The sequence below is a fragment of the Sporomusa sp. 246TCP1 genome (genome assembly GCF_057319775.1).
In genome coordinates this window covers 3207501-3438186 of the sequence record NZ_CM170492.1, presented here as the reverse complement: position 1 = coordinate 3438186, position 230686 = coordinate 3207501, and the positions used below count along the sequence as shown (strand labels likewise).

Genomic DNA, 230686 nt, shown 5'->3' with positions numbered 1-230686 from the left:
CGTGGAAAACATTCTTTTGCCTGATTATATGGACAGGGTTTCTAATATGCTGCATGATAAGATTCATCCGCTGGCAGTGCCAGATATCTACAGCTACGCAATTGAGGAAAAGAACATTATTGTTGTTGAGGTATATCAGAGTTCGTTAAAACCTCATTTTTTAAAGAATTTAGGGAAGGTCGATGGTACTTATATTCGAGTTGGCGCGACCAATAAAAAGGCGGATTTAGAATATATTCAAGAGCTTGAACGGCAAAGGATGAATCTATCATTTGATGAAGATATTTACATAGATAGGGCGGATAAGCAGGCAATTATTGAGGAGCTTCAGAATTTGCTTTCAGTACGTCTAAAACGTATAGTATCGCTGGAGCAACTGTTAAATTTAAAATTGCTAAAAAATCAGCAGGGGCAAGTTTATCTTACTAATGCTGCACCTATTCTACTTGGCAAACCTGAACATGTAGCCATAAAATGCGCCCGGTTTAAAGGAGACGATAATGCGGTTTTTATTGATCGTAAAGAGCTTAGTGGAGATATATTTACACAGTTAGAGGATGCGATGAAGTTTCTTTTATCCCATATTCATCTGAATGGCAAGCTTGGGCCGGATCATCTAAGGCGGATTGATACTTATGAAATACCGCCTGATGCACTGCGTGAGGCCTTGGTAAATGCGGTTGTTCATCGTGATTATTTGATGTCTGGTTCTGATATTAAAATCGCAGTATATGATTCTAAAATCGAAATTACATCTCCAGGCAGTTTTCCTAAAGGTATTACTTTAGATGAGATTTTAAGTGGACGGTCGGAAATTCGTAATAAAGTAATTGCTCGTGTATTTAAAGAAGGTGAATTAATTGAACAATGGGGGCGAGGTATTCAGCAAATCAATAGATTATGCTTGGAAAGTGGCCTAAGACAGCCGGATATAATGGAATCAGGTATGTTTGTTCAAGTACGCTTTTATCGCAAAGAGTATTCAACGATTACTAATAAAAATAGAATAGTAACCGGACGAAAAGACCGGACGATAAAATCGGATGATAAAACCGGACGAAAAGACCGGACGATAAAACCGGACGAAAAAATTAGTTCTAGTTTACATCAGGAGAAAGTATTAGAATATTTAAAGCAGCATGATAGCATTACTACAGTTGCAGCTATGCAGTTGTTGAGTTTGGGTAAATCTCGGACAGCAGAAATTCTTGCTATGATGTCGTCTAACGGTTTAATTATAAAAAAAGGGGTTGGCCGAGCAACCTGTTATAGTCGGGCTATGATTTAGAATTAGATTTAATTTGAAAAAATAAAGCTATTTCATTCATAGTCTAAGAGCTGGACAGAAGGCGAAAAAAAGGTTATACTGAGCTGAAACTTATAGAATTATTAGAACCCTTTGGCATGATTTTTGGTGGTGTTTTACCTGACCCGCTAAACCGATCAGCTAAAAATTTTTGATAACAAAAGTTTTGCGCCTGGCTGGTGTTGGTTCGCCTCCACCAAAATTTGGAAATTAGTAAAAGCCGCGAATTTCGCGGGTTTTTTGCTGTTTATTGGGAGTGTAGGCGGTGGAGGCGATCCAAAAATATGATTTTATTCAAAAAAGCGACAATGATGTTTGAGCACAAGGAGATTGTCGGATTAAGGGATAGGGGACGGTACTGTTGTATCTTATTCTGAGCATGTCAGCAAATCCGCCCTCGTGACACCCCATGTAAACGAACAGACAAGGGAACAGGATGTTGTCTTGCGCGAAAAAGTTTGACAGAAGTGGTGTGCCAGTTCTGTGCTATGTATAGTGTAGAATTACCACAAAATATTTTAGAAGAATGGAAACGGATTATAAGATTTAGGCAATAGTTTATTTGACTGCAAGCTTCGATTGTCGTGATAAAGCGGCTTAAGAGGCTTGTTTTTTTGTTAGTATGCAGTCGATAATCGCTTTGTTAATATTTTTTTTGCTTTATATGAGGAAAAAGTGATTTTAGAGGTTTATAGAGGAAAATGTAAGTAATTGACGAAAATATAATAAAGCTATTGAGTTACTGCGACTTGAATTAAGATCGTGTAGAGAAAAGCAATCTAAGTTTTATGGTAAGGTAAATATTACTGTGCATTCTATTAAATTAAATAGAAATATTGAGAGGAGAATTTATGAAGTACCATCGCCTACTTTATAAAATTCAAAAGAGTCTAATTAAAACAGGCAGTATATTGATTGTGCTATTGCTACTACTAATTCAAACTGCCTGGGCCTCAAGTTACGACTTGCGCACTGGTAATTTTGTCAGTCCTATCCGTGATCAAGGGTATTATGGCACTTGCTGGAGTTTTGGTACTGTAGCTTCATATGAATCTAACTGGCGTATGCAGCTTTACCAAGCAGGACTTTCGCCGGAGTTAGCACCGGATTTTTCTGAACGTTATCTTGCTTGGCTGGTTTACGCAGCACCAACGGATTTAACAGGTGAATCATTTCCTCATTTTACCGTAGATCCGGTTTCCGAAGCTGAGGCTTACAGCCCAGAGGCGATTATTTTCAATCAAGGCGGAAATACTTATAAAAGCACAGCGCTAATGGCTCGCGGCATTGGTGTTGTTTTAGAAGCTGATGTCCCTTATTCTGGTGATGGGAACATGCAGGGCGTAAAGCAGCTGCTATCGCCGAAGGGTCTTTTGCATGACGTTTACGGACTAAGCAAAGGGCGTGCTGATATTGAAAGCTTGAAAATTATACTTCAGCAAAATGGTGCTGTTAGTGCATCAATCTTTGTCAGTGGCGATTCATTTAAAGGTAAGGAGATTTATAATGCGTCAAAAATGTCGACAAATCACGCTATAGCTTTAGTTGGTTGGGATGATGACTATGTATTTGAAAATTTTACAGATGCCAGTGGTCAGCCGTTGAAAGGAGCCTGGATACTGCGTAACAGTTGGGGAACAGACTATGGAGATAACGGATACTATTATGTATCTTACCAGGATACCTCACTCAACAGGACTTTCAATTTTATAGCCGAAACCGATTATAACCGTTATACACGTTTTGATCAGCATACACCATTAGGACTGATAGATTTCTGGACGACAGAAGCCATGCTGGGAGCTAGTAAAAAAGCTGATTTTGCCAGTCATTACGTGGCGACAGCTCCTCAATTTTTAAAAGCAGTAGGTTTCTATGTCAGTGAAGACAGCACAAAATATACAATTGAGGTCCGTGCTGGTGCTTCAGGTCCTGAAAGCGGCAAATTAGTTTATACGGAAAACGGAACTTTTGGAGTTGAAAGTGCTAAATGGAATGGCTACCGTACAGTTGATTTAAAACAATTTGTTTTACTGCCGCAAGGAAGTCAATATGTTGTGACGGTGAAACTGGGAAATGAAAATGGCAACACTGGTATTCCTGTATCTTATGCCATTGAAGGTTACAGTGATATGGCAAAGACTGTTTCGGGAAACTCCTTCTTTCAAGAAAATGGTATTTGGTACGATCTTGCTTCTAACGATTACAGCGTAGCCATGGTCGCATTGTCAAAAGACAGCAATTTAGCTAATGGTGGTGATTTTACCGTGTCTTGGCTGGATGATGGCGGCGCAAGGGGAAGTATCATCAATTTAGGCAGTGCAAATGAGCTTTATGCTAGCGACCCGTTGAATCCGGATCGTAAAACCTTGTCAAATATGACAGTCGACTTAATGGCCGGCATCACAGATTCTATATATGGCGGTACAATTACAGGTAAAGGACAGGTTGTAAAGATTGGAACTGGACGGTTGACGCTAATCGGTAATAATGACTATCAAGGCGGAAGCGTGGTATCCGGAGGAGTGCTGCAGATCGATGGGCGGGTGTCCAGTGATGTATATTGCCGGTCAGGTGGAACGGTTTCCGGTTCCGGTACAATTGGCAGCAGTTTATATAATCAAGGCAACGTTCAAGCGGGTAGTTACGGTAATGACGAAATATTTAAGCCGGAACTCAAAGTAGATGGTAATTTTGAAAGTACAGGGAAAATAGCTGTTGAAGTAGACAAAAATAATAACAATGGCAAAATTTTAGTAACAGGTTCGGCAAACATAAACGATACATCTTTTCTCCCCGTTGCAGGGAGTATATATCGGCCTGGTTTTTCTTATGGAATTTTAACTGCCAGCGGCATTACAGGCAACTTTACAACATCACCCTTTACAGCAATGCTGAGTGCAGAGGGAACTCATGACGGTACAAATGCTCAAATACGTTTAACCATACATAATAATATGGACAATCTTAGTACAAACCAAATACAGACATATCAGCAGATGAAGTCTATGTATAACAATCTTGCAGGACAGGCTTCCCAACGCCAAATGGACAGCTTATACAATTTTAGCACCACAAACGCCAGACAGGCATTGACAGAAATATATGGCGGAACGCAGGTTAATCAGGCAAATATTACGCAGCGGAACCTGGGAGTAAGAAATGCTGTTACGGCTAGACTTACTCAGGCAAAGTATATTGATAAAGAAGTCGCCTTTAAACTGCCAAGCTTTGCAGGAGGCAGTATCGAAGCAAAAGCTGTCATTCCGCTGGAATTAGAAGCTGAACATAGCTGGTGGATGAAGTTTAATAAGAATTGGGGAGATATTGACGCTCATAATAATTTACCCGGTATTGCCAATCAAAGCTTTGGTTTTGTGTTGGGCAGGGATAAAAAAGCGGATAACAATTGGAGAACTGGTGTATTCTTTGCATATGGCAATAACAATGTAACTTCGAGTATTTCCAAATCGACCAGCCGAGACTATAGACTGGGATTGTACGGCGGCTACAATAAAAAGGCAGTAGATATTTATACATATTTAGATTATGGCAAGCAAACCAACGATGCAACACGTTATCTCAATCAATTTAGTATGCAAGCCGACAGCAACTATGATAGCAATACATTAAGTTTTGGTGTTGAAGCACGATATAATTTACAATATGCAAAAGAAAAAGTATGGCAGGTTAGCCAATACACCGGTATAAATGTTACAAGATATAATCAGGACAGCTATAGTGAGCATGGTGCGGGTATCTTCAGCCAACAGGCAGAAAAAATGCACAATACATACGGTACGGGTGAAATAGGATTGGAACTAGCCAGAAAAATACCTAAGGGACGTTATGCAGTTAGTCTTGGCTACAAAAAAGTATTCAGCGGTAGTAACCCGGAAATGACTATTACCTACAGCGGAAATCTTGGCGAAAAACTAAAGGTTAGCGGAAGTGAACAAGATACCGAATATCTTGTGCTGGGTATTAATGCTCAAGGAGAGTTGTCAAAGAACTGGACAATCAACGGGCAAGTAGAAACCGAGTACGGCAAGCACAGCAAAAACCTATATGCATCTGTAATGCTACGTCGTTGTTGGTAATACGGAAAATGTGTCATTGAATGTCATGATTGACTCTAAGATTATGGATGGGGTTTATGAAAGACAATGAGGACGGCAGACTATGCGAAAACAGAAATCACTAACTTTAATTCTCCACTTTAGCATCAAAAATTGCCTAGTTCGAGGCTTCAAGAAGATAAAATTAGATCGAAAACGCCATTCATTCCCCACTTTTAGGTGAATATTAAAAAGAATGCATGGTTTTCGCACAACCTGACGTCCCTATACGTCCCTTTTACACAGTTAGAAGAAGCGATGAAGTTTCTCTTATCCCATATTCATCTGAATGGCGAGCTTGGGCCGGATCATCTAAGGCGGATTGATACTTATGAAATACCGCCTGATGCACTGCGTGAGGCTTTGGTAAATGCAGTTGTTCATCGTGATTATTTGATGTCTGGTTCTGATATTAAAATCGCGCAAATTTTCAGGCGGAATGCTGTGCCGAAGATAGTCCTAGTGTTTGTTACCAAATCTATATTTCGATTAATGCATATTTGGAATCCATACAATCTTGTAATTGGATATGGAAGGAAAGTTCCAGAGGATGTGAAACGGAAAGTCGTATCATTGGTGGTGGCAAATAGTAGAACTTTTGTAAAAATTATATTGCTTGACAGGAGTTTTGCTGTTAATGTGGAAAATTGTAAATTTTGTTATAATACCGCAGAACTGAATCGTCGGAACAATCCTTGAGAGTCTAAGTCAAATGGAATTACCATTTGACTTAGGTGTTAGCTTTTCTACAATTAATCGCTGGGAAAATGAAAAGGTTTCTCCTAATAAAATGGCTAAAAAGTTTTAATGTTTTCTATCGCTAACACTCTACGTTTAATAGGCAGGGGCAGTTCCTGCGACAGAAACTATTTTCCGCGGGCTGGCAGGAATTTTTACCGAGTTATGGAGAATACTTAAATTTTAAGAGAATATTATTCATAATTATGGAATATTGATGCGAGAGGAAGAATAATTAATGGCTGTAGTAAAACCATTTTGCGGTCTGCGTCCTGTTCCCGAATTGGCAGAAAAGGTGGCTTCGCTGCCGTATGATGTGATGGATTCCCAGGAGGCGCGGGCGATAACGGAGAAAAATCCATATAGCTTTTTGCATGTGACCAAATCGGAGGTTGATCTTGAACCGGATATTGATGTGCATTCTCCCAAGGTATATGCCAAAGCCCGGGAGACTTTGCGTAAGTTTATTAATGAGAAGATCCTGGTGCAGGATGAAACCCCGTGCTTTTATATTTACAAGCAGAAGATGGGTGATCATGTACAGGTGGGCTTGGTGGCTGCTGCTTCCGTTATTGAATATCAGGCCAACCGGATTAAAAAGCACGAGTTGACAAGACCGGATAAAGAACAGGATCGCATTCAGCACATCGTGACTAGCGAAGCGCAGACGGGAGCCGTCTTTTTGACCTATAAAGCGGATGAGAGTATCAATGCGTTGATGCAGGCGAACATGGAAAAGCCGCCGGTATACGATTTTGTGGCCGAGGATGGCATTGCCCACACACTGTATGTGGTTGATGAGGCCGCACAGATCAGTGCTATTGAGAAAGCATTTTTGAATATCAATGATTTATACATTGCTGATGGTCATCACCGGTCAGCTGCCGCCGGACGGGTGTATGACCTGTGCCTGCAGGGCAATCATGATCATTCAGGGTTTGAGGAGTATAATTCATTTCTTGCCGTGATATTCCCGCACAACATGATGTATATTATGGACTATAACCGGGTGGTAAAGGATCTGAAAGGTAAGTCTCCGGAGCAGTTCCTGCAGTTAGTGGCCGAAAAGTTTTCAATAACTGAGCAGGTGGGAGCGTATAAACCTTCCCGGATACATACGTTTGGCATGTACTTGGCTGGCAAGTGGTACAGTCTGGAGGCTAGCGACGGAACCTATCCGGAGGAGGATCCGGTTAGTAAGCTGGATGTTAATATCCTGCAGCAAAATGTGCTGAGTCCACTATTAGGGATTGCTGACCCGCGTACCGATAAGCGAATTCATTTTGTTGGCGGAATACGGGGGATGGCAGAACTGGAACGGCTGGTAAACAGTGGTGAGTATGCCGTGGCTTTTTCCCTGTTCGCAACCTCCATTGAAGAATTGATGGCAATTGCCGATGCCGGTCAGATCATGCCGCCGAAATCAACCTGGTTTGAGCCTAAACTTCGGGATGCTATAGTGGTGCATATGGTGCCTTGTGCTAAATATCTGCCGCAGTGCCATGAGAATAATTAATGAAACACGGCAAACTCTGTTTGGCGGGAACATTAGGGTTGCAGACAGTTTTTTTGGCCAGCGGCTTGGACTTTTGCCGGTGGAATGAGACTTGTCCAATTTTATGGCTGCATGGGCAACTTGTACCAATGAAGGTTTGAGGTAAACACCAGCACGTGTAATTCGAACAGATTTCTTCTTGACAGCATTCATTGTTGCCCGGCGGATTTGCAAGGTCGTGGATTGCCTCCACCATGCAAATCCGGAAATTTTAGGGGGGACAAATTGGGACGTCGTTCCTTTTTTGGTGACAATAAGGTTTTTTGAAACAAAAGGGAGATAAAACACAGGGATAGGGACAATGTTTTCGGAAACATACTCCCTGTCCCTGTGTTTTTACCTGTGTTTTCATGTTGAGTACCTAAAAAATAAGTGCTAAAATATGAATAAATTCAAAACTTGACGAAACCAATCATGTACTTTTTCACCATGGTTTTTCGTATATCAGAAGGGATGGATATGATAAGAAATGCAAAAAAAAACAATAACGAATATGATTCAAAACTATGTGCAGGAATATCAGAGAAAGCCAGCCATTACATCCCAATGGGGCGAGCCATTAGTTGGATTTGCTGATGCAAATCATCCAGATATTTTAGAACTAAAGGATATTATTTCGCAGCAACATGTTATGCCGCATGAGGTCATAGAAAAACCGACAATTATTATTGCCTATTTTGTCCCCTTTACCAAGGAACTTGCCGACACCAACAAAGCACCTGGGGACGTGTCATCTCCCGAGTGGGCTCGTACCTATGAAGAAACTAATGGAATGTTTAGTGAATTGAATAATTATTTAATAGAAGAATTAAAGAAAATGGGCTATGAAGCAGGAGTTTCTAAAGAGGCAACAACGTTTGACCGGGAAAAATTAATAAGTAATTGGTCGCAGCGTCATATTGCAAGAATTGCAGGACTTGGCACCTTTGGTATTAATAATATGCTGATTACTAAAAAAGGCTGCTGTGGTCGATATAGCACAGTTGTTACAAATTTGGATGTAGAACCAGATAAACGGCTTAACGATGACTATTGCCTATATAAGAGTAAAGGGATATGTGGAGTTTGTGTACAACATTGTCCTTCCGAGGCGCTAACTTTGTCTGGTTATGATAGGAAGAAATGTTTCCAAGTTTGCTTAAAAAATGCTGAGCTTTATAAAGATTTTGGAAGTTCTTATTCAGATGAAACTGGAAAGAACGCGAATAGTGCTGGCAGCGAAGTCTGTGGTAAGTGTGTTGTCAATGTACCTTGTTCTTTTATGTAAATGTGTTGTAATCTAAATGGATGGTTTACTTTGTGATTAATAGTGGCTGCTACTTTTAGTATCAGACGTGGAAAAAGATGTATTTGTATGATATCGCTTCATCTTGTGGCGGAATAGTAGCGGTTTCCAGCGATGCTGCAAAATATCAATTACAGTATGAAAAATGTCCCTTACTTGGTCAGATTTTTTTCTTTTAGATAGAGGTTCGAGTACATATACAGGTTGTCGGCAACCCCGTCCCCATGACACTCGTGACACTCAAAAGGAAATTTTGTACCCGATTCCATAAGTAGTACCAGGCATAGGATATCCTTTTGCCTCCTCATATTTTTTATCAAAAATATTATCTACATAAAAACTAATTTCCTGATTGTTGTTGATAGGGTGAATAATACTTAAGTTGGTGACAAAGTAGCTAGGAAGCGTAGCTTTATTTAGCGCGAGCATATTAGGACCAACGAAGTTGCCGCTAAGTACATTTTGTTTTCCCACATACCTGCCGCCGAGAGTAATCTCACTTCCCGCTTTGGCCTTATACCGTAACCCAATGTTTGCTTTGTGTTCAGGCATGTAGTAAATACTGTCTGTTTGACTTTCCCATGGAGAGTACTTATAATTGCCTGATTTCTCACTCTTCTGATAAGTATAATTAGCGAAGAAGACTAAATTAGACATAAGCTTTTGTTCAGTTTCTAGCTCAACTCCCCAGACCTTAGCCTTATTCAGGTTGTAGGGAGGATTGGCATAGGATTTTGCAATTGCCGAGTTATCATAAACAATGTAATCATTAATGTCGTTGTAAAACAGGTTGGCTTTATAATTGGCGCGATCACCGTGCTTAGTCTTAATTCCAATTTCATAGCTATAGCCTTTCTCTGGCTTCAAAACTTTATTTGGCTCACCATTTGGGATATTGCCGACAACAGTGCCGGAATTATAGTAGTTCCACCAAAACTCCCGAGAAGTGGGCACTCGGTAAAATCTATCTATAGAAAAGTATGTAGAGGTATTATCATTTACTTTGTAACTAAGATTCAGTTTTGGGCTTAAGGAGTTACCAGTCAAATTTGGCTTCTTGGCAAAAGCGCCAATCGTATCAATATCCCGGTTTAACTCGTACCGATCATAACGCAGGCCTAGGTTTAGTAAAAATTTTGGATTGAATGACCAGTTATCCTCGATGTATACACCTGTCGTTTTTAGTTTCTGTGAAGGATCGGGATGAGTCTCGGTAGGAGTCGAGTAATATTCCTGCCATCCGTATTGCAGAGTTTTCTCCTGGTAACCATAAGATATTTTATGCCTGGTATTCAGCCTTTGTTCAACTTCGCCGGCCCAACTGTAAGACTGGTCGGGTTTTAACAGTCTATGAACTGCTGGCGAACCTTGGGGGTCCCATTCTTCTCTCTTTTCATTATTCTTATAATAGCTTATCTTCCACTTGCCTGTCTTAAAGGGTTGCGTATATGCCAGATCATAATACGTATTGATTTTTTTCCAATAAGACCCATCACTCCAGGCTTTGGCGGCTGTTCCGCCAGGTCCGGGCATCATAATATCTCCGTCGGCGATAGGATAATCAGGATCAATAGAAATAGTCTGGGCCATTCCTACGGTTTTCCCATCATTTTTGACGATAAAACCACGTTCGGTTTCCACCTTAGAAACCCCTACCGTCAATTCTCCTTTTGTATCAAAAGTATACCCCAGCCTTAAACTATAATCTTTACTGTCTAGATAATTATTGCGTAAATAACCGTCGGCTTCTTTCGTTCCTGCTGTTATAAAATAATTAAAACTCCCGTCACTATCGCTATGATCAAAGCGGTAGCTTTTATAACCATAACTGCCAAAATCAGTCTGAACGTGGGTACTACTTTTTTCCGTACCTTTCCGTGTAATAATATTGATTACTCCGCCTAATGTATTTCCATATTTTGCTGATTTGGGTCCTTTAATAACCTCAACTTTTTCTACAACTTCCAAAGGAATAGTACCCCAGTCCATGTAGGAGCCACCTAAAATTCCGGTGGAATTGACAGGTCTTCCATTTAATAACACACTGAATCGCTGGCTTTCGAATCCCCGTAACCTGACTGTATCCTGGGTGTCTCCTGCGAGTGTGCGCTGGGTTACATCGACTCCGGTTACATCCTTTAATAAATCTGCGATGTTGGTAGCTTTGCCGGGTTTTACAATCTTTGTATCAACATCAGAAATATTCAAAGGATCATCCGAAGAGATAACTGAAGACTCAACGATAATTTGTTCCATGGTAAAATTCGGGATGTCCTCTGCAAAAACAGGGGCGGTCATCACGGTTAGTGACAACAATCCTCCCGCAAGCATGAAATGAAAGTTCTTATGCATTCTTTTCCTCTCATATTTATAACATTTGTTTAATTTTTAAGCATCTTAAAGCAATCCAATAGTTTAACTTCTTACTAAAATCCAAACCTATGCAGTTTTACGGTATCGATCGTTTGATTCATGCAACATAAAAAAGCCATGAAGATTTAGGCTCCCCCTAAATTAGGAACCTACGCCTTCATGGCTTTCAATACTAGCTTTCAAGCTAGCAATTTTGATTAGCATGCTCTCATGTTAAAAAACTCAATAAATTTAGAAATTAGTTGTAAATAACCGGTAAAGCTCATTTGAAAAAGCTATTCTTAGCTTTTTCATACCTCATGGCACAATATACTGTTCTTCTCTATTATGCCTGTGTAGGCATCTATCCTTACTTTATGTAATTTATTATTATTTTAACAGTAGCACCCAGAAGTGTCAACCAGGGTTACAATTAAATAAAAAAATAAAGGTAACCATGTTATAGTTGCGTCGTGACTATTATGTCGTTAAAATTAAAGTATGAATAAACAAGATGAAGTGATGAGTCAGTTTATGCGGTTAATTGAAACCATTGCCAACAGCAAGATGAAAAAACTGGATTTTGGGGAGGGTATTGTTCTCTATCGCGGTGAAATTCATCTGATCAAGGCACTGGGAGATCATCCGGGAATGTTTATTTCGGAAATCGCCCGGTATTTTGATGTCACTCGTGCTGTGATTTCCAAGAGTATTGTTAAGCTGGAATTACAGGGCTTTGTGAAAAAAACTGTTGATCCCGGCGATCAAAAACGTATTCAAGTGTTTTTGACCGATCTGGGGGAGAGGGCGTTTCGCCAACATAAAATTTTTCATGACCAAAAAGATAACTATATGTTTGCGTATTTGGAAACGCTTGATGAAGAGGTCCTGAAAAGTATTTCGGGGTTCTTACTTCGTGCTCAAAAAATGATCGATCAGCATTTTTAATTGCTGATTGATGACTCCCGGTGGTATCACCCGCCATGATAGCAGCTTTTAGAAAATTATCAGCGCGTTTTGAACGAAACTAGTGGCTCCCGCGCATTGAGGTATGAAGCTTGGTGAGTAGCACCCGACATAAAAGGATGCCGCTGACGCCTGTTGCCAGTTGGGTTACGCTTAAAATGGACTGTAACATGGCAGCTTGTGTTTCATTGAAGCCTAAAAAAGCAAAAGTTAGAGTACTGACGGCATACAGGGTCAGCATTCGCAATAATGCTGGAACGCCGCTCATCAGACTTATGTGCAAATGCGAGCACGCCACATAGCTCAACAGATATATTATATTGGCGATGAGCGCCGGAAGCACGAAGAGCGGAGAAAAGAATGCTTGCTGAAAAAAAGCAACAAGCGGCATGAGCAGTGCCAGGCCCAGCGCCGCTGAAAGACCGATAAGTTCGGTAGTACATATTAAACAGGCATTTAATGCGGTACCAATTAAAAACAATAGTATCAGACTGGGCAACGGCAGGATAAATCGAAGCGATTGAATAACGATCATTAATGCCAGCAAAATTGCCATTCTGGTCATGCGCCGTTGCCTGGAGACGGGATGAACTGTTGAATTGCTCATAATTTAATTCGATATCCTATTTGTAAAATCGTACCCGGAAGCGATAATTCCTCGTCACGGTGATTGAATAGATTGGCAGCGCCGACAATCAGACTCTGGTCCTTGCTAAGTTGTTTTTCAAAATTCAGATTCCAGATTGTATAAGTACGTTCGCTGGTAGTAGTAGCATTGGGTTGGAAATAATAGCCCTGGTAGGCATCGACCCAGAGGTTTGCTTGCCAAGCGCCCGGTGCCTGGTATGACAATTGTGATGATATTTTATGACGAGCACGGTTGTACAGCCGTTCATGAGTTGCTTCATTAGTTGCATCCAGATATGTATAATTAAGCGACCAGTTTAGTCGTTCGCTTAATGGTTGCCGGATACTGGTTTCTACTCCCTGAATGTTGGCACGGCCAATGTTTTGATACTGGATTTCATTTGATGCCCTCCACACCTCATCAATCATATCTTTAACCTTGCTGTAGAAGAAAGTGATTTTTCCGGCAGTGTGACCCCAGTCACGTTCAACAGAAACATCGTAAAATGTTGATTTTTCCGGTTGTAATGAGCTATTTCCCAGAAGACTGACCAAGCTGCCGTTACGAATAATGTTCAAATTCATATACAACTGATTGGGCGAAGGAACGCGAAAGCCGGTACCGGCATTGAACTTAAACCGCAAATCAGGCTGCGGTGAATAGGTAAGACCGATTTTGGGACTCAGATTACTTTCGAAGCGGTTGCTGTCGTCGAATCGCAGGGACGAAATCATCAAGCATTGGGGCGACAAATTCCATTCATCTTGCACATATAGCGCCGAGTAATCGGTTTTTACCTCTGAGCCGGTGTATGTTTTCCCGTGGAAACTTTTGCTGAAATTACCATCCCCACTTTGAATTCCGGTTCCCCGGAACAGTTCCGGACGATATTCTCCGCCTACGGTAAGTTTATGCAAATTGCCGATTCTCCGGCTTAATCGTGCTTCCAGGCCGGAAATCGTGCTGTACCCATATATTGAATTGGTATATTGACCACTCAAACGATTAATTGTGTTATTGTATTTTTCCCAGATGGAGTGATAGGCAGTCACTGATAATTCCCTACCCGGGAGACTTTTTTGATAGTCTAATGAATACCTTTGGCGACGATTATCATCATGGATATCCGTATTAACAATAATGCCGCCAAGTCCTGACATAGTGCCATACTCGTTCGTATCTTCCTGCAAATAAGACGTGCTCAGTGTCCATGTTTCCTGAGATGTTGGCTGATATTCCAGCCGAGTGTCCACATGGGAGCGTGTGCCAAAAGGGAAAAAAGTAGTTCCGTTGGTTTTGAAAAAGGCATCATTTTTCGTGTTGTCTGCGGTAAGAGTAAAACTCATCTTGTTTTGCCGGCCAGAGTCGTAACTCAAGGAATAGCAGTGCTCATTGTCTCCATGTTTCGTCAGGGTGCTGTTTTTAAATTGCAGCACGGTCTTAGGCTCCTGCGATTTTTTGGTAATTAGATTGATAATACCACCCATTGCATCCGCGCCATAAAGAGCACTGGCGTTTCCCCGTACGATTTCGATTCTCGCGATATTGTCCAGGGAAAGACGGTCCAATTCATAGTCCGCATCAGGTTCTGCCGGAATACGTTGTCCGTCAATCAGAATCGTTGAGTAACGGGAATCAAAGCCGCGGATGGACAGAGCGCGGCGACCGCCACTGCGATTGATAGCCACGCCCGGCAAAGAATCAATGATTTCTCTTAAGGTATGGGCGTTTCGCGACTGAATTTCTGCGGCGGTAATGATGTCAACTGCATTCGGGACAGCTTTTGTGTCTAGTGGTGTTTTAGTCGCGGTTACAATGACTTCAGGTAAGGGGAAGGATTCCAACTCGGTGCATGCCGCCTGACTGGAAGGCATTAAGGCGATCATTGGTGCAAGGAATATTATCAGCTTTTTTCTCATTGCGTTTTCTCCTTTTTCTTTTTTTGTACATGTTATCAAACCTTGGTCAGTCGCGCCGATACCATTCGCCCTGTAGTCCTGATATTACACCGTTTTGCTCGTTTATGCTCAATGGTTGAAAACCTGCAGCAGTTAAAGCCGCTTTGATGCGGCTTTTGGGCATTAAAATACGCAGACCGGCAAGGTGACTAGACAGCCAACCGACAATGGACTCCTTAGGAGCTGTGTAATCATCACTTACGTCGTGGCTGACAAGGTATAAGTACGCACCGGAAAGCGCTGCCGCGGAAATTTTTGTAACCAATTCATCCAGAGCGTCGCCGCCAAAATCAAGAACGCCGGAAACAATCAGCAGATGATAGCCGCAACCGATGTCGTCGCAGGTAAAATCTCCTTGGATGATAGAGAAGCGATCTTCTAAGTGTTCTTCTGCTATGTGCCCGGCCGGAATATCGGCTACGGACGGATGTTCAAAGATAACTCCGGTTGCCTGGGGATGTTCTTTGCCGAACTCTAGCGCCATCCGCCCCGATCCGCCACCCAAATCAAGAAGGTGAAGGGGTGTTGATTTGGGAAAAATATTCTGTGCGGATTTAAGAAATGACTGGACCCTTCCGGTAAGAATTTCTGTTGCCGATAGGCGGGCTAATTCCCGGAAATTATAAAAGGCATGTCCTTGATCCTGTTGACAGGGTGCAGCAGCACCGTGACGCACCAATTCCTCGACTTGTTCCAAGCTGGTTTTTTTTTCCCAAAAGAGAAAATATTCGCCTAGGTATAAAGAACTGTTTTTATCAAGATATAATTGCGCTTCCGGCGAGTTTCTGAAAAGATTGTGTTCCTTTTTTAACAGGCCGATTGAGCTTAATGCCGTCAAAAAAAAGTCCATGTTTTGTGGGTCACACTGGGTGTGTTGTGCAATTTCACTGGCAGATGATGGCTTTTGGAGATAGGAACATACCCCCAGGCGAATTGCCGCAAACAGTAACTGCGCTTCTTTGTGTTGCTGAATCAAACGGTAAAAGATCGTGGGGCTGTACTCGGGAAAATCCATTGTTTATGCCTCCTTTAAAATAATTAGCCTGATGTTTTTTGTATGCCAGGTATCCAAAAAGAGCAAAAAAAAGTTGCCGGCCCGTTAAGCTGACCGACAACTTGGCATGCGTGGATAAAGAAAAGCCGACTTGGGTTGCAAGCCGGGAATATAACAAAAACACATGTCAATCCCCTTCCTATCGCTCGTAGGTCAAAACGGTGATTATCAGATAGGCAGTTCTCCTGGCTTTGGCTCTTTGCTTACTCAAACCTTCCCAGAACATTCATTCCAGTGGTATATTTTTGAGTTCGCTCCCCATTACAGTGGCGTGACCGCGCCGGTATTGCACCGGTCTTCTCTATTATGCCTGTGTAGGCACCTATCCTTGCTTTATGCAATTTATTATTATTTTAACAGTAGCACACAGGATTGTCAACCAGGGTTACAATTAAACAAATAATTGGCATATCCATCCAGGTGGACAGATCTTATTAGTTACAGGTGGGCATGGTTTTTTTTTCTTTAAGTGATAGCTGAATTCTTGGCGGATCTTCGCCGATAATTCAGGCGTGAACGTCTCGGAAATTTGCCCGGTGTGGTATAATATGAAGAGCAACACACTCTGGGCCATAAGGAGACTTAGCCATGACCTCAAGGCAGATTCATCTTGTTTTTGACACCAAGATTGGCGGCACCAAACCGGTGACCGTTGTCGATAACGGCCATAAATGCCCCTTCTGTTGTCGCGACAAACTTGAGGGCATCATCGCCGAAGACGGGCCGATACTCCTAATTGTCAACAAATATCCGGTGCTCCGGGACACCTTCCAGACCGTCCTCATCGAAACCGATGACTGCGCATCCGAACTGTCGCTCTATCCAAAGGACCATCTCCACCGGGTCATCCGCTTTGGCATTGAGAAATGGCTGGACATGATCGCCGGCGGCGAATTTGCCACGGTCCTGTTCTTCAAAAACCACGGCCCCAGCTCGGGCGGCTCCATTCGCCACCCCCATATGCAGATCATCGGTCTCCGCCACCTCGACTACACCGCCAACATCCCCCCGGCCAGCCTCGAAGGCATCGTCATCAGCCGCGACGGCGGCGTTGAACTCACCATCGCCGACAAGCCGCTGGTCGGTTTCATTGAACTCAACATTAAGCTTGCCGACCTCGGGTACCTCGACCGCCTGGCCGACTACCTGCAGATCTGTGCCCACTACTTCCTCCACCACTTCAACCGCCAATGCAACAGCTACAACATCTTTTTTTATCATATAGGCGGCCAGATAACCGCCAAAGTCATGCCCCGGTTCGTTACCTCGCCCATCTACGTCGGCTACGCCATACCCCAGCTGTCCACCCGCATTCCTGACGTTGCCGCTGACCTCAAGCGAATATACGGATTATAATTTCGGATGAATGATATTTGTAGTTTCGTAATTATGTGGGAATAATTTCAACTGAGAATAATATCTTAAGGTGATTATTAATAATCAGGCATTTTATTCAGTAGCTATATTGGTTTATTTGCCATAGGATAAAGAGACCATTTTTTATCTCAAAAAAGGTGAATTTGCAAGGTTGCGGATCGCCTCTACCAATCGAATCTGGAAAGGAATTAAACCCGCGAACTTTGCGGGTTTTTTTGCTGTGTTTTTTGAAAGGTTTCGGATAGTTTCACCATATTAATATTACATAAAATAGAAAATATGGAATTTAGACAAAGGATTTGTCTAATTTAGGGAGAATAATATAATGAGTCAAAGAACCGTCACCTGACTCTACATATACGTGAGACAGTTACTAGAATGTCATAAATATGTGCAAAGTGAACAGAAAAATCCTATCGTTGCAGATAATTATTGTCAATAGGGAACAGAGGTTTTCGACTGAATAAATTGAAATTTTATAATATTAATAGTTGTTTAAATAGCTATTAATCTAAATTACAGCGATTTTCTGCAGAAAGCGCAATAATTGGTACGACATTACATCAAAAGGAGCAAATGATGACTACAATTAAGATTCCTTATGGTAAAAAAATTTTGGAAGCTTATGTAGCAGAAGAGCAACTTGAAGCGGTTTTGGAATCGCGCGCTCATCACTATAGACCGGAAGCTACAGAAGCCGACCTTGTAAAGCAGGCGCTTGAAAATCCTATCGGCTCGAAACGTCTGCGTGATTTAGCTAAGGGATGTCGTAAAGTTGTTATTATTGCGAGTGACCATACCCGGCCAGTTCCAACGAAAATTATGGCACCGCAAATGCTTGCGGAAATTAGAAACGGCAATCCGGATGCAGATATCACATTTCTGGTTGCTACCGGATTTCATCGCGCTAGCACGCAGGAAGAACTTTTGCACAAATTCGGCGAAGAAATAATGAGAAACGAGAAGATCGTAATTCACAATTGCTGGGATCAGGATGCTTTGGTCGATGTGGGTAAACTGCCTTCCGGCGGTGCGTTGGTGATTAACAAACTGGCAATGGAGGCAGACTTATTGGTTTCGGAAGGGTTTATTGAACCACATTTGTTTGCAGGTTTTTCCGGTGGACGAAAAAGTGTCTTGCCAGGTATCGTCAGCGGTGTAACCGTTATGTCTAACCACTGTGCCAAATTTATTGCTCATGAAAAAGCACGAGTGGGAATACTTGATGGCAACCCGATTCATACTGATATGCTGTATGCCGCTCAGCAGGCCAAATTGGCATTTATCCTAAATGTGGTCATCGATGCTGACAAGCGGATCATTAAAGCTTTTGCCGGTGACAGGGAGCAAGCCCACATAGCCGGTTGTAAATTTGTCAGCGGGCTGGCCAAAGCAGAAGCAAAACCGGCCAATATTGTTATTACTTCGAATGGTGGGTATCCACTGGATCAAAATATTTATCAACTTGTGAAAGGCTTGTCTTCTGCGGAGGCTACTTGTAAACCAGACGGTGTTATTATTATTTGCGCCGCTTGTAACGACGGGCATGGCGGAGATACCTTTTTTAAATGGTTTCAGGATGCGCCGGGAGGGGCCAGGGAGATCATGGATAAAATCATGAAAATTCCGCCAGAGTCAACCATTCCTGATCAGTGGGCAGCTCAAATTATCGCGCGTGTCCTGTTAAAGCATACCGTTATTTTAGTAACTGATCAGTGTGATCATCAGATAGCCAAAACTATAGGTATGAAGACTGCTTATACCTTAGAGGAAGCTTTGAAGACTGCTGGATTGATTGCCGGTCCGCAGTCCAAAGTTACGGTCATTCCTGACGGTGTAGCAGTCATATTGTAAAAAAAAATTACATTTAACAGATCAAAAAATTTAGGGGGCGAGATCTTGGCCATTGACGCAATCATGTTGAATTCGGCAGATAATGTTGCAACAGCAGTTCAAATACTAAAGGCAGGGCAAAAGGCAGATGTCCGTTTGGGACATGACATTCGACAGATCCTTATCGGTGAGGACATTCCTTACGGTCATAAATTTGCCGTTCATTCTATCCCTAAGGGACAAGATATAATGAAATACGGAGAAGTTATTGGACGGGCTACGCAGGAAATTCGTGAAGGGCATCATGCCCATACTCAAAATATTGAAAGTTTGCGAGGCCGTGGTGATTTGCAGGGGGAGGCTTAATTATGAATTTCATGGGTTATCGTCGCGCTAACGGTTCGGTAGGGACACGAAATTATGTCGGCATTTTATCAGCAGTAGTATGCGTTAACGAGGTAGTAGAGGCTATTGCCAGTAAGGTACAGGGGGCGGTTCGTTTTACGCACCATCAGGGTTGCTGCCAGACCCCCCTGGATATCGGGCGTGTCAATCATACTCTAATCGGGCTGGGGAGTAATCCTAATCTGCAATCCGTAATCATTGTCAGCCTAGGGTGTGAAAGTACCGACCTATCAGCAGTTATTGAAGGCATCAAGGCCAGCGGCAAACGCGTGGAGCATCTAATTGTCCAGGAAATCGGCGGCGCGGCGCGGACCACGGCGGAGGGAGTGCTCCTGGCTCAAGATATGGTACGGGAGGCGTCGTTACAGCAACGGGAAGTTTTTCCGATCAGCGAGCTGGTTTTAGGTATGAAGTGTGGCAGTTCGGATACTACATCCGGGTTGGTGCCCAATCCGGCCATTGGGGTGGCATCAGATCTATTGGTAGAGGCCGGTGGAACATCCGTATTAGGTGAAGTTACCGAATTCATTGGCGCTGAACATATTTTGGCCAGACATGCCGCTAACGAGCAAGTGGCGCAAAGTATTTTGAATCTAGTTTCCCGCATGGAGAAACGGGCTATGGCAGTAGGCGAAGACATTCGGGGTGGGCAGCCTACTGGTGGCAATATTAAAGGAGGCCTTACCACTATTGAAGAAAAGTCTCTGGGTGCTATTGCCAAGGCCGGGTCGGCGCCTATTCAGGCAGTATATGAGTATGGTGTACGACCGCAGGTCAGAGGGCTGGTTGTTATGGACTCGCCGGGACGGGAGCCAGAAATTCTTACTGGTTTGGCAGCTGCTGGCTGCAATGTAATTGCGTTTGCTACCGGACGGGGGGCACCGCAGGGATTCCCCTTTGTGCCTGTACTGAAAATTACCGGCAGCCGTACTGCGGCTGAGAAAATGAGCGACCATATTGACATGAATCTAAGCGCGGTGATCGACGGGGGAGACACCATTCCCGATGCCGGACGGCGTGTTCTGGAGGAATTGGTATGTGTCGCATCCGGTGGCATGACCAAAGCAGAAATATCCGGTTATACCAATTCAATGGATATCTTTATGTGGGGGCCGGTTATTTGATCTGAGTGGGAGGTGATGACAAAGAAGGGATAATAACAAAGTTTTATATACTCCAGGATATGCTCTTTATATGCAGTATTGGACTTAGGGGTACTATTGCTGAGGCTGGTTTGCAAATATCAGACCGGCAATTGTATCCGTAAGAATTCACCATATAATGAAACTGGAGGAATGATCATGGGTAGTATTATCGCGCTAGTCGTTGGAATCGTCGTGCTACTTTGGCTGATTATCAAGACCAAGATTCAGGCTTTTCCGGCACTAATTTTTACTTCAATTCTAGTTGGGCTGATGGCCGGGCTGTCGACCGCCGACACAATGAAGGCTGTATCAGGTGGCTTTGGCGGAACTTTAGGCAGTATTGGTATTGTAATTGGTTTTGGCTGCATTATGGGGAAATTCCTTGAAAAAAGTGGTGCAGCCAAAAAAATGGCGCTCACTATCCTAAGGATGGTTGGAGTAAAAAATGCGGATGTGGCGCTTGGCCTGTCAGGGTTACTTGTCGGTATACCTGTATTCTGTGACTCGGGTTTTGTTATTCTTTCTGAGCTTGCCAAGGAGTTTTCACGCATAACCAAAAGATCTATGGTGGGATTAGGCGGAATGCTCGGCATGGGATTATATATTACTCACTTTTTGGTGCCGCCGACCCCCGGACCTTTGGCTGTAGCTGGTTTCTTCAAAGTAGATCTTGGCATTATGATTTTGTGTGGCATTTTATTGTCAATTCCACTATTTCTAATCTCTATTGCGTACTTCCGGTATGTTGAAAAACAATTCCCGGTATTAATTCCGGAAAAAAGTTTGGAAGACCTCAGTATTAGTGGTGAGCAAAAACAGACTCTTGAAAATATAATTGCCAAACATAAATCCATGGAGGAACTGACTGGGAAAGATTTTAAGGAGATAGCATCAAGTGAACAACTTCCTGGAATGATGCTATCATTTGCTCCCATTGTGATACCTGTTCTGTTAATATTGGCCAATACCATTTCCAGCGCCTTAAAGATTGGTGGCACTGCCGGCAGTATTATTGGAATATTGGGTAACCCCATTGTTGCAGTATTTATTGCGGTTTTATTGTCCGTATACGGTTTGTGCGCCACTCTCACAAGAGATGAAGCCCAGAAGATAATGGAAAAATCGCTCGCTGACGCAGGACTTATTATTCTTGTAACAGGTGCGGGCGGTGCACTGGGAAATGTAATTCGAGTGACAAATATTGGTGATATTATCGCCAAAGGGATTGTTGATTTGAGCATTCCTGTTATATTGGTACCGTTGCTGCTGGGTGCTCTTTTGCGGATTCCGCAAGGTTCCGGCACTGTTGCCATGATTACTGGGGGGTCTATTCTGGCTCCGATGTTGTCCACGCTTGGTTTGGAACCAGTTATTGCGGCGTTATGCCTATGCAGCACATCTATGTTTATTTCCTATCCAAATGACAGTTATTTTTGGGTTGTTACCCGGTTTAGCGGCATGGATGTTAAGACAAGCCTCAAATCATGGTCGGTCGGTAGTGCGATTATACCGGTATGTGCTTCTATTATTCTCATAGTTGTTAATGCCTTTCTGTGAATAGGAAGTACTAAATAATAAAAATAACATAAAGCATCATCTCGTTTTAGAGATGATGCTTTATGTTATAAACCAATATAAACAAACTTAGTATTGAGGGAGATGGTATTATGGAATGGAGACACCGAATATCGAAAGAGGTCGCCGAGAATATTGTACGGATTATACACGAGGCTACAGGCCATAACGTTAATGTAATGGGCGAAGGAGGCGAAATCATTGCGACAATGCAACCGCACCGGCTGGGTACAATTCATGAGGGCGGGCGGAGAGTAGTTTCCGGGGAAGAAGAATATGTATCCCTTACTTCAGAGCAAGCAGCCACGATGGAAGGCGTTTTGGCAGGATATATGGGTGCGATTGATATGGATGGAGAGAGAATTGGTTGTATGGGTATTACCGGCGAGCCTGATCAGGTTAAACCATTGCAAAAAATGGCGTCCTATATTGTTGTTGAGCAGCTTAGAAAAGAAAAAGTACAAAAGGCAAAACAACTAATGCTGAATAAAGTGGCTGATAAAATTCAGGGTGCCTCTTCAAATATTCAGGAGGTTGCAGCCGGGGCGGAAGAAATCGCCACTACCAGTCGCAATATGGAAGCTACTGCAAAACAAATCGAAGACTATATTAACGATATAAATCGAGTACTGGATTTGGTCGGCTCTATTGTGAAACAGACCAATTTGCTGGGGTTGAATGCTGCTATTGAAGCTGCCCGGGCGGGGGAGTACGGACGTGGCTTCAGTATTGTAGCCGAGGAGGTACGCAAACTTTCGGCTAATTCGGCCAGTTCGCTGCAAAACATCAATAAGGTATTGCATGATACAAAATCTTCAATTAATGGTATTGTGAACGGCATCGAAAAAAATGCAGTTACTACAGAGCAGCAAGCCGTCGCGCTGCAAACTGTCGGGGAAAAGATTATGGAAATCGAGAGCGAAGTAACAGAGCTGGTGCAGCAAGATAGCTAAGCACAAAATTAATTGAGAAAATTTAACAAAAGTGTTATAAGAAGAAAATGCATTGGATGTCATATAAGGTTGGCGTTTATCGAAACATTGTATTTGTAGGGGGAGTTGACAGTCTAAGTTGATTATCTCAAAAGAGTTTGCACAAAAAATCGTTGATCACCTTATGAGTATTGTTCAGTATAATGTCAATATTATGGACTGTAGTGGCGTAATTATTGCTTCCGGGCAATACAACCGGATTAATACATTTCATCAAGGCGGCAAGTTGGCTGTGGACGGCAAAACCGTTGTGGAGATTCATGCTGATGATGTGCATAATTTTTACGGTGCTTTGCCGGGAGTCATGTGGCCGATTAACCTAAAAGAAAAGATTGTCGGTGTAGTCGGTGTGACAGGCGAGCCGACTGAAGTGCGTAATACAGCTAATTTGGTCAAGACTGTGACTGAGTTATTTCTGGAACGTGAGATGTTTCTTGCCGACTACCGGTTAGAAAATTGGATGAAGGAACAACTGGTACACTTGCTGGTTGCAAAAGGTATGGGTACAACAACAGACGATTTATCTACCATGGCGGATATGGTTCAATATCGGCTTGATTTGCCGCGAGTTGTGATATTGCTTAAATTGGAACCGAAGATTAACGACTTTGCTACCTATAGTCTTCAAAATCTATTTTCGGACCGGATGCGTGAAAGTGTCTTGAATGTCATTCACGAAGCCGCTTTTTTTCATATTGATGATCTAAGTCTTTTTTATAAAAAGAATTTGTGTATTTTAAAATCTGTACAGGACGCCGGCAGTGCAAGAAAAGTAAAAAGTTTAACATCTAGCATAGTCAAACGCTTGCAGTTAATCTACCCCGGATTAAACGTGCAAGTGGGGATCGGGAGCCGGGCTGTGAAGCCGACACAGATTTGTCAATCTTACTGTGAAGCGGTGTTTGCTCTGCATCATCCTAGTCCAAATATAATTCGTTCAATTGATGAGTACAATATATTGGCAAGCTATTTGTTTGAGCAGCAGTGTGCAAACTATGATTGTCTCGCACTTAAAGAACTTAAATCCAGGTTTGATACCATCGGGGCAAGGTATGACATGCAGCAAACTCTTCAGTGTCTTCTCGCAAATAACTTAAATATCTCAGTTACAGCCAGTAAACTATATATTCATAGGAACACACTAAAGTTCCGACTTGATAAACTAAAAGAAATTGTGGGCCTGGAGCCGTGTCACTATTTCAAACACGCAGTTTTATGTGAAATTATATTGTGTATGAGTAAGCACAACGGTTAATTACTTATTTCACCCGATACTTAGATAGTAACGAATCGTTAAGAGTTTTGGGAATCTTGAATGAGATAAAAATTGTACTCGGTCGTTATATCCAGGGCCAGATGGTTGTATCTTTCATATCCGGAATTGCAGTATGTGCGTATTTCTGGATTATGGGTCTACCTTATATGTTGGTTTTCGTGGCAATATCAGGAGTTGCTGAGCTTGCACCGGTTGTTGGTCTTACCGTTGCTGCGATTCTGGCTTCTCTTTTAGCATACTCTGATTCACCAGCGCTTGCTGCTGAATCATTAATTTTTCATATTATTCTTCTCAAAGTTAATCATAATCTGCTTTATCCTGTACTTGTGGTATGGTAACGAACGTCTATTTGTGTCCCACTGTTCAATAAGTGGTGAGGCTTACGGTTGCGGACCGACAATAACTGTTTCATTAAGTCTTGGCAAAACGAAGTAGCAGCCGTGAAATAGTGGCTGCTACTTTTAGTATGAGAGGAGGAAAATTACAGTATGAAGAATGCCTCTGATTGGTCAGTTTTTTTTCTTTTAGTAAGAGAGATTCAAGTATGTGGGTTGAATTTAAAGAATTAGGCTGTAAAATAAAAATAATATCTTATTGACACGGGGTAAATAACAATATGGAGATTTAATTTTAAAATAAAAGGAGCTGGGAGTATTGGAAAAGAAAAATTTGGAGTTAAGCATACAGTTGCGCCATGATTTGCACCAGCATCCAGAACTTTCGAATCAGGAATTTTGGACAAAACAGTATTTAATCTCTTTCCTCAGAACAAATACTAAACTGGAAATTGTAGACAACGGTCATTGGTTTTACGCAATTTATTATGTAGGCAAGGAAAAAGAGAATATTGCGTTTCGTGCGGATTTTGACGCCATTCCGGTGCCGGAAACCATCGACGTTCCATATGCTTCACAGTTTCCCGGGGTAGCTCATAAATGTGGTCATGATGGTCATGCTGCTTCGCTTGCTGGGCTAGCATTGGAAATTGATCAGAAGGGTGCTGACAAAAATATTTTTTTCCTTTTTCAGCATGCTGAGGAAACGGGAGAAGGTGCTATCCAATGTGCCATTTTTATTAAGAAACATAATATCAAAGAAATTTTTGCGTACCATAATCGTAGTGGTATGGTGTTAAATTCTATCAATATAATCGACGGCACCAGCTTTTGCGCATCCAAGGGGATGATTATTCACATGGAAGGATCACCGGCTCACGCCAGCGAACCTGAGAAAGGAGCAAATCCTGCTTTTGCTATTGCTAAGATCATTGATGCTATACCGGGCTTAATCTCGTCGGAGAATAATAAGGGGATGGTTCTGTGTACCGTTATTCAGGTAGATATAGGTGAAAGAGCCTTCGGCGTAGCTGCAAGTAAGGGGGATCTACTTTTAACAATCCGTGCGTTATATGAAATAGAATTGGATAAACTTCAGGAAAACCTTGAAAACCTTGCTCTGACTCAAGCTGAAAAATACAATCTAAAGGTAAGTTTCTCTTATAATGACGTTTTCCCAGAAACTGCAAACCATAAAGTATGTTCTGACAAAATTAGGCAAGTTTGCAAAAACAAGGGTTTTCGACTCATTGAAATGAAGGAAGCTTTTCGTGCATCCGAGGATTTTGGCCACTATCTCAAGCAGACCAAAGGCGCGATTTGCTTTATCGGTACAGGCGAGAATTATCCTCCCTTACATAGCTGTGAATACGATTTTCCGGATGAAATCATTGAAACCGCGGTTGAACTGTTCAAGGGACTTGCAGAACTGTAAAAAAGGTACAGGCTGTTGCCGTACCTTATCTACGTTGTCCAGGGCATGAAGTTTCAGGAAATTTATGATATTGCCATTGTGCAGTAGTAAAAATTTAGGACCCTTCGCCGTGGCGCTCGCCAGTGTGATTTTGATTTTTTACTTTCTTAGATCCTGAAAGTGGTTCAGGTATATTGTTGTCACTATTCTTTGTACGCCTAGGTGCATTTGGCGGATCTACAGGGTAAGTTTCGGGCTTAGTCATGTTTTCGCCTCCTTATCGTTTCCTTATTACATATCGTACGGCGCCTTACTTGGTTTTATCCGTGGAAGATTTGAGGTTAATTGGTACTTTTTTAAATATATGAAATTATAAAGGATTTCATATATTTACGTGGAAGTAGTTGCTTTGTCCTATTTCAATATATTATTCCCCAATATGTATACTAACAGATGAGGAGCGTGTTTATATTATGACAAATGAGAAAGTGAAAAAAGTATCACCATCCATTGATGAGTGGCTCAAAGAGGCCAAAGCTGATCCAGCGGCCTTACAGGAAGGTATGTTTTTAGTTCATAATGGTGTTGTTCGCCAGACACCTAAAGCCCAGGTTCGCCAAGGGCTTGATGATGGCTCGCTGGTAAAGGGAATGGAGTTTGCGTATGATGCCGCGAAAGTTGATGCAGCGATTGCCGAAACATATAAAATGGAGGGTATCTTCTATATTAAGGTTTGGCTGAATGAGGGCCAGCTTACCCTAGGCGATGATATAATGTATGTACTGATTGGCGGCGACATCAGGCCGCATGTCATTGACGCCTTACAATTCCTGGTTGGCAAGATCAAAAACGAATGCGTTACGGAAATCGAACAAAAGCAGTAAACTCAATTAATGGCTAATACTCTTTAATAACCACCCCAAATATATTGGCAAGAGCTATTGCTTGTTCGGGAGCGATTATACAACCGCGAAGGTTATCAGGGGTTAGGCCTAGCTGGTAAAATTCACATGTGCTAAGATCGATTCCAGCAAGCTTAGTGCCAGAAAATTGAACTTTATCAAGATTACAATGCGTAAAGCTTACGTCAGTAAGTGTGGCAGAATAAAGGTCGGCCTCAACAAAAGATGAGTTGTGAAAGGTAACTTTCTTACAATTGGTGTAACGCAGCAAGGAATAAGCGGCATTACAGTCCTCAAAGACAGCATTTTTTAAAGATGCTTCGGTCATGTCGATACCAATCAACTTGCAATTGGTTAACCGGACACGATCCATATAACATTGACTGAAGTCCACATTGGAGAGATCACAGTTTTCAAAGCTGGTATCAGTAATTTTAGCAAAAGGCCAACAAATGCAGTTAAATACAATGTTTTTGAATAAAACCTGGCTAACAACAATGTTTGTGGCATTTTGAGCTTCAAATGTACAGTCTTGTATGAGACTGAGTTTTATACAGTCTTCGTCGTGAAAATTATTTATATGTACCAATGGTAGTTCCTGGGGGAGATTTGGCGCTTTTAATTTGGTTTTGGTAAATGTTTTGACCATGTATATTCCTCCTGGTACTTTAAACAGATACATTGCTGATCAACAGATAAACCGACTTGATAATAGGTCGGTTTTTTTATTTAGTTTTTTAGTTATTCAATAACACCTTATGAGTTTATAGTACTATTGGATGATTTACTTTTCATAAACTCTAACACCTTGCATCTATCATGAATAGTATATAGTAATTGAAGCTCAATTTATATGTAAAGGAGTTAAGAGTTATGACGAATTCTAACGGTGTTGATTTTGATTTATGTGTTGGTACCGTAACTGTGGTAACAGCAAATGACCTTATACTAATAGGGCGGATTTTACGGGATGATAATTCATCACCTAGAGACTCGAAAGATGGTAACTGCATCAGACACGAAGATAATTTGGTACAGTCTGTCGAAATCGGGGATGCAGTTGAAGTTGAATTTGTCCCGGAATTTATCACTCTAAAATTAACAGAGCCCCTTTTTGCTGTACCAGATAGCGGCGAGTCTCCAGTAGAGCAACCATATTACGAAGATGGTGACATTATTCAAATAAATGTAGCTGAGATAGTAACAGTCAGTCCCTCTCGGCCTATTGTTTAAGCGGATGGTTAATCTTGTGTTTTTTACGCTATAAAACCGGTCATCACGAGGATGAAATGTCAGGTATGGGTCAAAATTATATAAAGGAGTTAAATAGCTATGAGTAAAAAAGAAGATTTCATTGATTTGTGTGTTGGCACTGTAACTATAATAACGACAAATAGACTTGTGTTAACAGGAGCCATACGGGATTTGGATGGAGAGCGCCCAACTGAGAACGATAACGATGACAACATCGGTAACAGAAAGAACAAAAATTCACTGGTCGAGCTTACAATTGTAGGTCAAGTAGAAGTGGAAAATGAAGCAGAATTTATTACCTTAGAATTGACAGAGCCTGTTAGAAAAATACCCGGAGACGCTAGTGCTCCTGGGCCAATTCAAACATATTACATTGTCGGTGACAACATTCGAATTGACGTAGCTGAGATTGTTACTGTTGGTCCCTCGCATACTATTACTACAGCGTAGCTTCGCTTGTAAGATGCATGAGTAAAATATCAATATCACTGTCTCCGTGATACCCCAAGAGTATACTTTCGGATAGTATCGCAAAATGCTAATTCATTTTATTATTATAATGAATTAGTTTTTTTGTGGGTTTTCCACATAATTGCTGCTTATCCTCTAAAGTCGTTTTGTCAAGGTTAACAATGTCTAACCACTGGGTTGGGGATACGCTGGTAATTTAACGAAAATGGGATTAGGAGATTACGGAGTGACTAGGAGGAATTTTATAGAGATGTTGTTACAAGTAACAAGAAAGCTGATGATTATTCTAGTATTGATGGCGATAGTCTGCAGTGCCGCAGCACCACCTGCGGCCGCCTTTAGGCTTACCGTAGCCAATCATTATGACCAGTCCAAGACTTTTTCGGTTCTGTATTATGATGAAAACGTTGACAAATGGCTTTGCGTCGGCTGGTATAGCGTGCCGGCCAATGGCTGGAAAGAATATTCTTTCCCCAATTCTAAAGATTTGCCTTACGCGTTTGCATTCAGCACGGCATGGCATGGCGGTGACAGAAGTGATAATATCCAGATGATTGTGACGCCAAGTAAATTTCGCTATTATCAGGACGAACCCTTTCCTGAAGGTGCCGATGCCAAGCTGGTGACCTTTGGAAAATTTGATATTCATGATGGTTCCGCACAGCTTGTATTTGGTGGTGACAGCAAAACGGAGCCGGTGAAAGCGGCACCGGCAGGTCTAGGCGACAAAATTGTGGATATTGCGATGCAAATGAAAGGCAAGCCATATGTGTGGGGAGGCTCGACGCCAGAAACTGGCTTTGACTGTTCCGGACTTACTTACTATGTCCTTGGACAGCTTGGAATAAATATTGAGCGTACTGCTGACCTCCAGTATCATCGCCAGGAATCCATCAGTTTTAGGGATTTACTGCCAGGAGATTTGGTGTTCTTTGCCTGGCATGGTGCAGAACCGGAGCATGTGGGGATTTATATCGGCAATGGGAAATATATTGATGCGCAGAATACATCCGGTGCCGGGCCGGGCGCCACAGGGGTGGTAACGGTGAGTTCCTTTGATAACTGGAATAAAAAATACATTGTGGGTGGGCGACGCTTTCGCTAAAAGGAGGTGATATATGTAGATCGAATGAAATAATCCCTTGCAACAGGGCCTGTTTACAGGACGCGGATTCAGCACGTTAAAGATTAATGGAGGTGTATAGAGTGGGTTATTTGAAAAAAAGATTGATTGTAGGTGTGCTTTTACTGTTGGTGATGATGGTGTTGCCAAGTGTGGGGTTGGCCGGTAGCCAGGATTTTACTTTGGTGAATAATTCACCTTATAGTATCGTTGGTTTTTGGGTAGCACCGGCTGACAGTGATAATTGGGAAGAAAATTTAATGGATGGCTCGGCTTTGGCGGCAGACGACAGCATTGATATCAGCTTTGATAATTCCGGCAATATCCAGTGGTGGAACTTCAGAGTCAAAGACAGTAGCGGGCATGTGTGGACGTGGGAAAAGAAGGATTATGATTTAACCCAAATCTCACAAATTACTTATTATTATAATAATTCGGGCAAAGGCGCGATTAATTATAAGTAACGCAAAATGATGTAAGGGGCCCTGAAAAATTTTAGAGACTAAGAAGCCGCTATTTATCTGCATTTTGCAGTTAGATAGCGGCTCTTTATCTTATCCATGGAATTAAAATGTTTCTGAATACACGCTAAAGGTGGCGGACCAGGAGTGGGGGACTACTTCTTAAGGTGATAAGGAATTGTGGCTACCACTACATCTTTCTTTAATATAAGTAAAGTTCGTAATATCCACCCTGTTTGATTATGAAGGAATCTGTGCCACCATTTCTTAGTTTCAAATTCAGGAATCAAGACAGTAATGAAATCTTCAGCAGCTTTATTACTTTGTAACTTTTCAACAAAATGGATGATCGGATCAATAACAAGACGATAGGGGGAATATACAGTTATCAATCGCACTCCGGGATCCCATATTTTCCACTTTTCCTCTACCTTGCGTCCCATTTCCCGGTCAGTAGTAACATGTAAAGCAATAACATCTGTGCTAATGGAATAAGCGTATCTCATTGTCTGAACTACAACACTAGTAGGACTCGATACCGGTACTACTATTATATTTTTTCCTGTTGGCCCTTGTTTTAAAGATTTCCAATCAGCAATTGATAAATGTAGTTGTTCCGCCATATCGGTATAGTGTCGTTTTATGGCTTTGAAGATGTAGATCATCGCGGGAATAAAGAGCAGCACAATCCAGGCACCATGAAAAAATTTCGTAAATGCAATAATCAATACAACAAGTCCGGTAATAACAGCGCCAAAGGCATTGATAATTGCCCGTATTCTCCATTTGGGTCCTTTTTCCCGGCGCCAATGGACAACCAGTGCGGTTTGTGCAATGGTAAAAGAGAGAAATACGCCAATGGCATACAATGAGATCAAGTGCTCAACGTTGCCATTAAATCCCGTGATTAAAGCCCCGGCAAATACACTCAAAAGAATAATACCATTAGAAAAACTTAGACGTTCCCCCCTTGCTCCCAAATAGCGCGGCATATAACCATCTTTCGCCAGTATCGATAGCAACAAAGGCAATCCGTTATAGGAGGTATTAGCTGCTAAATATAGTACCAACATGGTTGCTAGTTGGAGGAAATAGTACATCCAGCCACGCCCTAACGTTTCTTCTGCTAACAGAGAAAGCATGGTTACATTTTCCTGGGGCATGATATGGTTATGGAGAATTAAAAAGGTAGTTCCGGCTAGCATAATAGCTAACATTCCTGCCATAAAAAAGGTTGTTTTGATGGCATTAGCGGCCTGTGGTTTTTGGAACATGGGAACGCCATTGGAGATAGCTTCAACACCTGTCATTGAACTACAGCCATTAGCAAAAGCGCGTAGCAATAGCGCTAACACCATCCAGTCAAAGGGCTGCCGCACAGAAGATTCGGCAGGAATGGCAGGAGTTGCACCGGTAAAAGCTTGATAAGCCCCTACGCCAATTAGGACAAATATGCTGAGTACAAACAGATAGGTGGGCAATACGAAAACATTGGAGGATTCCCTTACACCCCGTAGGTTAACAATCATTAAGATACCAAACAAGACGCATAAATTGATAGTGACTTCTGAACTGATCAGAGAGGGAAAGGCAGATAGTAAAGCTTCAGTTCCAGAGGAAATACTAACCGCTACTGTCAAAGTATAATCGGCAAATAAGGATGCGGCAGCAACTAAGGCGGGAAATTCTCCAATATTTTTCATGGCTATGGCGTACGAGCCGCCACCTCCGGGATTAGCCTGAGATACCTGGACGTAAGAAATAGTAACAATAGCTAGTAATACTAAAATAGCGGCAGCAACATAGCCAATGTAGCCATAAAGCAGTAACCCCGGTACAGCCAAAGTGACAGCAATTTGCTCAGGTCCGTAACCAACCGACGAGAGCGGGTCTGAGGAAAAGATGGATAGCGCTTTCCACTTGGGCAAATGCTCAGCGGAGAGCTCACGGTTATGCAATGGACGACCGATAAATAACTTTCTTAGCTGATGGTACATAGATACGCCTCTCAATCATTGATGTTATTTCCTTTATAGACAGCTATATTGTAACTTCTTTAGTAGCAAAGATGTCGTCAAGAAATAGCCCAATGATGTAAAGAAAGTATAAAGAACCGTGAAACAAGCTGATTAATGATCCATTAACCGGTAACCAACTCCCGATTCGGTAATGATATGGCGCGGCTGCGTCGGGTTGTCTTCAATTTTCCGGCGTAATTGTCCGATATATACCCGGATATAGTGAGTATCTTCATTGTAGGCTGTACCCCAAACAGCTTTTAATAACTGCTTGTGGGTTAGTACCCGTCCCCGGTGCTGGGCTAATATTTTGATTAGTTCATATTCGGTTGGTGTCAGTTTTACTTCTCTTCCGGCTACCGTTACCCGTCTTTGTACCAGATCAACAACAAGATCGCCGCAGGTTATAACAGGTTCATGTTCTGAGGATGCCGCCCGCCTTAGAGATACCCGCATCCTGGCCATGAGCTCTCCGACACTAAATGGCTTAGTTACATAATCATCGGCGCCAACATCAAGAGCATCTATTTTCTCTTGTTCTTGATCGCGTGCCGTTAACACAATAATGGGTGTTTGTGACCATTCCCGTATCGATTTAACGACATCTTTACCATCTATATCAGGCAGTCCTAAATCAATAATGAGTATGTCCGGTTTAAAAGTAGCCGCCCGACTGATACCATCAACCCCTGTTGTTGATTCATCAATATCATACCCATGTGCGCCAAGAGCAACCTTTAATAGTTTTCTAATCTGTGGTTCATCATCAATAATCAGAACCCGCATTCCTTTTTGCATAATTACTTCACTATCCTTTCTGGGATTACGACTTCTTCTACCACCGGAACTTGAAATCGAATCGTGGTTCCCCCGCCAGGTCTTCTTTCCGCCCAAATCAAGCCCCCATGTGCTTCTATGATGCCTTTGCATATTGATAAACCCAACCCGGTGCCACTGACATGTTTGGGCTGCTGTATCCGATAAAATTTATCAAATACTTTGCTAAGGTCTTCTTCTGGTATGCTTACGCCGTTATCGGAAACCGAGATTACAACGGTTCCTGCTTTGGGTTCAGCACTTATCAGGATTTCGCTGTCATGTGGGGAATATTTCATGGCATTGTCGATTATGTTAATCAAGACTTGTTCTAATAAGACGCAGTCAGCTTTCAACATCGGAAGAGCAGGATCAATAGTAACAGTTAGTGAATACCGTTTGGTTATTTCTCTAAGCCTATTAAGCGAAGCTCCGATTATGTCTTCGATATCACACCAATCAATTTTAAGCTGCATCATTCCGCTCTCAAGACGGGCTGTATCCAAAAGGTTTGCTACAATTCGCTCCATTCTTGCGGCTCCGTCTTGAATCGTTTCCAGTAGTTCACCTCTGGCGTCCTTAGAATACATATCTTCCGCTTCAACAAGGGTGGAAACAGATCCAATAATGGAAGATAGTGGCGTTCTTAATTCATGCGAAATAGAGTTAAATAGTGCCGTGCGTAATCGGTCTGATTCTAAAAGTAAGGATGCTCCTCTGGCCTGTTCCGCCAGTTTTACGCGTTCTACGGCAATGGCTGCCAGTCCGGTCCAAGCATCAATTAGGCGTTTCTCCTCTGGGAGTACATTTTTTTCTTTTACATGTACTCCTAATACGCCTACAATATTGTCGGTAGTTTTGAGTGGAATATATAAATACATGGCGTCCGAAAGTGTATCAGTCGATCGGCCGGCTGCCTGACCATGTTTGAAACTCCAGGCGGCAGCAGTCATCTCGATTGTGTTTTGCAGAGTGTTCTTATTCCTATTTATTCCTGAATAACTTTCAGCCCGTATAGATAGATGTCCTGAATTGTCCGGCAGCATCACAACAAAAGATCTACCCACCGTTTCAGCAGCTTGTTTCGCTAATTCCTGGGAAATCAATTCTAGATCAATAATACCAGCAATCTCTCTGCTAAACTGATAAAGAGCACGGGTACTTCGTTCACGTTGACGGGCGGAAGCTGCCTCGCTGCGTAATAACTCTGTTCGACCGCCAATTACAAAGGCCATAATCAAAAAGATTATAAAACTCCAAAGATAGTGAATATCGGCAACTGTGAAAGTCCAAGTTGGCGGAACAAACAAAAAATCGAATGCAGCTAGTCCGCATAGTGCAGTAAAATAAGAAGGCCATCTTCCCCACCAGAAAGCACTCATAATTACCGGGAGCTGGTATAGCAAGGCAATGTTGATGAGTCCCATCTTTTCCTCAAAAAACAGAGAAAACAGTGTGGCTAACATAGTCATGGCTAGTCCGCCAATATATTGACGCCAATTAACCCCTTTCTCTTTTGGTGTTGTTCGGATGCAGGTGTCTGGATCTTGTTCAGCGGCACCTCGGATTACATAAATATTTATCCCGCCACTATTTCGAATTAGCTTATCAACTAATGAACCGTGCCAAAGTTCCCATAGACGGCTGTGTTGAGGCTTACCGATAACGATAGCTGAAACATTTTGCACACAGGCAACTTCAATAATTTCCTGAACAAGGTTTTTTCCGACGATTGTCAATGGCTTGGCTCCAAGATCTTCAGCAAGACGCATGTTTCTGGTTACCCTGTCTCGCTCCCTGTCGCCTACAGGAAAACGGCGGGCAGGTGTCTCAATATGGACGGCCACTAGTTCAGCTTGTATACCTGCGGCTAACCGGTGTGCAGCCCTTATTAACTGCGCCGAAAAGGGACTGGAACTAACACAGACCATTACGCGACCTGCTGCCGGCCATGGTCCATCTATTTTGTGCTCGTGCATATACTCGCTCATATCTTTGTCTACGCGGCTGGCCGTAAAGCGTAAAGACATTTCACGCAAGGCATTAATGTTACCGGTACGGAAAAATTTACGTATGGATTGTTCGGTTTGAGGCGGAATATAGACCTTGCCTTCTTTTAAACGCTTAAGCAATTCTTCGGGAGGAATGTCAATAAGCTGGACACTAGCTGCTTTTTCGAGAATACGGTCAGGAACTGTCTCATTAACGATAACTCCGGTTATCTGGGCAACAATATCATTTAAACTTTCGATATGCTGAATGTTAAGTGTTGTATAAACATTAATACCAGCGGTAAGAAGTTCTTCTACATCCTGAAAACGACGGACATGGCGGGAACCAGAAATGTTGGCATGGGCTAATTCATCTACCAAGACTAGCTTTGGTTTTCGTTTGAGAATGACATCAATATTCAGCTCAGGAGAAATCTTGCCTTGAATATTACTAAAGCGTGCCGGTATTTGTGGCAGTCCTTCCAGCAGCCGCTCTGTATCAGGCATACCATGTGTTTCAACCCAGGCAACAGCTACATCATAACCTTCATTAAGCCGTTGATGAGCGGCCTCAAGCATTGTATACGTTTTACCAACTCCAGGAGCGGCTCCTAAAAAAACCGTCAAACTACCCCGGTTTTCTACTATTTGTTTCATGGATTTTATAGTAGTCCTTTCTTAATTAATTATCTTTAAGTATACTCCTATTTCAAAAGAAAGAGTTGGTGAATTTTACTCTAATAAGCTTGACTAAACATGTGAACAGTGGGACAATACAATACATATTTACTGTTTTAGAATAGGAGTTGTCCGGCATGTCTATTTTTTTTCACATATTGAGTCATAATATTATACCGATATTTTTATTGATCAGTCTAGGATTTTTACTCAGTAAAAAATTTGATTTACATATATTTAGCTTAAGTAAATTAATGTTTTACTTATTTGTACCAGCATTTATTTTTGTTAATTTATATACAACAGACCTTAAACTGAGTATGTTAAAAGTCCTTTTTTGTGGAGTACTGATGCTTATAACCAACGATATGATTGCCCGAATCATTGCTAAAATTCGCAACTACGATATAGGGCTTACCAATGCTTTTAAGAATTCCATCATGTTTAATAATTCCGGTAACATTGGCGTTTCGCTGATAACCCTTGTATTCGGTAGTGCTCCTTTTGTAATTGATGGAAAAACGCCATATCTCAATGAGGCGATCACTGCCCAGATTATTATTCTTGTTATCCAGAATATATCTGTAAATACATTGGGCTTTTTTAATGCCGGTAGGGCTAACAGCAGTAAAAAAGAATCTGTCAAGACAATTTTGAAGATGCCTTCTATATACGCCATACCACTGGCGCTTTTTCTCAAAAGTATACAGCTTGATATTACGACAACTCCCTTTTGGCCAACCTTAGAATATCTGAAAAGTGGACTTGTTCCAATGGCTTTGATAACCTTAGGGGTCCAACTTTCCAAAACAAACTTCGATCTTAAAAATGTAGAGGTTCATCTTTCTGTTTTTATTAAGCTTATCATTGGCCCATTGCTGGCGCTTAGCTATATCCACTTGCTGGGTTTAACTGGCGTTGTAGCCCAAGCAGTATTTATTGCCCACGCGGTTCCTACTGCTGTCAATACTGCACTGATAGCGGTTGAATGCGATAGCTGCTCAGATTTTGCCTCACAGGCTGTCATGCTTTCAACACTTTTTAGTGCCATTACCCTGACATTAGCCATTTATGCAGCGCAATTTTTAATTCCTGCTTAAAACTCCAGCTTAAGGAGGAAATAAAACCTTTCCCCGATAATGCGTCTAAAATACCAATGGAGCCGTGCTGAAACTTACGTTTCAACACGGCTCCGTTTTTTTACTATGGGCTTAGCGTTATAGTTTAGTCTGCATCTGCTTGCGTTATCTGTCCTAAAAAAGACGTATTCAGAAGTAGATGTAGGATTTTTGTTGCATTTGGTAGAATTAGATAAATTTAAGTTGATAATACGCGAATATGCGAAATGAAAGTTGTTACTTGTTGTTGCCTGCATGCTGTCTTTTGTTCTTGGTGTTATTTGATTATGTACAAAATTTATGAATTTGATGAAGAGTCCTCAGAAATTTTCTTGAAATAATTTGATATCTATTAGGTGGGGAATTGTATGCGAAAAATATTTACTCGGTCTGGTCACAAGTTATTGCCACTACTAAGCTTTGCTATTACTGGTATTGCGATAGTCTTATTATATTATTTGAAAGTCCCTAATCCCAATGTGATTTTACTGACGGTCACTGTATATTTTACTTTTATGGGCGGATTTTTTTCTGGTGCTGTAAGTGCAATTCTTGTTATCAGTTATTCACTTTATTTTTTTTCTAACCCATCTCAGCCACTGACATATACCTCCGAAAATTTTCAGCGCATTGGGGTCATAGTAGTATTTGTTCCAATAATGGTATGGCTTGTAGGTAGTCTCAAATTAGGTCTGGATACTAAGACAAGCGAGCTAGAATTGGCAAATAAGGCACTAAGAGTCTTATCGACAATGGATGGTTTAACACAAGTGCCTAATAGGCGTTATTTTGATGAAGTATTTTCTAAAGAATGGTTAAGCGCTATAGGAACAAAAAGCCTGTTATCATTAATTATGATTGATATTGATTATTTTAAAGCCTTTAATGATGAATACGGTCATCTTGCTGGCGATGACTGCTTGAAGGCGGTTGCAAAAGTAATAGCAAAAGAAATTAACCGTCCGGAAGATTTTGTTGCGCGTTACGGAGGAGAAGAGTTCACGGTTGTCTTACCCAATACCAATGCGAAAACAGCAATTTGTGTTGGGGAAAAGATAAGAAAGGCGATAGTAGATTTAAGAATCAACCATGGCAAGTCTCTTCCTGCACAGTATGTAACTGTGAGCGTCGGCGTCACTACTGTAGTTGTTGAACAAGACAAGGACTATTCCAAAATGATCAGGAAGGCGGACGAAGCGTTATACTTGGCCAAGCAGCAAGGCCGGAACCGAGTCAAGTATTTGGGAGAGTAAACATTATCAAGGTTAAGTTATCAGTCTTTTAGATTTAAAGTATAGTAGGCAACAATGGAGGGGTAATTAGTGGATAGAGTCGGTCAATATCTACGGAATTGGATCATTCCCGACAGGTCCATAATTTTATTTTGTGCTGTATTATTAATTTTCGTCTGGAGTGGCGCTTTATGGCAGATTGACCATGATCATAAAGCCACCATCGATATGATACGTCAAGATGGTGACAGACTTGCGCGGGCTTTTGAAGAGCATGTGCGCAGAGTGTTGAAAACGAACGAGTTCTATTTAAACAGCATGAAGGCTGAATATGAGCAGACCTACATTCTTTCTCCTGCATTAGAACGCGTGTTTCGACAACTGCGTCTTGATCCGATGGCCTCAGCCGGTGTTGTCAACTCTACTGGTGATTTTGTGGTAAGTACTTTAGAAAATGCTATAGGCGTGAATATTGCTACCGTTCCTCATTTTGTTTACCATATCGCCGCTGACACGGGCGAGAGTTATCTTGGAAGACCTTTTGTCGGGCGGACATCGCAAAAAGTAAGTATACATATGACTCGCCGACTCAATCATCCGGATGGTAGTTTCGCCGGCGTGGCGATTATCGCCATGGATCCCTATTATTTTACGACATTTTATCGTGAAATGGATTTCACAGAGAATTATTCCATCCGCTTGATTGGATTCGATGGCATAGTTCGCGCAAGCAATGATGTCTCCGAACTGGATGCCGACATGAGCGGATCCAGCCTTTTACGTCAAACAAAAATCGTCTCAGATGGTTTCTATTCTACTTACGACTATATATCTGGCAGACCATTAGAGGTCAGTTACCACACGATGCCTGACTATCCAGTAGTTATTCAGGTAGGTGTATCGGAGGAAGCTTTGGCACCCTTTGTCCAGCGGCGCACCATTTACCTTGCCGTTGCCGGCGGCGTTAGCCTATTTATCCTTTTTTCCCTCTGTTATATTATTGCCAAAGCGCGAAAGCAGCGTCAGGATGAAACCTGGCTGCGCACTTTTGTTGCCAATACGCCAATTGTTTTTTATGCTATGGATCCAAGGGGAGTTTTCATTTTATCTGAAGGTTTGGGATTAAAAAAGCTCGGCTTGGAGGCCGGTGAAGCGGTCGGCCACTCGGCCTTTGAAAGGTACCGTGATTACCCGGATATTCTTGATGCAGTCCGGCGCGCCACAGGGGGGGAAGCCGTTTTTTTCGAGCATAAGGTGGGGAAGGTTTATCTGAATAATCGCTTGCTTCCCATATTTGATGATACTGGCCGGGTTATAGCAGTTGTAGGGGCAACAGTTGACATTACCGAAAGAGTATTGGCCGAACAGCGTCTTCGGGAAAACTTTGAGGAACTTACCGCCACCCATGAGGAACTTGTCGCCACCGAGGAAGAACTCCGCTTTCAATATGGTGAATTGCATCGCAGTCAAAAGACGGCGCTAGAGATCTTCAATGCCGCTGGCGACGGTTTAGTTGTCAATGATGGGGAAACAGGCGAAATCTTGGCGGCTAACCGCCGGGTACTGGAATTGTTCGGGTATTCAGAAAAAGAATTCAAACAGCAGGGGATTAGTTTAATTTCAACTGACGCCAATAAAGAAGCGGCTTTAAAAGTTATTCGAGCTACGGTCGCGGAGGGCCCCCAACCGCTGTATGAACGGGACACTCATGACAGTAAGGGTAGACGCTTGATTCTCGAAATCAGTTGCACACCGGTTGAAATGGACGGCAAAACCCGCTGCCTGGCATCAATGCGCGATATTACGGCTCGCAAGCAGATGGAGGAAGGCTTAGAATATCTCCGCCAGCGCGATCTGATGACTGGTGTATATAATCGCGCTTATTTTGAAATCGACATGATGCGGGTGTCGGTCAGCACACACTGCTGTGTCGGCATCTTCGTCGGCGATGTGGATGGCTTAAAGTTGATCAATGATACATTAGGTCATCGCCAGGGGGACGATCTTCTAAAACGGGTTGCCGGCCTTTTAGCTGCTGGGGTCAAAGCGCCGAACTATGTTGCCCGGATTGGCGGCGACGAGTTTGCGATTGTGCTGTTCGACTCGGCCAGACAGCAGATGGAGGAATTGGAGCAGTATTACCGGATGCAGGTGGAGGCCTACAATGGTGATAATCCCCACCTCCCGCTCAGTTTGTCGTTAGGATGGGCCCTGGGCGAAGAAAATGTAAATGTGGAAAACGTCTTTAAAACCGCTGATAACAACATGTATCGTCAAAAGATGCATCAGAGTCAAAGTGTCCACGGTTCGATTGTCCGGACGCTAATGAAGGCGCTTGAGGCTCGCGATCACATCACCGAAGGGCATGCCGACCGTTTGAGCAGGCTAATGCTACTGATGGGACAAAGCTTGGAGATGCCGCAAGAAGCCATTTCTGATTTACGGCTATTTGCCAAATTTCACGACATTGGCAAGGTAGGTATTCCGGACAGCATACTAAAGAAGCCGGGGAAACTAACCGAAGATGAAATGAACATTATGCGGCAGCACTGCGAGATTGGATTTAGAATTGCAAAATCATCTCCAGACTTGGAGCCGATTGCTGACTGGGTATTGAAGCATCAGGAGTATTGGAATGGTAAAGGCTATCCACTCGGCATCAGCGGGGAAGAAATCCCGCTGCAGTGTCGTATTCTCAGCATAGTGGATGCCTATGATGCGATGACAAGCGACAGGCCCTACCGCATGGCCATGTCCAGCGAAGATGCGCTTGCCGAAATTTATCGCTGTTCCGGAACTCAGTTTGATCCGGTTCTGGTAGAGAAATTTATTACTATGCTTCGTAAGGAGATAATATAATTTTCTACGCGTTTCAAAGTTGCCGTGGGTATTGCTAAAACAGCCCAGGCAGCTTGTTTCTTTTCCGTGGCTTGACAATGGGGGCATTACAGGACAACAGGCGAAGATATAATAAATTTATGACAAAATTAATCATTTTATGTCAAAAAATAGCAGGACTTGATTGTCCAAAACTAGAAGATAGCTGTAGATTAAAATAAAGTGTGAGTAAAATTATGCATGTGTATCAATTCAAGCTGCTGTATAGCGTATTTATGGGGAGGGGGATAAATTTGAGTATACAAATACTGAGCGATTTAATCGAAAATAATCAATCTTTTTTAGTAAAAAGAGTTTTGGACTACGCTAAATTGCATAATTACACAAAATATACCTCAACCTTAGAGGAAGCTTGGGTAGCATCAATCACAGGTTTATCTAAAGCTCTTCTTAACGCTATTGCTATAAATGCTCAAGTTCCAGAAATTGAAGTTGACCATGATTTTGCTCACAATCCAATGGCTTATTTTGGTATAGAAGAAGCCCAAAAACACCGGCAAAGAGGAGTTACCCAGGAAATGTTTCTGGGATTGATGAAATATTATCGTCAGTCATATCTTGATTTGATAATGCAATCAATTCAAGATCAGGAGCAGCGACACTTTTATATGCTATGGGTAACTCGTTTTTTTGATCATAATGAGATTTCTTTTTGTTCAGAATGGGCTGCTCAAACAAAAGAGACAATAATAGCAGAACTTCAATTAACCAATCGAAATCTAACAAACGAAAAAAACAAATACGTAACAATATTTGAAAGCATACCGAATCCAGCTATGCTTTTAGATGATGAAAATCGTTGTATTAATATGAATTATGCGGCACACCAACTTTTTCAGCAAAACCACCAATCGCCAGGCTATATATATTATTCAACCTTATCAATACAACCACAACTGAATGATCTTTTGCCTTGGTTAAACGCTGAATTTATGGATTTTTACCAAGGAGATGCATTGGAATTTTCATTAGAAAAGGATTTTGAGTTACCAAATCAAGAACAGAGAAACTATATTATAAAATTTCACCGTATGCTGGATGTAAGTGACAAATTCGAAGGAACGATAATTTTATTTAACGATATTACAGAACGTAAGAAAATCGAAGAGCAACTTTTGCACATAAGTTTTCATGATATATTAACTGGTTTGTATAATCGTAATTATATGGAGCAAGAATTAATTCGAGTGTCAACAGGTCAATATAATCCGGTCGGCTTCATCTCTATTGATGTTGACGGGCTTAAGCTGGTTAATGATAACTATGGTCATGATGCAGGAGATACTTTACTAATTACTGTAGCCCAAATTATTAAAAAATGTTTTGGCGACAATGATATAGTTGCCCGCATCGGTGGTGATGAATTTGCAGTATTAATTCCGTTGAGTGATGCGATCGTTGTTCAGAAAGGATGTCGGGAAATATATGAAAGGGTAGCTGAGCATAACTTGGTTAACTTAACAATTCCGGTCAGTATTTCAATTGGATGGTCAGTTGGAAATCCTAGCGATAGTGGCAATTTAAATGAAATTATTAAAGCTGCAGATAGAATGATGTATGTTGAAAAGCAAGGTAACCGTTTGAAATATATTACTCTTTTTAGAGAACGGTCAAAAGAATATGGTCAAAATTTATTTAAGCCGGTACTATAAATTTATTAGGCATCTCTAGCTGTTAACTGGACACGGTTACTTAATTTCACATAAACTCTGTAATTTTTCGGTGACTTCGATAGCAATTCGAGCTTGGTTCCAGGTAAACTATGTGAGGAGGAGAATGATTATATATTTTATCAGCATTTTAGAAAGGTGATGTCATGACTGTGAAAAAATTTATGTTAATTCTTACGACCGTATTTTTATTTAACTTCGGATGGGCAAATGCTTTAGCGAACGCGCCGGTGGCTGAGCCGCAACGGTTTGTAGATGTGGGTAAGGATGCATTGGGTCAATTTGACACAGAAACACTCAGATATGAGAAAGACTGTTATCGAGATGAATTGTTACTTAGTGTCTGGATTAAAACTACTGAATTAGATAGGAGCGATTACTATCTAAATCACTATTTATTTCGCCTTAAAGACCGGGAATTAATGCTTTTGGATCAAATTCATCTTAATTCAGCGGGGACAATAATACGTCAAATATCCAATACTTATGATATGAGTTTATGGACCCAGATTGTACCTGAAACTGAAACTGAAAAATGGTATACCTCTATTTTAAAATACGCTCATGACAACGACAAAAAATTGAAAACAGAATATAAAAACAGAGAGAGAACCAGAAATGGGTAAAAATAAGAAGAGCAGGCCAGTAGTTAACTGGTCTGCTCTTCTTCCCATTCAGTAATCAGCCAAATTACCATATCATTGAAGTGCAAAAACATCCGTGATTTCTTATACTTTAGTTACAAGTCTTTGAATAAACGGATATTCATAAAGTTCGCCGTCGACAGCTCTTACCGCGGCTATTATGGAGGTTATGATCAGCAGCAGCCAAAGGATGCCCATGACCGGAAGCAACAGCAGCCCAATCAGCAGGAAACATAACATGCCGATAATTATTGAAGCAGCCAAAATCGCTAAATGAGCTACTAAGGCCTGCTTAGCATGTTCATACACGAAGGAGTCATCTTTTTTGATTAAAAATATAACCAACGGGGCAATGATAAAGCCTAGTCCTCCTAATAGATAAGCCAAGTGCGCCAAGATGGCCAACAGTTTTTGTTCTCCAGTAATATTCATGCCAGATATCTCCTTTTTACAGACTTGGATTAAGTTGATTTTAGTTCAACCCTAAATGGATTAATTATATAATATAACAGTTAGTTGCTTTCCGTACAGTATATTTTTTGGCAGCTCTTTTTGCATATGTTGACCTTTCAGTTAAGATTGTTTTGTAGTAAATACTACAGGGAATAGTTCTTAGACGTGACTGGCGCACAAGATCCCATTTTTGGAAAGCGGTAGTAGTCCAGGATTCTCATTTATTGTAGTATCCTAAAAAAGAATATTTAGAAAATTATGTCTTGCAATAATTGAAAAGATATTTTATAATTAAATTCATAAACCATACAATTTAATAAATTAAAGGTAGATTTGGGTTATAATAGATTCCTTAGTGGATTTGACCCCAATGTACTCGGGATCAAGAGGATATGTAAGATCCCTATATAGGCGTAAGGATAATTCCTTACGTTTATATAGGGATCTTATTTTTTTAGGAGGGAAGACAGAAGTGGAGAGAACCCAGGTGGTAGTGATTGGCGGGGGATGTACTGGTACCGGTATTTTGCGTGACTTGGCTTTACGCGGTATTCCTGCCGTTCTGTTTGAAAAACAGGATTTGGCCTATGGTACTACTGGTAGATGCCATGGATTGCTGCATAGTGGAGCGCGGTACTCGGTCAAAGATATAGAGGCGGCAAAAGAGTGTATTCTGGAAAATACCATCCTTAAAAAGATAGCCGCTACTTGTATTGAAGATACCGGCGGCATGTTTGTTCACTTGCAGGAAGATGATGCCGAATATGTTAAGCAATTTGTCAACGGTTGTAAAAAAGCCGGAATCGAAACTGAAGAATTGTCACCTCAGCAAGTGTTAGAGCGGGAACCTAACGTTACCACCAAAATAACCCGGGCCTACACCGTTCCTGACGCCTATATTGATGTTTTCCAACTTACCACAGCGAATGCTCAAGCTGCCGTACGTTCGGGTGCAACCGTTAAAACGTATACCCAGGTGACTAACGTTGAGGTTAAAAACCGCAAAGTACAAGGAGTACATTTCATAGATAACCTGACAGGTGAAGAAGACTACGTGGCTTGTGATGTTGTAGTTAATGCCGCAGGTCCGTGGGGAGCTCTAGTGGCGGCACAGTTGGGAATAGAGGTGAATCTTGTTTGTAATCGGGGTAGTCTGGTTATTTTTAATCAACGGATTACTCACGGTGTAGTAAACAGGCTTAAAGTGCCAGGAGACTGTGATCTTATCGTACCAGGCGGACCGGTTTCTATATTGGGAACCACGTCTATAAATGTTTTGCATCCAGAGAATTTGACTATTAATCCAGGCGAAATTGATCACATGCTGGGATTGGCGGCAGTGACTTTCCCGGGACTAAGTCAGGCAAGAATCATTAGAGCCTTTTCCGGTGTGCGTCCTTTGTATAGTCCTAAAGCAGCTGCTGTGGGCGGTGGTAGGGAAATTAGCCGTAACTACGTGTTGTTGGATCATGAGCGCGAAGATAAAATAGCGGGATTTGTCTCTATTCTTGGTGGAAAATTAACCACTTACCGGCTGATGGCTGAGGTAACTACCGATTTGGTTTGCCGTAAGCTGGGCGTGGATAAGGAATGTACTACCGCTAAGCTGCCTTTGAGAGCGGCGGCGAAAAACAGCAGCTTACTAGTAGGACAAAAGCTTCTTTCTTTACCAGCACTGGAAAAAGTCAAACATCGTCTGGGAAGTGACTTGTCCTTGTTACTGGAACGAATAAAAAAAGACCCGGTTCAAGCAGAAATTTTATGTGAATGTGAGTTTGTAACCAGAGCAGAGCTGGAATTGGCTTTAGAAGGTGTTATTACAATACCTGCCCGCACGATCAGCGATCTGGCTCGCCGTACGCGGCTTGGATTGGGAACGTGCCAGGGGAATTTTTGTGGTTATAAAGCTATGCTAACAGCGTATGAAAAGGGAATTTGGCAGGGAGAACAGGCCAAAGCAGAATTGAAGAAGTTTCTCAAGGATCGCTGGAAGGGACAGGAAGTGGTGGCGCAAGGCAAACAAACTCAACAATTGTTTCTAAGCCACCACTTATATGACGAAGCACTGAGTTGTGCCCATTTAGGGGAAGACACGGCAAGATAGCCTTGCGCTTTTAACTATAAAAATACTTTTGGGAGGTGATGAGGGAATTAGTTCGATAAAAAAGAGTTGTATATTGACGAACTTAATTTAAAGAAGGAGTTGTTGACAAAATGAAAGATTTATACAATCCCAGTTTGTTTCCTCTAAATGAAGGTATTGACAGCAATGATTATGTAGTAGCAACCTATTTAGTAGGGGGATCTGCCCAGGCTGATTTAGTAGCTAAATCGGCTGCTTTGGCCATTGAACAGTCTTCCGGATCATGGTTTGCTGTTCCAGGAGAAACGGAAGCTATTAGGGCAAGAAGCGCTGCAAAAATAATTGGTATCTACAGTGTTCCCAACTATGAATTGATTGCCCAGATGCCTAAAGATCAGACGAGGTATTTTATTTTACGGTGCGCGTATCCATGGGTCAATTTCTATGATAATATTCCTTTAATGCTGTCTACAGTTATTGGCAATATATCGTCTATGCCAAATCTGAAATTAGTCGACTTGGAATTTCCAGAAAGCTTCCTAAAGCAATTTAAAGGTCCGAAATTTGGTATTTCCGGCTTGCGGAAATTATTGAATATTCCACAGCGACCTATTGTAAATAACATGATTAAACCTTGCACCGGCATTACTCCTCAGGAAGGAGCCGAACTTTTCTACAATGCAGCTGTTGGTGGCACCGATTGGATTAAGGATGACGAACTGATTGCCGGTAGTCCTGCTTTTTCGCCATTGGAAGAACGGGTCAAGGCGTATATGGCGGCTGCGAAACGTGCAGATAAGGAAAAAGGCGAAATGACTTTGTTTACCGTAAATGTTACCGATGAGGTAGTTCGTCTCCGTGACAATGCTTACCGGGCAATTGAGGCCGGTGCAAATGCTATCATGGTAAATGTGTTTGGCGTAGGCTACTCAGGACTGCGTATGCTGGCAGAAGATAAGAACATTAATGTTCCTATTTGTGTCCACACATGCTATGGAGGAGCTCAGACCGTATCTCCTTATCAGGGAATGAGCACCGAGGTAGCCCAAAAACTTATCCGGATTTGCGGTGGCGATATGTCACTCAATGTTGCTCCATCTGCTAAGTTTAACGCTCTTAAGGAAAAATTCGTTCGTACATGGCATGTCGGCTACTCCAAAATGTATCATATCAAACAAACCTTTACCCATGTCGGTGGTGGTGTAACACCTGGAATGGTACCCTATTTGATGGATAACCTCGGCAATGACATTATTATTGGGGTTGGCGCTGGTATTCACGGACATCCTATGGGGCCGAAAGCCGGATCAATTGCATTCCGTCAAGCCATTGATGCTGTGATGAAAGGCATTGATATTACTGAAGCGGCCAAGAAGCAGCCTGAATTGGCTGCAGCTATCAAGACCTGGGGTATCTATGGTGTAGACGACTACAATAAGCTTTATGATATTGAAGCATAAAGCCACTAAGCTTTGTATTTAGGGAAAATGGGGAAAAAAGATTTTAAATAGCATGTATCCACTAGCTGATTGCCATGTATGCTTTGCTTTATAAGTGGTAGCATACATGGCGCTAGTCGGATTAGCGTAACGAAGCATCAACTGGACTTTCAGGCGTCGCTTGATGCATGTTAGCTTATTGCCTACGAATTTCTCGATAATTGAACGGGGGGAATGAGTATGGAAAAACAGTATGTTATGGCACTTGATGAAGGTACTACCGGCGTGAGGGCGATCATTTTTGACAAAAGTGGGTGTATTATTGGTGATTGTTCCCGGGAATTTACTCAAATCTTTCCTACCCCGGGTTGGGTCGAACATAATGCGGTGGAAATACTCGAGGCTCAGATCGAAGTAGCTCGTAAGGCCATTAATAAAGCAAAAATATCTCCTGAAGAAATACGCGCAATTGGTGTAACAAATCAAAGAGAAACATCGGTTATCTGGGATAAAACCACAGGAAAACCCATTTATAACGCTATTTGCTGGCAGTCACGCCAAACAGCAGAGATTGTCGAAAAGTGGGTTGAAGACGGATTAACGGAAGAGATCAGAGAAAAAACCGGTCTAGTCATTGACGCTTATTTCTCGGCGTCCAAAATTCCCTGGATTTTGGACAGAATACCTGGGGCACGACAGCGAGCCGAGCAGGGAGAGCTTTTGTTTGGAACCATTGACACTTGGCTGATCTGGAATCTTACAGGCGGTAAAAGCCATAAGACTGATTATTCCAATGCCTCCCGAACCATGCTCTACAATATTATGAGGATGGAGTGGGATGAGGAACTTTGCCGGAAGATGGACATACCGATGGCTCTTCTTCCCGAAGTTATTGATTCAAACGGTGATTATGGGGTAGCTGGCGCATCGTTTTTTGGAGCTGAGATACCGATTAGAGGGGATGCTGGCGACCAACAAGCCGCTCTTTTTGGTCAGGCTTGTTTCAAACCCGGTATGGCTAAGAATACTTTTGGTACAGCTGGTGTGTATGTCATGAATACCGGCAATACGCCGATATTTAAAGATGGTTTGACCACTACTATTGCCTGGGGAATTGACGGAAAAGTCAGTTATGCTTTGGAGGGAGTTATCTTTATTTCCGGTGCGACCATTCAATGGTTGCGTGATGAGGCTAAAATTATTTATACGGCGGCAGATACGGAATGGTATGGCTTTATGGTACCTGATACCGGCGGTGTTTATTTGGTTCCGGCTTTTGTTGGCTTATGTGCTCCCTATTGGGATATGTATGCACGCGGAATGATAATCGGCATTACCAGGGGTACTACCAGAAACCATTTGATTCGTGCAGGTCTTGAGGCATTAGCCTATCAGACGAAAGATATTATTAATGCTGTAATAAAAGACGGTACCATCGAAGTGTCTGAATTGAGAGTAGATGGGGGAGCTGTTAAGAATAGCTTGCTCTGTCAGTTCCAGGCTGATATTTTGGGAATTCCGGTTATCAGACCCAAAATTACTGAAATGACGGCATTGGGAGCAGCCTATTTAGCTGGTTTGGGCAGTGGACTGTGGCAAAGCACCGATGAAATTGCCTCTCAATGGGGCATTGATCAAACCTTTAAGCCTGAAATGTCGGCTGAATACCGTGACAATCTCTATCATGGATGGCAGGAAGCCGTACAACTTTGTATGGGCTGGGCCAAAAAAGTTAAAGTTTGATTGGCTGGGGGGTATTTGTTTATGACAAATTTGTTTGGCGAATTTTTCGGCACCTTAGTTTTACTTAGTTTTGGTTGCGGCGCATGTGCCAATTTGACATTGGCACGTTCAAAGGCAGTTGGCGGCGGTGGTGGCGGTGCCTGGATCGCGGTCACGGCGGGGTGGTCTTTTGGTGTGCTGTTGGGTGTATTTAGTGCCATTGCTACCGGTGCACCTCAAGCGGACTTGAATCCGGCCGTTACCTTGGCCAAAATGATGGTAGGTGTCTATGCTCCTGGACATGCGGTGATGACTATGTTGGCCCAAGTGGCCGGAGGGTTTGCCGGTGGTTGCATAACTTGGTTGATGTTTCTTCCACATTGGGAAGTTACCGAAGACAAAGCCAGCAAACTGAGTATATTTTGCACTGCCCCGGCTATCCGCAATACAACGGCTAATCTGATTTGTGAAGTGCTGGCCACTACCTTTTTGATACTCCTGATCTTTGTAATTTTTTCTCAAGAAGTCAGCGGTGGCGGTGCCAAATTTGTTGCTGGTTTTGGGCCATATATGGTTGCTATTCTGATTTGGGGTTTGGGGCTTAGTTTTGGTGGTCCTACCGGGTATGCTCTCAACCCGGCTCGTGACCTTGGACCGCGTATTGCTCATGCAATTTTACCTATCGCTGGCAAAGGTGGTTCCGACTGGGGGTATTCTTGGATTCCTGTTGTAGGTCCGTTTATCGGTGGTGCGCTATCATTTGTAATTGGCAAGGGAATGGGGATTTTATAGTGGGTGTTTACCGATGGTGGATGGATTGAAACCTTGTTGGGCTAGGTGATAAATAATGGATAATACCCGAAAGCACGTTTTAGTTATTGGCGGCGGCTTGGCCGGAATCACTGCCGCGTCAGCAGCGGCAAAAAACGGCGCCCAGGTAACAATGGTAACCAGCGGGCCGGGCACCTTTGCTCTGGGCGGAGGAACGGTAAGTATTCAGGGGATGAGCAGTGAACAGCCTTATCTGGAAGAAGCTATAGATTTCTTTAGTGCCATGACAGCGGCAGCCGGCTGCGAATATAAAGGGGCTTTTTACGAGCGTACGTTAATTCCGAATATAATGGGGGGCTTTCAAGAGGTAGTGCTAGCCCCCTCCTCTGTCTGGGCTGGCAGGCCGGTCAACGGCAGCAAAGTAATAATAACGGGGATTCATGGTTTAAGCGGCTTTAGTGCGCATTTAACAGCTGAATTGCTTTCTGCATCTGTCAAAAAGTTAGGTATGCAAGTAAAATACAGCGCAGCTACTATCGAAATACCCTGGATGCAAAATCATTCCTTTACTAGCCTGGATGTAGCAAACTATCTGGAAGACAAACAGAATCAGAAGCAACTGGCAGAGCTTGTTCAACCATTGGTCGGGGATAATGATTTGCTGTTATTACCAGCCATTTTCGGATCAAAAATGAAGGAAAAGGAATTCGCTGAGTTCATAAAACAGGTAGGATGTTCTGTGGGTGAGCTTGTTACAGTACCGCCATCAATGGTAGGGTTGAGGGTTTTCCAATGTTTACAGAGATATTTAACACAAGCTGGTGTAGATAGTAACCCAGGTTATCCAGTGCAAGCCCTGCAGTTGGAGGACGGACTTTGTACAGCGGTAATCCTGGATACTCCTGGCAGGAAACGTGTAATTAAAGCCCAGAGCATTATTGTGGCTACAGGTAGAATCAATAAAAATAGTATTGCTATTACTAGAGCAGGTAAAGATAACGAAACATTGCTGCAGGAGGATGCCAGGGTTAACGAACAGCTGCAATTAGTAAATAAAAACAACCTTCCTGTTGCAGCGAATGTATATGGTGCCGGCAATATTCTAGAGACTTATGAGTGTAAAAATGGTAATGCATTGGCGATAGTGACAGGTTACCGGGCAGGACTGCTGGCAGCGGGGGTGACAAGGTAGTATGGAGAAAGAAAAGCTAACTATTGATTATTGTTTAAAATGTTCCTACTGCAATACCGTATGTCCCGTGCTAAAGGTATGTCCTGATTATCCGGGACCTAAAAAGTTGGGCTCTGATATTGAACGTTTCCGGCGTGAAGGCCTGGATTGCAGCTTAGATTGGGTGGATTATTGTCTGGGGTGTGGACAATGCGACTTGATATGCCCTAATCAGGTTAATGTGTCTGAGTACATTGCCGAAGCCAAGGCGCAGCAAAAAAAGACAGGCGTGAAAAAAATTCGCGACTACTTCCTTGCCCGTCCCGCATTACTGGGTAAAATGAGTACAATTGTGACTTCGGTAAGTAATTGTGCTCTCAAAGCGGCCGGTCCATTTATGCCGCTGGGAGGTATTACTGCTAAACGGAATTTGCCGGCCTATACGGCAAAACCACTGCTTGGTACAGACCGAAGCAGCCGGCAGAAAGGGGAAAAGGAGCAAATACTTCTATTTCCTGGTTGTTTCATTAAGTATAATGATTCTGATGTAGGAGCAGCTGCGGTAAAAGTTTTGGAAAAGGCTGGTTACGCTGTGGAAATTGCGCAAACAGGCTGTTGTGGTCTTCCTGCCGCTAGCGACAAAGCGGCGGCATTAGCCGATGCCCGCAACAACATTTTGGCGATGAAGGATGCTGTTATGAAGGGCTGGAAGATTGTTACTGCTTGTACGAGCTGTGGTTATACACTTAAATCCCGGTATGCTGGCCTTTTTAGCGAGGATGAGCAGCTGGCTAAATTGGCGCAGCTGGTAGCAGCCAGTACGTACGATTTGGGTGAACTTTTAGTAGCTTTGCAAGACAGACTGGAACAAAGACAAACCACTGTTTTTCGAAAGTTAGCTTATCATGCGCCTTGTCATCTTAAAGCCCAAGGTATTGGAAAACCATGGGTAAAATTATTAAAAAGCAATCCCTGTCTGGAGATTATTGATGTGGATAATGGGTGCTGCGGAATGTCGGGTACTTACGGCTTTAAAAAAGAAAAGTATGATATTTCGATGAAAATAGGTCAGGCTTTGTTTGATGGCATCAATGAATATAAACCGGATATGGTTATTACTGAGTGTGCAACCTGCCGTTTGCAGATTCAGCATGGCACTAAGTATAAGGCTTTACATCCAGTAGAGGTATTTGCTCAAATTTTTTGCAACTAAGCTGAAACATAGCCAAATCAGGCGGAGAGTTTACTCCGCCTGATTTGGCGCTATGTGTGGATATAATAATTTTTTTCTTAATTATTAAAAGGATTATTAGTTATTATCCGGAATTAAGACATAGTAAGTGATTGAAAATTGCGAAAGGAAGAGATGATATGCTTCCTCAAGATAAAATTATGGCTGCACTACAAGTGTGCCCGATTGTTGCTTCACTGCAAAAACCGGAGATGCTTCCTACTGTAATCAATAGTAATGTTCAAATAGTAATGATTTCATCAGGCGATATTTTCAATATTGTTGAAATAAGTCAGCAATTGCGTAAACATAAGAAAATAGTATTGGTTCATGTTGATATGATTGGCGGCATGGCAAGAGATAAGGTTGCCATCAAGTATCTAAAAGAGAAAGCCGACGTAGATGGCATTGTTACTCCTAACGGTCAACTAGTAGCGACAGGTCATAAAGAAGGTCTTGTGACAGCTCAACGTATTTTTGCTCATGATACGCCATCGGTAATCAGTGGAATCAATGCTTTGCGTCAGTCTAAACCAGATTTTATAGAAATTATGCCAGGGGTAGCGGTGTTGAAGGTATATGAACAAATCAGAAAGCATTTTCAGCAACCAATAATTGCTGCCGGTTTAATCAAAAGCACTCAGGATATTAAACAAATACTCAAGGCAGGTGCTGTAGGTGCTGATACAAGTACTACAAGTTTATGGAACTTTTCGGTTGCAAATTTGACAGCAAAACCCCTTTTGACAATATAGAAGCCAAGCAATTACGTGGTTTGTTTGGGAAAAGGCTATCCGACAATTAAGCTTTTTCTTCAACGTAAGCTTGGTGATAGGTAAGAAGTAACGCAACTATATGAGAGCCTTCGGGCTCTCATTCTTTCAAAATATTGGTCGCTGGGCTGCGATGGTATGAAAGCAACTGATGTAGAAATCCTTAACTATTATTTACAAAACTGAGATAAAAGAGAGGCAGACATTACGAGGAAGCAATATAATAGCAATGGTGTGTCGATGGACCTGTCCCCGTGACACTCATGTCCCCGTGACACTCGCGACCGTTATGTTTGAAAGTGTCTTTTTTTGTCATATAATGATTTTGACAGCTTCCTTCCTTGCTGGAGATAGTTTTTTATCGCAGTATACTTCGTAATAGTAAATAATTACCATACTATTCTAATACAGAGAGCAATTATTCGATTAGATAAATTATTTTATCTAATCGAATAATTGACATTTACTGGCATTTGTGATAAGTTTATGTTACATACATTATTATTTTGTAGAAAAACAAAAAAAGCACTGTTTGAGGGCTAAAATGTGCTTTTATGGCAATTATTGAGGTGCTGAGGATTAGAAAATATGTGTTATGTAAAGTAATGCTAGACAAAATGGGACTAATATCCTAGAAACAGAGATTTTAGTCCTAATTAGTACGTTGACTATTAGTTTATCTTGGTGTAAAATTACAACTGAAATTCCGTTAATATACATAATCATACAAAATTTTCTAGGCAAACTTATCGAAAGATGAGGACGCAAAGCTATGGGTCTAAGGACAGATTGGTCTAGGACTGCCAGGTTGCCGATTCGTAAAGAATTGTACATGTTGGCATCAGTCTGTTTATAGATTGGTGCCATTTATTTTCCAAAAATGATTACAAGGAGGACTGCATGAATATAGTAATGGAAAATCTATATATCATTTTAATAGGATTGGTTGCATTTTGTCTGATATTGTCATATTTTTATTCAAAGGCTTATCCCCCAAAAAGTATATTCCAAAATGCAACAGACTATGTCGAAATACGAACTTGGAGGAAGAGACAGAGACCAGCTAACTTTGATCTTAAATAATTATCGATGCTGACTGTTAATAGTCATGTATTACCAGGGGGTCTGCGCATGAATTTAATTTTTACAAAAGATTTAGTTCCTGGCATGTGCACAGGTAGGGATGTGATAGCTGGGGATGGGTTTATAAAATTATTGACCCAGGGAGCTGTTCTCAATCAATCGCAAATAGACAGCCTTCGAAATTGGGGGGTGCCAGCTATTAATATTGATGATTCCACTGAGAAAATGCAGGAGAAAGTAATTGCTGTTCATATGACTAAGACTGAGTTTGCAAAGGGTTATACTGAAACAATTGATAAAATTGTTCATGCATTTAGACATATTAAAAAATTTAGAGAGGTTCCAATTGCCGAAATGCAGGAACTCGTCGATCAAAAAATTATCCTTTTGGCAGAAACAATTGGAGTTTTGGAGCATTTGCATGATATACGATGTTATAGTGAGAATACCTTTAATCACTCCTTACATGTTGCTATAATTACCGGAATTTTGGGTAAGTGGTGCAACTACAAAGGTACTGAGTTGAAAAAACTAATTTTAACCGGCCTGCTCCATGATATTGGCAAACTGATTGTTCCTTTGTCCATACTAAATAAACCAGGACGTTTATCTGATGAAGAATTTGCCGCCGTTAAGAAGCATCCTCAGGATGGCTATCAAGTGCTTAAAGATGCTCGAATTCCTGAGAATATTAAACTCGGAATTTGGCAGCACCATGAACGGATGGATGGTAGCGGATATCCCCTTGGTCTTATCGGCGATGAAATTTGTGCTGAGGCCAAAATTATTTCTATTGCTGATGTCTATGATGCGATAACATCCGATCGGGTATACCGTCGTAAAATGACGCCGTTTGAGGCGCTTGATATATTGGCAGATGACTTGTTTGAAAAGCTTGAACCTGTTTTCTGCTTGACCTTCATGGATAATATGCGGGATTATCTTATAGGGAGCAGTGTGATTTTAAGCAATGGACAAAAAGCAGATATTATTGCCTTTTATGCCAGAGACAGAGGTTTTACCAAGCCAGTTGTCTGTACACAAAATGGCAAACTTTTGGATCTGCAACAAGAAGAATTATGCATTACAGGGGTTGGGTGATAAATAGTATTAATGGCTTGAATGGGAGTGTTAAAGGTGCTGTACTATTTAACAATTGGGATCTTGGTGTTATTTGCCGGTGCAACAATAGCTGGTTATATGGTTATCTATCGACAAGAACGCAAAAAAAACTTGAGGAAATATTACAGGGAATAGTTCTTAGCCATTGAATGTATCAATTCCCAGTGTTCTTGTGTAACAGGCATAACTGAGAGACGTGACTGACGCACAAGATCCCATTTCTGGAAAGTAGCAGTAGCTTTAATTTCTTTTAAAGTTACAGGCCGGTCTAAGGAGTATCGAGGCTCAACATCTACGACAATAAAACGTTTATCGGTTTCATCAGGATCGGGGTAGGGGGGAGAGACTATTTCCGCTACACCGACGATTGCCTTTTCCTTGCCGGTGTGATAAATAAAGATCTGGTCACCTAGTCTCATGTTTTTTATATGTTTTAGTGCGGTAAAATTTTTTACACCATTCCAGCGATCACGCCCCAAGTGTTGCAGATCAGCATAGCTAAAACTTTCCGGTTCGGTTTTGGCAAGCCAGTGGGCCATTTTTCATCACTCTCCTACTAATTTGTAATTAGATATATATTACATGGAAAATTCACTTAAAAGCGGAGGCTATTTTTCTGCCTGTTATTTTAAGGTTTTTTTCTTAAGCTAAAATAAAAGCTGGCTCCTTCATTGACTTTTCCTGTTATCCATGCCGTGCCATGGTGTCGTTTAAGTATTTTTTGGCATATTGCTAACCCAACGCCAGAACCTTCAAATTCATTATTGGAGTGAAGTCTTTGGAATATGTTAAACAATCTGGCTGAATATTTCATATCAAAACCTGCGCCGTTATCTTGAAGTGCAATAATAAATTCAGTATCAGTTTGTGTAGCTGTGACTTTGATAGACGCTTTTGCTTTATGGCGCGTATATTTTAAGGCGTTGGAAAGAATATTTTGTACAAGAAGCTTGAACATTAGAGCATCGCCCTGAATGGTGGGGAGAGGCGCAAGTGTAAATTCTATATCTCGCACCGGTTCCAGTGCAACTAGTTCAGTATATGTTTTGGAAAATAACTGATTTAAGTCAATAGTAGTCAGATTCATTTTCCTTTCACACATACGTGATAAATCAAGCAGGTGATCGATGATTTGGATGACTTCCTGGGATTTTTCCTGGATGTTGCTGATTAGTTCCTGCCCATCGGAATCAATTTTATCTGCGTAATCGGCAGCAAGATATTCGGTAAGTTTATTTAAAGATAGCAAAGGTGATTTTAGATCATGAGCAACCGAGTAGCAGAAACTATCTAGTTCATTATTAGCATTTTGCAGGGACTCCGTCTGCTTTTTTAGTTCGATATGGGTGTTGACTCTGGCAAGCAATTCAGAAGTATTGAAGGGCTTGGTCACATAGTCCTGTGCACCCAGCTGAAAACCTTTGCTGATACTTGCTTCATCATTAAGCGAGGTCAAAAAGATTATCGGAATCGAACGGAAGGCAGGGTTGCTTTTGATCATCTGACAAATCTCAAACCCATTTATTTCCGGCATATAAATATCAAGGAGAATCAAGTCGGCCATATGTTGTTCCAGTAATTTTAAAGCTGTATTACTTTTGGTAGCAACGCGAACGTGAAAATTATTATTGCGAAGAACGGCCACAGCAGTTTCTATATGCTCAGGTGTATCATCAACAATTAGTATTGTTGGTTGATTAACAGGCTTATTATAATTCACCATAGATCATCTCCGTAAAGTCGAATGTCGATATCTAATTTTAAAGTAGTGGTAACCTGAATACAAGTAGTTCCCGTATATATAAAACAAAAAAAGTATTTGTCAATTGTAGTTATTTGCATTACAATAAAAGAAAAAAGTATCTTATGGCATAGTGGCCGTTTGAGCAATCAAACTTGCCGGCTATGCCTTTTTGCTATTTTCTGTGCCAGGGGGTGTATTTATGCCGGCCAAATTTATTGTAAAACAGTCAACAATTAGTGTTTTAATGCTTGTGCTTTTTCTTATCATTGCGCTGCTGCTTGGGGGGAGTGTTATGTATATGAACATTAGTATTCAAGACGAGCAGACGGCAGAGAAGCGGCGAACGGAATTTAAGCAGTTAGGTATTAATCTAGCAACTGCTTCCGACTATTTGACAGATGAAGCCCGAAAGTACGCTGTTACAACAGATGCTATCCATATGTATAAATACTGGGAAGAAATAAATCTGACAAAAACCAGGGATTATGTTATAGCGCGGTTAGGGGAACTGAATGCACCTAGCGCCGAAATGGAATTACTGGCAGAAGCTAAAAATAATTCAGATGCGCTGGTAGAAACAGAGAAGGAGTCCATGCGGCTGGTACTTGAAGCGCAGGGGGTACTTGAAAGTGAGATGCCCCCGGAGGTTGCCGCCTTTCAGCTAAATGAGAAGACAAAAAGGTTAAGTCCGGAAGAAAAACTAGCCAGAGCGCGGAGTATCATGTTTGACAGTAAATATGACTTAGACAAGCGCAGTATAATGAGTCCTATCGCGCAATTTCAAAATATCATGAATGCCCGGTTAGAAGCGGACTTATCAGCTGCCCGTGACAGAACAAATAAGGCTGCACTAGTACAGGCTATACTTGCAGTAATTATTATTGGGGCTGTTGCTACGCTGATGAGACTATTTTTTACCCAGGTCAATCGTCCAATTCAAAACTATAATGAAGTATTAAAAGCATTTTCTCTTGATAACGAACATTTTAGGCTTGTGCCTGAAGGCTCACAGGAATTACGGCTCCTTGCGGACACCTTTAATAAATTGTTTACGTCTATGAAATCTGCCAAAGAAGAAGCAGAGCAGGCCAACAGGGCTAAAAGCGAATTCCTTGCTCATATGAGTCATGAAATACGTACGCCAATGAATACTGTTATTGGCTATAATTACTTGCTTGGCAGCACAATGCTTACGACGAAGCAGCAGGAATATATCGACAGGATGAGTAAGGCGGCCAAGGGACTTTTGACTATTATCACTGAAATTCTTGATTTTTCGAAGATTGAGGCGCAGCGAATGACAGTAGAAGCAGTAGAATTTGATTTATATGATACCATTCACGAGCTGTGCAGTATGGTAGAGGTGGAGGCGAGGCAAAAGGGCCTGCTTTTTAATCGTGATATTCAGCCAGATGTACCAATGTATGTTAAAGGTGACATAGTCAAGCTTAAGCAAGTTATTTTGAATCTACTTTCTAATAGTGTTAAATTTACTCATCATGGCAGTATTGCTGTTTTTGTAGAAGTTATGGAAAATAAGGGCAGTCAAATTAACCTTGGTGTCAAAGTAACAGATACAGGAATTGGAATTAGTCAAGAGCAGCAGCAGCGACTATTTAATGCGTTTACACAAGGTGATGCCTCAACGTCAAGAAAATATGGCGGTACCGGGTTAGGGTTGGCTATTTCCCGGAAAATAATAGAGCTTATGTCAGGGAGCATTAGTATTCAAAGTGTTGTCGACAAAGGATCTTGCTTCAGTTTTACTGTACCGCTTGAAACTGTTGATAAAATTGCCTATCATCAGACAGATGATGATATAAATAAGAAATTTATGATAAACAAGCATATTTTGTTAGTTGAGGATAATCTGATTAACCTGCAGATGACTAAGGAAATCCTGGAAACCTTTGGTTTGACAGTTGATACTGCCCCAAGCGGGCGAATGGCGTTAGAACAGGTAAGGAATACTAATTATGATGCCATTTTGTTAGATATACGGATGCCGGAAATGGATGGCTATGAAACGGCCAGACAGATAATAGCTGCAAAAGGCGGGGAATGTCCGCCGCTGGTGGCTTTGTCGGCTGATGCTGTACAAGGGGTAGAGGAAAAAGCCAAACAAGCAGGGTTTAGCGGCTATCTGACCAAACCATTGGAAGCAGCGAAATTAGTCGGCGTTCTTAAAAAGTATCTTTGTTTGCCGCAAGAGTTAGGGTCAGCAGAAGAAACAGCTGCTGATGTGATTAATAACAATACGTGTTTAGATGTTAAAAGTGCCGTTACACGTTTAGGTGGCAAGAAGTCAGTATATAAAGAGCTGCTACGGCGTTTTATAACCCACGGTGAGGATGCAAGAAACATAGCAGAACGATTATCTAAAGGTGAGTTTGATTGTGCAAAAATGTTGCTGCATACGCTTAAAGGCACCGCAGCTAACATTGGAGCCAACAGGTTAGCTCAGGTTTGCCGCCAATTAGAGCAGACAATAGAGCAAAAGGACGGCCATGCGGTCCTGGCAGGTACAGCAAATTTAGCAATTGCCTTAGATGAAACCTGCTTGTGTGCGATGGAATATGAGGCTGGGATTGCTGTTGAAGCAGTGAACGCACCGCTTGTTGATCAAATAACTGATAGTCGCGATGTGCTGGAAAAGATCGTGGAATTACTTGAAGCTGGTGATGCCGAGGCAGCTATTTTACTTGAACAGTCGCAGGATATTCTGCAAAAAGGTATTTGCAGTGCTGCCTATTGGCAACTTCATAGTACGATAAAAGCTTATGATTTTGATGAAGCATCAAAGCAAATTAAAGCAATACTAGCCAAAAAAGAAAACAAGTCATGAACTGGAGGAGAAAATTATGTATAAGGTGCTGCTGATTGATGATGATAAGACTGCCCGTTATATTCTTAAGCGCTTCAACTGGAAAGCATACGGGTTCACAATTGCCGGTGAGGCCAGTGACGGGAAAGAAGCGTTACAAATGCTTACGAATGACAGCTTTGATCTGGTTATTACCGATATTAAGATGCCGGGAATGGATGGCATCGAATTTTCGAACGAACTAAAGTGGGCCAATGTGGATATTTGCCTGATTTTTCTTAGTACTCACAGTGACTTTAAGTATGCTAAACAAGCCATAAGGCTTGGGGTGTTTGATTATATAACAAAACCTGTTGAAGATGCAGTACTTTGCGAAGTATTGGATCGAGTCAGACAGCATTTAGCAAGCAAAGAAAGTAGCAGGCTAAAAATACAGGCAGAGCATCGGTTGATAGAAGAAAGCCTGTCCGTACATTATCCTGTAAATAAAGAAAAAGAAATAATGAAATATATATTAACAGGTAATGCTGCAGCAATGGCAGTAGCTGAAGAGACTGTTAACGAATTAGCCGAAATGTTGGGGCAGGATACCTTGAAATTAGAGCAATTGCTGGCAATTATACTTGCTAATTTTAATCAGGTAATAGCCAAACATTTTCCGTGGCTGCCTAACTTTGAACATACAGTATATCAAGACAAGATAGAACGTAGTAACTCGCTGGCGGTTGTAAAAGATAGTTTTCTTAGCTGCGTTGCTTCAAGGATAAAAGTTATTAGAAAATATGAACTACATCACACGGACAGTGTTATCAGCAGAACCTGCCAATATGTTATGGAACATATTGAAGAAAGCAACACCCTTGAGGTGATTGCCAATGAAGTATTGCTGCATAAAGATTATTTAAGCAAAATATTTAAGCAAAAAACAGGGTTAAATTTAAATGATTATGTTACAAAAGCCAAAATGGAGCATGCTAAACAGCTTCTAAGCATGGGCAGGTATAAAAACTATGAAATAAGCGAGCGGCTTGGTTATAGTAGTCCGGATTATTTTTGTCGGCTTTTTAAAAAATACACACGTCAGACGCCGTTGGAGTATAAGAGAAGACTTGGCTTGTGAAAGCCTTTCTGATGACATAAAGGACTTGGTACAAGACAAGTCTTATCTTATAAGATAAAAAAGTGTTTTTTGAACCGCAGAGACGCAGAGTACGCAGAGGGAATGTCTCGATATACATCTCCCCTCTGCGCTCTCTGTGTCCTCTGCGGTTAAACATATCCTCAAGGGGCTCAACGTAAGACAAAAAGTTTTCTTAGCGGTTTTTTAATGCAAAATAACGGGATTTTGCTGTTTTAAATAACTGCTAAACACTATAAAATAGAGACATCAATAAAAAAAGTAATCCACCAGCACAGGCGCTGTGAGAAGACAGTATCCGGTTAACGGATATTCCTTTCTTACAGTGCCTTTTTGTTTGGACCTAGCGCTATGGCATCTATTAGCACCTGAAATGGCCAATTCGGTGTTGGAGTAACTAAAAAATGCTTGAAAGGTGGAATTCTCATGACCAAGGGTGTTATGCAAAAATTTAAGAAGCGCCTTGCTGCAGCTATATCGGTGACTTTAGTGGCAAGTGTAATGCTTACAGGCTGTTCATCAAACCAGCCGGCCAAACAAGCTGCGTCCGCAGCAGGTGACACAATTAAAGTAGGTATATTGCATTCGCTTAGCGGCACAATGGCAATCAGCGAAGTATCTGTTAAGGATGCGGAATTAATGGCTATCGAAGAAATTAATGCTTCCGGCGGTCTATTAGGTAAGAAGATTGAACCCGTAATTGAAGATGGTGCATCTAACTGGACTACCTTCGCGGAAAAAGCTAAAAAGTTGTTACAAAAGGATAAGGTTGCTACCGTTTTTGGTTGCTGGACCTCGGCAAGTCGGAAGGCTGTTCTGCCGGTATTCGAAGAAAACAAAGGACTGCTCTGGTATCCGGTCCAATACGAAGGTATGGAGGCATCGCCTAATATCTTTTACACTGGGGCTGCTCCTAATCAGCAAATCGTTCCGGCTGTAGAATGGCTGCTGCAAAACAAAGGTAAAAAGATGTTCTTATTAGGTTCTGACTATGTATTCCCTCGTACTGCCAACAAAATTATCAAAGAACAGCTCAAAGCCATGGGCGGTGAATTAATTGCCGAAGAATATACACCTCTCGGCCACACTGATTACAGTACCATTATTAATAAGATTAAGGCGTCCAAGCCAGATGTTGTTTTTAATACGCTAAATGGGGACAGTAATGTGGCGTTCTTTAAACAACTTAAAGATGCGGGTATTACGGCTAAAGACCTTACAACCTGTTCTGTAAGTGTAGCAGAAGAGGAAGTTCGCGGGATTGGTGCCGACAATCTGAAGGGCCATCTAGTGTCGTGGAACTACTATCAAACTACTGATACTCCAGAAAACAAAGAGTTTGTTAAGAAGTATAAGGCAAAATACGGTGCCGACAGGGTAACAGACGATCCGATTGAAGCAGCTTATATTGCCGTTCATTTATGGGCCCAAGCTGTTACTAAAGCAGGTACAACTGACATCGAGAAAGTAAAAGAGGCAGCAAAAGGTATTGAGTTCCAAGCACCTGAAGGACTTGTTAAAATCGAAGGTGAGAATCAACATATCTGGAAGCCTGTTAGAATTGGCGAAGTTACTGAAGATGGTTTAATTAAAGAAATTTGGAGTACTGGCAAGACGGTACGACCTGACCCCTATCTTAAGACATATGATTGGGCCAAAGGAATAAGCAACTAGTACTAAGAAGGTTTATGCAGTCAGGCGGTGCAGCAGGTGATTGGTCTGCATCGCCTGACATAATAAAACAAGGTGGTGGGCAGATGGATACGTATATCTTGCAGCTTTTTAACGGCATTAGTGTCAGTTCAATATATATGCTGGCCGCCCTGGGGCTGGCCATTACCTTCGGCTTAATGAAGGTCATTAATATGGCCCATGGTGAATTCATTATGATTGGTGCTTATGTAACCTATGTTATTCAGAATATTTTTTTGAGCTATGTTGATAAAAGTCTTTTTGGTTTATACTTCGTTGCCGCAATTCCAGTAGCTTTTGTTATTGCCGGTGCGATGGGTTTCGTACTCGAAACTTTGGTGATAAAGCATCTTTACGGCAGACCTTTAGATAGTATGTTAGCCACATGGGGTATAAGTTTGATTCTTCAGCAATTGGCTAGAAGTATTTTTGGAGCGCCAAACGTTGATGTAAAAAGCCCGGCTTGGTTAGACGGAGCTTTATTACTTACTCAAGGCGTGCAGTTACCGTATAAACGGCTATTTATCATCGCCTTAGTTATTGCCTGTATCATCGGGATGTTTGTGCTGCTTTACAAAAGCAAATATGGTATCTGGATAAGAGCTGTTATGCAAAACAGAGAAATGGCGGCTAGCCTTGGTATTAATACCAGACTTGTTGATGCTTACACGTTTGCTGTAGGCTCAGGTATTGCCGGTATTGCCGGCTGTGCGTTAACCTTGCTCGGTTCCATTGGCTCTACCCTTGGTACGTACTATATTGTGGACACTTTTATGGTTGTTGTGCTTGGTGGTGTGGGAACACTGCTTGGTACAGTCGCAGGGGGGCTGGTAATCGGTACTGCGAACACCACCTTTGAGTTTTTCACCAATACTTCAGTAGGCAAAGTGTTAGTCTTTACACTTGTTATTATGTTTTTGCAATGGCGGCCTAAAGGGCTATTTACCATTAACAGCCGCTCATTAGATTAAGCAGCATACAAAGGAAGGAGGGCTACCCTTGAACCTTTTACATAGGATTAAATCCAAAGAAAAACTGGTTTTTTTGATTATTGTTGCCGGGCTGGTTTTGGCGCCCTTGTTTTTATCAGAATTCAGAACAAATCTGCTGGGAAAGTTTGTGGCCTATGCGATTTTGGCCATTGGACTGGATTTGATCTGGGGTTATACCGGGATTATGAGTCTTGGTCACGGGGTATATTTTGGCCTTGGGGCCTATGCTATGGCCATGTATTTAAAGTTGGAAGCGGCAAAAGGCAAATTACCGGACTTTATGTCCTGGAGCGGCCTTGAGGTTTTGCCGTGGTTTTGGGCACCGTTTGCCAATGGGGCGGCAGCCATGGTCTTAGCAATACTCATTCCAACGTTGATAGCCTTTGTAATCGGCTATTTAACCTTTAAAAATCGGATACAAGGCGTGTATTTTTCGATATTATCACAAGCCTTAGCTATTATATTTGTCGTCCTTTTTGTTGGTCAGCAAGCCTATACCGGCGGTACAAACGGCTTAACAAACTATAAGAGTATAATGGGTTTTTCGTTAGCGGATGATACAACTAAGCTGGTTCTTTATTATGTGACAGTAGGTCTGCTGGTTTTGACCTACACTATCTGCCGGGTATTGGTGGAACGCCGGATCGGCAAAATACTTATCGCGATTCGCGACGGTGAAAACAGGGTCCGATTTTCCGGATATAACCCGGCCACCTATAAAATCTTCGTGTATTGCCTTTCAGCCGCTTTTGCGGGTTTGGCTGGCGCTATCTTTGTCCCGCAGGTGGGCATCATTTCTCCAGCCGAGATGGGCATCGTTCCGTCCATTGAAATGATCATTTGGGTAGCCATCGGCGGGCGGGGAACTTTAGTCGGGGCTGTTATCGGAGCCATCCTTGTTAACGCTCTCAAGAGCGGTGTAAGTGAAAGCTTCCCTGATGTGTGGTCGTATTTTATTGGCTTTGCCTTTGTCGGTGTAGTTTTGTTTATGCCTGAAGGCCTTGTGGGACTTGTCAGGAAGTTTGCCCAGCGCGTAGGTGTTCCCAAAAGTAAAGGTGTAAAGCCGAGTGAGGCAGCATGATGGTGAAAGGTGGCAGGATAAATGGAACCAATTTTGCAGATTGATAATCTGACTGTTAGTTTTGATGGCTTTAAGGCCGTAAATAGTGTGAATACCGAGATTGCTAAAGGTGAAATACGGTTTTTTATTGGCCCTAACGGCGCTGGTAAAACAACATTGCTTGATGCAATTTGTGGGCGGGTAAAGCCTGCAGATGGTCAGGTTTTGTTTAAAGGGAATCTGGATGTAACAAGATATGCCGAGCATGAGATTGTTACTATCGGTATTGGCCGCAAGTTTCAAGTGCCGTCAGTATTTACTAGTCTTACTGTCGATGAAAACATGGAGCTTACGGTGGTAAAAGATCGCTCGTTGTATTCCTCCCTGTTTGGTAGTATGAGCAAAGCGCAGCAAGAGTGTAATGATGATATATTAAACACTATTGGTCTATATGAAAAACGCCACAGCGAAGCAGCTGCCTTATCGCATGGGGAAAAACAGTGGTTGGAAATCGGTATGCTGCTAGCGCAGCAGCCTAAGTTAATGCTGCTTGATGAACCTGTTGCCGGCATGGGCAGAAGAGAAACTGAGAAGACCGGGGAATTACTGAAAAAGATTTGTAATGATTGCACCGTTGTAGTTGTTGAGCATGATATGCAGTTCGTCAGAGATTTTGCAACTAAAGTCACGGTGTTGCATGAAGGCGCAGTACTTGATGAAGGCAGTGTTTACGATATACAAAACAATCCCAAAGTCATCGACGTCTATCTGGGGCGAGGTGGAGAGCAGGATGCTTAGCGTAAAAAATTTAGATGCATTTTATGGCGAAAGTAATATTTTAAACAAAGTAAATATTGAGGTAGCGGCAGGGACCGTTGTTTGCCTGCTAGGCCGGAACGGGGTTGGTAAGTCAACTTTTCTCAAAAGTATAATGGGGCTTGTAAATACGCCCGGGGGTAGTATTATTTTTAACGGCCAGGAACTTATTAATAGCGCAACTTACTGGCGAGCCAGGCAGGGTATTAGCTATGTACCGCAGGGGCGGGATATTTTCCCGCAATTAACTGTATATGAAAATTTGCTGCTAGGCCTTGAAATGGGTGGCAGCAAAGGTGAAATCAGTGATAAAATATTTACTTTATTTCCTATTTTAAAAACTATGCTTACTAGAAAAGGTGGTGACTTAAGCGGCGGCCAACAGCAGCAGTTAGCTATTGCCAGGGCCCTTGCAACCAATCCTAAACTGCTTATTTTAGATGAACCTACAGAAGGGATTCAACCGTCAGTAATTAAAGATATTGGCAGAGTTATTAAGCAGCTAAGGCAGGAAGGAAATATAACTATTCTTATAGTGGAGCAGTATCTCGAATTTATCATGGATGTCGCTGACTACTATTATGTCATGGAAAAAGGGCAGATTGTGGCAGAAGGTTTGACCAAAGACAGTAATCAAGAAGAAATTCAAAAAAGAATGGCTGTTTAGGTGAAGTGTTGATAGGGGGTTAGAGAATGCATCTGAGTCCAATGGAAAAAGATAAACTTTTAATTTATGTTGCCGGGCAGGTAGCCCGTGAACGCCTGAACCGGGGGCTGCAGCTCAACTATCCTGAGGCTGTAGCCTTGATAACAGCAGAATTGCTGGAACGCATTCGCGATGGTTATAGTGTGGCTCAACTTATGGACATGGGGACTAAAATTTTAGGACGTGATCAGGTTATGGAAGGCGTGCCGGAAATGATCGATGAAATTCAGCTAGAAGGAACTTTTCCTGATGGCACAAAGCTGGTTACCGTGCATCATCCCATTCGTTTAGCAGGGAGGCCTTAACTATGATACCAGGCGAACTAAAGTTGGCAAATGAGATCATTCGTGCTAACTGTAATCTTGTAATAGATAGAATAACTGTTGCCAATACTGGTGACCGGCCAATTCAGGTAGGGTCTCACTTTCACTTTTTTGAGGTCAACCGTTACTTAGTATTTGATCGAACTAAGTCTTGGGGGATGCGGCTTAATATTCCCTCAGGGACAGCTGTTCGTTTCGAACCTGGCGAGAGCCGCGCTGTAGAACTTGTAGTGTTTTCCGGCAGCGGCCCCTGGTTTGGCGCCAATAACTTAACTGCAGGTTCGACCGACAGGCAGCAATGCATTGACAGGGCCAGAGAAAAAGGATTTGTGAAATAGCTTTTAGGAAGAGGCCAAGGGGGGATTATAGTGAGTTTAATAATGACACGGCGACAGCATGCCGATATGTACGGGCCGACTACCGGTGATAAAATAAGACTAGCCGATACTGAGCTATGGGCTGAAATTGAGAAAGACCTGACAAAACCCGGTGATGAAGCCAAATTTGGCGGCGGAAAGGTCATACGTGATGGTATGGGACAAGACCCGGAGGCGCTCGCAGAAGCCATGGATCTTGTGATTACCAACGCGGTGATTATTGATCATTGGGGTATAATCAAGGCCGATATTGGAATTAAAGACGGTCGAATTTACGGAGTAGGTCAAGCTGGCAATCCCAAAACTATGGCTGGGGTCAATCTTTCTATCGGGGCCGGCACAGAGGTGATTGCTGGCGAGAACCACATCGTTACAGCTGGCGGCATAGATTCACACATTCACTTCATTTGCCCCCAGCAAATTGAAACAGCCATTGCTTCAGGAGTCACTACCATGTTGGGCGGTGGCACTGGACCGGCAGCAGGTACCAATGCTACTACGTGCACACCAGGCGAGTGGAATATGTATCGCATGTTGCAGGCTGCAGAAGCGTTTCCGGTAAATCTTGGCTTTTTTGGTAAGGGAAACAATTCGTGTCCTGAACCTTTAGTCGCCCAGGTTAAAGCGGGAGCAATCGGTCTCAAATTACACGAAGACTGGGGTTCTACTCCGGCAGCCATTGACTGTTGTCTAAGGGTGGCTGATGAATATGATGTCCAGGTTGCCATTCATACCGACACGCTAAATGAAGCCGGATTTGTCGAAGATACGATAGCCGCTATTGGCGGTCGTACAATCCATACCTTTCACACCGAAGGAGCCGGCGGCGGGCATGCACCAGACATTATTACGGTAGCTTCACTGCCGAATGTTCTGCCATCTTCAACGAATCCTACCAGACCGTTTACAGTAAATACCTTGGAAGAACACTTAGATATGCTGATGGTTTGTCACCATCTTGATAAAAACGTACCGGAAGATGTTGCTTTCGCTGATTCGCGCATTCGCCCGGAAACAATCGCTGCCGAGGATATCCTTCACGATTTGGGGGTTATCTCCATGATGTCATCAGACTCCCAGGCCATGGGCCGGGTCGGAGAGGTCATTATCAGAACCTGGCAGACAGCCCATAAGATGAAGTTGCAGCGGGGAGTATTAGCAGGGGACAATGCAGATAGTGACAACAACCGTATTAAACGGTATATCAGCAAATATACTATTAATCCGGCGATAACTCACGGTATTAGTCATATAGTCGGCTCGGTAGAACAAGGAAAACTAGCTGACCTGGTATTGTGGCAGCCCAAGTTTTTTGGTGTTAAGCCGGCTCTGGTTATTAAAGGGGGCTTGATCATGAATGCTGCTATGGGTGATGCTAACGCCTCTATTCCGACACCACAGCCTGTAATCCAGCGGCCGATGTTTGCTGCTTTTGGTAAGGCTATTGCCAGTTGTGCAGTTACTTTTGTTTCGCAAGCTGCTGATACTGCTATGCTAACAGAACAGCTCAAGCTGGAGAAAACGCTAGTGCCTGTTGTTAATTGCCGCAATATTAGCAAGCAAGATATGAAGCATAACTTTGCAACACCTGTAATTTCAGTAGATCCGGAAACGTATCAGGTTACAGCTGATGGCGAGGCACTTGTCTGTGAACCACTGTCTGTACTGCCTATGGCTCAGCGGTATTTTCTATTTTAATAGAAGAAGCTAAAGTAAGGGAGTTAGTCGAAATGATGATTCGTCAAGTTGTAGGTAAACTAGCTGACTTAAATCATGTTCATCACGGTGACAGTACGGACTTGACCATTGAAAGGGTAGTACTATCCTGGGATGAGCTTCATAAAAGAATCTTGCGCAAAACTACTGACGTGGGCCGGGATATTGGCATTCAGTTGGAGAACGGACATTTACACCCCGGCGATATATTGCACCGCGAGGGTAATCATATCATTATTGTGGAAGTCAAAGAAGAAGCTGTTTTAGTTGTGTCTGTCAGTACTATGCGTACTATGGGGTTAGCAGCCCACGCAATCGGTAACCTGCATGCTCCTATAGAAATTACTACACAAACAGTTATTACACCCTATAATTCCGTTTTAGAGGATCAGTTGCAAAAGCTGGGTTTAACAATACAAGTAGAAAATCGCCCTTTTGCCCCATGAACAAGCCTTCATTACAAGCAGGGCTGAGGCTCATGCAGCTCGCTGATTCCGCTTTTCCTTCAGGAAGTTTTACGCAGTCTTTTGGGATGGAAACCTTTATTCAGCGTGGTGATATTAAAAACGGACAACAGTTGACTACATATATGCAGACTTACCTCTACTATACTTGGCGAGCCACAGACTTACTGGCTGTTAAGCTTGCCTGGCAGGCAGCCGGGATGTCGGATAGGAACAAGCTGGCTGCTTTGGATAAACGGCTTCATGCGATGAAACTACCTTATGAAAGCCGGGATGGCAGTGTTAAAATGGGTAAGCGCCTACGGCAAATGTTAGGTGAAATTGATCCAGCGTATCAGCTTGATAGTAAGCTGCCTTGGTGCCATCATGCGATAGTATTTGGCCACTATGGTGCAATGGGTATGGAGCTTGCTCCGCTATTGGCGGCCTATGCTCATGCTGCTGTTGTTTCTTTAGTTGCCAATGGAGTACGGGCCATTCCACTGGGGCAGACTAGTGGCCAGCAAGTCATTGCTCAGCTTCAGCCACTTGTAGAGCAGTGTATTGACTGGGTTTTAGCGGCAACAGAACAGGATTGGGGCGGTAGTGCCCCTGCTTTTGACTGGGCTGGGATGGCTCATGAATGCTTATATTCACGAATATTTATGTCATAGGAGGCCTGGGTATGAAACCCATTCGAATTGGAGTAGGTGGTCCGGTTGGTGCAGGGAAAACAGCGCTGGTAGAAAAACTAACCCGCTATTTAGCGGCTGATTTTAGCTTAGCTGTTATAACCAACGATATTTTTACTAAAGAGGATGCGCAGTTTCTTTGTCATAACGGTATTTTGCCGCCTGACCGTATTATTGGTGTTGAGACAGGCGGCTGTCCCCATACAGCCATACGGGAAGATGCTTCGATGAATCTGGAAGCAATGGAAGTTTTACTAGAACGTCATCCTGACTTGGAGATTATTTTCGTGGAAAGCGGCGGCGATAACTTAGCTGCAACCTTTAGCCCCGAACTTGTCGATGTGGCCATTTATATTATTGATGTTGCGCAGGGTGAAAAGATTCCCCGCAAAGGTGGTCCAGGCATTACTCGCTCAGACCTGTTGGTTATTAATAAAATTGACCTGGCCCCGTATGTTGGTGCCAGCCTGGAAGTTATGGCCAGCGATTCTAAACGCATGCGCGGCGAGAGACCATTTTTGTTTACGAACTTAAAAACCGAAGAGGGCCTGCAGCAAGTGTTATCCTGGATTCGTCACAATGTCATTATGGAGGATATTGCCTGATGCTAGCCAAATTAAAGCGGGGAATTGTTCAAGCTGAGGTAGCGGCGATAAATGGTCGTAGTGTGCTTAGTTCCGTACGGCAGCGTATGCCGCTCCGGGTATCGAGTCCGCTTTATCCTGTTAGTGAACAGACAGTAAATTTTTTTATCATGAATCCTGCTGCTGGTCTTCTACAGGGAGATCAGCATTCTATTTATGTACGTGTGAAAGAAAATGCGCAAGCTGTCATAATGGGGCAGGGCGCTACGAAGGTTTTCCGTTCCCCCACGCGCAACTGTTCCAAGCAGTTTACAACAATATGTGTAGAGGCTGGTGCGCGGCTGGAGTATATGCCGGAAGTTATAATTCCCTTTGCGGAAAGCTGTTTGTTAAGTAGAACCAATATCTTGGTTTCAAGCCAGGCATCGGTTCTGTTTTGGGAAATTAATGCTCCCGGCCGCTTGGCGCGGCAGGAGCGTTTCGCCTATAGCAAACTGGATCAGCAGACCAATATCTATATTGATAAGGAGCTTATCTTCAGTGACCGGTTTGTGCTTGAGCCATCAAGCGTTCCGACTGAGCTGCAGTCGTGGAACAACCCGCTTGGCCTGGTACATGGCTATACGCATACTGGTACTTTTTGGGTTATTAACCCTAACGCCGAACAAGAGCTAGGCTATGTGGTGCAGCGAAATATTGAAGATGAGGAAGGCTGTCTAGAAAAAATAGCTAACAAGTACGGTGTGCTATTAGCAGGTACTAAGCTCACTAAAGAGGCTTATTGTTTTCGGTCATTAGGACGTAATGCAGACAATATTCAAGAAGCCTTCAAAGAATTATGGCAGATTTTCCGCCAGCGTTTATTTAATCAAACCGCCTGGCCATGGCGAAAATAGTAACATGGAAAATCCGTACTTGCTTTTGACAGCAGGTACGGATTTTTGGCTTAATTTACAGATGAGTTCTTTTGGCTTCGGAAAAGGCCTTCATTTTTCGATACAGTACGGTTCGGCAAATGCCTAGTCGATCGGCTGCTTTGCCCATTTGAAAATTGCATACCTTTAGAACACTATCAATATATTGTTCTTCAAATTGACGTATGGCCTGTTTTAGTGGACCGTAGTTTTCTTGTGAGTTTGTATAGTCGTAGTCGGGCTGTGAAATCTGTTTTGCCATTCCAGACATTGCCGCTAAGAATTGATTGGAATTGTCCTGGATGTTGGCAATTACGTATTTTTCCACCTCATTGCGTAGTTCTCTCACGTTTCCCGGCCAGTCATAGTGTTGAAAAGCGCTTAACGTGTTACTATCCAGGTTGGTGCTCAGATTGTATTTACTATTAAAATCTTTCAGAAATTTCAGGGCTAGCATGGTAACATCTTCCGGTCTCTCACGTAAAGGCGGCAGTAACAGGCTGAGCACATTTAGGCGATAAAAAAGGTCTTTGCGAAAAGTGCCTTCTTCGGTCATCTGTTTTAAGTTTTTATTTGTTGCGGCAATAAGCCGGAAATCAATTGTGCGATTTACACAACTGCCAACGCGGCGAATCTCGCCTGCTTCTAAAACACGCAGCAGCTTAGCCTGCAAGGCAAGGGGTAATTCAGCAATTTCGTCCAGGAACAAGGTTCCGCCATCGGCTGCTTCAATCAAGCCGGTTTTTCCCTGAGCATGAGCACCGGTAAAGGCCCCTTTGTCATAACCAAAGAGCTCTGCTTCGGCTAATGATTCTGATAAAGCAGCACAGTTTATGGCAATAAATGCTCCCGCAGAACGTTTGCTTTGCCGGTGGATATACTGAGCCAGTACTTCTTTGCCAGTGCCTGATTCTCCGTACAGGACAATTGGACTATCGGTCTGGGATATTGTCGATGCTATGCGCAGTATGGTCTTCATGGCGCTACTTTCAGCGACAATGTTCTCAGGGGCCAGGACCAAACCACGAAAAGTACCGGTCTGGATATTTTTCAGGCCGGGGTTATTCACCGGGGTTACCCTGCGGGATGGGTTTGGCACACAGGTAGTTAACAGATAGAGGAGCTCACCCTTGTTGTCAAAAACAGGCGTACTTATTGCTAATAATTCCGCTTCGAATTTAGTTGTAACCAAGCCCCGTTCGATACGCCGGTTTTGGGCAGCCTGCAGTGTATAAGAAGTATTGATATTGCCATTACGGATAAGTTCGCGCATATTTAAATGCAGTAATTGCTCCATAGGTACGCCGATAGATAAAGCAGCTTTGGTATTGGAAAGTATCAGATAGCCTTTTTTGTCGGTAACGAAGATTATCTTTTCTTTGGTTGGGTTAGCAGATTTGCCAACCTCTTGCGGCATGAAACAAATTGAGTTTTGAGGCATAAGACACCTCCCTCCCAATATGAGATCGTCAAAACGCATATTGTTTTATACCAATTAACTGTAAGGTACGACGTTGTATATACAAATTCCTTCCTCTACTGCGAAAAAAATTATATTGTTCAGAATATAAGAAAATGTTGCAAAATAGTCACCTTTCGCAAAATGATGTTGCAATACAGTCAATATATTGTGTTAATTCACTCTACAAATACTGTAGAAAGCAGTAGCGATGGGGGTTTTCAATTATTGGCATGGAAATTGCTTTATAGTAATGCGGAAATAAAAATAGGAGGGGTATACATGGCGAATGAGCAAAAATTTTATGGTTGGAAGCTGGTTGGGGTGTTATGGACCTTGTACTTGCTCAATATGGGTTTTCCACTATACGGCGGTGCTGTTATCAATTCCTTCATGTTAAAGGAAATACCCATGGATCGCACTACTTACGGCTTAGGTTTCTCGTTGATGAATTTATTTGTTGGTACGTCGGCCATTTTTGTCGGGATGACAATTACTAAGTGGGGAGTCCGCAAGACCTTTGTAATTGGCTCAGGTTTGCTGGCTGTCGGTACATTATGGCTGGCACAGGTTGCCACGCAGCCCTGGCATTATTTAGTAGGTTTTGGTTTTATAGTTGGTTGTGGTCTGGGTTTTGGCACAATTGTGGCATTATCGACAACCGTTACCCGCTGGTTTGTTAAATTCCGGGGAAGAGCCATGGCTTTGGCTATGACCGCTTCAGGCTTTGCTGGTTTTATTGGTGCACCGGCTATGAACCAACTGATTGCGGCCAATGGGGGTAACTGGCGGTTAGCTTGGTTGGTAGTAACTGGAATTGTTGTTATTAGTGCTCTGATTGCCTGGTTTTTTGTAAAAGAACGTCCCCAGGATATCGGGCAAATCCCTGATGGACAAGAAGTGGCGGTAACGGTAGCAGCAACGCCTGTAACCAACGCCTTAGTAACGAAATATGTCTGGGAACCGGCTGATGTCTATAAATCGGTTACCTATTGGTTGACAGTGCTGGCTGCGGCTGCTAGTCAATGGCCGTTTTTCTTCTTTACCGCCCACTGGATTATGCATTTGAAAGGCAAAGGGATTTCGTCGGCAGATGCGGCGTTTGCCATGGGTCTGTTTACCATGGGTGGAATCTTTGGACGGTTGATCAGCGGCTGGCTCATGGATAGAATGGCGGCTCGTTATGTCTTCATGTTAGGCATTAGTTGTTACTTTATCGGCTCGTATCTTGCTGTTCAGGCTGCTCCTGGCATGCTGGTGGCAGCCTATGTAGCAGCTGTGTTTTATGGTGCAGGTTTTGGCTGGTCTTTTGTGGCTCAAAACACCATGCTGGGCAACTTTTTTGGGCCGACAGCCTTTCCCAAAATTAATGGCATGCTGCAGGCAATTTCTGCTGTCGTTGTTTCCGGTGCCGGTGTAGTTGGCGGGAAATTGTTTGATTCTTTTCAGAGTTATACGCCGGCGTTTCAGCTTAATGCGGCTATCGGCCTGGTCGGGATAATTTGTCTGATTTTTGCAACCATGCCTAAGCCGCCGGCTGTCAAGTGTTCTGAAAATAGTTAAACGTGCGAATTAGTATCCAAATTTATATAAAATAAATTGGAGTGTATAAATGGGCAAGTATTCTTTGACGCCGTTGAAAAACATGGACGCTATAACTAAAAAGTAGGGAGAGAGATTTTCATGAAGAAAACAAAAACACTAAAAAAATGGTTGGCAATTGTACCATTGGCGCTTATGTCCATAACCATGGCTGGCATGCCGGTATTTGACAATCCTGTTTATGCTGCTGTTACGCCGTCTTTCCGCGATGTTCCTGTCGGCCATTGGGCTTATGGTGCTGTGGGCAAATTAGCTAAGGCTGGTATTGTTGATGGTTATAGCGACCAAACCTTTAAAGGCGACAGAACAATGAGTCGTTACGAGTTTGCTTTTATTGTTGCGAAGGCAATGGATAAATTTGAGACTGCTGATGAAGCTAACAAGGAATTAATAGACAAACTGTCGGCCGAATTTGCTGGAGAACTGAACCGCCTGGGTGCGCGGATAGCTAAAGTTGAAAGTAAAACAAATACCTGGATTAGTGGCGAAACGCGTGTGCGTGTTATGGGGAATGAGGCCAAGGCTTCAGGAAATAAACTGCATGGTTCAGATAAATTTGACTTCCGGCAACGCATTAAATTCCAGGGGACCATTAACGAAGATATTTCCTGGATGGCACGACTATCAGCAAGTAGCAAATTCGGCAATTACAATAATAATCCTGACGGAACAAATGCTTCTTTTGATATGTTAGCAGTAACGGCTAAAAATGTGTTTGGAATCGATAAAGTCCGTATTGGACGTTTTCCGTATGACGACTTTACCCACGGACTTTTCGGCAAAGCAGTTGGAGTTGATGGCGTTCGGGTTGATGAAAACATCGGCAAAGTATTGTTTACTGGTTCGGTAAATAACATCAAATCAAATTCTAATCTAGGCAATGGTATAGGCGATAGTGGTGACGCCAACACCCTCACTACGGCCCAACTATCCGGTAAGGCAAGTGAAAATATTGGCTGGAGAGCCGGTTATTACTGGTCCGATGTTCCAGGTACCAGCACTGCAAGTGGCACAGGCTCAATGAATACCAATATTGGTTCCTTTAATAAATCAGAAGGCTGGGCCGCTGGTGTTGACGTCAAGCTAGGTAAGTACATGCTGATTGGCGACTATGTAGCCACTGATCTTAAAGAAGCAAGCAATTTGCCTACATCTCCTAAAGGCTGGGCTGTCGAACTCACTAGCGCCGCTAAGGCTCCCCCCATCTTTTATTCGGCTAAAAACCTTGTAGATTATAAGAAAAAAGGGGACTTTGGCTGGTCAATTGCGTATCGCAGCATTGACGCCGGTGCAATTCCATCCGGTGCCGGTGGCTTTGATGCTCAGGCAATGAGCTACGCTACAGATCCGTATTCAACAATGGTGAAAGGCACTGATAATATTAAAGGGCTTTTTGTTGCTTTTCAAAGCACGATAAGCAAGAATGTTATTTGGACAATTGAGGGACAAGACCTCAAAATTAAAAATAAAAATCTAACCGGATTGACCTCTGATGACCTTGGAATCACCTACATGACAAAGTTTGAATTCTTCTATTAAAATTTATGAAAATATAATTTGGATAGTGAGGGGTAGATTATTATGAAAACAGCACAACAATTACTTGCGGAACGTACTGAAAGATTGAAAAAAACGATTGCCTTTGAAGAAACCGATCGTACACCGGTTATACTTTCGGGAGATGCCGTTTTTGCCAGGCATGTAGGCATGAAGCTATCAGAATTTGTCTCAAACATGAAAGCCTCGCATCAAGCAATTTTATCATCATTTAAAGATTTAGGCGATGTGGATGGAACAGGTAGCACTTATGCGACAGCCACAATTTTTCCGTTAATTTTTTATTCAAAAGTTAAATTACCTGGGCGTGAACTTCCTGATGATACTCCTTGGCAGCTTGATGAGCAGGAATTGATGACAGTGGAAGATTATGATACCATTCTGAATAAAGGCTGGAAAGCTTTTAGCGAGGATTATTTGAAAAATCGGGTTGGCTTTGATCTTGATTCGATCCGTGCCCAATTGGCAGATGTCCCGCAATTTATCAAAAATTTTGAGGAGGCCGGCTATCTGGTATATTCCCCCAAAGCCTCCTCCACAGTTAATGAATTTTTGGGCGGCGGGCGATCATTTCCCAAATTCATGAAAGATATGTTTAAAATGCCTGATAAGGTTGAGGCTGTTTTAGATGTTATTCTTGAAGAAAATTTAGCAGAGTTACGTCAGCAAATACGAGTCATTAAACCTTTAGTTGTCTTTATGTCACCGGCCCGGGGAGCTAGTGAATTCTTTTCTCCGAAAATCTGGCAACGTTTTGTCTGGAAGTATCTAAAGGCAGCTGCTGAGGCAATTATTGAGGAAGGTGCGGTTGCAGACCTTCACATTGACGGTAACTGGGAACGTGATTTGGAATTTTTCAAAACCTTACCTAAACAAAAATGCATCTTTGAGTGCGATGGCGCTACCAACATCTATAAAGTGAGGGAGGCTCTCGGCGACCACATGTGTATTAAAGGAGATGTACCAGCTGCTATGTTAGCACTTGGTACTCCTGACGATGTATATAATTATTCCACCAAATTGATTAAGGATATGGGAAAAGGATTTATTCTTGCTTCCGGTTGTACGATACCGCCAAATGCAAAATTTGAAAATGTTAAGGCTATGGTTGCTGCTGCTACCGGTAAATAATACATAGAAAAAACAGCGCAAAACGTAACAGGAATACTTCACTTCTTAGGGACCCCGACTTGTTCGGGGTCGTCTTTTGTCTACTGCATGTACCCAACTTTACAATATGAAGGCTGTTAAATGAAATATTCAATGGAGGGTTGCTTGGTGAAAAGTATAAGCGCAAAACTTGCGGTAATAGTAATCACTTTATTTGTGGTTGCGCTTGGTGTGCTGGCTGGACTTAACTATTGGCAATCACAGAAAATGCTAACACAGGATGTTGAAAATGAAATTGCCCTCGTGGCACAAACTAACGGCGAAGCAGTCGGCATGTGGCTTGAGGGACATAAGGCAGAATTGGAGGCAATTTCAAGGTCGCCGGTTATGGCTAGTGGCAACCGTGAAGCTATGGTGTCTTATATTATCTCAGAACTAAACAATAACAAGCTTTACGAAAACATTTTTTGGGCTGATGTTCAAGGAAACTACCTTGATACTCACGGTGTAGCCGGAAACTCGGCGAACCGCCCCTATTTTATAAGTGCAATGGCGGGGAACACGTTCATCTCTGATCCGATACTTTCCCCGGTTAGTGGTAAGCTTGCCGTGCTTATTGCTACCCCAATTAAGGCGGAGGGGCGCATTGTCGGGATGTTAGCAGGATCGATCAGTATTGAAGAAGTAGAAAAACGTATTCTTGGTATAAAAGTGGGCCAAACCGGGTATGCATATGTTTTACAGAAAGATGGCACGATAATCATTCATCCTAATAAAGAATTAGTAGTGAACAAAAGCAATGCTCTTACCAACGATTCTAATGCAACTCCGGCTCTGAAAGCAGCTGCTGAAAAGATGCTGAAAGGGGAAAAAGGGATCACTGCTTACCAATATATGGGTGAAGAAAAATACTTAGCGTATGCACCGATTACCGGAACTTCCTGGTCCATTGGAGCAAATGTGCCGGTTAGTGAAGCCAAGGCACAGCTGAGAACCTTTGCGTGGATTTCACTAATTACCATTGTTATGGTACTTATTGTAGCTAGTTTCGTTATGTTGTTGACAGCAGCTCGTATCGCGAAACCACTGCAAACACTAGAAGAAGTGGCTAGTCGCGTTGCCAGAGGCGATCTAAGCATAACTCACATTGATGTAACCTCACAGGATGAAGTGGGTCGTTTGGCACGGGGCTTTGAAACAATGGTCGGTAATTTGCGCAATCTTGTGAGTAAGATCAGCACATCGTCAGAGCAGGTAGCGGCATCTGCTGAGGAAATGACCGCCAGTGCTGACCAGTCAGCTCAAGCCGCGAATCAGGTGGCAGGTTCTATTTCCGATGTATCTAAAGGTATGGATGAGCAGTTGACTGTAGCCAATGATACTTCGGTCGTGGTACGACAAATGTCGGCCAGTATCCGGCAGATTGCAGCGAATGTTAGTGAAGTAGCGGCGCAATCGGCACAGGCTGCGACTAAGGCCAATGCAGGCAATAAATCTGTTGATAAAGCGGTAAGTCAAATGGCTAGTATTGAACAGACTGTTCTTAATTCTGCTGGTGTTGTAGCTAATTTGGGCGAACGCTCTAAGGAAATAGGCCAGATAGTAGATACTATCTCTGGTATTGCCGGACAGACCAATCTGCTGGCACTCAATGCTGCCATTGAAGCAGCACGGGCGGGTGAACAGGGACGAGGTTTTGCCGTCGTGGCCGAGGAAGTCCGGAAATTGGCGGAGCAGTCTCAGGAAGCGGCCAAGAAAATTGCCATATTGATTAGTGAAATTCAAGCTGATACCAACAAAGCTGTAATTGCTATGGACTCCGGAACGCGGGAAGTGAAGCTGGGAGCCGAAGTAGTCAACGCTTCTGGACAAGCTTTTCAGGAGATTACTACGCTGGTAACCCAGGTGTCAGGTCAGGTAAGTGAGATATCCTCAGCTATTGAGCAGATGGCTAGTGGCAGTGAGCAAATTGTCGGGGCGGTACAACGGATTGATGGTTTGAGTAAAAAGGCAGCAGGAGAAGCTCAATCCGTGTCGGCGGCAACTGAGGAACAATCGGCATCCATGGAAGAAATCGCAGCTTCAAGTCAGGTTTTGGCCAAATTGGCCATGGAACTAAGGGAAGCTGTCAATAAGTTCGAGGCGTAAGGGTACTTTACTAAACAAATTCTAAAGAAACTCTAAAAATTGCATGGTATATTCTTCTTAGGTAAATAATTACACAGGTAAATAACTTTACCGAAAAGCTTTATCAAAGCTGAGACTGTTTGGTAGAACTATTATAATGTGATGGAGGTTTTTCAAATGAAAAAAAGTTTACTTATTTTAGGATCGTTCCTTGTTTTGAGTACAGGCACAAGTTTTGCTGCTCCACTCAATAACCTGGCTAACGAACAAACGGCGGTTGGCGCAACTGGTGACACGGTTTATATTGAACATAAATTTGGTGACCGCTTTACGCTTGGTTATCAAGCCAGTGACCGTGATTACTATGGTGATATGAAAGATGTTTACGGGCAATACCAATTTTCCCAGAATATCAGGGGTATAGTCGGCAATCGGGATTTTGATTATCATGATTCAGAGATGTATCTGGGGTTAGGTCTGCAGGGAGCATTAGCGCCGAAACTTGACGGATCTGCTGCGTTTATTGCCGGCGATGAATTTAAGGAAGTACAGGTAGGTGCTGGTATTCAATTAGCTGCCAATGTTGATCTCAACGTAACATATACCAATTTTATGCCTGATGAAGGCCGCGATAAAGATCAAGTTGAAGTTGGTGCAACCTTTAAATTCTAAACACGGTACAGCGCATAATTCCCATGTGTGTCTCCTGTTTCGTGGAAAATAGGCGATATTTGTATAGAAACCTGGTTCTTTGCTGTATAATGTGCAATACATTATACCTGCAAAGAACCAGGTTTATGTTTGTTCAACTGCAAATTTAAGTCTGTTTGACTCAAGTTGGACACCATGCTATAACCCGACTTTTACAGTTAGAAAGATAAAAGAAGTTCATAATTGTTGAATTTACTGGCTTTATTCAAGTTGATTCATATGTAAAATTTGTTATGCTACAGTAATATTTTTCAGGAATTTATTAAATAGCTCCTGCCTCGGATAAATATTGTAAAAACTTGTGCCGAACGTGTCCTGGATTATCTTGTAGTCCATTGCGATTTCATCTCTATCGGAATATGCCAAAGTGTCTACTATTTCCCCTTTTTGTTTAGCGCTTTTTGAAACGCGATCGCACCGCCGACATCGTCAAGGTGAATGATACCGCCTTTCAAAACCTGGCATGTCGCAGCCCCCAGAGTTCTTGCGATTCGTTCGGCTGACAACGCTTTTTCTCCCATGCGGTGCTGAATGATTCGGATGATGAGAAGGGCGACGAAACAGATCAAGAAATGTGCACGGATATGTTCAATTTTTCTAACGAACACGGGTCTGGCATAAAGATCTGTTTTCATAATCCTAAACGACTGTTCTATCTGCCAAAGACCGCCGTATACCTGCCGCATTTTGCGCTCATCGTAGTCAAGTTCGCTGCTGATAATGCAAAAATAGCCATCATACATCGCGTCATGCTCCGCCTTTTCTAAATTCACACTGCGGAGCTTTTTCGTGTTTCCCAGTATCTCCCCAGTTTCCTTGTCAACGATAGCTTCTTTTGTATATTCGTCGACACCTTTTTTGATACTATAGGCATTGTTTTTGACCGAACGCGCAGCTTTTTCCAGTTTTTCTTCCCGTTTACGCTTTGCCATGTCGGCTTCAGTCTTCTTCCAATATAAAAGTACTTTTCTTACTCGGATTTCTTTTTTCCGTCCTTGTCCTTACCCTCGTATTCTTCTTCGAACAGCTTGTATCTGTAGGTACCCTGTTCGTTTGATGTCCATCCACTTTGATCAAACAGTTTTTCATTGTAGCGTTGTCCTTTTTTCCCTTTTATTATCTGCGAAAAGACAAAACCGTCACCGTTGTTCACAATTGCGTTGATATTCTTCGAAGAGTTGAGGCCTTTATCGGCAACTACAATCAGTCGTCCTAACCCGTACGAATCCTTGACATCCTTCATTGTCGGCTGAAGCGTAAGGGAATCACTTGTATTTCCTGGGAACATCGACATATTGACTGGTAATCCGTTGGAATCCATAAACAACCCCATTGCGACAATAGGGTCAGTGCGGTGTTCTTTCGATACGCCTCTTTTTCGCAGATCCTCTTCGCCATTTGGGAAATCGATCTCGAAGAAATAATTAGTCACATCATAGAATGCATAGGAAAGGTCTCGACCGATCGATTCTTTAACACGTTCGTTTAAATGCCGTTGCAACTCCACCTCAAAATCTGCGAAGTGGTCAAGCGACCTGTAGACATCTGGCAATGTAAAATCGGTGCACATCCCGTAGAAGCCGTCCTTCAATTGGCATGAGGCGCGTTTTGAATCTGGATGAAGAACTCTTGCCAACACTAAGAATTTAAAAATGTCGCAGGGTGAATACTCCACCCGAAACTTGCGTGATTTCTCAAAGTTCTCGATGAATGAATTGATTTCGAGCAGATTATAAACGGCTTCCAGGAACTTGTATCCGTAGTTCTGTCGCCGATTTTCTTCACCATACATCATCGCATTAGCTGCAACTTCGATTCGTAAGGGAACAGTATCTTTAAAGTTATCATCGAATTTCACTACCATAGCCATGAAAGCTTCGGGATCTGGCTGATCTTCGAGATAACCAAAACTTTTAATCGTACGCTGCTTTGTGGGTAGCCCTGGTCCAGGGCGATACCCTTCGACAACACGGATGTGAGTCTTAATAACGCCGCCACGCTTTACACGATCTTTTTTAATCATTGAATATCACCTCATTTACATTATAGCATATCTGTAGCATAACATAAATAAAAACGCATAAAAAAATGCGGAAGTCCGCATTTTACAAGTAGATTATTTCACTCTGTCTGCTCTCTATGTTCTGCTAACTGTAAAAGTCGGGTCTTTGCTGTATAATGTGCAATACATTATACCTGCAAAGAACCAGGTTTATGTTTGTTCAACTGCAAATTTAAGTCTGTTTGACTCAAGTTGGACACCATGCTATAATCCTGTCTTTGACAGTTGAAGACGATAAAAAGCTTGATAATCCCTGATTTGCAAGGGGTATCAAGCTTTTTTGCTTTTTTAGAAAAGTGAGTAATGTTTTTGTTTTTTTGTCATGTTTAAAATTTTTTTCATCTGTGTTTTTGGTATGATCTGATAATCTGTTCGAAACCCATAAGTTTCATGTAACACATCTGTAAAATCAGTTCTTGTGTAGGTTGGGATATAACCTTCGCCCTGAATCTTATAGAAATTCATTTCTTTCAGGCCGTCGATTATTTCTTGACACGTAAACCGATTTCCTAGTTTTTTTTCCAATAAACGATAAATAACAAGTGACATAAAGCAGGAAGTAAAGTGCGCTTTAATTCTATCTTCACGGCTTAGATACACCGGTCTTGCTTTAAATTCGCTTTTCATGATCCGAAAACATTCTTCAATTTCCCAGCGGCGCTGGTTGATTTTGATGATGTCTTGGGCGCTATCTTCGAGGTTCGTGCATACCGCATAGAAGCCGTCATAAATTTCTTCGTTAGAGATAGTCTCTGTGTCCAGCGTATATATAGAAGTATCGGCTATTTCACCATCAGGTGTGCAACTGGTTTTCTTGATAAAGCGTTTATAATCATTCTGATTGTTTTTTGAGATTTTAGTCGGATTCGTATCAATCGTTTTTTGAGCACGTTCGATTTGTGAATTGCGAATTTTACGCTGATAGTTTCTATATTTGATGGAATAGGTGACAATGAGCTTTTGTTCCAGGCCGTTTTCTTTAATCCAACGTTCTTTGTAGAAGCAGTGGTCTTTGTATGCGTTCTCGTCAATAGAGGAAATATCATAAGTTTTATCATGACCTGGAAGATGCCAGCCTTCAGAATCAAGCGACCATTCCTTTAAATGCTTCTTTAGCTTTTTAATAGATTGAGTAGTAATAAAGGCACGCTCGCCCTTGTCGTTGAATTTCCTGTTGCTTTCAGAAGCCAGGCCGGCATCAGTACAAACAACGAATTTGGAAAGCTTGAAATCAGACAGTATTTTTCTTCCAAGGGTTTAAGGGTAATCTGCTCATTGGTGTTACCACTGTTGAGGTTAAAAGCTAGGGGAATACCATCGCCATCCATGAACAATCCCATCTGAATAATGGGATTTGGCCTATGTTCTTTAGAAGCGCCATATTGTTTAAGGCCATCTTCCTGTTCGATTTCAAAAAAGTAGTTGGTGCAGTCATAATAGAGAATGCCGGTATTTCTCTTTGAGAGTTTAAGACTGTTGTTGTAAAGAGAAGATTGGATAAAATCCATTTCTTTTGAAATGACCTCAAGAGATCGGTAGACATGCTGTAAATCAAAGTTGGGTTGCTCAATAAATTTTGAGGAATGTTGGTAAGTTGCGAGTTTGGAAGAAGGAAAAAGGATTCGTCCGTAAAGGAGCCGCGATAGTACGGCATCCAGATCGAAAGTAAATTTATACTTCTTTGAAATTTCAGCACATAGCTTATGCAGATTGAGTTCATGATAAAGCTGTTGGAGAAAGAGATATCCGCCGTTAAAGCAGCGTTGTTGATCTTTGGAGATAATCTTAGATGGAGAATATTTAACTGTGACTTCGCGTAATTGAGTTTTTTCTTTTTTGTTAAGTTCTTCGATGTATGATTTAGCCCATTCAAAAGGGTCTTGTCCATTTAGCTTATGCTGTAATTCAGCAATCGTTCCTAACTTTTCAACAACTTTTGTGGAACGCTTACCGTTTTCGTAGACAGATTGTATGACATAAAGCGAAGTTGAATTCTTTGATTTAGAAATACTAAGTCTCATTTAAAAACACCTCCGATCCCTTATATTATAACATGTTACGCTATATTACGCAATATTAAACAAGGCAGATTTGACGTTTTTCCAACAAAAAAAGCCCTGTTTTCAAGGCTTTCAGAGATTTCATTATATGAGTAAGTGTCAAAGACCCGGGCGATACCCTTCGACAACACGGATGTGAGTCTTAATAACGCCGCCACGCTTTACACGATCTTTTTTAATCATTGAATATCACCTCATTTACATTATAGCATATCTGTAGCATAACATAAATAAAAACGCATAAAAAAATGCGGAAGTCCGCATTTTACAAGTAGATTATTTCACTCTGTCTGCTCTCTATGTTCTGCTAACTGTAAAAGTCGGGTCTTTGCTGTATAATGTGCAATACATTATACCTGCAAAGAACCAGGTTTATGTTTGTTCAACTGCAAATTTAAGTCTGTTTGACTCAAGTTGGACACCATGCTATAATTTTACATGGTAAACTGATAAATTAGTAAAAGTGTGCTTATAAATTAAAAAAATCCGTAGATAGAGGCAAAGACGCCGTGAAAGTTCGAATAGTAGCAATGCGAATACACGGTTTTTTTATTTTTACTGTTATAATTTGAATATATTTGCTCTTTGGTGGGAGGAGTACTAAGTGGTACTATTCATTGTTAAACGTATTATCAGTTCCATTCCAATATTATTAGGTGTAACATTACTTATCTTTATACTTTTACATATTGTTCCCGGGGACCCGGTGACCTTGATGATGAATGACCATGTTGATCCTGATACTATAGCGCGGGTGCGGGCTCAAATGCATTTGGATGAGCCAATATATGTACAGTATTTTAATTTTGTCTGGGATGCACTGCATGGCGATTTTGGTGTTTCCTATAAGCTGAACAGGCCTGTTGCGACATTACTGTTAGATGCTTTTCCTAATACCTTAGTATTGGCAACAGCGGCGATGATTTTTTCCTGGGTGGTCGGGGTTCCGGCAGGAATATTGTCTGTTGTTAAAAAATATTCTGTTATTGATTATTTTTTTATGGGTAGTGCGTTACTCGGTGTATCGATGCCTGTCTTTTGGTCAGGCCTTTTATTACAGTACATTTTTGCCTTTACACTGGGCTGGCTGCCTGTTTCGGGCTTTGATAATCCGCTTTGCCTTATTATGCCTGCGGTGGTTTTGGGGTGGGGGGCTGCGGGGACGATTGCCCGCCTAACTCGTTCCAGCTTGTTGGAGGTTATGGGCAACGACTATATTCGAACAGCCAGAGCCAAAGGTTTGTCAGCTCTTGCTGTTCTTTTTAACCATGCGCTCAAAAATTCATTTTTACCGGTAGTAACGGTTATGGCGATCCAAGTAGCTTCCATGCTTTCCGGGTCAGTTATAACCGAGACTATTTTTAGTATTCCGGGAATAGGGCGTATTGCGGTTAATGCTATTCAGACTAGAGATTTGCCGCTATTGCAGGGCTCCATCCTTTTTACTACCATGTTGGTTATTTTAGGTAATCTGGCAGCTGATATGATGTATTTTTTCTTAGATCCACGTATTAAAAATAAATGAGGGTGAGCACATGGAATCGCAACTACAGGCAATAGAGCAACCACAATATGTTGAGGAATCGTTTTTAACAGAATTATTTCAATCATTAAAGCAAAATAAAAGCGCTTTGGCTGGCGGTATAGTATTATTGCTGTTTATTAGTGCCGCTGTGTTGGCTCCCTATATAGCGCCATACGATCCTTACCATGTGGATATGAGTCAGCAATTTCAGAAGCCGTCTGCCCAATATTTATTGGGTACAGATATGTTTGGACGTGATATTTTAAGCAGAATTATCTACGGCTCCAGAATATCGCTGGTTATTGGTCTGGTGCCTACCTTAATCTCCATGATGATCGGAACTCTTTTGGGACTGATAGCCGGTTATTATGGCAAAAAGACTGATTATATTATTATGCGAGCAGCAGATGTTGTTATGGCATTTCCTTCGTTGCTGTTGGCGATGGTGGTAATGTATACATTAGGTGCAAGTCTGCTGAACATCTTCATTGCCATAAGCCTGGTCAACTGGGCGGGAACAGCCAGGGTCGTCAGATCGCAAACCCTGGTATTGAAAGAAAAAGAATTTGTCGAAGCAGCTAAAATAATGGGCGTAAAGAATTGGGTGATACTATTACGTCATCTGCTGCCGAATTGTATTCCTTCCTTGCTGGTGCTGTTTACCTTAGGTATCCCTGATGCTATTATGCAAGAAGCAACCTTGAGCTTTCTGGGGGTGGGTGCACAGCCGCCTATGGCCAGTTGGGGTCTCATGGCTTCATCAGGAAAGGAATTTTTGTTTATGGCTCCCTGGATAGCCATTGTACCAGGAGTCGCGATATTACTGGTGGCATTGGCTTTTAACTTCCTGGGAGACGGGCTAAGGGACGCTCTGGATCCATATCTAAAACAGTAAGCGTTTGGGGGCAATGTTCATGGCAGAAGATAGTGCAGTGATTGATGAGCGCAGGATAAGTGGTACAACGATAGCTGAAAAGGATACGATGCTCACAGTAACAGGCCTTAAAACTTATTTTTTTACCAATAAAGGTGTAATTCCTGCGGTTGATGATGTAAGCTTTACGGTAAAAAAAGGACGAATAGTTGGTATTGTCGGCGAATCTGGTTGTGGCAAGAGCATGACGGCGTTGTCTCTCATGGGCTTGGTGCCTGCTCCGGCAGGAAAAATTGTAACCGGCAGTATTATTCTTGATGGGAAAAATTTAGTGAATTTGACCGAAAAAGAAATGTGCCAGGTCAGAGGCAATGAGATGGCCATGATTTTTCAAGAGCCAATGACCTCGTTAAACCCTGTTTATCCAGTGGGTAAACAAGTCATGGAAGCAGCAATTCTCCATCAACACCTAGGTAAGACCGAGGCGAAAGAAAAGGCGCTTGAAATGTTCAAGTTAGTAGGCATTCCAGAGCCCCAAAAGCGACTGGACACGTATCCCCATCAACTTTCTGGCGGCTTGCGTCAACGGGTGATGATTGCGATGGCGCTTATCTGCAGGCCAAAATTGTTAATAGCGGATGAACCAACTACTGCTCTTGATGTTACTGTGCAGGCGCAAATTTTGCAATTGATGAAAAAATTGCAGGCCGAACTTGATTCCGCTATTGTGTTGATTACCCATGATATGGGTGTCGTAGCTGAGGTTTGTGATGATGTTGCGATTATGTATGCAGGGAAAATTGTAGAACAGGCCAATGTTTTCGAACTGTTTGACAATTGTTTGCATCCTTATACAGCCGGTTTGCTAAAAGCTCTGCCTACCCTCCGGAAAAACGGGGAGCGGCTTTACAACATACCAGGTATGCTGCCGAATTTGCTGCAGTTGCCCAAGGGGTGCAGGTTTTTTCCCCGCTGCGAACAGGCATCGGCTATCTGCGCGGAGCAAGAACCAGACTTGGTTGAAGTTAGTCAGGGACATTTTGTTCGCTGCGTAAAGTATCGTGGTTAGGGAGTGCTTACTGTGGGCGATATACTTATTCAAAGCAAAAATTTAAAAAAATACTTTTTTGATACCGGCGGTTGGTTAAATAAACAGAAAAATATTGTTAAGGCTGTAGATAATGTTAATTTAGAGATAGTTCAGCATGAAACCCTGGCCTTGGTAGGTGAATCAGGCTGCGGTAAAAGTACGTTAGCGCGATTGTTGATTAATCTATTGCAGCCTACGGACGGAGAAGTTCTTTATAAAGGCGAAAATATCTTTAATTTACGAGCTGAGGCAGCTAATCAGTTCAAAAAACAGGTGCAATTTATTTTTCAGGACCCGTATGCCTGTCTCAACCCGCGAATGAAGGTTGTCGATATTATTGGCGAGCCGTTAACAACACATCAGCTGGCCACAGGTAAAAACAAGGAAATTAGGGTCGAACATTTAATGAATCTGGTGGGACTACGACAAGAATTTATGAATCGGTATCCCCACCAATTTAGCGGCGGACAGCGTCAGCGCATTGGTATTGCCAGAGCCTTGGCGCTCAATCCGGAATTGTTGATTTGTGACGAGCCGGTATCAGCGCTTGATGTTTCGATTCAATCACAAATTCTCAATTTGCTCAAAGATTTGCAGGCCCAGTTTGGGTTGACTTACTTTTTTATCTCGCATAATTTGAGTGTGGTACGTTATATGGCTGACCGTGTGTGTGTGATGTTTTTGGGGAAAGTGGTGGAACTCGGAAATTGTACAGAGATATTTGAGCAACCGCTGCATCCGTATACATCATTTTTGATGAATGCGGCACCAGTGCCAAACCCTAAGTTGCGCAACCGGAAAAGACTACTGTTGGAAGGGGAGGTGCCCAGTCCAATGAATCCGCCGCCTGGTTGTAGATTTCACACCCGCTGTCCCTATGTACAAGAAATTTGCCGGGTAGAGGAACCAAAGTTAGCGGACTATGGCGGGAGAAAATGTGCTTGTCATTTTTCTTTAACCTAAACGAAGATGAGTTTAGGTTAGTGCCTGCAAAAATCTTTAACGCGTTGTATATATTTGGAAATTTTAGGGAGGGGTTTTAGTGAGTTACTGTAAAAAAATGATTGTGGTCGCCATTGTTTTATGTTTTTCGTTTGTATTTATGACAGGTTGTTCACTCATGAATAAATCCACTAGCAAAAACACACTAAGAGTGGCGGCCATAAATGATCCGGGGACTGCCGATACTCAGCTGACAACGGAAGAATATAATTTGCCGCTAAATATCTTTGAACGACTGGTGGAAATAAAAACGAGTGCACCAGGGGTATCAGAAATGGTCCCTGGGCTGGCAGAAAAATGGGATATTTCTGCTGACGGCAAAGTATATACCTTTCACCTGCGTCAAGGGGTTAAGTTTCATAATGGTGAAGAACTTACCGCTGATGATGTAGTATATACTGTTGACCGGATGCTCAATCCCAAAACAAAAGCCTTAAATACCGATTTTTTTGATATGATTGCCGGTGCAAAAGAACGGGTGGAGGGTAAAGCCGATACTACCGCCGGCATAAAAGCTGTCGATAAATATACTGTTGAAATTACCTTAGCCCAGCCGTTTGCTCCATTTTTAGCCAATCTCGCCACACCGGCAGCGTCTATTTATAACCGCAAAGCTACCGAAGCCGCAGGAACACAGTTTGGGTTTGATCCCGAAAAAACGGTGGGTACAGGGCCGTTTAAACTCAAAGAATGGAAGGTTAACGACCATATTACGATGGTTGCCTTTGATCAGTATTGGGGCGGGAAAGCAGCTTTGGACGGCATTATCATAAAAATTGTGCCAGACGCAGATACGCAAAAAATGTTGTTTGAGACAGGCGAACTAGATGTATTTAACTGTGATTTGGCCAGAACGCAGATTCCTTATTTTGAAGGCAGTGATAAATGGAAAAATCACATCGTCAAAGGTCCCAGAGTTGGGCTCTATTATTATAGTATGAATCAAAATATCAAACCTTTTGATGATGTACGCGTCAGAAAGGCGTTTCAAATGGCGATTAATCGCCAGGAATTGCTTGATAAACTATATTTTGGCAAAGGGAAATTAGTGAATACCATTATGCCGCCAGGATTATTGGGTTATAATCCGAATGCTCCTCAGATTCCGTATGATCCGCAAAAAGCCAAACAATTGTTGGCCGAAGCGGGATATCCTAATGGCTTTAGTATGGAGATTGCCCATGTGGCAGACAGGCCGGAAGCACTCCGCGTCAACGAAGCTGTCCAGGCGATGCTTAAAGAAGTTGGCATCACTGTAGAAATTAAGCAAATGGATAGAGCTTCCTTATTATCTACCAGGAAACAAGGTCAGTTGCCAATGTATATGGATATATGGTCGGCTGATTTTAATGATCCGGATAATTTCATTTATACATTTTTTGCACCCCGTAATGCGATAGCACGCTCCTATAACTATAAAAATGAAACAGTAGCCGGGCAGTTGGAACAAGCACGGAAAATGACCAATCCGGAAGAACGCTATAAACTATATCAAGAAATGGAAACTCAGATTGTCATTAATGATGCTGCTTGGTTACCACTCTTTTCGCCAGAACATCTATTTGTAGTCCAGCCAAGAGTGAAGAACTTTAAAGTGGCTTGGAATGGTTGGAGTGATATGCCGTACTACGGTATCAGTCTGGAAGAATCAAAATAAAGAAAAATTAGCGCTCGTTCATTGTGACGAGCGCTTTCGCATATTGAAGGCAAATAGATGGAGGACGATAGTATGAATGCATTAGGGCAGAATTTAAGTATTTCACTGAACGAGGGCGGCCCGGTCACAGGGGTGGCAGTATGTTATCAATCCAATCAGGAATTGGCAGAGGCCATAGCGCAGCTGCTGCCCTATCAGACACAGGTTATAAATACTAGGGCAACATCGCTTGCAGAGCTAGAATGGTGTGATCGTGTGAGTCATGTTATTGAGGTATATGAACCAGATAAGCCAGGGTATGAAAAATGTAAATCGGAACGGATTGGTATGCTTCAGCGGGGCTGTCGGATATTGAGTTTGTTTGACTGGCAAAAAAGTTATTTGGCAGATGCTTTTTGGGGCAAAACCAACTATCGGGAACTGGCATTGCAGCTAGCACAAATAAAAAAAGCGCTGGAAAGGGTGGATACAATCCATATTACCTCCGCGCTGGGTACTGATATTTCCTTTGCTGTCACCGGCAGGCAATGGATTGCTGCTGATGGTATCTGCAGCAGCAATCATTTGGCACAAATGCCGGATGGTGAAATCTATACCTGCCCGATTGAAGAATCGTTCAATGGAGTCTTGGTGATTGATGGTACAATTACTCGCTCGTGGCTGCCGGCTAAGCCACAAAGACTCGTGTTTAAGCAGGGGCGGCTTATTGAGTGTTCGCCAGAGTTTCGAAAATATATTGCACCTTTTGAGCCGGAGATCAATTTGATTGGTGAGTTTGCACTGGGGTTTAATCCCGCGTATCGGCAAATCATGCACAACATTTCAGTTGATGAAAAGGCAGCCGGTACAGTGCATTTCGCTCTTGGCGACAGCTATAATCTTGGGAGAAATCAATGTAACTGTCATGTAGATATGATTATTCGTCACCCCAGGGTTAGTACATTTCCCGCTATCGAACTGCCCTACTTTTAGTGGATGTGCTTACAGTATCTATGTCATGGTCACTATGTTACGGGAGCGGGATCATTCTGAAACAATTGTTCATCCAATGAGCGGCAGCTTGTTCTAATGCATCCTCTAAAGAAGAAACCGGGCCTATGTATTCTGCGGATTCTGGCAACTTAACGCCAGCAACATTGCGAAGATACAAAGTGCCATTGTCAACAAAATAATTGTAGTCAGCGAATCTGCCGTTTATTCCCCGCGGAATGAATGACAGATTCCAGCTGTCCGGATGCTCTGTTGCCTGTATAATGGTTAAACCGGCATTGGCTTTGTCGGTAACTATTTCATAGGTTATGTCATCAAGTTTTACAACACTGTAGCTTGGCATAGCGAAACAGGTACTGGCCAAAAATATCATCAAAACTAATACGACCCCGGCAATTGTTTTTTTCATTTGAACTCTCCTCCTTTATTTATAAGGCAAAAAAAATTGGTGGTCATTTTTTTGCCTCAACCTAGTTCAGTATATGTATATGCAAGTAAATACGGTTCATGCTGCTAATATAGCTGATGGAAAAGTATATACTTTCGGATAGTATCGAAAAGGATAATTATGTTATACGATTATTAACATAAATGGTATTAAAAAATAAAAGGCAGGTGGAGTGGAAATGAAAAGGTATGTTCAGTTATTGTTCTTATGCTTAGCTGTATTTTTAGGATCAAGTTGTTTTTTGTCGGATAAGGTAGAAGCCGCAGAAAAAATTGTTTGGACGACAACAAATCTGTATTATGAATTAAATAGCGAGGGTACTCCCGAAGATGTTCTTGTTATAGAAGGTTATTTTACAAATAATACCAACAAATATATTAATTATTTTTATGAGTTGAACCTTAAAGCTATCATTAGAGCTGATATAGGTGCAGGTTATACAGGACAAGTAAATGGTACATTCCGGAATTTTGAAAAGATGATTGAACCTTATAGCAATTCTTCTAATCACAAATTTAGAGTGAAGAATGCACAAATCATTTGGCCTGTTGAGGAATATGAAGTGACTCAAGGTCTGACAAAATGGAAACAAAGCAATGCCGCAGGTTGAGCAAGATAAATGGTTCCTTATTCATATCGCAAAGCGTCGATAGGAGCTAGCAGCGCCGCCTTGCGGGCCGGATAGATACCAAAGAACAAACCGATAAGCAGCGAAATTCCGAACGCGGCCAAGATAGGTTCCGGGGAAATCACGGTTTGAACAGCGCCGGTACTTGCTAGGCCGTAAGCGGCAAGCACCCCGGCTAAAATGCCGATCAACCCACCAGTCACACTGACAACCAGTGCTTCAACCAAAAATTGCAGCATAATATTGGCATAAGTAGCCCCCAGCGCTTTCCTGATGCCTATTTCTCTGGTTCGCTCAGTAACCGAAACCAGCATGATATTCATAATCCCGATGCCGCCAACCAGCAGCGAAATAGCCGCGACATTGCCTAAATAAAGAGTCATGGACCTGGTACTTTCCTTTATTTTCTCTACCAATGCGGCGTAATTTCGTACAGTAAAATCGTCGGCTTCACCGTCCGCTAGCTTATGCCTGGCCCGCAGCAGCTGGGTAATATATTCTTCCGTCTGCTCCAGTACCTGAAGATTTTCCATCTGAGCCAAAATAAGATTTACATATGTTTTGCCGCCAAGCCTGTCCTGCGCCGTAGCCAGCGGTACAAAAACCGCGTCGTCAAGATCGCCTCCTCCCGCCGTCTGGCCTTTGCTCGCCAGCACGCCGCTCACTATAAACTGCGTCGAACCGATGCGGATATTCTGTCCGACCGGGCTTTCAGTGCCAAACAAATTGTTCGCCACCGTTTGCCCGATTACCGCCACCTTGGCCCGGGCCGCATCATCCTCATCAGAAAAAAAGCAACCGCTGGCCAAATTGAGATCTTGGATTTCCACAGCATCTACAGTCGTTCCCTCGACAATGGTGTTCCAATTCCGGTTCTCATAAACAAGCTGATATGATCCGGTTAACTCCGGTGCAACCCGCGCCACACCGGGGACTTCGTCGGCGATGGCTTGGGCGTCCCGGGCGGTCAAGGTAATAACCGTGCCCGCCGCCGAACGCACACTGCCCGGCGCTGCCGCCGCTCCCGGCCTAATGATGATATTAGTGCCGCCTAAGTAGGCGAGATTTTGCTCCACCCTTTTTTGCGTCCCCATGCCAATCGACACCAGAGCAATAACCGCGCCGACCCCGATGATCATCCCCAGCATGGTAAGCGCGGCCCGCAGCTTATTTGCCATTAACCCGTTAAATGCTATTATGACGCTTTCCCAAAACATTACCGCACCCCGCTTTACTTTTTCTTGTCACTATTGCCGGCTTTCGCCATAAACAATAAAACCTCATCCCCCTCATTAAGGCCGCTGATAACTTCCACCTTTGCATCATCGCTAAGCCCCAACTCCACCGGCGTTTTTTGCATCTTCCCGTCAACCAGCTTCTGCACACACTTTTGCCCCTTGTCGTCCTTTACCGCGGTCAGCGGTACAACCAGGCAGCCATTGCTTTCACCAAAATGTATCGTTATCCTGGCCGTCATCGTCGGCCGCAACAGGCCATCAGGATTGTCGACATCCACATATACCGGATAATACACTACATTGGAGGAAGTTGTCGCGTTCGATGAAATGCTGCTTACTTTTCCGCTAAAAGTCTTCTTTTTTTGGGCGTCCACCGTAAACTGCGCCGGTTGCCCGACCGCCACCGCCCCGATATCCGACTCATCCACCAGTACTTTGACCTGCATAACCGACTCATCGGCAATCGTCAGCACCGTCTGGGCCTCGGAAACGCCCTGCACAATTGTTTGCCCGGCGGGGGTCGGCGTGCCAATTACCTTGCCGTCAGCCGGCGAATAAATTACATAATAATCTAATTGTGCGCTATAGTTTTCATAATTAGCTTTTGCCACAAGGTAATCGGCCCGGTCTGACTCCATTTGCTGCCGTGACTCCCCGCCGGCCGCTGCTAGTAGCTTGCTACGCTCATAGATCGCCGCGGTTTTCTCCAGTGTTGCCCGGTATAAGGCGACCTGCGCCCGAACCGCAGAATCATCAAGAATAAACAAGACCTGCCCTTTTTTGACAATGTCATTTTCCTTGACGCATACTTCTTTGATTAATCCCGTAACCCGCGAAGCCACCTTGATGGAATTCACTGGCTGAACCGTTCCGGTGGCTGAGAATCCAGCCTTGATATCACCGCGCTTTACTATGGCGGTAACCGGCGGTGCGACGACCGGCCGGCTGCTTCGCTTATAATAAGCAGTGCCGCCGGCAACAAGAATCGCCAAAATAACTACACCGAAAACCCAGCCTTTGTATTTCTTACATTTATCCCATATTATCTGCATTAACTCACCCTCACCGTTATTACAAATTATCTAAGGTATAGACACAGCTATTGAACCGGTAAGCCCATGGCTTGATCCAAATTAGCCTTGGCGGTGTCATAGTCATATAGAGCCTGAGTGTAATTTTTCCTGGCTTTGTCAAGTGCTAATACTGCATCGCGAACGTCAAGGCCTGTACCGGCACCGACATCATAGCGAAGTTTTTCAATAGTCAGGTTTTCTTCAGCCTGATTTACCGAAACTGTACTGGTCTCAATTCTTTTTTTTGCTTCTTGCATGCTTAAATAGTATTGACGCACGTCAAGCAAAATGGAGTCACGGTTTTGCCCGGCCTGATCCCGCGTTTTGGCGAGACTGAACTCAGCCTGCCGCACTTTGGATTTTGTTAATCCGGCGTCCCATAAGTCTAATGAAGTGACCAGACCAACCGAGCAATTGCTTTTTTTAAATCCGGGGAAATTATTATCCTTCCAACCTTGACTCAGGGTTAAATTTACTGTTGGCAGATAGCCGCTGCGGGCAATTTGGACACTGGCCTCTGCGCTGGCTATTTTGGATTCATACTGGACAATTTCCGGCCGGTGAGTTTCCGCATAGGTAAGACATTCCTCAAGTATCAGGCCGGTCTTTTCATATTTGAAGTCGTCTTTTAAAATCAATTCGCTGTCATGGGGAAGTCCAAGGGCGTTGTTGAGGGTAGCCACTGCGTTGCTATAATTGTTCTGCACTTTGATGAGGCTGTCCTGAGCATCGGCCAAATTCACCTGGCTGGATAATACTTCAGTTTTTGCCACCATGCCCAGGTCATATTTGGTTTTAACCAAATTCAAGTGATCGGTATAATTGTCTACTGTTGCCTGACATATCCGGGCTTCATTGCGATAATCAAGTACGTTGAAATAGTAGGTGACAATTTTTAGCTGTAGTTGCTGTCTGGCGGCAGCAAGTTCAAGCTCGGCAACTTTAAGGTTCAAATCGGCCTGATGAATTAAGCCTTCCAGATTACCGCCGGAGTAAATGGGATAACTGATGGACAGTTGATTGCTAAAGTAATTGGAAAAAGAACCGGAATCGAATAAAGTCCCGGAGCGATTATCAACATGACTATAGCTAAGAGTAATATTTTTGTTCGCTTTTGTTTGCTTTATAGCCCAAACGTATTTGTCCCGATCAGCTTGCGCAATTTTTATATCGTAGTTATTTTTTAAAGCCAGCGAAACACTGTCTGCTAATGAAAGTTCAAGCGCCGGTGCCGCCAATACCAATTGTGTAAATAACGTTACCAGTACAAAGGGAATTATAACAACAAAACATTGCCGATATATTTTCATTAAAACCTCCCGATACACTTGCTAGCTATTAAATGCTGTTTTATTTACTGTTTCATGATATAAATTTTTGTCTATTTCAGCAATGAAAGGGGAAAGGGTGCCAATGTAAAACAGACTTAATTGATGCAGTGCCCGTGTGCATATTATGTATAAAATTTGACGTTCTTCATTACAGGCATAGTTGCTTGCATCAACGTTTATTGCCAATACTGCATCAAATTCCAGTCCTTTGGCCAGATAGGACGGAATTACCACAATCCCCCGGTTAAATTCGTCATCTTCATTGCTGATAAGGTCAAGACTGATATGTTTTTTCATGACCGAAAATATATTTTTTGCTTCCTGTGCTGTTTTACAGATAATGCCAATAGAGTGCCAGCCTTCATTGCGGATGTTGTCAATAGCCTTAAGCAGGGCAGTGGGCAAATCCCGTGTATATTTAACCTTTGTTACCAAAGGCAAGGGACCTGATCGATTTATAGTGTCTATTTTCACGTTAGGCAGCAGGCCTTGGCAAAAAGACTGAATTTGTTTTGTCGCACGATAACTACGGGTGAGCCGAAATGAAAACGAATTTTTGTTACCGATAATAGTACTTATTTCTTTAAAATCAGCGGTGTTTAGAAATGGATGAACCGCTTGGGCCGGATCACCTACTATTGTCCATGTAGAATGTTGAAAAATCGCCGCGAGAATTTTATATTCCAGCAGCGTGTAATCCTGAGCTTCATCAATTACTACATGCTTAATATTCCGTCCTTGGGGGAAGCCTTGCAAAACACCACAAAAATATAGAAATGGAGGAATATCTTCGTAGGGTAAAATGCCGGTATCCAGAAAGGAAAGCGTTTGTTTTTGAATTGCTTGCCATTCATCAGGGAATACCGTTTTAGCAGACGAATGAACAAGCAACCGGTTATCTGCATATAGTTTTCGATATTCATACCAGGGATTTAATTCAGTTAGTTGCTCGATCTTTTTTATTAATGGACGGAATACTTTCCAAGCTGCGAGTCTTGCACGGGCCTTAATTCGCCTTTCACTAATTTCTTCATACCCTGCGACGACTTCAGCCTCTTTTTCCTTACGAACCGCCTGGATAAACGGCTGCAGCCGGCTTTGAATTATTTCTCTGATTTTTTTCAGCCGAACAGCCGCCGGCATTATGGAAAATGATTGCAAGTAATATTTTTCCCACTCTTTTTTGTCAAAGAGTAGCTGATTTCGAAACTTTATGGGTGGATAGTTAGCTACAAAGCTTGTTTGAATCCAGTGCAAATAATCAAGTAAAATCTGTTCAAAAGCTTTAGCTGACTTAAAGCGGATGTTAAAAGTTCGGAGCGAGCATTTATTTTGACAAATGTCTGACAGCACAGTTTCCAGATGGGAAGCCCGGGTTTCGAGCTCCAGGGGAAACTGGGCGATTGATCTGGCATAATAGTCTTGAAAAGTCATTTGCAGTACGTTTTCTTCGCCCATTTCCGGGAGGACATTGGCTATATAGTCGCTGAACAATCGATTTGGTGACAGGATTAGAATGTTTTTTCCGGAAACTGTTTCCCTGTCATGATAGAGAAGAAAGGCGATTCTATGTAAGGCAACCGAAGTTTTACCACTTCCGGCCGCTCCCTCGACTAAAATTATTTGGTGATTTTCATCGCGAATGATTTTATTTTGTTCACGCTGGATACTAGTTATAATTGGATGCATTTTATCATCAGCGCTTTGGGCCAATATTTCTTGCAAGACATAATCATCTATTTTTAAATCAGTATTAAACATATACTGCATTTGACCATTAACTATTTTATATTGGCGTTTTAGGCTGATAGTTCCGTCGATCACACCAACAGGACTGTTATAGCAGGCGGAGCCGAGGCCAAAGTCGTAAAACATTCCGGATATTGGCGCACGCCAGTCGTATACTAACAAATCAGCAGTTTTATCGTTCATTAAAGTGGCAATACCAATGTAAATTTGTTCGGCTTGCGACTCGATTCCATTGGTTTTTTCAGAAAAATCAATTCGTCCGAAATAAGGAGAGTGTAGCATTGCCCGTAATTTTAGGGGAGTACTGTGGACGATAGATGAAATTGCCCGCTGGCGGGTTAGTCCTTCGATAAATTGCGCTTCATCCGGCAAGGAATCCCAGCCACCATCATAGCCACTACAACGACCACCACAGTCTTCCCAATAATTTAATAAGGTGTGCTTCAACTTGGTCTGCGTGGCAGCACAAGCTTGTTCACTTACTGCCAGTTGAGCGCTAATTTGTGCGAGCGTTTCAGCTAGTCTTATATTTTCCCGTTGCTGTTCCTGAGCGTGATTAATGATTACCATCTCCTCCAAAGATATCAACAGATATCAACTTTCCCTGCTGATTAACCACATAAAGAGCATAAAAAAACCAATGCTATAATTTTCAAGCATCCTCTTATAAAATACATCTATGCTCTTTTTAGCTCCAGCTGATTCGAATACATTTTGGCGTAAATGCCCTGCTGCCGCAGTAGCTCAGAATGGGTCCCGCTCTCGGCAATTCGACCGCTGTCCACCACAATAATACGATTGGCATTGCGGACTGTCGACAGACGGTGGGCAACAACAATAACGGTTTTACCCTCGAACAACTTTTCAAGCTGTTTTTGCAGCAGTGATTCTGTTACTGCGTCCAGGGCTGATGTCGGTTCATCAAGCAGAATAACCTGCGGGTCGCGTAATATTGTCCGCGCAATTGCCATACGCTGCTTTTCCCCGCCGGAAAGTTTTATTCCCCGGTCACCCACAAGCGTGTCGTAGCCTTGGGGAAGACTTGTGATAAAATCATAAATCTGGGCTATTTTAGCCGCCGCGTCGATTTGCTCTTGCGTCGCCGCCGGGGCGGCATAGCGTAGGTTGTCCCGAATCGAGCCGCTCCACAAAAAAATATCCTGCGATACTACACTGATCTGGTGCCGCAAGTCTTTGAGCCGATACTCGCGGATGTTTTTCCCGTCAATCAATATTTCGCCTGCCGTTGGATCGTAAAACCGCATGATAAGATCCAGTAAGGTACTTTTGCCGCCGCCGGTCGGACCGACGAGCCCTAGCATTTCACCGCATTTTACATCGAAGGAGATATTTTTTACTTCGCCTCGGCTCCTGGAATAACTGAAGGAAACATTTTGAAACCGGATGCCTTCGGTGATTTTTTTTAGCGGAATGGCATGGGGAGTGTCGGAAATTTTCTCGGGAAGTTCGAAAACCTCGGCAATTAGTTCGAGTGTTGGTTTAAGTCCGTTATAACGGACGTAGGCAGTGCGGATAGATTGAATACTTGAATAAAGCTGCGGAATATAAGCATTAAACATAATCAAGGAACCAAGCGAAAGTTGATCATTAAACACTTGCCAGGCCCCGAACGTAAAGACCAGTCCAACACCAAGCGATTGTTCAAATTTTCCTAGCAGGTTTATAAACCAAATTGTGCCGAAATCTCTTTGGTTTACAGCCTTTTGATAGTCCTTTATCCATTGGCTCATATAGTTGCGTTCTCTTTGTTCCTGCCCATAGGCTTGTACTGTTTTCATCCCGCTTATTACCTCGGTGCAGTAAATATCCCCTTTAGTTAGTTGTTGCTTTACCTGCTCACTGCCGTGGCGAATTTTTGGCCGCATAGACGTTGTTACACTGGAAAAAACTAGCAATATAATTAATAAAATAATCGTTAGTTTCCAGTTGGCTGCTAACATAACCCCCAAAACACCGATAAGCATAAGTACTTTAGATACAGGCATCAAAAAGATTCCTTGTATTAAGGTTTCGCCGACTTCTCCGCAGGAACGGGTAAGCCGACCGACAAGATCGCCCAGGTTGAATTCGCCGATTGTATCAGGCGAAAGCCTGGTAATTTTGTCGAACATTTGCCGGCGGAGATAACCAGAAAATTCAACGATGATAGCATTGTCCACTTTACTGCTGCCGGAAGACAGCAGCGAGGCTAATATCGGCAGTAGTACTATGGCAATTATTGTCCAGACAAGGGTGGTTATGTGTTTTTGCGGTATTGCCTCATCAATTATAATTTTCAATACCCAGGCAAATCCTAAATTGACTGCAGTCACCATAGACATGACAGCCATACTGCCCAAAATAAGCGGTAATCTGTGCCATAAAAAACCGGGAATGTTTAAATATTCATTTTTTAGTTTGTTAAAAACCATATAATCTCTCCCTTATTTTTTATTATTATCTGACAACAGTTCATCCCAAAAATTATTTGTCCAGTATTATTTGTCTGGCGGCGGCAAGTACAAGCTCGGCAAATTAGAGGTTCAAACCGGCCTGACCAAGCTAACCTGTTTCCCTTATCCCCAACTGATTCGAATACATTTTGGAATAAATACCATGCCGTTTTATTAGCTCTGCATGGGTCCCACTCTCGGCAATCCGGCCATTAGCCACTACGATAATCCGGTTGGCCCGGCGGACTGTTGCCAAGCGGTGGGCAACAACAATAACGGTTTTGCCCTCGAACAACTTTTCAAGTTGCTTTTGCAGCAGTGATTCTGTCAGCGCGTCCAGGGCTGATGTTGGTTCATCAAGCAGAATAACCTGCGGATTGCGTAATATTGTCCGGGCAATGGACAACCGTTGCCTCTCGCCGCCGGAAAGTTTTATTCCCCGGTCACCCACAATGGTATCGTAGCCCTCAGGCAGACTTTCAATAAAATCATAAATTTGGGCTATTTTACACGCTGCTTTTATTTGTTCTTCGGTAACTGCCGGGTCAACATAGGTTAGATTATCGCGGATTGAACAGCTCCACAAAAAAGCATCCTGGGATACTACACCGATTGCTTTTCATAAATCATTAAGCCGATATTCGCCGATATTTTTACCATCTATCAATATTTCGCCTTCAGCCGGGTCGTAAAACCGCATGAGCAAATCCAGTAAAGTGCTTTTTCCGCCGCCGGTCGGACCGACAATTCCCAGCATTTTCCTTTTATTACTTCAAAAGAAATATTTTGCACTTCTTCGTCTATTTGAATAACAGAAAGAAACGTTTCGAGGATTCCGTTGTCAATTTTTTCCAATGGAATGACTTGGGGAACATCGGTTATTTTTTCGGGCAGTTCAAGAACCTTTGCAATTCGTTCGATTGTGGCTTAATCGCATTATAACGCCGGTAGGCATTTCAAAAAATTTGCATATTCGTATAAAGTTGCGAAGTATAAACATTAAACATAACCAAAGAACCAATAGAGAGTTGATCATTGAACACTTGCCAGGCAACGAAAGTTAACACCAAGCCAACGCAAAGCGATTGTTCAAATCTGCTTGATAGATTTAAACACCAAATGGCACCAATATGGTGTCTGCTTTTCCGATGATCTTTTATCCATTGGTTCAGGTAGTCCCGTTCTCTTTGTTCTTGTCCATACACTTGTACCGTTTTCATCCAGCTTATTACTTGGTAAAGTAAATATCCGCTTTGGTTAATAGTTGAATTAGCTGCTTCGATTCTTGCTGGAGTTTTGCCTGCAGAGTCTTTGAAGCAATAATCAAAACCAATATCACAATTAATAAAATTACCGTTAATTTCCAATTTGAAGCTAGCATAACACCCAAGGTACCGATAAGCATAACTCCACCAGACACCATATTCACCAAAGTACTTTGCATCTTCGAAAGACCGGGTAAATCGGTCCACAAGGTCGCCCAAATTAAACTCGTTGATTGTTATGGGAGAAATCCTAGTGATTTTTTCGAACATTTGCAGACGGAGAAAATCAGTAAATTTATAACCGATATCTTCGGTCATTCTATCGCCGACTGAAGTCAGGAGCGCGGCTAATACCGGCAGCAGCACTAAAGGCGATAATTGCCCAGAAAAGAGTAGCTATCTGTTTTTGTGGGATTGCCTCATCAATAACAATTTTTAATATCCAGGCAAAACCTAAATTAACCATGATTCCTATAAACATAACAACCGCACTGCCTAAAAGCAACGGTAATTTGTGCAATATAAAGCCGGAAATACCAAAATATTCATTTTTTGTTTACTAAAAGATATATAATTGCTCCACTATTTATATTTCGACTAAATCGTTTTTGATCAATTCATCTTTAAAGTGGCGAAGAGATATATTTACTAGTTCTGAAGAAGATCTATTAATTTTTCGGGAAATATTTATAATTATTTCTTCTTCATTATTAACTGATAACAATTCATCCCAAAATATTTGCCCAGTTTTATTGATGTTAAAGCATGTTCCATTTCGAGTATCTAACAGCATCATATCACCATATAACCGGGAAACTTTTATTTCTTTTCGCAATTTAAACATGCATAGCCCTCGCTTCCGAATTTGCTGAATTTAAATTAAAATGATTAGATATACTTTTTAACCATAATTCGGTCATGCAACAACATATAAGGCCGGTAGCCGCCTTTGCGATTAAATGTTTATTAGTGAACATTTCTGAAAGTTTTTGACAATCGATAATTCCAAAAGCTGATAAAAATGAATTATCCAATAATAAGGAAGCAATTTGTTTTGAGTTTTTTATTACATACTCTTCATCCATTGCGTTTTGCAATTGTCGATGGTTTCGGGAAATAATTTCTTTGGGTAACAAGCCTATGAAGGCATATCGTAAAACTGGTTTTTCTATCCATTGACCGCCGACAGGCATTAGACGGTAACACAACGGCAACGCCAAAGAAAATTCCATCATTTCCCGACTTGCAAAAATATGAAACATATTCATCCTATGAGACTCAAAAAGATGCGATTCCAAAACCGCATGTGTTTCATTATCAAAGCATCGGTAAAAAAAATTGGTGGGATCTGTCGGTGGTTTTACTGATTTATAATAATATTGAATTGATTTCTTTGCAGAATCAGTTAAATAATTTTCATACCATAACATCCGGGGAAATATGTTTTGACAACACTTCGGTTGATCTGCACAGAAAACAGTACCCATTTTTTCACGGGTAAAAATAATAGCTTCCCGCATGGATAATGTTTTTAATAACGCTCGGAAGCTGATTTGCTTAAATTCCGATTTTCTCATACTAAAAAAGGCGTCGCTCAGACTTCCGTCAGATAAAATATTGATATTATTAGAAAGGCATAGATCTCTTGTTATTTCAAACAACCTATAAAAACTATGATTGTACGGCAATTGAAATTCCCAGTCTGTTTTCAAATATAAACTGGATTCAATTAAGAAAGTTGCATCAATTTCATGCAAAGGAACATTTAGATGATTGGTTACAATGCGTGCGTAATAAGATTCATCAGCGGATTTAATATTAGGAAAAGACCAATGATATGCAGATACATTTACGCCTGCTTCCTTGAGCATATAAAGAGCAACTGATGAATCTATCCCGCCGCTTAATAAAACGCCGATATTTTTGCCTAATGAACCAATTCGTCTTTTTAAAGTATCATGTAATATTTGACGGGTTTGATCGGCATAATCAGATATAGCGGATTTTTTCACTATATTGGTTACAGTTAGCTTGTCAATTCTGATATGATTTATTTTCCCGGCTTTAAAAATTAAAAGATGCCCTGCCGGTAAGCGGTAAATATCCATAAAATGAGATTTATCCGGTAATACCGATTCTCCCAAACACGTTAATAATAAGGAAGCTCTATCCACCTGTTGCAAAGCCGACTTTGAGTCATCTAATAATTTTAGTGGATTGGTAGACCAAATTAATTTATGACCTATCATCCTATAATACAAGGAGGTTTTACATAATAAACTTTTATATAAATACTGTGTTCCCATACTCCGCATTCCCATTACATAGGCTCCATCTATATCTTTTAGACAAGAGTAACCTACGTTTTGAAACAATTGTTTCAACTCAATTGCTGCTTTTTTTTTGTCTTTATTAATTAGTAAATGAACAAGAGATTTTGTTTGGTTTGTATAACTAGACCAAATCATTCCCTTTACTTGTAAATCAAGAGTCGGAGTAGTGGAAATAACATCATATTCATTGTAAATATCTTCATAATAATTCATTTTTTCACCTCTCGGGAATCCGGTATACTTCCGTAAATTTGGTTTTTGCCGGTAGTACGTCATTAATTGGTAAACAACATAATTCAACCCAAGCATGGAATTCGAAGCGCAGCGAAGCGTTCATTGTCGCTTTTCGGGCAATTATAACTTGTGATTGAAGCCCTAAGTATCTTAAAGACGCGCAAATCGCGATAGATCGTTCTAGGCATAAGGCTTCTTTATGAATTAGATTAATGAAAACTTGAGTCCAAGAGACAATAGTTCTTGCAAACAAATGCTCTTGAATTTCATTAGAAAAATTATATTTCCTGTAAGGTTGTATTTTTTTTAAAAAATTAATGGCCTCGGTAGCGCCTTTCTTTTTGTAAAGGCGCAATAAGTAGAGAGTAGTGAAAAGAATTCTGGTTTTTAGAATAAAATTGATAGCCGGTACATCAATAATTGTGGATTGACCGGTAATTAATAATTGTGCATATTTCATGTCAACCACCTCATTTCAAAAATACAGGGTATTAAAGCCACAACTGATTAAAATAGCGCACTTTTTACCAACCCCATTTGCCCGAAGAGAACCTACGGGACGAATTGATTATGGCACATGCTGCCGGAGATTACTGGTAGCATGTGCCGTGCGATGCAGACTCTAGTAAAATAGTTTGACGAAAACTCTCTTTATAAAGGCTGAGCGTCACCGTAGGGACAGTTGTGGGGATTTGGACATGGATATTGCTGACAATCTTTATTGCATTGTGAAGAAGTGTAGTAACCACTCCCGTCTACATTATCACTGTCCCCGTCTCCACCAACTAACTCTTCCATCTTACCGACTTTAGTAATTTCAGGTTCTTCAAACAACAGCTTTGTCACATTATTCCCTCCCTTCATAGATTTTTTGGTAACACTGCTTATCGCAGAATTATCCTAATTTTATAAGTAGTAAGAAAAATTGTAACTTGTGAACTGTAGTGGTTTCTACAACTAGTTATTATGCGGTCTAAAATCTTCTAAAAACTTGTATATATTAAGCTACTAATAATTTGATACAACTATTGATTTGCAACAATAACAGATTTAACCCAACATAACAAAATCAATTATGCTATTGAACATGTTTATATTTGTTTGTGTTTACAACAAATAATACATTAAAAGGTAATTTGTTACAAGTAGGTATTTTTATATAACCTACTAATACAAAAGTACCTAGGAATATAAGTTCAAGTATAAGTTTTCTATCACGCACGTAACGATACGATTTCTATTAAGCGATTTATTGATCCACTTGCGGCTCTTATTTTTATATGAGATTTTATGTTAAGATATGAGAGTCGCGGAGGCTTTATAATACAAGGGGTGTCAAGTACAAAACCCGGCACAGGTGACCCCGTGCCCCGTACCCCGCACCCCGTACCCCGTACCCCCGGCTTTTGCCGGAAAAAGCGTTCCGCAGGAGAAAAGCCGGGCGGTATTCCGTTAAAAAATCCGTACTGTTTGAGCGTAAGTGAGTTTACGGATTTTAGGAATATCGCCCGGCTTTTCAGCTTTTAGACGCTTAGGGCCTAGACCTTTTGTTTTTTGGGATAATGCCAAAAGTAAAACGTCTCGCCATTATGCATGCACATCTTTATGCCAAGTAGGTATTTTTATATTAGTATGTTACATAAAAATACCTACTTGTAATAAAATTACAAAATAATATAAAATAAGCTAAGAAAAACAAAAATAATTGAAGTCAAAGTAAAAATAAGTCATATGATATTTGTTTAAATACAGTAAATTTAGCAACATAACTGTTTATTGTCAAATCCGTTTTTCGGGTGACAATTATAAAAAAGTTGTAGGGAGGTGAAAACAATGAGCCAGTCTGATCAAACAGTATTAAAAATTGAGGGCATGTCGTGCGGCATGTGTAAAGGTAAAGTGGAAAGAGCACTTCAAGGAATGCCTGGAGTTACAAGTGCGAGTGTTGATTTGGGGAAAAAAGAAGCAATTATAACCGGCTCTGCAAGTCATGCAGAGTATGTTAAAACAGTGGAAGATCTAGGGTTTAAGGTAGTTGGTTAACGAATACCTTTCTCAACAACAGCAGAGCATACAATATTGAATTATTCCAAATGCCACAAATCCAGCAGCTAGCAAATGTTGAAGTTCTTTTGATGTTGAATGGAATAGTAGACTCCGAGCCAATATTACCTCACTCTACAAGAATGGTAGTTGGCCTATGGGCATAATTGGAAACGGTTATGCCTCCCGTTTGGAAAGGAGCGCAATTTAGCGGACAAGTGCAAGCTTTATGTCTGTTTGTTCCCCTATGCACTAATTCGAAAAGATTGCCAAGCCGTTTCCGATGGTGACTGGCAATCTTTTTCGTTTTTGTCTAGTGGTAGACAAAAGGGTTATAGTGAGAACAATGCCGGTGTAGAGCGCTAAAAAAATTTGAAGAAGGAGGAGCGAGAAAAGATGAAAAAGAAAAAGCGAATGCGGGGTGGCGTTTTGACTTTGGCTGTTGTTTTGTCCTGCTGCATGTCGGGCATAGCAGTGGCGGAAGAGGCTGTCAAAACTGTGCCAGCGGAAGAAACTCAGACTGCCGCTGCCGGACAACAATCAGATCAGGCCCAAGAACAAGAGCAAGCGACTGACCAACAGGCTGCGCGCAAAGCCGATAATCAAACCACCGTAGCAAATAGTGCGCCGCAGACTGCGAATGTTCCGATAGCTGAGGTGGAGGTCAAGGCGAAAAAGGACAAGAAAAAACTGACTATAGGCCAGCAGCCCGATGCTGAAGGAGTCAATGAGTACCCTGTAACCAAAAGCTCCTCTGGCAGTAAGTCGGATGTAGAGAATAAGGATTTACCGCAGTCAATTACCGTTGTGGGACAAAAGATTCTAGAAGAGCAGCGGCCGACCACACTTGATGAGGTGTTGACTAATATCTCCGGAGTATTTGCAACCCGAAAGCAACCACAATATTGGGGTGGCAATTTGTATACCATCCGAGGCTTTGGGGGAAGTGCGTTTGACTCCGCCCTCTATGTAAATGGGTTATGGGACACTAGTTCTACCGTTGCTGGATGGACTGGGAACATTGACCGAATTGAGGTGCTCAAGGGACCTGCTGCGGTACTTTACGGAAATGGTTCGCCGGGCGGACTGATTAACATGATTACCAAAAAGCCGCTGCCTTTTTATAAATTTACCATCGGTACCGATTTTCGTTCATGGGGCGGTAAGTCACAGGACATCGATATGTCTCTGCCGCTGACGGAAGATAAAAAATGGCTGTCTCGAACTATTATTCAAAACGCTGACTATCGTTCTTTCCAGCGGGATGTAAAATTTAAGCGCTTTGACGGCAGTTTTGTTGTGCAGGGCCAGCCACGTGACGATACCACTTATACCTTCGAATTGGGTTATCATTATCACGACGGGCTAAACTACGGCGATGCCGGCAGTCTGCCGGCTACGGGAACCATCAGGGATCCGATCGGCTTGATACCTTATAATATGAACTATAACTGCCCGACTAACAAAACCAAATACATTGGACGTAGTGTTTCGGGTCAGATCGAGCACAAGTTCAATGATATCTGGACTCTTCGCTCGGCTTTGAGCTATAGCAAACGGTCGACTTTATCCAATTATCAGAGCAGTGGTACTGTAAATATTAATAATCTTACTATTGAGCAATATTGGGTATGTAAAGAGTGGTCAGATAATACCAAAGCATGGGATACTACTCTTAATGGGAAGTTTAAAGCTTTGGGGCTTAAGCACGACCTGACTTTAGGCTATACCTGGGCTAAATATACCGATATAGTACCTTATTGCTATTGGGATTATAATATGCCGGACATGTCCCTACTTAACCCTGTTTGGAGTACTCCGGTAAGAGATGAAAAATATAGTTGGCATAAGACCAGTCCCAGTATTGAGTATCGCAATGGCGGTTATCTATCGGATATATTGGAGATTTCACCCAAGCTTAAGCTGGCAGCCGGGATAAGTTATACCAGGCAAAAATGGAGTTACAATAGTAACCCCAACAACACCGGCTACAGCCGTAGATTGGGAGTAACCTATGATGCAGCGCCGGGGGTTACCTGGTTCACCGGATATTCAACTACCTATAACCCAGTAAGTCCCAAAGATAATGGCGTCAAAACTTTCTACTTTAAGCCGGAAACCGGGAATCAGATTGAGGGTGGTCTAAAGGTAGACCTGAGTAATCGCGCCAGTATTACGTTTTCAGCTTACCACATCAAACGCCAGAATATGGTTTATTGTATACCCGACACAGAGCCAGAAGAATATGTCCAGATCGGTGAATATGGCAGCAAAGGCTATGATTTGGATGCTTCTTACGTTATCCGTCCCGGCTGGAATGTTTTGCTGGCTTTCTCTCATTGTGATGCTCGTGTATACAAGGATGATTATTACTTATCTGGAAATGTATTTCCAATGGTTCCGCTTAATTCTTATAAATTATGGACTACCTATGAGTTTTTGGATGGGCCGCATAAAGGCTTGGGCTTTGGCGGCGGCCTGACATATGTTGGCCGGCGTATGCTGCATTTAAACAATAGTAAGTACGGATCGATTGACGGTTATACCGTATTAGACGCGGTAATTTATTATAAGACCAAAGATTGGCGCTATTCCTTAAATATCAATAACATTACCAACAAGAAGTATTGGTCTTATGGCGGCGCAAACAATGTTTGGGCGGGAACACCACGCAATTTTGTTCTACGCATTGAAAAGAGTTTTTTCTAACATTTTGCTGTGGTATAAAAGGGCTAATATGCACGTTGTGAATATTAGCCTTTTCCACAAAACAATATTAGCCTTGAGAGGATGAAAAAAATGGACTTTTACCCGAAATTGGCCGCTATGGCTGTGGATTACAACATCAAACTTAGTGATAAACAATTGGAGGAATTGACTTGTTTCTATGACCTGCTGTACGCCAGAATTCATAACTGGAGTGCGGATATTATGGTTGGTACGATGATTGATTGTCTTAGCTGTTATGAGCCCGATATTTTTCCGGTCGGTTGCCGGGTTATTGATATTGCTTCCGGACCTGGATTTCCCGGTATACCGCTGAAAATATTACGGCCAGATATTAAGCTATGTATGCTGGATGCCTCAGAAGGCCGGCTGTCCTTTCGTCAGGAAGTTGTCGAACGGCTGAATTTAGCCGACGTCACGAACCTTCATTGCCGGGTCGAAGATGCCGCAATTTTGCCTGAACACCATGGACAATACCAGTTGTCCATGTCGCGCGGCCTTTCCTATTCCCTCCAACGGTTGGTTGAATTGGGCCTGCAATTTGTTGAACATGGTGGTCATTACATTGAATTTGAGGTTGAACGCCGCCATGAAATGGAAGGGGTCGCTGAGAAAGTTGCCGCCGTAGGGGGAGAGTTGGTCAAAGTCAAGGAGCAGGACCTCGAAGGCCGGATATTTGTTTATGTAAAAAAAGTAAGGGAAATGCCGCTTACAAGTGTAACTGCTTAGCAAGCGAGTTGAATTGGGCTTTTAATTGAACCAAACAGCGGGCTGTATGAAAACTTAGAAATTAGTTTTCATACAGCCCGCTCCAGACGGCGATAGTGCTTTGCGGAATCTCTTGGCAGCCAATAGACAACCGGGGGTACTACACCCTACATTGCTGCTTCATATATACTAATAATATCTTGTAATGTACCTTTTCTTGGATTGGTTAAAGCAGATATATCCTTCAAGGCGTTTTGGGAAAATGTTTCAAGTTCACTTTTCTCTATGCCCATCATTTTTAATCCACTTGGAATTTTAATATCAGAGCAAAGTTTTTTTATTGCAATACCAATTTTTTCCACAGCTTCAGGTTTACTGTCAGCTTTTTCACCCATAGCTTCCGCAAGGTTCGCTAGTCTTATTTCAGGTACGGATTCGGCATTGAATTGTAATACATAAGGAAGTAAGATACCATTGTAATTTCCGTGTCCCTGATTATGTGATCCGCCTAATTGGTGTGCCATGGCATGGATATACCCCAAACCCGCGTTATTAAAAGCCATGCCTGCCATCACATTAGCATACATCATTTGCTCTCTGGCCTCCAGGTCATTTCCATTGACGTAGGCGCGTCTGAGATAATTAAAGACCAATTCTATAGCCCCAAGTGCCAAAGTATCGGTCATTGGCGAGGCTTCGGTAGATATGTATGATTCTACTGAATGGGAAACAACATCTATGCCTGAGCTGGCGGTTATATCTTGTGGCATAGTCGCCATAAACATCGGATCATTAACAGATATGAAAGGTAATATGTTAGGCGCGGCAATTGACATTTTAACTTTTCTTGATTCATCTGTTATGATTGCGAACATGGTTATTTCTGAAGCTGACCCGGCAGTAGTATTAATAGCGATATGTGGTACAGCTGGTTGGGTAATCTTGTTATAACCTTCATAATCTATGATTGAACCTCCGTTAGCAGCGACAGCAGCTATCGCTTTTGCGCAGTCATGGACTGAGCCGCCGCCGATTGAGATAACTAAGTTATAGGCTCTTCTAAATAATTTATCAAAATAGGTTAGTCCTTCTTCAACAAAGGATACGGTTGCGTTTGGATGCAGGATGCCATCAAAGATATCATAAGTAATAAACAAGTTTTTTAACATCACTTCAATTTTTTCAAGATACCCTAGCTTTATCATATTTTTATCAGTAACAATTAGCGCTTTGTTTAGTTTCCACCCTAACAATTCATTGGGCAGGTCTTTGATTGAGCCAACACCAATAAGATTAGTTTTGGGCATAAAAAAGTTATGTGTATTTTCCATCTTTGTTCCTCCGGCATTTTTCATTTAACAGATCGGTAATTACATTGCGGCTTTATATATATTTATAACATCTTCCAAGGCGCCCTTTCTTGGATTGGTAAATGTAGCTATGTCTTTTAAAGCATTTTGAGACAGCTTATCAAGATCAGTTTCTTTTACGCCCATTGCCTTTAATCCATTGGGAATGCCAATATCCAAACCAAGTTTCCTGATTGCATTACAGATTTTCTCTACCGCTTCGGGTTTGCTGTCAGCTTTTTCACCCATAGCTTTAGCAAGTTTTAGAATTTTGCCTTCCTGTAGGGAGGCTGAATTGAATTCAAATACATAAGGAAGTAATATGCCATCATAATCACCATGGAGCTTATTATAGAATCCACCTAACTGGTGAGCCATGGCATGAACATACCCCAAACCCGCATTATTAAAAGCCATGCCTGCCATTATACTGGCGAATGTCATTTTTTCTCTGGCTTCCATATCATTACCGTTTTCATAGGCTCTTCTGAGGTAACCAAAAATTAATTTTACTGCCCCAAGCGCGAAAGAATCCGATATTGGCGAAGCTTCTGTAGCAGAATAAGATTCTATGGAATGCGAAAGAGCATCTATCCCGGAACTGGCGGTTATTTCCTTCGGCATAGTCGTCGTAAACATCGGATCATTGACAGATATGAATGGTGTAATATTAGGGGAAGCAATCACCATTTTAACTTTTCTCGAAGTATCTGTTATGATTGAGAACATGGTTACTTCAGCGCCCGAGTAGGTAGTATTTATGGCGATATGTGGTATCGCCGGCTTGGTAATCTTGTTATAGCCTTCATAATCTATTATGGATCCACCGTTGGTAGCTACAGCTGCTATGCCTTTTGCACAGTCATGAATTGTTCCGCCGCCGATAGATATAATTAGATTGTAATCTCGCCTAAGCTCCAGCCCCTGGGGAAAGTAGGATAGACCATCCTCGACAAAGGAAACAGTCGGGTTAGAATGCAGGATTCCTTCAAAAATATCATAGGAGATGAACAAATTTTTCAACATAGTTTCAATCATCTCGACATAACCCAAGCTGATAATGTTTTTATCAGTAACAATGAGTGTCTTGCTAAGTTTCCACTTCAGTAATTCATTTGTCAAATCTTTAATTGAGCCAACGCCAATGAGATTGTTTTTGGGTATAAAAAAATTATGTGTATTTTCCATATGTGTTGCTCCTCCGGTAGTATCCCGTTTGTCATTGTATAGCTTTATTTTCCCCATTATTATATTTTTAATCAATAAGAAACGCAGCGTGGTCACTTTATTATCAGCCGTTTAATGTTTGTACCGGTATTTGGTACGCTTACAGCAATAGTTACATGTACTGGTATATCAGGAAAAATATCTGCCCATTTGGCCTCATACTCATTTTTCCATAAGGGTGGTGATTTCCTAAATAGGGCGAAGCCAAACCCGAATATGTCTGATTGCAATTCCTTTTGTCCTTTATTTAATGCCGCATCAACATCGGAACGGATGTGGTCTGCCAGCTTCTGTTCCGCAATGTTTATTTCTTCAAGCGATAAAAACTCTGAATCCTTGTCCCGGGAGGATTTCCGCAAAACAGCAGTTACCTTGACATCCACATAGATAACTGGCGTACCGTTTTCCATTTGGATTTTTATTTTGTTGTTCGAGTCAGTCACGGCATAATATAATATTTCATCTGCACCGCCAACGCTTGATGGTTCCGATACGATGTAAGCTTGTATTTTTTTCCCGGTAATCCAGCTAAAACCCCGGCTCTCTTTTTCGTCCAGCCAGCCCACAAATTTCTCTCCTTTAAAGGCAGCCAGCCCGGGAACTTTGTGGGCTCCGGTATGTTCTTCGTTAAGTCTCAGTTGCTCATGGGTTGAACTTTTAGTTTCCTCCTTTTGTGATTTTGCAGCTATAGCAACGATGTGTGGTACTGTTGCCTCCCAGCCGCCAATGGCCAGCATTTCTTTAAATGTATTTATTGTAACCACATAGGCAAGGCCTGTACTTGGGGAGAAATAGATCAAGTCGTGGATTTTTTCAGCAGAGGATATTGTTTGGTACGGGTCAATGGTTTTGATCACATCTGCCGCCTTGCCTGAGGTAATCGCCAGATAGGCTGAGCTATGTAAGGCTGGTGAACGGTCGAAAAGATCAATTGCATCCATCATATTGTATCTTGCTGCTTCTTCACTAACAACAACAGTTGTTACATAACCGTAGAACAGCTTTTTGTGAACTACTTCCTGAAGCTTTGTCACTGCACCGATCAAAGTTTTATCTGTCGCCGAATGGACAATCTGCTGAACCCCAGCTTTAGTTGCAGCTTCTGGTTGGGCACTGCTTTTTCCTTCTGTTGGTTGATATATGATAGTTAGTGTTATTTCTTGTGTTTCATTATTGTAATCCATACCCATGCCAATAACCTGTACAAAATCTTCATATTCCGCATAATCCCAGCATCCTGGCAGGACAAGCGATAATAGCATAGTGCAAGCTAGTAACAGCATTCTGGTGTTCATTTAAAAGTACTTCCCGTTCTTTTTTTTATTAGCATAATACTAATAGAAGCAAGCAGTAGAACAAATATCGAAAAAGGTAAAATAATATAGCCCAATAATACTGCCAAAGTATAAGCCTTATTGTAGGAATTGAGCCACAGTGACGGGACGAAAATCATCACTGCCAGTAAAAACAGTTGGATTCCTGGTTTCCAGTTGTTGAACATTTTTTTTGCAGCAGTCCACGAACAATATAGGTAAAACGTAGTTTTTCCTAGAGCGATAAATTGATAAGTGCCGAAGATGAAGACCTCTAAGCCGCGAATGAATTCGCCAACTTTGATAATTTTAGCCGCATTGACCGCTCCGAAGGCGATACGTGCTGCAAGCTCCGGACTTAGCATCGCGATAATAATCAGTATTGCTGAAGAAAAAATGACAGAACAGGCTGCCAAGCCTATTACAACCCACATATAGTGTTTTCCCGGATCAGGTATAAACCGCACGATAACCATTAAAAGCAGCAGACATTCAGAGGCAGTTCCGGATAAAAATAAAGTTCCCTTGATACATCCCAGCAGTGAGGTATCAAAGATGGGGATAACATATTCTGGATGAATATAATTGGGAAAAGCAAATATGAAACTAATGAAGAAATTGAGAAGACCGATTACTGTCAAAATTTCAACCGTTCTTGCCAGAACCTTGATTCCATTACTTAGGAGCAGTACTGAGATCGAAACCATTACTAGTATAATTAGCCAGCGTGGTGTATATATAAGAAAAAACGTTTTAATCAATTCGGTAAACATGTTTAGTATTGTAACTGCCAAGGCAATATTTATAAAAATATATAGTCCGCTGACAATAACACAGGATATTTTTCCTAAACCCGATTCCAGAATGTCGAAAATTGTACCTCCTGGTTGATGCTTACCCAGGTATAATATCCATACGGCAAAGGGAATTACCAGTAAAATACCTGCTAAAGATGCAACCCAGGCAGCCCGGTCTGTATCAGGATCAATCCAGGTATGAGTGTATACAATATTTCCGAGTGCACCGATCAACACAAGAAAAATAGTTTGCTCCCGTGTAATTTTGACATTCTCCAGCATAAATTCACTGTCCCGTCTATAGCTTTTTTACGGATGATCTCATTTGTCATTGCCCATTCTCACGCGGTTGAAAGGAGCTAGTATTCGTAACCGTTTTTTCAAAACGCTTAAACGCATACGGATGAAGGTATCTTTCATGCCTTCCAAATCAAAGGGGACAAACGGGTAAAGATAGGGAACACCGAAAGATTCCAGTGATGCCAGATGCCAAAAAACAATAACAATACCGCTTATTAATCCAAACATTCCCAAAAAACCGGCTAGGATAATAAAAGAATAATTGAGCAGTCTGGAGGTGTATGTGATTGTAGTTGTTGCCACGGCAAATGACGAGATTTCAGAAATAGCTACTACGATGATGATGGAAGCACTTACATAACCTGCTGCAACGGTAGCTTGTCCAATAACTACCGCCGCAAGTGTACCGATAAAGTAACCGACCGATCCCGGAATACGCAGGGCTGCTTCACGAATAACAGTCATACCAAAAGTCATGAGCAGGAGTTCTACACCAGATGGAAAGGGTACACCTTCCCGGCCTGTCGCTATGGCTACTGCCAGGGATTGAGGTACTATGATTTGATTGTACGTTACGAAGGCTAAATACAGCGGGGAAATAATAACAGAAACTGCATAAGCGATGATACGGCCAAGCCTTAAATAGCAGGCAGTAATAGTCAGTTCGGCGTAATCATCCATTGATTTGAAATTGTCCCAAAATGCTATCGGGGCTAAAAAGGCAAAGGGACTGTTATTGCAAAGCACAGCAAATTGCCCATTCGTTAACGCTTTGGCGACAAGATCCGGGCGTTGAGTTTGCTGATATTTTGGGAATATGGATAGGGGTGTATCTTCAATAAGCTCTGACAAAATACCGATACCGTCAACAGAATCGATATCTATCTTTTGTATGCGCCTGCGGGCTTCGGCAACAATGCCGGCATTGGCTATACTATCAATCCATACCAATTTTACTTTTGTTTTCGAGAGTACCCCCACTGTAAATTTTTCGAAACGCAGGTTAGGTATTGGCAGTCTTTTAATAATCATACTGCAGTTTATTTCTACATCTTCAATAAAGGCTTCCAGGCTTGACAGTACTGTGCCTTCATTATCAGGTTTTTCTAGTGAGCGTTTTTCAATTTTGCGGCTATCAATAATGAGAGCTGTATTTATGCCATTGATAAACAGTGCCGTATTCCCAATTAACAGGTTTTCTATAACCTGCTCCATATAGTTGGTGGTTTTTACATTGGGTACAGCTATGAATTTTGCCTGTATCAGTGTAAGTATAGTATCAAAAGTGGTGTTAACATCAGCTTTCCCCTTAAGAAGTGGCTCTATTATCTGGTGGCTCACCAGTTCTTGATTAGTGATACTTTCGATATAAGCTACCCCGGCTTGTGCTTTTCCTGCTAAAATATCATATTTCCCTGTAATCAATCCGATACTTTTTCCCAGAATACTGGTTATGAATCCGAAGTTTTGATCAGCAGTTGAAAAAACACGGATGTTTTTATAGTTGGCCTCACCCAAAACAGGCGACATGAGTTGTTGGGAGATTTGGTTCAGCTCTTCGGCAATTGCGTTACTTTCGGCGGTTAACTGGTTAAGCGCGTTCAGGTTTTCTTTGGCGTTGGCGAGTGATGCTGCCGGTATTTGAGCCGATAATTTTTTAAAACAACAAGGGTTCCTCAAGTGTTTCATGGCGCTCCTCTCCGCTTGGTACTCTCCCATTATCTAGTATTATAAATACTCCGGTATTTATGTGTTATTTTTTGGAAAAGGAGCTCATAAAATACAAACGGATATTATTATGTTTCAACGGAACCCTGACATCAGCAGCTTATGGAATTGGACAGTGTCATGGGACACCAATTATGGGAAGGTATGGTTTCAATTGTTAGACGGCAACGTTTGGGGAGGTTACGAGTTAAAAAACGCTGCCAAGGGCGAGCTATCAGGTACTATCAACGGAAATGTCCTGAGTGGCACTTGGCAGGAAGGCAGCGAATGGGGTTTATTTTAGTTTTGTAATTATGCGCAACTTGCTCAGTATCTAACAAATTCAGATAACTGCAGGGTTTGCGGACGTTTTTATCGAATATATGGCAAGGATAAGTGTCAATACTGTAAAAACGTGCATGTGGAGGTGAAAGATGTAAAAAAGTGGGGTTGGCTGGTAAGCCCAAAATATTTGGCTTTATGAACGGAAAGCCTTAGCTGGAGGAAAAAATGCAAAAAATGACGGAATCTGAAATTCGGGTCATCGCCGAAGACATTGTATCTAAAACGAGTGACCAAGCAACTACTATTATTTTTCAAGATGGAACGACTAAATCTGTAACGGGAAATTGGCTGGGATACAAAAATATCTGGCTGGTCATTCAAGGCAAGGCCGAAGCAGAAGAAGTATATGATCAGTTATTGCTAAGCTACAATGAAATCCAGTATTGTGAAGGTTGTTAACTGCCAAACAGATTAGGCAGACAACGATGAAAAAGCCGGAGGGTGTAATAAGGGTATCACGGAGTGAATATAAAGCACGTTATGCTACGAAATTGGTCGCAGGGGTCTATACTTCCCCTAGCGGCCTTTTGATTTGCCGACAGACATAATTCTAACTTAAAAAATACGTTGTACTGAATGCGGAAGAAATGGTTCGCGATGGTTATCCCACGGATCTGGTTGAGCGGGAACATAAACGATTTTCTAAAACCGTGAATAATCACTTGGTGCAGGTTTACACTATGAATATGGTACACTTTGTCATTTACGGAATAGTAGGCTGGTGTCTCGAAATTATCTGGACAGGTGCAGGTTCGCTATTAAACGGAGATGTGTGCTTGACAGCTAGAACCTACTTATGGATGTTCCCGATATATGGTTTAGCATTGTTATTTGAGCCACTGCATGACGTAATCAGGGGCTGGCCGGTGTGGGGGCGCGGCACTGTCTGGATGCTACTCTATTTTGCCGTCGAGTACCTTACTGGTTGGATACTGAACGTTATAATTGGCACTATACCCTGGGATTATTCCCGGGACGTCTTCAATATACATGGGTTAATTCGCTTGGATTATGCTCCGGCATGGTTTATTGTGGGCCTATTATTTGAAAAAATCCATGACTGGCTAGATCAGATTCGGATAGTTCAATAGTTTTGGAACTTGCAGGAAACTGTCTCCAACTAGCCGCTAAATACAGTTGGTTGGCAAGTATGGACATGTACTTGTTAAAGAATAAACCGGTAAGCTAGTTGATAGCTTACCGGTTTATTTTCATATAAGATTTAAAAATTGATTATCATTTTGAATTTACGTAAAATTCATGGTATAATGATAAAGTAGGGATAATATGTAAGTACTTGAGAGTTGCACAGTAACTGAAGGTGAAGAGACAAGGTCGTGGGCTGTCGCTAACACCCAGAATTATTTTACGGAATTTTCAAGTAATTTATATAGATTGTCTTAGAAGATGATCTATGTTTTTGATGTAATAGTGGTACTCAATTTTGGAAAGGCGGGATTATACAGTGACAACATTGTTGAAACAGACGCGGGAAATAAATCATCTGTTACAAAAAACGGAAAAAGTCGATTATAGTGAGGTTACCAAGCTTCTCAGTAGATGTATGGAAGCTAATGTTTATCTGATTGGAAAAAAAGGCGCAATTATCGGACATGCTTTGCATGAAGGATTTGAATGTGGCGTCATGCAGGATGACTTGTTAGAACATGGTCAGTTACCGGAAGGGTATACCAAAGTACTAAGCAGTGTGCGTGAAACTACCTGCAATATTCGTCCTAAGAATGGTGGTTGTGTGTTTAAGGAGCAATTGCAATGCCCTTATGTTGGTGAAAAGTATACATTGATAGTTCCTGTTGTTGGAATTGGTAAACGCCTGGGGTCTTTAGTTATTGGCAAGTTTGATACGGACTTTACTGAAGATGATCTTGTGATGGCTGAATATGGTGCCACAATGCTTGGTATGGATTTACTACGGGGCAGGATGGATAGAATGGAGGAGGAGACTCGCAAACGAACTACTGTGCAGGTCGCTTTGAGTACGCTTTCCTATTCCGAGCTGGAAGCGGCAATGAATATACTGAGTGAACTTGATGGCGATGAGAGTTTGATTGTGGCCAGTAAAATTGCTGACCGGGCAGGAATCACCAGGTCGGTCATTGTCAATGCTTTGAGAAAACTTGAGAGTGCCGGCGTGATTGAGTCTAAGTCGCTGGGCATGAAAGGTACTTATATTAGAATTCTTAATGAACATCTGATTGAAGAGTTTAATAAAAAAAGCACTAAGCCAAGTATTTATTTTGACAATTGATTGTCCACTGGGCGTGTTGAGTTGCGCGGATGTAAGGTAAATACAGGGGGCGGTTATTGTGTGAACAAACAATAACCGCTCCTTTATATTTCTTAAAATAAAATTAAGAACAATAACAAACCTTTGACATTAAAAGGGAATGTATATATTATTGAATTATAGTATGTAATTTTAGGACTATTTATCTTTCTGCGCCCTACAGACGTTCATAGTTTAGGGAAGTACCATCTTCTAATCCGGTTACTGGGAGGGGTAAAGTGCGAGTTAAGCTGATTGGCTGTCTTTCTACTAAGAATGAAGTGCTGGAGATGGGAGTTTCCTCCTTTGTTGACTGTGACTTTTTGGACTTTTCCTTGCATGCTTTTCCAGACCAATTGCATAAGGAACTGCAGCGTAGGATTGATGCGTCCCAGGACTATGATATGATTATTCTAACCTATGGGCGATGTTCTCATGCCGTAGAGGGGCTGGTATCTGCCGCGGTGCCTTTGGTATTGCCAAAGGCACATGATTGTATTAGCCTATTACTAGGCTCAGATTTGCGGCGGCAAGAGTTGTCTAGGGATAATCCAGCGGTCTACTATTTTAGTCAGGGCTGGTTGGAATATGGCCGGGACCCTTATGCGGAATACCTGGAATATGTTGATAAGTACGGGGAAGATGATGCGCAATACCTAATTCAGACTCTCTATGGCACATATCGGGAAGCCGTATTTATCCGAACCAACTGTGAGGCGAAAAAACTGGAACAATACAGGCAAAAGGTCAGGCAGATTGCCAATTTTTTTGGCTGGAAGGTCAGTGAGATCGATGGGAATCTTGCGCTATTGAACGCAGTTATTACCAGGAAGCGCCATCCGGATGTTATCAGGGTGGCTTTTGGTACACCAATTGTATTGGAGGAGGAGAACAGTTATGCAGATTAAAGTCAACTCGGAATCGTTGGTTGTGGCAGAAGGCGAAAACCTAATGGCAACTTTGCTTCGTTATAACCAACCGGTAACTAATATTTGCAATGGGCAGGGGACATGCGGGAAATGTAAAGTGCGAATAATAAGTGGCGCACCGGCACCGACGGAACAGGAGTACAAAAAACTTAGTGCCGGCGAGCTTGCGACTGGAGTCCGGCTTGCCTGCCTGGTTCAACCCCAGCCAGAAATGGCTTTAGTCTGTGGGGCTGGCGGTAATGTCGATAGGAAGGAAGGACTCTTGTTTATTGAGCAGGCAAGCAGTGAGTATTGTGGTGTAAGCCAGGTGCAGGTTAACCTTGACCTGCCAACACTTGACGATGAGCGGGGCGACTGGAACCGATTGCTGGCGAAATTACAGGAGACTTGTGCGCTTACTGATCTTAAAATAGGGTTATCACAATTACAAACCTTGTCCCCGGTGATAAGACAAGAAAATTTTGCTGTTTCGGCTGTTATGTGGGAAGATCAAGTTCTGGCTGTTTTACCAGGGACGGAGCAAGTACCTGTTTATGGTGTGGCTATTGACATTGGTACAACCAATATCGCCGTTGCACTGTATAATTTGGCGACAGGGGTTATGGTTCGGCTGGCGGCAGCAGAAAATGGCCAGACGCGTTATGGGGCTGATGTTATTTCGCGTATTGAATTTGCTAACAAGGGTTCGAGCAACCGGACTTTATTGCGGGAAGCGGTTGCCGGTACTATTAATAGTTTACTGAACAAATTGTGTATGGCTGCAGAGATTAATAGCAACCAAATATACAAGGCGGTTGTGGTCGGTAATACTACCATGCAGCATTTGTTTCTGGGGCTTGATGTCTCTTATTTGGCTCTGTCGCCTTTTGTGTCGGTGTGTAATGCAGATTTGGAGCTTGATGCTACTGAGACTGAACTTACACTACACCCGCAAGCTAAAGTTATTTTATTTCCCAATGTAGGCGGTTTTGTTGGCGGGGATACGCTGGGAGCTGTTCTTGGGGCAGAGGAACTCCTGGGTACAGGGCGCCACTTGCTGATTGATATTGGTACAAACTGCGAATTGTATTTACAGGATGGAACCAAAATGTGGGCTTGTTCCACGGCTGCCGGCCCTGCCTTTGAAGGGGCGGGAATTACGCATGGCATGCGGGCTCAGCCGGGTGCTATTGAGCGTGTGGTTATTGATGAACAGGGCGTGTCGCTCGCGGTTATAGGTGATGGAGTGGCCACAGGAATATGCGGGTCTGGACTTATTGAAGCAGTGCAGCAAATGCGTAAGGCGGGGATTATTAGTCAATCAGGAACAATCAATGACCCTAATGATCCTGAGGTGCAAGCTGAGTTGGTGCCAGAACTGCTAAAGCGTATTCGTGATGGTCAGCAGAAGCGGGAGTTTGTCTTGGCCTATAATCCAGACGGCGATGATATTGTTTTAACTCAATACGACATCAGTCAGTTGCAATTGGCTAAAGGAGCAGTTTGTGCCGGTATTAGGACATTGCTTGATATCGCCGGGTTGAGTGTGGCAGATTTAGATTCGATAGTGCTGGCGGGAACTTTTGCTACCCATCTTAATTTAGCAAGCACGGTGGATATCGGTCTTATTCCACACTTGAGCCTGCATAAGCTAAAGACGGCAGGAAATGCCGCTCATGCCGGGGCAGTTAAGGCCTTGCTTGATCAAAGAGCGTTTACCGGCTTGCGGCAGAAGGCTAAAAGAATTGAACACGTCGAATTGGGAGGAAGTGCCACCTTTAGTATGTATTTCATGGATAGCATGTGCATAGAGCCATGTGAGGTATAGTTTGCCAAATCAATAGGAATGAAAATCGTATTTTTTTAGATTGGGGTGTTGGAAATCGATGGTCGACAGAAATTTGGTTGATCTACAATATCTGGAAGATGTATTGGATAATTTTTCCAAAGCAACCGGTCTACATGTGGCAATTGTAAATAAAAAGGGAGAGTCTTTTGGACTATTCGATACAGCCGAGCGTTGCGGCTTTTGTCGTTATATTCGCAGCAAGCCCAGTGGGGTTGCCAAATGCCGGGCTTCTTATAAGCAAGCTACTCAGGAAGCATCCAAATGGGAAGAGCCGTATTTTTTTCGCTGCCGTGCAGGACTGGTTATTTGGGCAGTGCCAATCAGCTTACGTGGTATTTCTCTGGGGAGTATTATTTGCAGTCAAGTGCTATTATGGAAACCAGACCGGTTTTTCTATCAGGAGTTGCGGGAATTGAACCCGGAAGTGGATGATTTCACTGAAATGGAGAAAAAAGCAGGGCAATTGGATATTATTTCTCCTGTCCGATTTCAGGCGGCGGCCGATGTTTTGTATGTTACTGTCAATCAGTTGATGAAACGGGATTTGCTTGTTTTGGAGAATGTTGAGACATATAAAATGCAGCAGCGTATCCATAAGGAGTTGGAAAATCGTAAATTAAAGCCACTCTCTGCAGCAAAGGAAGGCGATGACTATGGAGCCTATCTACATAGAGAGCGGAGCTTTCTACGCTATATTCGACTTGGTGATAAGTCACGGGCAGAAAAGAACCTGCATACGTTATTAACCCAGCTGTTTGTAAAGTCCAGCGGTGACCAGGCCATGATAAAACTACGTATTAGTGAATTGGCGACATTAGCGTCCCGGGCTGCTGTAGAAGGTGGTGCTGTAGCCGAGACCGTAATGGTGATATTAGATAAATTTAACGAAAAGATAAATGATTGCCGGCGGATGGAGGAATTCTTTTTCCACATGCAACATTTGGTTACTGTATTTTTGAATCGAAGTGTATCATTAGAGGATAAGAAACACGGCGGTTTGGTGAATGAGGCCAAAAACTTTATCCTGGAAAGCTATTCACGGTCGATTAAAATTGACGATGTGGCCGCACAACTATTTATTAGCCCCTCGCATCTATCACGGTTGTTTCGCCAGGAACTTAACTGTACTGTCAATGACTATATCACCAGAGTGCGGGTAGAACAGGCTGTTGAACTGATGAAGAAGCCGGAACTTAGCGTTGCCCAAGTCTCACAGGCAGTCGGTTTTCAAAGCCAAAGCTATTTTGCCAAGGTTTTTTCAAAACATATTGGTGTGGCGCCGTTAATTTATCGTAACAGCTTGTCTTAACAGGAGGGATGTCCATGATTTATGCCGAAATTGCCGATAAAGTCAAGAACGGTGAGGCTGAAGCCGTAATGGAATTATGTTGCAAAGCTGTAGCGCAAGGATATCCTGCGCTTGCTATTCTCGAAAAAGGACTCATTTTGGGAATGGATCAGGTTGCCGATAAATATAGTCATCGGCGGGTTATTGTGCCGGAGGTATTAATGTCTGCGCGAGCTATGCATGCCGGTCTGTCTGTCGTGGAACCGCATCTGAAGTACAAAGCAAAGCGGCAGACAGGTACGATTGTAATCGGTACTGTGGCAGGCGACTTGCATGATATTGGAAAAAACTTGGTAAAGTTAACTGTAATGAGTACTGGTGCCCATATTGTTGATTTAGGAATTGATGTAACTCCGCACAGATTTCTACAGGCTGTAGAAAAGTATAAAGCTGAGATTTTGATGATGGCAGCGTTGTTGACTACAACTATGCCTGGTATGAAAAAAGTTATTAACGCGTTGGAGGAAGCTGGTATGCGCAAAGGCTTGATTGTTGCCGTAGGCGGAGCTCCCGTGGATGAAGCCTTTGCCCGGGTGATTGGGGCTGATTGCTATTTTAAATGTGCCAAAGATGCCAAAAGTTTTCTTGACCATAATCTAAATAAGATTGTGCTGCGACGGAAATTAGCTACATAGCTTCTACTAGCAGTTACAAGAATATGGAAACAGCTAAACCTTAGCGATAAGGCTGGCTGTTTTGTTTTTTTAGTTTAAGTTAGTTTAAGATGACTTGAGTTATTAAACTAGTCCATTTATTCACATATTGGACAATGCACGGATTGTATTCAAAAGAGCAGTAATGGAGCGAATTTTCAGAATGATGGCAATGATATAATGAAATCAGTCAAAGGGAATATGTAGAAATGGTTATCAAAAACAAAACCATAAAAAAACGAGGGGGAAGAAAAATGGATTTTAATCAACTTTCGCTCTATGTACAAAAAGGGAATGGTGCCAAGGTAAAAGAAATGGTATCAGAGGGCTTAGCACAAAAGGTGTCTCCTACTGAAATATTGAATGCCGGCTTAATTGAGGCTATGGCTGTAATCGGAGAAAAATTCAAAAACAACGAAATCTATGTTCCGGAAATGCTGATGGCCGCTAAGGCAATGAATCAAGGGATGCAGATATTAGAACCAGTTTTAACCGCTACTGGAGTAAAACCTATTGGCAAGGCAGTTATTGGTACTGTTAAAGGCGACTTGCATGATATCGGCAAAAACTTAGTACGTATGATGCTCAAAGGCGCTGGTATCGAAATGTACGATTTGGGTATTGATGTATCTGCTCAGGCATTTTTGGAAAAAGCCAAAGAGGTTGGTGCCGACATGGTTTGTCTTTCAGCTTTGCTGACTACAACAATGCCTTATATGGATAGTGTAATCAAGGAATTCGAAAAAGCCGGTGTACGCAGCCAGTATAAATTCATGATTGGTGGAGCTCCTGTTAGTGAAGCATATGCTAAGAGCATAAATGCTGACTGTTATGCCGACGATGCTGTTGTAGCAGTTGATGTGGCTAAAAAATTGCTGGCTCAATAAATAATAAAATTTATGAGGGGGTATATGGGAATGGCAAAGACTTTTGACAAAATAGCTTACAATTCGTTAAACGATTTTGTATATGGTTGCGCACCTAATCCTGTTAAATGCAAAAATGGCCTGGTTATCGGTGGCGGCGAGATTTATCCGGAACTTAACTTTACATTACCACCCATGGAAATTAATGCATCCACTATGCCAGAGGTTAAAGAAATATATACTGAAATGATTAACGGAGTTTTAAAAAGAGCCAAAGAATTGTATGCACCCGGAATTGTTGTGGAGTTCGAGATGTTACCGGAAATGACACTTGTACCTGAATGGGGCATAGAAGTCAGCAACCTTCTGCATAATACAATGGCTGAGTTTGAAGCTAAGCATGGTTTAAAAACAGCTTTACGCGCTACCCCGGGCGATGTACGCGAATTTAAACGTCCGCCAATTATGCGTAGTGGTGAAATCTTTGATAATGTTCTCAAAACATTTGAAGGTGCAGCTAAAGGCGGCGCAGATTTCCTGGCCATTGAAACAACTGGCGGTAAAGAAATCCATGATGACGCTCTTGTAAATGCTGATTTGACCAAAGTTATTTTTGCGCTAGGCATTATGGGTTGCCGGGATATGAAATTCATTTGGGAACATATCGTACGGATAGCCAAAGAAAATGGTTCGATAGCAGCTGGCGATACTGCTTGCGGTTTTGCTAATACCGCGATGGTTTTGGCCCATAAAGGATTTATTCCTAATGTATTTGCTGCAGTAGTACGGGTAGCAAGTGTGGCTAGGGGCCTTGCAGCTTATGAAGCCGGTGCCGTTGGTCCGAATAAGGACTGTGGTTATGAAGGCGTATACGTTAAAGCTATTGCTGGTACACCTATCGCGATGGAAGGAAAATCAGCAGCCTGTGCCCATTTAAGTGCTGTTGGTAATATTGCCGCATCTGTAGCTGATTTGTGGAGCAATGAATCTGTTACCCCGGTACGCATGTTATCAGATATAGCACCAGTTGTTTCAATTGAGCAATTGATCTATGATTGCCGGTTGATGAATGTGGCCAAACAAAAAGGGTATGGTATTGCCTTTAGAGATTTCCTCGCCGACTCGGATTCTAAATTAGATCCACAAGCTTATGTGCTGCGTCCGGATGTAGTCTTTGACCTTAGTAAGGAATTGGTTAAAGCCAAGACTCCTTTCCTGAGAACAAAACTTGGTGCTAAATTGGCTATTGATGCTATCAGAAAAGCTGTTGACACTAAAGAGGTCATTATTGCCGAACGCGAGAAAAATTGGCTGGATATTATGGATAGCCAAGTTGAAGCTATACCTGAAGACGAAGAGAAATTCTGGCATGAAATTAAAGGCGAGTTAGATCTATCTACCTTTATTCCTTCTGAATACGAACTTAAATAACTGGATTGCTTTGTTTGAAATCTATCAGAAATCAGCTAAAAGCTGAAAATATAGCAGAAGGAGGTCAATAAATCTTGATAGTTGTTGGTGAGTTAATTAATTCCAGTCGCAAAGCCATCGCAGCGGCTATTGAAGCTAAAGATGTTGCAGCTATTCAAAAAATAGCCAAAGATCAGCTGGAAGCTGGAGCAAACTATATTGACGTTAATGCTGGTATTTTTGTAGGCAAAGAAGCAGACTATCTAAAATGGCTTGTAACAACCGTGCAAGAGGCCGTAGATGCGCCCTGCTGTATTGATAGTCCTGATCCGAAGTGTGTCGAACAGGCACTTGCTGTTCATAAGGGAACGGCCATGGTCAATTCAATTTCTCTGGAAAAAGATCGATATGATGCATTATTGCCGGTTGTTGCCGGAACAGATCTCAAAGTTGTGGCTTTATGTATGAGTGACGAGGGGATGCCTGAAACCACTGAAGCCAGATTAAAAATTGCAGATAAGTTAATTAATAGTTTGACTCAGAACAATATCCCCCTGGAGAATATCTATGTAGATGCCTTGGTTCAACCTGTAGCCACTAATGATTCTTTCGGAATTGAATTTATTGATGCTATACAGGCTATTACCACTAAATTTCCGGGAGTTCATACTATCTGCGGTTTATCAAACATTTCTTACGGATTACCTAACCGTAAATTTATGAATCAAATGTTTGCGGTTATGGGGATTGCCAAAGGATTGGATGGTTTGATTATTAACCCGCTGGATAAGGCCATGATGGCTAGTATCGTTACAGCTGAAACACTGGCTGGCCGGGACAATTTTTGCTGCAACTATCTTGAGGCTCATCGCCGGGATGCTTTTGTCTGGTAGCCATATAGAAGTATGGGGGTTGTCTCCTATGGGGATAACCCCTTTTACAATATAAGCCAGGTAACCTTAGTTTTTGTCAAATTTCATAAGTCTATGGGAGGTGAAACCTATGCGTATTTTGCTCTTTGGCGGTTTTTTAGGATCTGGTAAGACTACAACTATTTTACAGGTAGCCAAATACCTAACTACTACACGCCAGGAAAAGGTAGTCATTGTTGAAAATGAGATTGGGGCAGCAGGAATTGATGACAAACTTTTTGCCAATAGTGGTCTGCAAGTAAAGTCATTATTTGGTGGATGCGTATGTTGCCAGATTACCAGTGAACTAATAAGTACCATTGATGAAATTCATAAGACGCTGAAACCGGACTGGGTGATGATTGAAATGACAGGTCTGGCCTATCCAGACAAGACTGCGAATTCACTTAAAAAATATAGTAAAGTTTTTTCAGCTTTCAAAACCGTAACGATTGTTGACCGTGGTCGCTGGGCAGAACTGATTGCTACGTTAAAGCCGCTTGTTCTAGGACAGGTGACAGGAAGTGATCTCATTATTCTGAATAAAGTTGATCTGGCCGGTGAGGATATAGAAAAAATTGAAAGAGACTTACACGAAGTTGATGAACGTATGAAGGTTGTAATTACTAGTGCAGCTAAGGATTTATCTGCTGCCGTGCTTGAGGAGGTAGTCTGTTTTGAATAATGAAGCTACAATCTTTAGCCGGCACTATTGTGTTTTTTTCGAAAAAAACATAACAACCTTACAAATGGAAAATCTATTGCGAGAATTTATGATGTCAATTGGTAGAACACTATCCAGCTACGGAATTATTTTGGGGCATATCAAACTTCTTGCTAAATTATCGGAACTAGCGGTAGACCATTATCTCTTTTTATCGCTTACCACGTTAGATAACGTGAATATAATTCCGTCAAAGTGTTGGTCTAATGTAAGTGGCATAAGTATCGGTTGTATAGAATTAGATGTCAACGTTTTAGTCTTTGGCTATACGATCAATGAGATTGAAGTACAGGTGGATGGTGCACTAAAAAAATTAGGGCGGGGAAGATAGTGCGAAAAATACTAAAAGAATTAAATAATAGCGTAGAGGTAAGAGAATTAACTTTATTGGGAGGAAAACAACGGATGAAGTTTGGTGATAAGGTACGCTATATCCGTAATAAGTTTTCTCTTACAACTGAGCAATTAGCTAAACTCTTGAATGTAACTCAGTCGTACATATCACATATTGAAAATAACCGTCGGCAGTTAAGTCGTGATAAAATAGTAATTTTGGCAAGGAAACTCAACACTCCTGTAGAGTTTTTCCTACGTGATGACCTGAATACTCTGGAGGAAATCGGGTTTGAAGAAAAGTTCAGAGCAATGGTAAATGATGAAAAGTATATTAACTATTTTGTCATAGTGAATAAAGCTGTGGCGGCTAGTATTAGTCCGGAAGAATTAGATCAGGCTATAGAATTTTTAAAAAAATATAACAAAGCACAGGAGCAATTGATTCAATTATTCGAGAAAGAACCGAAAAATCCTGCCTTTAAGTCCACAGAAAGAGAGGTAAGGGCTAATTCTAGAAAGAATCCACTCGCGTTCATTAGGTGTGATTGAAGAATAAAGCCACCCAATTCGGGAAGGGTGGCTTTATTCTTGGGTCGCACCTGGAAATAAACCTGCAGTCCAGTCTATAGGGCGCGAACATCAATAATTGTCCATTCATGGCCGGAAGTTCGCTCCAAGAGTACATTATATAGTTTGCCGGTTTCGTATTTGCGGACCTCAACAAGCGCTTTTCGATGGGAAACGGTAAGCAGAGAAAAAGAATCAAGGGAAGAATCAAAACCGTAGTTAGCAGCATTGTCTTTCACATAATCTACAGGACCATTGACCGCATAGGCATATTCATGACGATTATTGCCATTCCGATAATAAATTTTTCCGTCCTGATACCAGGCCTGGTTTTCGTCAGGGCTTGGCCAGCTATACTTATGTTGATGCCAGCCATGTCCTGGTGGGCGCGAATCTCCAGTATGCTGCAGCGCTTGTTCGTTTTTTACCGGAGGCGGATTTGATGGTGTTTCAGCAGCGAGAACTTTAGTGGCTGGGATACCGGACAATACTGCGCCTGTCATGATTGCGGCGCCCATTAATGCAGCAGCGTGACGTTTGCATTTGAGTCTCAATTGCTTGCGTTTAACGGAATTCTTTCCCATTAATTTCACCTCCTCAGCTTTATTTAATTATAGTATGGCGGATTTTTAGAGCAAAATTCCAGGTAAATATAGCAACACGAAATATTTTTTCCTTTCAGTGAGACGCTAAGAGCGCAAGTTCATTGTTTGCTAACATACAATGAACTTGCGCCAAATTTTATTTTGAAAGAAAATTAGTAGTGTGTATTAATTCCGCCTAACCGGCTGCTTTTTTAACAGGGGACGGTGTAAGTTTCTTAATAGAAAACCAATCTTTTTACCTTCATATACTTGCAATTCATGTAAAAGAGTACTAATATTAGTAATAGGTGGAAATTAAAAAGTAAAGTCGCCGTGTCCCATAGGTGGTGGAACACCTATAGGCACGAGCAGGTGCCAGAACACCTACACGTAACAGCGAACTGTTCACAGGCGACAATCTTATTATACCCGGTTGTTAGCTGAATTACAAGTTTTTACAATTGGGGCGTAATGATTGGCGCGTTAAGGCAGGGGCTGTGCGACTGCATGCAATATTCGATGGGTTCATATCTTGATACAGGTTTGGCAGGACACGCTGACGGGTTCTGTTATTTAGGTTGCTTCCTGTATCTTGATACTGTTGCAATAATCGATTTGGATCGCATGTGTAGGGTAGAATAATCCTGCAGATGTGATCCTTTTTAATTTCCTCCTGTAAAATTCCCATTCATGGGTGATTACAGGAGGGCATAGAAGCCTCCAGATAAAATAAGGAGGGTGGGTTTAACTGACTTATGAATATGAGATACCTGGATTTTAAGAAACAAGAGAGTGAGCTATATGATAAAATTTGGGAACTATCTGAAGAACTTGACCGACTGGATAAAGAGGGAAAAGATACAACAACCACTATCCAGAAATTTGGGGAGGTAATGGAAGAATTTTTGTTATTCAGGAGCAGGGAGGCAAAGACTAAGGATTTAGTAGAGGTTAATGATGAAAACTATTAATACTGTTAAAGGAACAATAAAATCTGATAACCTGGGGATAACTCTTGTGCATAAGCATGTATTCAATAATTATCCTTTTTATAAAGAACATGAAAATACAGAGTTCGCATTACAACAAATTAATTTACTAAAACCATATAATGTAAACACAATTGTTGATTTAACTCCATATGCTAAACTTGATGCGTATCAAAATCTCATAGACTCATGTAACATTAATATTATCTGTGCAGTAGGTTTCTATTTAGATAAGCTAGTTCCAAAATCATATAAGACAGCTAGTGTTTCGGAATTGGTTGATAAGTTATCAAAAAAGATTGAAATCGGTATAGGGAAAAACAAATATAAACCAGGTATCATTAAAATAGCTGCAAATAGTGCTACTTTGACAAGTAATCAAATGAAGTATTTTGCAGTGGCTTGCATATTACATCAAAAATATAATATTCCCATTGCAACTCATTTCCCTAAGGGAGGTTTGAAGCACTTAAACATATTGTTACAAATGGGAGCAAAACCTGAGCACATCTACCTTTCTCATCTTGAGAACTCAATAAATATTAAAAATTTTGAAATACAAATACAGGAAATTAAAACCGATTGTCCGGAGCTATATAAGGAGGGAGATGCTGATGCAATCGCAGGTTTACCGGGAATGGATTGAGGAGGATATCCGGGAGGCAAAAGCCCAAACTACTGTGGATGTACTGCGGGAGAACATTCTGGAAGTATTGGCTGAACGCTTTGAAGTGGTCAGACAGCCGCTCCGGGATAAGGTCAACGCAGTAGAGGATGTTGGTGTTTTGAAGGTACTTCATAAATGGAGCGTTAAGACGGCCAGTCTGGAAGACTTTGAGCATCATCTGGATGAACTAAGGTCATAGTAGGAACAGCGCCTATCCGTATGGCAGGTAGGCGCTTGCTTTTAACAGTAGAACCTCTATGCTTGAAGATATGGAAGAAATATATAAGTACGCCGGTTAATCGGACGCTGTTCAATAGTATCAAGGTATCTGAAATTCGCTGATGTATTACGTATTTAATAAGGATTTTAACACTAAGTCGAGATATTTGTAGCGAGAGTCCTGGTCATAGTAATCAAACTGTGCCAGGATTTTCATTTTGTTGCCTACTAATACCGGAAATTCCAGGCTGCTGTACATTTGAAAGATCTTCATTGTTAGCTCAGGCTCTGTTACCTGTGTCCGGGTGGCTGCCCGTACAGATATTTTTAACTTATGTAAGCCTGATTGTTTCATAAATTCTATATACTCAAAAGATGCAGCTGATTCATGCAGTACTTGCTCAATGAAATTGCGGAAAACATCGGGATATTCCAGGGTATAATCGGCATAGCTTCTGAGAAAATTCCTAATTCTTTCCTCTGGCGGTGCACTCAAGTCATCTAGATGATCAAAGGAACTCATCAGCGTGCTGGTGAAACTTTTTAGGGCCTCGTTAATGACTGTGTCTTTAGAGCCAAAATAGTAATTTATGGCGGCTAAATTAACATTTGCCATGGCAGCAATTTTGCGACAGGTGGTATGATGGATGCCATTAGTACAAATAAGTTTCAATGTGGCATCCAAAATTTTTTTCTTAGGTGTTAGGTTATTTTGTGAGTTTATCTTCAATTGCTTCACCTCATTAACGTATACCTTGTTCAATTTTCGTTTTGGCTACAGCCAGCATCAGTTTTATTCGGTTTAGCTGGTTAACCTCACTGGCGCCGGGGTCATAATCGATCGGCACAATATTGACAGCAGGGTAACTGTGCCGCAATTCGTGGATCATGCCTTTGCCGGTAATATGATTGGGCAAGCAGGCAAACGGTTGCAAACACACAATATTAGTTACTCCGTTAGCAATCAATTCGACCATCTCGCCTGTCAGCAGCCAGCCTTCGCCGGTAAGATTTCCCAAGGATAAGTGTTTGGCTGCCAATTGGGCAATATGCTCAATCGTAAGCGGTGGCGTAAAGCGCTTGCTGCTGGTTAGCGCTTTGCGGAGATGGCGGCGGTAAAACTCAACAACCTTGATAAAGAGATTGCCTTTTATTTTATTTAGCAAGGTACCTGCCAGCAAGTCGTAGTGCACCTTGTTGTCATAAGCACAGTATAAGAAAAAATCCAGCAGGTCAGGCACGACGGCTTCGGCGCCTTCGCATTCCAACAACGTAATAAGGTTATTATTCGCTGTTGGGTGATATTTAACCAGGATCTCGCCAACTAGACCGACACGGGGCTTAGTTGGCCGCTCATCAGCAAGTTCCAGCTTGTCAAAATCCCGGACAATGCCAAATATATTGCTGGAAAAATTATGCTTGACACCGATGAGCATGTCTTGACGGCATTTGGCAGACCAAGTATCGCATAGCGATTGCGCCGAGCCAGGGTATTTTTCATAGGGCCGTACCCGGTATAACACTCGCATCAACAGGTCGCCGTAAATAATACTAATGACTAGGCTCTCAAACAGGGGAAATGTCAGGGAGAAGTCGCTCTGTCCACCCAAAGCAAGTACCGGTACCTGGGGCATGCCGGCATCGCGTAAGGCTTTCCGGGCGATGGCTACATAATTGGTTGCCCGGCAGCCGCCGCCAGTTTGAGCCAACATAACTGATGTGGCAGATAAGTCATAATTTCCGGATTTCAAGGCCTGTAATAATTGTCCCACAACGATAATTGTAGGGTAACAGGCATCGTTATGAACAAATTTTAAGCCTTCCTCAATGGCTGTTTGGTTGGGAGTCGGGAGGACCACTAGTTGATAGCCGGCTTTTTGAAATCCCGGTTCCAGAAATTGAAAATGAATAGGAGATAGTTGGGGTGCCAGGATTGTATGGCGGCTTTTCATTTTAGCGGTAAAAACAGGTGGACGGGTGGCTGCCTGTTCTGCTGTCTGGTTAGCTAGAGAAATTTGCCCTTGTTCCTGAAGAGCGGCCAGCAGGGAGCGTATCCTGATTCTAGCGCCGCCGAGATTGTTAATTTCATCCAGCTTAATCACTGTGTGGATGCGGCGGTGAGCCTCGAGAATTTCTTTAACCTGGTCAATAACTATGGCATCAAGGCCGCAGCCAAACGAGTTAATCTGAATTAATTCTATAGCCGGCCGGCTGGCAACAAAGCTGGCTGCAGCATATAGTCGTGAATGATAGGTCCATTGATCAACAACTCGCAGCGGTCTGGGTACTGGTGCCAAATGCCGGATGGCATCCTCTGATAATACAGCCAGACCAAAGGATTGGAGGAGTTCAGGCAACCCATGATTAATCTCAGGATCAATATGATAGGGTCTGCCGGCTAAAACAACGCCCTTACAATTGTTGTCAGCCATGTAGGTAAGAGCTGCTTGCCCTTTGGCACGGATATCAGTTTTATAGCGGTCAAGTTCAGCATAGGCCGCATCTACTGCTAGAGTAAGTTCCGACCGGGAAATCTGTTCTGCCGACAATTCCTGCGCTAGTCTGCTAAGTAAGCGGTCACGATTGTTGAGCGGTAAAAAGGGGTGAAAAAATACGATATCTTTGTCGCGTAAGACATCCATATTTGCTTTGATATTTTCCGGATAGGACGTAACAATCGGACAGTTATAGCAGTTGTCAGCTGTTGGGTCTTCCTGGAGGTTGTAAGGGATACAGGGATAAAATATTTTTTTTATCCCCTGTTTGAGTAACTGGTTAATATGTCCATGAGCTAGCTTGGCCGGGTAGCAAATTGAGTCAGAAGGAATGGTTTCCATGGCCAGCTCATATAGCTGGCGGGAGGAACGGCCAGATAGAATGACCCGGTAACCAAGCTTGGTGAAAAATGTAAACCAGAACGGGTAATCTTCATACATATTGAGCACCCGGGGAATACCGATAATCCCGCGTGGTGCCAGTGACTCAGCCAATGGCTGATACTGAAACAGCCGCTGGTATTTATAGGCATAAAGATTAGGCAGGCTGTCATGTGCTTTAGCCTTGCCAACACCGCGTTCGCAGCGGTTACCCGCATGATAGTCCTGACCATTGGAAAAGTGCTGCGTGGTAATCAGGCACTGATTGCCACAACCCTGACAGCGGTGATTGGTGGTATGGGAGGTAAACCCCGCAAGCCCAGTCGCCGGCAACAACGAAGTTCCTGTGGCTGACCCGCAGCGTTCCCTGGCAAGCAGAGCTGCACCGAAGGCGCCCATAAGGCCAGCTATGTCGGGGCGGACAACTTCCCGCCCAATGGTTTGCTCCATAGCCCGCAGTACGGCGTCATTATAAAAGGTACCACCTTGGACTACGATGTTAGTACCCAGTTCGTCTATGTTCTTCAAGCGAATGACTTTAAACAGGGCATTTTTTATGATAGAAATGGCAATTCCCGCGGAAATGTCACCAACCGCAGCACCTTCTTTTTGCGACTGCTTGACTTTAGAGTTCATAAAAACCGTACAGCGGCTGCCAAGATCAACCGGCTTTTTCGCTTGCAGCCCAAGCTGTGCAAATTCGACTGCTGTCAGTTTCATAGCTTGGGAAAGGTTTTCAATGAACGAGCCGCAACCAGCAGAACAAGCTTCATTGAGCATAATAGAGGTAATGATGCCATCACGTACAAAAAAGCTTTTCATATCCTGGCCGCCAATATCCAGTACAAAGGTAACGTCAGGCAAAAAATGCTTGGCTGCTTTGAGATGGGCCACAGTCTCGACTTCGCCAATGTCCACCTGTAAAGCTGCCTTGATAAACTGTTCGCCATACCCGGTAACAGCCGAATAAACAATCCGGATATTGTCATTTAGTCGCGGATACATATCGTTAAGTGCCATAATTACTGTAGCTAGCGGATGGCCTTTGTTACTGCCATAATAGGAATACAATAAGTGACCACTTTCGCTGATAAGTGCCAGCTTTGTTGTCGTTGAGCCGGCATCAATTCCTAAATAGGCATTGCCAATATAGGTAGTTAGGTTTGCTCGTTTAACAGCATGGTGTGCATGCCTGGCAGCAAATTGCTGATAGGCTTCTTCAGTAGCAAACAGTGGGGACAAGGAGTTTTCGTTCTCCTGGTGTAGTAATAACTTGGGATATCTTGCCTGCAAGATATCATAGGCAACAGGTTCTTCGTGTAAGGACAGTGCGGCTCCGATTGCCACAAAATACTGGGAACACGCCGGATTTAGTACTTGGTCAGGAGCTAAACCCAGGGTTTCAGTAAACCGTTTTCTTAGCTCTGACAAAAAATATAAAGGGCCGCCTAAAAAAGCAACTTTGCCGCTAATCACCCGGCCTTGTGATAAACTGCTAATAGTTTGATTTACCACCGCCTGCAAAACAGAAGCAGCAATATCCTCTTTGGCAACACCTTCATTCATTAGTGCCTGCACATCGGTTTTGGCAAATACACCGCAACGGGAAGCAATCGGATAGAGGGTGTGATAGTTTTTTGCCAGTTCATTCAAGCCTGCGGGATCGGTAGCTAATAGCGACGCCATATGATCAATAAATGCCCCAGTGCCACCGGCGCAGACACCGTTCATTCGCTGTTCCAGGGTGTTGCCGAAATAGGTAATTTTCGCATCTTCCCCGCCAAGCTCAATGGCGGTGCCGGTAGTGGGGATAAGGTGCCTGACCGCCGTGGTGGAGGCGATTACCTCTTGGATAAATGGCAGTTCAAGTGTTTTAGCAATGCTAATACCTGCTGAGCCTGTAAACATAACCGATGCCAGGGTTTGCCGCAGGATATGCCGGGCTTTGGCGACCACGGTCTGAAAAGCAAGTGTTATATCAGAGCAGTGTCTTACATAGTGCTGAAAAATAATGTTGTTTTGTTTATTAAGAATAATCATTTTTATTGTTGTTGAACCAATATCAATACCAACACGCAGAGCTTTATCCATTTTGCTTTTTCACCTCATTACGCAGCAAAATTGCCACAAAGTTAAGAATAAAAAAGAAATAAAACACTGTTTAAATTTATTATAGTCCTGGTGCTGTGAAATGACAATTATTTTCAGCGATGTATGCAACAATAAATTAAAAAATCTATCCAGACTTTTTGTTTTAAAAAAGATTGGTGTCCATTTGAGTGACTGTCGGAGCTGCTGCCGGCGTTCTATTGACACCTAAATCTGGCAAGGAAAATCGAGCTGATATTGCTGCGACTGCTAAAGAACTTCCTGGAAAAGCCAAAGAAATCGTCGAAAAGACAAGAGAAAAGGTTGCAGAGGTTAAGAAGGAAATTGCTGGCCGGACAAATTCCGTCGACGCGGGTGAGACCGTGTGGTACATTTTGGTATAACCTGGTATTTAGTAAGTTACTATTTAAAATATTGACAACAATTGGAAGTATATGATAATATAAAACAGATCAATCGATTGATTGATCTGTTTTATAAGTAATAACCAAAAAAATGTTACTTTAGGTGGAGTAGACTCTCCACCTAAATCTCCAATGTTTCAGCTATGCTAAAACAAGTTTACTAAAAATGAAAAAATCGAAGAGGCATTCAGAGAAAACAATATCGTTGCTCTTTAGATCCGGATTATATGGAAGCAGTTGTTTTTATTCTTCAGCTTTTTTCATGAACATGCCCAGTTCTATTCGTGGGACATGTTGACATTAATGGCAATTTGTAGTAAATTTAAATTGCGAAAATCAATTGCTAATAGCAATGAATTTCTCTATGCAAAAAAAAAACAACACCCTTAAATCAGTGAAGTTCTTTGGCCGGAATCCTCTGATTTAAGGGGTTAGCGCAGCATACTTTTATTTCGTATGTGCTTATTTATTATTATAAATTAGGAGGTGGGATTTAGTCAATATCTTTTAGGGAGAAATCTTTTCAAAATTCAGAAAAAATTTTGAGAGGAAAGGAGAGCGGGGAATAAATGCTTACTTACGTTTTTCCTGGACAAGGTTCACAAGTTAAGAAGATGGGGTAAGGTCTTTTTGACGAATTTAAAGAGTTTATAGCGCAGGTCGATGATTTTGGATATTCAGTAAAAAACTATGTATTGAAAAGAAGAGATAGGACCCGGGCAGGTTTTAACAGGGTTGGTTCAGCGAATAAAAAGAACGAAACTGTTGGCTACTGCTTAGTATTAATAAGTGTGAAAGGAAAGTGAAAAATAATGGAACAAAAAAAATTAATTGATGTAATAGCAAAATCTTTAAGGATTCCCAGCGGTGATCTTGCTGCTACTACATCTTTATCAAAAGAAATAGGGGTTGATTCAATTGAAATGGTAAGTCTGTGTCGCGATATAACTAAAATCTTTAATTGTCATTTGGATATCTGGGAAATTAAGGAGGCGGATACTATCGAAAAATTGTTTATGCATATTGAAGAAAAGAAAAAAGCATCTTAAGGCGTTCGGTTGTCGCTACCTGAATGAGCAGATTATAAAACAGGGGGAAGAAAAATATAATGAAAAATAAATTGTCTAAAAAACGGCGAGTAGTAGTAACCGGTTTAGGGGTTATTTCTCCAATTGGTATTGGAAAGGAGAAATTTTGGAAAAATTGTATTAATGGAAAATCAGGTGTAAAAAAAATTGATAGATTTCCGGTAGATCAATTCAAATCACAAATATGTGCTGCCGTTGAGGATTTTGAGCCAAGAGAATTTGGTTTAAAAGAAAATCAGATAATGCGATTAGACAGATACGCTCAATTTGCGGTAGCGGCCGCTAAAATGGCCATGAAAGAAGCTGATATTAATATTAATGAAATTGATCTAAGAAGGGCTGGCGTGAGTATTGCTAATGCGATAACCGGCACGCCTTTTATGGAGGAAGAATTTTTAAGGCAAACGGAAAAATGCACTGAACATTTTAATGCCGCATGGACTAGTAAAGCTTTGTATCCGGCACTTACCTATAGTACCGCTTCGCTCGAAGTAGCAGCAGAATTCAATTTTAGGGGACCGTGTTCAACTTTGACGACAGGATGTGCTGCTGGATTAGATGCAATAGGTTTTAGTTTTGATATGATCAGGTATGGATATTCAGATGTTATGATTACTGGTGCCGCTGAGGCACCAATATGCCAGGTAACTCTTGCAGCTTTTGATGTTTTAGGCGCAGTATCATCCAAAAGAAATGATACACCGGAAAAAGCATCACGGCCATTTGATAAAGAACGTGACGGCTTTGTTTTAGGGGAAGGGTGCGGAATACTTGTGTTAGAAGAGCGAGAACATGCTTTAAAAAGAGGCGCTGCTATCTTAGCTGAAATCTATGGGCATGGCTCAACATGTAATGCTCATCATATGACAGAATTACTGCCAGATGGAGAAGATTTAAAAAGAGCTATAGAAATAGCGTTAGAAGATGCCGGTGTATTTCCAGACCAAATTGATTATATTAATTCTCATGGTAGTTCCACACAGCAAAATGATGTTAATGGAACAGCGGCTTATAAAGCTGTACTGGGAAAAAGAGCCTATGAAGTACCAGTCAGTTCTTTAAAATCAATGAATGGTCACGCTTTGGCCGCTGCAAGTGCAATGGAAGTTGTTGCTTGTGTTCAGTCATTAATTAATAAAGAAATTCATCCTACAATCAACTATGAATATCCTGACAGTAGATGCGACCTAGATTATGTACCGAATAGAAGCATAAAAAAAGATAATTTAAAACTAATTCTAAAAGATGCCAGTGGTTTTTCCGGGATACACAGTGCATTAGTAGTTGGCGTTGAATCGGCTTTCGAAGGAGAAACATGGATATGAGGAGAGTTGTTATAACCGGTTTAGGTGTTATTGCCCCCAATGGTATTGGAAAAGATGAGGTGTGGAAAAATTCTGTAGCAGGAAAAAACTGCATAGACCAAATTACTAAGTTTGATACAGAAAAATTTTCGGTTAAAATGGCTGGAGAAATAAAAATTTTTGTGGATACAGATTTTATACCGGCAAGACAAGCGTATAAATTTGATGTTTTCACCAAATATGCAGTAGCGGCAAGTGATCTGGCAATAAAGGATAGCAATATTGATTTGAATAACGTTGATAAGAATAGGTTCGGAACATATATTGGGAATTGTTTTGGCGGATGGACTTTTAATGATCTTCAATTAAAATTGCTGCATACCAAAGGGGTTGATGAGTTTAGTCCTTTTGTGGGAACAGCATGGTTTCCGGCGGCTCCGCAAGGTGAGATTACAATTAAGAATAAACTAAAAGGACATAGTAAAACAATTGACTCCGGCAGAGCAAGCGGGTTGGCGGCTATTGGATATGGGGCAAGAGCTATCTTTCAGGGTAGGGCAGATATTCTTCTGGCCGGTGCCAGTGAGGGATTGATGACTCCATTTACGTTTGCGGCAATTTGTACAGAAGGCGTTGAAGAACCTACCCATAGAATTTCTGAAACTGGTGTTTATCAACCTTTTGATAAGAAAAGAAGTGGTTGGATTCCGGGAGAGGGTGCAGCAATTTTACTATTGGAAGAATATGAACATGCGAAAAAGCGAAATGCAAAAATTTATGGAGAAATAAAAGGTTTTAGTGATATTGCAGGAGCTTGTCATCCGCGTTACCTGGCTACTGACGAGTTGGGTCTTGATTATACTATTGCTAATGCACTGGATGATGCTGATTTAGATCAAGGGGATATTGATTTAATTATGGCTGACGGATTAGGAACAACTCATGGTGATTTAACTGAATACCAGGCAATAAAAAAAAGTATGAACACTGTGTACACGGAAATTCCGGTCACCGTGCCCAAAACAATGACTGGTAATCTGTATGGTGCTGCTGGAGCCTTAGATGCAATTTGGGCGACCATGTCTATTGAGAATAATATAGTGTTACCTACAATTAATTATGAAGATCCCGATCCCTCATTTGATTTGAACATAGTTGAAAAAATAAAAAGCAATAGAAAAATTAACAATGTAGTAATTAACGGACGGGGAAATGGTGGGATTTGTGCTAGTTTAGTAATCGGATCAGTCAATAATTAAAAATAGATTATGAAAGAGTGCATTATGAACTGGAATAGTCAGTATAACATTATTGATCTAAGTGTTGCTATTGATGTAAATAGTTGGGAACCTAATCCGGTAAAAAGAAAAATAGTTGATCATAAAGCAGGAGCTGATTTACTGGGAGAAACTTTAGTTTCTCTGAAAGGCTCAAATATTTTTGCAAAAGTTAAGGAACTTATAAAACAAAAATTGGGTTTTGGCTTAGACCACAAAGATTTCCCGGAGGGAAAGGGGCTTTCGTTATATACTTATGAGCTTACCACCCATACAGGCACTCATTTGGATGCTCCGTACCACTTTGGTGACATAAGCAAAGAAGGGAAAAAGGCAAAGACAATCACAGATATTCCTTTAGAATGGTGTTTCGGGAATGGAGTATTGTTAGATATGGCAGTTGGTAATGAGGCTATTTCCCCAGAAGAGATTATTGCTAAATTAGCGGAGATAAAATACCGGATACAACCCTGGGACATTGTTTTATTAAAAACAGATGGCGATCAATATATCGGAACACCACAATACTTTACAAATTTTAGGGGCGTTAGTTTAGCGGCAACAGAGTATCTGATTGATTGTGGAGTTAAAATCATCGGGATAGACAGTTTTGGTTTTGATCCCCCTTTTGGTCAAATGATAGGGAAATATATGCAGGATAAAAATGTAAAATATTTATGGCCTGCTCATTTTCTGGGAAGGAAGAAAGAATATTGTCATATAGAACGATTGACCAATTTGGGTAAAATACCAAAACCTATTGGATTTAAAGTATGTTGCTTTCCTATCAAACTACATGACAGTGATGCGGGCTGGTGTAGGGTAGTGGCTATAGTTGACTAAGATTGACTTTTCGGAACAAGAAAAATGAGTACGCAAGAAATTAGTGGAGGTGTCAAAGTTATGGAAGTTACTATGCATGCAATAGAAATTAATGCGGCTATCGAAAAGGTTTATGATATGTGTGTCGATGCATTAAAATGGCCTGAATATTTTCCGCCATGTAAACAAGTCACAATTATATCACAAAAAGAAGATGTGCAAGTGCTTGAAATAACAGCGCAATCTAATGAGACAGAATTTACGTGGCAATCAGAGCGAAGATTATACCCGGATAGCTATAGAATTGACTTTCATCAATCGAAACCAAGTCCGCTTGTGGAGTACATGCAAGGTGTATGGCGAGTGATTAAGCTGAATAAAGGTGTATTACTGACACTGGAACATGTGTTTAACGTTAAGGATAATGTTGCAGGTCTGGTTGAAAATGTGGGTAGCAATGAAGAAGCCTTACAATTTATGCTCCGAACAATTGAGAACAACAGCAAAAAAGAATTAAGTGCCATAAAACAAATCTTAGAAAAAGATAGGCTAGGAAAGACAGAGACAATATTTTCTTCTGAAATTGCAATTAATGCAACAGCGGAGCAAGTATTTAACTTGCTATATAATGTCAAAGATTGGCCCAAACTGCTGCCTCACTGCAAAAAAATTACAATGCTCTATGAAGACGGTCGTAATCAGGAATTTGAAATGACTGTTATCGGGGTGCAAGATAAAATAGAAAGCATGAGATCTATAAGGCATGGACATGCCAATAATTTGATTGAATATTTCCAGCCTTCATTGCCTCCGGCATTAAAAAGCCACGAAGGTAAATGGATCATTTCTGAGACAGAGAATGGAGTAAATCTTGAGGCTTGGCACAGTGTAGCACTATCTGAGGAAGGAGTTAGAAATATATGGGGAGAGATTGAAATGGAACAAGCCTTAAAAAATGTTGAGCAAGCGATTGAAAGAAACAGCATGACAACGATGCAAACTATAAAATTATATTTAGAGTTAAACAAAAGACAAGCAGTATAAGTTGTATAGTCGAAATAAAATTTAAAAAGGAGAACAGATGATGGAAAGGACAGCTTTGGTTACGGGTGCTGGTAGAGGCATTGGCAAATCCATTGCTTTACAGCTGGCAAAAGACGGTTTTTTAGTTGCCTTAGTGTCAAGGACAATTAAAGAATTAGTGCAAGTTTCTCATGAAATTTTTGAGCTTAATGGAAAATCTATATATTTTACTTGTAATATTGCTAATCAGGAAGACGTGGAGAAAATGGTAAGTAAAGTGATGCAAGAGGTAGCAAAAATTGATGTGCTGGTTAACTGTGCTGGCCGAAGTGGTGGCGGTAAGACAGCGGAGATGGACGACGAAATTTGGCGTGATATTATAAATACCAACCTAAATAGTGTTTATTATGTAACCAAAGCAGTTCTAAACAAAGGGAATTTAGACGCTAATGGTGCAATAATCAATATTGCATCAACAGGAGGTAAACAAGGTGTGCCGCTTGGTGCTGCATATAGTGCGTCTAAAGCCGGAGTTATCGGATTTTCGAAAGCTTTAGGAAAAGAACTGGCAAAGACAGGGATAACAGTTAATGCTGTATGTCCCGGGTTCGTCGAAAGCGATATGGCGCAGACGGTAAGAGAAGCTAGTAGCAAGCTGTTAAATATCCCGGTGGAAGAAGTAAAAAAGAAATTCGAAAGCGCTATTCCTATTGGAAGATACATCGAGCCTGATGAAGTAGCAGGGATGGTATCTTATTTAGCTTCCGATAGAGCAAGAGGAATAACAATTCAAGCAATAAATGTATGTGGTGGATTAGGTGTTTTTTAAACACGATCTAGCTAGTATATTTGTAGGTAAGGAGTTGGCGTCAATGGTAAATAAATTGTCAGAGCTAGAACGGACATTGCATTTTGAAGTTACAAATTATATTGTTTCTGCCGAATGGCTTCCCGTCGGGGACGAAGATGGTCATATGATTGGTATACAACAACGTGAAGGTGAGGCTGTGTTTAGCAACGGTGAAACTGCAAAATACGCTTTTGTCGGAGCCTTCGATATCCCCCGTGGCAAGGAAGGAACTGCCAACGGGTATACTAAGCTGGAATTTGCAGACGAATCCTTGATTATGATCTCATGGACATCAGCGTTACCTTGGGTCGATGGCGAACATCCTTCTAACAAGGGACAAGGAGAGATTATCAAGGGAACCGGCCGTTTCAAAGGCATTAAAGGCACTTCTGTTTTTAGCGGCAGGCAGTTGAAATCCGCGCAACAGGACCCTAAATTCACTGCAGTTGCGAATGTGATTATTACATATATGCTTCCCTAAATTAGGAAAAAGTATGCGGCAGGTTACTTTTTATTTACAAGGGAGATGTTATTGTGAGTTATAAATCGCTTCATCAAACAACTGCCACGATTGCCTTTATGACAATTGCGTATTTTTTGGGGTCCACTTTAGTGGTGGAGTTTATTGGTGATCATGAGCAAATCGCAGTTGTGAAAAAGATTATTGTTTACGGGTTATCACTATTGATTATATGTATGCCTTTGACTGTCATTTCCGGCAAAAGATTGGCTGTCTTGTATCCTAACAATTCCTATGTCGAAGAAAAAGCCAAACGGATGAAGTGGATTGGAATAAATGCGATAATTTTCTTGATTCCACTGGCGGTTACGCTGAATTATCTGGCACAGAACAACCAACTGGATATGAGTTTCTATTCTTTGCAAGTTTTAGAAATAATTTGCGGTTTAACAAATATTTTTCTTTTTATTAAGATGTTTACAGATGGGAGGAAAATAAATAATAAAGTATTTTCCCTAAAAGAGTAAGACGAATTTGAATTTTGGCGGAGGAAAAAAATGAGTGAAAAGGAAATTCTGGTTAAAGTAACTTCGAGTATAGGTGAATGCAAGGTCGGTCATAAAGAGGGAGATGTATTTAAAGTATCAACAGCTGATCCGGGAGGGCTGTGTGGTGCTGCTTATCACACAATATTCCCAATAATAGCGGTGTTAACATGGGATGGGGTTTTACCATTGGATGATCCGAATAAAATAGAATCGTGTTGCCCGGATGTAAAAAATCTTGTAAGCTTTGAGATTGTTCGCCACCAGATTGCGGATGAAAAGACGGCTAATGAACAGAACAGCTTGACAACAAATGTAGAGTAAAAGTGTAAACAACAAGGCGAATATTATAAAAGGAGAGGAAAGCCATGGCAGAGAACAGAAAGATACCTGTTGGCCAAAACTTCAATAGGATGATGGCTGGTGGGCTTGATCACACAGACTATACAAGAATAGTTGATCGGGTTGGGCGTGGCGAAGATCATGTGCAAGTATGCGAGGAACTTGGCGACAAATCTTATGCTTATGCCGAGAAAGAATTACAGAAAGGTCACAGAGAAACAGCGAGAATCTTTTTTGTAAAGGCGGCAATGGTTTATCGTATTGGTGAGTACGATATTATTGATATAACTGACGAAAGACTTAGAATTTATGGAAAACTTTTAACTACTTATTCGCGAGGTATACAGTTGTATGACAATATGACGGCTGAAAAAGTAGAGATTCCTTTTAAAGGCTCTAAGATGAGTGGATGGATGCTTATCCCGAAGCAAGCACCAAAAGATGTTCCTGTTGTTGTTGCCACAGGTGGACTTACAGGTTTTAAGGAAGAAGTGCATACAGTCGCGATGTCTTTGATAAATAGAGGATTGGCTGTGCTGCTGATTGACGGACCAGGACAAGGAGAATCGTTATATTTTAACAAATGTTATCTCGAAATAGAACATGAAGAGGCATATAACAAAATTTTTGACTATGTGGTGAGTCGAAGTGATGTAGGAAACAAAATCGGAATATTTGGTGCAAGTTTCGGTGGATATCTTGTTGTTCGCATAGCCGGCTTTTTATCACATAAATTAGCAGGCTGTGTAAGTCGGGGTGGGTCATATGATCCGCAGGAAATGATTCCGGTTTATCCATATTCATTAGAAAAACTTGCTATCAGGTTTGGCAAAGATAAAAATTATGTAAAAGATAATCTGTTAGACAAAATGAGCATGAAAGGGATTGCCGAAAAAATAACTTGTCCGTTGTTAATTATTCACAATGAGCAAGATCCTCTTTTCAATGTCGAAGGTGTAAAAAGGACATATGCCGAAGCTGCATCCACGGACAAAACAATTAAGATTTATCCAGCTTTCGACCATTGTGCGACTTTAGATGACACTGAAGTGCACAGATATCTTGTAGATTGGTTTGCGGACAGACTGTTTTAAAATAAGAAGTTTTTGCCTCAGAATCCGGATAATAAATCTAATAGGCATTAATACCTTACAAAGAAACCGCTTAACTGATGGTTTCTTTGTATTTGTTGCAGGTTTGCAATAATCTGTAAGCTTTCTTGTTTCATACTATATTTTATTTTTACTGTACTGATTCAATTTAAAATGTTGACAAAAATTTAAAGTTAATGATACAATAAAGCAAATCAATCAATTGATTGATTGAAAAGGAGGGACATTATGGATAATAGTTCACAGACTAAATTAATTAAAGCGGCCACGACTTTATTCGCCCAAAAAGGGTTTGCCGCTGTATCTATTCGTGAATTGGCTGAAGCCGCTAAAGTTAATGGTGCACTTGTTTCTTACTATTTTTCGGGTAAGGAGGGCCTTTACTCGGCGGTATTAGAAGAACAGTTTGTGCCGATTGTTCAGATGATGCAAAGGCTAGCGGCTATGAATCATCTATCAGCGATAGAACGGCTCAGTCAATATGCTTATAATGTTAGGATTATTCATCGACAAAAACCTTTTTTAGTTCAATTTATACATAGTGAACTTGTCAATCCCTCCGTCTGCGGGAGAGAAGTAGTAAACAAATATATTTCCCAGCTTTTTCAACTTATCCAAGTAATTCTAACAGACGGAATTATCAGCAATGATTTTAAATCTAATTTTAGCCTAATGTATGCAACCGTTTTTTTGCTAGGTATCATAAATTATTATTTTGTTATCAAACCTTTTTTTCAGGAATTAGTAATGCTGTCAGAGCAATCAGATGAAGAATATTTTGCCCAGGCTATTAATGTTTTTCTCTATGGGATTATTAAGGGGGGAGAACATGCATAAAAAGATAATTGTTATTGCCATTATTGTTATAGTTTTGGCGGCTGTTGGGGGTTACAGGCTGTATCTACCCAAGGAAAAAGGCATCACAGCTACCGGTACAGTGGAAGTAACACTTACTGATATCGTGCCTAAAACGAGTGGCTATATGTCGCAGTTGACAATTCAGGTAGGGGATACAGTCCAAGCCGGTCAAGTCATTGCTCAAATTAGTCGGACGGATTTAAAGGCGCAGTTGCTGGCTGATGAGGCTGCGCTTAGTAAAGCCAAAGTGCAATTGACTGACCTTGAAAAAGGCTCAAGAGATCAAGAAGTCAAGCAAGCGAAGGCTCAGATGGCGTCTGCTCAGGCAACGTATAACAAAGCCAAAAATGATTTAGAACGTTATCGCGTCCTTTATAATGACAATGCTATTGCTGCGCAGCAATTTGATTCTGCGCAGACCAGTTATGATGTTGCCTACAATTCTCTTATTGACGCTCAGTCTCAACAGAGTTTGGTAATTGAGGGCAATCGTTCGGATGTTATTGAAGCTCAGCGGGCTGAAGTGAAGCGGTTACAAGCGGTTGTTGATGTTGCCAGCGCTAATTTGGCTGATACCATTATATGTAGTCCGCTTGACGGTGTAGTATTAACAAAAAACTTTGAAAATGGCGAGTATCTTAATGCTGGATCGGCTATTGCCACTGTTGGCGATTTAATTGACTGTTGGGTAAAAATCTATGTTTCTTCCGAACAACTTGGTTTGATTAAACTGGGTCAGCCTGTAAATATTTATATTGACGCTTATCCCAAACGGACATTTGCCGGAACAATTAAGGAAATTAGTCAAAATGCAGAGTTTACGCCACGGCAAAGCATTACTCAACGAGAACGGGCTAATCTGGTATTTTATGTTAAAGTAAAAATTGATAATTCTGAAGGCATCTTAAAGCCAGGAATGCCGGCAGATGTGGTTATCCAATGATTACATTAAATAACGTAACGAAAAACTATGGAACGGTAACAGCAGTAGATAGTGTTTCACTGGAAGTAAACGACGGTGAAATATTTGGGCTGGTTGGGCCGGACGGCGCCGGAAAGACGACTATTATTCGCATGTTGGCAGGGCTTCTTTTGCCAACTTCGGGAACGCTTACAGTTTTAGGAGCTGCCAACCCGGAATCCGTCAAGGATCACCTTGGATATGTCCCGCAAAAATTCAGCCTTTATGGAGACTTAACAGTCATGGAAAATATTCGTTTACTTGGGTCGCTATACGGTCAAGCTGCAGATCAAATTGATGTTTTAGCCAACCATATTCTTGGTTTTACTAAAATATTGCCGTTTAAGGATCGCTTGGCCGATAACCTGTCCGGCGGGATGAAACAAAAATTGGCATTAGCAGCCGGGTTGATGCATCAGCCGAGGCTGTTATTTCTCGACGAACCGACCACCGGTGTTGATCCTGTTTCCCGACGGGAATTTTGGCGCATGTTGTTCAAACTTAATAAGGAAGGTACAACTATTTTTGTCTCTACACCGTATATGGATGAGGCGGAGCTCTGCACCCGTATTGCTTTCATGCACAATGCTCGTATTGTTTCTTGTAATTCCCCGGAGGGTTTGCGCCGGGAATATCCCTATAAGGTATTAGCACTGAAAACGAGTGAACGGAATATTAAGAAACATTTAACAGCCTGTTCAATTATTGATATGAACATGTTTGGTGAAACCTACCACATAGTAGTTGAAGACATGGATGTAGCTGCGGTTCAGGTAAAATCCGCACTGGCTGCGGCCAATATTGCGGTCACTACATTGGAAGAAATTCAACCCACATTGGAAGATGTGTTTGTCGCTTTGGCAAGTGAGGTGGCATGAAATGTATGCTGTAGAAGTTACCAATCTTACTCGTCGCTTCGGTGATTTTACGGCTGTAAATAATGTTTCGCTGCAAATTAAACAAGGGTCTATCTATGGTTTTCTTGGACCAAACGGCTCAGGTAAATCCACCACTATCCGGATGCTGTGCGGGTTATTGGAACCGACCTCAGGCAATGGTAAAATATTAGGCCTTGATATTGTTCAGGATAGTGAGGCTATTAAACATAACATTGGCTATATGTCTCAGAAATTCAGCCTTTATGATGATTTAACCGTTCTGCAAAATCTAGAGTTCTATGCTGGTATGTACAGTTTGTCACGGGATGCAGCCCAAGGAAGAATTAAGGAAATGCTTGTTTTAGCTGGCTTAGAAGAACGACAACATGAATTGGCAGTTAATCTTTCAGGCGGTTGGAAACAGCGTCTGGCTTTAGGATGCTCCATTATTCATAGTCCGCCCATTCTTTTTCTTGATGAACCCACCGGTGGTGTTGATCCCAAATCAAGACGTATGTTTTGGAATATTATTTATAATTTAGCAGTGCAGGGTACGACAGTAATGGTTACAACTCACTTTATGGATGAAGCCGAACATTGTGATGCGATTGGATTTATATTTGAAGGAAAACTGATTGCAAACGGTGCACCATCGCAACTAAAAAAGATGATTCCGGGCGTACTGGTGCGCATTAATACTCCTGAACCGATGGAATTACTAGAAACCTTGGAAGCCAGCAAAATTGCTTATCACGATATTTACCCAGTCGGTGCTGGTTTACATATTCTTGTTGAGGTGGATCAATTGGCCCAAGTCACATCCTATCCCTACGAAAAAATTACTCCGGGATTGGAAGACGTATTTGTTTATTTAGTGAAGTCGCAGCGTAAGGGGATGATAGCATGAGACGCCTGCAAGCTTTGTTGATTAAAGAATTCATTCAAATGCGTCGTGACCGGTTAACCTTCGCGATGATGCTGATGGTTCCGGTTGTTCAACTGCTGCTGTTTGGTTACGCTATTAACACTGATGTTAAGCATTTACCTACTATTGTATTTAACCAATCGCTTCAGCAAGACAGCCGTGATTTGCTTAATTCCCTTGAGAACAGTGAATATTTTGATATAAATTTTGTTGCTAAAAATTTTCAGGAAGTAAACCATGCAGTTGATTCTGGTAAAGCTAAAGTTGGTATTATTATACCGCCGGATTTTTCAGATAATTTAAAGCACGGCAGAATGGCGACGGTGCAAGTTATTGTCGATGCTTCTGATTCGATGTCCGCTTCTTCGGCAATCAGCGCTGCTCAATTGGTCGGTCAAATGAAATCGAAGCAAATTTTGCTGCAAAAATTGCGGGGTTATACGGGACATACCATTCAGAATCCTTATGATATTCGTATCCGCCCCTGGTATAATACGGATTTTGTATCAGCTTTTTATATGGTGCCAGGTATTATGGGGGTTATTCTAACGATGACTATGGTTATGATTACTTCGATGGCTATCGTCCGGGAACGGGAACGGGGCACGCTTGAGCAACTTATTGTTACACCTATGAAGAATTGGGAACTTATGCTGGGAAAGATTATTCCCTATAGTGTAGTTGGGTATGTGCAAGTAACGGTCGCTTTATTGGTGGGCATCTTTGTATTTGACCTGCCGATTCGCGGCAGTCTTGGTTTGTTGTACGGTCTTACATCGTTCTTTATTATTGCCTCACTGGCACAAGGCATTTTAATTTCTACAGTGACTAAAAATCAAATGCAAGCTATGCAGATGTCCTTTTTTATCTTTTTACCGAGTATATTGCTTTCCGGGTTTATGTTCCCGAGGGAGGCCATGCCGATTCTCTTTAATTTTCTCGGGAATATATTGCCGATTACTTTTTATTTGCAGATAATGCGGGGTATTATCCTTAAAGGTGTGGGGCTAAGCATATTGTGGCCTCAAGTATTGGCACTCACCTTATTTATAGTGACCGTGCTAACAATTAGTATCAAAAAATTTCAGAGGAAGATTGTCTAGCTAGGTAGCAGGGAGTATTATTCATTCCACCATAAAGACATAATAAGTTAAAAAGATATATGGTATGTTATAATTAAAGTAATAACTATATAAATGTTTATGTTAAGGGAGTTGCTCATTGTGGAAAATGATACTTCAGATAAAATTATTAATAATGCGATTCCTTTATTCGCGAAAAAAGGGTTTGTCGCTGTCACGATCCGTGAAGTAGCAGATACTGCTCAGATAAATAGTTCTGCTATCTCTTACTATTTCAACGGTAAAGAGGGTCTTTATCAAGCGGTGTTGGAGAAAATTTTTTTACCTGTTACCAAACTACTAAAAACAGTGGAAACTATGACCACAATAAAACCTATTGAACGTCTTACTATGTATGCCCAAAATATCGGTATAATCCACCATGAATGCCCTTTTTTAGCCCGGATTATCCATAGTGAACTTGCAAATCCAACGCCCTGCGGCGAAGCAATAATAAAAAAACATATTTCTCAGCTTTATCAATTTGTGTACTTGTCTTTGCGTGAAGGGGTTGATATGGGAGAATTTGCGCCTGATTTGAATCTTAGCTATGCTACCATATCTTTAGCGGGGATTATGAATTTTTACTTTTTGGCCATACCTCTTATAAAAGAGTTTGCCCAGCTATCGGAACACTCTGATGAGGAATATATCGTTCAAGCACTCAGGATTTATCTGAATGGGATTAAAATAAAAGAAAATCCATAGATTATTGTTTGAATCGGTTGGACAGGAGGAGATAAAACTGATTTGCAGAATGAACTTCGGGTCGATGTTCCGGGCGCTCAGGCATCGAAATTACCGTTTGTTTTTTTTCGGTCAGGGAATATCATTAATCGGGACATGGATGCAGTGGACAGCGATAGTGTGGCTGGTGTATCATTTAACCGGGTCGGCGCAGATACTGGGTACAGTTGATTTCTTCGGCCAAATTTCCGGTATGGTTCTTATTCCTTTCGCCGGGGTGATATTGGATCGGTGGGACCGGTATAAAGTTATTATTGCCACGCAGATTTTATCGCTGCTGCAAGCCGCGACTCTCGCTGTATTAGTGTTGTCGCAAAGTATCGCTGTCTGGCATATTGTGCTACTCAACTTATGGTTAGGTGTTGTTAACTCCTTCAATATGCCGGCAATCCAATCTTTTATTTCCCAGATTGTCGATGATAAAGACGACCTCAGTAATGCCATTCCCCTTAATTCCGCTATGATTAATGGCGCCCGGATTATTGGTCCGTCAATTGCGGGGCTTGTCATCAGTGTCTTTGGCGAAGGCTGGTGCTTTTTACTTAATGCCGTTAGCTTCACCGCAGTACTTGTAGGGCTTAGGCTCATGCAGATAAGCCGGCCGTATGTTGCTAAAAATCATAAAGGAAATCTGTTGGAAGGAATCAGACAAGGGATTATTTATGCATACCGTGTTGTGCCAATTAGGATGGTGCTCGCCCTATTGGCTCTAGTATGCTTGGCAGGCATGCCGGTCATGGTACTCATGCCTGTTTTTGTCGGCGAGGTATTATCAGGAGGTCCGGAGATATTGGGTTTATTGATGTCATTTTTTGGAATGGGAGCCCTCGCTGGAACCATATGTCTGGCTTCCCGTATGACAGTGCTGGGGCTTGAAAATATTATTATGACAGCTAGTTTTGTTTTTGGAATTGGGTTGATAATATTTGCCGTATCCAAAGTACTGTGGCTGTCCTTGGTGTTGGCTTTTATCATGGGAGTTGGGCTTATTGTTCAGATAGCTGCCACCAATACCATCATTCAGACACTCGTGGACGAGGATAAACGGGGACGGGTGATGAGTCTCTACTCATTGTCCTTTGGCGGTATTGCGCCACTAGGGAGTCTATTAGCAGGCTATTTAGCTGAAGGTGTCGGGGTATCGGCGACATTGTTGACGGGTGGTGCCGTATGTTTGGCAGGTGCCATTGCTTTTGCTTATGCTCGATCGGTATGGCTCGCGCACGCTGAGCCTATCTTTAGAAACAAAGGCCTATTCTGTGAAAATGAAGAAGACGCAGGGATAAATGCTGAAAGCATCTAAGCTTGAAACCAACCTTAAAGCCTTAAGATGAGGTCTGTCATTCGAAAGAAGTAAAAAAATTAGAGGATTTGATGGATGCTATTATTGGATAATTAATGAAGTTTTCTACATAACTACATCGAATTTATAATGAGGACCTCTAGTTCAGAAGTGATGAACTAGAGGTCCTTTGTCGTAATAGCTATTATCGGTCTCATAAATTTAGGTATTCGCTATTGTGCAATTAAAATTTAGGAATGTTAGCAGGTGTTTTTGGGATTTTTGTCGAAGGTTAAAAAGCATAGTAAACATCCAATAATTACCGGGGGTGGTAGGCATGTCGATTATGGATTTAATCGAAAGAGGGAAAAAAGAGCGTAAGCAAAAGCAACAGAAAAAAGCCCTGCAAAATGCAGCGATTGGTGCCGCCATTGGTGTGACTGTCGGAGCTGCTGCCGGCGTACTATTGGCACCTAAAGCTGGCAAGGAAACACGGGCCGACATTGTGGAGGCTGCTAAAGAACTCCCTGGAAAAGCCAAAGAAATCGTCGAAAAGACAAAAGAAAAGGTTGCAGAGGTTAAGAAGGAAATTGCTGGTCGGACAAATTCTGATGTGAATGAGGAAGTCACGCAATAACTTATTTCCGTGGAAAAAGGCTGGATGGCCGGGCATCAATGCCCGGCCACTTGTTAATTCTTCGGCTGGGCAAGCTTCAAATTAAGTTATATGATCATTACTTTATTGTGCTGAAAGAAGGGGATTGCTTGTATATTTCATTATACGACGTCGGACTGTTCAGTTTGTTTGTGTTACTTGTCATCATTGGGGGTTACCTTATTGTAGTTTTGCAGCGAGCACTAGGTGTACTGTGTTTGATACGTGGCGTTTTGGATGCACATCAAGACGATATCGGTGAAACTATTTCGTTGTTCAAGGAGACGCTTACCAATATTAATGAACTTACCGTAAGTTTGAAGGAAACCACTGACCATACAAATAGGGCCGTCCGGGCCCTGCCAGGCGAGTTTACTGATACGGTGGAAGAATTACGGGAAAGTTTTGAGACGTTTGCTTTTTATGCCAGGATTGTTGGCGATGTTGTAAAAGCAGTATTTTCGAAGGCGGCTTAGCAGTGCAAGGAAGGTGCAAGAGATTACCATGTAATGCAAAAAGATGATTGAAACCCGCGAACTTCGCGGGTTTCAATCATCTTTTTGCATTACCAATATACTTTTGTGCCGCACATCTGTGATTGAACAAAATCAAAAGAATTAAGGCAGTTTATGGGCAATTCGCGAAAATTCACTGATAACCTTATCCAAAGAGACTAAGTCGTTCTCACTCAAACACTCAAGTTTATTTTGTAGTACCGTAAGTGTTTGCGCTTTTGCCTGTTCACATAGCTGTAATCCAGCCGGAGCTATGCATATTCGGATAATTCTTCTATCAATAGTATCGTATTCCCGCTGTACAAGGCCCTCGGTGACTAATTTGTCAATAATTGGTGTCATTTGTTGCTTTGACAGGAGTATTTCATTGGCGAGCTCGGTCATAGTAGCTTTATTTTCTTTTACTATTGTTAATACATGAAATTGAATTTGAGTAAGCTGGGGTTTGAAATGTAAGGCGACAGGCCGTATAAACTTTTTATCAAGAAGCGGAATCAAATGAAATAGTGTTTCGGCGGTTGTTATATGACTCAAAAAATTCACCCCTAAGTTTGTATTGACAATAGGAGATTAAAAGGCGTAAAATAGTAAATAAAGATTTACTATCTATATAAATAAATAATAAACATTTATTTATATTGTATCACAGACAACACAGCAAATCAAAGAAAAATTCACAAGGGAGAAAAGAATGCTCGCAAACACAATGATTTTTAGGAGGCTTTAGTATGAGAAGATACCAGCGATATTATTGGGTACTTATCCTGATTATCATGCTGATGACAGTAATCCAGCCGGTGTCTGCCACGGCGGTGGAACTATCGGTAGAAGAAAGTGTTGCCCTGGCTTTAAAAAATAATTATGACATCAAATATGCAAAATCGACTAGGGAAAAGTCCTATTGGGCTATGAAGGAAGCCAAGCAAAACAAGGGACTTTCTATTAATCTTACCCATACCGATCAGCGGTATAACACTCCGCCGGCAGAGACCGAAACATCTACATATGAATATACGACTAATTTTGACAACCAGGTAGCACTTACACTGCCCCTGTATTCCGGTGGTAAGTTAGAAGGTCAAATTGAACAGGCAAAACTTAATCTAAAAGTGGCCGAGCTGGATATTGATGCGGCCAAACAGCAGCTTAGACTGACGGTAATTACCGACTATCTTACTGTGTTGGAATACCTTAATGAAGTACAGGTGAATCAGGAAACGGTCAGTAATTATGAAGAACACCTGAAGCTGGTTAAGGATAAATTTGACTTAGGTATGGTGGCTAAGACCGATGTATTGTCAAGTCAGGTGGATTTGGCCGGAGCTCAGAATGATTTAGTTAAGGCACAAAACAATTATACGAATGCGGTAGCCGCACTAAACAATGACATTGGCTTGCCACATACCACTGAAGTTACGATCAAAGATAATTTTGCTTACAAAAAATATCCTCAGACGCTGGAAGAATGTCTTTTCTATGCTGAAGGGCATCGGCCGGAGTTGGCCCAATATGAAGCTAAAATCACCAATGCCCAGTATGATGTAGAAATTGCTAAAAGTGGTCGTCGGCCAACTGTCGATTTGACAGCTGAACAGGACTGGTATGACAGGCATTTACCGGGATCAAAAAACAGCAATTGGCTGTTGAAATTAACTACATCGATCAATGTATTTGATGCCGGTGTAACCGATTCCCAGGTTAAGCAAGCCCGGCATAATGTGGATATGGTAATGGATAAGTCAAGGCAAGAGCGCGATACAATTTTGCTGAATGTGCGTCAGTACTATTTGAGTATGCATGAGGCGGAAAAACAGATTGATGCCAATAGGGTATCTGTAGACTATGCTGAAGAAAGTTTGATGATTCAGAAGGCCCGTTATGAGGTTGGGATTGGAACCAATCTTGACCTGCGTGACGCGGTATTATCACTGGATTCTGCTAAAAAGGATTATATTCAGGCGTTGTATGATTACAATACAAACAAAGCGAAACTGGAACAGGCGATGGGTTTGCCGGTACAATAACAGTGAAAATGGAGGAATAACATGAGTATCAAGGGTTCTAAGCAACTGTATGTTGGATTATTTGTTGTAGTTGTTTTGTTTGGCATTGTTGTTGTACGCAGCGGAATGTTGTCCAAAACACAACCGACTAATGCCGCTCAGACTGTAGCGGTAAAGGCTATGCAAGTAGTAACGCGTGATACGCCAATCAGCCGGGAATTTGTAGGGCAGGTAAAAGCAAAAAGTGAAATAAAAATCATGTCAAAAGTATCTGGTAATATTGTGGAGAAGATGGTAAATGGCGGCGATACTGTTTATAAAGGCCAGCCGTTGTTTCGCATAGATAATAAGCAATACCGGTCAGCAATTAATTCGGCAAGAGCTACGCTGGTTAAATCACAGGCAACTCTTAACAATACACAAAAAGACGTAGAACGTTATCAAAAATTGGCCGCTTTAAAAGGGGTTTCCCAGCAAACTTTAGATGCTTATATATCTCAGGCCGAAGAAGAAGCGGCTACGATTGAGGTTAATCAGGCCACTTTGCAACAGGCCATTGAGGACGAGCAGGATACATTAATTGTTTCGCCGGTGGATGGGCGCATTGACGTAAATGATGTAAGTCTTGGTTATTATGTGGTAGCCGGTTCGACAACAATGGCTACCGTGTCTTCAATAAATCCGGTTTGGGTGCAGTTTAGTATGAGCGAAACTGAGTATCTGCAATATATTCGCAGTGGTAATGGCTCACTACCTGCCAATTTTAAAGACCACCTGCAACTGATGCTAAGTGACGGCAAGGAATATCCATTTATAGGTCAGGTAGAGCAACTCGACAGAGGGGTTAGCGATACGACAGGCACGATTACGCTAAAAGCCAGCTTTGACAATCCGCAAAATTTTCTGCTACCAGGGATGTTTGCCCGGGTAGTTGTGCAGGAAGATGTGCGCAAGGGCGCGCTCCTCATTCCGCAAAAAGCCGTTAAGCAAGTGCTTGATAATACCTTTGTTATTGTGGTAACTGATGATAACAAAGCCGAAAGCAGACAGGTCAAGCTTGGCAATAAAATCGGCGATATGTGGCTGGTGGAAGAAGGCCTGACTGCCACTGACCGGATTGTGGTCGAAGGTATTGACAAGGTAAAACAGGGAACTGATTTGCAGGTAACTATGATACAACCGGATGTGCAGACTCCGGCTAAGCAGTAGGAGGGCGTTCATATGGCTAATTTCTTTATTAATCGCCCTGTATTTGCCATTGTTCTTTCCATTGTTATCACCTTATTGGGGATAACGGCTGCGTTTACCCTGCCGGTAGCGCAGTACCCGCAAATTTCCCCGCCGACCATTTCGGTAAGCACAACCTATCAGGGGGCCAATGCCGATGTTGTCGACCAAACAGTTGCCCAGATTATTGAAGAACAGGTAAACGGCGTTGAAAACATGGTGTATATGTCTTCGACCAGTACGGATTCAGGTTCGTATTCATTGAATGTGCAGTTTGAAACCGAAAAAAATTCCGACACGGCATCTGTACAAACCCAAAACCGGGTGTCCCAGGCTAATGCTTCTTTACCGGGAACAGTGCAAACCTACGGGGTTACAACTCGAAAATCCTCACAGGATATGTCGCTGATTTTTACACTGTGGTCGCCCAGCGACCAGTTTGATGCCAATTTCCTGAAAAACTATGGCAGTATTTACATGGTGGATGATATTAAACGAGTTAGCGGTGTTGGCGAGGTATCGGCTTTTGGTTCAGATTACAGTATGCGGATTTGGCTGCAGCCGGAAAAAATGGCCCAGCTTGGGATTGCCGTCAGTGAAGTGACTGCGGCAATTGAATCACAAAATGTCCAGGCTGCGGCCGGGTCTTTCGGCAATATGCCGGCGGCTTCGCAGCAGCAGTTTCAGTATACGGCTAAGGTAAAAGGCCGTCTTACCGATCAGAAAGAGTTTGAAAACATTATTGTGCGTTCTAAGTCAGACGGTTCCTTTGTGCGCATCAAGGACATTGCCCGGGTGGAACTAGGCAGTAAGGAGTATAATTTTCAATCTTTGCTGAATGGTCATGTGGCAGCCGGTTTTGCCATTAAACTGACAAGTGATGCCAATGCGCTCGAAACCATCAGCAATGTAAAAACCGTACTGGAAAAAGCGTCAAAGAATTTTCCGGGTGACATGGAATATAAAGTTGTTGTTGATAATACCGAATTTGTGCGCGAATCCATGAAAGAAGTGGTAAAAACCTTTGTTGAGGCGCTGCTGCTGGTTGTGTTGGTGGTATTTGTATTCCTGCAGAGCTGGCGGGCCACCCTGATTCCTGTACTAGCTATTCCGGTATCACTGCTCGGTACTTTTGGCGCCTTTAGCATGCTGGGTTTTACTATTAATACTCTAACCCTGTTTGCGTTGGTGCTGGCCATCGGCCTGGTTGTCGATGATGCCATTGTCGTTATTGAGGCGGTCGAGCATCATATGCGTTATTCCGGCTTGTCGCCGCGTGAAGCTACGAAAAAGGCCATGAGCGAGGTGTCGGGACCAGTGGTTGCCATTGCGTTTGTGCTGGCTTCGGTATTTTTGCCGGTTGCCTTCTTAAGTGGCACTACCGGTATTTTGTACAAGCAGTTTGCTTTAACCATCGTAGTGTCTATGGCGCTGTCGGCCATTGTGGCTTTGTCGCTTACCCCGGCTTTGTGTGTTATGCTGCTTAAACCGCATAACTCGGAGGAACATCAGGGTGTGTTAGCCAAATTTTTCACCAAATTCAACAATTGGTTTGAAAACAACATTGAACGCTATGGCGGCAGTTTGGGCCGCATTATTCCTAAAGCCCGGCTGTGTCTGGTTTTGTTGGCAGTGTTGCTTATCCTGACAGGCGGACTCTATAAACTGGTGCCTTCTTCCTTTGTACCCAGCGAGGACCAGGGGTATTTCATAACCTCGATCACGCTGCCGGAAGCATCCAGCTTGAACCGAACCGAAGAAGTGGTCAACCAATTTGCCGCCCAGGTTCGTGAAATGCCGGGAGTGCTCAATAGTATGTCGCTGGCAGGTATGGATATCATGGGCGGCGGCACCAAGTCCAATGCCGGTGCCATGTTTACCTCCCTGGAATCCTGGGATAAGCGCCAGAAACCGGAAGTGCAGCTAAATGCTCTGGTTGGACAGACCTTTATGAAAGGCGCACAATACCCAGAAGGGACGGTAATTGCCTTTACACCGCCAAGTTTGCCGGGACTGGGAACGGTTGGCGGCTTTACGCTGATGCTGCAGGACCGGAGCGGCGGCTCACTGACTGATTTAGATAATGTGGCGCAAAAATTTGCGGCGGCAGCCAAAGAACGGCCGGAAATTGCGTCGGTTATGTCTGCTTTTAAGGCTGATACTCCCAGTTATGAATTTGAGGTAGACCGGGAAAAAGCCCAGCAGTTGGGCGTAGATGTTGATGATGTGTTTACTGCCCTGCAGGTTTTCCTGGGTGGCAGTCAGGTGAATGATTTTAATAAGTTTGGCCGCTCCTACAAGGTTACAGTGCAGGCCGAAAATACTTTTCGCGGTGATGCCGATGCGACCCGGTATCTATATGTAAAAAGCTCCAATGATGCGATGGTGCCGCTGAATACGCTGCTTAAGCCCAAGAAGATCAACGCACCAACCATTATTACCCGGTTTAACGGGGTTAAAGCCGTTCAAATCAGCGGTTCGCAGGCTTCCGGTTACAGTTCCGGGCAGGCCATGACGGCACTTGAAGAAGTGGCCAAACAAACCTTGCCTAACGGTTATACTTATGAGTGGTCAGGACAAAGCCGTGAGGAAAAACTGGCAGGCTCGCGGACAGCTATTGTGTTCGGGATGGCAATTGTGTTCGTATTCTTGTGCTTGGCTGCCCTGTATGAAAGCTGGAGTGTTCCGTTTGCTGTCCTGCTTTCGGTGCCCACCGGCGTCTTTGGAGCCTTTCTGTTCCAGTACTTGACCAATCTTGAAAATAGTGTATATATGCAAATCGGCTTAGTCATGCTTATCGGCCTGGCTGCCAAAAACGCCATATTAATTGTGGAGTTTGCCAAAGTCAGGGTTGACCAGGGCATGAACCCGGTGCAGGCCGCCATTGAAGCCGCTAAAATTCGGCTGCGTCCCATCCTTATGACCTCACTCGCCTTTATTATCGGCTGCATTCCGCTGGCTATAGCCACCGGCGCCGGTGCCGGTGCGAGAAACTCAATGGGAACAGCAGTTGTAGGTGGTATGCTTGCCGCGACTACCCTGGGCATATTCTTAATTCCTGTACTGTTTGTCGTGGTGGAACGGGTAACCGAGAAGCTTACTAACTGGCGAAAAGCCAGGAAAAAAGCTGTAACTACAAATATCTTTAATTGAAAATTGTTGGAACTTTTTTTCTTGGTATCCATAGTTTTCAAATTAAATTCAAAAAAAGGCTATGTATGATAGAACTATAGACAATGCAGATAAAGGTAGAGGAGCGTAACACATAATGAACAAAATGGCTAAGAAAGTAATTATTTACTCCATGGTAGGTTTGCTGCAATTTGGGTTAGGGGTTTCCGTAATTGAAGCTGCGCACAGACAGCCTGAGCCGCCGCAGCAGGAACAAGGTGATGATAGGCAGCAGCAGGAACGGGAGCGCAGAATCCAAAAAGAAAATGAACGGCATGAGCGTGAAATGCGGCGTCGTGACCATGAAAGCGAGCGGGAATGGCACGAACGCCAGGAGCGGGAAAGAGAAAGACATGATAAGGCTTTAGCGACGATTGCCGGGCTTGTTTTGGGAATAATAGCAAGTGGGAATAACAACTAGCTTTGTTATTTAATAGAAACCTGTTTTTCTGCCTGATTGGCAGGGAAATAGGTTTTTTATATATCTTATACGAATTTTGTGGTAGTATAAATGGAGTGGTGCATATAATGTTGTTTATTGCAAATTAAACCAAAACAGTATAATATTAGTTAATATAATAGCTGAAAAATTAACGCAAAGGAGCGGAAGATTATGCCAATAAAAATTCCTAATAATTTACCTGCGGTAAACATTCTTGAAAAAGAAAATATTTTTGCAATGGATGAAAAACGCGCCTATTCGCAAGATATACGTCCGCTTCGAATATTATTGTTAAATTTGATGCCTACAAAAATAGTCACAGAGACGCAATTGCTTCGGTTGCTTGGTAATTCTCCGCTGCAGGTAGAATTTGATTTCCTGTATACAGCCACATATGAACCTAAACATACGTCACATGAGCATTTGGTTAAATTTTATGAGACTTTCGCCGAAGTGAAAAACCGTAAATATGATGGTATGATTATTACCGGAGCACCAGTAGAACAAATTCCCTTTGAAGAAGTTGTCTATTGGAATGAGTTGTGCGAAATTATGGATTGGAGCAGGAGAAATGTGTATTCGACGTTCCATATCTGTTGGGGAGCACAAGCAGCCTTATATCACCACTATGGTATTCCCAAATATGATTTGCCGCAAAAGATGTTTGGCGTGTTTCCTCATACGGTAAATATTAAGGAAAAAATGCTGTTTCGAGGTTTTGATGACGTGTTTTATGTTCCGCATTCCCGGCATACTGAAGTGAGACGGGAAGATATTGAGAAAGTACCGCAACTATCGATACTCTCAGAATCAGAAGAATCAGGTATTTATGCTGTTATAGATAAAAAATATCGACACTTATTTATCACCGGTCACTCTGAATATGATCCCTTAACGCTTAAAGCAGAATATGACCGCGATATTGCTCAGGGATTGCCAATTAATGTTCCCTGTAATTATTATCCTAACAATGATCCGCTGCAGCAGCCGGTGGTGCGCTGGCGGAGTGCGGCCAATTTACTATTTGCCAACTGGCTTAATTACTATGTTTACCAGGGAACACCCTTTGATCTTGACAAATTAACTGATGCTGAGGACTTATGCGGGCTTAATGGCGATGGAATTTAAGGGAATCATTCAATGGTGGTAAGCAGCTGGGAGATGAATACGTAATGTATATATCACAGCGAAAACTTCATGACTTTAACCAAGTTGTATTATGTTTTCACCAATGCAGCAGTCTGGAGAGTTTTATTACAGAAGCTATGTCCCTTATCCGTAGAGTTGTCCCTTATGAAAATGGTGTTTTTTTTTCCGCTGAGCCGCTTTTGCAATTATTTGATTGTTCCTATCACATCAATACAATGTATTACCTGGCAGGTGTTCAATTAATGCATTGTGGAAATGTATTGGCTGACATCACTATTCAGCGTACACAAAAACAACATGATTTCGATGATACTGAGATGAAGTTACTCAAAATGCTAGGTGAACATATGCAATTTATTTTTGCAAAGCTTAGAGATGAGGAGAATGCTAAGCTTGTTGATAAAGATCAACAAGCTGCAGTTAGTGGGCAGACAATGGTTCCGTTTACTGCGCGCGAGGCGGAAATCCTCCTCCTCCTTGCCCAGGGGTTGTCGAATAAAGAAATTGGTGAACGTCTGTTTATTAGTTCGGAGACTGTAAAAACTCACCTGAAAAAATTGTTTGCTAAAACGAGTGCAAGGTCCAGAACAGAATTACTGTCGCATAGTATGAAGAACTTTCGGATAGGTAAAATAATAATGGAAAAATAAGGATTAGTTGTGCAAATCCCCCATTTGGGGGATTTTTTCTTTTTTTTTGAGGCGCTATAATAGAATATATAATATTACCGAATATTTAGAGAATATAACGACATAAAAGGAGTGTGAAGCTATAATCGGTTAAATGGTATGTGATTGCCAATACGGATCAGTTTGTAGGCTTGTTGTTTCTTGTACTAAAAGCCGCTTGAGTTGTAGTAAACGATGGGAATAAATACGCCTCAATAATTATTAGCGGAGTCTTAGACGCTAAGTCAGCTTCAAATTAATACAGTCTGACGAGGAGGGTTAGTTATGGATAACGTAAACCAATCCTTTACTAGTGTTCGAAAAGAAGTCAGCTATATGGATGTGGAAGGCAAGCGTGTACAACCGGAAAAGGCCGTAAAGGTACTGGTCAAGGAGTATGATGAGCATGATAAACTCATCCAGACTAAGATGACAATTGATTTTGCCAAAATAGATATGCCAAGGGGATTGTTTTTTAACTTGGCCAAAGGGCAGTTCTTTTGAATAAGAGTTATCAGGCTAGACACCGTTTACCGTAAGGGGTAAGCGGTGTTTAATTTATGACCCTCCGGGTAGTAGTAAATCCTTCCCGGAGGGAGGAGATGGATAGCAGGAGGAGAATTAATTACTATGCCGGTGTTAAGGAACGGGCAGGACAGAATAGTAAGCATGGGGTACTATGTTTACTCAAAGAGTTATTACCTGCAAAGTGTTAATGGCGTTGCACATAGAATGCAAAGGAAAGGATGTTAATCATGGAAATAATGCCAACAGAAATTGAGTCTAGAATTTGTAACCTCCAGCAGAAACTAATAGAACAAGCCACCGATGGAGCTATTATTTTACTGCAAAGTGATCTATTCTACTTTACTGGTACAGTGCAAAATTCCTATTTGTATATCCCGGCCAGTGGCCAGCCGGTTCTTATGGTGAAAAAAAGTCTAGCACGTGGACGGCAGGAGTCACCGTTAAAAAATATTGTCGCCATCAAGACCCCGAAGCAAATCCCGGAAATTCTGGCGGCATATGGGTATAACAGTTTTAGCAAAATAGGACTGGAATTAGATGTATTACCATTCAACTTATATCAGTCATATCAAAATATTTTTCCTACTACCGAACTTATTGATATTTCACCTGCCATCAAAGCCATCCGTGCGGTAAAATCAGTGGTTGAAATCGAGCTAATGCGCGGTGCCTTAGCGGTTATTGATCAGGCATTTTTAGCTGTACCTTCTTTTTTGCAAGCGGGAATGTCAGAGCTGGAATTAGCGGCCTTATTTGAGGCTGAAATGCGAAAACGCGGCTATGCGGGTCCTTGCAAGATGAGAGCCTTCAATCAGGATTTTTTCTTTGGTAATGTATGTACTGGCGGCAGTGGTTTTTATCCCAACTATTTCGATGGGCCGGTGGGTGGACAGGGTGCCAGTGCTGCGCAGCCGCAAGGAGCCGGTTGGAAAAAAATAAACCGCAATGAGGTTATTTATATTGACTATAGTTCCATAGTTAAGGGTTATACTGGTGATCAAACCCGGATATTCTGTATTGGTGAACTTTCCCCAAAACTGGTCAAAGCCTATGAAGCTGCCTTACTTATTGAGTCAGAAATAGTAAAATGCTGTAAACCTGGTACTTTGGCTGAGGAGCCTTATCTGCTGGCAGTCAAATTGGCAGCAGAACTGGGGTATCAGGACAATTTTATGGGCTATAAGCCGGACCAGGTGAAGTTTGTTGGTCATGGTATCGGTCTGGAATTAGATGAATGGCCGATATTGGCGAAAGGGATGAAGACACCAATAGTACCAGGCATGACTTTTGCACTTGAACCCAAATTTGTTTTTCCTGAAGGGGCTATTGGTATAGAAAATAGCTTTGTTATGACTGAAACCGGGCCGCAATATTTGAGCATAACTCCTCAGGTTATTACGTATGTATAATAAAATTGACGCCAGGACCATCTACATGCGTAAGTCGATCAATGAGGCTCTAAATAAAATATGGGAATATCCGCTGACTGTGGTGGAAGCGCCAATGGGCTATGGCAAAACGACCACGGTAAAGGAGCATATAAAGAAAAATCAGGCCGAGGTATTGTGGCAAACGTTGTTGGATGATTCAATAACTGTTTTTTGGAATGGGTTTTGCCGCCTTTTTAGAAGGCTTAATCCTGATGCAGCAGCGAGTCTTGCAGGAGTGGGAGCCCCAAGCAACAGCGTTTTTTTGGAAGAGGCTGTTGGTATTGTGGAGGGGATACACTTTCCTGCAAGAACGACGCTTGTTGTGGATGATTACCATTTGCTGTCATCTACTGATGTCGACCGATTTTTTGAACTGCTGGTCAGGGCCGAGATTCCAAATCTACATATCGTAATCGTATCTCGCAGTGTTTTTGGTGAAAATACAGAAGAGCTTGCCCTCAAAGGGTACTGCTGGGTTATTGACAAGAGCTATTTTGTGCTTTCGAGGGAAGATATCGTCGAGTATTGCAGGCTGCGTGGAGTTATTCTCAATACAGAGGAAGTGGATTTTTTAGTTTCTTATACCGAAGGCTGGATCAGCGCGGTATATCTTTGTTTACTAGGTTATCTGCAGGATGGACGAATTGAGCATCAAGTCAGCCTGTATGAGTTGATAGAAAAGGTTGTCTATCGGCGCATTTCAGCAGAAGCCCGTGAATTTTTGCAAACTATCTGCATTTTTGATAACTTTACGTTAGAACAGGCTGAATACTTGTGGTGCCAGAAAGATGTCGAGGTGTTGCTGCGACGATTAGCGGCAAACAACGCTTTCATCCGGTATGACCAAGCCGCTGGAACCTATTATATGCATAATATTTTCACAAGTTACTTGCGGAAACTGTTTAACAGGCTGAGTTTAGAACAGAAAAAGGCGGTCTGGAATAGGGCGGGGAAATGGTATGTAAATGCCGGTGACTGTATTCATGCCTTGGATTATTTCTATAAAACTGCTGATTTCGACAAGCTGTTAGCGGCTATTGAAATAGATAAAGGCAACAGCATATGGAGTGAACATAAAGAAAAACTTATCCAGTATTTCAGCGATTGCCCGGTGAAGATAAAAAGAGAGCATTTGCAAGCTTGTCTGATTTATGCTATCAATCTGTTTTCGTTTAATGAAATGGAGTTGTTTGCCGAACAGTGCGAAGAAATTGGCAGATATATTGAAGCTTTGCCAGGAGAAATGGAATCTGAGAAAAATCAGTTGTCAGGAGAATTTGAACTGCTGTGCATCTTTACCAAATATAATCATATTACCGGGATGTATGAACATATCCAGCGGGCCAGCTGTCTGCTAAAGGGACCATCAGAGTTCATTGATAAAAATGGTTCATGGACCTTTGGTTCACCGTCAATCTTGTACATGTTTTATCGTGAAAGCGGACAGCTCGAACAGGCAGTGCAGGAGATGAATGAGGCCCTACCTCATTACTCCCGGTTAACAGCCGGACATGGTTCGGGTGCTGAATCTATAATGCAGGCTGAGCGATATTATTACATCGGTGATTTTGAAAATGCGGAAATTACGCTTCATAAGGCTCTGTACAGTGCCCGGTCACAGCAACAAACAGCTATTGAGCTGTGTGCACTATTTCTCCAATTGCGACTGGCGGTAGTCAAGGGAGAATTAGGCTCTGTGATGAATAACCTGCGGCAAACACGGGAGGAAATTAAACACAGAGGACTATACGAATATCTTCACACCTGGGATATGTGTGAGGGCTTTGTTTTCTCCTATCTCAATATGGCGAAAAAAGTCCCGGCATGGATAGCAAACGGTGATTTACAGGGTCAATCAATCTTATTCCCCAGTTACGCCTTTTTCAATATTGTCTGGGGCAAGGCACTGCTGAACAGTGGTCAATATTTGAAGCTAATTGGCTTAGCCGAAACATTTGTCGGTCATGCAAGCGTTTTTCCCAATCTGTTGGGATTGGTGTACACGTATATCTATGAAGCAGTTGCTAAGTTTAAATTGGGGCATCAGGAAAAGGCGCGGTTATCCCTCGAAAAAGCGTTGGCTATTGCGGCTCCTGATCAGGTCGTAATGCCTTTTGTGGAAAATGGGGAGTACCTGGCAGCTATGCTTGCCGAGGTGGAAGCAGCTGGGCATTACCCGGAATTAATCAGCAGGATACGCGGGATATTCTCACCATTTGAAATAAACAGGAAAACGATATCGACAGAACTAAGCAGCGGTGGCAGCAAGTTGCCGCTTACCGAGAGGGAATGGATTATTGCGGAGCTTATTACAGCAGGAATGACAAATCGGGCTATCGGAACAAAATTGCACATAGCTGAAGTAACGGTAAAAAAAGCGCTGCAGAACATTTATGCCAAGTTGGGTATCAACAGTCGAACGGCTCTGGCCAGGATAATAATTGAATACAAGGCTGAATGATGGAAAAGAGTATACTTTCGGATAGTATCGCTCGTGGCAAATTCATTTTATTATTAAAGTAGATTGCTTCTTCTTTAAAGTGAGGTGAATTTATGGGGAAAATCACCGAAGTAACTATTGATAAGGATTATCTGGTTGCAGTTCGCTTTGATAACAACCACTTGGTGATGCTTGATATGAAACAAAAACTGCATACCGCTCGGTTTTCTGAGCTTAGAGATGAGCAGGTGTTTCAAGCGGTGAAGACCGATGGGAAATCGATATATTGGCCTGGCGGAATAGCAATCGCGATTAGCGAGATTATAGAGATTATCACAAAATGAGATCAGGCGATGGTGCAGAGGGAGAGGGGTAGTTTAATGAAGAAAATCAAAGTATTTATTATTTTCACGGTTTTATGCCTGGCAGTAAATATTCCTTATGTATATGGTTCCAACGTGCAGACGGTAGATAATTTGGATAATGACCGGTTTAGCCTTGCTAACGCCTTAACAGGGGTACAATCTATTAATGATTGGCTTAAAAGCTTTCGTGAGTTAACCAAGCTTACCGCAGACTGGGTATCGCCCGAGGAAAAACAACAAGTAGGGAATTTAGGCTGGGAGGTGCAAAACCTGGCTTTCTATAACAGGGTTAAGTCTATAGAGGGAACCCTGTGCAAGCAGGCGTATGAGATCCGCAAGCTAGAATATGAATTGGCACTTGAGCAAAGTGCCTCCGGCAAGGTCAGTCAGACAGAGGTCGCCGAAAAAGAGAAAAGCTATCAAGAAGCCAGGAATAATTTACAAAGCTTCTTAAACCAATTTCATATTGCCGATTAATTCAGTCTGAAGGAGTGTAGAAAATGACAAGAAAACAAATAGTTGTTTTAATGGGGATATTTTTCTTATTGGTAGTGAGCGTTGCTAACACGGGTATGGCAATGGATAAATCAGATAATCCCATTGACCAGGCATTTGACAAGGATTTTAATCAGGCGACGGCTACACCAGAGCTGAATTATGTAGCGGAAAAGTATATGCAGGCCTGGCAAGCGGAAATGAACAATGCCGCTGCGGTCATTAAGCAGCAATATCAGTTTGATGAGGATAAAGCCCGTATTGACACTTATACAGCGGCTTATGAGCAGGTTGCCGCAGCTGCCAGTTCTGTGGCCTGGCTCAACTGGTCTGATACGAATGCGGAGCCTAAGCACAGAAGCTTTGGTACAGGCGCCGCAAGTGCAAGTTTATCAGCAAAAGCCAATATTTATAAGCAAGCAACATGTAACTTGATCAACATGTATCAAGGCCAGACCGGGGATAATCCAAACGAAAAGAATATATATAATTATGCTTATTCGGGTAATGGTGCGGAATTGGCTAAAATCAGGAAACAACATCATAATTGAACCGTACGGTTGGGAAAGTGGCAGAAGAACGTATTACGGAATTTTGGGGTGGGTTGATAGGTCATGAAAAAGTATACATGGGTGATAAATAAACTGGTAATGAGCCTATTTATCCTTGCGGCAGTCTCTATTACTGCTTTGCCGCAGGCGGAGGCATTCAAACTTACAGTCACCAATAACTATGACAAAGCCAAGTCTTTTTCCATTCTATATCATGAGGATAGTACAAACAAATGGCTATGCAGAGGCTGGTATAATGTGCCGGCCAATACGACAAAAGAGTATAATTTTTCCGGTTCAACAAGTCCTGCGTATGCATATCTATATAGTACAGTATGGACAGGCGATGGTGAGGAAGATGCTGTTCGCCGCACGGTAATTAATAATAAATTTCGCTATTATGATGGCGAGTCCTGTCCTGCGGGTTCCAATCGCCATACGGTCAATTTTTCGAAGTTCGCTATGTGTGTTAACGGCGCTCACTTAATCTGGGGAGAGCCGAACCAAGCTGCAGCGCAAAAAGAAATTCCTGATAGCAACAGTCAAATCACAGGCATTAGCGCAGATGAATTACTAGGTATTGAATTGCTAAATAATGACAGGGAACAACAAGGGTTGCCGCGGCTGATCGCTGATCCAAATTTGACGAAGGTGGCACGGGAGCACGCTGCCGATATGGTTGTGCAGCATTATTTTAATCATACTAATCTACAGGGACAGTCGCCTTTTGACCGTCTCAAGGCGAATGGAATTACATACCGGTCAGCTGGTGAAAATATTGGCTACAATTATTCTGTTGAGAAATTGGAAGAGGCTTGGATGAATAGCCCGGGACACCGTGCCAATATTCTTAATACCAGTTACACCCATGTCGGCTTAGGTCTGTATCCTGGAGAAAATGGTTCTCTGTATGGGGTGCAAGTATTTGCTGGTTATTAAAAGAAGGGTGGAGAGCAATGAATAAAAAATGGATGATTACCGTTGTCTTATGTTTGCTGCTTGTAGGTGTGATGGGGAGCACGGCTTATGCAAATAATCTGGATTGGAAAACGACAAATATAAATGTTGAAAATGGTTTGCTCTATATTGAAGGATATTTTACTAACAATCGAGCCGATAAAGTTGTTAACAGAATAAACTGGTTCCAGCCTAACTTAACTTTTACGCTGATTGATGGCAATGTTATAACCTTAACTGAAAAAGATACTACGCCCAAAGAAGTCTGGATTGAACCCGGATGTACCTACAATGTGATATTTACCATAAGCCCGCCGGGAGATGTTTGGCAAAGCTGGAAGGCCAAAGAGGTATACAATTATAATTCTGTAAAGATTCAGGGATAAGTAAGATGTAGTTTTAGGTAGGTTTAATTAAGGACAAAAGGCCACCCACTGTGAAATAAGATTACAGTGGGCGGCCTTTCTGGATTAGTAATATGTAGGTTTGCTATCTTCGGACATCGAAGGGTAGTAAGCCTATATTTTGTTATTTATTCAGATGGAAAGGTTAATAAAATGGATTTTTTATACATAATTGTATGATTTATAAAGGGAATTTATGGTTTTCCATAGAATTAATAATATATTAATAATTTCAAAAGTAACTTTATGGTAGAAATACTCATTATGTTTGGTAGTTGTACCGACATTATTTTGTTTTTTACAGCATAACTAAATTTGCAGGTCGATATAGTCCGAGTGCGATTGCGGTCGTTTTGATAATCTGAATATTGTTTTATCAGGAATAGGAGTGACAAGAAAATGAAAAGGGAAAGTGTGCAACGACATAAAATGAGAATGCTTATGATTGCAAAAGAGGGGGACAAGGGGAGGTAAAATAAAAGGACCTCGTGATGAGGTCAGTAAATTCATTGGCTTTGAGTTTGTGAGAATACACTACTTGTTAAAGGGGGTGAAAAAAATATGAATAGTAGTTCACCATAGTTTTAGTGTAATTCTTAAAAAATTCAGTTTAAAATATCAAAGAAGAGGTGTTAAATTAATGAATTTTAAATTGTCAAAATTAATGGTGTTGCCCCTAATGCTTGGATTTGTTTTTGCATTTACTTTAGCGCCTACTGCTTCAGCGGCATATAATTCTTTTAACGTTGTTGGGTTTAATACTCCTATACAATCGGATAAACTTAACTCAGCTGCAACAGCTATCACCTTACCGCCTACAGGCAGTCCCAATGCTCCTTATTATAGTGCTCCTATAACTCCAGATAAGCATAAAGTTATAATTCCATTTTTCACTGTTAAACTTAAAACAAATCTCCCTACACCTGAAAATAGCTTTAAAGTTTACAGTGGACATGGTGCTGCTTCAGGAACGGTTAAGACGGCTGATGTGTATCAAAATGGTGATATTGTTACAATATCGGTTCCTACTTCTGAACTTATTCGTTCTACATGGAAAGGAACTATCACCTACAAATTTTCAGTAGGAGAAAATTCTTGGGGAAAATTAGTGAACTTTACTGTCGAAGTCGAACAGCCATAACCAGCATTACTATTTTTCTATAATGCTACCATGGTATATTATACTTAGTCATGAACGCAACGGAAAATCCCAGGCACAGCAGAGATTTTTCCGTTGCATTTGCCAAGGGGTAATTTTGATTTAGTAAAAATATAGTAGGCTGTATGCTGACTGACGCCAACGAAGGGTTGAGGAAGATAATATGGAGGTGAATTTAGCAAGATGGTACAAAATATTAATGCTAATAGATTTATTAATATGGGAAGTGTTTTTACAGTGCCACAAACAACAAAAACGAGCAGTAACAGTAGCAACAAGGTAAACTCTGATTTTTTTGACAGCTTTATGGCATCAAATACACAACTTGACACTGTACTAGACGTGTATACGAATAAAAAAGTTGATTTGATTGAACAGGCAAGAGAACCGTATATACCAACTGTGACTTACAGACCACTTTATAATATGGATAATAATTTTGGTCATCCATTTATTCCCAAGGATTCTTTTGAGCAACAACTTACTGCCGAAGATGCAGAGTATTTTCATTATTTATGCGATGGAAATGGAGGAAGAATTCCAAATATAGGCGCGCCAATACACATGAGAGAAGAATGGCTTTCTTATTCAAAAGAAATGGCTAAAGATGGATTTAAGCCTGCTGATTTAATGCTCATGTTCAATAATGATGAAGAGGGAAATATTATTTGGGTTCCGCCCAAAGATGCTTCTGTCGAAGCAAAAAGTGCTTGGTGCGAAGCGGCAAGAACATATGATACAGCAACAGCAGGCGATATATTTCAGACCTCATTGATGGAAAGATTTTTTCAAGCGGCAGGAATGGATTATTACAGTATTTTTGTTGGCAGTACTGCCGACAGAGTTAATAAACAGCTTTCACAAATTTTTGTTGGCAATACTGCTGATAAAGGCAGCAATCAACATTCGCAAGTAACTTCTTATACTGATATATTCTCAAAAATGCTTGATAACTTACAAGAAGAAAAAAGCGGTTACGACAGTTATGTATATAAGAGTATAGAAGACTGGATTATATCTACAGGAGAAAAGTTTAAAAGTAAGGGATTGTAAGCTTAAATCATTTAATATAAAGGCTGGACCATTTACGGAAGCCTAGCGCCGCTGAATGACAGATGTGGCATATCGAGCCCTAATGGGAAGTGGGAAGCAAAAGGTTAGGACAGGTTAAAAGGTCAACGGATAAAATGCCGTTGACCTCTCTTTTTTAGATACAAGGGGACGTTGGGAGCAACGGGACGGTTCGGGAAGGGGTGCGCACTGTTCCTGGACAACCTGTGCAGAAATGAGCAATAAAACCAGGCGCATAAAGCGAATTTTACATTCAAATTGGCAGGAGCATTACCTGCTATGGACTGAATATCGGCAGACCATCCCTAATACTCCGACGTGACTTAAGTAGATTATCCTGCTGAGGTACGAAGCTCGGTGAAGACGGCGAAAAGCAGACCTGTGAAGTGGTTAGCGAAGTAGTCGGGGGCTATAAAGTGATCATGCCTACTCATCAGGAACTTCCGTATGTACGACCCGTAAAGAACAAGATACCTAACTGAAGGTATTTACTCCCTTCGTGGAGTCCAAGCGCAGGAATGGAAATTCCTTTTTCATTCCTGTTCCAAACCCAATGATAACCCAATGAGGTTTGGAGTCTTACGACCGCCGATAATGGTCAAAAAGATGATTGGCGGGCCAAAGGAAGAGGTTAAAGTCACTATGTAAAGCTAGAATGTAAGAAACAGTGGAACTTCGGACGAGAATGCTAATGCAGATAAAAGCAGATGACTCGAAATGGGAGGAAATGCCCGTTGTATCTGGAGGGCGGCAGCCCGTAGTAATGATGAAATGGAGTAATGTCCATGGAGTGAAGGGGCATAGTCAATATTTATATGAAAGTCAACACAACCTGCTAGGGAAGGCGTGGAGCCATACCTGACATGAAACCAGCTGGCCAAATCGAAAACGAGGAGGCTGATGCTTGGAACAACAATCTAACTATCCCGTCCTAAAAGTTCCTGCCGACGAAAAGGAACTGTATCAATACCTTGACCAGTTGTATACAAAGACCCAGAAAGCAAAAAAAGATAGAAAAGCTATAAAACATAACGGTCTGCTGGAAATCATCATATCAGGGGTTACCATACAAACCGCAGTCCACAATATTAAAGCAAACCGTGGAGCTGACACGCCGGGAACCGATAACGAAACCATGCGGCAAATCCTTGAATTACCCTATGAGCAAGTTATCGATACAATCCAGAAACATTTTAGCCAGTACCAACCTCGGATGATACGCAGAGTGTACATCCCCAAACCGGGAAAAATAAGCCTTCGACCGCTGGGAATACCCGCTGTTACAGACCGCATTATCCAAGAATGTGTTCGCATCGTCATAGAACCAATCCTCGAGGCTCAGTTCTATAGTCATTCTTATGGATTTCGACCCTACCGAGACACACATATGGCTTTGGAAAGAATAGCAGACATCGTCCATAAAACTGGATACCACTGGATCGTCGAGGGAGATATAAAAGCTTATTTCGATACCATAAATCATACCCGGCTGATCAAACAACTTTGGCATATGGGTATCAGGGACAAACGAGTCTTGATGATAATTAAACAAATGCTTAAAGCCGGAATTATGGGCGAAGTTAAGCGAAATCTAATGGGAGCCGCGCAAGGCGGAATCATATCGCCGCTACTGGCAAATGTGTATTTAAATCGATTCGACTGGTCAGTTGCCAATGCCTGGGAAGAAAAGAAAACCCGGTATGCATACACGCGAAAGGATGGTAAGTTACAAGCCTTACGGGAGCGTAGCGCACTAAAACCGGCGTATGTTATCCGCTATGCGGATGACTGGGTACTTGTCACCAACACAAAAACCAATGCAGAAAAGTGGAAATTCCGCCTACAGACAGAATTTATGTCCAAATATAAACTGGCACTATCAGAAGAAAAAACAAGAATCACGAACGTCAGGAAAAAACCAATAGAATTCCTGGGGTTTACCTTCAAGGTCATTAAGTTCGCTAAGGCGCGTAAAGGATACAAGACAAAAACAAGACCCAATCCCTTACGGCTTAAAGACAAAATAAACAGCCTACGCGAACCCATACGGCAGATAAGTAAACAAGGGACGCCAGAACAGACAATAAAGCACATCCATCTGCTAAACAGTCAAATTCGGGGAATCATCAATTACTATGACAAGGCGACTCAAATCACAACGGATATAAACAAACATTCTTGGAATCTTATGTACCTTGCCCGCCGTGAAATGAAGAAAATTGGTGGTCGGTCGATTCCTGCGAATCAGACTGACAATTTATCATCGGTGCATAGTCAATATACAACAAAAATACCGATGCTAGAAGTAAACGGACAGAAAATTGGACTTACCTCTCTGGCCTTTTGCAAATGGCGAAAAACCAAACTGAAAAATCAAGAGGAAACTCCATACACGCAGGAAGGGCGCGAGAGGTATCAACAACGGACAGGAAAGACCAAGGGATTATTTCGCCAAGACAAATTGCTCAACGCGAGCAAAATTGCGAGTCAAACAAACGGTTTAGGGTATAACTTTGAGTATCATTTAAACTGTGCGTATGCATTTAACCGGGATAAAGGGACATGTAGAGTGTGCAAAGTAAAGCTTGGGAGTGAAAATGTGGAATTTCACCGCATTCGACCATCTTTGTCTTTGAAAGACCTTAACCGTGTCCCAAATTTAGCGAGTGTTTGTAAAACGTGTCATGAAAGAATCCACTGGACTGCGGTACATCCGAAATTACCTGTAAAATCGGAGAAAAAGCTTAACAGGATGAGAGAAAAGTTGTTGTTGACTAACCATAAAATATTGATGGAACGCGCGGTGAAGCGAAAGTTTCACGCCGTGTGTGAATCAGGGGAAAAGGGAGTCCGAACGGCGCAAAATGCGTGCGAGGATGCCCCTTACCTACTGGTACTTCAATCGGAAGTTTTGCGCGCAAAAAGGCTCAACTAACGGCTCCCGGCTGTCAGTTGAGCCACAAAATTATCTACGCGCAAAATTTTTGATTGTCCGGGAAGAATGAAGTCGCGGGCTGCCCAGCTATGGAATTTCAATCTTTTTCTCTTGGTTTTTGATCGTTAATTTTTTCTGTTTTCGTACATTTTTTGTGCTTTACTTTGCTAATTTGTAATAAATTGGGCTTCATTTGTCTTGATTGGACATACCTTCCCCCTCCCCACAAACGGGTCTTGGCAGTATCTATTCAATTTTTGCAACATTAAGGCGATGCCTCTTTGGCTAATGAATAGCTTGCCTGTAATTTACCTTTTCCACATACAGGACACATCGTTACATCTCTGCCTACAAGAATGCATAGAATCTCAACAGTTGTAAGACCTTCAAATTTTGGTTTGTAGGTTGGACTTAACGTTAGTTTTCTGCTTAGTTCCAGCTTGGTCTTTTTGTTTCGGTTGGCAAGGAGTCCATAATGCCTGATTTTGACAAAACCTTTGGGAAGTACATGCAGTAAAAATCGCCGGATGAATTCAACGCCACTGAGCGTTAGCGTTTTTGTCTGGTTGTTGTCGTTAGAGTCTCTTACGGTAATTGTCACCGTATGTTCATCCATGGCGACAATGCGCGTATTGGATAAGGCTATCCGGTGCGTGTACCTTCCCAAATATCGAACAACAGCGAGTGGACCGGAAAAAGTCTTTTTCGTGTAAATGTACCAGTTTTTGGCATAACACTGCTTGAGTAACTCCCGGAAACATTTTGGCTGTTGATATTTCTGGGCATCTCCATAAAACATCAGCAAGTTTTGGCGGTAGTATTGCTTGATGTGGTGAAGAAACTTACCCCGAAACTTTTTAGCTAACACCTTTACTGGAAGGAAGAACTTCTTACTGCTGTTTTGCCATTGATTGTTTTTTGTTAGTCCGCCTGCCAATACCACCGTGTGGATGTGCGGATGATAGTGCAAATCTTGTCCCCAGGTATGCAGTAAGGAAAAAAGCCGATCTGTGCGCCAAGATATTTGGTATCTTGGGAAAGTTCCGCCAGGGTTTGGGCTACCGCTTGATACAGCAAGCCATAAAGCAATTCCTGGTTTTGATAAACCAATGGCTGAAGCTGTGATGGTAAAGTAAACACCACATGGAAGTAAGGAGCATTGAGGATATCTTTGCTTCTTGCGTCTACCCAAACTGCCTTATTAATACCCTGACACAAAGGGCAGTGCCGATTCCGGCATGAATTGTAACGAACAACTATATGGCCGCATTCTTCGCATTCAAACGTATGACCACCTAAAGCTGCTGTCCTGCAGCGCATGATATCATTAGCGGCTTTGGCTTGTTGTATGTATGGAGCATAGCTTTTTTCATACTGGGGATAAAACTTAAGGAAAACATCCTGTACTGTAGTCATTTGGAGTTGCTGTTTCCAGTATCAAGAGGGCTCTTAATGCCCATAAGGCTTTTCGATGTCATATGCAGGTATGTCATTGTAGTCTGAAGATTTTTGTGCCCCAGCATTTGCTGGATAAACACGGGATCGACCCCATCCTCTAAGGCATGTGTAGCAAAACAATGCCGAAGCGTATGGGCAGAAATATTTTGTTTTATTTGCAACTGGTTGCGCAGCTTAATCATGGTATTTTTGATGGACTTGACGTTAATGTGCTCGCTTTTGTGTTGTCCTGGAAACAACCAATCGTCCATTTGGTAGCTTGAAAAATAGGCCCGGAAGTACTTTCGCAATACATCAAGGGCCAGTTCTGACAAGATGGTGTATCGATTTGTATTATGTTTGGCGTTTTCTACCCGTACGCGCATACTTTTACTACAAATGTCACAAATCTTCAATTTAGCTACTTCGCTGACCCTGAGACCACTACCGTATAGTAATGCTAAAATAGCTTTATGCTTTAGATTCGCAGCTTTATTTAATATTGCCAGCACATCTTGCTTAGGTGGGATGACTGGAAACTTACGTATTCTTTTCATACGGGGAATTTTTAAGGGGTTCCACTCTTTACCTATGATACAGGTATGAAAGAATTTCACAGCGGAAATGTAACAATTAATGGTTCCAGCTGACAGACCCTTTTCCTTTTTGAGATAGAGGATATATTGTTGGATATCGCTATCTGTAACGTTTTCCATGCATTTGTGCTGATTTTGCATATAATTGATGAAGGCAAAGATTCTTCGCAAATAGGATTCCCGTGAAGATTCCGGAGTCCCTTTAAGTTCAAAGTATAGCTCAATCTCTTGTTTATATTGTTGCATAGACATACTACCTCCTGATTTTTGGTTTTGTGAAGCCAATTCATGGCATCAGGAGGAGCTCTAGCTGTGTTAAAAAACGTATGTATTTCAGTCTTAGGACATGGTATAATCATAAAGTAAAAAGTACGTTCCTCCTTTCTGGTTTGTTTGGTTTGGCGATTAAACAATACCACAAAAGGGCGTACTTTTTACATTTTTCATGAAATTTTTATTTACGGGAGACTACCAAGGCCATCGCGTGAGCGATTTCGTTCTTCTGATGCTGCTTTTCTTTTTTGATGGTAAAATAAAGGAAAAAGATAATGGAGTGAAAATTGATGCCAAGGAGCGCAAGAAAGAAAAGCAGTAGCGGTATCTATCATGTAATGGTGAGGGGGATTAACCGGCGGGATATATTTCATGAAGAGGAGGATTATACAAGGTATTTAGAAGTAATCAAACGCGCGAAGGATATTGGAAAATTTGAGATATATGGATATTGCCTAATGAGTAATCATGTCCATTTGCTGCTGCATGAAAAAACAGAAAACCTGGATGCAATCATGAAGCGCATAGGAGTTAGTTACGCTGGCTGGTGTAATAAAAAACAGGAGCGGGCAGGGCATTTATTTCAAGATCGATACAAAAGTGAGCCTATAGAAAATGAAGCCTATTTGATAGCGTGTTGAGGTATATACATAACAATCCAGTTAAAGCAAAACTAATATTGAAAGCAGAAGACTATAAGTGGAGTAGTAGTAGAGAATATAATGCCATAAATAAATATTCCGATATGATTAATAAGAGATTCATATTAGAGATATGTGCCAAGAATGAAGAGATAGCCTTGCAAAGATGGCAAGAGTTCGAAAAACAAGATAGTGATGAAAGATTTCTTGATACAAAAAGATAAGTGATGAATGTTTATACAAAGAAATACAAGCTATTTTAAATGGACAATCACTAGGAGCATTGCAATCAATGGAAAAAGCTAGCCGAGATAAAATAATACAGCAAATTAAAAATATAGAGGGGTAACACAACGGCAAATAGCAAGAGTAGCAGGTATTAGTCAGAGCCTTGTACTTAAGGCATAGGAGCAAAAGAACCGTCCCCCTGCCCCTGCCCCTGCCCCTGCCCCTGCCCCTGCCCCTGTTCAGGGGGCAGGGTTATTGTTTCAAGAAACATATCTTCTGTCCCTGTGTTTTTTTATTGGTAGTGAGCGTTACTAACACGGGTATGGCAAGTAAAATATAGGTTTGCTATCTTCGGACACCCGAAGGGTAGTAAGCCTATATTTTACTATTTATCAATTTGATAAATAGTAGGCGTAATACAGAATAAACCGAAAACCGGAAAGCGCGCTTTTTTCATAGCGAACGGCGACAGCAAGGTTTCACCACGATGTATTATCAAAATGATAAATTTATCATTTTGATAAATAAAAATCAGACAATTATAGTGAATAATAGACAGATTTTTCAAGAATATAAAGAGAAGAAAAATAGTTGAAGTTAAATTTTGCTAGATTTAATGCCAAATGTAAGGCGCTCTGAACCAATTGCACAATAATTTTTTAGAATACCAAACCTGGCATGATTTTTGCTTAAATAATTAGTGACGGAATCCATAAAAACCAGAAGTGAGGTACTAGCAATGGACCAGAAAATTAAATGGGTTAAAAATCAAATGATGGAAAATCAAGAAAAGGCTGTGATTGATTTTCTGAGTTATCAGGAAATTGGCAAGGTGAGGCAATTCCATAAAAGCTTCCCGGAATACAGCACAACCCCACTGTGCCAGCTTAAGGAACTGGCTGGTTACTTGGGCGTAGCTGGTGTGTATGTAAAAGATGAATCCTATCGGTTTGGCTTAAAGGCCTTCAAGGTACTGGGCGGTTCTTATGCAATGGCCAAATACTTAGCGCAGCGCCTGGGTAAAGATATCAGTGAGCTGGACTATGCACAGCTGACATCGCCGGATATTCGCCAACAACTGGGAGAAATTACTTTTACTACAGCTACTGATGGTAATCATGGCCGGGGCGTTGCCTGGACAGCTAACCGCTTAAAGCAAAAATCTGTGATATATATGCCGAAGGGATCTTCGCTTACCCGGCTGGAAAATATCCGGGCTGAAGGCGCTGAGGTTTCAATAACAGATCTGAACTATGATGATGCGGTACGTCTGGCAACAGAAAATGCTAAAAAGTATGGTTGGGTGGTTGTTCAGGATACTGCCTGGGAGGGCTATGAAGAGATTCCTGCCTGGATTATGCAGGGCTATGGTACCATGGCCTTGGAAGCTTTGGAACAAATGCAGGCCACAGGCGTGGAAAAACCAACCCATGTGTTTGTTCAGGCCGGGGTAGGGTCGTTAGCCGGTGCGGTGCAGGGCTTTTTTGCTTCAGCCTGCAAAGATGAGCGTCCAATAACGGTGATTGTAGAATCCGATCAGGCCGATTGTTTATATAAAGCGGCCTTGGCTAATGATGGTAAGCCAAGAATTGTTAGCGGGGATTTAACCACTATTATGGCTGGTTTAGCCTGTGGTGAGCCTAATACAATTGCCTGGAATGTGCTTAGGGATTACAGCTATATGTTTGCTTCCTGTCCTGACTGGGTGGCAGCAAAGGGAATGCGGCTGCTAGGTAATCCGTTAGGCAAAGATGCCAGAGTGATTTCCGGTGAATCGGGAGCTGTTACTGCCGGGCTGGTGGCAGAGCTTATGACTAACCCGGATATGGCGGAAGCCAAAGCTAAACTAGGGTTAAACGAAAATTCAAGAGTCCTCCTGTTCAGCACCGAAGGCGATACCGACCCGCTGAAATATCGCAGTATTACCTGGAATGGAGAATATCCTGTTCCAGCTAGATAAGACCTCCCTCTCCTTCCAAATGTCAGGGAGGATAAAATATAAGCAAACAAGTGAAAGGGGCTAATATTTTGAAAATAAAATTTGAACAAATAGTGGAACTTGCCAAAAAGTATGAACCCGAAATCAGTAAATTTTTACGCGACATGATTGCTATTCCCAGCGAAAGCTGCCAGGAAGAAAAAATCGTTTTTCGGATAAAAGAAGAAATGGAAAAAGTAGGCTTTGATAAAGTGGAAATTGACCTGATGGGCAATATCCTCGGCTACATCGGTCATGGTAAGCATCTTATCGCTATGGATGCTCATATCGATACAGTAGGGATTGGCAACCAGGAAAACTGGAAGTATGATCCTTATAAAGGATATGAAGATGAGGAAATCATCATTGGCCGGGGTGCCAGCGACCAGGAAGGCGGTATGGCTTCCATGGTATATGCCGGAAAAATCATCAAAGATCTTGGCTTAGAAGACGACTATACCCTGGTAGTGGTTGGTTCCGTACAGGAAGAAGACTGTGACGGCCTGTGCTGGCAGTATATTATCCAGGAAGATAAGCTGCGTCCTGAATTTGTGATAAGCACCGAACCAACAGATGGCAAAATCTACCGGGGACAACGCGGCCGGATGGAAATTCAGGTTAAAACAACCGGGGTAAGCTGTCATGGTTCAGCACCGGAACGGGGTGATAATGCTATCTATAAAATGGGTCCTATTTTAAGCGATTTAAAAGCACTACATGAAAATTTAATCGATGATGGCTTCCTGGGAAAAGGCAGCCTGACAGTTTCGGAAATCTTTCACACTTCGCCTTCGCGCTGTGCCGTAGCCGATAGCTGTTGGATTTCCATTGACAGGCGGTTAACAGCCGGCGAAACCGGCGAATATGCTTTGCAGCAGATTAAGAATCTGCCTTCCGTAAAAGCCGCTAATGCTGAAGTAAGCATGTACACCTATGAGAGACCGGCTTATACTGGTTTAGTCTATCCGACTGAGTGCTATTTCCCGACCTGGCTTATCGAAAATGAGCATCCTGTATGCAATACCTTAGTGGATAGCTATAAAGGTTTATTCAAAAAAGATCCCGAAGTCGACAAGTGGACCTTCTCTACTAACGGTGTTTCCATTATGGGGCGCTTTGGTATTCCTTGTATCGGTTTTGGTCCCGGTCACGAAGATCAAGCCCATGCGCCTAACGAACGCACCTGGAAAAAGGAGCTGGTAGACTGTGCGGCCATGTATGCGGCCATTCCGCTGATGTATGTTAACGAATATGCAGACAAAATGACTGAGCGCACGGAAAACTTAGTATAGTAACTTGGTCAGCTATAAAAAATGAAAATATTGGGGGAAATGACAATGCAAACTATATTTAGAGGAAGACATTTTATTAACCTGGAAGATTTCACCAAAGAAGAAGTAGATACCATGTTGGAGGTTTCGTTAGATCTAAAGAAAAAATTTGCCATGGGAACGCCAACTCCTTATTTATTACATCAATCCATGTTTCTTATGTTCTTTGAACAATCTACCCGTACCAGAAATTCGATGGAAGCCGGTTTTGCCCAATTAGGCGGCCATGCTGGATTTTTGGATTCCAGCAGTATGCAAATCGCGCATGGCGAAAGTGCCAAAGACACAGCTATCATCCTGTCCCGCTTCGGCCATGCCATTGCCTGCCGGTATTGCAACTGGGGTTATGGCAACAAATACCTTACCGAAATGGCTAAATGGTCTACAAAACCCATCATGAACCTGCAATGCGATTTGTATCATCCGTTCCAGGCTTTGGCTGATCTTATGACCATGAAAGAAAAAATCGGCGACTTAAAACGGGTAAAAGTATCTATCATCTGGGCTTATGCTGAAAGCCACAAAAAACCGATATCTGTACCTGTATCGCAAGTGCTACTGTTCCCTCGCTATGGTATGGACGTCGTGCTGGCGCATCCCAAAGGCTGGGAACTACCTGACTGGGTGATTGCCCAGGCTAAAGCAAATGCAGAAAAATACGGCGGCAGCGTTACTGTTACCGATAATGAAGCTGAGGCCTACGAAGGCGCGCATATCGTTATTCCGAAAAACTGGGGCAACTGGGTAACAGACCAAACCGGTGTGGCTGCTTCCGGTGCGGTAGCGGTAGTGGATGACAAGCTAAAAGCTCAAAAATCCTGGAAGTGCACTGAGGCCAAAATGGCTACAACCGACAAAAATGTGCTGTATATGCATGCATTGCCGGCTGACCGCAACAACGAAGTCGAGGATTCGGTTATCGATGGACCGCATTCTGTCGTATATGATGAAGCTGAAAATCGTTTGCATACAGCTAAAGCCGTTATGACATTATTAATGGGTGGCAGATAAGCATGGCCTTTCCTTAATCAGGAGGGATGAGTGTGTATAATTTCGTACTGAACGGCCAGCAGGTCGATGTTGGTCACGATATAAATCTGTTAGAGTATTTAAGAGACTATGCCCGCCTCACTTCCGTAAAAAACGGTTGCGCCGAAGGGGCCTGCGGGGCTTGTATGGTGCTGCTGGACGGCAAGGCTACGCGGGCCTGTGTGTTAACAACCGCCAAAATCAGCGGCAAGATAGTGTTGACGGTTGAAGGCTTGTCTAACCAGGAAAAAGACATCTATAGCTGGGCGTTTGCCACAGCAGGCGCTGTACAGTGCGGTTTCTGTATTCCCGGCATGGTTATCAGTGCGAAAGCTTTACTTGATAAAACCCCTGATCCTACTTGTGACGAAGTAAAAAGAGCGCTGCACGGCAATATCTGCCGCTGTACCGGTTATGTTAAAATTGAACAAGCTGTGCTGAAGGCGGCCAAAGCTCTGCGTGAAGGGTTCACGCCGTCAGATGATATTACTTACAAAGTAGGCGACAGAATGCCGCGGGTCGATGCTAAAGCTAAAACATTAGGTACTGCCGAATATGTTGATGATATGATTGTGGACGGTATGCTGTACGCTGCTATTCTTCGCGCACCCAGCGCCCGCGCCTTCATAAAAAAAATTGATACGACAGCTGCTCAGGCACTGCCTGGTGTCGAAGCCGTAATTACTGCTAAAGACATTCCCGGACGCCGTAACCAGGGTCATATTATTCCCGACTGGCCGGCCTTTATCGCTGAAGGGGAAGAAACCCGCTATATTGGCGATGCACTAGCCGCTGTCGCTGCCACAAGCAAAAAAATAGCCCAAGAGGCTGTTAAATTAATACAGGTAGACTATGAAGAACTAACCCCGCTGCTTGTGCCCCGCCAAGCGCTGGCAGACGATGCCCCCCAGCTTCACCCTAAAGGTAATCTATTAGCCAGAACAGTACTTAAACGTGGTAATGTCGAGGAAGCCATTGCTAAGGCCCAATATGTTGTAACCCAGCGTTACACCACTCCGGCTACTGAACATGCTTTTCTCGAACCAGAGAGCGCTCTGGCAGTCCCCAATATTGACGGTACTTTAATGGTGTACACTGCCAGTCAGAATGTATATGATGATCACCATGGCATTGTCTCGCTTCTGGGTGTAGAAGAAAATGAAGTACGCATTATCAGTAAAATGGTGGGTGGTGGCTTTGGCGGCAAAGAAGATCTATCGGTACAACATCATGCCGCCTTACTCGCCTGGCACTCTAAAAAACCGGTCAAAAATACGCTGAACCGGCAGGAAAGTATTAATGTTCATCCTAAGCGTCATGCCATGGAAATGGAATTTACGACCGCCTGTGATGAAAATGGGATCATTACTGCCATGAAAGCTGAACTTATTGCCGATACCGGAGCTTATGCCTCGCTCGGCGGACCGGTATTGCAACGGGCCTGTACCCACGCCGCCGGACCCTACCAAATCCCCAATGTGGATATTGTTGGTTTAGGCGTCTATACCAATAATCCGCCAGCCGGGGCTTTCCGGGGTTTCGGTGTAACGCAGTCCTGTTTTCCCATGGAGAATAATATCAACATGCTGGCAGAAAAAGTGGGTATTTCCCAATGGGAGATACGCTGGCGCAATGCTATTGAACCAGGCAAGATACTGCCCAATGGCCAAATTGCCGACCAGGGTACGGCTCTCAAAGAAACGCTGCTAGCTGTTAAGGCAGCGTTTGAATCCAGTCCCTACGCCGGTCTGGCCTGCGCTATGAAAAACGCCGGCATAGGTGTCGGCCTGCCTGACATTGGTCGGGTCAAGCTAAAAATCGAAAACGGCACAGTCGTTATTCTTACCGGTGCTGCCTGCATAGGACAGGGATTAGTCACCGTAATGACCCAAATTTTATCTGAGACAACAGGACTAGAATCCTCTAAAATCCTGGCTGTTGAGCCTGACACCTACCTAACTCCTGATTCCGGCACCACCACAGCCTCCCGGCAGACAGTATTCACCGGCGAGGCCACTCGCCAGGCAGCGCTTAAGCTCCAGGAGGCGTTGGCAACAGCCTCACTGTCTGAACTGGAAGGCTGCGAATTTTATGGAGAATACTCTGGGGTAACTGATCCTATGGGCTGTGACAAACCAAATCCGGTCAGCCATGTTGCTTATGGTTACGCCAGTCAGGTAGTTATTCTTGATGACGCCGGCAGGCTAGTCAAAGTAGTTGCCGCCCATGATGTTGGCAAAGCCATTAACCCGCTGGGGGTTGAGGGCCAAATTGAAGGCGGCGTGGTCATGGGCTTAGGCTATGCTTTGACCGAAAACTTACCACTTAAGGCTGGCATACCGCAGGTCAAATTCGGAACACTAGGTTTGCTCCGGGCCAGCAGTATTCCTGATATAGAAAGTATAATCGTAGAAAAGAACCAAGCCGAATTGGCGTATGGTGCCAAAGGTGTAGGAGAAATTACTTCCGTCCCCACTGCTCCGGCCGTTGCCGGTGCTTATCTCCGGCTGGACGGCAAAGTACGCCTAGAACTGCCGCTTGCCCATACACCATATAGCCGCAAAAATAAATTAAATAACTGGGAGGAATAAATAATGGGCGACTTGATGAGACCTGTTCCCCTGCTTACACTTATTGCGCGGGTTTTCGAGGAATACGCGGCAGAGTGTGCTATCTTCGGCTATCCGGCCAGCCATTTTTTTCATAAGCAAAGCAATAAAACCTTTTCGCTGTTTGGTGAAACCATTGAGACAGCCGTAGGCCCGGCTGCCGGTCCTCACACCCAATTAGCCCAGAACATTGCTGTTTCCTACCTGGCTGGTGCCCGCTTTATTGAACTCAAGACAGTGCAGGAACAGGAGCCGCCTGTTGCCAAACCTTGTATTGATGCCGAGGATGAAGGCTTTAACACCGAGTGGTCAAGCGAATACACAGTAGAAAAAGCCTATGAAGAGTATATCAAAGCCTGGGTGTTACTACATGTTATCGAAGAAACGCTGGGACTTAGTAAAAGCGGCAAACGCTCCTTTATCTTCAATATGAGCGCAGGCTACAACCTGGAAGGTATCCAGTCGCCGCGTATGGACGCCTATCTGAACAACTTGATGGATGCTTCTAAACATCCGTACTTTAACCAATGTCTGGCAGAAGTAGAAGACCTCATTGCTGATGGCAGTTTCCTTAAAGGCACAGGGTTAGAAGACCGTCTGCCTGTGCTCAAAGGTTTATCTAAACGCATTTCGGGCAATGTCTGTCAGTCGATTACCCTGTCCACTATGCACGGCTGTCCGCCTGCTGAAATTGAGAGAATTTGCGTATATATGCTGACCGAAAAGAAGATTGGTATGTATGTTAAACTTAATCCGACACTGCTGACTTATCAAGGCGTGCGTTCTATCCTTGATAGTACCGGATTTGGATATGTTGAGTTGTCGGCAGAAGCTTTTGACCATGACTTGCAATACAAGGACGCTATCCCCATGTTGACAAGGCTGAAAAAGCTGGCGAACGAGCATGGTCGCTTCTTTGGCGTTAAGCTGACGAACACGCTGGGAGCAGTAAACTTTAAAGGAAAACTGCCTGGTGGTGAAATGTACATGTCAGGCCGGGCCTTATTCCCGCTATCTGTCAACCTGGCTGCAAAAATATCGGCAGAGTTCAATGGACAAATGCTCATTTCATTCTCCGGTGGTATTACTGAACACAATGTAGTAGCTGTATTTGCTACCGGGATTAAGCCTATAACCATGGCTACTGAAATGCTCAAACCAGGCGGTTATGCCCGGATGGCTGCTATTGCCGCCAAACTGGAAACAGCTGCGGGCTGGGAATATGACCAAATTGATGTTGCTAAACTGCAGGCATTAGCCCAAAAAGCCCTGACTGCCGATTACTCGCAAAAAGATTTTCGTGGCTATGCAAAAGCTGCTATCAAGAGCCCGCTGCCGCTATATGACTGTGCTGTAGCCCCTTGTAAAACGGCTTGTCCTATTAACCAGGATATTCCTGAATACATTCGACTTGTCGGCCAAAAACGCTATGCCGAGGCCTTGGCGCTCATGTATGAAAAGAATGCCTTGCCTGGCATTACAGGCACCATCTGTGATCATGTCTGTCAGCATAATTGTACCCGTTTGGATTATGAGGGCTGTGTGCATATTCGCGAAGTTAAGCGGCTGGCTGTTGAACAAGGCTGGGGTGAATACCGCAAATACTATAAATTACCGCAAAGTAAAAATGGCATCAAGGTTGCTGTTATGGGTGCAGGCCCGGCTGGTTTGGCCTCAGCTTACTTTTTAGTTCGCCACGGCTTTAGTGTGACAGTATACGAAACCCGCGCAAGTGCCGGCGGGACTGTGCAGCATGTTATTCCTAATTTCCGTATTAGTCGCGAAACCATTGCGGGTGATATCAACTTTATCAAAGAACATGGAGTTGAGTTTGTCTTTAACTCCAGCCCGGACCTTACCCCGGCAGACCTGAAACAAAAAGGCTATAAGTATGTAATCGTAGCTGTAGGTGCAGGCGCCGAAAAACCCTTCAACTTTAAAGTCGAAGGTGGGAAAACGCCACAAATCATTCCGGCATTGAAATTCCTGGCTCAGTATAATAAAGACGTGATTGCTTTGCACTTAGGTAAAACCGTTGTGACCATTGGTGCCGGTAATACGGCGATGGATGCCAGCCGTACAGCGTTGCGGATAAAAGGTGTGGAAACAAGTGCTATTGTATATCGCCGTTCTATCAACGAAATGCCTGCCGACCGCGTTGAATACAACCTGGCGGTTGCTGACAAGGTTGAGTTTGATTTCCTGGTTAACCCGGAAAAAATAGATGACCAGGGTAATCTTGTCTGTCAGGTTATGCAGCTTGGCAGACCGGATGCCAGCGGCCGGCGTCAGCCGGAACCTACCGGTGAGTATAAGACCTTTACAGCCGATACCATCATCATCGCAATTGGTGAAGATATCAATACAGGGTTGCTTGCCAAACTGGGGATTACCACCCAAGGTCAGCAAGTAACAAATCAGGAAAATGTGTACTTAGCCGGTGATGCCCGTCAAGGCGCTTCTTCTATCGTAAAGTGTATTGCCGAAGGCCGCAAAGCCGCTGATGCCATCTGTCAAAAAGAAATAGCTGGTTTTGCAGGTAAAGTCGACAAGACTGGTAAAGCCGCAGCTAAGCAGGCCCAAGAAATAACTGCCAGGAAAATTGGCCTGACAACAGCTTCCCTGTTGACTGCCGAAGGTCCGGGTAAAGTCGAAGTGGCTATAGGTGAGCAAGAATTCAGTCGCTGTTTAGAGTGTAACTATGTTTGCAACAAATGTGTGGAAGTTTGCCCCAACCGCGCTAACCTGGCTGTATGCGTAGACGATGGTTTCGTTAACTATAACCAGATTATCCACCTGGACGCCTTCTGTAACGAATGTGGCAACTGTGCCAGCTTCTGTCCATGGGAAGGTCGTCCATTTACCGATAAACTTACCATATTTAGCCGGCGTGACGACTTTGACCATAGCCAAAACAGTGGCTTCTTAGTAACCGGCGAGGCAGTGGTGGTTCGCAGTAAGGGTGAGGTTACTACTCACCGCCTGGTAAACGGCCAGCTTGAGTCCACAGGTAACGAAGCCTTTGACAGGATGGCCCAAGTATTTAATTACCTGCACACGAACCGGCCTGCGCTGTTCGGTCCTGTGAATGAATAAAGGGGGGGACATTGTGTTAGTATTAAAGAACGCCACAGTTGTTGAATTTTATCCGGCTTCCATACAAGACAGTGTTGATATTGTTATTGACGGCAGCAAAATCGCCGCTGTCGGCACAGGTATTGCTGCTGATTATCAGGCCGACCGGGTGCTGGATATGCAGGGAAAGCTTGTTATGCCAGGTCTTGTCTGCAGCCACAATCATTTTTATTCCGGTTTGTCACGGGGTATTACTGCCACTATTGCGCCTAGCTCTGACTTTATTTCAGTACTCAAAAACCTCTGGTGGCGGCTTGACCTGGCCATTGATGAGGAAATCCTCTATTACAGCGGGATGGTATGCTCGCTGGAAGCCATTCGCTGCGGGACAACTTCGGTTATTGACCACCATGCCTCACCAGCCTTTCTCAAAGGCTCACTCAAAACCCTCAAGCAAGCCTTTGAAGAAACCGGGCTGCGCGGTATTACCTGTTATGAGACTACTGATCGCAATGAGGGACTCAAAGAAGTCGAAGCCGGTGTTCAGGAAAATGTTGATTTTGCCAAATTGTGCGAAAGGGATAAACAGGCAACTAACGGCAATCACTTGGTGGAAGCTATGATTGGCGGCCATGCACCGGTGACTATGCCTGACGCTGCCCTCAAATTGATGGCTGATGCTGTGCGCGAAACTGGACGCGGTGTACATGTGCATGTGGCCGAAGACTGTTATGACGTCTCCCATAGTCACCATCTGTATGGCAAGGATCTTATTGCCCGGCTTAACGACTATAATTTGATTAATGACAAGGCGCTCCTGGTGCATGGCGTACACTTGTCAGACCAGGATATTGAAATTATCAACGTCAAGGATGCTTTCCTGGCTCACAATGCCCGCTCCAATATGAACAATAATGTTGGCTACAGCACCAAATTGCCGCTATATAAAAACCTGGTCCTGGGAACTGACGGCATGGGCAGCGATATGTGGGAAGAAATGAAATTTGCTTACTTCAAACATAAAGATGCTGCCGGCTCAATGTGGCCTGACAGTTACCTGAAGTTTTTGTACAACGGCAACGAGATATTGAAGCGTTACTTTGCTGCTGATTTCGGTCGTGTGGCTCCCGGCTGCAAGGCTGATTTGACTGTGCTTGATTACCAATCTCCCACGCCGCTTGTACCTGGCAACATTGGCGGTCACATTGTCTTTGGCATGAACTCCCGTGATGTGACTACTGTTATCATTAACGGCAAGGTTATCCTGGAAAACAGACAGTTTGCCTTTGACGTCAGTCCTATCTATGAAAAAGCCTGCAAGGCTGCTCAGCGCCTGTGGGACAACATGGATAAGCTGCCATAAATGTGTGGTATAAGAAACGCTGTTTACTATGAAAATATAGAGAATAATGAGTAATATTCACAGCAATAGGAAGGGGAAAAAGCAGGGGCAAGCGAATTTTTATTATGTAATATCGTCGAGAGGGCGGATTTGGAGGATGTTATGGACCGATTAATCGTAATAAAAGGTGCAGGTGACTTGGCAACAGGGATTGCTCACCGGTTATTTCGCAGCGGTTTTCAGATCATTATGACCGAGTTAGCCCAACCTACAGTGATTCGACGGACGGTGTCTTTTGCGGAAGCAGTCTTTAACGGAGTAGCAGTAGTAGAAGGGGTAACGGCGGTAAAAACCGAGATCAATAAGGCTGTGCAGATAGTGAATGAGGGAAAAATTGCTGTGGTTATTGATGAGTCGGCTACAGTTGTTGAATTATGTAAGCCCTGGGGGGTAGTTGATGCCATTTTGGCCAAACGAAATCTAGGAACCCAACTAGGGGATGCCCCGGTGGTTATCGGTGTGGGGCCTGGCTTTACAGCCGGCGTTGATGTGCATGCGGTTGTGGAAACCAAACGCGGCCATTATCTGGGTCAGGTTATTACTCAGGGACAAGCTTTACCTGATACTGGTATTCCCGGCGAAATTGCCGGCTATACACAAGAACGTATTTTGCGGGCTCCCTGTAAAGGTATTTTTCAATCATTGTGTCGGATTGCCCAGCAGGTAGAGGCCGGCGATACTGTGGCGCAGGTAAACGGATTGCCGGTGCGAGCTACTATTTCGGGTGTTTTGCGTGGATTGCTTCGGGACGGACTTACTGTAACTCCAGGACTAAAAGTCGGTGATATTGATCCCCGCTGTGTATCTGAGCATTGCTATGCCATATCAGATAAAGCCCGGTCGGTGGGCGGGGGTGTGCTGGAAGCACTTTTTATGTTGGGCGGCTGGCCGGAAGAGCCATGTTTTGAAACCCATAGATCAGTTGCGAATCAGGTTGCAGCCATAAATCAGTAAAGGCAACGGAACCAAAGAAAATGAAAAAAACAATTTTACAGGAAATCCAAGACGCTGTTATTCAATATGCCAAAGTTATTGCCCATGTTATTCGCGTCGATGTTGAAATTGTGGATACTAACTTATTCCGCATTGCTGGTACAGGTAGCTATGATCAGAGCCTTAATGAAGATATGTCCCAGGAGGGCTTTGTCTATAAACATGTGTTGGCTACAGGAAAATCCCAGTTTATCGAAGAGCCGGGCAAACATGAATTATGCAGTGTCTGTCCCAAACAGGGATGTTGTGAGGAAAAACTGGAATTGTGCACCCCCATTACCTTGGGTGAAGAGATAATCGGGGTTATCGGTCTGATTTGCTTTGAAGAAGCGCAAAAGAAGCAACTGTTGCAGGATTTAAACTTTTACCAGTTGTTTATGGAGCAGATTGCTGATTTTATCAGTGTTAAAGCTTATGAACGCCAGGAAAGTGAACGTAATCAGCATATGATGGAGATATTGCTGCAAGTCATTGATAATGTGGACAAAGGGGTGCTGGTGCTGGATGGCAGCAGCAAAATTGTTCAGATTAATGACAGTGCCTGCAAACAACTCCATCTTACTGCCGATTGTTTGCAAAAACAAATTGCTATGGTTGCTACCAGTGACTCTATGCTGGGGGTGGAGGAATACAAGGTAGTCATTGACGATAATACCTATTTTCTTATGGGCAATTTATTATCTGTATCGTCAGGCCTGGCTTCCTATGACCGGATTTTTATCTTTGATGAAATAAAAAATGTAAAATCCGGTATTTATGACTTAACCAAGGTGGCAATGCCAGTTACCTTAGATAATATTGTCGGTTGTTCCCTGATAACCGAGCAGCTTAAGGGTAGGCTGACGAAAATTGCCGATTCCAACTCCACGGTGCTCATAACCGGAGAAAGTGGTACAGGTAAGGAGGTTGTTGCCAGGGCGATTCATGCTGTTGGCAATCGTAGTGACAAGCCGTTTATTTGCATCAACTGTGCTGCGATACCTGACACTTTGTTGGAAAGTGAGTTATTTGGTTATGTTAAAGGAGCCTTTACCGGGGCAGATCCCCGGGGAAAAATCGGCAAATTTGAACTGGCCAATCGAGGGGTTATCTTGTTAGATGAAATTGGCGATATGCCCCTATATTTGCAAGTCAAACTACTGCGGGTACTGCAGGAACGCAAACTGGTGCGCATAGGCTCTAACCAGTTGCTATCTTTGGATGTACGAATCCTTGCCGCTACTAACAAAGACTTAAAAGAACTGATCAAGGAAAAAAAGTTTCGGGAAGATTTATATTACCGGTTAAATGTAATTCCCTTAGAGATACCTCCACTGCGTAAACGAGTGGAGGATATTGAGCCGCTGGTGGATTCCATGATGGAAAAATACGGTGGTTTGTTTAACAAAAAAATTCGTGGTATTGACCGGGAAACCATGGGGTTATTAAGGCAATACAGTTGGCCGGGCAATATTCGGGAACTGGAAAATACGGTTGAATTTATGATTAATATGGCAGATGAAAACGGTTGTTTGACTCGGGATACTCTGCCCCGCAACTTTTTTGACAGTCAGGATTTTCAACTAAATGAACAGCAGGCAAAGGAGTTCAAATCACTGCGGCAGGTAGAACAGGAACATATCAAGCAAGTTCTGCGGCAATTTGAAGCTACTACCCAGGGGAAAGTGGCTGCTGCCAGGCAACTGGGAATTGGTATTGCCACATTGTATCGGAAGTTACATGAAATAGAGGAAACAGTTGCATTAGGGAAAGGACGCCAAATTTCCAGGGAGGTGTAGCATGAATCAGGTACAAAAATTGGTAGATACGGCTTTAGGAAACACTACTGCCGATTTGGTGCTGAAAAATGCCAATGTATTTAATGTATTTACAGGTCTGTTTACTAAGGGTGATGTGGCTGTTGTCAATGGTTATATTGCCGGGGTTGGCGAATATAGTGGCCGCAAGGAAATAGATGGTACAGGAAAATACATAACTCCGGGTTTTATTGATGGCCATGTTCATATCGAAAGTGCTATGGTAAGTCCTGCCCAATTTGCCTGTGCCGTAGTTTCTAGTGGCACGACAACGGTTATTGCTGATCCCCACGAAATTGCCAATGTGGCAGGAGTGGAAGGCCTTCGCTATATGCTGAGTGCCACTGAACAGCTGGCCTTAAACGTATATATCATGTTGCCTTCTTGTGTACCGGCTACTCAGTTGGAGAATGCCGGCGCTACACTGACGGCAAAGGAGTTAGCTGAGTTTATCCACCATCCCCGGGTACTGGGTTTGGGAGAAATGATGAATTATCCCGGAGTAATCCATAAATCTGAAGATGTATTCGAAAAAATTCGTCTGGCCCAGGGTAAGCTGGTTGACGGCCATGCCCCCGGCTTAGCAGGAAAAGAGTTAACTGGTTATATTGCCGCCGGGATTTGTTCTGATCATGAATGTGTTACTGCGAAAGAAGCAACAGAACGGCTGGCGCAAGGTATGCATGTCATGCTGAGGGAAGGTTCGGCGGCCCATAATTTGCTTAAGCTGTTGCCGGCAGTAAATCAGTACACGGTAGGACGCTGTCTGTTTGCTACCGACGACCGTCATCCGGAGGATTTAATTGAACAGGGTCACATCAATCATCTGGTTAAGTTAGCTGTAGCTGCAGGTACAGATTTGGCCTGGGTGCTGCAAATGGCTACCATAAATGCGGCTAATTACTTTCGGCTTGGTGATTTGGGTGCGATTGCACCTGGGTATCGGGCTGATTTACTGGTATTTGACAATCTGGAAGACTGGCGTCCGTCTATGGTTTTTAAAGATGGACAGTTGGCAGCGGAAAATGGAAAACCACTGGCCATGAACTTTATCGTAGACGATAAATGGGTTCGCAATACTTTGCATTTAGGAGAACTCAGTAGGGATAAGCTGCGGCTTCCTTCCCGGTCTGCCCGCGCCAGAGTGATTGGTTTAGTGCCACACCAGTTGGTAACCACTGCTTTAGAACTGCCAATGCCAATAGTTCAGGGAGAATTTGTTCCCGATATCACCCGGGATATTTTAAAACTGGTGGTGTGGGAGCGCCATAAAGGCACTGGTAAAGTAGGTGTTGGACTGCTACAGGGGTTAGGCCTTAAGCAGGGAGCCATAGCATCAACCATTGCCCATGATTCTCATAATCTGGTGGTGGTGGGAGCAACAGATGAAGATATTATGCTGGCCATCAAGGAAATTGAACATATTCAGGGCGGACTGGTAATTGCCGGTCAGGGGGATATTCTTGGCAGCCTGCCTTTGCCATTGGCCGGGCTGATGACTGACAGGGGTATTGGCGAGGTACAGGGAAAACTGGCAGAGCTGCACAAAATTGCCCGTAATCTAGGGGTAAAGGAAGAATACGATCCCTTTATGACTTTATCTTTTTTAAGCCTGCCGGTCATACCAGCCTTAAAGCTAACAGATGAAGGTCTGGTAGACGTTACGACTTTTCAACTGGTGTCTGTATCTGTATAGTAGAGACTGTTACAAAATACCCTCTTTGCCGTTGAGCCTTTCAGCATAAAAACGAGTATACCCTTGCTGTGCGACTTCATGGCGTTTAACACCGGGGTATTTTATAACAGTTTAAAAAATACTAAGGAAAGTGTGTTTTTTGAAACACACTCTAGTAAGCAGCACATCATGTTTTCGGTGAACACGACTGACAGCTACCTGGAGAGGAGGCGGTTTTATGGGAATTGTTTTGCGTGCTGGAAAGATTGTCACAGACACTGTTTGCTATCAAGCCGATATTCGTATCCAAGGGGAGATTATTGCTGCTGTTGGCAGTCAAGTGACGCAGGCGGGCGATACGGTGCTATCGGCAGAGGGGTGTTATATATTTCCTGGCGGTATTGATGCTCATACCCATTTTGATTTGCCGGTAGGTGCCATGTCTACTGCTGATGATTTTGCCAGTGGTACCAAGGCTGCCATCCTCGGCGGCACCACTACTGTTATCGATTATGCCACTCAGTTTAAAGGAGAAACCTTGAAACAAGGTCTGGAAAACTGGCATCAGCGAGCAGACGGCAAATGTTATGCAGATTATGGTTTTCATATGGCTATTACCGATTGGAATGACAACGTTTCCCGGGAAATACCCTGGCTTAGCCGGGAGGCCGGTGTATCTTCAGTAAAGTTGTACATGGCTTATAAAAATGTAATGCAGGTAGATGACAACACGCTATTTCAAGTTTTGGATCGTAGCCGGGACTGTAGTATTCTAACCTGTGTTCACTGTGAAAACGGTGACATTGTTGATAATCTGATCAGAAAGTTTCACCAGCAAGGGAAAACAACGCCTGCCTATCATCCCTTATCCCGCCCACCGCGGGTGGAACAGGAAGCGGTAAACCGGCTGATGGTGCTCTCTGAGACGACCGATGCGCCCGTTTTGGTAGTCCATTTAAGTTGCCGGGAGGCCTTGGAGACAGTAGCTAAGGCCAAGGACCGGGGCGTCAAGGTGTTTGCTGAAACCTGTCCTCAATACTTAGTGCTTGATGATAGTATGTATCAGGACACTAGTTTTTCCTGTGCCAAATATGTCATCTCGCCTCCGCTGCGAGGAAAGGAAAACCAGGAGTACTTGTGGAATGGGCTGAAAGCCGGTATATTGGATACTGTTGCTACCGACCATTGCTCTTTTAACTTCCATGGTCAGAAAGAAGTGGGCAGAGGGGATTTTAGCAAAATACCCAATGGTGCACCTGGCGTAGAGCATCGGTTGGGGCTCTTATATACCTATGGCGTCAAGGCCGGGAAAATTAGCCTTACCCAGTTTGTTGACAAAGTAGCAACCCAGCCAGCGAAACTCTTTGGCCTTTTTCCCAAAAAAGGCACAATAGCTCCAGGCAGTGATGCGGATTTGGTGATTTGGGACGAGCAGCGGCAGAGTACCATTGGTGCTGCCACTCATGCGCATAAGGTGGATTATAGTCCCTATGAAGGAATGAAGCAGCAGGGGCAGGCTATTCATGTTTTTCTCAGAGGCCAACATGTGGTAAAAAACGGGAAGGTATGTACGGATAATCCCAATGGGCAGTATCTTTTCCGCAAGCCTTTCCAGAATCCAAAAGAAAAAACAAAATAGTTTAGCAGGTATTTACAAAGGTAAGAAAATATGTTTTAATATAGTTAGTTTGTACTAACTAATAAAAAGAAATGGGTGAAGGGGAGTGCTATTTGAACAGGCGGGAATTTATAAGAACTATTTGTGCCGGGGGAATTGCACTTGGGGTTGGATCAGTTTCATACTCCTGGCTGCAGATGGAGGGTGAAGCTACAATGAGGATGGGTTGCCCTTTACAACAGATACCGGGTTTAAGCGAAGATGAAATTAAAATAGTATATTTGGCATCCCTTGCTCCTAGTGGTCACAATACGCAGCCTTGGCTGATAACAATTAAAGGTCCGAAACGATGGGTAATAGGATCAGATAGGAAACGATGGCTGCCAGCTGTTGATCCTGATAATAGAGAGATGATGGTATCCATTGGAGCTTTTATAGAAAATCTGTCGATGGCGGCGGGAATACAAGGATATGAGGCGGAAATTGATATTTTAGGAAAAGATAACTTTAGCTCTGAGATAGCAGAAGTACGACTAATTAAAGGGAAACAGATAAGTGTTTCTGAGAAGGTGATCGAAGAACGGAGGACTGTAAGAAAACAGTTGCTGAATACGCCGATAAGGGAGGAAGATATAAATCATCTGGTAGGAAATAATAAAAATGCAGTATTTTATTATCCGCTGAATTCTAACGAAGGGTCATATATTAGGCAAGCGAACTTGCAGGCAAATAAAGCTCAAGTATACAGAGAAGATGCTCAGACAGAGTTAGCTCAATGGATAAGATGGAGTAAGCGGGAGGCAAGCGAATACTGTAATGGACTTACGCCTGAAAGTATGGAAATGGAAGGGATTATTCGTTGGTATGCACAACACTTCTTCAGTAAAGATGATGTATTGGGTAAGACGTTTAAAAATGAGACGATAAAGTTAGTTGAGGAGCAGGTAAAAAATTGTGCCGGGTGGCTTGTTGTGAAAAGCGATAGTTCTACTGTAACCGACTTGATAAATGCGGGGAGAGTATTACAGTCAGCTTGGCTGCGTGCGCGAGAGAAGTTAATTGCTTTTCATCCTATGACCCAGATATTAGAGGAAGAACCTTGGCGGCTGGAATTGACTAAAGAGCTTGGTCATAGGGGAAGTATACAGTTTGTAATAAGGATAGGCTATGTAAAAAAATATAGGCAACCGGTCAGTTTACGTATGCCGGTGTCTAAAATAATTGTTATGTAATACAGAGTGCTTATAAGGATTGAAGGAGATATGATGGAAACAGAAGCTCTTATTGTAAAATACATTGATATGCTATCAGAATCTATGCGGCAGTCCATGCGGACTTATAAGGAAGAATCAGACCGCGGAGAGTTATTAAATCTAACGATAACGCAACTGCATTATCTTCATGCAATTAATGAAATGGATGCGCCTACATTTAAACAGTTGGTAGAAAAGTTTAATGTCCAAAAATCAACTGTCACGGACATCGTTAATAGATTGATCAAGCGTAATATGGTTTACAAGCAGCAGTCAGAAGAAGATTTACGAGTTTTCCATGTATACTTAGCGGAAAAAGGGAAAGAGCTTTTAGAGATGGAGAGCAGGGGTTATTTTCATTTTGCGCACAAGATGACAAAGTGTCTTGCTGATGATGAGAAAAAACATTTCACAGCAGTCTTGAAAAAAATTGTTACTGAGTTTAATAAATAAAAATTTAAGCTTAAAGTTAGTTAGTTGAAACTAATAATTAACATGACTAATTATTTGGAGGCGGGTTTAGCATGAATCTTAAATCGTATAGTGTAGTGGCTATTCTAATCATTATGATAATAACGGCTAGCGTTTCATCTGTGTCAGCTACTGAAACAGCTACAGCAAATATGCCGCAAGAACTAGTAATTGCCAAAGGAACAATCATTAAAATTCAGGCAGTGGATAGCATAAGTTCGCAAAAAAACAAGCACAATGAGAAAGTACATTTTAAAGTTAAAGAGGACATAATGGTTGGAGACGATACAGTAGTTCTAGCTAATACTGATGTTGAGGGCATTATCACAAAAGTAAAGAAGGCCAGATCCTGGGACAGAGATGGGCAGATTGAAGTTGTCTTTTCTGAAGTTAAAACGAAGGATGGTAATTCGTTACCTGTGGATGGGAGAATTTATCTGCGTGGTGATAAACCAAATATTTTAGTAAGATATTCCTTGGGTGGTGTATTTATAAAAGGAAAAGAAGCTGTGATTAAGGCTGGAGCAGAAGTAAATCTACAAATTAAAGCAGATACTATATTTCAACGCTCTCTTGTCCGGAATTAAGGAAAAGGTTTAGAACGTCATATTTAATTCTATATAGGATCCTATAAAGACTTACCAGCTTATTTTAAAAAAAATCTTTATGGGATTATATATAGAGTAAACTAGTAGTTCCAATCTATATATGTTTAATTCAAGAGGGAAAGCCAAAGTTTGTTTCTATTTTATGGTCAATTGTAACATCGTTGAGTGTACTTAAGTCTGTTGTTTCTTCTTTTTTTAGTTGTATCATGGCTTGTTCTACCATGGTTAAATGTTTCTCCATTAATTTACGGGCAGATTGAGGTTTCTTTTGGATAATCGCCTGAAAAATAGAACAGTGTGATTCATGCAGGAGCTTTGGCATATCTTTCTGCAAAAAAAGTTTTTGTCTCGAAAAGTGAAGAGTACTAGTCATAAGATCAGAAACAGCACACATCAATTTAATTAATATTGGGTTATGGGCAGCCTTAAGTATTGCAAAATGAAATTCAGCATCTGCTGCAACACCAATTTCTCCGGAATTGACTTCATCAACCATACGCTGTAAGGCTTGCCGAATAGCTTCAATGTCATCTTCAGTAGCACGTTCTGCAGCTAAAGCTGCAATTTCCAGCTCTAAAATTTTGCGTACTTCCAATAATTTCATAACATCGTCAACGTCAACCTGCAATAAGAAAGATAAGGGTTCTAACATGCCTTCATAGGAAACTTGGCGAACAAAACTTCCTTCACCTGGGCGAATTGTAATAATTCCCATCATCTCTAACGCACTAAATGCTTCACGTACAGAAGCCCTGCTTACATTTAATTGGTCCGAAAGTTCACGTTCGGATAATAATTTGTCGCCTGGCTGCAGTTTGCCATCAACAATTAGTTTCTTGATTTGTTCAATTACTTCTTCATAGATTTTTTTTGTTTTAACTGGTTTAAACATATGATCCTCCGTACTTATTAGTAATATTTTTGCTGACTTATGGTGGTTTCAACCACTATCAAATACATGGCGGGCTGCATAGGTTGCTGCCCGCCATGTATTATGTTGGTAACTACGTATAGCGTACCATTCTTACAAATATTCTAGTTTAATCATACACTATTTTTTAGTAAGAGTCTATCTCCTGTTGCTTATTCTGTCAAGGGTGATACTGGTTTTACGGAATCATCCAGGTTAGGAAATAAGCCTGTAGATAAGTCATGATACCAACGATAACAGCTAAAATCAGAGAATGTTTTACTGTAAACCTAAATAAGTCTCCTTCTTTACCAACTAAGCCGGAAGCTGCAGTTGCTACGGCAATACTTTGCGGTGAAATCATTTTTCCGCAAACTCCACCGGACGAGTTTGCTGCTACTGTTAAAATGGGATCGACACCAACCTGTGTTCCAGTGACCGCCTGTAGATTTCCAAATAATGCATTGGCAGAAGTGTCGGAGCCTGTTAAAAAAACACCAAGCCATCCTAAGAATGGTGAAAAGAACGGGAATAAAGATCCTGTTCCTGCTAGGAATAAACCGAGTGTAGAACTCATTCCCGAGTAATTCATGATATAAGCTAGACCAAGCACACAGGGGATAGTAATTAAAGGTTTTAGTAATTGTAATACCGTTTTTGTAAAAATGGAAATAAACCTTCCGGGGCCAACACCTAATACTGCTGCTGTGATTATACTTGCAATAAATAAGGAAGTACCGGCGGCGCTCAACCAGTTTACTTTATATAGTGCCGCCATTGCTGTTGGGACTTTTGCAATTGGTGCGGCCTGAACAACAAGTTTATCTAAACCGGGAACTAATATTTTAAGAGTAACAGAGTCTAACGTTGCAACTACTGGCTTTAAGCCCCACAAAATAACCATTACAGTCAAAATGATAAAGGGAGACCAAGCTTTGACTACTTTGCCAAACGTCAAATTATTCTTGTTGGTAACAATTGTAGGTGCTGGTTCTTTAGCAAAGCGCCATATATTTGCTGGCTTCCAAAATTTTAGAAAGACTGTCAACGAGATGATACAGGCAAGTGAAGATAAAATATCGGGAAGTTCTGGTCCGATATAGTTTGAAGAAAACCATTGCACACCGGCAAAGGATACACCTGCAACTAAACATGCGGGTAAAACTTCTTTGGTAGCCTTCCAACCAGACATTAACAGGACTAACCAGATGGGAATTATAACAGAAAGAAATGGCAATTGTCTGCCGACCATGGCACTGATTTTCATTGTATCTAAACCTGTAACTTGTCCGGCAACGATAATTGGAATACCGATACCACCAAAAGCAACTGGAGCAGTATTTGCAATCAAACATAAGCCGGCAGCATAAAGCGGACTAAAGCCAAGCCCTACCAACATGCCTGCAGAGATAGCAACAGGAGTACCAAAACCAGCTGCCCCTTCTAAAAAGGCACCAAAACCGAAGGCGATTAAAAGACCTTGCAAACGACGGTCATCTGTAATAGTAGCAATGGAATCTTTTACGATTTCGAATTGCCCTGTCTCAACCGTCATATTGTAAATAAAGATGGCAGTAAGAACAATCCAAAAAATTGGGAATATTCCGTAAAAAGCTCCCATTCCTGTAGCTGTAAGAGCAAGGGCTGCTGGCATTTTGTATATAAAAATTGCAACTAAGACCGCAGAAGTAACGGCGATAGCACCTGCAATTTGTCCTGGAGTACGGCGAATAGCGAGAAGATAGAAAATTACGATAATGGGAATTACAGCAAAGAGGGATGAAATTGCCAAATTATTCATAGGATCATAAATTTGAGTCCATGTCATCATATACACCTCTATTCTTAATTTTACCTATGGAAATTAGCGATAAATTGCCTCAAAGGTTAATTTTTTATCTCACCTCGCTCTCAATAACCAAGATTTTAACATATCACCTGGACTAGTGGTCTGACCAGTGTATGTGCATTTCAACATTATATATTTAAAATCCTGCTTGCAAATTGAGATAATTCAAAAAAATATAAAAATATAATTTTGTCACGCTAGAAGGATTTTTGTTATCTAATTCAGAATATACTGGTCAGACCACCATACCATCATACCGCAAACACGATATTTTTTGTGAAAATAAAAAAAAGGAGTGAAGAAGTATGAAAAAAATAAGTAAAAATTGGAAAGAAGCATTCCCTAAGGAAAGATTTGGTAATCAGTTTTTTAACGAATTCGGAACTCGTGCCCAAAATGTTGCCGCTAAGGTCATTCGGGTAAAAACAACAATAGAAGCACAAACAGCCATTCTTGATATCATTAAAACTAATAATGCGAAAAAAGTGGTTGCTACCCAGGAAGTAATATCTCCAGCTAATGGCTTGGCAGATACTTTTAAAATGATTGGCGTGCAATTATACACAACGCAATCTGATATTCGCAATCATGCCGATACAGCAGATATTGGTATTGCCGGTGTTGAGTTTGCTATTGCTGAAACAGGCAGTGTTTGTGAAGACGGGCTGGCTATTGAGCAGCGTCTGATTACTACTCTTCCACCAATATCTATTGTTATTTTAAATAGCAATCATATTGCCTCTGATATAAAAACGGCTTTTGAGGTAATTTCTAAAGTGTTTGACCGGGGATATATCAGCTTCATCACTGGGCCTAGCCGTACATCAGACATTGAGCGAGTTCTAACTATTGGTGTACATGGCCCTAGCCAACTAATAATTATCGCTATTGATGAAGAGATAAAGGGGGTATAAATAGTGACAAGTTCTAGCCGCAACCTAAAACAAGAGATTAATGAAAAATTAATGGACAATACTTTACGCGGTGCTTTAAACCGATTTGCCGAAGCGTATCCTATCGCTCGCGCTAAAGCCTATGAAAATGTGGAAGATATTGATGCATTGCGTAATTCCGTGCGGGATATGAAAATAGACACGGTAGATAGAATTGAGGAAATTGCTGATCAATTTGAAGCACAAGTGACTGCGCGCGGCGGTAAAGTTTTTCGGGCCAAAGACGGAGATGCTCTCAAGCAATATCTATATAATTTATGCCAGGAAAAGGGTGTTAAACGGATTGCAAAATCTAAGTCAATGGCCACAGAAGAAATTCATCTAAACCATTTCTTGGAGGAAAAAGGTCTCTATGTAAAAGAAACAGATTTAGGGGAATGGATTATTTCTATCGCTGGTCATAAACCTTCGCATATGGTTATGCCTGCCATTCACCTGGACCGTAACCAAGTGGCCAAATACTTTTCGCAAGAACTGCATAAGGATATTGAGCCTGATATTGCCCTGATGGTTCAAGAAGCCAGAGTTACATTGCGCGATGAATTTCTGCTAGCGGATATGGGTATCACTGGAGCCAACTTTGGTATTGCGGAAAATGGTGCCATCGGTTTAGTAACCAATGAGGGAAATGCTCGTTTAGTTGCCACATTACCACCTATTCAAGTTGTTATCATTGGTTATGAAAAGCTAATTCCGACAATTAAAGACGCTGTACCCATTTTAAGTACATTACCTAGAAATGCTACCGGTCAGTTGATGACGAGTTACATGAGCATGATTTCCGGACCTGCGCCTGCTCTGGTAAAGAAAGATGGACAATGGGTGGAACAAGAGAAGGAACTTTATGTCATTCTTTTTGATAATGGACGGCTGAGAGCTGCAAAAGATGATAAGCTCAAACAAATCTATCAGTGTGTTCGGTGTGCATCTTGTTTAAATGTTTGTCCAGTTTATACTTTAGTTGGTGGACATGTTTACGGTCATATTTATGCGGGTGGAATTGGAGCTATTTTAACTGCTTTATTGAATAGCATGAATGATTTTAAACAAATTAACGAAATGTGCATTGGCTGCCGCCGTTGTACTGAAATCTGTCCTGGAAAAATTGATATTCCAGGATTAATTGAGTACTTGCGTGCTAAAACTGTTGAGCAAGAAGGACTGCCCTTTGGTGTAAAAGCAGTTTTTGAAAATGTTCTTGCTAACCGCAAGGTATTCCATAATTTATTGCGTTTGGCTTCCATTGGGCAAAAGCCGTTTACAACCGGACGATTAATCAGACACTTGCCGTTATTTTTTGCCGGATTAGCAAAAGATCGCAGCTTGCCTGCTGTTGCGGATACACCTTTTAGAGATCGGGTGAAAATGGTTACAAAACAAGTGAAGAAGCCTAAAAAGCGGATAGCCTTCTTCAGCGGTTGTAATATTGATTTTGTTTTCCCGGAAATTGGCGAATCTGTTTATAAAGTCTTACAGGATCTCAATCTGGAAATGGTATTTCCTGAAGCCCAAAGTTGCTGTGGTAAGCCGGTAATTGGTATGGGTGATCTAGAAACGGCCAGAAAAATTGCCAAACAGAATATTCTTGCTTTCGAAGAAGCCAAAGCTGATTATATTATGTTTGCTTGCCCAACATGTGCTGAAACCTGGCATCTTACCTATGTTGAATTATTTAAAGATGATCCGGAGTGGAGCAAGAGAATTGTGAAACTAGCTCATAGTGTTCGCGAATTTACAAGCTTTGTGGCTAGTGAGTACGAAAAGCTTGGTCGTCTTAAAAAATCAGTTGGCGGATCGAAAGTCACTTATCATGATTCCTGCCATATGAAACGTGGCCTTAACATCTACACTGAACCAAGAAAGTTATTAGTCTCGGCCCAGGGTTATGAGTTTGTTGAAATGCAAGACAGCGATAAATGCTGTGGTATGGCTGGTGCTTTTGGTATTAAATATACTGAACTTTCTATGCCAATACTGAAGAAAAAAATCGATAATATTAAAGAGTGCGGTGCTGATGTAATTGCTGTGGGTTGTCCTGCCTGCATGATGCAAATCCAAGGTGGCTTGGATAAACAAGCGCCGAATATTAAAATTAAGCATGTAGCTGAAATTATTGCGGAGCAAATAAAAGAATAATATAACTGAGACACTATGACCTCAGCTGTAACTTTATATTTCTGCTTTTCCTTTGGGAAATTGGTAGATAATTAATTCATCGTTGACATTACGTTTTGTTATATGTATACTAGTAACATACTTTATTGATGGTTAACATCATAATTTAAACAAAATTTATTGGCAAAGACGCCTGTTCTCTATTTGGGAGACAGGCGTTTTCTATTTGTTCAAGAGAGGAGGAAGAAACTTGATTACAATGGAAGGGGTACAGAAACACTTCGGCACAAATCATGTTCTTAAGGACATTGATTTGAAGGTGGCTGCAGGTGAAAAGGTTGTAGTGATTGGGCCAAGTGGTTCTGGTAAGAGTACACTAATTCGCTCCATGAACCTCCTTGAAACACCGTCAAGCGGCAAAATTTTTGTCGACGGAGTTGAATTGACAGCGCCTAAAGCGAATGTAGCCAAAGTGCGGGAATCAGTTGCAATGGTTTTTCAGCAATTTAATCTTTATCCTCATAAGACAGTCTTGGAAAATCTAACATTGGCACCAATATTAATAAAAAAAGTGCCTAAGGGTGAGGCTGAGGAAACGGGAATGGCTTTTTTAGACCGGGTTGGGCTTAAGGAAAAAGCGAATGCCTATCCAGCTCAATTGTCAGGTGGACAGCAGCAACGGGTAGCAATCGCTCGTGCTCTTACTATGAAACCACGGGTCATGCTTTTTGATGAGCCTACTTCGGCGCTTGATCCTGAAATGATACAAGAAGTACTGGACGTTATGGTGGATTTAGCAAAAGAAGGCATTACGATGGTAGTAGTAACTCATGAAATGGGATTTGCCAGGCAGGTTGCTGACCGTGTGATTTTTATGGACGCGGGCCGAATTGTGGAAGAAGGTACACCAGAACACTTTTTTGTTAACCCGGAGAATGATAGGACCAAGTTGTTTTTGAGCAAGATTCTTCGTTCCCATTGATAAGTAAACTATTATAAAAAGAGGAATGGTGAGTATGAAACGTTGTAGTGCTTTTTTATTATGTATAGTAATGATAGTTGGGCTTCTGGTAGTCGGCTGTGGTACAAATAAGTCGGCACAAAGTGCGCAGGGTGATGGTGCAGCTGATATTAAAGCGATTAAAGACCGCGGTGTACTAAAAGTTGGCGTTAAGGTTGATGTACCAAAGTTCGGTTTTAAAGATCCGCAAACAAATAAGATTGATGGCTTAGAAATTGATATTGCCCGGGCTGTTGCTAAAAAAATTCTCGGTGACCCTGCTAAGGTTGATGTTCAGGGCGTGACTGCTAAGACACGAGGCCCTTTGCTTGATAATGGTGAAATAGATTTGGTAATTGCTACATTTACTATTACTGATGAACGCAAACAAAGTTATAATTTTTCCGAGCCATACTTTAAGGATGGCGTTGCCATGATGGTTAAGAAAAGTTCAGGTATTCAATCTGTTAAAGATATGAATGGGAAGAAAATCGGGGTGGCGCAAAGCGCGACTAGTCGAAAAGCACTGCAGGAAGAAGCCGATAAGGCTGGTGTTAAGGTTCAGTTCCTTGAGTTTGGTACTTATCCTGAAATAAAGACTGCTCTAGACTCAGGCCGTGTTGATGTATTTTCAGTTGACGGTTCAATCTTAGCTGGCTATCTTGATGACAGCACTACTATCTTAAACGATCGCTTTGCGCCCCAGGAGTATGGAGTGGCTTCGAAAAAATCTAACACTGCATTGGCCAAGGCCGTAGATGAAGTGGTTGCTGAAATGAAAAAGAATGGTGAATTAGATAAATTAATTCAAAAGTGGGGTATTAAATAGTGAACGGACCTTTTGCGGACTATAAGTGGGTCGCATTAGCTCACGATTGGGCCGTATTTGGAGAAGGCTTTGCTAATACGGTGCTGGTATCGTTTTTTGCTCTTGTATTGGCCTTGGCGCTAGGTATCCTGTTTGGTGTATTAGGCAGTTCTAAGTTTAAATTTTTTCAAGCTATTACGCGAGTGTATGTAGAGAGCATTCAAAATACCCCGTTGGTAATTCAGGTGTTTTTTCTTTATCATGGGTTGCCTCACCTTGGTGTTATGCTGCCTGTCTTCGCGGTAGGTGTATTAGGGGTAGGCATTTATCATGGAGCATATATCTCCGAGGTTGTACGTGCTGGCATCCAAGCTGTTCCGCGAGGGCAGCTTGAGGCCGCATATTCACAAGGCTTTTCCTTCTGGAGTGCTATGCGCCATATTATTCTTCCACAGGCGAAACGGATGGCTCTTCCTCCGATGACAAATCAAGCAGTAAGTCTGATAAAAAATACTTCTGTATTGGCCATGGTGGCAGGGGGAGAACTTATGTATCATGCTGATTCCTGGTCGTCTACTAACCTGTACTATGGCCCAGCCTATGTTGCGACAGGGGTACTGTATATTATTCTTTGCCTGCCACTGGCAGCTTATGCTAGAAAACTGGAGCGGAAGGCGGTGAATGCATGATTAGTGATCTTTTTAAACCGGAAATTCTCTTATTCTTAGCTGATGGATTGCTAATCACGCTTGAAATTGCTATCTCATCCATTGTGCTTAGTCTGTCGCTGGGTATTGTTTTGGGTGTAGCCCGGTTTTCAGATCAGCGTTTTTTTTCGCCAATAGCAGCCGTATATGTGGAAATAGTGCGAAATACCCCAACCTTATTGTTCATTCTCGGATTTAGGTTTATGACCAATTTGCCGCCAGTGCAGGCTGGGATTGCTGCTATGACGGTATTTACCTCGGCTATTGTTGCGGAAATAGTTCGTGGTGGATTGAACTCTATCCCCAGTGGACAATGGGAGGCGGGCAAATCTCAAGGTTTGAATTATGTTCAGGTTCTTCGGTATATTGTGCTGCCTCAGGCGCTGAAAAATATGATACCACCCCTTGTTTCGCAGGGGACTACGGTTATAAAAGATACATCTTTTGTTTGGGCTGTCGGTATTGAAGAACTAACCGGCAAAGGTATGATTATTATGGGTAAATATGGTACGACGGCTCAAGTGTTTACTCTCTTTGGGATGATTGCCGTCACTTATTTCATATTAAACTATGCACTATCAACTTATGCTCGGTTATTACAACGTCGAATGACCCTGAGCAGTTCTTAAGCATATCTTATAAGGGCCAGGTCCTTATGTAGCAGCAGCTTTTAACCGTTTTGGCGGTAAAACGCTGCTGCTTTCTTTTGCACTTAATATATGGTAATGAAATTAGGAAAAATGAGTGCAGAGAAAGTTAGTATTAGAGAGCAGCCTTTAATGATATAATTAAAGTACTGTCTTAAGATTGCTTACATAGGAATAGGGATGGAGGAGTAGTATGGATTTTATTACTTTATTTACAACAGCATTTTTTGTTGGACTATCTGGTGCCATGATGCCAGGACCCATGCTTACAGTGACAATAAGTGAAACGCCAAGACGGGGCTTTTGGGTAGGTCCGCAAATTGTTCTGGGTCACAGTATTGTTGAATTGTTGCTGGTAGTATGTTTGGCTGGCGGGCTTACCTATTATATTCAGCAGTCTATCGTGACCGGGGGGATAGGCCTTATAGGAGGTCTAGTCTTGCTATGGTTTGGGTGGGGAATATATAGGAGTGCAAAAAACAGAGAAGTTTCGCTGGGCTTTTCAGAGTTAGAAATTAGTTCAGAAATAACAACTGAGCGGCAGTCTATGCGTCCTTGGATTTCGGGCATAATACTCAGCCTTACCAATCCGTATTGGTCTCTCTGGTGGGCTACGGTTGGTGTGAGCTATGTCGTAGTGGCGATGAGCTTGGGAACTATAGGTTTAATAACGTTTTTTGCGGGGCATATATTATCCGATTTTGTTTGGTTTTCCTTGGTATCGTTTATCCTTCATACAGGTCGTAATTTTATTAGTGACAGACTGTACCAAGGGGTACTGATGATTTGTGCAGCTTTTCTTATTTTGCTAGGTTGTTGGTTCTCTTATGATGGTTTTCAAAAGCTAGCATTGCTTGTTTAGAGATATCTATTAGCAATAGGGTGCGGCAATGAAGCCGGCGTTACCTCACTTATGATAGTATAGGATAGAACGGAAGTTAGTACCGTGCCCTAGCGTTGTCGAATTTTGTTTGGCTATTCAGCTTTAAGTATTTTGCCACTATTCTCGATATATATAATAGGGTGGCAACATTATACTTATTGTAAGAGGTGGTTCTATGCAGAGCATATCATTAGATGAAATACAGCCAGGTATGTATTTATCAAAGCCGCTCATGGCAGCCGATGGTACCGTTTTATTGCATGAGGGCATAGAAATAAAGGAAAGATATATTCAGTATCTTCGCGATAAAGGGATTATATCTTTGTTTGTTGGAGATCCCCAAATCCCAGAGATGGCTAAGGAAATAGAAGCAGACCGCGATGACCCCAAACAGCGGCAGCAGGCAATGACCGCTGCGAGGGAGGTTATTAACCACTTTCGTCTCGGCAAAGGGGTAAAGCTTGATCGAATAAAAAACATTGTCAGCGACTTGGTCAACCAGCTTGACCAGAAGCCGGAAAATATGATTCATCTTTTGGATATGCGCCGTAAGGAAGAATATATGTTTTCGCATGCGGTAAATACGTGCATCTTGTCGGTCATGACCGGTCTTGCCAAAGGATATGATAATAAGCAGCTGTATGAATTGGGTTTGGCGGCTATGTTTCACGATGTCGGCAAGGTTAAATTTTCCCGGAACCTGGCACTGCAGTATCCTAACTATTTAACCAATGAAGGCATGGAGGAGTACAAGCAGCATCCTTTTTACACATTAGAGATTTTACGGCAAAATGAGAACTTATCTATTGATATTGTTAATGCTTGTTTTCAACACCATGAACGATGGAATGGCAGCGGTTATCCTATGGGGCTTACGGGAGATGCCATTTCCGAGTATGCGCAGATTATCAGTATTGCCGATGTGTATGACCGGTTGATTGCGGGAATGCCGCATCGCCGTCCTACACCTGTGTATTATGCGGCTGCTATTTTGAACAAGGCGGCAGGAGAATATTTTAACCCGGAGCTTGTCGATAAATTTAACCAAAATGTGGCTATCTATCCCATGGGCAAAACGGTGCGGCTTAATAACCGGCAAAGTGCCTTGATTCTAGGAGTTGGCATAAAAAGTAAAAATACTCCTGTGGTTCGCATTATCTCCAGCGAGGATGGTAGCGAAGTCAACAAGCTTATTGAACTTGATTTGGAGAAAAACCCGGAAGTCTTCATTGTGGATTTTGAGGAGATAAATGCCGGTCACGTCCAGGCCTATACGGAATATATTCCCACTAATTATATAAAAGGAAAAAATGTTTGATAGAGTGTGTTTCAAAAAACACACTTTCCTTAATATTCTTTAAACTGTTATAAAATACCCCGGTGTTAAACACCTAAAAGTCGAATAGCAAGGGCATACCCGGTTTCTATGCTGAAAGGCTCAACAGCAAAGAGGGGTATTTTGTAACAGCCTCTGATAGGGACAATGTTTTGAAAATTGAAATAGTAAAACCGCGATCTTCCTGATATGGTAGGAAAATTGCGGTTTTTTATTATGCCTTATTATCTGACTAAAAAATACAAATTGTTGCAGGACATTTCACAGTTTAGCAGAATTTAAATGAGTCGTTTATTTTTCGTTATCTTATCCGTGTGGGGGGACACTATGAAACAAGTACTGATGCTGATTTTGGTTATGCTGGTGATCGGAAACTGGGGAGGTGGAGCTACATTTGCCGCCTTAGGGCCTAGTGGTTTAGATGTTGATAATCTTCCAGAGTTGGAAGTGAGAAGTAGTTCATCCGGTGGTAAACTTCTATTCTCAGATAGTCCGGAGATGGTTGAACATGATGGTATTTTGTATCAAGACCTGGTAGAAGGAAAGGTACGTTTATTCTTCTACCATGTGAATGCATCAAGTGATGTTAAAAAAATGGCAGTACTATTAGAAAATAAGGGAAAAAAAACAGCGTATGTTACTGTCAGTCAAGCTAGCATTGGTGGACCGGGATACAACTGGATGGCGGTAGGAAAGGAAGCACAGACACAATATTTTTCTGAAAACAATATTGCTCCTTACCAGATTACTATTCCCCCAGGGGGCGTGAAGCAATTAGCAACAGATATAGAATCCATGATGATGCCGGATATGCTGATTAATGGTATTTATGATTTTTCAGTCGATGGCCCGGTCAATGTGAAAGTCGTGATGCTACCCGTTGATGAAGATAGTGTGAGTTTTTCCAAAACATTGAAGGTACTACCGGCAGATCAATGCCATTTACGAGGTACATTTGAGGGGGCCAACCGGGAAATTTCCCCGCTTAATGAATATGATCCAGTTCATGATGGGGCAATAGGCATAACCTTAGCAGACAATCGAGTAGATGCTTACTTGCAGGGTTATGATGCTACTGATGGCAGCCAGGTTGTCAATTATGGAAACTATGGCGTTGTCTATCAAGTGTTGCTTCCTTCTAAAAAAGGCAGTAGAATTGCATGTTATCTTGTGCCGATAGCTGGGCACTATGCCGGTGCTATAAAGATAAACCATCCTGAGGTATATTGGAGTCCGCTGGCAATACCACGCGATAGGTTGTATTTTGTTGGGAATAATAGACAGCAGGATTTTGCATTCTTAGGTACTTTTGAAAGCGGTGATCCACTGTCGTTTACTTTCAGCCCGCCAGGTGCATCGAACTTACCAGTAAAGATTGTCGTTGCACCACAGTAAGATATTTAATTTTCTTGGTGTAACGGAGAAGGATTGTTATTCCAAATGAAGTTTATGAAACAACAGAGCATTAAGCGGGAGTATATTTCGCAACAATAGTTTAATGAAACTTTTTACAAAATATAACAAAAAACTAGTTTACTAATGAAATGAGTGGTATAATTTATAATTGTAATCATGCTAAATAGGGGGGGACTGATTTCACTAGGGAATCAGAACAGCAATGAATATAACATTAGCAAAAAAAATGATAGGCTATTTTTTTATAGTTATTTTAGTTGCAGGTGCCGGATTTATCTATACTATTCAGTTAAGTGGTGAAACTGAGCAGAAAATTAATGCTTTAGGCAATCAGGATATTCCCCAATTGGAGAAAGTCAATGAGATTGCCTTTAATGCCATGGCCAAAACCGCCAATGCGCGGGCCTATTTTATCTATGGGGACGAGCGCTATCTAGCCGAATTCAGGCGAGTGACCGCAGCCAATGGCAGCCTGGAAGAGGAAATGATCAATCAAGCGCAGACAGAGGTGGTACGACGTTTGCTAACCGAAGTCAAAATCCTGGATGACAAGTATTCAGAGGTGGCCGAGAAAAAAGTTATAGCCTTTATTAAGCAGGGAAATAAAGAGGCTGCTATGCAAGGTTTTGTTACTGAATTAGCGCCGGCAGCCAATGAACTTCTTGCTAAGATTAAAGAAGCTGAAAAAGTGCAAAAAGACAGCATTGAGCAAGCGATTACGACTACGGTGATCAATGCGAAGCACAGCAAAGTAGTGGCAATTACGGCCGCAGGGGTGGCAATCCTTGTCGGGATTATTATTGGCCTACTAGCCGCCCGTAAGATTACCAGACCAATACACGAGTTGCGGAACTTGATGGAGGAGGCCAGTAATGGTAATCTGCTAGTAATCGCAGCTGTAAGATCGCAAGATGAAATTGGACAGTTATGTCATTCCTTTAACATTATGCTTACCGCCCAGCTTGAGGTCATCCGGGCGGTGAAAAGCAGTGCGATTGAATTAGCTGCAGCATCAGAGGAAATGGCTGCATCGGCAAATGAGGTATCCACGGCGTCAGTTAGTATTGCGGAAGAGGTTCAGGATGTAGCGCAATCAATGCAGGATGCTTCTGCTTCTAGTACAGATACGGCCCAAATTTTGATACAACTATCTTCTTTGATCCAAATTGCCAAAGATAAGGCTGGATCAGCTACGACTAATTCCCAGATTACGGTGGAAGCGGCTAGGGGTGGTAAGACTGTTGTTACTGAGGTAAAACAAAGTATGAACACGATTTATACCAAGACCAGGGAAGCAGAAAAAGTAATTGCTCTTTTAAATGAATATTCTCAGCGCATTGGAATGATCAGTGAGGCAATTACTGGAATTGCCAAGCAAACGAATCTTTTAGCGCTTAATGCTGCGATTGAGGCTGCCCGGGCCGGTGAAGCAGGCAGGGGATTTGCTGTTGTGGCTGACGAGGTCAGAAAACTGGCCGAACAATCCAATACGGAGGCAGATAATATTACCCAGTTGATTAGTAAGGTTATCGAAAATACAGATAGCGCGGTAGTAGCGATGAAACACAGTCTGGCTGAGGTGGAAACAGGCGTTGAGTCGGTTGATAAGGCAGATAAGTCACTTGAAAATATATTAATGGCTGTTGCGGAAACAGTAAATGATATCGATGGAATTGCCAAGGTTACGGATGATGAAATTGCCTCATCTGACAAAATTGTCAAATTAATTGAGGTTGTGGCGGAAGACATTGAACGAACCGAACGGGATGCCCAACAGGTTTCGGCCGCTACGGAAGAAACCAGTGCAACTATTGAAACAATCGCAGCTAGCTCCGAGCAGACCAGTGCGATGGCGCAAAAGTTACAAAATCTGATTAACAAATTCAAAGTTTAATATTACGGACGACAGGAGGCTGAAAAATGAAACATATGCTTACAATTAACGGTAATCATGCTAGTGTATCCTTAGATGGAAAAATATATGCACATGATGCGGGAATAATCCGGGATGAACTTCTAGCAGCAATCGAAGGTGGCGTTACCGATATTAGTATGGAGCTTTCGCGGCTGGAGTATATTGATAGCTCTGGTTTGGGGGTGTTAGTAACGGTTCACAAACGTACTCTGGATAAGAATGGTAAGCTTGTATTGAAGGGTGTTCAGGGGATGGCGGCTGAGATATTAAAACGGACAAGGCTTGATAAGGTTTTACATATCGAGTAAGGTGGAGTAGTTTGCTAGCCATTAAAATTAATAGAAACGGTAAGAAGGCTCTAGGCTGAAAGAAAGGAAATTCAGTCTAGAGCCAAACTTATTCGAAGATTGCATGTTCTTAGTTTAATTGAGGGAGAGATCATGTTGTGATAGCTCAAAAGTTAGGACAAATACAATTATTACTGGATAATATGCCAAGTTTGGCTTGGATGAAAAACAGGAACGGACAATACCTTATAATTAACAGGCTTTTTGAGCAATTTGGCATTAAAAACGGAATTGAAATAATAGGCAAACGGGATGTTGATATTTTTCCGGGAAGTATGGTGCAGCAATTTCATGAAATAGAAAACAAGGTAATGGAGTTAAAAACACCGCAAAGTGCTGATCAATTTTATGAAACTACAACAGGTAGCAATGCCTGGTATGATACATATATTGTCCCGGTAGTGGAGGAGGATGGTGAGGTTAGTGGTACCATTGGTTTTGCCAGGAGAATTTCTTGCAGAAAAAATCTTGAATTAGAATTAAAACGGCAAAAAGAATTTCTTAAAACCATGATTGACACCATACCAGATTTTATCTTTTATAAAGATGTCAATAGTATATTGTTAGGCTGTAATAAGGCTGCACTTGAAAAGCTGTACGGCGTATCAGAGGGAGAAGCTATCGGCAAAACTGTTTTGGATATTATCAGAGACCCGAATTTAGCGCAAGTTTGTTTACAACATGATTGGGAAGTGCTGGCAACCGGAAAAATGACAAAATCCGAAGAGAAAGCAGTTTTGGTTGATGGGACTGTAATTGAGTTTGAGACGTTAAAGAGTCCGTTTTTCGATAATGATGGCAAAATTGCAGGGCTACTGGGCATTTCCCGGGATATTACCGCCCGCAAAGGGCTTGAGCGACAGCTAAAGGAAAGCCAGGAAAGATATTCTGCCATTATTAATAATGCTCCGGAAATTGTATTGATTTATCACAAGGGGATTATCAAATTTATTAATGATGTTGGCGTGAAAGCATTTGGCTATGAACGAAGTTCAATTATTGGCAGTGATATAAAATCATATCTTACTAAAACCTCCAGGATATGTGTTAAACAAATCATGGTAAACATCGCCAGGGGAGAACAGCCTACTGCGTATGACATTGAATTTATTGCGAAATCAGGGGAAATTCGCAATGGACTTGTTAAAGCCGCGAAAATAACGTTAGGGGGGCAACCGGCTCATTTAGTGGTTTTAATTGATGTGACTGAAAAGAAAAGAATCGAGGCGAAGCTGTGGGAGAGTGAAGAACGGTTCCGTCGGGTTGCAGAAAATATCAACGATGTTCTTATGATTATGGAGGAAGAAAAATTTTTGTATATTAGTCCTGCATTTGAACGGATAACAGGGCGCTCCATCCAGAGTTGTTTAGATAATCCTCAGTCAATAGTGGATATGATTATTTATCCGGATGATCGTGAGAGAGTACGGTATAGTTTTTTTCAAAACAGATGGTCTATGGATGTCACAAGTGATGAGTTCCGGTTTTTACGGGCAGATGGTGATATACGCTGGGCTTTGCTGCGCTCCTATCCCATTCATACTGGTGAAGACAGCAATAAGCAGCGAGCCATTTCAATTGTCGATATTACCGACCGGAAATGCATTGAAGAACAGCTTCGACAGCGGGAAGAGCAAACCCAGCGCGAACTTGAGCTGGCAGCCCGGGTGCAGGAGGGTTCATTACCGGAACCCTTTAGCGGAGCTAAGGTGCGAATTAAGCCAATTTTTTTACCCTATAATACCGTCAGTGGGGATCTAATTAACTATCGGTGGTTTGAAAAGCAGCAAAAACTGCGCGGTTACCTTGTTGATGTGAGTGGCCATGGGATGGCTACCGCACTCCAGACGGCTACAGTGAAGATGCTGTTAGATGACCGGTTGCTTGGCGATAAGGAGATTGATGAAGAGGTTTTCCAGCAAATTAATAGAAGCATGCTGCTGTACTTATACGAAGAATCATTTGCCGGGTTAATGTATTTTGAATTTGATTTTACCTCTTACTTACTTAAGGTTATCACTGGCGGGATACACTTTTTTTTGGCAGCACAACCGGCTGAGTGTGAACTTGTGCCTGTATTTAGTGGTTATCTGGGAATGTTTGATAAGGCCGAAGTACAGACAAAGGTAATGCCTTTTAAGGCGGGAGAAATATATTGCATGATGAGTGATGGCGCCTCTGACCTGCTTGAAATATTTGGAGTAAGTAGACAGGAAAACTTTGGGGAGTATGTAAACTGGTTTAAAAAATTAGCACGTCAGCCTGAACGAATGGATGATTACTCTGTTGTTTGTATCGAAATTGTGGAGAAAAATACAAAAATAAGCATATGCAATATCCAAAACCCTGCCGAGCTTGACCAGGCGCAAGGAATAATAGCCGAGTTCCTTGCGCAACATATGTCAACATGCGCTGTCCTGTTTGAGGTAGCGATTAATGAGGCCGTTAACAATGGTCTGGTCGTCAGTGAACGTATTCAAGTGAAACTGAAACGAATAGGCAGCAAAATAGTCGTAAGAGTTAAAGACAACGGTGCAGGTTTTAGCACTAAACAGATAAATGCACTAGGCGTAAAGGATGTAGACAATAAGTTTGAGCAATTGGGCTTGTCAGAGCGAGGCCGGGGAATTATGATGATGAAAATGTTTTGTGATCAAATAATCTATAATGCGCAAGGCAACGAAGTATTGCTGATGAAAAAAATTTAGGTAAACAATCAAACGTTTCTTCCAAGAAAAAAACAAAAAAGGCTTGCGACAAGTTTTTGTCGCAAGCCTTTTTGATGTTACTCTTATCCTGCTATTTTCTATTAGGATAAAAATAAGGAAACCCTCTTGCAGGAGCAAGAGGGGGTTGTATCCTAGTAACGTCTGTTGTTTTGTTGGCTAAAGCACTCTCTGCAATAAACAGGACGATCACTGCTTGGACGGAAAGGCACTTGAGTTTGGCAACCACAAGCTGCGCAGGTTACGTCATGCATTTCGCGTTGCTGGAAGTTGGAGTTGCGACCACCACCAAAACCACCACGGTTTTGTTGTTTGCGAGCTGCACGGCATTCCGGACAGCGGCCAGGTTCATTGGTGAACCCTTTCTCTGCAAAGAAATCTTGTTCGGATGCTGAGAATACGAACTCAGCGCCGCAATCGCGGCATGTTAATGTTTTGTCTTCGGCCATGTTATATGACCTCCTCATAAAGATTACCCTGGCTTAACTTTAGAAGATTTACTCATTGGGCTTCTCTAAATGAGAAGGACTAATGGAAATATTCCTTGTGCCTATAGGGACAATTATTATTATACTATCACATAAGGGAAAAGTAAAGTCTTTTATATTTTAATTATTATCGATAAAAATAGTTAATCATTGAATATAGTGTAGTGAATGACAAAAAAAGGGGGGGGAAGAATGGCTAAGATATGTCTTGATCCTGGTCATGCAGGCGGGAATATTGATCCAGGTGCAGTTAATGGTAAAACGGGGTTGCAGGAGGCGACAATAAATTTAGTCATTGCTAGTCAGGTGAAAAAACATCTGGTAGCTGCCGGCTATCAGGTGTTGATGACTAGAACTAAGGAAGAACAGGTAGAAACTGATAGTTTGAAGTACAGGTGTGAACTGGCTAATAATTGGGGTGCTGATTTAGTGGTGTCTCTACATTGCAATTCAGCTGCCAGTGAACAGGCTAATGGGACTGAGATTTATACTACATTGGGCGAGACGAATGGGGACCGTTTAGCAACTTGCATTATAAATCAGGTAACAGCCCGTTTTTCAGATCTACAGCTTAGGGCTGATTGGGATGATGGTGATCCGGACAAGGAACAAAATTTCTATATATTGCGTTATACGGATGCACCTGCAGTGCTGCTGGAGATGGCCTTCATTTCTAATCCTGAGGAAGCTGCCAAACTGGCAGACTCAGCTTGGCAACGAGATATGGCGCGGGCGGTAGCGCGAGGGATTAGTGATTATTTCGTGTAAACTTGTTGACTCGTAAGGCCTTGCAGTCCATTTTGGATTGCAGGGGCTTTAACGATTATCATCTTGTTTTAGAAAAAGGTACCTGTTACAAAAAATGTGGCTCTGGCAGAAACAACTAACTGATGTGTATTGTTAAAAATATCTGTTGTTGCAACAATGGTTCTGCTGCCATTATGGATTACTAATCCAACAGCAGTGAGCGCCTCCTGGCAGGGTATATCACGAATATAATTCAAGTTCATATCAAGGGTGACTACCTTTTTACCAGTAGTGGTACAGGCCATCCCCATGGCGGTATCGGCTAAGGCAGCCAGTGCACCACCGTGTGCGGAATTATAAAAGTTAGTATGTTTGGTTTTTATTGGCATGAATAGGGTAGCTTTGCCAGCCTCCAATTCAACAATCTCCATTTGCAGCAATGTCACAAAGGGATTTTCGGAATAAATAGTATGTAGATGATCTTTTAACAGCGATAGGTCTGTCATAGCTTGCCTCCCTGAATGTAATGATATTATTGTACCACAAAGCTACAAAAATTGGTTCCGCTTAATTTGGTAGGATAATCCTTTTTTAGCGCAAAGACTGTATCTTAGGGAGGGACGGAATATGGCAAACATCACCTGTGGTTATCTACTCTATCTGGCGGTAGGGGGAGTATGCTCGTTGGCGGGTGCTTTTTATTTTGGTCGGCATTTATAGGTTTTCCGTGTTCAGGCCTGTCCGATTTACGTCAAGTCAGGTAGTCTTTCTTCGCAGGATGAATGCCGGTTTGAATAGTTTAAGGTATTGTTATAAAAAAAATCCCAATACTATATTTGTAAAGGTTGATTTCATTCTGGATAAGACGGAGGAAATTCAATGAAAAAATTTGTGTGCACCATTTGCGGGTATGTTCATCAAGGAGAAGAGCCTCCGGAGAAATGCCCGGTTTGTAAAGCCAGCAAAGATAAGTTTAAAGAAATGACAGGAGAGCTGGCATGGGCAGATGAACACAGGATTGGGGTTATGCAAGCTGTTCCGGTAGAGATAGTAGAAGGTTTAAGGGCTAATTTTATGGGTGAATGTACTGAAGTGGGCATGTATCTGGCGATGTCACGTCAAGCAGACCGGCAAGGATACCCCGAGGTGGCAGAAGCCTATAAGCGGATTGCATTTGAGGAAGCCGAGCATGCTGCGAAATTTGCGGAACTGTTGGGCGAGGTAGTTGTAGCCGATACAAAAGCCAATCTATGTGCAAGAGTCGAGGCTGAATATGGAGCCTGTGATGGCAAAAAACAACTGGCTATATTAGCAAAACAACACAATTTAGATGCCATCCATGATACCGTTCATGAAATGTGTAAGGACGAAGCACGGCATGGGTGCGCTTTTAAGGGGTTGCTTGACAGATATTTTAAATAAAAGGGGGCGCAGGAAAGATGGCAAAAATAAATTGTACGGTTACTGGTTGTTCTCATAATAATTCCGGTATATGTTATGCAAATTGTGTTGATATAGTTGGTAATTCAGCTACCGAGCAATGTCATACTTGCTGTGGATCTTATTTGAACAAGCTCCATTATTCTCAGTTGACCAGCAATGTGTTAAGTTCGGGTTCTTGTGATTGTTTAAAATGCTCAGTTGAGACCTGTACATATAACGATAACAAACTTTGCAGGTTAGATACTATTCAGGTTAGTGGAGACAAGGTGGAATATCATACGCAAACAGAGTGCGATAGTTTTAAACATAGAGTTAGCTAATGGAAGCAGAATCGCAAAAGGGCCCTGTATGGGTGTTTTATCATTAAGTTTTGATCGATAATTTAGAGGACGTGATTTTATTGAAACAATTATTGCGGTATTTTGCGCAAGCACTTTCTCGATATCGAGACCTGGCCTTACTTTTATTCCGTCTAGGTTTAGGTGGAATGTTTATGTGGCATGGTTGGCCTAAGATTATTGGTGGAACTGCAAAATGGTCAGGGCTTGGCAAGGCGATGGGGACTTTTGGGATTGATTTTGCCCCGGTTTTTTGGGGATTCATGTCCAGTTTTGCTGAGTTTGGCGGTGGGCTGCTTTTTGCGCTGGGTCTATTTTATCGTCCTGCCTGTTTGTTACTTGTTAGCAATATGATAGTAGCCTTCACCAGTCAGATGATGGGCGGTACAGGTTTGCAGAAAGCATCGCAGTCGCTGGAGGATGGGATAAGCTTTTTCGGAGCGGCTTTTATTGGCCCAGGTAAATACAGCTTAGATTATTATATGGGGATTGAAAAGCCAGCAGAAAAAAGGCCTCATAACACGTTTTAGGGAGAAATCTCTGAGAGTTTTTAGAACATAGAATATTGACAAAATACATCTGTACTGTTATATTATACTCAATATACTGCTTTTGACTGAAATATGCATAAGATAAAAGTAGTGTTACAATTGATTACATAGCTATCCTAAAGACTGTGAAGAGGAGAGTAGCTTTCAATTACAGCGTAGAGAGCCGGCGGTTGGTGAAAGCCCGGACTGGAGTTGAATCGTGAAGTACACCTCAGAGTTGCTAACTGAAGGGTTCAACTATTATAGTTTTGAACTTGGTAGGCGTGGCCGGGACTTCCGCCGTTATTGTGAAGAGGGTATCGGTAAGCTTAGTGCTTAGCCCGTACTCTGCAGAGGAGGAGTCAATAACCAATCCGGTTTAACGACTCTACAAGGGTGGTATCGCGGGAAATAAACTCCCGTCCCTTATTTTAAATTAAGGGACGGGAGTTTTTTATTATCCAGGGAAAGGTTAACTTTCCCTGGATTGAACGACTAAGGCTTTTGCCGGCGTCCTAAAGGACTTGACACAAGCCAGGTCTTTCATATATTTCATTTTAGGAGGGATTTTTACAGAAAGTTGCTAGGATGTTAGCAAAAGTAGGAAGGGGATTAAAATGGAGACCTTAGTATTCACTCTGTTGCCAATTGTTGTTATTTTGGCTATGTTGATCATTTGGAAACAGGCAGCAGATGTAAGTGGCATTGTAGGATGGTTAGCGATTTCAGTAGTTGCTTATTTTGTATTTCAGACGAGTATTGAAGTAATACTGCGTTCGACAGTTGCAGGTTTTATTAGATCATTTGCTGTTTCGCTTATTGTAGCGACTTCCTTGTTACAGATGGCTTTTATGGAACAAACAGGGGCGCTTAAGCGAATTATCATTTTTATCAAAACAATAGCCAGTGAAAACCGGGGAATTCAAATTATGCTGATTAATATTGGATTCGGTACCTTAATGGTATCAGTTGGTGCAACTCCGGTTTCGCTTTTGCCACCGATACTTTTGGCTATGGGTTACTCGACTACAGTTGCTATTGCTTTGCCTGCAATAGGGTATGACTCTTTGTGTACCTATGCGCTCTTAGGTGCCCCAATTGTTGTGTTTGTCGATGTAGCCAACAGTTTTTTTGGTAAAGGAAACGAGATTAGTTTGGCACAGGCGGGAATGGCTTTTTACATGTTTTTGCCAGTAGTTTCTACCTTAATAGGACTGTGTATGCTCTGGATTGTAGGCCAATGGAGAGGAATCAAAGAAGGTTTAATTCCTTGCTTGATTACAGGAACGATCATTGGCATTGTATCGTATTTCACTAATAAATATGATAATTTAGTCGTGCTTACAGGGGTGTTATGTGGCATTGCTGTCATTATAGCCATGGTAATGCTGCTGATTTTATCAGGTAAAAATGTAATTGATAAGAGTAAACTAACTGCCGAGGAGATTGCGTATGAGCGTCAATATTCTTTGTGGCGAGCGCTAACTCCCTGGATTTTATTGATCGTTCTTATTCTAATTTTAAACATACCAAAAGATATCTTTAATTTCTTATATAGAACGCTAAAGTTACCGATTACTGGTATAACGGCTAATGGTAGTGCAATTGACACGAGAGCGTTGTGGAATGCATATACATGGATACTGATCAGTACTATTATGTCAATACCATTTATTCGCCCCACGAGTCAACAGATCAAAAAGACTCTGACTATCTGGTGGAAACGGGCTCCAAGACCGGTCTTTTCCGCGGCTATATTTTTTTCCATAGGTGAAATCATGAATATGTCTGGCTACAGTATGGCCACAGGACAGTTTGAAACAGCTAGTATGGTGAAAGTGCTGGCAGATTACTCCGCTATCTATTTTCATGATACATACGGGGCTATCGTAGCGTTTATTGGGTTGTTCGGCGGATTTATTACTGGCAGTGAGGCATCAACTATTGCTATGTTTGCCAAATATACGCTGACAACAGCGAAGAACCTTGATATGACTTTATTAGGGTCAATTATTATTACTGCCGGGCTGGCTTTTGGGGGTGGTCTGGCAAGTGTGATATCTCCAGCCAAACTACAAAATGCGGCAGCTTCGATTGATAAGTTAGGACAGGAAAACCAGATTATTCGCACCGCTTTCATATTTTCATTGATTATAACGTTGGTTACTTCGCTTTTTGTTTTACTGCTGTTAAAGATAGCTGTTTGATTCTTTGAAAAGTAAAAAAATGACAAAATGGTCTAAACCTTCGTACAGGAGGTTAGACCATTTCCTTTTGTAAGTAAGTTAGAGGTGTTTTGCATAATTTCAAGTTCCACACCAAATTATCCAAAAATTTCAGTTGACATGATACAAGCAAAATGATATTCTATAAGAGTCGCTGTGAGCGACGGAAATAATTGGCATGAATAAATTTATTGACATAACGAAAGATAAATGCTAGAATGAAATTCCGTCACAAACAGACGAAATGTTCGGGCAAATTTATGTTTTATATGATACGTCTGTAACTAGCGCATTCATGTGCGTCGTTCCCTGAAAACTGAACAATGTAAGTAAAGCATCAAAAAAGCCAGATGTGCAGTGCTTAATAAGCACTTTAAACAATTTCTTATTTGATTTATAGAGCCAACAAATGGCTTCATATAATGTAGTCACTCTGTGACTTTGAACTTGTGCCTGGTGCGTCTGTTAATGTAGTTTGTCTACTTTAATTAAGATAGTCAATGGTATTTAAGTTTGTAAGCTCATAGGCGGCAGATTTTTATGGAGAGTTTGATCCTGGCTCAGGACGAACGCTGGCGGCGTGCCTAACACATGCAAGTCGAACGGGGAGTTATTTATAACTCCTAGTGGCGAACGGGTGAGTAACGCGTAGACAACCTGCCTCTAAATTGGGGACAACACCGCGAAAGTGGTGCTAATACCGAATGTGGTATCTTAGTCGCATGACTGAGATAAGAAAGGTGGCCTCTGAATATGCTACCGCTTAGAGATGGGTCTGCGTCTGATTAGCTAGTTGGTGAGGTAACGGCTTACCAAGGCTTCGATCAGTAGCCGGTCTGAGAGGATGAACGGCCACACTGGGACTGAGACACGGCCCAGACTCCTACGGGAGGCAGCAGTGGGGAATCTTCCGCAATGGACGAAAGTCTGACGGAGCAACGCCGCGTGAGTGAAGAAGGTCTTCGGATTGTAAAGCTCTGTCGTTTGGGACGAACGTGTTCTATGTGAATAATGTAGAGCAATGACGGTACCAAAGGAGGAAGCCACGGCTAACTACGTGCCAGCAGCCGCGGTAATACGTAGGTGGCAAGCGTTGTCCGGAATTATTGGGCGTAAAGGGCGTGTAGGTGGATTTTTAAGTCGTGTGTCTAAGTGCGGGGCTCAACCCCGTATAGGCGCAGGAAACTGGAAATCTTGAGTGCAGGAGAGGAAAGTGGAATTCCCAGTGTAGCGGTGAAATGCGTAGATATTGGGAGGAACACCAGTGGCGAAGGCGACTTTCTGGACTGTGTCTGACACTGAGGCGCGAAAGCCAGGGGAGCGAACGGGATTAGATACCCCGGTAGTCCTGGCCGTAAACGATGGGTACTAGGTGTAGAGGGTATCGACCCCTTCTGTGCCGCAAGCTAACGCAATAAGTACCCCGCCTGGGGAGTACGGTACCGCAAGGTTGAAACTCAAAGGAATTGACGGGGGCCCGCACAAGCGGTGGAGTATGTGGTTTAATTCGACGCAACGCGAAGAACCTTACCAGGACTTGACATTGAGTGAAAAGCTAAGAGATTAGAACCTATCCTTCGGGATACACGAAAACAGGTGGTGCATGGCTGTCGTCAGCTCGTGTCGTGAGATGTTGGGTTAAGTCCCGCAACGAGCGCAACCCTTATCCTTTGTTGCCAGCGCGTAAAGGCGGGAACTCAAGGGAGACTGCCGCAGACAATGCGGAGGAAGGCGGGGATGACGTCAAGTCATCATGCCCCTTATGTCCTGGGCTACACACGTACTACAATGGGCTTAAACAAAGCGAAGCAAGCCCGCGAGGGTAAGCCAAACGCATAAACAAGCTCTCAGTTCGGATCGGAGGCTGCAACTCGCCTCCGTGAAGTCGGAATCGCTAGTAATCGCAGGTCAGCATACTGCGGTGAATACGTTCCCGGGCCTTGTACACACCGCCCGTCACACCACGAAAGTTGACAACACCCGAAGCCGGTGGGGTAACCAGCAATGGAACTAGCCGTCTAAGGTGGGGCCGATGATTGGGGTGAAGTCGTAACAAGGTAGCCGTATCGGAAGGTGCGGCTGGATCACCTCCTTTCTAGGGAGAACCGTTCAGCGTAACAACTGAACTAACTTCTAGGTCGGTACATCTTGGCAGATGACAAATCTTACATTGTTTAGTTTTGAGGGAATGCAAGTTACCAAAACTTACTTGTTGAAATACACAAGTGACTATGATAACATAGATATTCCTGAAAACAAAATATCCAGTGACGATAGCTGTGGGAAGGAAGGTACTCACGTACCTTTGAATGTTACACTGTGTGTTCTGTAGTGTAAAGAGAGTCTTCGTCAAAGCCGTGAGGTAGTATATATACTTAGCGGCGGTAAGACGTGTGACCTGTTCCGCATACCGAACACAGTAGTTAAGCAAATTCTACTGTTAAAGGTGACTGCAGCTATATTCTAAATCAACTGTCAATAAGTAGAGCCTGGTTGGAAACGGCCTGGGAGATTAGGAAGTTGCTGGTTCGTCTCGACAGTCGACGATAGACGTATGACCTTCGATAAACCATCGAAAGTCCAAAGTCGCAAATCGAAAGTCGAGTAGTGTTCCTTGAAAACTGCACAGAAGAAAGCAAAAGTAAAGAATGCCTCATATGCAAATATGAAGAGCAAACTTAACGAAGCGCAATTAGGACGAACTGAAGGCAAAACTTTCGGCATAGTAAAATATAGCCGAGAGACTGGCTAGAAATGGACAGATGCTAGGCGCAGCGAGCACCGGAGCGGAGGCGTACAAGTTGTACGTTGAGCACCGGAGCACAGTAGCAACAACGCAGATGGCCGTTTATAGACAGTCGACAAAGTATGTAACAACAAGACTAAATAAGTCAAGTTACTAAGGGCATACGGCGGATGCCTAGGCGCCAAGAGCCGACGAAGGACGGGGTAAGCTCCGATATGCCAGGAAGAGCTGCAAGCAAGCTTTGACTCCTGGATTTCCGAATGGGGGAACCCGGCGGTGGTAATGCACCGTCACCTAACTTAGGTTAGGAGGGCACCCGGGGAACTGAAACATCTAAGTACCCGGAGGAAAAGTAATCAATTGAGATTCCCTAAGTAGCGGCGAGCGAACGGGGAAGAGCCCAAACCAGAGAGCTTTGCTCTTTGGGGTTGAGGACTGACAGAAATCAGAAAATATCTAGTTGAACTACCTGGAAAGGTAGGCCACAGAAGGTAACAGCCCTGTAAACGAAAGATTGCATCTGAGGGTCAGAATCCAGAGTACCACGGGACACGAGGAACCCTGTGGGAAGCAGGGGGACCACCCTCCAAGGCAAAATACTCCTTGGCGACCGATAGCGCATAGTACCGTGAGGGAAAGGTGAAAAGCACCCCGGGAGGGGAGTGAAAGAGAACCTGAAACCGTATGTCTACAAGCAGTCGAAGACCCTTATGTGGTCAACGGCGTGCCTATTGAAGAATGAACCGGCGAGTTACAGTAACTAGCGAGGTTAAGTGGGAAACACGGAGCCGAAGCGAAAGCGAGTCTAAATAGGGCGAAAGTTAGTTATTGTAGACCCGAAACCGCAGTGATCTATCCATGGCCAGGTTGAAGCGCAGGTAAAAATGCGTGGAGGACCGAACCCGTGAGCGTTGAAAAGCTTTGGGATGAGTTGTGGATAGGGGTGAAATGCCAATCGAACGCGGAGATAGCTGGTTCTCCCCGAAATAGCTTTAGGGCTAGCCTCAGGTAATGAGTATAGACGGTAGAGCACTGATAGGGCTAGGGGTCTTATAGATTACTGAACCTTGTCAAACTACGAATGGATATACTTTAACCTGGGAGTCAGACTGCGAGTGATAAGATCCGTAGTCAAAAGGGAAACAGCCCAGACCATCAGCTAAGGTCCCCAATGCCGTGCTAAGTGGCAAAGGATGTGGAATTTCCGAAACAACCAGGATGTTGGCTTAGAAGCAGCCACCATTTAAAGAGTGCGTAATAGCTCACTGGTCGAGAGATTGTGCGCCGAAGATGTCCGGGGCTAAAGCACGGAACCGAAGCTATGGCATGTCAAACGACATGGGTAGGGGAGCGTTCTTATTGGAGTGAAGCAATACCGTAAGGAGTTGTGGACTGATAAGAAGTGAGAATGCCGGTATGAGTAGCGAAAAGACAAGTGAGAATCTTGTCCACCGAAAGCCTAAGGATTTCTGAGGAAGGATCGTCCGCTCAGAGTAAGTCGGGACCTAAGCCGAGGCGTAGATGCGTAGGCGATGGACAACTGGTTAAAAATCCAGTACCACCTAAAGTCGTTTGAGCGATGGAGTGACACAGTAGGGTAAATGAGCGCGAGGATGGAAATTCGCGTCTAAGCTTGTAGGGTGCAGAGTAGGCAAATCCGCTCTGCTGGAACCTGAGAAGTAATGGGTAGCTGTTAGCAATAACGGTGAATTGATTGATCCCACACTGTCAAGAAAAGCTTCTAGTGAGATAATAGGTGCCCGTACCGTAAACCGACACAGGTAGGCGGGGAGAGAATCCTAAGGTGCGCGGGAGAACCCTCGTTAAGGAACTCGGCAAAATGTCCCCGTAACTTCGGGAAAAGGGGAGCTTATATATCGTGTAGATTCGAAACGATCGAAGCGAAAATGAGTTGCAAAAAAGAGGCCCAAGCGACTGTTTACCACAAACACAGGTGCCTGCTAAAGCGAAAGCTGACGTATAGGTGCTGACACCTGCCCGGTGCCGGAAGGTTAAGAGGAGCGGTTAGGCGCAAGTCGAAGCTGTGAATTGAAGCCCCGGTAAACGGCGGTAGTAACTATAACGGTCCTAAGGTAGCGAAATTCCTTGTCGGGTAAGTTCCGACCCGCACGAAAGGTGTAACGACTTGGGCACTGTCTCAACGAGGGACCCGGTGAAATTGAAATACCTGTGAAGATGCAGGTTACCCGCGACTGGACAGAAAGACCCCATGGAGCTTTACTGCAACCTGACATTGAGTTTTGGTAAATGATGTACAGGATAGGTGGGAGACTTAGAAATTAGGACGCTAGTCTTGATGGAGTCAATGTTGGGATACCACCCTTTATTTACTGGAATTCTAACTCAAGAAGTAACGACGCTGAGGACAGTGTCAGGCGGGCAGTTTGACTGGGGCGGTCGCCTCCGAAAGAGTAACGGAGGCGCCCAAAGGTTCCCTCAGCGCGGATGGAAATCGCGCGAAGAGTGTAAAGGCAGAAGGGAGCTTGACTGCAAGACAGACAAGTCGAGCAGGGACGAAAGTCGGGCTTAGTGATCCGGTGGTACCGAGTGGAAGGGCCATCGCTCAACGGATAAAAGCTACCCTGGGGATAACAGGCTAATCTCTCCCAAGAGTCCATATCGACGGGGAGGTTTGGCACCTCGATGTCGGCTCATCACATCCTGGGGCTGAAGTAGGTCCCAAGGGTTGGGCTGTTCGCCCATTAAAGTGGTACGTGAGCTGGGTTCAGAACGTCGTGAGACAGTTCGGTCCCTATCCATCGCGGGCGTAAGAGACTTGAAGGGAACTGCTCCTAGTACGAGAGGACCGGAGTGGACGAACCAATGGTGTACCAGTTATTCCGCCAGGAGTAGAGCTGGGTAGCTACGTTCGGAAAGGATAAACGCTGAAAGCATCTAAGCGTGAAACCAGCCTTAAGATGAGGTCTGTCATTCGAAAGAAGTAAGGCCCCTTGTAGATTACAAGGTAGATAGGCCAGATGTGGAAGTGGAGTAATCCATGCAGCTGACTGGTACTAATAGGCCGAGGACTTGACTTAATAACCTCGTTTGCATGAAGTGCAAACATTGTAAATCCTAATGTGCAGTCTTTCTTCTGTGAAGTTTTCAAGGAATAAGCCATCTTACAAAAAAATACATGTTGAAAATAACAAGTAGATATGATAAGATATAATTCCTTGAGCAAACACTATATTCCTCGATAGCTCAGTTGGTAGAGCAATCGGCTGTTAACCGATTTGTCGTAGGTTCGAGTCCTACTCGAGGAGCCAATTAACTCAGCATAAGGCTCAGACAGTTCAGAGTATTCCATATGCTAGGCGGAAGGAGGACGTGACCGTAGTCGTACTGGGAAGTACGTCGGAGGGAGCGCCCGGACTGACAACAACGCAGATGGGGTGCTATCAACTGTCGTAACTCGGCTGTTGACCGATTTGTCGCTAGTTCGAGTCCTACTCGAGGAGCCAATTTGGAGTGGTACTCAAGTGGCTGAAGAGGACGGTTTGCTAAATCGTTAGAGGTCGTGAGGCCTGCGTGGGTTCAAATCCCACCCACTCCGCCATCCAATTTTTTGGCCCGTTGGTCAAGCGGTTAAGACACCGCCCTTTCACGGCGATAACGGGGGTTCGATTCCCCCACGGGTCACCAATCTATTTATTGGGCGATTAGCTCAGCTGGGAGAGCGCCTGCCTTACAAGCAGGATGTCGGCGGTTCGATCCCGTCATCGCCCACCATTCTCGATATTCGATGCTAGACGTTCGATATTTTGATAAAATCGAACATCGAAGATCTAAAGTCGAAAATCGAATATTGCGGCCCTGTGGTGTAGCGGTCTAACATGCCGCCCTGTCACGGCGGAGATCGACGGTTCAAATCCGTTCAGGGTCGCCATTCTTGATATTAGCTGTTCGATATACGACTTTCGATTATTTTAGTCGAAAATCGAAGGTCTAAAGTCGACGGTTGAATATATGACTCCGTAGCTCAGCTGGATAGAGCGTTTGACTACGAATCAAAAGGTCGCAGGTTCGAATCCTGCCGGGGTCGCCATTTATTATGCGCTGGCGTAGCTCAATTGGTAGAGCAGCTGACTTGTAATCAGCAGGTTGGGGGTTCAATTCCTCTCGCCAGCTCCATCCGGAGGGATTCCCGAGTGGCTAAAGGGAGCAGACTGTAAATCTGCCGTCTTCGACTTCGGTGGTTCGAATCCACCTCCCTCCACCATTTACGGATCTATAGCTCAGCTTGGTAGAGCATTCGGCTCATAACCGACTGGTCCTAGGTTCAAATCCTAGTAGATCCACCAATAATGCGGCCGTGGCGGAACGGCAGACGCGCTAGCCTCAGGAGCTAGTGGGGGCAACCTCGTGGTGGTTCAAATCCACTCGGCCGCACCAACTTTATAATATACGCGGTAGTGGCGGAACGGCAGACGCGCCAGCTTGAGGGGCTGGTGGGGGCAACCTCGTGATGGTTCAAATCCATTCTACCGCACCATTTGGAAGCAGAGAACCAAGTTTAATTCCAAATACATAATAGTATTGACATAAATAAAAATGCTATTATGATATTCTGTCTGAAACAAGTAGCAAAACGTTCCCTGAAAACTGAACAATGTAAGTAATGCATCAAAAAAGCCAGATGTGCGGTTGTATGTCGCTTGCGACATACAAAACAAAAAACAATTTTAATAGCTTTAAAGAGCCAATTGGCTTTTCATATAATCCTTTATGGAGAGTTTGATCCTGGCTCAGGACGAACGCTGGCGGCGTGCCTAACACATGCAAGTCGAACGGGGAGTTATTTATAACTCCTAGTGGCGAACGGGTGAGTAACGCGTAGACAACCTGCCTCTAAATTGGGGACAACACCGCGAAAGTGGTGCTAATACCGAATGTGGTATCTTAGTCGCATGACTAGGATAAGAAAGGTGGCCTCTGAATATGCTACCGCTTAGAGATGGGTCTGCGTCTGATTAGCTAGTTGGTGAGGTAACGGCTCACCAAGGCTTCGATCAGTAGCCGGTCTGAGAGGATGAACGGCCACACTGGGACTGAGACACGGCCCAGACTCCTACGGGAGGCAGCAGTGGGGAATCTTCCGCAATGGACGAAAGTCTGACGGAGCAACGCCGCGTGAGTGAAGAAGGTCTTCGGATTGTAAAGCTCTGTCGTTTGGGACGAACGTGTTTTATGTGAATAATGTAGAGCAATGACGGTACCAAAGGAGGAAGCCACGGCTAACTACGTGCCAGCAGCCGCGGTAATACGTAGGTGGCAAGCGTTGTCCGGAATTATTGGGCGTAAAGGGCGTGTAGGTGGATGTTTAAGTCGTGTGTCTAAGTGCGGGGCTCAACCCCGTATAGGCGCAGGAAACTGGAGATCTTGAGTGCAGGAGAGGAAAGTGGAATTCCCAGTGTAGCGGTGAAATGCGTAGATATTGGGAGGAACACCAGTGGCGAAGGCGACTTTCTGGACTGTGTCTGACACTGAGGCGCGAAAGCCAGGGGAGCGAACGGGATTAGATACCCCGGTAGTCCTGGCCGTAAACGATGGGTACTAGGTGTAGAGGGTATCGACCCCTTCTGTGCCGCAAGCTAACGCAATAAGTACCCCGCCTGGGGAGTACTACCGCAAGGTTGAAACTCAAAGGAATTGACGGGGGCCCGCACAAGCGGTGGAGTATGTGGTTTAATTCGACGCAACGCGAAGAACCTTACCAGGACTTGACATTGAGTGAAAAGCTAAGAGATTAGTTCCTATCCTTCGGGATACACGAAAACAGGTGGTGCATGGCTGTCGTCAGCTCGTGTCGTGAGATGTTGGGTTAAGTCCCGCAACGAGCGCAACCCTTATCCTTTGTTGCCAGCGCGTAAAGGCGGGAACTCAAGGGAGACTGCCGCAGACAATGCGGAGGAAGGCGGGGATGACGTCAAGTCATCATGCCCCTTATGTCCTGGGCTACACACGTACTACAATGGGCTTAAACAAAGCGAAGCAAGCCCGCGAGGGTAAGCCAAACGCATAAACAAGCTCTCAGTTCGGATCGGAGGCTGCAACTCGCCTCCGTGAAGTCGGAATCGCTAGTAATCGCAGGTCAGCATACTGCGGTGAATACGTTCCCGGGCCTTGTACACACCGCCCGTCACACCACGAAAGTTGACAACACCCGAAGCCGGTGGGGTAACCAGCAATGGAACTAGCCGTCTAAGGTGGGGCCGATGATTGGGGTGAAGTCGTAACAAGGTAGCCGTATCGGAAGGTGCGGCTGGATCACCTCCTTTCTAGGGAGAACCGTTCAGCGTAACAACTGAACTAACTTCTAGGTCGGTACATCTTGGCAGATGAACACTCTTACATTGTTTAGTTTTGAGGGAATGCAAGTTACCAAAACTTACTTGTTGAAATATACAGTAAGCTATGATAACATAGATATTCCTGAAAACAAAATATCCAGTGACGATAGCTGTGGGAAGGAAGGTACTCATGTACCTTTGAATGTTACACTGTGTGTTCTGTAGTGTAAAGAGAGTCTTCGTCAAAGCCGTGAGGTAGTATATATACTTAGCGGCGGTAAGACGTGTGACCTGTTCCGCATACCGAACACAGTAGTTAAGCCCACAAACGCCGAAGGTACTTGGTTGGAAACGGCCTGGGAGATTAGGAAGTTGCTGGTTTTGGAACGAAAGTTGCCAGAACTTACTTGTTGAGATACGCAAGTAGTTCTGATAATATAGATGTTCCGCTGTTCCTTGAAAACTGCACAGAAGAAAGCAAAGTAAAATTACCTCTCATATGCAAATATGTGAAGTAACTTAACGAAGCGCAATTAGGACGAACTGAAGGCAAAACGTAAGCTAAACCATCGGCACAGTAAAATGTAGCCGAGAGACTGGCTAGCGTGCATCAGATGCTAGGCGGAAGGAGGACGCGAACGGAGTCGTACTGGAAGTACGTCGAAGAGAGCGCCCGGACTGACAACAACGCAGATGATGTGCGATAGACAGTCGACAATGTATTAGCAACAAGACTAAAATAAGTCAAGTTATTAAGGGCATACGGCGGATGCCTAGGCGCCAAGAGCCGACGAAGGACGGGGTAAGCTCCGATATGCCAGGAAGAGCTGCAAGCAAGCTTTGACTCCTGGATTTCCGAATGGGGGAACCCGGCGGTGGTAATGCACCGTCACCTAACTAAGTTAGGAGGGCACCCGGGGAACTGAAACATCTAAGTACCCGGAGGAAAAGTAATCAATTGAGATTCCCTAAGTAGCGGCGAGCGAACGGGGAAGAGCCCAAACCAAATCACTTCGGTGATTTGGGGTTGAGGACTGACAACAATCAAACCAGGCTTAGTCGAACTACCTGGAAAGGTAGGCCACAGAAGGTAACAGCCCTGTAAGCGAAAAGCAGAGTTTGAGGGTCAGAATCCAGAGTACCACGGGACACGAGGAACCCTGTGGGAAGCAGGGGGACCACCCTCCAAGGCAAAATACTCCTTGGCGACCG

189 protein-coding genes, 11 tRNA genes, 5 rRNA genes, 3 pseudogenes, 3 riboswitches and 1 other annotated feature (2 of these 212 only partly in view) are annotated in these 230686 nt (G+C 42.5%); of the genes and pseudogenes, 164 read left to right on the top strand and 44 right to left on the bottom strand.

The annotated features are described in order from the left end of the window. The 6 genes from AC1ECB_RS16280 to AC1ECB_RS16255 all read left to right on the top strand — a co-directional run. Nucleotides 1–1288, top strand: the 3' portion of a protein-coding gene (locus tag AC1ECB_RS16280; RefSeq protein ID WP_485664758.1) for an RNA-binding domain-containing protein. 167 nt of this gene lie to the left of the window's left edge; 1288 of the gene's 1455 nt are visible here — the last part of the coding sequence; its start codon lies off the left edge, out of view; it ends in the stop codon at nucleotides 1286–1288. Nucleotides 1289–2157: 869 nt separating this feature from the next. After that, complete coding sequence (locus AC1ECB_RS16275; RefSeq protein ID WP_485664757.1) at nucleotides 2158–5406, top strand: autotransporter domain-containing protein; 3249 nt, start codon at nucleotides 2158–2160, stop codon at nucleotides 5404–5406. A gap of 276 nt (nucleotides 5407–5682) precedes the next feature. Continuing rightward, nucleotides 5683–6123, top strand: coding sequence for a hypothetical protein (locus AC1ECB_RS16270; protein WP_485664756.1), 441 nt, complete (start codon nucleotides 5683–5685; stop codon nucleotides 6121–6123). A 277-nt stretch (nucleotides 6124–6400) separates the two neighbouring features. Further along, nucleotides 6401–7678, top strand: coding sequence for a DUF1015 domain-containing protein (locus AC1ECB_RS16265; protein WP_485664755.1), 1278 nt, complete (start codon nucleotides 6401–6403; stop codon nucleotides 7676–7678). After that, a complete protein-coding gene (locus AC1ECB_RS16260) occupies nucleotides 7678–7818 on the top strand; it encodes a hypothetical protein (protein WP_485664754.1) in 141 nt (46 codons plus the stop codon). Before AC1ECB_RS16265 ends, AC1ECB_RS16260 begins: the two co-directional genes overlap by 1 nt. A gap of 368 nt (nucleotides 7819–8186) precedes the next feature. Beyond that, nucleotides 8187–8984, top strand: a complete 798-nt coding sequence (locus AC1ECB_RS16255) for an epoxyqueuosine reductase (protein ID WP_485664753.1) — start codon at nucleotides 8187–8189, stop codon at nucleotides 8982–8984. A gap of 258 nt (nucleotides 8985–9242) precedes the next feature. On the opposite strand, the gene AC1ECB_RS16250 is transcribed toward AC1ECB_RS16255, so the two are convergent. Next, nucleotides 9243–11354, bottom strand: coding sequence for a TonB-dependent receptor (locus AC1ECB_RS16250; protein ID WP_485664752.1), 2112 nt, complete (start codon nucleotides 11352–11354; stop codon nucleotides 9243–9245). 534 nt (nucleotides 11355–11888) lie between these two features. Between AC1ECB_RS16250 and AC1ECB_RS16245 the strand changes: the two genes are divergently transcribed. After that, complete coding sequence (locus tag AC1ECB_RS16245; RefSeq protein WP_485664751.1) at nucleotides 11889–12302, top strand: MarR family winged helix-turn-helix transcriptional regulator; 414 nt, start codon at nucleotides 11889–11891, stop codon at nucleotides 12300–12302. Between the two features lie 79 nt (nucleotides 12303–12381). Here the strand turns inward: AC1ECB_RS16245 and AC1ECB_RS16240 are convergent, their stop codons facing one another. From AC1ECB_RS16240 to AC1ECB_RS16230, 3 genes are read right to left on the bottom strand one after another with little or no spacing between them, the layout of a single operon-like run. Then, nucleotides 12382–12927 carry a hypothetical protein gene (locus AC1ECB_RS16240; protein WP_485664750.1) on the bottom strand — a complete coding sequence of 182 codons (546 nt, stop codon included), beginning with the start codon at nucleotides 12925–12927 and terminating at the stop codon, nucleotides 12382–12384. Further along, nucleotides 12924–14867, bottom strand: coding sequence for a TonB-dependent receptor plug domain-containing protein (locus AC1ECB_RS16235; protein WP_485664749.1), 1944 nt, complete (start codon nucleotides 14865–14867; stop codon nucleotides 12924–12926). The genes AC1ECB_RS16240 and AC1ECB_RS16235 overlap by 4 nt, the downstream gene beginning before the upstream one ends. Nucleotides 14868–14913: 46 nt before the next feature. Further along, nucleotides 14914–15921, bottom strand: coding sequence for a methyltransferase family protein (locus AC1ECB_RS16230; protein WP_485664748.1), 1008 nt, complete (start codon nucleotides 15919–15921; stop codon nucleotides 14914–14916). 197 nt (nucleotides 15922–16118) lie between these two features. After that, a riboswitch (cobalamin riboswitch) is annotated at nucleotides 16119–16301 on the bottom strand. 247 nt (nucleotides 16302–16548) lie between these two features. Between AC1ECB_RS16230 and AC1ECB_RS16225 the strand changes: the two genes are divergently transcribed. From AC1ECB_RS16225 to AC1ECB_RS16185, 9 genes are all read left to right on the top strand, one after another. After that, nucleotides 16549–17316: a DUF4931 domain-containing protein gene (locus AC1ECB_RS16225; protein ID WP_485664747.1), complete on the top strand. Its 768-nt coding sequence runs from the start codon at nucleotides 16549–16551 to the stop codon at nucleotides 17314–17316. Between the two features lie 597 nt (nucleotides 17317–17913). Next, complete coding sequence (gene larA / locus AC1ECB_RS16220; RefSeq protein WP_485664746.1) at nucleotides 17914–19191, top strand: nickel-dependent lactate racemase; 1278 nt, start codon at nucleotides 17914–17916, stop codon at nucleotides 19189–19191. A gap of 45 nt (nucleotides 19192–19236) precedes the next feature. After that, nucleotides 19237–19536 (top strand): UxaA family hydrolase, encoded by a 300-nt coding sequence (locus tag AC1ECB_RS16215; RefSeq protein ID WP_485664745.1) that lies wholly within the window; start codon nucleotides 19237–19239, stop codon nucleotides 19534–19536. Nucleotides 19537–19538: 2 nt separating this feature from the next. Continuing rightward, on the top strand, nucleotides 19539–20699 hold the full coding sequence (locus tag AC1ECB_RS16210) for a UxaA family hydrolase (protein ID WP_485664744.1): 1161 nt from the start codon (nucleotides 19539–19541) through the stop codon (nucleotides 20697–20699). 177 nt (nucleotides 20700–20876) lie between these two features. Then, complete coding sequence (locus AC1ECB_RS16205; protein ID WP_485664743.1) at nucleotides 20877–22277, top strand: GntP family permease; 1401 nt, start codon at nucleotides 20877–20879, stop codon at nucleotides 22275–22277. A gap of 110 nt (nucleotides 22278–22387) precedes the next feature. Next, nucleotides 22388–23248, top strand: coding sequence for a methyl-accepting chemotaxis protein (locus AC1ECB_RS16200; RefSeq protein WP_485664742.1), 861 nt, complete (start codon nucleotides 22388–22390; stop codon nucleotides 23246–23248). 118 nt (nucleotides 23249–23366) lie between these two features. After that, on the top strand, nucleotides 23367–24542 hold the full coding sequence (locus AC1ECB_RS16195) for a CdaR family transcriptional regulator (protein ID WP_485664741.1): 1176 nt from the start codon (nucleotides 23367–23369) through the stop codon (nucleotides 24540–24542). A gap of 47 nt (nucleotides 24543–24589) precedes the next feature. Further along, complete coding sequence (locus AC1ECB_RS16190; protein WP_485664740.1) at nucleotides 24590–24901, top strand: AI-2E family transporter; 312 nt, start codon at nucleotides 24590–24592, stop codon at nucleotides 24899–24901. A gap of 316 nt (nucleotides 24902–25217) precedes the next feature. Next, nucleotides 25218–26333, top strand: a complete 1116-nt coding sequence (locus AC1ECB_RS16185) for a M20 metallopeptidase family protein (protein ID WP_485664739.1) — start codon at nucleotides 25218–25220, stop codon at nucleotides 26331–26333. A 94-nt stretch (nucleotides 26334–26427) separates the two neighbouring features. Here AC1ECB_RS16185 and AC1ECB_RS16180 read toward each other — a convergent pair whose 3' ends face one another. Then, entirely contained in the window at nucleotides 26428–26577 is a 150-nt protein-coding gene (locus tag AC1ECB_RS16180; protein WP_021169076.1) for a small acid-soluble spore protein P, read from the bottom strand. A gap of 208 nt (nucleotides 26578–26785) precedes the next feature. Here AC1ECB_RS16180 and AC1ECB_RS16175 point away from each other — a divergent pair, with 208 nt between their 5' ends. After that, nucleotides 26786–27196: a molybdenum cofactor biosynthesis protein MoaE gene (locus AC1ECB_RS16175; protein ID WP_485664738.1), complete on the top strand. Its 411-nt coding sequence runs from the start codon at nucleotides 26786–26788 to the stop codon at nucleotides 27194–27196. A 13-nt stretch (nucleotides 27197–27209) separates the two neighbouring features. On the opposite strand, the gene AC1ECB_RS16170 is transcribed toward AC1ECB_RS16175, so the two are convergent. Further along, entirely contained in the window at nucleotides 27210–27863 is a 654-nt protein-coding gene (locus AC1ECB_RS16170; RefSeq protein WP_485664737.1) for a pentapeptide repeat-containing protein, read from the bottom strand. 224 nt (nucleotides 27864–28087) lie between these two features. On the opposite strand from AC1ECB_RS16170, the gene AC1ECB_RS16165 reads away from it, so the two are divergent. From AC1ECB_RS16165 to AC1ECB_RS16150, 4 genes are all read left to right on the top strand, one after another. After that, the gene (locus AC1ECB_RS16165; protein ID WP_485664736.1) at nucleotides 28088–28447 is read left to right on the top strand and encodes a hypothetical protein; all 360 of its coding nucleotides are present in this window, start codon (nucleotides 28088–28090) and stop codon (nucleotides 28445–28447) included. 99 nt (nucleotides 28448–28546) lie between these two features. Next, nucleotides 28547–28918 carry a hypothetical protein gene (locus AC1ECB_RS16160; protein WP_485664735.1) on the top strand — a complete coding sequence of 124 codons (372 nt, stop codon included), beginning with the start codon at nucleotides 28547–28549 and terminating at the stop codon, nucleotides 28916–28918. Between the two features lie 271 nt (nucleotides 28919–29189). Further along, nucleotides 29190–30044 carry a C40 family peptidase gene (locus AC1ECB_RS16155; protein ID WP_485664734.1) on the top strand — a complete coding sequence of 285 codons (855 nt, stop codon included), beginning with the start codon at nucleotides 29190–29192 and terminating at the stop codon, nucleotides 30042–30044. A 101-nt stretch (nucleotides 30045–30145) separates the two neighbouring features. Further along, nucleotides 30146–30526: a hypothetical protein gene (locus tag AC1ECB_RS16150; RefSeq protein ID WP_485664733.1), complete on the top strand. Its 381-nt coding sequence runs from the start codon at nucleotides 30146–30148 to the stop codon at nucleotides 30524–30526. Nucleotides 30527–30678: 152 nt separating this feature from the next. Here the strand turns inward: AC1ECB_RS16150 and AC1ECB_RS16145 are convergent, their stop codons facing one another. The 3 genes from AC1ECB_RS16145 to AC1ECB_RS16135 all read right to left on the bottom strand — a co-directional run bounded on the left by AC1ECB_RS16145 (nucleotide 30679) and on the right by AC1ECB_RS16135 (nucleotide 36005). After that, the gene (locus AC1ECB_RS16145) at nucleotides 30679–32520 is read right to left on the bottom strand and encodes an APC family permease (protein ID WP_485664732.1); all 1842 of its coding nucleotides are present in this window, start codon (nucleotides 32518–32520) and stop codon (nucleotides 30679–30681) included. 132 nt (nucleotides 32521–32652) lie between these two features. Then, on the bottom strand, nucleotides 32653–33339 hold the full coding sequence (locus tag AC1ECB_RS16140; protein ID WP_485664731.1) for a response regulator: 687 nt from the start codon (nucleotides 33337–33339) through the stop codon (nucleotides 32653–32655). A gap of 2 nt (nucleotides 33340–33341) precedes the next feature. Next, nucleotides 33342–36005 carry an ATP-binding protein gene (locus tag AC1ECB_RS16135; RefSeq protein ID WP_485664730.1) on the bottom strand — a complete coding sequence of 888 codons (2664 nt, stop codon included), beginning with the start codon at nucleotides 36003–36005 and terminating at the stop codon, nucleotides 33342–33344. Nucleotides 36006–36163: 158 nt separating this feature from the next. Here AC1ECB_RS16135 and AC1ECB_RS16130 point away from each other — a divergent pair, with 158 nt between their 5' ends. The 5 genes from AC1ECB_RS16130 (at nucleotide 36164) to AC1ECB_RS16110 (ending at nucleotide 43570) form a co-directional block, all read left to right on the top strand. Continuing rightward, nucleotides 36164–37126, top strand: coding sequence for an AEC family transporter (locus AC1ECB_RS16130; RefSeq protein WP_485664729.1), 963 nt, complete (start codon nucleotides 36164–36166; stop codon nucleotides 37124–37126). Between the two features lie 386 nt (nucleotides 37127–37512). Beyond that, a complete protein-coding gene (locus AC1ECB_RS16125) occupies nucleotides 37513–38397 on the top strand; it encodes a GGDEF domain-containing protein (protein ID WP_485664728.1) in 885 nt (294 codons plus the stop codon). 69 nt (nucleotides 38398–38466) lie between these two features. Continuing rightward, nucleotides 38467–41235 (top strand): HD domain-containing phosphohydrolase, encoded by a 2769-nt coding sequence (locus AC1ECB_RS16120; RefSeq protein ID WP_485664727.1) that lies wholly within the window; start codon nucleotides 38467–38469, stop codon nucleotides 41233–41235. 272 nt (nucleotides 41236–41507) lie between these two features. After that, the gene (locus AC1ECB_RS16115; RefSeq protein WP_485664726.1) at nucleotides 41508–42926 is read left to right on the top strand and encodes a sensor domain-containing diguanylate cyclase; all 1419 of its coding nucleotides are present in this window, start codon (nucleotides 41508–41510) and stop codon (nucleotides 42924–42926) included. Between the two features lie 170 nt (nucleotides 42927–43096). Then, complete coding sequence (locus AC1ECB_RS16110) at nucleotides 43097–43570, top strand: hypothetical protein (protein ID WP_485664725.1); 474 nt, start codon at nucleotides 43097–43099, stop codon at nucleotides 43568–43570. Between the two features lie 102 nt (nucleotides 43571–43672). Here AC1ECB_RS16110 and AC1ECB_RS16105 read toward each other — a convergent pair whose 3' ends face one another. After that, nucleotides 43673–44020, bottom strand: a complete 348-nt coding sequence (locus AC1ECB_RS16105) for a DUF4870 domain-containing protein (RefSeq protein ID WP_485664724.1) — start codon at nucleotides 44018–44020, stop codon at nucleotides 43673–43675. A gap of 493 nt (nucleotides 44021–44513) precedes the next feature. Here AC1ECB_RS16105 and glpA point away from each other — a divergent pair, with 493 nt between their 5' ends. From glpA to AC1ECB_RS16065, 8 genes are all read left to right on the top strand, one after another. Beyond that, on the top strand, nucleotides 44514–46145 hold the full coding sequence (gene glpA / locus AC1ECB_RS16100; protein WP_485664723.1) for an anaerobic glycerol-3-phosphate dehydrogenase subunit GlpA: 1632 nt from the start codon (nucleotides 44514–44516) through the stop codon (nucleotides 46143–46145). Nucleotides 46146–46255: 110 nt separating this feature from the next. Beyond that, nucleotides 46256–47584 carry a RuBisCO large subunit C-terminal-like domain-containing protein gene (locus AC1ECB_RS16095; RefSeq protein WP_485664722.1) on the top strand — a complete coding sequence of 443 codons (1329 nt, stop codon included), beginning with the start codon at nucleotides 46256–46258 and terminating at the stop codon, nucleotides 47582–47584. Between the two features lie 219 nt (nucleotides 47585–47803). Further along, nucleotides 47804–49306: a glycerol kinase GlpK gene (gene glpK, locus AC1ECB_RS16090; protein WP_485664721.1), complete on the top strand. Its 1503-nt coding sequence runs from the start codon at nucleotides 47804–47806 to the stop codon at nucleotides 49304–49306. A 21-nt stretch (nucleotides 49307–49327) separates the two neighbouring features. Beyond that, the gene (locus AC1ECB_RS16085) at nucleotides 49328–50077 is read left to right on the top strand and encodes an MIP/aquaporin family protein (RefSeq protein ID WP_485664720.1); all 750 of its coding nucleotides are present in this window, start codon (nucleotides 49328–49330) and stop codon (nucleotides 50075–50077) included. Nucleotides 50078–50132: 55 nt separating this feature from the next. Then, on the top strand, nucleotides 50133–51248 hold the full coding sequence (locus AC1ECB_RS16080) for an FAD-binding protein (protein ID WP_485664719.1): 1116 nt from the start codon (nucleotides 50133–50135) through the stop codon (nucleotides 51246–51248). Nucleotide 51249: 1 nt separating this feature from the next. Beyond that, complete coding sequence (locus AC1ECB_RS16075) at nucleotides 51250–52440, top strand: anaerobic glycerol-3-phosphate dehydrogenase subunit C (protein ID WP_485664718.1); 1191 nt, start codon at nucleotides 51250–51252, stop codon at nucleotides 52438–52440. A 158-nt stretch (nucleotides 52441–52598) separates the two neighbouring features. Further along, nucleotides 52599–53213 carry a glycerol-3-phosphate responsive antiterminator gene (locus AC1ECB_RS16070; protein ID WP_485664717.1) on the top strand — a complete coding sequence of 205 codons (615 nt, stop codon included), beginning with the start codon at nucleotides 52599–52601 and terminating at the stop codon, nucleotides 53211–53213. Nucleotides 53214–53960: 747 nt separating this feature from the next. Next, nucleotides 53961–54047: riboswitch (cyclic di-GMP riboswitch) on the top strand. A gap of 315 nt (nucleotides 54048–54362) precedes the next feature. Then, nucleotides 54363–55415, top strand: a complete 1053-nt coding sequence (locus AC1ECB_RS16065) for an HD-GYP domain-containing protein (RefSeq protein WP_485664716.1) — start codon at nucleotides 54363–54365, stop codon at nucleotides 55413–55415. Between the two features lie 143 nt (nucleotides 55416–55558). Here AC1ECB_RS16065 and AC1ECB_RS16060 read toward each other — a convergent pair whose 3' ends face one another. Together AC1ECB_RS16060 and AC1ECB_RS16055 are read right to left on the bottom strand one after the other, a co-directional pair. Continuing rightward, nucleotides 55559–55975: an EVE domain-containing protein gene (locus AC1ECB_RS16060; RefSeq protein ID WP_485664715.1), complete on the bottom strand. Its 417-nt coding sequence runs from the start codon at nucleotides 55973–55975 to the stop codon at nucleotides 55559–55561. A gap of 89 nt (nucleotides 55976–56064) precedes the next feature. Continuing rightward, nucleotides 56065–57159, bottom strand: a complete 1095-nt coding sequence (locus AC1ECB_RS16055; RefSeq protein WP_485664714.1) for a hybrid sensor histidine kinase/response regulator — start codon at nucleotides 57157–57159, stop codon at nucleotides 56065–56067. 220 nt (nucleotides 57160–57379) lie between these two features. Between AC1ECB_RS16055 and AC1ECB_RS16050 the strand changes: the two genes are divergently transcribed. The 14 genes from AC1ECB_RS16050 (at nucleotide 57380) to AC1ECB_RS15985 (ending at nucleotide 71439) form a co-directional block, all read left to right on the top strand. Beyond that, complete coding sequence (locus AC1ECB_RS16050; RefSeq protein ID WP_485664713.1) at nucleotides 57380–60025, top strand: ATP-binding protein; 2646 nt, start codon at nucleotides 57380–57382, stop codon at nucleotides 60023–60025. A 16-nt stretch (nucleotides 60026–60041) separates the two neighbouring features. Continuing rightward, nucleotides 60042–61124 carry a response regulator transcription factor gene (locus tag AC1ECB_RS16045; protein ID WP_485664712.1) on the top strand — a complete coding sequence of 361 codons (1083 nt, stop codon included), beginning with the start codon at nucleotides 60042–60044 and terminating at the stop codon, nucleotides 61122–61124. Nucleotides 61125–61568: 444 nt separating this feature from the next. Then, nucleotides 61569–62816, top strand: coding sequence for an urea ABC transporter substrate-binding protein (urtA, locus tag AC1ECB_RS16040; protein WP_485664711.1), 1248 nt, complete (start codon nucleotides 61569–61571; stop codon nucleotides 62814–62816). A gap of 14 nt (nucleotides 62817–62830) precedes the next feature. After that, nucleotides 62831–63805: an urea ABC transporter permease subunit UrtB gene (gene urtB / locus AC1ECB_RS16035; RefSeq protein ID WP_485664710.1), complete on the top strand. Its 975-nt coding sequence runs from the start codon at nucleotides 62831–62833 to the stop codon at nucleotides 63803–63805. A 28-nt stretch (nucleotides 63806–63833) separates the two neighbouring features. After that, nucleotides 63834–64907, top strand: coding sequence for an urea ABC transporter permease subunit UrtC (gene urtC, locus AC1ECB_RS16030; RefSeq protein WP_485664709.1), 1074 nt, complete (start codon nucleotides 63834–63836; stop codon nucleotides 64905–64907). A 21-nt stretch (nucleotides 64908–64928) separates the two neighbouring features. Then, nucleotides 64929–65684 (top strand): urea ABC transporter ATP-binding protein UrtD, encoded by a 756-nt coding sequence (gene urtD, locus AC1ECB_RS16025; protein WP_485664708.1) that lies wholly within the window; start codon nucleotides 64929–64931, stop codon nucleotides 65682–65684. After that, the gene (gene urtE / locus AC1ECB_RS16020) at nucleotides 65677–66369 is read left to right on the top strand and encodes an urea ABC transporter ATP-binding subunit UrtE (protein WP_485664707.1); all 693 of its coding nucleotides are present in this window, start codon (nucleotides 65677–65679) and stop codon (nucleotides 66367–66369) included. Before urtD ends, urtE begins: the two co-directional genes overlap by 8 nt. Nucleotides 66370–66395: 26 nt before the next feature. Further along, complete coding sequence (locus tag AC1ECB_RS16015) at nucleotides 66396–66713, top strand: urease subunit gamma (RefSeq protein ID WP_464261566.1); 318 nt, start codon at nucleotides 66396–66398, stop codon at nucleotides 66711–66713. A gap of 2 nt (nucleotides 66714–66715) precedes the next feature. Continuing rightward, nucleotides 66716–67069 (top strand): urease subunit beta, encoded by a 354-nt coding sequence (gene ureB, locus AC1ECB_RS16010; protein WP_485664706.1) that lies wholly within the window; start codon nucleotides 66716–66718, stop codon nucleotides 67067–67069. Nucleotides 67070–67099: 30 nt separating this feature from the next. Further along, nucleotides 67100–68806: an urease subunit alpha gene (gene ureC / locus AC1ECB_RS16005; RefSeq protein WP_485664705.1), complete on the top strand. Its 1707-nt coding sequence runs from the start codon at nucleotides 67100–67102 to the stop codon at nucleotides 68804–68806. Nucleotides 68807–68838: 32 nt separating this feature from the next. Next, nucleotides 68839–69270 (top strand): urease accessory protein UreE, encoded by a 432-nt coding sequence (locus AC1ECB_RS16000; protein ID WP_485664704.1) that lies wholly within the window; start codon nucleotides 68839–68841, stop codon nucleotides 69268–69270. A 32-nt stretch (nucleotides 69271–69302) separates the two neighbouring features. Continuing rightward, the gene (locus AC1ECB_RS15995) at nucleotides 69303–69941 is read left to right on the top strand and encodes an urease accessory protein UreF (protein WP_485664703.1); all 639 of its coding nucleotides are present in this window, start codon (nucleotides 69303–69305) and stop codon (nucleotides 69939–69941) included. Nucleotides 69942–69952: 11 nt separating this feature from the next. After that, nucleotides 69953–70564 carry an urease accessory protein UreG gene (gene ureG, locus AC1ECB_RS15990; RefSeq protein ID WP_485664702.1) on the top strand — a complete coding sequence of 204 codons (612 nt, stop codon included), beginning with the start codon at nucleotides 69953–69955 and terminating at the stop codon, nucleotides 70562–70564. Beyond that, nucleotides 70564–71439 (top strand): urease accessory protein UreD, encoded by an 876-nt coding sequence (locus tag AC1ECB_RS15985; RefSeq protein WP_485664701.1) that lies wholly within the window; start codon nucleotides 70564–70566, stop codon nucleotides 71437–71439. Before ureG ends, AC1ECB_RS15985 begins: the two co-directional genes overlap by 1 nt. 55 nt (nucleotides 71440–71494) lie before the next feature. Here the strand turns inward: AC1ECB_RS15985 and AC1ECB_RS15980 are convergent, their stop codons facing one another. Then, entirely contained in the window at nucleotides 71495–72898 is a 1404-nt protein-coding gene (locus AC1ECB_RS15980) for a sigma-54 interaction domain-containing protein (protein WP_485664700.1), read from the bottom strand. 300 nt (nucleotides 72899–73198) lie between these two features. Here AC1ECB_RS15980 and AC1ECB_RS15975 point away from each other — a divergent pair, with 300 nt between their 5' ends. From AC1ECB_RS15975 to AC1ECB_RS15955, 5 genes are all read left to right on the top strand, one after another. Continuing rightward, on the top strand, nucleotides 73199–74479 hold the full coding sequence (locus tag AC1ECB_RS15975) for an MFS transporter (RefSeq protein ID WP_485664699.1): 1281 nt from the start codon (nucleotides 73199–73201) through the stop codon (nucleotides 74477–74479). 120 nt (nucleotides 74480–74599) lie between these two features. Then, a complete protein-coding gene (locus AC1ECB_RS15970) occupies nucleotides 74600–76057 on the top strand; it encodes an S-layer homology domain-containing protein (RefSeq protein ID WP_485664698.1) in 1458 nt (485 codons plus the stop codon). 42 nt (nucleotides 76058–76099) lie between these two features. Next, nucleotides 76100–77206: a uroporphyrinogen decarboxylase family protein gene (locus tag AC1ECB_RS15965; RefSeq protein ID WP_485664697.1), complete on the top strand. Its 1107-nt coding sequence runs from the start codon at nucleotides 76100–76102 to the stop codon at nucleotides 77204–77206. A 147-nt stretch (nucleotides 77207–77353) separates the two neighbouring features. After that, on the top strand, nucleotides 77354–79333 hold the full coding sequence (locus tag AC1ECB_RS15960) for a methyl-accepting chemotaxis protein (RefSeq protein WP_485664696.1): 1980 nt from the start codon (nucleotides 77354–77356) through the stop codon (nucleotides 79331–79333). A gap of 156 nt (nucleotides 79334–79489) precedes the next feature. Beyond that, nucleotides 79490–79984, top strand: a complete 495-nt coding sequence (locus AC1ECB_RS15955; protein WP_485664695.1) for a hypothetical protein — start codon at nucleotides 79490–79492, stop codon at nucleotides 79982–79984. A gap of 413 nt (nucleotides 79985–80397) precedes the next feature. On the opposite strand, the gene AC1ECB_RS15950 is transcribed toward AC1ECB_RS15955, so the two are convergent. The 3 genes and pseudogenes from AC1ECB_RS15950 to AC1ECB_RS15940 all read right to left on the bottom strand — a co-directional run bounded on the left by AC1ECB_RS15950 (nucleotide 80398) and on the right by AC1ECB_RS15940 (nucleotide 84106). Continuing rightward, a complete protein-coding gene (locus AC1ECB_RS15950; protein ID WP_485669355.1) occupies nucleotides 80398–81003 on the bottom strand; it encodes an IS1634 family transposase in 606 nt (201 codons plus the stop codon). Then, nucleotides 80994–82046, bottom strand: a complete 1053-nt coding sequence (locus AC1ECB_RS15945; protein ID WP_485664694.1) for an IS1634 family transposase — start codon at nucleotides 82044–82046, stop codon at nucleotides 80994–80996. The genes AC1ECB_RS15950 and AC1ECB_RS15945 overlap by 10 nt, the downstream gene beginning before the upstream one ends. A 327-nt stretch (nucleotides 82047–82373) precedes the next feature. Beyond that, a pseudogene (locus AC1ECB_RS15940) lies at nucleotides 82374–84106 on the bottom strand (IS1634 family transposase). A 643-nt stretch (nucleotides 84107–84749) separates the two neighbouring features. Here AC1ECB_RS15940 and AC1ECB_RS15935 point away from each other — a divergent pair. The 6 genes from AC1ECB_RS15935 (at nucleotide 84750) to AC1ECB_RS15910 (ending at nucleotide 91265) form a co-directional block, all read left to right on the top strand. Then, complete coding sequence (locus tag AC1ECB_RS15935) at nucleotides 84750–85670, top strand: ABC transporter permease (RefSeq protein ID WP_485664693.1); 921 nt, start codon at nucleotides 84750–84752, stop codon at nucleotides 85668–85670. Between the two features lie 10 nt (nucleotides 85671–85680). Continuing rightward, nucleotides 85681–86565, top strand: coding sequence for an ABC transporter permease (locus tag AC1ECB_RS15930; RefSeq protein ID WP_485664692.1), 885 nt, complete (start codon nucleotides 85681–85683; stop codon nucleotides 86563–86565). A 19-nt stretch (nucleotides 86566–86584) separates the two neighbouring features. After that, entirely contained in the window at nucleotides 86585–87613 is a 1029-nt protein-coding gene (locus AC1ECB_RS15925) for an ABC transporter ATP-binding protein (RefSeq protein WP_485664691.1), read from the top strand. 12 nt (nucleotides 87614–87625) lie between these two features. After that, entirely contained in the window at nucleotides 87626–88597 is a 972-nt protein-coding gene (locus AC1ECB_RS15920; RefSeq protein ID WP_485664690.1) for an ABC transporter ATP-binding protein, read from the top strand. Between the two features lie 79 nt (nucleotides 88598–88676). After that, nucleotides 88677–90293: an ABC transporter substrate-binding protein gene (locus AC1ECB_RS15915; protein ID WP_485664689.1), complete on the top strand. Its 1617-nt coding sequence runs from the start codon at nucleotides 88677–88679 to the stop codon at nucleotides 90291–90293. Between the two features lie 72 nt (nucleotides 90294–90365). After that, nucleotides 90366–91265, top strand: a complete 900-nt coding sequence (locus AC1ECB_RS15910) for an aminopeptidase (protein ID WP_485664688.1) — start codon at nucleotides 90366–90368, stop codon at nucleotides 91263–91265. 37 nt (nucleotides 91266–91302) lie between these two features. Here the strand turns inward: AC1ECB_RS15910 and AC1ECB_RS15905 are convergent, their stop codons facing one another. Beyond that, a complete protein-coding gene (locus tag AC1ECB_RS15905; protein WP_485664687.1) occupies nucleotides 91303–91692 on the bottom strand; it encodes a hypothetical protein in 390 nt (129 codons plus the stop codon). Nucleotides 91693–91909: 217 nt separating this feature from the next. On the opposite strand from AC1ECB_RS15905, the gene AC1ECB_RS15900 reads away from it, so the two are divergent. Further along, nucleotides 91910–92341, top strand: a complete 432-nt coding sequence (locus AC1ECB_RS15900; RefSeq protein WP_485664686.1) for a hypothetical protein — start codon at nucleotides 91910–91912, stop codon at nucleotides 92339–92341. Between the two features lie 17 nt (nucleotides 92342–92358). Here the strand turns inward: AC1ECB_RS15900 and AC1ECB_RS15895 are convergent, their stop codons facing one another. From AC1ECB_RS15895 to AC1ECB_RS15840, 12 genes and pseudogenes are all read right to left on the bottom strand, one after another. Continuing rightward, the gene (locus AC1ECB_RS15895) at nucleotides 92359–93576 is read right to left on the bottom strand and encodes an ABC transporter permease (protein ID WP_485664685.1); all 1218 of its coding nucleotides are present in this window, start codon (nucleotides 93574–93576) and stop codon (nucleotides 92359–92361) included. A gap of 14 nt (nucleotides 93577–93590) precedes the next feature. Then, nucleotides 93591–94649, bottom strand: a complete 1059-nt coding sequence (locus tag AC1ECB_RS15890; RefSeq protein ID WP_485664684.1) for an efflux RND transporter periplasmic adaptor subunit — start codon at nucleotides 94647–94649, stop codon at nucleotides 93591–93593. A 47-nt stretch (nucleotides 94650–94696) separates the two neighbouring features. Continuing rightward, entirely contained in the window at nucleotides 94697–95980 is a 1284-nt protein-coding gene (locus tag AC1ECB_RS15885) for a TolC family protein (RefSeq protein WP_485664683.1), read from the bottom strand. 21 nt (nucleotides 95981–96001) lie between these two features. Beyond that, the gene (locus AC1ECB_RS15880; protein ID WP_485664682.1) at nucleotides 96002–98320 is read right to left on the bottom strand and encodes a HelD family protein; all 2319 of its coding nucleotides are present in this window, start codon (nucleotides 98318–98320) and stop codon (nucleotides 96002–96004) included. Between the two features lie 107 nt (nucleotides 98321–98427). Next, complete coding sequence (locus tag AC1ECB_RS15875; protein ID WP_485664681.1) at nucleotides 98428–100182, bottom strand: ABC transporter ATP-binding protein; 1755 nt, start codon at nucleotides 100180–100182, stop codon at nucleotides 98428–98430. A 130-nt stretch (nucleotides 100183–100312) separates the two neighbouring features. Next, nucleotides 100313–100960, bottom strand: a pseudogene (locus tag AC1ECB_RS15870) (ABC transporter ATP-binding protein). A 199-nt stretch (nucleotides 100961–101159) separates the two neighbouring features. Then, the gene (locus AC1ECB_RS15865; protein WP_028971878.1) at nucleotides 101160–101786 is read right to left on the bottom strand and encodes an ABC transporter transmembrane domain-containing protein; all 627 of its coding nucleotides are present in this window, start codon (nucleotides 101784–101786) and stop codon (nucleotides 101160–101162) included. A gap of 1 nt (nucleotide 101787) precedes the next feature. Continuing rightward, nucleotides 101788–101949, bottom strand: coding sequence for a hypothetical protein (locus AC1ECB_RS15860; RefSeq protein ID WP_156023740.1), 162 nt, complete (start codon nucleotides 101947–101949; stop codon nucleotides 101788–101790). A gap of 105 nt (nucleotides 101950–102054) precedes the next feature. After that, nucleotides 102055–102312 carry a hypothetical protein gene (locus tag AC1ECB_RS15855; RefSeq protein WP_021169009.1) on the bottom strand — a complete coding sequence of 86 codons (258 nt, stop codon included), beginning with the start codon at nucleotides 102310–102312 and terminating at the stop codon, nucleotides 102055–102057. After that, nucleotides 102305–104014, bottom strand: a complete 1710-nt coding sequence (locus AC1ECB_RS15850) for an asparagine synthase-related protein (RefSeq protein WP_485664680.1) — start codon at nucleotides 104012–104014, stop codon at nucleotides 102305–102307. The genes AC1ECB_RS15855 and AC1ECB_RS15850 overlap by 8 nt, the downstream gene beginning before the upstream one ends. A 4-nt stretch (nucleotides 104015–104018) precedes the next feature. Then, on the bottom strand, nucleotides 104019–104495 hold the full coding sequence (locus tag AC1ECB_RS15845; RefSeq protein WP_485664679.1) for a lasso peptide biosynthesis protein: 477 nt from the start codon (nucleotides 104493–104495) through the stop codon (nucleotides 104019–104021). A 191-nt stretch (nucleotides 104496–104686) separates the two neighbouring features. Next, on the bottom strand, nucleotides 104687–104881 hold the full coding sequence (locus AC1ECB_RS15840; RefSeq protein WP_021169005.1) for a hypothetical protein: 195 nt from the start codon (nucleotides 104879–104881) through the stop codon (nucleotides 104687–104689). Nucleotides 104882–105868: 987 nt separating this feature from the next. Here AC1ECB_RS15840 and AC1ECB_RS15835 point away from each other — a divergent pair. From AC1ECB_RS15835 to AC1ECB_RS15825, 3 genes are all read left to right on the top strand, one after another. Continuing rightward, entirely contained in the window at nucleotides 105869–106078 is a 210-nt protein-coding gene (locus AC1ECB_RS15835; RefSeq protein ID WP_485664678.1) for a heavy-metal-associated domain-containing protein, read from the top strand. Nucleotides 106079–106178: 100 nt separating this feature from the next. Beyond that, nucleotides 106179–106295: riboswitch (molybdenum cofactor riboswitch) on the top strand. A gap of 179 nt (nucleotides 106296–106474) precedes the next feature. Beyond that, nucleotides 106475–108787: a TonB-dependent siderophore receptor gene (locus tag AC1ECB_RS15830; protein ID WP_485664677.1), complete on the top strand. Its 2313-nt coding sequence runs from the start codon at nucleotides 106475–106477 to the stop codon at nucleotides 108785–108787. Between the two features lie 90 nt (nucleotides 108788–108877). Continuing rightward, a complete protein-coding gene (locus AC1ECB_RS15825; RefSeq protein ID WP_485664676.1) occupies nucleotides 108878–109534 on the top strand; it encodes a 16S rRNA (guanine(527)-N(7))-methyltransferase RsmG in 657 nt (218 codons plus the stop codon). Between the two features lie 146 nt (nucleotides 109535–109680). Here AC1ECB_RS15825 and AC1ECB_RS15820 read toward each other — a convergent pair whose 3' ends face one another. From AC1ECB_RS15820 to AC1ECB_RS15800, 5 genes are all read right to left on the bottom strand, one after another. Next, on the bottom strand, nucleotides 109681–110844 hold the full coding sequence (locus AC1ECB_RS15820; protein ID WP_485664675.1) for an iron-containing alcohol dehydrogenase: 1164 nt from the start codon (nucleotides 110842–110844) through the stop codon (nucleotides 109681–109683). 39 nt (nucleotides 110845–110883) lie between these two features. Beyond that, nucleotides 110884–112050, bottom strand: a complete 1167-nt coding sequence (locus AC1ECB_RS15815; RefSeq protein WP_485664674.1) for an iron-containing alcohol dehydrogenase — start codon at nucleotides 112048–112050, stop codon at nucleotides 110884–110886. A gap of 92 nt (nucleotides 112051–112142) precedes the next feature. Continuing rightward, nucleotides 112143–113384 carry a Ger(x)C family spore germination protein gene (locus AC1ECB_RS15810; protein WP_485664673.1) on the bottom strand — a complete coding sequence of 414 codons (1242 nt, stop codon included), beginning with the start codon at nucleotides 113382–113384 and terminating at the stop codon, nucleotides 112143–112145. Beyond that, on the bottom strand, nucleotides 113381–114481 hold the full coding sequence (locus tag AC1ECB_RS15805; RefSeq protein WP_485664672.1) for a GerAB/ArcD/ProY family transporter: 1101 nt from the start codon (nucleotides 114479–114481) through the stop codon (nucleotides 113381–113383). The genes AC1ECB_RS15810 and AC1ECB_RS15805 overlap by 4 nt, the downstream gene beginning before the upstream one ends. A gap of 39 nt (nucleotides 114482–114520) precedes the next feature. Next, the gene (locus AC1ECB_RS15800) at nucleotides 114521–116188 is read right to left on the bottom strand and encodes a spore germination protein (RefSeq protein ID WP_485664671.1); all 1668 of its coding nucleotides are present in this window, start codon (nucleotides 116186–116188) and stop codon (nucleotides 114521–114523) included. 109 nt (nucleotides 116189–116297) lie between these two features. Between AC1ECB_RS15800 and AC1ECB_RS15795 the strand changes: the two genes are divergently transcribed. The 14 genes from AC1ECB_RS15795 (at nucleotide 116298) to AC1ECB_RS15730 (ending at nucleotide 128392) form a co-directional block, all read left to right on the top strand. Beyond that, nucleotides 116298–116510 carry a hypothetical protein gene (locus AC1ECB_RS15795; protein WP_485664670.1) on the top strand — a complete coding sequence of 71 codons (213 nt, stop codon included), beginning with the start codon at nucleotides 116298–116300 and terminating at the stop codon, nucleotides 116508–116510. Between the two features lie 206 nt (nucleotides 116511–116716). Further along, nucleotides 116717–116950 (top strand): hypothetical protein, encoded by a 234-nt coding sequence (locus AC1ECB_RS15790; protein WP_485664669.1) that lies wholly within the window; start codon nucleotides 116717–116719, stop codon nucleotides 116948–116950. Between the two features lie 281 nt (nucleotides 116951–117231). Then, on the top strand, nucleotides 117232–117642 hold the full coding sequence (locus AC1ECB_RS15785) for a putative ABC transporter permease (RefSeq protein WP_485664668.1): 411 nt from the start codon (nucleotides 117232–117234) through the stop codon (nucleotides 117640–117642). 374 nt (nucleotides 117643–118016) lie between these two features. Further along, complete coding sequence (codY, locus tag AC1ECB_RS15780; protein ID WP_485664667.1) at nucleotides 118017–118820, top strand: GTP-sensing pleiotropic transcriptional regulator CodY; 804 nt, start codon at nucleotides 118017–118019, stop codon at nucleotides 118818–118820. A 257-nt stretch (nucleotides 118821–119077) separates the two neighbouring features. Next, the gene (locus AC1ECB_RS15775; protein WP_485664666.1) at nucleotides 119078–119746 is read left to right on the top strand and encodes a DUF1638 domain-containing protein; all 669 of its coding nucleotides are present in this window, start codon (nucleotides 119078–119080) and stop codon (nucleotides 119744–119746) included. Further along, nucleotides 119736–121574, top strand: a complete 1839-nt coding sequence (locus AC1ECB_RS15770; RefSeq protein WP_485664665.1) for an ASKHA domain-containing protein — start codon at nucleotides 119736–119738, stop codon at nucleotides 121572–121574. Before AC1ECB_RS15775 ends, AC1ECB_RS15770 begins: the two co-directional genes overlap by 11 nt. 58 nt (nucleotides 121575–121632) lie before the next feature. After that, nucleotides 121633–122904, top strand: a complete 1272-nt coding sequence (locus tag AC1ECB_RS15765) for a PocR ligand-binding domain-containing protein (RefSeq protein ID WP_485664664.1) — start codon at nucleotides 121633–121635, stop codon at nucleotides 122902–122904. Nucleotides 122905–122918: 14 nt separating this feature from the next. After that, the gene (locus AC1ECB_RS15760; RefSeq protein ID WP_021168988.1) at nucleotides 122919–123578 is read left to right on the top strand and encodes a corrinoid protein; all 660 of its coding nucleotides are present in this window, start codon (nucleotides 122919–122921) and stop codon (nucleotides 123576–123578) included. A 272-nt stretch (nucleotides 123579–123850) separates the two neighbouring features. Then, entirely contained in the window at nucleotides 123851–124483 is a 633-nt protein-coding gene (locus AC1ECB_RS15755) for a cobalamin B12-binding domain-containing protein (protein ID WP_485664663.1), read from the top strand. Nucleotides 124484–124513: 30 nt separating this feature from the next. Further along, on the top strand, nucleotides 124514–125893 hold the full coding sequence (locus tag AC1ECB_RS15750) for a methyltransferase MtaB domain-containing protein (RefSeq protein ID WP_485664662.1): 1380 nt from the start codon (nucleotides 124514–124516) through the stop codon (nucleotides 125891–125893). Between the two features lie 74 nt (nucleotides 125894–125967). After that, the gene (locus AC1ECB_RS15745) at nucleotides 125968–126765 is read left to right on the top strand and encodes a dihydropteroate synthase (protein ID WP_485664661.1); all 798 of its coding nucleotides are present in this window, start codon (nucleotides 125968–125970) and stop codon (nucleotides 126763–126765) included. Nucleotides 126766–126874: 109 nt separating this feature from the next. Beyond that, a complete protein-coding gene (locus AC1ECB_RS15740; RefSeq protein ID WP_485664660.1) occupies nucleotides 126875–127468 on the top strand; it encodes a GTP-binding protein in 594 nt (197 codons plus the stop codon). After that, complete coding sequence (locus tag AC1ECB_RS15735; protein ID WP_485664659.1) at nucleotides 127461–127838, top strand: hypothetical protein; 378 nt, start codon at nucleotides 127461–127463, stop codon at nucleotides 127836–127838. Before AC1ECB_RS15740 ends, AC1ECB_RS15735 begins: the two co-directional genes overlap by 8 nt. Further along, nucleotides 127838–128392 carry a helix-turn-helix domain-containing protein gene (locus AC1ECB_RS15730; RefSeq protein ID WP_485664658.1) on the top strand — a complete coding sequence of 185 codons (555 nt, stop codon included), beginning with the start codon at nucleotides 127838–127840 and terminating at the stop codon, nucleotides 128390–128392. The genes AC1ECB_RS15735 and AC1ECB_RS15730 overlap by 1 nt, the downstream gene beginning before the upstream one ends. 74 nt (nucleotides 128393–128466) lie before the next feature. Here the strand turns inward: AC1ECB_RS15730 and AC1ECB_RS15725 are convergent, their stop codons facing one another. Further along, on the bottom strand, nucleotides 128467–128994 hold the full coding sequence (locus AC1ECB_RS15725; RefSeq protein ID WP_485664657.1) for a hypothetical protein: 528 nt from the start codon (nucleotides 128992–128994) through the stop codon (nucleotides 128467–128469). A 755-nt stretch (nucleotides 128995–129749) separates the two neighbouring features. Here AC1ECB_RS15725 and AC1ECB_RS15720 point away from each other — a divergent pair. Genes AC1ECB_RS15720 through AC1ECB_RS15710 form a run of 3 tightly spaced genes read left to right on the top strand, consistent with a single transcriptional unit; the run spans nucleotide 129750 to nucleotide 130849 of the window. Further along, nucleotides 129750–129965 carry a hypothetical protein gene (locus tag AC1ECB_RS15720; protein WP_485664656.1) on the top strand — a complete coding sequence of 72 codons (216 nt, stop codon included), beginning with the start codon at nucleotides 129750–129752 and terminating at the stop codon, nucleotides 129963–129965. Further along, the gene (locus tag AC1ECB_RS15715; protein WP_485664655.1) at nucleotides 129949–130629 is read left to right on the top strand and encodes a phosphotriesterase family protein; all 681 of its coding nucleotides are present in this window, start codon (nucleotides 129949–129951) and stop codon (nucleotides 130627–130629) included. Before AC1ECB_RS15720 ends, AC1ECB_RS15715 begins: the two co-directional genes overlap by 17 nt. Then, the gene (locus AC1ECB_RS15710) at nucleotides 130598–130849 is read left to right on the top strand and encodes a hypothetical protein (RefSeq protein ID WP_485664654.1); all 252 of its coding nucleotides are present in this window, start codon (nucleotides 130598–130600) and stop codon (nucleotides 130847–130849) included. Before AC1ECB_RS15715 ends, AC1ECB_RS15710 begins: the two co-directional genes overlap by 32 nt. A 147-nt stretch (nucleotides 130850–130996) precedes the next feature. Here AC1ECB_RS15710 and AC1ECB_RS15705 read toward each other — a convergent pair whose 3' ends face one another. Both AC1ECB_RS15705 and AC1ECB_RS15700 read right to left on the bottom strand, forming a co-directional pair. Continuing rightward, complete coding sequence (locus tag AC1ECB_RS15705; protein ID WP_485664653.1) at nucleotides 130997–131599, bottom strand: TetR/AcrR family transcriptional regulator; 603 nt, start codon at nucleotides 131597–131599, stop codon at nucleotides 130997–130999. Nucleotides 131600–131612: 13 nt separating this feature from the next. Further along, a complete protein-coding gene (locus AC1ECB_RS15700) occupies nucleotides 131613–135836 on the bottom strand; it encodes an acyl-CoA dehydratase activase-related protein (protein ID WP_485664652.1) in 4224 nt (1407 codons plus the stop codon). Between the two features lie 188 nt (nucleotides 135837–136024). Between AC1ECB_RS15700 and AC1ECB_RS15695 the strand changes: the two genes are divergently transcribed. The 20 genes from AC1ECB_RS15695 to AC1ECB_RS15600 all read left to right on the top strand — a co-directional run bounded on the left by AC1ECB_RS15695 (nucleotide 136025) and on the right by AC1ECB_RS15600 (nucleotide 152984). Further along, complete coding sequence (locus AC1ECB_RS15695; RefSeq protein ID WP_485664651.1) at nucleotides 136025–136237, top strand: YtxH domain-containing protein; 213 nt, start codon at nucleotides 136025–136027, stop codon at nucleotides 136235–136237. A gap of 833 nt (nucleotides 136238–137070) precedes the next feature. Continuing rightward, nucleotides 137071–137307, top strand: a complete 237-nt coding sequence (locus tag AC1ECB_RS15690; RefSeq protein WP_485664650.1) for an acyl carrier protein — start codon at nucleotides 137071–137073, stop codon at nucleotides 137305–137307. 59 nt (nucleotides 137308–137366) lie between these two features. Continuing rightward, the gene (locus tag AC1ECB_RS15685; protein ID WP_485664649.1) at nucleotides 137367–138671 is read left to right on the top strand and encodes a beta-ketoacyl-[acyl-carrier-protein] synthase family protein; all 1305 of its coding nucleotides are present in this window, start codon (nucleotides 137367–137369) and stop codon (nucleotides 138669–138671) included. Next, nucleotides 138668–139909 carry a beta-ketoacyl-[acyl-carrier-protein] synthase family protein gene (locus AC1ECB_RS15680; RefSeq protein WP_485664648.1) on the top strand — a complete coding sequence of 414 codons (1242 nt, stop codon included), beginning with the start codon at nucleotides 138668–138670 and terminating at the stop codon, nucleotides 139907–139909. Before AC1ECB_RS15685 ends, AC1ECB_RS15680 begins: the two co-directional genes overlap by 4 nt. Before the next feature lie 24 nt (nucleotides 139910–139933). Further along, complete coding sequence (locus AC1ECB_RS15675; protein WP_485664647.1) at nucleotides 139934–140770, top strand: cyclase family protein; 837 nt, start codon at nucleotides 139934–139936, stop codon at nucleotides 140768–140770. A 60-nt stretch (nucleotides 140771–140830) separates the two neighbouring features. Next, entirely contained in the window at nucleotides 140831–141793 is a 963-nt protein-coding gene (locus tag AC1ECB_RS15670; protein ID WP_485664646.1) for an aromatase/cyclase, read from the top strand. A gap of 37 nt (nucleotides 141794–141830) precedes the next feature. Then, nucleotides 141831–142601, top strand: coding sequence for an SDR family NAD(P)-dependent oxidoreductase (locus AC1ECB_RS15665; RefSeq protein WP_485664645.1), 771 nt, complete (start codon nucleotides 141831–141833; stop codon nucleotides 142599–142601). 43 nt (nucleotides 142602–142644) lie between these two features. Then, the gene (locus tag AC1ECB_RS15660; RefSeq protein ID WP_485664644.1) at nucleotides 142645–143103 is read left to right on the top strand and encodes a hypothetical protein; all 459 of its coding nucleotides are present in this window, start codon (nucleotides 142645–142647) and stop codon (nucleotides 143101–143103) included. A 53-nt stretch (nucleotides 143104–143156) separates the two neighbouring features. Then, complete coding sequence (locus tag AC1ECB_RS15655) at nucleotides 143157–143609, top strand: hypothetical protein (protein WP_485664643.1); 453 nt, start codon at nucleotides 143157–143159, stop codon at nucleotides 143607–143609. Nucleotides 143610–143639: 30 nt separating this feature from the next. Next, the gene (locus AC1ECB_RS15650; protein ID WP_485664642.1) at nucleotides 143640–143951 is read left to right on the top strand and encodes a TIGR04076 family protein; all 312 of its coding nucleotides are present in this window, start codon (nucleotides 143640–143642) and stop codon (nucleotides 143949–143951) included. 44 nt (nucleotides 143952–143995) lie between these two features. Continuing rightward, nucleotides 143996–145063: an alpha/beta hydrolase family protein gene (locus AC1ECB_RS15645; RefSeq protein ID WP_485664641.1), complete on the top strand. Its 1068-nt coding sequence runs from the start codon at nucleotides 143996–143998 to the stop codon at nucleotides 145061–145063. A gap of 246 nt (nucleotides 145064–145309) precedes the next feature. Then, nucleotides 145310–145918 (top strand): TetR family transcriptional regulator, encoded by a 609-nt coding sequence (locus AC1ECB_RS15640; protein ID WP_485664640.1) that lies wholly within the window; start codon nucleotides 145310–145312, stop codon nucleotides 145916–145918. Beyond that, the gene (locus AC1ECB_RS15635; protein WP_485664639.1) at nucleotides 145911–146882 is read left to right on the top strand and encodes an HlyD family secretion protein; all 972 of its coding nucleotides are present in this window, start codon (nucleotides 145911–145913) and stop codon (nucleotides 146880–146882) included. The genes AC1ECB_RS15640 and AC1ECB_RS15635 overlap by 8 nt, the downstream gene beginning before the upstream one ends. Beyond that, the gene (locus AC1ECB_RS15630) at nucleotides 146879–147778 is read left to right on the top strand and encodes an ABC transporter ATP-binding protein (protein ID WP_485664638.1); all 900 of its coding nucleotides are present in this window, start codon (nucleotides 146879–146881) and stop codon (nucleotides 147776–147778) included. Before AC1ECB_RS15635 ends, AC1ECB_RS15630 begins: the two co-directional genes overlap by 4 nt. Nucleotide 147779: 1 nt before the next feature. Then, nucleotides 147780–148685, top strand: a complete 906-nt coding sequence (locus AC1ECB_RS15625) for an ABC transporter ATP-binding protein (RefSeq protein WP_485664637.1) — start codon at nucleotides 147780–147782, stop codon at nucleotides 148683–148685. Then, nucleotides 148682–149806, top strand: a complete 1125-nt coding sequence (locus AC1ECB_RS15620; RefSeq protein ID WP_485664636.1) for an ABC transporter permease — start codon at nucleotides 148682–148684, stop codon at nucleotides 149804–149806. The genes AC1ECB_RS15625 and AC1ECB_RS15620 overlap by 4 nt, the downstream gene beginning before the upstream one ends. 120 nt (nucleotides 149807–149926) lie before the next feature. Next, nucleotides 149927–150532 (top strand): TetR family transcriptional regulator, encoded by a 606-nt coding sequence (locus AC1ECB_RS15615; protein WP_485664635.1) that lies wholly within the window; start codon nucleotides 149927–149929, stop codon nucleotides 150530–150532. Nucleotides 150533–150581: 49 nt separating this feature from the next. After that, a complete protein-coding gene (locus AC1ECB_RS15610) occupies nucleotides 150582–151874 on the top strand; it encodes an MFS transporter (RefSeq protein WP_485669354.1) in 1293 nt (430 codons plus the stop codon). Nucleotides 151875–152190: 316 nt separating this feature from the next. After that, nucleotides 152191–152490: a YtxH domain-containing protein gene (locus tag AC1ECB_RS15605; protein ID WP_485664634.1), complete on the top strand. Its 300-nt coding sequence runs from the start codon at nucleotides 152191–152193 to the stop codon at nucleotides 152488–152490. A 128-nt stretch (nucleotides 152491–152618) separates the two neighbouring features. Next, nucleotides 152619–152984 carry a hypothetical protein gene (locus AC1ECB_RS15600; protein ID WP_485664633.1) on the top strand — a complete coding sequence of 122 codons (366 nt, stop codon included), beginning with the start codon at nucleotides 152619–152621 and terminating at the stop codon, nucleotides 152982–152984. 141 nt (nucleotides 152985–153125) lie between these two features. Here AC1ECB_RS15600 and AC1ECB_RS15595 read toward each other — a convergent pair whose 3' ends face one another. Beyond that, nucleotides 153126–153557, bottom strand: coding sequence for a MarR family winged helix-turn-helix transcriptional regulator (locus AC1ECB_RS15595; protein WP_485664632.1), 432 nt, complete (start codon nucleotides 153555–153557; stop codon nucleotides 153126–153128). A gap of 194 nt (nucleotides 153558–153751) precedes the next feature. On the opposite strand from AC1ECB_RS15595, the gene AC1ECB_RS15590 reads away from it, so the two are divergent. The 17 genes from AC1ECB_RS15590 to ltrA all read left to right on the top strand — a co-directional run bounded on the left by AC1ECB_RS15590 (nucleotide 153752) and on the right by ltrA (nucleotide 174018). Then, nucleotides 153752–155047, top strand: coding sequence for a TolC family protein (locus tag AC1ECB_RS15590; RefSeq protein ID WP_485664631.1), 1296 nt, complete (start codon nucleotides 153752–153754; stop codon nucleotides 155045–155047). A gap of 21 nt (nucleotides 155048–155068) precedes the next feature. Continuing rightward, on the top strand, nucleotides 155069–156235 hold the full coding sequence (locus AC1ECB_RS15585) for an efflux RND transporter periplasmic adaptor subunit (RefSeq protein WP_485664630.1): 1167 nt from the start codon (nucleotides 155069–155071) through the stop codon (nucleotides 156233–156235). 12 nt (nucleotides 156236–156247) lie between these two features. After that, nucleotides 156248–159406 (top strand): efflux RND transporter permease subunit, encoded by a 3159-nt coding sequence (locus AC1ECB_RS15580; RefSeq protein WP_485664629.1) that lies wholly within the window; start codon nucleotides 156248–156250, stop codon nucleotides 159404–159406. Between the two features lie 115 nt (nucleotides 159407–159521). Further along, on the top strand, nucleotides 159522–159845 hold the full coding sequence (locus AC1ECB_RS15575) for a hypothetical protein (RefSeq protein ID WP_485664628.1): 324 nt from the start codon (nucleotides 159522–159524) through the stop codon (nucleotides 159843–159845). A gap of 192 nt (nucleotides 159846–160037) precedes the next feature. After that, complete coding sequence (metA, locus tag AC1ECB_RS15570; protein WP_485664627.1) at nucleotides 160038–160994, top strand: homoserine O-acetyltransferase MetA; 957 nt, start codon at nucleotides 160038–160040, stop codon at nucleotides 160992–160994. A 44-nt stretch (nucleotides 160995–161038) separates the two neighbouring features. Then, nucleotides 161039–161665 carry a helix-turn-helix transcriptional regulator gene (locus AC1ECB_RS15565; RefSeq protein WP_485664626.1) on the top strand — a complete coding sequence of 209 codons (627 nt, stop codon included), beginning with the start codon at nucleotides 161039–161041 and terminating at the stop codon, nucleotides 161663–161665. Nucleotides 161666–161968: 303 nt separating this feature from the next. Beyond that, nucleotides 161969–162187, top strand: coding sequence for a hypothetical protein (locus tag AC1ECB_RS15560; protein ID WP_485664625.1), 219 nt, complete (start codon nucleotides 161969–161971; stop codon nucleotides 162185–162187). A gap of 251 nt (nucleotides 162188–162438) precedes the next feature. Further along, nucleotides 162439–163620 carry a M24 family metallopeptidase gene (locus AC1ECB_RS15555; protein WP_485664624.1) on the top strand — a complete coding sequence of 394 codons (1182 nt, stop codon included), beginning with the start codon at nucleotides 162439–162441 and terminating at the stop codon, nucleotides 163618–163620. Beyond that, nucleotides 163613–166102 (top strand): winged helix-turn-helix domain-containing protein, encoded by a 2490-nt coding sequence (locus AC1ECB_RS15550; protein WP_485664623.1) that lies wholly within the window; start codon nucleotides 163613–163615, stop codon nucleotides 166100–166102. The genes AC1ECB_RS15555 and AC1ECB_RS15550 overlap by 8 nt, the downstream gene beginning before the upstream one ends. 92 nt (nucleotides 166103–166194) lie before the next feature. Next, nucleotides 166195–166425 carry a DUF2442 domain-containing protein gene (locus AC1ECB_RS15545; protein WP_485664622.1) on the top strand — a complete coding sequence of 77 codons (231 nt, stop codon included), beginning with the start codon at nucleotides 166195–166197 and terminating at the stop codon, nucleotides 166423–166425. Nucleotides 166426–166461: 36 nt separating this feature from the next. After that, nucleotides 166462–166923, top strand: a complete 462-nt coding sequence (locus AC1ECB_RS15540; RefSeq protein ID WP_485664621.1) for a hypothetical protein — start codon at nucleotides 166462–166464, stop codon at nucleotides 166921–166923. Between the two features lie 23 nt (nucleotides 166924–166946). Then, nucleotides 166947–167492, top strand: coding sequence for a hypothetical protein (locus tag AC1ECB_RS15535; RefSeq protein WP_485664620.1), 546 nt, complete (start codon nucleotides 166947–166949; stop codon nucleotides 167490–167492). Nucleotides 167493–167555: 63 nt separating this feature from the next. Then, the gene (locus tag AC1ECB_RS15530; RefSeq protein WP_485664619.1) at nucleotides 167556–168431 is read left to right on the top strand and encodes a CAP domain-containing protein; all 876 of its coding nucleotides are present in this window, start codon (nucleotides 167556–167558) and stop codon (nucleotides 168429–168431) included. Nucleotides 168432–168448: 17 nt separating this feature from the next. Beyond that, nucleotides 168449–168835 carry a hypothetical protein gene (locus AC1ECB_RS15525; protein ID WP_485664618.1) on the top strand — a complete coding sequence of 129 codons (387 nt, stop codon included), beginning with the start codon at nucleotides 168449–168451 and terminating at the stop codon, nucleotides 168833–168835. A gap of 658 nt (nucleotides 168836–169493) precedes the next feature. Beyond that, nucleotides 169494–169994, top strand: coding sequence for a hypothetical protein (locus AC1ECB_RS15520; RefSeq protein ID WP_485664617.1), 501 nt, complete (start codon nucleotides 169494–169496; stop codon nucleotides 169992–169994). A gap of 201 nt (nucleotides 169995–170195) precedes the next feature. Then, nucleotides 170196–171065: a hypothetical protein gene (locus tag AC1ECB_RS15515; RefSeq protein ID WP_485664616.1), complete on the top strand. Its 870-nt coding sequence runs from the start codon at nucleotides 170196–170198 to the stop codon at nucleotides 171063–171065. A 922-nt stretch (nucleotides 171066–171987) separates the two neighbouring features. Then, on the top strand, nucleotides 171988–174018 hold the full coding sequence (gene ltrA, locus AC1ECB_RS15510) for a group II intron reverse transcriptase/maturase (RefSeq protein WP_485664615.1): 2031 nt from the start codon (nucleotides 171988–171990) through the stop codon (nucleotides 174016–174018). Between the two features lie 265 nt (nucleotides 174019–174283). On the opposite strand, the pseudogene AC1ECB_RS15505 reads toward ltrA, so the two are convergent. Continuing rightward, nucleotides 174284–175434 (bottom strand): annotated as a pseudogene (locus AC1ECB_RS15505) (IS91 family transposase). After that, nucleotides 175431–176303 (bottom strand): tyrosine-type recombinase/integrase, encoded by an 873-nt coding sequence (locus AC1ECB_RS15500; RefSeq protein WP_485664614.1) that lies wholly within the window; start codon nucleotides 176301–176303, stop codon nucleotides 175431–175433. The pseudogene AC1ECB_RS15505 and the gene AC1ECB_RS15500 overlap by 4 nt, the downstream one beginning before the upstream one ends. Nucleotides 176304–176614: 311 nt before the next feature. Between AC1ECB_RS15500 and AC1ECB_RS15495 the strand changes: the two genes are divergently transcribed. The 14 genes from AC1ECB_RS15495 (at nucleotide 176615) to AC1ECB_RS15430 (ending at nucleotide 197010) form a co-directional block, all read left to right on the top strand. Then, on the top strand, nucleotides 176615–176965 hold the full coding sequence (locus AC1ECB_RS15495) for a transposase (RefSeq protein WP_485664613.1): 351 nt from the start codon (nucleotides 176615–176617) through the stop codon (nucleotides 176963–176965). Between the two features lie 967 nt (nucleotides 176966–177932). Continuing rightward, nucleotides 177933–179153, top strand: coding sequence for a diaminopropionate ammonia-lyase (gene dpaL, locus AC1ECB_RS15490; RefSeq protein WP_485664612.1), 1221 nt, complete (start codon nucleotides 177933–177935; stop codon nucleotides 179151–179153). A 68-nt stretch (nucleotides 179154–179221) separates the two neighbouring features. After that, nucleotides 179222–180463 carry a YgeY family selenium metabolism-linked hydrolase gene (locus AC1ECB_RS15485; protein WP_485664611.1) on the top strand — a complete coding sequence of 414 codons (1242 nt, stop codon included), beginning with the start codon at nucleotides 179222–179224 and terminating at the stop codon, nucleotides 180461–180463. Nucleotides 180464–180508: 45 nt separating this feature from the next. Beyond that, nucleotides 180509–181513 carry an ornithine carbamoyltransferase gene (locus AC1ECB_RS15480; protein WP_485664610.1) on the top strand — a complete coding sequence of 335 codons (1005 nt, stop codon included), beginning with the start codon at nucleotides 180509–180511 and terminating at the stop codon, nucleotides 181511–181513. 32 nt (nucleotides 181514–181545) lie between these two features. Further along, nucleotides 181546–184122 carry a selenium-dependent xanthine dehydrogenase gene (gene xdh / locus AC1ECB_RS15475; protein ID WP_485664609.1) on the top strand — a complete coding sequence of 859 codons (2577 nt, stop codon included), beginning with the start codon at nucleotides 181546–181548 and terminating at the stop codon, nucleotides 184120–184122. Nucleotides 184123–184125: 3 nt separating this feature from the next. Then, a complete protein-coding gene (ygfK, locus tag AC1ECB_RS15470; RefSeq protein WP_485664608.1) occupies nucleotides 184126–187236 on the top strand; it encodes a putative selenate reductase subunit YgfK in 3111 nt (1036 codons plus the stop codon). Between the two features lie 13 nt (nucleotides 187237–187249). Then, nucleotides 187250–188578, top strand: a complete 1329-nt coding sequence (gene ssnA, locus AC1ECB_RS15465; RefSeq protein WP_485664607.1) for a putative aminohydrolase SsnA — start codon at nucleotides 187250–187252, stop codon at nucleotides 188576–188578. Nucleotides 188579–188719: 141 nt separating this feature from the next. Continuing rightward, a complete protein-coding gene (gene yqeB, locus AC1ECB_RS15460; protein WP_485664606.1) occupies nucleotides 188720–189571 on the top strand; it encodes a selenium-dependent molybdenum cofactor biosynthesis protein YqeB in 852 nt (283 codons plus the stop codon). 20 nt (nucleotides 189572–189591) lie between these two features. Then, nucleotides 189592–191388, top strand: coding sequence for a sigma 54-interacting transcriptional regulator (locus AC1ECB_RS15455; protein WP_485664605.1), 1797 nt, complete (start codon nucleotides 189592–189594; stop codon nucleotides 191386–191388). Nucleotide 191389: 1 nt separating this feature from the next. After that, nucleotides 191390–193102 carry an adenine deaminase gene (gene ade, locus AC1ECB_RS15450; RefSeq protein ID WP_485664604.1) on the top strand — a complete coding sequence of 571 codons (1713 nt, stop codon included), beginning with the start codon at nucleotides 191390–191392 and terminating at the stop codon, nucleotides 193100–193102. Between the two features lie 217 nt (nucleotides 193103–193319). Next, nucleotides 193320–194720: a dihydropyrimidinase gene (gene hydA / locus AC1ECB_RS15445; protein WP_485664603.1), complete on the top strand. Its 1401-nt coding sequence runs from the start codon at nucleotides 193320–193322 to the stop codon at nucleotides 194718–194720. Nucleotides 194721–194812: 92 nt separating this feature from the next. Beyond that, a complete protein-coding gene (locus AC1ECB_RS15440; protein WP_485664602.1) occupies nucleotides 194813–195931 on the top strand; it encodes an Acg family FMN-binding oxidoreductase in 1119 nt (372 codons plus the stop codon). A gap of 30 nt (nucleotides 195932–195961) precedes the next feature. After that, nucleotides 195962–196405 (top strand): MarR family winged helix-turn-helix transcriptional regulator, encoded by a 444-nt coding sequence (locus AC1ECB_RS15435; RefSeq protein ID WP_485664601.1) that lies wholly within the window; start codon nucleotides 195962–195964, stop codon nucleotides 196403–196405. A 71-nt stretch (nucleotides 196406–196476) separates the two neighbouring features. After that, nucleotides 196477–197010, top strand: a complete 534-nt coding sequence (locus tag AC1ECB_RS15430; protein ID WP_485664600.1) for a hypothetical protein — start codon at nucleotides 196477–196479, stop codon at nucleotides 197008–197010. 130 nt (nucleotides 197011–197140) lie between these two features. Here the strand turns inward: AC1ECB_RS15430 and AC1ECB_RS15425 are convergent, their stop codons facing one another. Together AC1ECB_RS15425 and AC1ECB_RS15420 are read right to left on the bottom strand one after the other, a co-directional pair. Then, entirely contained in the window at nucleotides 197141–197923 is a 783-nt protein-coding gene (locus AC1ECB_RS15425) for a FadR/GntR family transcriptional regulator (protein WP_485664599.1), read from the bottom strand. A gap of 217 nt (nucleotides 197924–198140) precedes the next feature. Beyond that, on the bottom strand, nucleotides 198141–199769 hold the full coding sequence (locus tag AC1ECB_RS15420; RefSeq protein WP_485669353.1) for an L-lactate permease: 1629 nt from the start codon (nucleotides 199767–199769) through the stop codon (nucleotides 198141–198143). Nucleotides 199770–200095: 326 nt separating this feature from the next. On the opposite strand from AC1ECB_RS15420, the gene AC1ECB_RS15415 reads away from it, so the two are divergent. From AC1ECB_RS15415 to AC1ECB_RS15360, 12 genes are all read left to right on the top strand, one after another. After that, nucleotides 200096–200704 (top strand): LutC/YkgG family protein, encoded by a 609-nt coding sequence (locus AC1ECB_RS15415; RefSeq protein ID WP_485664598.1) that lies wholly within the window; start codon nucleotides 200096–200098, stop codon nucleotides 200702–200704. Nucleotides 200705–200707: 3 nt separating this feature from the next. Continuing rightward, nucleotides 200708–202879 carry an L-lactate dehydrogenase (quinone) large subunit LdhH gene (gene ldhH, locus AC1ECB_RS15410; RefSeq protein ID WP_485664597.1) on the top strand — a complete coding sequence of 724 codons (2172 nt, stop codon included), beginning with the start codon at nucleotides 200708–200710 and terminating at the stop codon, nucleotides 202877–202879. Nucleotides 202880–203108: 229 nt separating this feature from the next. Then, the gene (locus AC1ECB_RS15405) at nucleotides 203109–203840 is read left to right on the top strand and encodes an amino acid ABC transporter ATP-binding protein (RefSeq protein ID WP_485664596.1); all 732 of its coding nucleotides are present in this window, start codon (nucleotides 203109–203111) and stop codon (nucleotides 203838–203840) included. 34 nt (nucleotides 203841–203874) lie between these two features. Then, nucleotides 203875–204687, top strand: coding sequence for a transporter substrate-binding domain-containing protein (locus tag AC1ECB_RS15400; RefSeq protein ID WP_485664595.1), 813 nt, complete (start codon nucleotides 203875–203877; stop codon nucleotides 204685–204687). Then, entirely contained in the window at nucleotides 204687–205355 is a 669-nt protein-coding gene (locus AC1ECB_RS15395) for an amino acid ABC transporter permease (protein ID WP_485664594.1), read from the top strand. The genes AC1ECB_RS15400 and AC1ECB_RS15395 overlap by 1 nt, the downstream gene beginning before the upstream one ends. Further along, entirely contained in the window at nucleotides 205352–206002 is a 651-nt protein-coding gene (locus AC1ECB_RS15390) for an amino acid ABC transporter permease (protein WP_485664593.1), read from the top strand. The genes AC1ECB_RS15395 and AC1ECB_RS15390 overlap by 4 nt, the downstream gene beginning before the upstream one ends. 211 nt (nucleotides 206003–206213) lie before the next feature. Beyond that, nucleotides 206214–206882 (top strand): LysE family transporter, encoded by a 669-nt coding sequence (locus tag AC1ECB_RS15385; protein ID WP_485664592.1) that lies wholly within the window; start codon nucleotides 206214–206216, stop codon nucleotides 206880–206882. 196 nt (nucleotides 206883–207078) lie between these two features. Beyond that, on the top strand, nucleotides 207079–208221 hold the full coding sequence (locus AC1ECB_RS15380; protein WP_485664591.1) for an HD-GYP domain-containing protein: 1143 nt from the start codon (nucleotides 207079–207081) through the stop codon (nucleotides 208219–208221). Nucleotides 208222–208566: 345 nt separating this feature from the next. Next, entirely contained in the window at nucleotides 208567–209634 is a 1068-nt protein-coding gene (locus tag AC1ECB_RS15375) for a hypothetical protein (RefSeq protein ID WP_485664590.1), read from the top strand. 223 nt (nucleotides 209635–209857) lie between these two features. Further along, nucleotides 209858–211549, top strand: coding sequence for a methyl-accepting chemotaxis protein (locus AC1ECB_RS15370; protein WP_485664589.1), 1692 nt, complete (start codon nucleotides 209858–209860; stop codon nucleotides 211547–211549). Nucleotides 211550–211575: 26 nt separating this feature from the next. Next, nucleotides 211576–211878 carry an STAS domain-containing protein gene (locus AC1ECB_RS15365; RefSeq protein ID WP_021168950.1) on the top strand — a complete coding sequence of 101 codons (303 nt, stop codon included), beginning with the start codon at nucleotides 211576–211578 and terminating at the stop codon, nucleotides 211876–211878. 137 nt (nucleotides 211879–212015) lie between these two features. Further along, nucleotides 212016–214625 (top strand): SpoIIE family protein phosphatase, encoded by a 2610-nt coding sequence (locus AC1ECB_RS15360; protein WP_485664588.1) that lies wholly within the window; start codon nucleotides 212016–212018, stop codon nucleotides 214623–214625. Nucleotides 214626–214777: 152 nt separating this feature from the next. Here the strand turns inward: AC1ECB_RS15360 and AC1ECB_RS15355 are convergent, their stop codons facing one another. Continuing rightward, nucleotides 214778–215092 (bottom strand): zinc-ribbon domain containing protein, encoded by a 315-nt coding sequence (locus tag AC1ECB_RS15355; RefSeq protein ID WP_021168948.1) that lies wholly within the window; start codon nucleotides 215090–215092, stop codon nucleotides 214778–214780. 231 nt (nucleotides 215093–215323) lie between these two features. On the opposite strand from AC1ECB_RS15355, the gene AC1ECB_RS15350 reads away from it, so the two are divergent. After that, the gene (locus tag AC1ECB_RS15350) at nucleotides 215324–215899 is read left to right on the top strand and encodes an N-acetylmuramoyl-L-alanine amidase family protein (protein ID WP_485664587.1); all 576 of its coding nucleotides are present in this window, start codon (nucleotides 215324–215326) and stop codon (nucleotides 215897–215899) included. 68 nt (nucleotides 215900–215967) lie between these two features. On the opposite strand, the gene AC1ECB_RS15345 is transcribed toward AC1ECB_RS15350, so the two are convergent. Next, the gene (locus AC1ECB_RS15345; protein WP_485664586.1) at nucleotides 215968–216384 is read right to left on the bottom strand and encodes a PaaI family thioesterase; all 417 of its coding nucleotides are present in this window, start codon (nucleotides 216382–216384) and stop codon (nucleotides 215968–215970) included. A 373-nt stretch (nucleotides 216385–216757) separates the two neighbouring features. Here AC1ECB_RS15345 and AC1ECB_RS15340 point away from each other — a divergent pair, with 373 nt between their 5' ends. The 20 genes from AC1ECB_RS15340 to AC1ECB_RS15245 form a co-directional block, all read left to right on the top strand. Further along, the gene (locus AC1ECB_RS15340) at nucleotides 216758–217300 is read left to right on the top strand and encodes an NADH peroxidase (protein ID WP_485664585.1); all 543 of its coding nucleotides are present in this window, start codon (nucleotides 216758–216760) and stop codon (nucleotides 217298–217300) included. Nucleotides 217301–217317: 17 nt separating this feature from the next. Beyond that, nucleotides 217318–217641: a DUF1540 domain-containing protein gene (locus tag AC1ECB_RS15335; RefSeq protein WP_485664584.1), complete on the top strand. Its 324-nt coding sequence runs from the start codon at nucleotides 217318–217320 to the stop codon at nucleotides 217639–217641. 50 nt (nucleotides 217642–217691) lie between these two features. Beyond that, nucleotides 217692–218189, top strand: a complete 498-nt coding sequence (locus AC1ECB_RS15330) for a DoxX family protein (RefSeq protein ID WP_485664583.1) — start codon at nucleotides 217692–217694, stop codon at nucleotides 218187–218189. A 137-nt stretch (nucleotides 218190–218326) separates the two neighbouring features. Then, nucleotides 218327–218619: a binding site (T-box leader), on the top strand. Between the two features lie 187 nt (nucleotides 218620–218806). Then, entirely contained in the window at nucleotides 218807–220396 is a 1590-nt protein-coding gene (locus AC1ECB_RS15325) for an L-lactate permease (RefSeq protein WP_485664582.1), read from the top strand. A 555-nt stretch (nucleotides 220397–220951) separates the two neighbouring features. After that, nucleotides 220952–222509: ribosomal RNA gene (locus AC1ECB_RS15320) — 16S ribosomal RNA — on the top strand. A 794-nt stretch (nucleotides 222510–223303) separates the two neighbouring features. Beyond that, nucleotides 223304–226219, top strand: a 23S ribosomal RNA gene (locus tag AC1ECB_RS15315). A gap of 155 nt (nucleotides 226220–226374) precedes the next feature. Continuing rightward, nucleotides 226375–226450 (top strand) — tRNA-Asn (locus AC1ECB_RS15310). A gap of 199 nt (nucleotides 226451–226649) precedes the next feature. Next, nucleotides 226650–226740 (top strand) — tRNA-Ser (locus tag AC1ECB_RS15305). Nucleotides 226741–226751: 11 nt separating this feature from the next. Beyond that, nucleotides 226752–226826, top strand: a tRNA-Glu gene (locus tag AC1ECB_RS15300). A gap of 11 nt (nucleotides 226827–226837) precedes the next feature. Continuing rightward, nucleotides 226838–226913, top strand: a tRNA-Val gene (locus AC1ECB_RS15295). A gap of 80 nt (nucleotides 226914–226993) precedes the next feature. Beyond that, nucleotides 226994–227070: transfer RNA gene (locus AC1ECB_RS15290), tRNA-Asp, on the top strand. A gap of 82 nt (nucleotides 227071–227152) precedes the next feature. Further along, nucleotides 227153–227229, top strand: a tRNA-Arg gene (locus AC1ECB_RS15285). 10 nt (nucleotides 227230–227239) lie between these two features. After that, nucleotides 227240–227315, top strand: a tRNA-Thr gene (locus AC1ECB_RS15280). 3 nt (nucleotides 227316–227318) lie between these two features. Then, a tRNA-Tyr gene (locus tag AC1ECB_RS15275) sits at nucleotides 227319–227403 on the top strand. 5 nt (nucleotides 227404–227408) lie between these two features. Next, a tRNA-Ile gene (locus tag AC1ECB_RS15270) sits at nucleotides 227409–227485 on the top strand. Nucleotides 227486–227490: 5 nt separating this feature from the next. Next, nucleotides 227491–227576 (top strand) — tRNA-Leu (locus AC1ECB_RS15265). 14 nt (nucleotides 227577–227590) lie between these two features. Then, nucleotides 227591–227676, top strand: a tRNA-Leu gene (locus AC1ECB_RS15260). A gap of 230 nt (nucleotides 227677–227906) precedes the next feature. Then, nucleotides 227907–229462 (top strand): 16S ribosomal RNA (locus tag AC1ECB_RS15255). 282 nt (nucleotides 229463–229744) lie between these two features. Further along, nucleotides 229745–229855, top strand: a 5S ribosomal RNA gene (gene rrf, locus AC1ECB_RS15250). A 361-nt stretch (nucleotides 229856–230216) separates the two neighbouring features. Then, nucleotides 230217–230686 (top strand): 23S ribosomal RNA (locus tag AC1ECB_RS15245); it runs 2446 nt beyond the window's last position. The 16S, 23S and 5S rRNA genes sit together here with 11 tRNA genes alongside, the layout of an rRNA operon.

Coding starts and splice junctions, on each gene's coding strand:
- AC1ECB_RS16275 (WP_485664757.1), top strand. CDS start 2,158: ATGAAGTACCATCGCCTACTTTATAAAATTCAAAAGAGTCTAATTAAA.
- AC1ECB_RS16270 (WP_485664756.1), top strand. CDS start 5,683: ATGAAGTTTCTCTTATCCCATATTCATCTGAATGGCGAGCTTGGGCCG.
- AC1ECB_RS16265 (WP_485664755.1), top strand. CDS start 6,401: ATGGCTGTAGTAAAACCATTTTGCGGTCTGCGTCCTGTTCCCGAATTG.
- AC1ECB_RS16260 (WP_485664754.1), top strand. CDS start 7,678: ATGAAACACGGCAAACTCTGTTTGGCGGGAACATTAGGGTTGCAGACA.
- AC1ECB_RS16255 (WP_485664753.1), top strand. CDS start 8,187: ATGCAAAAAAAAACAATAACGAATATGATTCAAAACTATGTGCAGGAA.
- AC1ECB_RS16250 (WP_485664752.1), bottom strand. CDS start 11,354: ATGCATAAGAACTTTCATTTCATGCTTGCGGGAGGATTGTTGTCACTA.
- AC1ECB_RS16245 (WP_485664751.1), top strand. CDS start 11,889: ATGCGGTTAATTGAAACCATTGCCAACAGCAAGATGAAAAAACTGGAT.
- AC1ECB_RS16240 (WP_485664750.1), bottom strand. CDS start 12,927: ATGAGCAATTCAACAGTTCATCCCGTCTCCAGGCAACGGCGCATGACC.
- AC1ECB_RS16235 (WP_485664749.1), bottom strand. CDS start 14,867: ATGAGAAAAAAGCTGATAATATTCCTTGCACCAATGATCGCCTTAATG.
- AC1ECB_RS16230 (WP_485664748.1), bottom strand. CDS start 15,921: ATGGATTTTCCCGAGTACAGCCCCACGATCTTTTACCGTTTGATTCAG.
- AC1ECB_RS16225 (WP_485664747.1), top strand. CDS start 16,549: ATGACCTCAAGGCAGATTCATCTTGTTTTTGACACCAAGATTGGCGGC.
- larA (WP_485664746.1), top strand. CDS start 17,914: ATGATGACTACAATTAAGATTCCTTATGGTAAAAAAATTTTGGAAGCT.
- AC1ECB_RS16210 (WP_485664744.1), top strand. CDS start 19,539: ATGAATTTCATGGGTTATCGTCGCGCTAACGGTTCGGTAGGGACACGA.
- AC1ECB_RS16205 (WP_485664743.1), top strand. CDS start 20,877: ATGGGTAGTATTATCGCGCTAGTCGTTGGAATCGTCGTGCTACTTTGG.
- AC1ECB_RS16200 (WP_485664742.1), top strand. CDS start 22,388: ATGGAATGGAGACACCGAATATCGAAAGAGGTCGCCGAGAATATTGTA.
- AC1ECB_RS16180 (WP_021169076.1), bottom strand. CDS start 26,577: ATGACTAAGCCCGAAACTTACCCTGTAGATCCGCCAAATGCACCTAGG.
- AC1ECB_RS16175 (WP_485664738.1), top strand. CDS start 26,786: ATGACAAATGAGAAAGTGAAAAAAGTATCACCATCCATTGATGAGTGG.
- AC1ECB_RS16170 (WP_485664737.1), bottom strand. CDS start 27,863: ATGGTCAAAACATTTACCAAAACCAAATTAAAAGCGCCAAATCTCCCC.
- AC1ECB_RS16165 (WP_485664736.1), top strand. CDS start 28,088: ATGACGAATTCTAACGGTGTTGATTTTGATTTATGTGTTGGTACCGTA.
- AC1ECB_RS16160 (WP_485664735.1), top strand. CDS start 28,547: ATGAGTAAAAAAGAAGATTTCATTGATTTGTGTGTTGGCACTGTAACT.
- AC1ECB_RS16155 (WP_485664734.1), top strand. CDS start 29,190: ATGTTGTTACAAGTAACAAGAAAGCTGATGATTATTCTAGTATTGATG.
- AC1ECB_RS16145 (WP_485664732.1), bottom strand. CDS start 32,520: ATGTACCATCAGCTAAGAAAGTTATTTATCGGTCGTCCATTGCATAAC.
- AC1ECB_RS16140 (WP_485664731.1), bottom strand. CDS start 33,339: ATGCAAAAAGGAATGCGGGTTCTGATTATTGATGATGAACCACAGATT.
- AC1ECB_RS16135 (WP_485664730.1), bottom strand. CDS start 36,005: ATGAAACAAATAGTAGAAAACCGGGGTAGTTTGACGGTTTTTTTAGGA.
- AC1ECB_RS16130 (WP_485664729.1), top strand. CDS start 36,164: ATGTCTATTTTTTTTCACATATTGAGTCATAATATTATACCGATATTT.
- AC1ECB_RS16125 (WP_485664728.1), top strand. CDS start 37,513: ATGCGAAAAATATTTACTCGGTCTGGTCACAAGTTATTGCCACTACTA.
- AC1ECB_RS16105 (WP_485664724.1), bottom strand. CDS start 44,020: ATGAATATTACTGGAGAACAAAAACTGTTGGCCATCTTGGCGCACTTG.
- AC1ECB_RS16095 (WP_485664722.1), top strand. CDS start 46,256: ATGAAAGATTTATACAATCCCAGTTTGTTTCCTCTAAATGAAGGTATT.
- glpK (WP_485664721.1), top strand. CDS start 47,804: ATGGAAAAACAGTATGTTATGGCACTTGATGAAGGTACTACCGGCGTG.
- AC1ECB_RS16085 (WP_485664720.1), top strand. CDS start 49,328: ATGACAAATTTGTTTGGCGAATTTTTCGGCACCTTAGTTTTACTTAGT.
- AC1ECB_RS16080 (WP_485664719.1), top strand. CDS start 50,133: ATGGATAATACCCGAAAGCACGTTTTAGTTATTGGCGGCGGCTTGGCC.
- AC1ECB_RS16075 (WP_485664718.1), top strand. CDS start 51,250: ATGGAGAAAGAAAAGCTAACTATTGATTATTGTTTAAAATGTTCCTAC.
- AC1ECB_RS16070 (WP_485664717.1), top strand. CDS start 52,599: ATGCTTCCTCAAGATAAAATTATGGCTGCACTACAAGTGTGCCCGATT.
- AC1ECB_RS16065 (WP_485664716.1), top strand. CDS start 54,363: ATGAATTTAATTTTTACAAAAGATTTAGTTCCTGGCATGTGCACAGGT.
- AC1ECB_RS16060 (WP_485664715.1), bottom strand. CDS start 55,975: ATGGCCCACTGGCTTGCCAAAACCGAACCGGAAAGTTTTAGCTATGCT.
- AC1ECB_RS16055 (WP_485664714.1), bottom strand. CDS start 57,159: ATGGTGAATTATAATAAGCCTGTTAATCAACCAACAATACTAATTGTT.
- AC1ECB_RS16050 (WP_485664713.1), top strand. CDS start 57,380: ATGCCGGCCAAATTTATTGTAAAACAGTCAACAATTAGTGTTTTAATG.
- AC1ECB_RS16045 (WP_485664712.1), top strand. CDS start 60,042: ATGTATAAGGTGCTGCTGATTGATGATGATAAGACTGCCCGTTATATT.
- urtA (WP_485664711.1), top strand. CDS start 61,569: ATGACCAAGGGTGTTATGCAAAAATTTAAGAAGCGCCTTGCTGCAGCT.
- urtB (WP_485664710.1), top strand. CDS start 62,831: ATGCAGTCAGGCGGTGCAGCAGGTGATTGGTCTGCATCGCCTGACATA.
- urtD (WP_485664708.1), top strand. CDS start 64,929: ATGGAACCAATTTTGCAGATTGATAATCTGACTGTTAGTTTTGATGGC.
- urtE (WP_485664707.1), top strand. CDS start 65,677: ATGCTTAGCGTAAAAAATTTAGATGCATTTTATGGCGAAAGTAATATT.
- AC1ECB_RS16015 (WP_464261566.1), top strand. CDS start 66,396: ATGCATCTGAGTCCAATGGAAAAAGATAAACTTTTAATTTATGTTGCC.
- ureB (WP_485664706.1), top strand. CDS start 66,716: ATGATACCAGGCGAACTAAAGTTGGCAAATGAGATCATTCGTGCTAAC.
- AC1ECB_RS16000 (WP_485664704.1), top strand. CDS start 68,839: ATGATGATTCGTCAAGTTGTAGGTAAACTAGCTGACTTAAATCATGTT.
- AC1ECB_RS15995 (WP_485664703.1), top strand. CDS start 69,303: ATGCAGCTCGCTGATTCCGCTTTTCCTTCAGGAAGTTTTACGCAGTCT.
- ureG (WP_485664702.1), top strand. CDS start 69,953: ATGAAACCCATTCGAATTGGAGTAGGTGGTCCGGTTGGTGCAGGGAAA.
- AC1ECB_RS15985 (WP_485664701.1), top strand. CDS start 70,564: ATGCTAGCCAAATTAAAGCGGGGAATTGTTCAAGCTGAGGTAGCGGCG.
- AC1ECB_RS15980 (WP_485664700.1), bottom strand. CDS start 72,898: ATGCCTCAAAACTCAATTTGTTTCATGCCGCAAGAGGTTGGCAAATCT.
- AC1ECB_RS15975 (WP_485664699.1), top strand. CDS start 73,199: ATGGCGAATGAGCAAAAATTTTATGGTTGGAAGCTGGTTGGGGTGTTA.
- AC1ECB_RS15970 (WP_485664698.1), top strand. CDS start 74,600: ATGAAGAAAACAAAAACACTAAAAAAATGGTTGGCAATTGTACCATTG.
- AC1ECB_RS15965 (WP_485664697.1), top strand. CDS start 76,100: ATGAAAACAGCACAACAATTACTTGCGGAACGTACTGAAAGATTGAAA.
- AC1ECB_RS15955 (WP_485664695.1), top strand. CDS start 79,490: ATGAAAAAAAGTTTACTTATTTTAGGATCGTTCCTTGTTTTGAGTACA.
- AC1ECB_RS15945 (WP_485664694.1), bottom strand. CDS start 82,046: ATGATTAAAAAAGATCGTGTAAAGCGTGGCGGCGTTATTAAGACTCAC.
- AC1ECB_RS15930 (WP_485664692.1), top strand. CDS start 85,681: ATGGAATCGCAACTACAGGCAATAGAGCAACCACAATATGTTGAGGAA.
- AC1ECB_RS15925 (WP_485664691.1), top strand. CDS start 86,585: ATGGCAGAAGATAGTGCAGTGATTGATGAGCGCAGGATAAGTGGTACA.
- AC1ECB_RS15910 (WP_485664688.1), top strand. CDS start 90,366: ATGAATGCATTAGGGCAGAATTTAAGTATTTCACTGAACGAGGGCGGC.
- AC1ECB_RS15905 (WP_485664687.1), bottom strand. CDS start 91,692: ATGAAAAAAACAATTGCCGGGGTCGTATTAGTTTTGATGATATTTTTG.
- AC1ECB_RS15900 (WP_485664686.1), top strand. CDS start 91,910: ATGAAAAGGTATGTTCAGTTATTGTTCTTATGCTTAGCTGTATTTTTA.
- AC1ECB_RS15895 (WP_485664685.1), bottom strand. CDS start 93,576: ATGTTTTGGGAAAGCGTCATAATAGCATTTAACGGGTTAATGGCAAAT.
- AC1ECB_RS15890 (WP_485664684.1), bottom strand. CDS start 94,649: ATGCAGATAATATGGGATAAATGTAAGAAATACAAAGGCTGGGTTTTC.
- AC1ECB_RS15885 (WP_485664683.1), bottom strand. CDS start 95,980: ATGAAAATATATCGGCAATGTTTTGTTGTTATAATTCCCTTTGTACTG.
- AC1ECB_RS15880 (WP_485664682.1), bottom strand. CDS start 98,320: ATGGTAATCATTAATCACGCTCAGGAACAGCAACGGGAAAATATAAGA.
- AC1ECB_RS15875 (WP_485664681.1), bottom strand. CDS start 100,182: ATGGTTTTTAACAAACTAAAAAATGAATATTTAAACATTCCCGGTTTT.
- AC1ECB_RS15865 (WP_028971878.1), bottom strand. CDS start 101,786: ATGACCGAAGATATCGGTTATAAATTTACTGATTTTCTCCGTCTGCAA.
- AC1ECB_RS15860 (WP_156023740.1), bottom strand. CDS start 101,949: ATGTTTATAGGAATCATGGTTAATTTAGGTTTTGCCTGGATATTAAAA.
- AC1ECB_RS15855 (WP_021169009.1), bottom strand. CDS start 102,312: ATGTTTAAATTGCGAAAAGAAATAAAAGTTTCCCGGTTATATGGTGAT.
- AC1ECB_RS15850 (WP_485664680.1), bottom strand. CDS start 104,014: ATGAATTATTATGAAGATATTTACAATGAATATGATGTTATTTCCACT.
- AC1ECB_RS15845 (WP_485664679.1), bottom strand. CDS start 104,495: ATGAAATATGCACAATTATTAATTACCGGTCAATCCACAATTATTGAT.
- AC1ECB_RS15835 (WP_485664678.1), top strand. CDS start 105,869: ATGAGCCAGTCTGATCAAACAGTATTAAAAATTGAGGGCATGTCGTGC.
- AC1ECB_RS15830 (WP_485664677.1), top strand. CDS start 106,475: ATGAAAAAGAAAAAGCGAATGCGGGGTGGCGTTTTGACTTTGGCTGTT.
- AC1ECB_RS15825 (WP_485664676.1), top strand. CDS start 108,878: ATGGACTTTTACCCGAAATTGGCCGCTATGGCTGTGGATTACAACATC.
- AC1ECB_RS15820 (WP_485664675.1), bottom strand. CDS start 110,844: ATGGAAAATACACATAACTTTTTTATGCCCAAAACTAATCTTATTGGT.
- AC1ECB_RS15815 (WP_485664674.1), bottom strand. CDS start 112,050: ATGGAAAATACACATAATTTTTTTATACCCAAAAACAATCTCATTGGC.
- AC1ECB_RS15810 (WP_485664673.1), bottom strand. CDS start 113,384: ATGAACACCAGAATGCTGTTACTAGCTTGCACTATGCTATTATCGCTT.
- AC1ECB_RS15805 (WP_485664672.1), bottom strand. CDS start 114,481: ATGCTGGAGAATGTCAAAATTACACGGGAGCAAACTATTTTTCTTGTG.
- AC1ECB_RS15800 (WP_485664671.1), bottom strand. CDS start 116,188: ATGAAACACTTGAGGAACCCTTGTTGTTTTAAAAAATTATCGGCTCAA.
- AC1ECB_RS15795 (WP_485664670.1), top strand. CDS start 116,298: ATGTTTCAACGGAACCCTGACATCAGCAGCTTATGGAATTGGACAGTG.
- AC1ECB_RS15790 (WP_485664669.1), top strand. CDS start 116,717: ATGCAAAAAATGACGGAATCTGAAATTCGGGTCATCGCCGAAGACATT.
- AC1ECB_RS15785 (WP_485664668.1), top strand. CDS start 117,232: ATGAATATGGTACACTTTGTCATTTACGGAATAGTAGGCTGGTGTCTC.
- AC1ECB_RS15770 (WP_485664665.1), top strand. CDS start 119,736: ATGCAGATTAAAGTCAACTCGGAATCGTTGGTTGTGGCAGAAGGCGAA.
- AC1ECB_RS15765 (WP_485664664.1), top strand. CDS start 121,633: ATGGTCGACAGAAATTTGGTTGATCTACAATATCTGGAAGATGTATTG.
- AC1ECB_RS15760 (WP_021168988.1), top strand. CDS start 122,919: ATGATTTATGCCGAAATTGCCGATAAAGTCAAGAACGGTGAGGCTGAA.
- AC1ECB_RS15755 (WP_485664663.1), top strand. CDS start 123,851: ATGGATTTTAATCAACTTTCGCTCTATGTACAAAAAGGGAATGGTGCC.
- AC1ECB_RS15750 (WP_485664662.1), top strand. CDS start 124,514: ATGGCAAAGACTTTTGACAAAATAGCTTACAATTCGTTAAACGATTTT.
- AC1ECB_RS15740 (WP_485664660.1), top strand. CDS start 126,875: ATGCGTATTTTGCTCTTTGGCGGTTTTTTAGGATCTGGTAAGACTACA.
- AC1ECB_RS15725 (WP_485664657.1), bottom strand. CDS start 128,994: ATGGGAAAGAATTCCGTTAAACGCAAGCAATTGAGACTCAAATGCAAA.
- AC1ECB_RS15720 (WP_485664656.1), top strand. CDS start 129,750: ATGAATATGAGATACCTGGATTTTAAGAAACAAGAGAGTGAGCTATAT.
- AC1ECB_RS15715 (WP_485664655.1), top strand. CDS start 129,949: ATGATGAAAACTATTAATACTGTTAAAGGAACAATAAAATCTGATAAC.
- AC1ECB_RS15710 (WP_485664654.1), top strand. CDS start 130,598: ATGCAATCGCAGGTTTACCGGGAATGGATTGAGGAGGATATCCGGGAG.
- AC1ECB_RS15700 (WP_485664652.1), bottom strand. CDS start 135,836: ATGGATAAAGCTCTGCGTGTTGGTATTGATATTGGTTCAACAACAATA.
- AC1ECB_RS15690 (WP_485664650.1), top strand. CDS start 137,071: ATGGAACAAAAAAAATTAATTGATGTAATAGCAAAATCTTTAAGGATT.
- AC1ECB_RS15685 (WP_485664649.1), top strand. CDS start 137,367: ATGAAAAATAAATTGTCTAAAAAACGGCGAGTAGTAGTAACCGGTTTA.
- AC1ECB_RS15680 (WP_485664648.1), top strand. CDS start 138,668: ATGAGGAGAGTTGTTATAACCGGTTTAGGTGTTATTGCCCCCAATGGT.
- AC1ECB_RS15675 (WP_485664647.1), top strand. CDS start 139,934: ATGAACTGGAATAGTCAGTATAACATTATTGATCTAAGTGTTGCTATT.
- AC1ECB_RS15670 (WP_485664646.1), top strand. CDS start 140,831: ATGGAAGTTACTATGCATGCAATAGAAATTAATGCGGCTATCGAAAAG.
- AC1ECB_RS15665 (WP_485664645.1), top strand. CDS start 141,831: ATGATGGAAAGGACAGCTTTGGTTACGGGTGCTGGTAGAGGCATTGGC.
- AC1ECB_RS15660 (WP_485664644.1), top strand. CDS start 142,645: ATGGTAAATAAATTGTCAGAGCTAGAACGGACATTGCATTTTGAAGTT.
- AC1ECB_RS15650 (WP_485664642.1), top strand. CDS start 143,640: ATGAGTGAAAAGGAAATTCTGGTTAAAGTAACTTCGAGTATAGGTGAA.
- AC1ECB_RS15645 (WP_485664641.1), top strand. CDS start 143,996: ATGGCAGAGAACAGAAAGATACCTGTTGGCCAAAACTTCAATAGGATG.
- AC1ECB_RS15640 (WP_485664640.1), top strand. CDS start 145,310: ATGGATAATAGTTCACAGACTAAATTAATTAAAGCGGCCACGACTTTA.
- AC1ECB_RS15635 (WP_485664639.1), top strand. CDS start 145,911: ATGCATAAAAAGATAATTGTTATTGCCATTATTGTTATAGTTTTGGCG.
- AC1ECB_RS15630 (WP_485664638.1), top strand. CDS start 146,879: ATGATTACATTAAATAACGTAACGAAAAACTATGGAACGGTAACAGCA.
- AC1ECB_RS15625 (WP_485664637.1), top strand. CDS start 147,780: ATGTATGCTGTAGAAGTTACCAATCTTACTCGTCGCTTCGGTGATTTT.
- AC1ECB_RS15620 (WP_485664636.1), top strand. CDS start 148,682: ATGAGACGCCTGCAAGCTTTGTTGATTAAAGAATTCATTCAAATGCGT.
- AC1ECB_RS15610 (WP_485669354.1), top strand. CDS start 150,582: ATGAACTTCGGGTCGATGTTCCGGGCGCTCAGGCATCGAAATTACCGT.
- AC1ECB_RS15605 (WP_485664634.1), top strand. CDS start 152,191: ATGTCGATTATGGATTTAATCGAAAGAGGGAAAAAAGAGCGTAAGCAA.
- AC1ECB_RS15590 (WP_485664631.1), top strand. CDS start 153,752: ATGAGAAGATACCAGCGATATTATTGGGTACTTATCCTGATTATCATG.
- AC1ECB_RS15585 (WP_485664630.1), top strand. CDS start 155,069: ATGAGTATCAAGGGTTCTAAGCAACTGTATGTTGGATTATTTGTTGTA.
- AC1ECB_RS15580 (WP_485664629.1), top strand. CDS start 156,248: ATGGCTAATTTCTTTATTAATCGCCCTGTATTTGCCATTGTTCTTTCC.
- AC1ECB_RS15575 (WP_485664628.1), top strand. CDS start 159,522: ATGAACAAAATGGCTAAGAAAGTAATTATTTACTCCATGGTAGGTTTG.
- metA (WP_485664627.1), top strand. CDS start 160,038: ATGCCAATAAAAATTCCTAATAATTTACCTGCGGTAAACATTCTTGAA.
- AC1ECB_RS15565 (WP_485664626.1), top strand. CDS start 161,039: ATGTATATATCACAGCGAAAACTTCATGACTTTAACCAAGTTGTATTA.
- AC1ECB_RS15560 (WP_485664625.1), top strand. CDS start 161,969: ATGGATAACGTAAACCAATCCTTTACTAGTGTTCGAAAAGAAGTCAGC.
- AC1ECB_RS15555 (WP_485664624.1), top strand. CDS start 162,439: ATGGAAATAATGCCAACAGAAATTGAGTCTAGAATTTGTAACCTCCAG.
- AC1ECB_RS15550 (WP_485664623.1), top strand. CDS start 163,613: ATGTATAATAAAATTGACGCCAGGACCATCTACATGCGTAAGTCGATC.
- AC1ECB_RS15545 (WP_485664622.1), top strand. CDS start 166,195: ATGGGGAAAATCACCGAAGTAACTATTGATAAGGATTATCTGGTTGCA.
- AC1ECB_RS15540 (WP_485664621.1), top strand. CDS start 166,462: ATGAAGAAAATCAAAGTATTTATTATTTTCACGGTTTTATGCCTGGCA.
- AC1ECB_RS15535 (WP_485664620.1), top strand. CDS start 166,947: ATGACAAGAAAACAAATAGTTGTTTTAATGGGGATATTTTTCTTATTG.
- AC1ECB_RS15530 (WP_485664619.1), top strand. CDS start 167,556: ATGAAAAAGTATACATGGGTGATAAATAAACTGGTAATGAGCCTATTT.
- AC1ECB_RS15525 (WP_485664618.1), top strand. CDS start 168,449: ATGAATAAAAAATGGATGATTACCGTTGTCTTATGTTTGCTGCTTGTA.
- AC1ECB_RS15520 (WP_485664617.1), top strand. CDS start 169,494: ATGAATTTTAAATTGTCAAAATTAATGGTGTTGCCCCTAATGCTTGGA.
- AC1ECB_RS15515 (WP_485664616.1), top strand. CDS start 170,196: ATGGTACAAAATATTAATGCTAATAGATTTATTAATATGGGAAGTGTT.
- AC1ECB_RS15500 (WP_485664614.1), bottom strand. CDS start 176,303: ATGTCTATGCAACAATATAAACAAGAGATTGAGCTATACTTTGAACTT.
- AC1ECB_RS15495 (WP_485664613.1), top strand. CDS start 176,615: ATGCCAAGGAGCGCAAGAAAGAAAAGCAGTAGCGGTATCTATCATGTA.
- dpaL (WP_485664612.1), top strand. CDS start 177,933: ATGGACCAGAAAATTAAATGGGTTAAAAATCAAATGATGGAAAATCAA.
- AC1ECB_RS15480 (WP_485664610.1), top strand. CDS start 180,509: ATGCAAACTATATTTAGAGGAAGACATTTTATTAACCTGGAAGATTTC.
- ygfK (WP_485664608.1), top strand. CDS start 184,126: ATGGGCGACTTGATGAGACCTGTTCCCCTGCTTACACTTATTGCGCGG.
- yqeB (WP_485664606.1), top strand. CDS start 188,720: ATGGACCGATTAATCGTAATAAAAGGTGCAGGTGACTTGGCAACAGGG.
- AC1ECB_RS15455 (WP_485664605.1), top strand. CDS start 189,592: ATGAAAAAAACAATTTTACAGGAAATCCAAGACGCTGTTATTCAATAT.
- ade (WP_485664604.1), top strand. CDS start 191,390: ATGAATCAGGTACAAAAATTGGTAGATACGGCTTTAGGAAACACTACT.
- hydA (WP_485664603.1), top strand. CDS start 193,320: ATGGGAATTGTTTTGCGTGCTGGAAAGATTGTCACAGACACTGTTTGC.
- AC1ECB_RS15435 (WP_485664601.1), top strand. CDS start 195,962: ATGATGGAAACAGAAGCTCTTATTGTAAAATACATTGATATGCTATCA.
- AC1ECB_RS15430 (WP_485664600.1), top strand. CDS start 196,477: ATGAATCTTAAATCGTATAGTGTAGTGGCTATTCTAATCATTATGATA.
- AC1ECB_RS15425 (WP_485664599.1), bottom strand. CDS start 197,923: ATGTTTAAACCAGTTAAAACAAAAAAAATCTATGAAGAAGTAATTGAA.
- AC1ECB_RS15420 (WP_485669353.1), bottom strand. CDS start 199,769: ATGACATGGACTCAAATTTATGATCCTATGAATAATTTGGCAATTTCA.
- AC1ECB_RS15415 (WP_485664598.1), top strand. CDS start 200,096: ATGAAAAAAATAAGTAAAAATTGGAAAGAAGCATTCCCTAAGGAAAGA.
- AC1ECB_RS15400 (WP_485664595.1), top strand. CDS start 203,875: ATGAAACGTTGTAGTGCTTTTTTATTATGTATAGTAATGATAGTTGGG.
- AC1ECB_RS15390 (WP_485664593.1), top strand. CDS start 205,352: ATGATTAGTGATCTTTTTAAACCGGAAATTCTCTTATTCTTAGCTGAT.
- AC1ECB_RS15385 (WP_485664592.1), top strand. CDS start 206,214: ATGGATTTTATTACTTTATTTACAACAGCATTTTTTGTTGGACTATCT.
- AC1ECB_RS15380 (WP_485664591.1), top strand. CDS start 207,079: ATGCAGAGCATATCATTAGATGAAATACAGCCAGGTATGTATTTATCA.
- AC1ECB_RS15375 (WP_485664590.1), top strand. CDS start 208,567: ATGAAACAAGTACTGATGCTGATTTTGGTTATGCTGGTGATCGGAAAC.
- AC1ECB_RS15370 (WP_485664589.1), top strand. CDS start 209,858: ATGAATATAACATTAGCAAAAAAAATGATAGGCTATTTTTTTATAGTT.
- AC1ECB_RS15365 (WP_021168950.1), top strand. CDS start 211,576: ATGAAACATATGCTTACAATTAACGGTAATCATGCTAGTGTATCCTTA.
- AC1ECB_RS15355 (WP_021168948.1), bottom strand. CDS start 215,092: ATGGCCGAAGACAAAACATTAACATGCCGCGATTGCGGCGCTGAGTTC.
- AC1ECB_RS15350 (WP_485664587.1), top strand. CDS start 215,324: ATGGCTAAGATATGTCTTGATCCTGGTCATGCAGGCGGGAATATTGAT.
- AC1ECB_RS15345 (WP_485664586.1), bottom strand. CDS start 216,384: ATGACAGACCTATCGCTGTTAAAAGATCATCTACATACTATTTATTCC.
- AC1ECB_RS15340 (WP_485664585.1), top strand. CDS start 216,758: ATGAAAAAATTTGTGTGCACCATTTGCGGGTATGTTCATCAAGGAGAA.
- AC1ECB_RS15335 (WP_485664584.1), top strand. CDS start 217,318: ATGGCAAAAATAAATTGTACGGTTACTGGTTGTTCTCATAATAATTCC.
- AC1ECB_RS15325 (WP_485664582.1), top strand. CDS start 218,807: ATGGAGACCTTAGTATTCACTCTGTTGCCAATTGTTGTTATTTTGGCT.